Source organism: Pseudoroseicyclus sp. H15 (assembly GCF_054353345.1).
This window is the reverse complement of the sequence record NZ_JBTHJE010000002.1, coordinates 327,209-549,335: the sequence shown is the minus strand read 5'-3', so window position 1 is coordinate 549,335 and position 222,127 is coordinate 327,209. Positions and strand designations below refer to the sequence as shown.

Below are 222,127 nucleotides of genomic sequence, written 5' to 3'. Positions count from 1 at the left end.
AACGTCTTGCGCGCGCCCCTCTGCGGCGCGCGCCCAATAAAACAAGCAGGGCGAGCTTCACCTCGCCCTGCCATAGCTGCCCAAAGCCGCCGTCTCACAGCCCAGCGGCGGCATGGTCTCTTAACAATCATTTGTCATTGTGGACCCCAGCGCCCTGTTCTAGGCTTGAACAGAGCAGCCTAGGGCAGCAGTGAAGGGCCGAACCAGCCAGGGGATTCAACATGGCGAACGCAAGCGGCGGCGACAGTAAAAACACCCTCTATTGCAGCTTCTGCGGCAAGAGCCAGCACGAGGTCCGCAAGCTGATCGCCGGGCCGACGGTGTTCATCTGCGATGAATGCGTCGAGCTGTGTATGGACATCATTCGCGAGGAGCAGAAATCCTCGGGCCTGAAGAGCACCGATGGTGTGCCCAGCCCGCGCGACATCTGCGAAGTGCTCGACGATTACGTGATCGGCCAGATGCATGCCAAGCGCGTGCTCTCGGTCGCGGTGCACAACCACTACAAGCGGCTCAACCACGCCAGCAAATCGGCGGATATCGAGCTGGCGAAATCGAACATCCTGCTGATCGGCCCCACGGGCTGCGGCAAGACGCTGCTGGCCCAGACACTGGCGCGCATCCTCGATGTGCCCTTCACCATGGCCGACGCTACCACGCTGACGGAAGCGGGCTATGTGGGCGAGGATGTCGAGAACATCATCCTCAAGCTCCTGCAGGCCAGCGAGTACAACGTCGAGCGGGCGCAGCGCGGTATCGTCTACATCGACGAGGTCGACAAGATTACCCGCAAGTCCGACAACCCCTCCATCACCCGTGATGTGAGCGGCGAGGGCGTGCAGCAGGCCCTGCTGAAGATCATGGAAGGCACCGTCGCCTCCGTTCCGCCGCAGGGTGGGCGCAAGCATCCGCAGCAGGAGTTCCTGCAGGTCGACACGACGAACATCCTGTTCATCTGTGGCGGCGCCTTTGCGGGGCTCGACAAGATCATCTCGCAGCGCGGCAAGGGCAGCGCCATGGGCTTCGGTGCCGATGTGCGTGACCCCGAGGCGCGCGGCGTGGGCGAGGTGTTCAAAGAGCTTGAGCCAGAAGATCTGCTGAAGTTCGGCCTGATCCCCGAATTCGTCGGCCGTCTGCCGGTGATCGCGACGCTGGAAGACCTCGACGAGGCCGCTCTGGTGACCATCCTCACCCAGCCGAAGAATGCCCTGGTCAAGCAGTACCAGCGCCTGTTCGAGCTGGAGGATACTAAGCTCACCTTCACCGACGACGCGCTGTCGGCCATCGCCCGGCGCGCCATCGAGCGGAAGACCGGTGCGCGCGGCCTGCGCTCAATCATGGAAGATATCCTGCTGGATTCGATGTTCGAGCTGCCCAGCCTCAGCGACGTGAACGAAGTTGTCGTCAACGAAGAGTCGGTGGGCCCCGATGCCAAGCCGCTGATGATCTACGCCGACAGCAAGAAAGACTCGGCGAGTGTCGGCTGACGACCTGATGGACGGCCCCTCGGGGCTGTCCGAACCCATCCAGCGTATCCATAGCGGCGGCGCCTTCGAGGCGAAGATCGGCTATTGCCGCGCCGTGGTGGCTGCCGGTCTCGTGCATGTCAGCGGCACCACCGGCCCCGATGCCGATGGCAGCTTCCCCGATGACGTGGCCGCGCAATGCCGCAACGCCCTGGCCATCGTGGGCCGCGCGCTCGAAGAGGCGGGCAGCTCCTTCGCCAAGGCGGTGCGGGTCACCTACATCCTGCCCGATGCGAGCACCTTCGAGGCCTGCTGGCCGATCCTGGCGGAGACGTTCGGTGAGAATCCGCCGGCAGCCACGATGATCGAGGCGCGGCTGCTGACGCCGGCGATGAAGTTCGAGATCGAGCTGACCGCGCAGGCGTGACGAGCGGCGAAAGCGCGCCCTGCGCGCTGGACCTTCGCGCGCACATGCGGCATGACAGGCCCAACCAAGGCGCGAGGCGAACATGGGGCTCAAGACCTTTTTCATGAAGACGTTCACCTGGTGGAACGGCCAGACCTGGGGCACCCAGCTCTTCACGGCTCGCAAGGGCACGAAGGTTGGCGAAGATGCCGAGGGCAACGTCTATTACCGCAATGCCGACGATTCAAAGCGCTGGGTGATCTACAACGGCTATGCCGAGGCCACCCGAGTGGCCCCCGAATGGCACGGCTGGCTGCACCGGTCGTGGGATGAGACGCCAAGCGAGCGCCCGCTGATGCATCGCGAATGGGAAAAGCCGCACCTGCCCAACCTGACAGGCACGGCTGAGGCCTATGCGCCGCCCGGCTCGCTGCGCCGCGCGCCCGCTGAGCGCACCGATTACGAAAGCTGGAGCCCCGAGTAGGGCCATGCGCGAGTCGCCCGTAGAGGTGGCCACCGGCGCCCTGGTGCTGCTGGTCGCCGCAGGTTTCATCTGGTGGGGCGCGGGCCGCGTCTCTGACGGGGCGGGCAGTGATTACGCCGTCACCGCTTCGTTCCGCTCTGTCGAGGGCATCGCGCCCGGCACCGATGTGCGGATGGCCGGCGTTAAGATCGGCCGCGTTTCCGATCTCGAGCTCGACCCCGCCACCTTCCGTGCCGTGGCCGACCTGTCGCTCGACGGCGCAGTGCCGCTGCCCACCGATTCCACCGCCGTCATCGCGGCCGATGGCCTGCTCGGCGGTTCCTTCGTGGAGATCTTCCCCGGCGGCGATCTGGAGAACCTGGCCGACGGTGGCCAGATCACCGACACGCAGGGCGCCGTCAGCCTGCTGCAGCTGCTGATCACCTATATCGGCGGCGGAAGTTCGGAGACTCCATGAGCCTGCGTCTGCCTCTCGCTCTGTGCGCTGCTGCCGGACTGGCGCTCGCTTCCGCATCTGCCTCTGCCCAGCAGGTGGCCGAAGAGGCGCGCGGCGGGGTGGTACGCGTGCTCGACAAGATCACCGGCAGCGTGACGGATATCACCTTGATGGCCGGCGAGACGCAGGCCTTCGGGCACCTGTCGATCACGCTCGGCGAGTGCCGCTATCCCACGTCGAACCCCTCGGGCGATGCCTTCGCCTGGCTCGTAGTGCATTACCAGAATGCCGCCGAGCCAGTGTTTCGCGGCTGGATGATCGCCTCCGCCCCGGCCCTCAACCCGATGGATCACCCGCGCTACGACGTCTGGCCGCTGAGCTGCCTGACGGATGGCGCCGCGCCGCCGCCGGAAGAAGAACCGCTCAGCGAATAGCGCCTGTCAGAGGCCCCAGCGCTGGCGGTGGCATCCCCTCTGCCTTTCCGCGGAAATGCGCATTCACGCGCAGAGCGACGTCGAGCCGGCGACGGTAGACCATGCGCGGGATCTCGACCGCGCCGAGGCTGGCGAGGTGGGGCGTAAGGAACTGCGTGTCGAACAGCGAGAAACCGTCGCGACGCAGCCGCTCGGTCAGATGGGCGAGGGCGAGCTTCGAGGCATCCGTCACCCGGCTGAACATGCTCTCGCCGAACCACGCGCCGCCCAGCACCACGCCATAGGTGCCGCCCACCAGCCGGCCCTCCTGCCAGACTTCGACGGAATGGCAATGGCCCGCCTCGTGCAGGGCGCCGTAGGCCTGAGCGATCTCGGTATTGATCCAGGTGGAGGGCCGGTCGGCGCAGCCTGCGAGCACGCCCTCGAAGTCGCGATCCGACGTCACCTCATAGGCGCCGCGGCGGATGCGGCGCCCGAGCGAGCGCGAGACGTGGAAGCCGTTCAGCGGGATCACGCCGCGAAAGCGCGGGTCGACCCAGAAGATCTCCGGGTCGTCCTGGCCTTCCGACATCGGGAAGATGCCGGCCGCATAGGCGCCGAGCAGCCGTTCGGCACTCAGGCGGATTGGAGCGCCTCTGCCAGCCACTTCTCGAGCCAATGGATCGAATAATTGCCCGTCTGGATGTCTTCATTCTCCAGGAGGGCATGGAACAGCGGCACCGTGGTATCGACACCGTCAACGATCAGCTCACCCAGCGCCCGGCCCAGCCGCGCCAGCGCCTCGGGGCGGTCGCGGCCATGCACGATGAGCTTGGCGATGAGCGAATCGTAATAGGGCGGGATGCGGTAGCCGTCGTAGAGCGCGCTATCCATCCGCACGCCCAGCCCGCCGGGTGCGTGGTACTGCGTGATCTGGCCGGGGCAGGGCGAGAAGCTCGGCACCTTCTCAGCGTTGATGCGCACCTCGATGGCATGGCCGCGGATGGCCAGATCGTCCTGCGTGAAGCTCATCGCTTCGCCGGCAGCGACGCGGATCTGCTCGCGCACGAGGTCAACGCCGAAGATCGCCTCGGTCACCGGATGCTCGACCTGCAGGCGGGTGTTCATCTCGATGAAGTAGAACTCGTCGTTCTCGAAGAGAAACTCGATCGTGCCCGCGCCGGAATAGCCGATCTTCGCCACGGCATCGGCGCAGACCTTGCCGATGCGGGCGCGCTGCTCTTCGGTGATGGCGGGGCCGGGGGCCTCTTCCAGTACCTTCTGGTGGCGGCGCTGCAGCGAGCAGTCGCGCTCGCCAAGGTGCACGGCCTTGCCCTTGCCATCGCCGAAGACCTGAATCTCGATATGGCGCGGCGTGGTAAGGTACTTCTCGATATAGACTTCGTCGTTGCCGAAGGCGGCCTTCGCCTCTGACCGGGCGTTCTGGAAGGCCCGCTCGATCTCGCTGGCGTTATTGGCGACCTTCATGCCGCGTCCGCCGCCGCCGGCGGTGGCCTTGATGATGACCGGGTAGCCGATCTCGCCGGCGATGCGCGCGGCATCAACCGCTGTGGGCACGCCGCCATCAGAGCCGGGCACGCAGGGCACGCCGAGGGCCTTCATCGTGTCTTTCGCGGTGATCTTGTCGCCCATGATGCGGATATGCTCCGCCTTGGGGCCGATGAAGGTGAGGCCGTGATCCTCGACCGCCTGCACGAAGGCGGCGTTCTCGCTGAGGAAGCCGTAGCCGGGGTGGATCGCCTGCGCCCCCGTCACCTCGCAGGCCGACAGGATCGCCGGGAAAGAGAGGTAGCTGGCGGAAGAGGGCGGCGGGCCGATGCAGATGGCCTCGTCGGCCATGCGCACATGCATCGCGTCGGCATCGGCGGTGGAATGCACGGCGACGGAGCGGATGCCCATCTCGCGCGCCGCCCGCACCACACGCAGCGCGATCTCGCCGCGGTTGGCAATGAGGATCTTGTCGAACATGGGGTGAGCCTTATTCGATGATCATCAGGGGGGCGCCGTATTCGACGGGCGAGCCGTCTTCGACGAGGATACGCGTGACCTTGCCCGAGCGGGGGGCCGGGATGTTGTTCATCGTCTTCATGGCTTCGATGATGAGGACGGTGTCGCCCTCCTTCACCTGCGCGCCGACAGAGACGAAGGGCGCGGCGCCGGGCTCGCCCTGCATATAGGCCGTGCCGACCATCGGCGAGCTGACGACGCCGGGGTGGTTCGACACATCGTCCTCGGCGCTTTGCGCGGCGGCGCTGGGGCCCGGTTGAGCGGTTGTCATGGGCGCGGCAGCGGGGGCCGGCGGGGCGGCAGCTGCGGCCGGCGGCGGGGCAACCTGCATATGGCGAGAGACCCGGACGTTCAGGCTGTCATTCTCGCCATAGTCGCGCTTGACCTGCAGTTCGGTCAGGTCGTTGGCGCGCAGAAGCTCTGCCAGGGAGCGGATAAAATCCACATCACCTTCGTGCCGGTCATTGTCGCTCATAAATCCCTCGCGGCGTTGCTTACTGCCTGTTCCCCCGGTGGCGCCTGCCCCAGGGTTCGACTGGTGTATACGCCATCAGGATTAGGGTGGAAAGCAGGGCATTCCTGCCCTGGCGCGGCGGGAAGAGCGGCGGCGGAAGCTTGCTAGGCGTCGCCGCTTTCATCCTCTGGCGGCGGGGTGCTCTCGAAAGCGAGGTCCTCCTCTGGTGTGGCAGCCACCTCTCGGGCGCCGGCGCGGGCGGCAGCAGCCTCTTCCGAGGCATCGGCGCGTTCCTGGCGGGCGACGCTCAGGCGCGCTTCTGCGGCCTCTGCGCGGGCATCGGCCTTGTCGGCGCTGCGCTCGGCCTGCGCTTCGGCCTCTGCCTTGGCGGCGGCGGCGCGCTGACGGGCCTCGGCATCGGGCAGCATCGAGATGCCGAAGGGCTTGAGCACCCGCTCCGGCGCTTCGACCGGGCGGGCCGTCTCCAACCCTTCCAGGCGGGCACGGGCGACGGCGCCGGCCTCTGTCGTGGCGGGCACGGTGGTGGCAGCAGGCGGGGCGGCGACGATCGGCAGCGGCTGCGGGGCGCCTTTGGCGATGACGGCAGCATCGGCGGTGGGGCGCAGATCGGCGATCGGCTGGGGCGCCGATTGGCCACCCTGCGGCGGCACGCCCTGTAAAGCGGACAGGTCCATGGGGGCCTCCTTTCGCTGGAGTGTCCATGGAGAGAGCTTGGCGCCGCGAGCATGAACGAGCCGTTAAGGCGTGCGGCGATTCTGCCGCAATGGTTAACGACCCCTTAGGCGATTGAACCGGAGCTGCCCCTGCCTGCACCTTTGTCGAAAGGAGAGTGCAAGCCGATGGCGACGACGGATCAGGAACGGGCGCTGAGTGCCTATCTCGTGGCCGCCGCGCGCACGGGCGACAGGGCGGCGATGGACCGGCTGGTCCGGCTCTGGTCACCCCGCCTGATGGCACATGCCGCCCGGCTGCTGGGCGAGCGAGAAGAGGCGCGCGATGCCGTACAGGACGCCTGGGCCGAGATCCTGCGCGCCCTGCCGGCCCTGCGCGACGATGCGGCATTCCTGCCATTCGCGCTTCGCATCACGGGCCGGCGGGTTGGCCGAATCATCGCGGGTCGCCAACGCCGCCGGGCCGTGGCGTCAGAGGCGTCGGCCCAGGCGCTGGCGCTGCCGGCCATCGACAGCGGCGTTGCGGGCGAGGGCGCCAGCGATGCCGCCCGCGTGCGCCTGGCGCTGCAGGCGCTGCCGCCCGAGCACCGGGCGACGATGGCGCTGTTCTACCTGGAGGATCTGACCGTCGCGGATGTCGCGGCGGCGATGGATGTGCCGTTGGGCACGATCAAGACGCGGCTGATGCATGCGCGCGCCAAGATGCGCGTGCTGCTGGAGCCGCAGCAGAAGGAGCAAGACGATGTCGAAGATTGACGATCTGATCCGCGAGGCGCTGGAGGGCGAAGACCGTCAGCTCCTGCGCGAGACCGAAGAGGCGGGCTGGTTCACGCTCGCTTTCGGTCTGTTTCGCAGCCCGATCGGCTGGGTGACCTGGGTTCTGCTGGTGGTGCAAACCGTGATGTTCGTGGCCGGCGCGGTTTGCGCCTTCCGCTTCTTTCAGGCGGAGGACGGGCTGGCGGCGCTCAGATGGGGCCTGTCGGGCACGGTGCTGTGGCTGATGGCGCTGCAGCTGAAACTCTCGCTCATGCCGCAGATCCAGGCTGACCGGGTGATCCGCGAGCTGCGCAAGCTGGAGCTGCTGCTCGCCCGCAAGGAGTGAGGAGGGCCGCCGCTCAGCCCAGCCGCTTGAAGAAGAAATGCCGCGCGTGGCCCTCGAAATACTCCGGGATGCGCCCGGCCTCTTCATAGCCCTCGCGCTGGTAGAAGCCCGGCGCCTGGAAGGTGAAGGTATCGAGCCAGATGCCGGTCAGGCCGCGCGAGCGAGCCTCTTCCTCCATCGCGGCCATGAGCTTCTGCCCCACGCCCTTGCCGCGGCGGCCATCGGCCACGGCCAGTAGCTTCACGAACACCCAGGCCTTGCCGTAGCTGGCATTCAGCCCGCCGGCCCAATCCTCGCCATCCCAGGCCTCGAACACGACCTCTTCGCTGTCGAACGAGATGCCTTTGGCAGCGGCATGGCTGTCGAGCGCTTCGAGGATGCGCATCACGGGCGCAGCGGGGTCTGCGCCACCGGGAAGGGTGGTGCGGCGGATGTCGATCATGGGAGAGGCCTTGAACTTGGGCCGCCGCTACCGGCGAACCGGCAGCGGCGGGGAGGGCCGGCCGAGGAGGCGACCGGCGTCATGAGCCGAGGCGTTAGCCCCGGTTCATCCTGTTGTCGATCAGGTCGTCCACCACAGAGGGGTCGGCCAGTGTCGACGTGTCTCCCAAAGAGCCGTAATCGTTTTCGGCAATCTTGCGCAAGATGCGGCGCATGATCTTTCCCGAGCGTGTCTTGGGAAGCCCAGGTGCCCATTGCAGCAGATCGGGCTTGGCGATCGGCCCGATCTCGGTGCGCACCCAGGCCTCAAGCTCGCGGCGCAGCTCGTCCGACGGCTCGACATCGTTCATCAGGGTCACATAAGCATAGATGCCCTGTCCCTTGATTTCATGGGGATATCCAACCACGGCGGCCTCGGCGACCTTCTGGTGGGCCACAAGCGCGCTTTCCACCTCTGCCGTGCCCATGCGGTGGCCCGAGACGTTGATGACGTCATCGACGCGGCCGGTGATCCAATAGTAGCCATCCTCGTCGCGGCGGCAGCCGTCGCCCGAAAAATAATAGCCCTTGTACTGCTGGAAGTAGGTCGACTCGAAACGCTCGTGGTCGCCCCAGACGGTGCGCATCTGGCCGGGCCAGCTATCCTTGATGGCGAGCACGCCCTCGGCGGGGTTGCCCTCCACCACCTTGCCGCTCTCTGCCTCCAGCACCACGGGCTGCACGCCGAAAAAGGGCAGGGTGGCCGAGCCGGGCTTGGTGGGCGTGGCGCCGGGCAGGGGGGTGATCATGTGACCCCCGGTTTCCGTCTGCCACCAGGTGTCGACGATGGGCAGGTTCCCCTTGCCGACATGGGTGTTGTACCAGGCCCAGGCCTCTGGGTTGATGGGCTCGCCGACGGTGCCCAGCACTTTGAGCGAGGAGAGGTCGGAGCCTTCCACGAACTTCGGGCCCTGGCCCATCAGCGCGCGGATGGCGGTGGGGGCGGTGTAGAACTGGGTGACCTTGTGCTTCTCGATGATCTGCCAGAAGCGGCTGGCATCGGGGTAGGTGGGCACGCCCTCGAACATCAGCGTCGTCGCGCCGTTCGCGAGGGGGCCGTAGAGGATGTAGGTGTGCCCGGTGACCCAGCCGACATCGGCGCCGCACCAGAAGACGTCTCCGTCGTGGTAGTCGAAGGTGTATTGCTGCGTCATCGCGGCATAGACGAGGTAGCCGCCGGAGGAATGCACCACGCCCTTGGGTTTGCCGGTGGAGCCGGAGGTATAGAGGATGAACAGCGGGTCCTCCGCGTTCATCGGGCGGGCGGGGCAATCGGGGGCCACCGTCTCCATCATTGCTTTAACGTCGACATCGCGCCCGTCGATCCAGGTGGTCTGGTCGCCGGTGTGCTTGACGACGAGGCAGCGCACCTTGTCGGAGCAGTGCAGCAGGGCGGCGTCGGTGTTCGACTTCAGCGCCGTCTTCTTGCCGCCGCGGGGCGCCGTGTCGGCTGTGATCACGAGCTTGGCGCCGCAATCGTTGATCCGGTTGGCGAGCGCGTCCGGCGAGAAGCCCGCGAAGACGACGGAATGGATGGCGCCGATCCGCGCGCAGGCGAGCATGGCATAGGCCGCCTCGGGGATCATCGGCAGGTAGATGATCACCCGGTCGCCACGCATCACGCCCTGACTGAGCAGGACATTGGCGAAACGGCAGACTTTCTCGTGCAGCTCCCGGTAGGAGATGTGCTGCACCTCGCCGTCCGGCTCGTCGGGCTCGAAGATGATCGCGGTCTGGTCGGCCCGCGTCTCCAGATGGCGGTCGATGCAATTGGCGGCGACGTTGAGAACGCCGTCTTCGTACCATTTGATCGAGACATTGCCGAAGTCGAAGTTGGTGTTCTTCACCTTGGTGTAGGGCTCGATCCAGTCGAGCCGCTTGCCGTGCTCGCCCCAGAACGCCTCGGGGTCGTTCACCGAGGCCGCGTACATCTCGTCGTAGCGGGCCTTGTCGACATGCGCGCCGGCCGTCATCTCCGCCGAGGGGGCGAAGGTCCTGCCCGCCACCTTGTCACCGTCTGCCATGTTGTCCTCCCGTATCAGATGGCCAGATACTGGGCCCTCAGGCCCTCGTCATCCAGCACGTCCTGCGCCGATCCGTCGAACACCACCTGCCCGGTGTCAAGGATCACCGCGCGGTCGGCGAGCTTCAAGGCGGCGATGGCGTTCTGCTCGACGATGATCGTGGTAATGCCCTGATCGCGGATCAGCTCCAGCGTTTTCGCGATTTCCTGCACGATCACGGGGGCGAGGCCCTCGTAGGGTTCATCGAGGAGCAACACCTTGATATCGCGCGCCAAAGCCCGGGCGATGGCCAGCATCTGCTGCTCGCCGCCCGAGAGGGTGACACCCTCCTGGCTGCGGCGCTCGCCGAGGCGTGGGAAGAGTTCGTAAATGCGCTCCAGCGACCAGCCGATGGGCGGTGCGATCTGCGCGAGCTTGAGGTTCTCCTCCACCGTCAGGCCGGAAATGATGCGCCTGTCCTCCGGCACCAGCGCGATGCCCTTTTGCGCGGCCTGATGCGCCCGCATCTTGTGCAGGGGCTCGTGGTCGAGCCAGATCTCGCCGTGCTTCAGGCTCGGGTTGCCGAGCCGGGCGATGGTGCGCAGCGTCGACGTCTTGCCGGCGCCGTTGCGGCCGAGGAGGGCGAGGATCTCGCCCTCGTGGATGTCGAAGGACACCCCCTGCACGATGTAGCTCTCGCCGTAATAGGCCTGGATATCCCAGACGGAGAGGAACTTCGGCGCCGTCGCGGCCATGTTGCGGCTCTTGTCGAAGGGCTCGGGGCCCTTGAGATGCTCGACGTGGGTCATGTGTTGTTCCTCACACCTGTGCTTCGCCGAGATACGCTTCGCGCACCTTGGGATGGCCCTTGATGTTCTCGGGCGTGTCCTCGACCAGCGGCGTGCCCTGCGCGAGCACGGTGATGCGCTCGGCGAGGGAGAAGACGACGTGCATGTCGTGCTCGATGATCGCCATGGTGATCGGGCGCGTTTCCTTGATCTCTTTCAGCAGATCGATGGTGTTGTTGGTATCCGCCCGCGCCATGCCGGCCGTCGGCTCGTCGAGGAGGAGGAGCTTGGGCTGCTGGACGAGGCACATCGCCATCTCCAGCCGCCGCTTGTCCCCCCGGCTGAGCGAGCCGGCGTGGAGGTTGCGCTTGTCGGCCATGTTGACGTCCGCGAGGATCTGCTCCGCCTCCTCGTTGATCGTGCCCTCGTGGGCGACGCTCTCGAAGGCATGCATCCGGAAGGCGCCGTCGCGGCGGGCGAAGCAGGGGATCAGCACGTTCTCCAGCACCGAGAGGTCGGTGAAGATCTCCGGCGTCTGGAAGACGCGGGAGATGCCCATCTGGTTGATCTCATGGGGTTTCCTCCCCAGCACCGACTTGCCGTCGAACATGACGGAGCCGGTGTCGGGCCGCAGCTTGCCGACGAGCACGTTGAGCAGCGTCGACTTGCCCGCGCCGTTCGGCCCGATGATGGCGTGGACTGTACCCTCCTGCACGGAGAGGTTGACGTCCTGCAGCGCCTTGAGGCCGCCGAAGTTCTTGTTGACGCCTTTGACTTCGAGAATGCCCATGCCTCGCTCCTATTCCGCGGGTTCTTTGGCGGCGCTGCGGCCGGGCTCGTCCTGCCCGCGGCGGCGGCGGAGGGCGCGGCCGATGCGCTGGCCGCCCTCCACGAGACCACCGGGCAGGAAGATGACGACGAGCATGAACATCAGGCCCAGCGTCAGGTGCCAGCCTTCGCCGACGAACTTCGAGGCGACCCAGACGAGGCCCGTCTCCAGCCCGTCGGGCAGGGCGGCGAACCAGGAGTGCAGGACGTTCTCGTTGATCTTCGAGAAGATGTTCTCGCAATACTTGATGAAGCCCGCACCCAGCACCGGCCCGATCAGCGTGCCGGCACCGCCGAGGATGGTCATCAGCACCACCTCTCCGCTCGCCGTCCACTGCATCCGCTCGGCGCCGGCCAGCGGGTCCATCGCCGCCAGGAGGCCGCCGGCGAGCCCGGCATAGGCGCCGGAGATGATGAAGGCCGTCAGCGCATAGGGGCGCGAGTTGAGGCCGGTGTAGCTGAGCCGGTGGTTGTTGCTCTTCACCGCCCGCAGCATCAGCCCGAAGGGCGAGCGGAAGATGCGGATCGAGATGTAGAAGGAGATCAGCATCAGGATGGCGCAGAAGTAGTAGCCGACCGAGAAGTCGAAGGCCCAGGGCCCCAGCTCCAGCGTCTCCTTGGCGCGCATCTCCAGCCCGAAGAGGTGGGTGACGATCGGATCACCCTCGCTGCGCAGGTATTGCGGGTCTGAGGTGTAGACCTGCAGGCCCGTCTCGCCGTTGGTCAGCGGCGTCAGCACCGAATAGGCGAGGTTGTAGCTCATCTGCGCGAAGGCGAGCGTCAGGATCGAGAAGTAGATGCCTGAGCGCCTGAGCGAGATGAAGCCGATCAGCACCGAGAAGAGCGCGGCCACGACGATGGAGAGCAGCACCGCCGGGATGACATTGAAGCTCAGCAGCTTGAACATCCAGACGGCGGCGTAGCTGCCGGCGCCGAGGAAGGCGGCGTGCCCGAAGGAGAGGTAACCCGTCAGCCCGAACAGGATGTTGAAGCCGATGGCGAAGATCCCGAAGATCACGAACCGCTGCATCAGGTCGGGGTAGCCGGCGTTGAACTGCGCCATGGCGCTGTTCGCCGGGAAGGGGTTGAGGATGATCGGGGCCGCCATCGCCATGAAGGCGACGACGAGCAGGATGGTGGTATCGCGCTTGCCTATACCCAGCATGTCTTACTCCTCCATCACGCCGCGCCGGCCGAGCAGGCCCCGGGGCCTTGTCAGCAGGATGATGATGGCGACGAGGTAGATGATGATCTGGTCGATGCCCGGCAGGATCGCCTTGACCTCGTTCATCGAGGCGAAGCTCTGCACGATGCCGAGCAGGAACCCCGACAGCACCGCGCCGGGCAGGCTGCCCATGCCGCCGACGACGACCACGACGAAGGAGAGGACGAGGAAGTCCATCCCCATGTGATAATTGGGGGAGAGGATCGGCGTGTACATCACGCCCGCCAGCCCCGCGACGGCGGCGGCGATGCCGAACATCAGCGTGAAGCGCTTGTCGATGTCGATGCCGAGGAGGCCCACCGTCTCCCGGTCCGCCATGCCGGCGCGGACGACCATGCCGAAGGTGGTGAACTGCAGGAAGGCGAAGACCCCGCCGATGATGAGCAGCGAGAAGAGGAAATAGACGAACCGCCAGACAGGGTAGAAGATCACCCCCGGCCCGAAGCCGAGCCAGACGCCGAAATCGACCGACCCGCGCAGCGCATCGGGCGCCGGGGTGGGGATCGGGTTGGCGCCGTAGAACTGGCGGATCACCTCCTGCAGCACGATGGCGAGGCCGAAGGTCACGAGGATCTGGTCGGCATGGGGGCGCTTGTAGAAGTGCTGGATGAGCCCGCGCTCCATGATCCAGCCGATCAGCATCATCACCGGGATGGCGAGGAGGATGGCCAGCGGCACCGACCATGAGATCAGCGCCTGCCCGAGCTCCGGCCCCAGCCAGGTTTCGAGGTAGGGCACCTCGACCTGCAGCGGGTTGCCGAGGAAGTCGGTCCGGCTCTCGTCGATCTCGGTGTGGGAGAGCTGCATGAGGCGCTGCACCGTGACGGCGCAGAAGGCGCCGATCATGAAGAGCGCGCCATGCGCGAAGTTGACGACGCCGAGCGTGCCGAAGATCAGCGTCAGCCCCAGCGCGATCAGCGCATAGGCCGAGCCCTTGTCCAGCCCGTTCAGGATCTGAAGGATGATTGCGTCCATGTCCCCCGCCTCATATGGCGCGGCCGCCCTCTTGCCGGGGCAGCCAACCTGCGTTGCCGCGGGGACGGCGCGATGCCGCCCCCGCGTTCCGCGACATCACTCGCCCGGGTTGCACTCCCCGAGGTCGCCGCCGGCGAACATCGGGTGATCGGGCTCGTACATGACCTGCTCGACGGGGGTGACCTCGACGATCTCGAGGTTGTCGAACGGGGTCGTCGGGTTCTCGGCGCCCTTCATGACCAGCACGTCCTTGAAGCACTGGTGATCTTCGGCGCGGTAGAGCGTCGGCCCGTTGCCCATGCCGTCGAACTCGAAGCCTTCGAGGGCCTCGACCACGGCGCAGGGGTTGAACGAGCCGGCCCGGGTGACGGCATCGGCATAGAGCAGCGTCTGCACGTAGCAGGTGTGCGCCGAGCCGGACGGCGGGAAGCCGTACTTTTCGCCGAACGAGCGGGTGAAGGCGGCGGTGCCCTCATCGCCGAGCTGCCAGTTCCAGTTCATCGAGCCGTAGACGCCCTTGATCGCCTCGCCGGCACCGGCGGCCATCAGCTCGGAGTAGAGCGGCACGATGATCTCGAAGTTGTTGCCGTTGACCTGGCGATCCCGCAGGCCGAACTGCACGGCTTGCGTCAGCGAGTTCACCATGTCCCCGCCATAGTGGTTGAGGATCAGCACGTCGGCGCCGGAGTTCATCACCGGCGCGATGTAGGACGAGAAGTCCCCCGCGCCGACCGGGGTCAGCACCGTCTCGACCGTCTCCCAGCCGAGGGCCTCGGTGGCGGCGATCATCGATTCCTCCTGGGTCCAGCCCCAGGTGTAGTCGGCGGTCAGGTGATAGGCGCGGCGCTCATTGCCATAGGCCTGGCTCAGCACCGGGCCCAGCGCGGCACCGGACATGTAGCCGTTGAAGAAGTGGCGGAAGCCATTGCGCTTCTTGTCCTTGCCGGTCGTGTCATTGGAGTGGGTGAGACCCGCCATGAAGATCACGCCGGCCTCCTGGCAGAGGCCCTGCACGGCGATGGCGACGCCCGAGGAGGAGCCGCCGTTGATCATCACGGCTCCGTCCTTCTGGATCATCGACTGCGCGGTGGCGCGGGCGACGTCCGACTTGGTTTGCGTGTCGCCGGTGACGAACTCGACGCGCTTGCCGAGAATGCCGGTGCCGTCCAGCGCCTTGCTGGAGAAGGTGTTCAGCATGCCGCCGTCGCCTTCGCCGTTGAGGTGCTCGACAGCGAGTTGCTGAGCGCGCAGCTCGTCGAGGCCCTCTTCGGCATAGGCGCCGGTCTGCGGCACGTTGAAGCCGAGCGTGACGGTGGAGCCGGTGGGCTCATTGGTGAAGGCGGCCGCGGACGAGCCGGTGAAGATCGTCGGAAGCGCCAGTCCGCCAGCCGTCACGGCGGTCGATTTCATCACGCCGCGTCGCGTGAAGTTGCGTGTTGTCATGGGTGGTCTCTCCTCCCTTGGCATGAGCCATGTCCGCAGGGGCCTCCTCGCCCCCGCAGCAGCGGGCGCACTGTACTCAGTGCTGCGCACATACTGGCCGATGCCGAAAATTTCTCAACAAGGCCTCAGAAAGAATGACTTTTTTTGTGAAGACATGAACAAGCCTCGGAGTTAAGCTGTAAATAACTTTTCCCGCAGGCGCAGAAAGCCGCTGATAACACGTCAGGAATCCGGGTTGGCCAAACCGGCGCTTACAGGCTCACGCATCCGTCAGCGGCGGCTCGATCTGGGCCGCAGCCAGGCCGAGCTTGCCGCTGCAGCAGGCATCTCTGGCTCCTACCTCAACCTGATCGAACACAACCGCCGCAGAATCGGCGGCGCGCTGCTCAACACCCTCGCACGAGAGCTGGGCAGCGACCCGGCGCTGTTGGCCGAAGGGGCGGGTGGTGAGATGGTGGGCGCCCTGCGCGCCGCCGCCCGCGTACTGCCCGAGGCTGGGGCAGAGCAGGGGCGGGCGGAGGATCTGACGGGCCGCTTCCCCGGCTGGGCCAGGCTGATCGCCGCGCAGGCGAGCCGCATCACCGGGCTGGAGGAGCAGCTCGGCGCCCTGACCGACCGGCTGACGCATGACCCCGCGCTCGCTGCCTCGCTGCACGAGGTGATCAGCGCGGTCACCGCCATCCGCTCCACCGCGTCGATCCTCGCCTCGGGGGAGCCGCTCGACCCCGACTGGCAGGCGCGCTTCCATCGCAACGTCTATGAGGATGCGCAGCGGCTCGCGGCAGAAAGCCGGTCACTGGCAACCTATCTGGAGGGCCCTGGTGAGGCCGCCATCCGCACCCCGCTCGATGAGCTGGAGGCGGCACTGGAGGCGGTCGACCAGCATCTCGCCCCGCTGGAGCAGGGCGCGAGCGAGGAGGAGGCGGTAGAAGGTCTCTCCGGCCTCTCGCCGGCCTCCCACCCGCTGGCCCTGGCCTGGGCGCGGCGCTATCGGGCCGACGCCGAGCAATTGCCGCTGGAGCGCTTCGGGCCGCTGGCGCAGGAGCACGGGCACGACCCGGCGGCGCTGGCCGCCGCCACCGGTGCGCCGGCCGAGGTGGTGCTGCGCCGCCTCTCTAGCCTGCCGCCGGGGCAGGGGCACCCGGCCTTCGGCCTCGCCATCTGTGACGCAGCGGGGGCGCTCACCCGCCTGCGCCCGCTGCCGGGCTTCTCGCTGCCCCGCGCCGGCGGCTGCCCGCTGTGGCCGCTCTACCAGGCGCTCGGCCAGCCGGGCCGCCCGCTTGCTGCGCGGGTGGCGCTGCCGGGGGAGCGCAGTGGCGTCTTCGCCGCCTATGCCGCCGCCGGGGCCGAGCGGCCGGCGGGCTTCGGCACCCCGCCGGCCATCGCCTCCGTCATGCTGGTGCGCCCGGCCTCGGCGAGCGGGCCTGCGCCGGCACCGGTGGGCACGGCGTGCCGCATCTGCCCGCGGGAGGACTGCCCGGCGCGGCGCGAGCCTTCGATCATGCCGGCGGAGCGGTGAGCAGGCGACCTTTTCAAAGTAACCTCTCCATCCATCGGGCCCGCGCTGACCAAGCGCGGGCCGCGCCCGACCCGACCCACGGGCGGGCGCATGGAGATGTCGCCCGCAGCACGCCCGTCGTCCGATGCCTCGGGGATAAAGCGCTCAGCACTGGCGGTGTGTCCGCCCACCCACGGGTTGGGCGCGGCCCTTTCGCCAACTGCAAGGCATTCCCGACTGCGACACTTTGACTTGCACGTCAAAGCCCGCAATAGTCGCCACGCGCTGCCACGGAGGCGGCGGCGCGGGGGGAAAGTCTATGGCCAAGCGCGTCCTGCTCATCGAGGACGAGCCGAACATCATCGAGGCGATCAGTTTCATCCTGACCCGCGATGGCTGGACGGTGCATACCCATTCCGACGGGGAATCCGCCGCCGAGCGGGTGCGCGCCCATCTGCCTGACCTGCTCATCCTCGATGTCATGCTCCCCGGCCGCTCCGGCTTCGACATCCTGCGCGACCTGCGGGCCGACGAGGGCACCTCGGCGCTGCCCGTGATGATGCTCACTGCCCGCGGCCAGACGAAGGATCGCGAGCTGGCCATGCGCCTTGGCGCCACGCATTTCATGACCAAGCCCTTCTCGAATGCCGAGATCCTGGCCCATGTCCGCGAGCTTGCGGGGGGCTGAGCCATGGCCCGCCCGTCCGCCCCGGTCTTTCTGGCGCGCGAGACCTACCGGCGCCGGCGGTTGTCGGATGCCGCGCGGCTGCTGCCAGTGTTGGGCACGGTGCTGTTCTTCCTGCCGCTGCTCTGGCGCGATGACGAGGCCGGCACCGCCGCCGGGCTGATCTACATCTTCACCATCTGGGCGATCCTTATCGTGCTGGCCGGCGTCCTCTCGCGCCGCCTCAGCCGCGACGAGGAGAGCGAGGCTGCGGGGGACACCGGCTGATGCCGCCCTTCAACGCGCTCATCGCCGCCGCAATCGCCTATGTCGCCTTCCTCTTCATCGTCGCCTTCGCCGCCGAGCGCCGCGCCGACCGTGCCGGTGGCTCATGGCTGCGCTCGCCGCTGGTCTACACGCTATCTCTGTCGATCTATTGCACGGCATGGACGTTCTACGGCGCCGTCGGCTACGCCGCGCGCTCGGGGCTGGAATACCTGACGATCTACCTCGGCCCGACCATCGTGATGATCGGCTGGTGGCTGATCCTGCGCAAACTGGTGCGCGTCGGGCGCAGCCAGCGCATCACCTCGGTGGCCGACCTCATTTCGTCGCGCTTCGGCAAGTCGGCGCCTCTCGCCGTGCTGGTGACGCTGCTCGCCGTGGTGGGGGTCACGCCCTACATCGCGCTGCAATTGCAGAGCATCACGCTTTCCTTCGCCGTCTTTGCCGACAATGCCGGCGGCGAGGCGGTTGACCTGACCGGCATCGCCTTCTGGTCGGCCGCGGGCCTCGCGCTCTTCACCGTGCTCTTCGGCACCCGCAATCTCGATGCCAACGAGCGCCACCACGGCATCGTCATGGCCATCGCGGTGGAGGCCATCGTGAAGCTCGGCGCGCTGATGGCGCTGGGCATCTTCGTCGTATGGGGCATCGGCGGCGGGCTTGGCCCGATGCTGGAGACGATCGACGCCTCGCCGCTCGCCCATTGGCAGCAGGATCATGGCCGCTGGATCGGTCTCACCTTCCTCTCTGCTGCGGCCTTCCTGACATTGCCCCGCATGTTTCAGGTATTGGTGGTGGAGAATGCTGACGAGCGCCATCTGGCCACCGCCGCCTGGGCCTTCCCGGCCTATCTCGCCGCCATGTCACTCTTCACCGTGCCCATCGCGGTGACGGGCCTTGCCATGCTGCCTGCCGGGGCGAACCCCGATATGTTCGTGCTGACGGTGCCGCTGGCGCAGGAGCAATATCTGCTGGCGACGCTTTCCTTCCTTGGCGGCTTCTCCTCGGCCACCTCGATGGTCATCGTGGCCACCATTGCGCTCTCCACGATGGTCTCGAACCACATCGCCCTGCCGCTCTGGCTGCGATTTCGCCGGGGCGGGGCGAGCATGTCGGGCGATGTGCGGGCGCTGGTGCTGTCGGCGCGGCGGCTCTCCATCGCGGCGCTGCTGGCGCTGGGTTTCGTCTACTACCGCCTCTCCGGCGGGGGCGAGGCGCTGGCGGCCATCGGCCTGATCTCCTTCGCCGGGGTGGCGCAGGTGCTGCCCGTGATGATCGGCGGCCTGTTCTGGCGCGGCGCCACGCGCATTGGCGCCGGCGCGGGCCTGCTCGCCGGCTTCGCGCTTTGGCTCTGGACGCTGTTCTTGCCGGGCCTTGGAGAGGGGGCCGTCATCCCCATCTCCGTCATGCAGGAGGGGCCGCTCGGCATCGGCTGGCTTCGGCCGCAAGCGCTGTTCGGCATCGAGGGGATCGACCCGATCCTGCATTGCACGCTGTGGTCGATGCTCTTCAACACCGGCCTTTTTCTGCTGGTCTCGCTGCTGACCTTCCCCACGCCCGTCGAGCGGCTGCAGGGGGCGCAATTCGTCAACGTCTTCGAGCATGCGGCGGGCGCCACCACTTGGCGGCAGAGCGGCGCGCAGGCGGAAGACCTACTCATCATGGCGCAGCGCATCCTGGGCCCGGCAGAGGCGCAGGCGATCTTTCAGGGCGCGGCGGCGGCGCAGGGCAAGGCGGGTTATCTCCCGGACGTGACGCCGGAATTCATCCAAGGCATCGAGCGCGAGCTCTCGGGCTCGGTCGGGGCGGCTACCGCTCATGCGATGATGGGGCAGATGACGGAAGGCGTCTCCGTCTCGGTCGAGGATCTGATGGCCGTGGCCGACGAGGCCGCACAGATCATGGAATATTCCGCCCGGCTTGAGGCCAAGTCCGAAGAGCTGGAACGCACCGCCCGCGCCTTGCGCGATGCCAATGCCAAGCTCACCAGCCTTTCGGCCCAGAAGGATGCCTTCCTCGGCCAGATCAGCCATGAGTTACGCACGCCGATGACCTCGATCCGCTCGTTCTCGGAGATTCTGCGCGAAGGTGGCGTCGGGCCAGAGGTACAGAGCCGCTACGCCGCCATCATCTCGGAAGAGGCAATGCGGCTGACGCGCCTGCTCGACGATCTGCTCGACCTGTCGGTGCTTGAGAACGGGCAGGTCGTGCTCAACCTCTCCCGCGCGACGCTGCGCCAGACCATCGACCGGGCGATGGGCGCGGCGGGCCAGAGGGCCGACGGCCTGCGGGTGCTGCGCCGGCCGGGCGATGAGGAGATGCGGGTGACGACCGATCACGACCGGCTGGCGCAGGTGTTCATCAACCTTATCTCCAACGCCCGCAAGTATTGCGATGCCGCCCGGCCGGAGCTGCGAATCGAGACGCGCCGCGCCGGCGAGGCGCTGATCGTCGACTTTATCGACAACGGCTCGGGCATCGCGCCCGAGCATGCCCAGCTGATCTTCGAAAAGTTCTCGCGCCTCTCAGACCAGTCACGCGCGGGCGGCGCGGGCCTCGGCCTCGCTATTTGCCGTGAAATCATGGAGCGGCTCGGGGGGCAGATCGCCTATTTGCCGGGGCAGGGGGGCGCGGCCTTCCGGGTTACGCTGCCTGTCCGTGCCCAGGCAGTGGCCGCCTGACATCAACCTCGCCTTAAGCCGTGCTGTTTACCACCTGAGAGCGAGGGGCGGGTCGCCCCGCGAGGATCGCAGGCAGGATGTCGCAGACGGACGAGGTGCCATTGCTCCGCCGGCTTGTACAACGCCGGGCGGTACCGAAGGGGGAATTTCCCCCATCGGCCGCGCGCGTGCTGCGTTTGTCGATGGCGCGCGCGGCGGAAGCAGCGATGGACCTCAAGCTCGTGGTGCTCGGCGTTGGCGAAGAGCGGATGGAGCTTGAGCCGGCGTTGCAGGCGCTGGGCGAGGACTGGCTGCTCATCGGCCTTTGCGGTGCAGACGGGATGATCTGCGGGCTGGCGGGCCTCGATGGCGAGCTGCGGGCCGCCGTTGTCGAGTTGCAGACCACAGGCAATCTGCGCGCCAAGCCGGCCGATCCGCGGCCGATCACCAGCACCGACGCGGCGCTCGCCATGCCGCTCGTCGATGCGCTGATCGGCGACCTGGTGGATACGGCGGGCGGCACGCAGCTGGAAGGCTGGGCAGACGGCATGGGCTGCCTGCGCCGGCTCAGCGGTGCCGATGCCGCCCGGCTCGTTCTGCCCGAAGAGCTCTATCGCCTCGCCCGGCTGACGCTCGACCTTGGCGGTGAAGGGCGGCAGGGCGCGCTGTTCCTGATGCTGCCCGCCGATGGGCCGTCGCAGGCGGAGGACGGGCAGGCGGAGGACGGGTGGAACGCCACGTTGCGCAGCGCCGTCCTCTCTGCCCCCGCCACGCTCACCGCCGTGCTGCACCGCTTCGAGCTGCCCTATGCGGGGATTGAGGCGTTCGAGGTGGGGCAGGTGCTGCCACTGCCGGGCGTGACCGTGCGCTCCGTCCGGCTCGAATGTGCGAACGGCCAGGTGCAGGCGCATGGCCGCCTTGGCCAGGCTTCTGGCCTGCGCGCGGTGCGGATCGAGGAGCGGGCGGAGGAGGAGATGCAGGAAGTCCCGATCGGCGGCGCGGGCGGCGGCATGGGCGCGGCGCCCGCCGGCCTGTCGCTGGCTGGCGGCGGGATGCCCATGGCGGCGGGCGGTGGCATGGGTCTAGCCCTGGGCGATGCGCCGGAAGAGGAGCCATCCGGGGTGAGCATGCCGGGACTGGGCGGGTTTGGCGGGGCAGGGGATTCGCCAGCCGAGCCGGAGGCCGAGGAGCAAGACCAGACGGCGCTCGCCTTCACGCCGGCGCCTGGATTGCCGCCCCTTGGCGGCGGCTTTCCGGCAGCGCCTCTGAACCTTGCCGGCGGGGCGAATGAGACGTCAGACGAAGAGGAGGGCTAGGCTCAGCCGCCGAGCACCGGGCGCATGGGCGACAGATCGTAGCCTGCGCGGCTCGTGGCCTCGATGATGTCGTCGGCAGACATCCGGCCCGCCTGGCCGAGCGACCAGATCATCGAGCTGCGGGTGCCCGAGGCGCAATAGGCCAGCGACTTGCCCTCAGCACCCTCGATGAGCGCCGCCTGCTCGGCGGCCATATCGGCGTTGATCGTCTGCCGGGTGGCGGGCAGGTAATGAAAGCTCAGGCCCGCCGCTTCAGCCGCCGCGCGCATCGCCGCGCTTTGCAGCTCTGGCGGGTTTTCTTCGTCGGGGCGGTTGCAGATGACCCGGGTGACTCCCTCGGCTGCAAGCGTGTCCATGTCCTCCGGCATGATCTGCGGAGCGACGGCGTGGCTGTCTGTCAGGGGGCGCATGTCCATGGAGCGATGAAATAGCGCGCCGGCTGCCCGCCTGTCCAGCGACATTCGGGCGCAGCAGGGGCGATTGGCCGCCGACGCGGTACAGTCGCCTTGCCGCAGCGGATGCTTCCCACTACGACATTTGACATGTCGCCGCCTGCCGCCCAATCGCCGGCCATAGACCCAGAGGCCATGGCCCGTGCCGCCACCGAGGCGGCCGAGGTGATGAAGATGCTTGCCAACCCGGCGCGGCTGCTCCTCCTTTGCGAAATGGTGCAGGGTGAGCGCTCTGTCGGCGAGCTGGAGGCGGCACTGGGCGCCAGCCAATCCTATGTCTCAGGACAGCTGGCGCGGCTGCGGGCCGAGGGGCTGGTCGCCACCTCCCGCGACGGGCGCACCATTCGCTATCGTTTGAGCGATGCGCGTCTGCAGCCGATCCTGGCAGCGATCTACGACCAGTTCTGCCCGCCGGCCGAGTAGAGGGCTCAGGCCAGGATCACGCCCACGACCACCAGGCAGAGACCGAGGAACGACAGGAAGAAGGCGCCAAGGTTGATCGGCACCAGCGGCTTCAGCCGGGCGCGGAGAGCTTCGTCATCCAGCTTGGCCCGCCGCGCACCCAGCGCGCGCACGAGGCTGTAAAGGATGCCGGCGAGGCCGAGCACGGCCAGCGCGGCGCCGATCCAGACGAGTATGGCCATGGCTCACCTTTCCCTTGGCAGACGTGCCGCGCCTAGCCCAAGCCGGCCCCACCGCGCAAGCCCGCGCCCGGCGCCGGCCTGCCCCGACCGGCCCCTTGCGGCAATCCCGCCGCGCGGCTAGTCAGAGGCCCCGATCCGCGCCAAGGAGTTCGCGAGCCATGCAAGACGATGCCCCCGCCACCGCAGACGCCCCTGCCGCCTCGCCGGTCACCTCGTCGCAAGGCGGTGTCGCCGGCGCCGAGCTGCGCGCCTTCGTCGAGCGCTACGAACGGCTGGAATCCGAGAAGAAGGATATCGCCGACGGCCAGAAAGAGATCATGGCCGAGGCCAAGGGCCGCGGCTACGACACCAAGGTGCTCCGCAAGATCATCGCGCTGCGCAAGCGTGACAGCGACGACATCGCAGAGGAAGAGGCGGTGCTGGAGCTCTACAAGGCTGCGCTGGGGATGTGAGGCCGCGGGCCCTTTGGGGCCTGTGAAAGCAGGCTGATGGAGGAGGGGGGCTGTCTGCCCCCCGCTGCCGTTGGCAGCCCCCCCGAGGATATTGGGAAGTCGAAGGCTGGGGGGCGCGCCCGAAGGGAGGGGCGCGGCGAGAGAGCCTTAGGGCGCGAGCCACTCCACGCCGTCCATCTTGGCGATCGCCTCGCAATCGGCCTCGTAGGCTTCTGTCAGCTCGGCGACGAGGGCGGCGTCCATGCCCGGCAGATCGACCTCTTCGACGACCTCGTCCTCGACCGCGAACTTGTCGAGGAAGGCGGCGATCACGCGGCGGCGCTGGGCGGCGCCCTTGATGCCGCGCTGGGTGAGGTAGGTGGTCAGCCGCGCCATGCCTTCTGGCGAGATGATTGACTCGACCAAGTCGAATTCCCCGGCGAACTCCGCCTCTGGCAGGGCGGCCATGCGGCGCAGGATGTCACCCCAGATCAGCGGCGTATCCTCGTTGGCCCAGACGACGAGCTTCGCGCCGGGCAGGGCCTTATGCAGGCGGCCGACCAGATCGGACCAGCGCACCTGTCGCGGATCGGTGCCGCCCATGAAATCGAGGAAGGCCATGTTGCTGGTCTGCGCATAGACGTCTGGAATGAAGCTTGCTGGATTGCGCAGGGCCAGGAAGATCTCGATCTCGTCTTCCTCGAAGATCTGGCCGAGCGCGGTGGCGCGCGTGCCGGCCGCGGCATAGAGCGCGCCATCCTCGAACACCCTGTTCGGCGCGCAGAGGAAGGACGGGTTCGACAGGATCACCCGCTCGGTGATGCGCCCGTCGAGCACGGCATCGAGCAGCAGATCGCGCGTGCCCTCCTTGGCGCGCGACTCGCCCAGGCCTTCGAGCGTGTCGCGGAAGAGCTTGCGGTAGCGGCCCTGGCCCGGCACGGCGACATTGTGTTCGGCCAGCATCGAGGCATCGCGCAGAAGGCAGCGCAGAAGGCGCTCGTTGTCGGTGCAATGGGCGCCGATGTGAAAGACGATATGCATGGCGAACTCTACCCCGGAGAAACGTGATCGCGCCTGAGGCGCGGGGCCGGGCCGCGCGATCATAGGGGGCGCTTTCTTTACAGGCAAACCGGTTTCGGCTAGCGGCTGGGCCCATGTCGCACGCGTCTACCGCCGCCCCGCCACGCCGGCGATGGGATCTCTGGACACCGGGCGCGGCGCTGATCGCCGCCTTGGTGCTCGGCCCCGTCGTGTCGGTGCTCTGGCTCGCGGCGCATCCGGCCGAGAATATCTGGCCGCATCTGCTCTCGACCACGCTGCCGCGCTACATGGGCAACACGCTGGTGCTGCTGGCCGGCGTCGGCGCACTGACGGCGGCGGCGGGCACCGGCGCGGCCTGGCTGGTGACGCTCTACCGCTTTCCGGGGCGGCGCTGGCTGCAATGGGCGCTGCTGATGCCGCTGGCGGTGCCGGCTTATCTGGGCGCCTATGCGCTGGTGGATTTTCTGGAATATGCCGGGCCGGTACAGCGCGGCCTGCGGGCGGTCTTCGGCTGGGCGAGCCCGCAGGATTACTGGTTCCCGCAGGTGCGCACCCGGGGTGCGGCAATCCTGGTGCTGAGCGCGGCGCTTTACCCTTATGTCTACATCCTCGCCCGCGCCGCCTTTCGCGAGCAATCGGGCGCCGGCTACGAGGTCGCCCGCGCCCTCGGCGTGAAGGCCTGGGGGAGGTTCATCCGCGTCGGCCTGCCGCTGGCACGTCCGGCCATCGCCGCGGGGGTGGCCGTGGTGGGGATGGAAGTCGTCAACGATTTCGGCACCGTCGATTACTTCGCGGTGCAGACGCTGACCACGGGCATCTTCTCGGTCTGGCTGCAGGCTGGGAACCTCGGCGGCGCCGCGCAGATCGCCACCTTGGTGCTCGCGCTGATCGTGCTGCTGGTGACGCTGGAGAAGCTCAGCCGCGCCCGCGCCCGCAGCTTTGGCGCCGCGCGCGCCCTGCGCCCGGTCGAGCCCGAGCCGCTCACTGGCTGGCGCGGCTGGGGGGCGGGGGCACTGTGCTTGGTGCCGGTACTGGCCGGCTTCGTGCTACCGGTCGGCGTGTTGCTCTCGCACGCCCTGGGCTCGGCGCTCTGGCTATCACCGGGCCTGCTGGAGGCGCTCTGGCATTCGCTGGCGACGGGCGGGCTGGCGGCGGTGATCACCGTGACGGCGGGGCTGTTCATCGTCTACGCCGCGCGCCTGTCGGGCCGGCGGCTGCCGGTGCTGCTGCTGCCGGTGACAGCGATCGGCTATGCTGCGCCCGGCGCCGTGCTGGCGCTCGGCATCCTCTTCCCGCTCGCCGGGTTCGACAATTGGCTGGCCGACCGCTGGCTGGCCCTGACCGGGACAGACCCGGGCCTGCTCTTCACCGGCTCGGCGGCGGCGCTGGTTTTCGCCTATTGCGTGCGTTTCTTCGCCATCGCCCAAGGCGCCGCCGACGCTGCCCTCGGCCGGGTGCCCCCCTCGCTGCCCATGGCGGCCCGTTCGCTGGGGCGCAGCAAGGGCCAGGTGCTGCGGGCGGTGCACATGCCGCTGATCCGCGCCTCGATGGGCTCGGCGCTGCTGCTGGTCTTCGTCGATTGCGTCAAGGAGCTGCCGGCGACGCTGCTGCTGCGCCCGTTCTCCTACGATACGCTCGCGACCCGCGCCCACGCCAAGGCCAGCCTCGAAGACATCGCGGGCGCCGCGCCGCCGGGGCTGATCCTGACAGCGGTGGGGCTGGTGGCGGTGGCGCTGCTGGCGCGGGCCCAGCGGGCGTGAGAGCGCATCTCTCCGAAGGTCTTGCGCGATTTCGGCGACGCGGCTAGGGGAGGGCAGGCGCCCCTATAGCTCAGCTGGTAGAGCATCTGATTTGTAATCAGAGGGTCGGGAGTTCGAGTCTCTCTGGGGGCACCACATGCCGCGCCATCCCGCCGCACCTCACGGATCGACGTAGCGCTCGATCACCTCCCAGCCGCTCTCCGCCGTCAGCCGGCGCAGCAACGCAATGTCGAGCTGGCGCATATCACCGCTGTCTGCCGGCAAGGCGATGGTGACATATTGCGGGTCGAGCTCCGTTGTCCTTACGCGGAAGTCGAGGTGGCCGTTCTCGCGGATCGCATGCTTTAGCGGCGGGGCGGCGGCGGCGACCATGTCGAGGCTCTCGTCCTCCAGCGCGGCCAGGGCTGCGCCCAGGTCGCCAAACATGCGCAGCTCCACGTTCTCGTGGCGCAGGAAGGCCGCCGTGGTGCCGCCTTCGACTGTGCCTACGACCGCGCCGGCGAAGACCTCCGGCGCCTGGACCTGCTGGTTAAGCCCGGCGATGGCGACGACAGAGGCGGTGAGCGCGGCGCTGACGGCGAGGCCGACGAGCATCCACAGCATCGCGACGGCCCGGCCTGCCACGGTGCGGGGCGCCTTGTCCCCGTAGCCGATGGTCGTCAGCGTCACGCCCGCCCACCAGAAGCCGTCGCCGAGGCCGCGGAACGGGCTGCGGGCGAACTGGTCGCCGTTGCGCCCCCGCTCAAGCGCCCAGACCAAGGCGCCCACCACCAGCAGCAGGGCACCGAGGCCCAGCACCAGCCGGGCGAATTGCCATGAGGCGAAGCCCGTCAGCACCGCCAGCACATGGTTCTGCGCCGAGGAGGCGACGCCCATCGTGGCGGTGTAGAGCGGCTGGCTGAGATCGAACCGCTCCGCAGTCTCCGGCGTGGCATAGACGGGCAGGGCGAGGTCGACCTCGCCGGCCTCCAGCGCATCGAGGCTGTCGATGGCAACATAGCTGTAGGGCACGTTCAGGTCTTCGGCGGCGAAACGCCAAAGGTCGATGGCCAGGCCCGACCAGGCGCCATCCTCTGTCTGCATCGCGAAGGGCGGCTGTTCCAGAACGCCGACGCGCAGCCCCTCCTGCGCGCTGGCGGGGAAGGGCAGGGCGAGGAGCACCAGGAGGAGGGCGAGGGTTTTGCGGATCATCGCCTGCATAGTAGCCCTGCCGGCCGGGCCGTCCACTCGCTTCGCCCGGGGCCGCCTTGCCGGCCTCGCCGCGGGGCGGTATCAGGCCCGAACGACAGCAAAGGGGCCAGACCCATGCGCGCAGAGACGCGAGATCATATCGAGGCCATCGGCAGATCGCTGGAGCTCTACTCGCAGCGCATCGGCTGGGAGACGGCGAAGCACCGGCTGGAGGAGTTCAACGCCCGCGTCGAGGACCCCACTCTATGGGACGACCCGGCGGGCGCGCAAAAGCTCATGCGCGACCGGCAGATGCTCGTCGACCAGATCGGTGCCTATGAGGCGCTGAAGGGCGATCTCGACATGAACCGCGAGCTCATCGAGATGGGCGAGATGGAGGACGACGCAGATGTCGTCGCCGAGGCCGAAGCGGCCCTGGCGGTGCTGCGCGACAAGGCCGCCCAGAAAGAGCTGGAAGCGCTGCTCGACGGCGAGGCCGACGGCAACGACACCTTCCTCGAGATCAACGCCGGCGCCGGCGGCACCGAGGCCTGCGACTGGGCGCAAATGCTGCAGCGTATGTATGTCCGCTGGGCCGAGGCGCACGGCTACGAGGTGGAGATGCAATCGGAAGAGGCCGGCGCCGAAGCCGGCATCAAGTCCGTCGCCTACAAGATCTCCGGCAAGAACGCCTATGGCTGGCTAAAGTCGGAGTCGGGCGTGCACCGGCTGGTGCGCATCTCGCCCTTCGGCAAGGGCACGCGCGAGACCTCCTTCGCCTCCGTCTGGGTCTACCCGGTGGTCGACGAGAACATCGACATCGAGGTGAACCCCTCCGACATTCGGGTGGATACCTTCCGCTCCTCGGGCGCCGGCGGCCAGCACGTGAACACCACCGACTCGGCTGTGCGGATCACCCACATGCCGACGGGGATCGTCACGACCTCCTCGATGAAGTCGCAGCACCAGAACCGCGAGATCGCGATGAACGCCCTGAAGGCCCGGCTCTACCAGATGGAGCTCGACCGCCGCACGGCCGACATCAACGCCGCGCATGAGGCCAAGGGCTCCGCCGGCTGGGGCAACCAGATCCGCTCCTACGTGCTGCAGCCCTACCAGATGGTGAAAGACCTGCGGACCAACCACGAGACCTCCGATACCTCGGGCGTCCTAGACGGCGATCTCGACGGCTTCATGGCGGCGACGCTGGCCATGCAGCTGACCGGCAAGTCCCGCGCCGAGGCCGGCGCCGAGTAAACCGCCGCACTCCCGGGCGCCCCGCCCCCCATTCATCTGGCCAAAAATACCTCGGGGGGGCCGCAGGCGGGGGGCAGCGCCCCCCTCCACCCTCTCCAACTGCCTCCTCCGCCAGCACTCTTTCCACGCCGGCCCCTGAGCCGGCCGGTTTCCATTGCCTCACCACCCCGACCCGCCATGATGGGGGAGACGCTGTCGATGAGGCCCCCCATGCCCCCAGTTCCGGCCCTATGCCCATGCGCGATCTGACCCGCCGCTCTGCAAGCGAGCTGTCGACGCTGATGTCTCGCGGCGAAATCACCGCCGCCGAGATCATGGAGGCGCATCTCGCTGCGATCGCCGAGAAGAACGGCACGCTGAACGCGCTCGTCTCGCTCGCCGATCCCGATGCTCTGATGGAAGAGGCGCGCGCCGCCGACAGGGCAGAGCCGCGCGGGCCGCTGCACGGGCTGCCGCTGGCGGTGAAAGATCTTTCCAATGCGGCGGGCTTCCCCACCTCGCGCGGCTCCCCGATCTTCGCCGGCGAGATGGCGGATCATGACGATCTGCATGTCGCCCGGCTGCGAGACGCCGGCGCCATCGTCATCGGCAAGAGCAACGTGCCGGAATTCGGCCTCGGCTCGCACAGCAAGAACCCGGTCTTCGGCGTCACCCGCAACCCGTCCGACCCGGCGCTCTCTGCGGGCGGCTCTTCGGGCGGGGCGGCGGCGGCGCTGGCCAGCGGCATGACGGCGCTGGCCGATGGGTCGGACATGATGGGCAGCCTGCGCAACCCGGCCGGCTGGTGCGGCGTGTGGAGCCTGCGCCCCTCGGTGGGCCTGGTGCCCGACGAGCCCGAAGGGGACCTCTTCCTCCATCAGCTGTCCACCCTTGGCCCGATGGGGCGCAGCCCGGCGGATGTGGAGCTGATGCTTTCGGTCATGGCCGGGCCCGACAGACGCCAGCCGCACAACGCCGGCCTTTACCGGTCGCTGCCGTCCGAGGTGCCGGCGGGCGGGCGGATCGGCTGGCTTGGCGACTGGGGCGGCGCCTATCCGATGGAGGACGGCGTGCTGCGCGCCTGCGAATACATGCTGGCGCGGCTTTCGGATGCCGGGGCCACGGTCTCGCCGCTGGCCCCGCCGTTTCCGGCTGAGGTGCTGTGGCAGAGCTGGACGACGCTGCGCAGCTTCTCCGTGGCGGCGAGCCTCGGGGCTCTGCACGCCCAGGTGGCGACTCGCGACCAGCTCAAGCCCGAAGCGGTGTGGGAGATCGAGCGGGGGCTGGCGCTGTCTGCCATGGAGCTGCAGCGCGCCTCGCTGAAACGGTCGGATTGGTTTCGCAAGGCGGCGGATCTCTTTGGCAGCTATGACATGCTGGCGCTGCCGACGGCGCAGTGCTTCCCCTTCCCGGCGGAGTGGGACTGGCCGAAGGAGATCGGCGGGCAGACGATGGACACCTACCACCGCTGGATGGAAGTGGTCGTGCCGGCCTCGCTGATTGGACTGCCGGTGCTGACCCTGCCGATTCCTGGCCGTTGCATGGGCCTGCAACTCATCGGCCCGCGCGGCAGCGACGCGAGGCTGCTCGCCTTCGCGCGGCGGTGGGTGGACCGGTAGGGGGCGGTAGGCCCGGCCCACCAACTGCCACCAACGTCGCATGCCCGCCCGTGGGTTGGTGCTCCATCGGCACCGCTATGGTGCTTTGTGTCGGCCACGGCCCTCCCCGCGGAGGGCTCAGCGATGCCTTCACCAGAGTGCCAGCCCGCGGGGACGGGCCGGCGCTCGCGCGGCGGGCTGACGCCCTTGATTCCGTGCGGTGGAATGAGCGGCAAGGTCTGAGCATCGAAACCCCATCCCTCCAAAACAAAAGGCCCCGCCAAAGCGGGGCCCTCACATCTCCTGGCTCGAAAGCCGGTGTTTACTTCGCGGCTTGCGCGGGCTCGGCCTGCTCGGAGCTGTTCTCCGACTGGCGCGGCTTGGGCAGCGACTTCGCCGAGGCGCCGGAGAGCGGGTCTTCCTGGCGCTGCACGGAGCCTTCGAAATGGGCACCCGATTCGATGGCGATCGTCTTGTGAATGATGTCGCCCTCGACGCGGGCCGAGGAGGTCAGCCGAACTTTAAGGCCCCGCACGCGGCCCACGATCCGGCCGTTGATCACCACATCATCCGCAACCAGCTCGCCCTTCACCGTGGCGCCTTCGCCGATGGTGAGCAGATGGGCACGGATGTCGCCGGACACGTTGCCTTCGATGGTGATGTCGCCAGTGGTCTTGATGTTGCCTTCGATCACGAGATCGGCGGACAGCACGGAGGCTGGCGGCTTCTGCTTCGGGGTCACGGGTCGGGAATCTCCTGTCGGGGCGGGGGACGGCGCGCTCGACTGCTGCGGGGCATCGCCAGCCTTGGGCCCGGGTTCGTTGATTTTGCTCTTAGAAAACATCTTGGCCAGCTCTTATGTAGATCATTGGGTTGATCGGTTCACCGCCGACCCGGACCTCATAGTGCAGATGGGGGCCGGTCGAGCGTCCGGAATTCCCCATATCACCGATATGGTCGCCTTGCGAGACTCTTTGCCCCACTTGCACGTCAATGGCATTGAGGTGGCCGAAGCGCGTCTCGATGCCGAACTCATGCTGGATCTTGATGAGCCGCCCGTAGCCCGACGACCAGCCGGCATGGGTGACGACGCCATCTGCGGTGGCATAGACCGGCGTGCCGATCGGGCCTGCCATGTCGACGCCTTCGTGCATCCGCCCCCAACGCGCCCCGAAGGGCGAGGTGTATCGGAAGCTGTCGCGCACCGGCATCGAGAAGGGCGCCTTCTCGGCCGCGATGCGGTAGAGGTTGATGTTGTCCATCGCCGACAGGATGCCGTTGGCGCGCATCGTGTCCGGGTCCGGCGGGGCGCCGTTCATCGTGGAATAGGCCAGCGGCGTCAGCGGGCCGCCCATGCCGGAATAGCCGCGGCGGACCGCGCTGATCATGTCGTCGGGGTTCATGCCGGCGGCACGGAACATGTCGTCCAGCGGCTCGACGGAAACGAGCATCGCCTCTTCGAGCTGGCGGAAGATCTCGTCGTTGCGGTCTTCCATCAGCCGCAGTTCCAGCTCCAGCTCGGCGGCGTGGGAGAGGGCGAAATCGGCATCGGCGGCGATCACGTCGCGCTCTTCGGCGGTGCGGGCCAGCGCGTCGGAGAGGATTTCGACCGTGCCAGTCATCTCGTCGTCGGCAGAGGCGAGCACCACGGGCGAGCCGTCTTCACCGGTCATGCTGTCGATCGCGGCCTGGGCCTCGTCGCGCTCGTTCATCACGCGCAGCAGGGTGGCCTGCACGACATCGAGCCCCCGCTCGGCCTCGCGGCGGCGGTCTTCCAGGCTCAGGATGTCGCTCTGCATGTTCGAGATCTGCTCCAGCGCGGCGGCGAAGCGCTCCTGCGCGGCGACAGCCTCCTGGGCGCGGGTGTCACGCTCGGCAGAGATTTCGTTCAGGCGGTCTTCGTAGATGACGCGGTCACGCTGCGCCTGGGCGCGGAAATTGCCGGCGCCGATGGAATCCATCAGCAGGATCGCCGTCGCCACGATGGCCCAGCCGACCACAATCGTCGCCCCCGACCAGATGCCCAACTGCATACCGGGCCGCAGCCGGATGAAGCGAGTCTCGGTATCGGATTTGAGGAAAAGCCGCCGTTCCGGGAACCTGCGTTCCATGACGGCGTGTACGCCTTGTGCCAGTCGTGATTTCACGCTGCCCTATCCCCTGTCGTTACCCCTTGGGGTGCTGCCAAAAGGCAACATCCTCGGCCAAGGAGTTACCGAGCGTGCAGTTTTCGTGCAAGCCATGCGGCGAGGCTGCCTCGCGAGGCGGCGGAAATCGGCACTCATCGGCGAGAATCCGCTCATTCCACCGCAGGAAAGGGCCGTAAGCCTGTGCAGACTCGGGATATTCCGGCGGGCGGCCTAAAGCGCCTGGGCTGCGGCCAGCACGGCTTCGGGATGTCCGGCGACGCGAGAGACGGTCCAGGTCTCGGCGATGCGGCCGTCAGCGCCGATGAGGAAGGTCGAGCGGATGAGGCCCATGTAGGTCTTCCCGAAGGTCTTCTTCTCACCCCAGACACCGAAGGCCTGCGCGGCGGCGCCCTCGGGATCGGCCAGCAGGTTCAGACGTAGCCCGGCCTTCTCGATGAACCGGGTATGGCTGGCGGTGCTGTCGGTTGAGATCCCGTAGAGCGTGCAGCCCGCGGCGGCGAAGTCGTCGGCCAAGGCAGAGAAATCCTTGAGCTCGGTCGTGCAGGTTGGCGTGGCGTCGCGCGGATAGAAGATCAGCGCCGTGCGGGTGAGGCTGCCGAGGGCGACCGACGTGCCGTCGCTACACTCGAGCGTCAGATCGGGCAGGGTGGCACCGGGGGAGAGGGGGTCTGGCATGGCTCTTCCTCGCTTTGCTGCCGGAGACTCAGTGCTCTAGGCTGGGCGGGGCGGAGTCAACAGGCGGAGACATGGTGGAGGACGACGAGTCGCACCCGGGGCAGGAGGCGCCCTCTGGCGCCGGGGCAGATTCGGCAAGGACTCCGGTTTCCGCCAGGGACGGCGCCGGCGAGCGCTGGCCCGTCGATCCGCATCTCGGGCCGGTCTTCGTGTCTGTCCATTCGGCGGGGGAGACGGCGCCGGGGGCTGCAGCCGAGGCTGAGCCAGTGGAGCCGGAGGCGCCGCAAGAGGAGGCAGACAAGCCCGTGCCCGACCCGGCAGCGCCCCCGCCCGCTGAGCCCGCGCCCGCGAAGTCCCCGGCCCGAAGCCGACGGCTGATCCTCACTCGCGGCGCGCCGACTGCGATTGGGGCCCTGCTGCTGGCGCTGCTGCTCGCGCCACTGCTTCTGATCGGCAACGAGGTCTCGGCCCCCAGCTGGGTGTCGCGGCGGGTCGAGGCCGGGGCGGCGCAGGCGCTGGAGGGCGGCGATATCGCCTTCCGCCGCATGTCGCTGATCGTGGGCCGCGACCTGCACCCCCGCGTGCGGCTCACCGGGGCGCGCATCAGCGACGAGACGGGCCGCGAAGTGGCGCTGATCCCGCAGATCGACATGCAGTTCTCTCCGCGCGGCCTGCTCTTCGAGCGCGAGCTGCTGGTGCAGCAGGTCGTGCTGACGGGCGCCGAGCTCACCCTTCGCCGCGCCCGCGATGGCCAGCTTGCGCTTGCCTTCGGGGCGGGCGGCGATGCGGCGCCCGAGGGTGGCAGTGCTCTGGGTGAGGCGGAGGGGTTCGCCGGGCTGCTCGCCTCGTTCGATGGGCTATTCGACCGGCCGGCGCTGGCGGCGCTGGAAGGGGTGCGCGCCGAGGGGCTGGTGGTGAACTACCTCGACAGCCGGGCCGGCCGCTCCTGGGTGGTCGATGGCGGGCAGCTCGCGCTCGACCTCACCGGCGGGCAGACGCGGCTGACCGGCGATCTCGCCCTGCTCTCGGGCCGCGCCTACGTGACGACGCTGGCGCTGCAGTACCGCTCGCCGCGTGGCTCGCCCGAGGCCGAGATCGCGCTCGACCTGCGCGATGTCGCCGCCCGCGATATCGCAACGCAAAGCCCGGCGCTCTCCTGGCTCGGCCTGCTCGACGCGCCGCTCTCGGCCCGGCTGACGGGGTCTGTCACCCAAGGTGGCGGGCTCGGGCCGCTGGCGGCGGAGCTGAGCATCGGTGCCGGGCAGCTGCGGCCCGATCCGGCGGCGCCCGGCATCCCGTTCGAAAGCGCCAGTGCCGCGCTGAGCTTCGATGCCGGGGCGGGCGAGCTGCGGTTCACCGAGCTCTCCGCCAGCAGCGCCTGGGGCACGATCCATGCCGAGGGCGAAACCTGGCTGCAGGGAATGGAGGGCGGCCTGCCGGAGGCGCTGACCGGCCAGTTCCGCTTCGCCGACTCCACCCTCAACCCCGCCGGCCTGCTGCCCGAGGCACTGGCCGTCGATGAGGCGCATGCCACGCTTCGGGTAGGCCTGGCGCCCTTTCGTCTCGACCTCGCCGACGCCGGGCTGACACTTGCTGCCCCCCCAGGCAGCGACGCCGGGGTCGCACCGGTGCGGCTTGCGGCGAGTGGCAGCCTCGCCGTGGCGCCGGAGGGCTGGCGCGGCTCGGCGGAGCTGCGGCTGCCGCGGGTGGGCATCGGGCGCATCGTCGGGCTCTGGCCGGAGGGCGCGGCGGCGCGTCTGCGCGGCTGGATCGACGAGAATCTGCCGGAGGGCGAGCTGGTCGATGCGGTCGCGGGCCTCTCGCTGCGCCCCGGCGCGCCGCCGGCCTTCGCGGTGACCTCCGCTTTCGAGGGGGCCAGCATCCGGGCGCTCAAGACCTTCCCGCCCATCACCGGCGGGGCAGGGGTGCTGGGCTTCGACGGGCAGAGCTTGACCGTGTTGCTGGAGGAGGGCCAGGTCACGCCGCCGCAGGGCGGGCGGCTCGACATGGCGGGCACGAGCTTTGCGATACCCGATATCTCCGAGCGGCCACTGCCCGCCGAGGTGCGGCTTGCCGGGGCAGGGAGCATCACCGCCGGCCTGTCCCTGATGGATCAGCCGCCCTTCCAGTTCCTCACGAAGGCGAACCGCCCGGTGACGCTGGCCGACGGGCGGGCGCGGGTGAGCGGTGTGCTGCGCTTTCCCGTCATGCCGCGCCCGCCGCCGGGCTCGGTAACCTATCAGATCGAGGCCGCGCTCAGCGATGTCGCCAGCACCAATCTGGTGCCGGGCCGCGAGCTGCGGGCCTCTGCGCTCGACATGACGCTCGACAATGAGGCTCTGCGGATCTCTGGCCCGGCGCGGATCGGGGCAGCGCCGTTCACCTTCGCCTGGCGACTGCCGATCGTGCCGCGCGGCGCACCTCGGTCGACGGCCACGCTCGATGTGGATGTCGCTGTCACGCCGGCGGTGCTCGATACCTTCGGCGTTGCTCTGCCGCCCGGCAGCCTGGGCGGCGAGGGGCGGGCGCAGATGGCGATCGCCCTGCCGCCCGGCGGGCCGCCGAGCTTTCGACTGACCTCAAATCTGGCGGGCCTGCGCCTCGCCATCCCGCAGATCGGCTGGAGCGTCTCAGCCGGGGCCACTGGCGACCTCGCTGTCGAAGGGCAGCTCGGCGACGTGCCACAGGTGACTGCCCTCAGCCTCAGCGCTCCGGGGCTGGAGGCGCGCGGTTCTGTCTCGCTGAACGCTGCCGGCGGGCTGGAGCGGGCGCGATTCGACCGGCTGCGCGTGGGCAACTGGCTGGACGCGCCGGTGGATCTGATCGGCCGGGGCGCCGGCAATCTGCCTGGCGTCGAGGTGCGGGGTGGCCGGCTCGACCTTGGCCGCGCCGCTTTCGGCCAGGGCGGAGCGGATGTGCCGCTGCAGGTGGCGCTCGAAGAGCTGCAGGTGACCGACGAAATCGGCTTCAGCGGCTTTCGCGGCGAATTTGCCGCCGGGCTGCGGGGGGAGTTCACCGCCTTCATCAACGGCGGCCAGGCTGTGAGCGGTGCCACCGAGCCGACGGCGGAGGGACTGGCCGTGCGCGTGCTCTCAGACAATGCCGGCGCGGTGCTGCGTGACATGGGGCTGATCGAGACGGCACAGGGCGGTGCGCTCGACCTGGTGCTGCTGCCGACCGGGCAGGAGGGCGGTTATGATGGCACGGTCGCGATCACCGATCTGCGCGTGCGCGATGCGCCTGCCATCGCCGAGCTGCTCGATGCCATCTCGGTGGTGGGCGCCCTGCAGCAGCTCGACGGGCAGGGTATCGCCTTTACCAATGTCGATGTCTCTTTCGGGCTGGAGCCGGGGCTCTTGACCATCCGACAGGCGAGCGCCGTGGGGCCCGGCCTTGGCATATCGCTGGACGGCTATTACACGACCGGCTCCAAACTCATGGATTTCCAGGGCGTCGTGTCACCGATCTATTTCATCAACGGCATCGGCTCTTTGCTGACGCGGCCGGGCGAGGGGCTGATCGGCTTCAACTATACGCTCTCCGGCCCCGTGAGCGCGCCGCAGGTGGGGGTGAATCCGCTCTCTGCCCTGACGCCCGGGATGTTCCGCGAGATCTTCCGCCGCCCGGTGCCGGAGGCGGCGCAATGAGCGAGCCCATGAAACTCTCCGACTTCGATTTCGACCTTCCCGAAGAGCTGATCGCGACGCGCCCGGCGCGGCCGCGCTCGGCCGCCCGGCTGCTGCATGCCGAGGGCGGGCTCATGGTCGACCGGCAGGTGCATGACCTGCCCGCGATCCTGCGGCCGGGCGATCTGCTGGTGCTGAACGATACAAAGGTGATCCCCGCAAGGCTGACCGGCACCCGCACCCGCGGCGAGGCCGAGGCGAAGATCGAGGTGACGCTGGCCGCACCGAAGGGCGAGGGGCTCTGGCAGGCGCTGGTGAAGCCCCTGCGCAAATGGCGCGAGGGGGAAGAGGTGGTCTTCTCGCCCCGCCTGACGGCGGTTCTCGAGGGGCGCGAGGGTGACATGGCGGTGATCCGCCTGACGGCCACCGGCGATCTCGACGCCGCGCTCGCCGAGGCCGGCGCCATGCCGCTGCCGCCCTATATCGCCAGCAAGCGCCCGGCCGATGAGGCCGACAGGGAAGATTACCAGACCATCTGGGCCGCCCGCGCCGGCGCCGTCGCCGCGCCGACCGCCTCGCTTCATTTCGATGCGGGTGTCATGGCAGCGCTGGAGGCGCGGGGCGTTGAGCGTTGCCATGTGACGCTGCATGTCGGCGCCGGCACCTTTCTGCCCGTGAAGGTCGACGACGTCTCCGAGCACAAGATGCATGCCGAATGGGGCGAGGTGAGCGCCGAAGCCGCCGCTGCCATCGCGCGCGCCAAGGCCGAGGGGCGCCGGGTGATCCCCGTCGGCACCACGGCGCTGCGGCTGATCGAGGCGGCGGAGGGCCGCGAATGGGCCGGCGATACCGATATCTTCATCAAGCCGGGCTATGAGTTCCACGTGGCAGACGGGCTGATGACGAATTTCCACCTGCCGAAATCGACGTTGATGATGCTGGTCTCGGCCCTGATGGGCCGCGAGAGAATCATGGAGCTCTACGAGCATGCCATCGCCACCGGCTACCGCTTCTTCTCCTACGGGGATGCCTCGCTCCTGATCCCCGAGAGAGGCGGGCAGGCGGGCTGACAGGCGCCTTGGCGCCGGGGCAGCAGCCGGCAAGCCGGGCGGGCTTTACCCGGCCCGCGAGACCTGCCAGAGGCCGCGCCTGACTCCACTTTGCCCAAGGCCGACAAAACATGTCGCCGGCAGCCAATCTCGACCGCGCCGCCCGCGCGACACCCCGGGCAGAAAGGACCGCCGATGTTCACCGTGCTGCGCTCTTCCTGGCCGCTCTTCATCGGGCTGTTCATGATGATGATCGGCAACGGTCTGCAGGGCACGGTGCTGGGCCTTCGCGGCGCGCAGGAGGATTTCTCGACCTCCACGATGTCCTACGTCATGGCCGCCTATTTCGCCGGCTTCCTTTTCGCCAGCCGCATTGCGCCGCGGCTGATCCGCAACGTGGGCCACGTGCGGGTCTTCGCGGCGCTGGGCTCAACCATCTCGGCGGTGCTGATCCTCTATCCCACGCTGGTGGAGCCCTGGGCCTGGATGCTGGGGCGGATGCTGATCGGCTTCTGCTTCTGCGGGGTCTACATCACCTGCGAGAGCTGGCTGAACGACAGCGCAACGAATGAGACGCGCGGCAAGGCGCTGTCGCTCTACATGATCGTGCAGCTCGCCGGCATCGTGGTGGCGCAATACATCGTCGTGCTTGGCGACGTTTCGGGCTTCGTGCTGTTCATCATCCCTTCAATGCTGGTGTCGCTGGCCTTCGCCCCCATCCTGCTCTCTGTCGGCACCGTACCCGCCTTCAGCCAGGCCAAGCCGCTGCCGCTCGGCCGGCTGATCACCGCCTCGCCCTTGGCGGCGGTCGGAATGTTCCTGCTCGGAGGGGTCTTCGCCGCGCAATTCGGCATGGCGGCGGTCTACGGCGCACAGGCCGGCATGAGCGTGCCGCAGATCTCCACCATGATCTCGGCGATCTACATCGCGGCGCTGGTGCTGCAATATCCCATCGGCTGGGCATCTGACCGGATGGACCGGCGCAAGCTCATCATCGTGATCTCGGTGGCCGGTGGCGTCATCGGCCTTCTCGGCTTCATCGCGCCCGGCAGCTACCTGCTGGCCGTCATTGCCGCAGCAGCGATCGGCGGGGCGTCGAACCCGCTCTACGCGCTGCTCATCGCGTATGCCAACGACTACCTCGACCGCGATGACATGGCCGCCGCCTCGGGCGGGTTTCTCTTCGTCAACGGCGTGGGGGCGGTCTTCGGGCCGATCCTCGTCGGCTATGTGATGGAGGCCTTCGGCCCCTCGGGCTACTGGGTGTACATGTCGGTGCTGCTGCTGCTGCTGGGTGGCTACGGCCTGTGGCGGATGACGCAGCGCGCCCGCCCCGACGACATGGTCGCCGAGTCGGTGTCCTACGCGCCGGTGCTGGCCAACGGTACGGCGCTCGTCGCCGAGCTGGCGCAGGAGGTCTATATCGAGGCCGAGGAAGAGGCTCAGGCCGAGGCCGAAGCGGAGGAAGCCGATGCGCAGGGTGACGAAACCTTGGGCAACACGCGCAAAGAGCCCGCTTTTGATGACACAAGCGCAACAGGTGGCGATGGCCCGCCCCGCTGACTGGACGCATCGGGGGCAGCGTGCCACTTGTTTCCGCACAGTCAGTTAAACAAGCCTGCGAGGTGTATCGCGATGTCCGGCCCCGACGACGTTCTGTCCTTTTGGCTCGACGAAGTCTCTCCGAAGGATTGGTACGGCGGCGGCCCCGAGCTGGATGCCGAGATCACCACCCGCTTTCAGGGCCTCTGGAGCAATGTGATGGACGGGATCGGCAGCCTCTGGCTGACCTACCCGACCGGTTGCCTGGCCTATATCATCCTGACCGATCAGTTTCCGCGGAACATGTTCCGCGGCACGTCGCGGGCCTTCGCATCGGACAGGCTGGCGCGCGAGGCGGCGATTTCGGCCATCGGGCATGGCTATGACATGAAGATCGACCCGCCGGCGCGCGCCTTCTTCTACATGCCTCTGGAGCATTCCGAGAACCGCTTCGACCAGGATCGCGCCGTGCGCCTGTTCAAGGACCGGCTGCCCGAGAATACCGAATACCTGTTGCATGCCTGCGCCCACCGCGAGGTGATCCGCCGCTTCGGGCGCTTCCCCTTCCGCAACGAGGCGCTGGGCCGCGAGAGCACCCCCGAAGAGCTCGAATGGCTGTCGGAAGGCGGCTACATGGCCCAGGTGAAGGCGCTGCAGGCCGAAGAGACGCATTCGGCCGCCTGAGCGGGTTGATGGCGGGCGGGCGCCGGGCTTGCCTCCCGCCCACCCACCCCGGCGCGCCCGGCGCCCGGTGCTTTGCGGGACCGGCGGCTTGGGTGGTGAGTTAAGAGGGGGGCGCTGCCCCCCGCCTGCGGGCCCCCCCGGGATATTTTGAGAAAAGCGAGAGGGAAGGCGGGGCGCTCCCCGAGCCTTGCGCGCAGGCGAAGGCGGGCATGAGTGCCCCTTGCCTTTTCGCGGCCGGCGGGATCGTTTAACATCAAACGACTTTTCAAAGAGCCGGAGGAGAGCCGCATGGCCGCCAGCAAGTTCGACATGATCGTCATCGGCGCCGGCCCCGGCGGCTATGTCGCCGCCATTCGCGGCGCCCAGCTTGGGCTGAAGGTCGCCTGTATCGAACGCGAGAACCTGGGCGGCATCTGCCTGAACTGGGGCTGCATCCCCACCAAGGCGCTGCTGCGCTCGTCGGAAGTGTTCCACCTGATGGAGCGGGCCAAGGATTTCGGCCTCTCCGCCGGCGACATCGGCTACGATCTCGATGCCGTGGTGAAGCGCTCGCGCGGCGTCGCCAAACAGATGGAAGGCGGCGTGCGCGGCCTGCTGAAGAAGAACAAGGTCACCACCTTCATGGGCGAGGCCAAGCTCGCCGGCAAAGGCAAGGTGTCTGTCACCACCAAGGACGGCACCGAGGAGCTCGAAGCAAAGAACATCGTCGTCGCCACCGGCGCGCGCGCCCGCGAGCTGCCGGGGCTGGAGGCGGATGGTGATCTGGTGTGGACCTATCGCCACGCCCTGATGCCGCCGCGCATGCCCAAGAAGCTGCTCGTCATCGGCTCTGGCGCCATCGGCATCGAATTCGCCAGCTTCTACAACACGCTCGGCGCCGACACGACGGTGGTCGAGGTGATGGACCGGGTGCTGCCCGTCGAGGATGCCGACATCTCGGCCTTCGCCAAGAAGCAGTTCGTCAAGCAGGGCATGACGATCATGGAGAAGGCCGCCGTCAAGCAGCTCGACCGCGGCAAGGGAAAGGTCACCGCCCATATCGAGAGCGGCGGCAAGGTGGAGAAGATGGAATTCGACACCGTTATCTCCGCCGTCGGCATCGTCGGGAATACCGAGGGGCTCGGGCTGGAAGAGGCGGGCGTGACGGTCGACCGCACCCATGTGGTGGTCGATCAGTACTGCCGCACCGGCGTGGACGGCCTCTATGCCATTGGCGACATCGCCGGCGCGCCCTGGCTGGCGCACAAGGCCAGCCATGAGGGCGTGATGGTGGCCGAGCTGATCGCGGGGCAGAAAGTGCACCCGATCAAGCCGAACAGCGTGGCGGGCTGCACCTATTGCCAGCCGCAGGTCGCCTCTGTCGGGCTGACCGAGGCGAAGGCAAAGGAGGCGGGCTTCGAGGTGAAGGTCGGCAAATTCCCCTTCATTGGCAACGGCAAGGCCGTGGCGCTGGGCGAGCCGGAGGGGCTGGTGAAGACTGTGTTCGATGCCAAGACAGGCGAGCTGCTGGGTGCCCACATGGTCGGCGCCGAGGTGACCGAGCTGATCCAGGGCTATGTCATCGGCCGCACGCTGGAGACGACGGAAGCCGAGTTGATGGAGACGATCTTCCCGCATCCGACGCTCAGCGAGATGATGCACGAGAGCGTCCTGCACGCCTACGGCCGCGCCATCCACATCTGATTTTCGGAGTTCCGACACGCGAAGGGCGGCCCCGCGATGGGGCCGCCCTTTTTGCATCCGATCGGCTCAGGCGATCAATTGTCGGCGTACATCACGCCGTCGAGCGGGATCGGGTTGTCGTCGTTGTCGTAGAACGTGCCGTCGATCACGCCCAGCATGCTGCCACCCTGCTCGGTGAGCTTCGCGGCCAGGTCGGCATCGACCTCGTAGACGTCCACGCCCGATTCCAGCACGCCCACGACATCGGCATCGATGCCGGCGCCGTTGAGATTGCCGGCCACGTAGAGCTGGCCGTCGACGTTGAAATACTGCAGCGACGAGTTGCGGGCGCCGAGGTTGTTGAACGTGCCCGACACGGTGTCATTGCCGAAGTTCACGCCCAGATCGACATCGCCGAAGAGGGTGGAGTAGTCGACGCCGCTGTCGATGACCGAGGCGAAGCGGCCCTCGTAGGTCGCGGTGCCCGAGGCGGGCAGGTTGGTGGCGACGGTCTGAGCGTCGTTCCGCGCGTCGAAGGCGTTGAAGACGTTCGCAGTCTCATTGCCGTAGGTCGAGGCAGAGTTGGTGGGCACGTCGACATCGTAGACGGGGCCCGAGACGACGCCCGAGGAACAGGCGGCGGCAGCCAGCGGCAGGGCGAGGATGGCGTAACGGGAAGCAAGCATGGCGGATACCTTTGCTGATGAATTTTGTGGCAATAGGTGGGTCACGCCCCATGAGAGTCAAAATCAGCCGCCGGTTATCCAATAACGAATTGTTTCGGTTCGAAAAGTAGAGGGAAGCGGGAGCCTGGCGGCGGTGCTTGATGTGCGGGATATTGCCGGCGTGAGGCGGTGGGGGATGGACGCTAACCACAGGCCAGGCGCGCCGATCCTGCCTTGAGCGGAGCGCCGCCCATGAAAAACATCCAAAATGTTCTCTTAACGTTCCATTCGCGGTTGGAGACTCGGCACCGGCCCACTATCTGTAGCGCTTGAGTCCTGCGGGGGTGCGAGATGGCTGAGCTGAAGAATATCGAGGTGCGCGGCGCGCGCGAACACAACCTCAAGAACATCGATGTCGACATTCCCCGCGACCAGTTGGTTGTGGTGACGGGGCTGTCGGGCTCCGGCAAGTCGAGCCTCGCCTTCGACACGATCTATGCGGAGGGCCAGCGCCGCTATGTCGAGAGCCTCTCGGCCTATGCCCGGCAGTTCCTCGACATGATGGAAAAGCCGGATGTCGACCACATCTCCGGCCTCTCCCCCGCGATCTCCATCGAGCAGAAGACGACGAGCAAGAACCCCCGCTCGACCGTCGGCACGGTCACCGAGATCTACGACTACATGCGCCTGCTCTTCGCGCGCTGCGGCACGCCCTACAGCCCCGCCACCGGCCTGCCCATCGAGGCGCAGCAGGTGCAGGACATGGTCGACCGCGTCATGGGCATGGAGGAGGGCACCCGCGCCTACCTTCTCGCCCCCATCGTGCGCGATCGGAAGGGCGAGTACCGCAAAGAGATGCTGGAGCTGCGCAAGCAGGGCTTCCAGCGCGTGAAGGTCGACGGGCAGTTCCATGAGCTGGACGATCCGCCGACGCTCGACAAGAAGTTCCGCCATGACATCGACGTGGTGGTCGACCGCCTCGTCGTGCGCGAGGGGCTGGAGACGCGTCTGGCCGACAGCTTCCGCACCGCGCTCGACCTCGCCGACGGGATCGCCATTCTGGAGACCGCGCCCACCGCCGATGAGGGAGAGGCGCCGGAGCCGGAACGCTTCACCTTCTCCGAGAAATTCGCCTGCCCTGTCAGCGGCTTCACCATCCCCGAGATCGAGCCGCGGCTCTTCTCCTTCAACGCCCCCTTCGGCGCCTGCCCGGAATGCGACGGCCTCGGCGTGGAGCTGTTCTTCGACGAGCGCCTCGTGGTGCCCGACATCACGCTGAAGATCGCCGACGGCGCCATTGCGCCGTGGCGCAAGGGCAAGAGCCCCTACTTCCTGCAGACCATCGAGGCCATCTCGAAGCATTACGGGGTGAGCAAGAACGCCCGCTGGAAGGATCTGCCGGAGAATGTACAGCAGGTCTTCCTTCGCGGCTCCGGCGACGAGGAGATCCAGTTCCGCTATGACGAGGGCGGGCGGGTCTACCAGGTGAAGCGCGTCTTCGAGGGCGTCATCCCCAACATGGAGCGCCGCTATCGCGAGACCGACAGCTCCTGGGTGCGCGAGGAATTCGAGCAATATCAGAACAACCGCCCCTGCCATGCCTGCGGCGGCTACCGGCTGCGGCCCGAGGCGCTGGCGGTCAAGATCGCCGGGCTGCATGTGGGGCAGGTGGTTCAGTTCTCGATCCGCGAGGCGCATCAATGGGTGCAGGAGGTGCCCGAGAGCCTCAGCAAGCAGAAGAACGAGATCGCCCGCGCCATCCTGAAGGAGATCCGCGAGCGGCTGGGCTTCCTGAACAACGTCGGCCTGGATTACCTGACGCTCAGCCGCAACTCCGGCACCCTCTCGGGTGGTGAATCGCAGCGTATCCGGCTGGCGAGCCAGATCGGCTCGGGCCTGACGGGCGTGCTCTACGTGCTCGACGAGCCCTCGATCGGCCTGCACCAGCGCGACAACGGGCGACTCCTGGAGACGCTGAAGAACCTGCGAGACCAGGGCAACACCGTGATCGTGGTGGAGCATGACGAGGAAGCGATCCGCGAGGCGGATTACGTTTTCGACATCGGCCCGGGCGCCGGGGTGCATGGCGGCCACGTGGTCGCCCATGGCACGCCGGAGGAGATCACTGCCGATCCGAAGAGCCTGACGGGCGATTACCTCGCCGGGCGGCGCGAGATCGCGGTGCCTGCGGAGCGGCGCAAGGGCAATGGCAAGAAGATCCAGGTGGTCAAGGCGACCGGCAACAACCTGAAGGACGTGACCGTCGACTTCCCGCTGGGCAAGTTCGTCTGCGTGACGGGCGTGTCGGGCGGCGGCAAATCAACGCTGACCATCGAGACGCTGTTCAAGACCGCCTCCATGCGGCTCAACGGCGCCCGGCAGACGCCGGCGCCCTGCGAGACGATCAAGGGGTTGGAGCACCTCGACAAGGTCATCGACATCGACCAGCGCCCCATCGGCCGCACGCCGCGCTCGAACCCCGCCACCTACACGGGCGCCTTCACTCCCATCCGCGACTGGTTCGCTGGTCTGCCGGAGGCGAAGGCGCGCGGTTACAAGCCGGGTCGCTTTTCGTTCAACGTGAAGGGGGGCCGCTGTGAGGCCTGTCAGGGCGACGGTGTCATCAAGATCGAGATGCATTTCCTGCCCGATGTCTACGTCACCTGCGAGACCTGCAAGGGCGCGCGATACAATCGCGAGACTCTGGAAATTCAGTTCAAGGGCAAGAGCATAGCCGACGTTCTTGATATGACGGTTGAAGATGCGCAGGAGTTCTTCAAGGCGGTTCCGAGCATCCGCGAGAAGATGGATGCGCTCGTTCGCGTCGGCCTCGGCTACATCAAGGTCGGCCAGCAGGCGACGCAGCTTTCGGGCGGCGAGGCGCAGCGGGTGAAGCTCTCGAAAGAACTCAGCAAGCGCGCCACGGGCCGGACACTCTACATCCTCGACGAGCCGACGACGGGCCTGCATTTTGAAGATGTGCGCAAGCTGCTGGAGGTACTGCACGAGCTGGTGGAGCAGGGCAATTCCGTCATGGTGATCGAGCACAATCTCGATGTCATCAAGACAGCGGACTGGCTCATCGACATCGGCCCCGAGGGTGGCGACGGCGGCGGCACGCTGGTGGCGACCGGCACGCCGGAGGATGTGGCCGAGGTGGCAGAGAGCCACACCGGGCGCTTCCTCGGGCCGATGCTGAAGGCTCGGAAGGTGGCGGCAGAGTAGGGCGGCCGGAAAAAGACCTCACGAGGACTTGAAAGTTAAAGGCGTTAACATTTAGTGGGCGGTAACCGTAATTGGAGACCGCCCATGACCTCTCTCGCCAAAACCCACGTCGCCAGGCCCGCCCTCGTTGCCGGCATGCTCGCCACGGCCCTTGCAGCGCCTACGCTCGCTCTCGCAGAAACCCGCAGCTACGACGTTGCCGGGTTCACCCGCATCGACGTCTCCGACGGGCTGGATGCGGTGATCAGCGAGGGCGACTTCTCCGTCGAGGCCGAGGCGCGCCGCGGCGATCTCGACCGGCTGGTCGTGGAGGTGGAGGGCGATACCCTGAAGCTCGGGCGCGAAGCAAGGATGCCGCTGGGCCTGCTGCAGCTACTCCGGCAGGACGAGTTCTCTGTGACGGTCCATCTGCCCGAGATGAGCGGCATCCATGCCGGCGGCGGCGCCAACGTGCGAAGCAGCGCGCCAGCGGCAGACGGCGTGTTCACGGCCGGGGCCACCGGCGGCGCGAACTTGCGGATCACGGGGATCGAGGCCGATGAGGTCACCGCCGACAGCCTCTCTGGCGCGAACCTGCGGCTGGAGGTCGAGGCTAGGGAAGTGACGCTCAACGCCCAGTCGGGCGCCAACCTGCGCGCTTCCGGCAGCTGCGGCACGCTGAGCGCCTCGGGCCGCTCGGGCGCCTCGCTGATGGCCGATGACATGGCCTGCGAGATGGCGCTGCTCGACGCCTCCAGCGGCGCCAGCATGCGGGCCTCGGCCAGCCAGTCGGCCGAGGCGAATGCGTCCTCGGGCGCCTCGATTGCTGTCTATGGCGGCGGCGAGGTGGATGCGACCGAGACGAGCGGTGGTTCGGTGCGGTCTAGGTGATTTGTCGCAAATTGTAAAGTTATGGACCTCAGAGGGGCGCCAGACCCCTCTCCAGGTTCAAATCCTGCAAGCTACAGATCGGCCGAGAATTCCTCGACAAGGTGTGCCACGACCGCGCGCATCTGTCCGTCGCGATCCTTGCCCTCGGCCTTGGCTTCGTCGCGCACCGCGCGCTGCCGCTCTGTCCCCGTGCCGCCTGCGATGATGTTGCGGGCGGCATCCACCTCGGCCAGGCAACCGAGCGCCTCGGCATCTTCGGCGACGAGCCCGATCAGTTCGTCGAGCAGTTCGGGGAAGGGCAGCATCACGCCGCGGCCAAAATCGATGAGCTCGCCGCCGATGCCGAAGCGCTGAGCGCGCCAGCGGTTCTCGGCGATCAGGAAGTTGTCGTAGCGGCGCCACCGCTGGTTCTGCACCCTCAGCCGCCAGAGCATCCGCAGGATGCTCTGCGTAAGCGCAGCGATGGAGAGGGCGGCCTCGAGCCGGGGTGAGACATCGCAAATCCGCGATTCCAGCGTGGGGAAGCTGGCGGAGGGGCGCAGATCCCACCAGATTTTCGAGGCATCCTCGATGACGCCCAGATCGGTCAGCACCTTCACCGAACGCTCGTACTCGACCCAGGTGTCGATATGCGGCGGCAGGCCGGTGCGAGGCAGGTTGTCGAACACGCTCAGCCGGTAGCTCGCCAGCCCGGTATCCTCGCCCTTCCAGAAGGGGGAGGAGGTCGAGAGAGCCAGCAGGTGCGGCAGGAAGTAGGCCATCTGGCCCAGCAGATCGGCCCGCAGCGAATTGTCGTTCAGCCCGACATGCACATGCATCCCGCAGATCAGCGCCCGGCGTACGACGCCCGCGAGGTCGTTGTGGAGCTCACGGTAGCGGCTCTTGTCGGTCGGCTCCTGCATGCGCCAGTCGGAATAGGGGTGGCAGGAGGCGGCGATGGGCGCGAGGTTGTAGGCGGCGGCCTTGTCGCGCACCAGGCTGCGCAGGCGGCGCAGCTCTTCGCGCGCCTCGGGGATCGTCTCGCAGACGGAGGTGCCGATCTCGATCTGGCAACGCAGGAACTCGGGGCTGACCTGCCCCTCGCTGATCGCGTTGGCGCAATCGTCCATCAGGGCCTGAGGCGCGTCGGCGAGGTCGAGGCTGTCCTTGTCGACGAGGAGGTATTCTTCCTCGATGCCGATGGTGAAGTCCGGCTCGTTCATCCTGCCCCCCTATGTTCTCTTTTGAAGCTTTGCACCCGCCCGCCGTTGCCGCAAGGCGGGCGTCAGCTGGTGGCGCGCGTGCTGACAAGCTCTGTTATGGCGCGGCTCTGCTCATCGAGCATGACGATGCAGCCGTCGATGGCAGCGTAGGCCCGGCCGCCGGGGGCGGGGGAGAGGCCGGGGATGTCGCCCGCGATAAGCTTAGCGCGGCCCGGGGCGGTGTCTCCCACGCCGAAGCCGAGCCGCGCGGAGATATTGCCCTGCGAGAAGGTGCGGCTGAACCCGTCGCCGGCTAGGGTCGAGGCCACGCGGATGAGTTCGACGATCTGCAGGTTGCTCTCGTTGAGCACGATGATGGCGCCGCCGACGAGGCCATAGCCCTGACCGTCGGGCAGGGCGGGCAGCTCGTCTACGGCGCTGTCGTCGATCCACATGACCACTGGCTCGGGCACATTGTCGCCCCGGGCGAAGCCCACGGGGGGCGGTGCGGAGCCTCCCTCGGCCTGGGCCAGCACAACCTGGTCAGCGGGCTGGGGCGGAGGCCCGGGCGAGGTGGCGGCGAGAACGCCGGCGGCTGCAATTGCCGTAAAGAACACCATGTCGATTTTTCCTTACGCGCAGGGGATATAGCCAGAACGGCTCGGGGCGGCGGATGTTCCACTTCGCGGGCTAATCGCTGAGAACGTGATCGGATTGGTTGACCGGTCTTCGACGCTGTAAGCCCCTTCGCCGCTACTCCCCAAACCCGGTACGCGCCAAAGGCGCAGGGCGAGCGCCGGCCCGGTCCGCGTGCAACCGTCGCGAAGGGATACGTCTAGGGCAGGGCTACCGCTCGAACGGAATAGGGCGGGAGTTACCCCGCCCTATTCCTCGCAGTCGAGAATTGTAGATGGGGGGCGCCAGGTGCCCCTCAGTCCATCGGCTTGAAGTTGAACTCCCCGCCGTCCTTGATGCCGGACGGCCAGCGCGCCGTGACCGTCTTCGTCTTCGTGTAGAAGCGGAAGCTGTCCGGCCCGTGCTGGTTGAGATCGCCGAAGGAAGATTTCTTCCAGCCGCCGAAGGTGTGGTAGGCCAGCGGCACCGGGATGGGCACGTTGATGCCCACCATGCCGACGTTCACGCGGGCGGCGAAGTCCCGCGCGGCGTCGCCGTCGCGGGTGAAGATCGCGGTGCCGTTGCCGTATTCATGATCCATCGCCAGCTTCAGCGCCTCTTCGTAGGAGCCGGCGCGCACCGTCGTCAGCACCGGGCCGAAGATTTCCTTGCGGTAGATCTCCATGTCCGGCGTCACCCGGTCGAAGAGGTGGGGGCCGACGAAGAAGCCGTCCTCGTAGCCCTGCAGGGAGAAGCCCCGCCCGTCGACGACCAGCTCGGCGCCGGCCTCGACGCCGCCCTCGACCATTGCGAGGATGTTCTTCTTGGCGGCAGCGGTGACGACCGGGCCGTAATCGACCTCCGCGCCGCCGGTGTAGGGGCCGACCTTCAGGCGCTCGATCCGGGGGACGAGCTTCTCGATCAGCCGGTCCGCCGTCTCTTCGCCCACGGGCACGGCGACGGAGATGGCCATGCAGCGCTCGCCCGCCGCGCCGTAGCCGGCGCCGACGAGGGCGTCGGCGGCTTGGTCGAGGTCCGCGTCCGGCATGACGATCATGTGGTTCTTGGCGCCGCCGAAGCACTGCACGCGCTTCCCGGCTGCGCAGCCGCGCGAGTAGATGTACTGGGCGATGGGCGTCGAGCCGACGAAGCCGACCGAGGAGATGCCCTCGTGGTCGAGGATCGCGTCCACGGCCTCCTTGTCGCCGTTGACGACCTGCAGGATGCCCTTGGGCAGCCCGGCCTCTTCCATCAGGGCGGCGAGCATCAGCGGCACCGAGGGGTCACGCTCGGAGGGCTTGAGGATGAAGGCGTTGCCGCAGGCGATGGCGGGCGCGAACATCCACATCGGGATCATGGCGGGGAAGTTGAACGGCGTGATGCCGGCGCAGACGCCGAGCGGCTGGCGGAGGGAATACATGTCGATCCCCGGGCCGGCGCCATCGGTGAACTCGCCCTTCAGCAGATGCGGGGCGCCGATGCAGAACTCGACGACCTCGAGGCCGCGCTGCACGTCGCCGGCGGCGTCGGGCAGCGTCTTGCCATGCTCGCGGGAGAGCGCCTCGGCCAGCTTGTCCATGTCGCGGTTGAGGAGGCGCACGAATTCCATCATCACGCGCGCCCGGCGCTGCGGGTTCACGGCGGCCCAGGCGGGCTGCGCCTCGGCGGCGATGGTCACCGCTCGGTCCACCTCTTCGGCAGAGGCGAGGGGGGTGCGGGTTTGCACCTCGCCTGTGGCGGGGTTGTAGACATCGGCGAACCGGCCCGAGGTGCCGGCAACCCGGCTTCCGGCGAGGTAGTGCGTAAGATCCTGCATGACATGTCTCCCGAATGGCGCCCCACGGCGGTAGCGCGGCCAGCGCAGGCCGGCAAGAGGCGGGCCGCTGCAGCTTGACAGGTGAAGGGGCGGCAGCGACGCTTGACCCCACGTACAGCGTTGGGAGGAGAGACAATGCTCGTCAAACAGATCCTGAAGTCAAAAGCCTCGGCCGGTATCGTCAGCGTCGCGCCGGAAACGCCGGTGGGCGAGGTGGTGAAGATGCTTTCAGACAAGCGCATCGGCACCGTCGTCATCTCGGCCGACGGCAATTCGCCCGACGGCATCCTCTCGGAGCGCGACATCGTGCGCGAGCTCGGCAAGCGCGGCGCGGAGTGCCTGCAGGACGAGGCGCGCGCGATGATGACCGCCGGCCCCACCACCTGCACGCCCGAGGATAATGCCGATGCTGTGCTGCAGACGATGACCGATGGCCGCTTCCGCCACCTGCCGGTGATGGAGGGCGGCGCGATGGTGGGCCTGATCTCGATCGGTGACGTCGTGAAGGCGCGGCTGGCCGAGTTGGCGATGGAGAACAACGCCCTCGAAAGCATGATCATGGGCCACTAGGGCCGGACTCGCTTCGGGCCGTTCCTCGGCCCGGGGCTTGCCATTCGCCGCCACGCATGACTTTTTGCCATCCAATGACTTGAGGCCCAATCACTTAAGGGCAGGGGGGGGCGCCATGCGCATCGGTCTTTATCCCGGCACGTTCGACCCGCTGACGCTGGGCCATATCGATATCATCTCGCGCGCCTGCCGCATGGTCGACCGGCTGGTGATTGGCGTGGCCATCAATCAGGGCAAGGGGCCGCTCTTCTCGCTGGAAGAGCGCGTCTCGATGATCGAGGCCGAGATCGGCGAGATCGCGAAGGCCAGGGGCACCGAAATCGTCGTGCACCCGTTCGAGAACCTGCTGATCGATTGCGCCCGCGACGTGGGTGCCGGCATCATCATCCGCGGCCTGCGGGCCGTGGCGGATTTCGAATACGAGTTCCAGATGGTCGGCATGAACCGCGCGCTCGACAGCGAGGTCGAGACCGTCTTCCTCATGGCCGAGGCCCGTCATCAGGCCATCGCCAGCAAGCTGGTGAAAGAGATCGCCCGGCTCGGCGGCGAGGTGACGAAGTTCGTGCCACCCGCCGTCAACGAGCGGCTTAAGGCGAAGCTGGCGGGCAGCTAGCCCCGCCCAAACAAAAAGCCGCCCCGTGGGGCGGCTCATCATTGGTAGTAGGCAGTCGCGCTTAGCCGTAGACGGCTTGACGGGCGATCCGCTTGGCATCGCCGGGATAGAGATCGAGGTCCAGCGCGATATCGAGCGGCAGGGACCGGATTTCCGTGACGGTGCGGGAGTAGGCGGCCCGCTTCGCGAGAGCCGTGCGGAGTTTCGTGAACGTGGTCATGTGAAATCACTCCTTGTGCTTGGCCATTTCGTTCGAGACACAACTTAGCCATGCTGCACCGCAGAACCACTCCCAAAGTGTCCGTGGCGCCCTGCATCATATGCATGGCTTTCCGCCCAACAATATAACGGTTTTTTAACAGTCGCCGCAGAGCGGCGTGAGCGGTAACGGAAAGCTCTGCCCGGGGGCTCGCCTCAGAACGGCGCCAGCGCCCCGATCTCCACCAGGCCGTTCAGTACGGCGTCGACCGCCACCGCGGCCAGGATCATCCCCATGATGCGGCTGACGATGGAGGCCCCCGAATGCCCGATGACCCGCAGGATCGGGGTTGCCAGCAGCAGGAAGATCAGCGTCACCGCCAGGATCAGCAGCAGGATGGCCGAGGTCTGAATCTGGTGCTGCGCCGAGAAGCGATCATTGTCCGTCAGTATCACCACCGCCAGCATCGCGCCCGGCGAGGCGATAGAGGGGATGGCGATGGGGTGGATCGCCGTCTGCGTCATCCCCTCTTCGGCCAGCTCCCGCTCTGGCTTGGCCGGCCCGAAGATCATCGACAGCGCGAAGAGGAACAGCACCATCCCGCCTGCGATCTGGAAGCTCGGCAGCCCCAGCCCCAGCGCCTCCAGCACCAATTGCCCCAGCAGGATGAACGACAGCAGCACAACGGCCGAGACGAGCACAGCCCGCAGCGCCACCTTGCGCCGCGCCGCAGGAGTCATGCCGACGGTGACCGCCAGAAACACCGGCACGGTGCCGATGGGGTCGATCACCACCCAAAGCGTGATGAATTCCTGCAGGAACTGGTCGAGAGAGATCATGTCTATCCAATAGAAGGGGGCCGCTCTCCATATGAAAGCGGCCCCCGACAGGTCAAGGCAGAAGGGCGGGGCCGGCGGCCCGCCGCCGCCTCATCAGAGCAGTTTGCCCATTGCGACGGCAGTGTCGCTCATGCGGTTCGAGAAGCCCCATTCGTTGTCGTACCACGTGAGGATGCGGCAGAAGTTGCCGTCCATCACCTTGGTTTCGGGCATCGCGAAGGTCGAGCTGTGCGGATCGTGGTTGAAATCCATCGAGACGAGCTTGTCGTCGGTATAGCCGAGGATGTTCTTCAGCTCGCCATCGGCGGCAGCACGGATCGCGTCGTTGATCTCTTCCACGCTGGTGTCGCGGTCGGCCTCGAAGGTCAGGTCGACCACCGAGACGTTCGGCGTGGGGACGCGGATGGAGACACCATCGAGCTTGCCGTTGAGTTCGGGCAGCACCAGGCCCACGGCCTTGGCGGCGCCGGTGGAGGTGGGGATCTGGTTCATCGCCGCGGCGCGGGCGCGGTAGAGATCCTTGTGCATCGTGTCCAGCGTGGGCTGGTCGCCGGTGTAGGAGTGGATCGTGGTCATGAAGCCGCGCTTCAGCCCGATGGTCTTGTTGAGCACATAGGCCACGGGGGCGAGGCAGTTCGTGGTGCACGACGCGTTGGAGACGATGATGTCATCGGCGGTTAGCGTGTCGTGGTTGACGCCATAGACGATGGTCTTGTCGGCATTAGTGCCGGGGGCCGAGATGAGCACCCGCTTGGCGCCCGTCTTCAGATGGTCCTGGCACTTCTCCTTGCTGGTGAAGATGCCGGTGCATTCCATGATGATGTCGACATCGCCCCAGGGCAGATCGGCAGGGTTGCGGATCGCGGTGACCCGCATCGGGCCGCGGCCCACATCGATCGTGTCTTCGGTGGTCGTCACCTGATGGGGGAAGCGCCCGTGGACGCTGTCGTAGCGCAGAAGATGCGCATTGGTCTCGACCGGGCCGAGATCGTTGATGGCCACCACCTCGATATCAGTCCGGCCGGATTCGATAATGGCGCGCAGCACGTTGCGCCCGATCCGTCCGAACCCGTTGATTGCAACCTTCACAGCCATGTCGTTCCCTCCGGGTGCTGCGCCCCTCGGGCGCGGTTCGGCGCCAAGATTGCGATTTGGGCGGAAAGGTCAACCGCCGCAGGGGCGGGCGGGGACATGTTAGCGACGAAGGTCTCGCCCGTTAGCGCCAGAAGGCGAGGGCGTGGACGAGATCGACGAATTTGCGCAGCACGAACAGCGTCGCCCCCCAGCCTTGCCAGAGGTCGAGTGCGATGAGCAGGGCGATCAGCAGGGCGAGGGCAAGGGCGAGGCGCGTCGACATGCGCGCGACGCTACCCTCTGCCGCGCCGGGCGGGAAGCGCCCTCTGCCGCGGCGGAGCTGAAGACGCGGGGTTGCCGCGGCCCCGGGGGCCTCTAGATTGACCTCTCAGGCATAGGGGCAGGGCATGAGCGGATTACTGGCACTTCTGGACGACGTGGCGGGCATCGCCAAGGTGGCGGCGGCCTCTGTCGACGATGTGGCCGGCGCGGCCGCCAAGGCCGGCGCCAAGACGGCCGGCGTGCTGATCGACGATGCCGCCGTGACGCCGAAATACGTCACCGGCTTCAAGCCGCAGCGTGAGATCCCGATCATCTGGAAGATCACCAAGGGGAGCCTGCGCAACAAGCTGATCTTCCTGCTGCCCATCGCGCTGCTCCTCTCCAACTTCGCGCCCTGGGCGATCACGCCGCTGCTCATGCTCGGCGGCTCGTATCTATGCTTCGAAGGGGCCGAGAAGATCTTCCACGTCCTCTTCCCCCATGCCAGCCACAAGGTGGCCGAGGACATGGCGGTGAAGGACCCAAGCAAGCTCGAAGAGCGCAAGGTCGCCGGCGCCATCAAGACCGACTTCATCCTCTCCGCCGAGATCATGACCATCGCCCTCTCCGTCATCGAGGCTGACAGCTTCTGGCTGGAGGCGGCGACGCTCGCCGTGGTGGGCGTCGGCATCACCATCGCCGTCTACGGCACCGTGGCCCTCATCGTGAAGGCCGACGATCTCGGCCTCGAGATGGTCGATCACGGCCGCCTCGGCCTCACCCGCGCCATCGGCGCCGGCCTGGTGAAATGGATGCCGACCTTCCTCAAGGTGCTCTCCATCGTGGGGACGGCGGCGATGCTCTGGGTCGGCGGCAACATCATGCTGCACGGGATCGAGGTGCTGGGCTTCGCCGCGCCCTATGAATACATCCACCATCTTGCCGAACAAGCCGCCCACGCCGTGGGCCGCTGGGAGGGCTTCGTCGCCTGGGCCGTCACCGCCGCCTTCGACGGCGTGCTGGGCCTCGCCTGGGGCTTCATCCTCATCCCCGTCGCCACGCTGTTGGTCATGCCGCTCTTCGGCCTCTTCAGCGGCGGCGACAAGGCGGCGGAGCATTGAGCCACGGCCTCACCGGCCCCGCCCGCGACGGCGCGCTCCTCGCCGCCCGCCTGCTTCTGGCCGGCCTCTTCCTCGGCGGCGCCGTGCAGAAGATCACCGATCCCGCCGCCGCGCAGGAGCTTCTGGCCATGCGCGGCTGGCCCCTCTGGTTCATCTGGCCGGCCCTCGCCTACAACGCCGCCACGGGCCTCGCCCTGCTTGCGGGCGCCTGGATCACCCCCGTCGCCCTCAGCCTTGCGGCCTATTGCATCGTCACCAGCTATTTCCACTTCCTGCCAGACGACCCTTGGCAGATGACGATCTTCGTCAAGAACTGGGCCATCGCCGGCGGCTGCCTCGCCCTCGCCGCCGCCGGCCCCGGCAACTGGCGCGTCGGCGCATGAAAGAAGAGGGCCGCCCCATCGGGCCGCCCTCTTGCTCTCGCTTTTCTGCAAATATCCTCGGGGGCGTTTGAGGGGGCAGACAGCCCCCTCATCGCAAGCATCGCGTGCGCCACAGGCGCTCCGCCAAGTTACCCCAGCAGCGCCTTCACCTTGGCGACGGTGTGCTCCGCCGTGATGCCGAACTTCTCGAACAGCACCTCGGCGGGGGCGGAGGCGCCGAAGCTGTCCATCCCCACGAAGGCCGCCTTCTGCTCCCGGCCCCGCTCGCCGAGCAGCAGCCAGTCCCACGGCTGGCGGACGCCGGCCTCGATGGCCACGCGCACGGCGCCCGCGGGAAGCACGCGCTTGCGGTAGGCCTCGTCCTGCTGGCGGAAGAGCTCCATTGACGGCACGGAGACGACACGCGTGCCGATGCCCTCGGCCTCCAGCGCCTTCTTCGCCTCCATCGCCACCTCGACCTCGGAGCCCGACGCCATGAGGATCACGCGGCGCTTGTTATCCGCCTCGGCCAGCACATAGGCGCCCTGGGCGGTAAGGTTCTTGGTGGTATGCTTGGTGCGCACCGTCGGCAGGCCCTGGCGGGTCAGCGCGAGGATGCTCGGCACTTTGGTCTCGCTCAGCGCGATCTCCCAGGCTTCCGCCGTCTCCACCGTGTCGGCGGGCCGGAAGACGTTCAGCCCCGGCGTGGCGCGCACCATGGCGAGGTGCTCGACCGGCTGGTGCGTCGGGCCGTCTTCGCCGAGACCGATGGAATCATGCGTCATCACGTAGACGACCGGCACGCCCATCAGCGCCGAGAGGCGGATGGCGGGGCGGGCGTAATCGGTGAAGCAGAAGAACGTGCCGCCATAGGGCTTCACACCGCCGTGCGAGGCCATGCCATTCATCGCCGCGGCCATGCCATGCTCGCGGATGCCGTAGTGAATGTAGCGCCCCTTGCGGTTCTCAGCATCGAAGATGCCGAGATCGCCGGTCAAAGTGTTGTTCGAGCCGGTGAGGTCGGCCGAGCCGCCGATTGTCTCCTTCATCACCGGGTTCACCACCTCCAGCACCATCTCGGAGCTCTTGCGGGTGGCGACCTTCGGGGCCTCGTCGCTGATCTGCTTCTTCAGCGCCTTGATGCGGCCGGCCAGCGCCTTCGGGGCCTCGCGGGCGAAGGTGCGGTCGAACTCGGCGCGCTTGGCGTCGGAGAGGGCAGCGACCCGCTCGTTCCAGGCATCGTGCTCGGCGGCGCCGCGCGCGCCCATGGCTTCCCACTGCGCCTTGATGTCGGAGGGGATCTCGAAGGCCGGCGCGTCCCAGCCGTATTCCTTCTTCGTATTCGCCACGACATCCGGGTCGGTCAGCGCGCCGTGGCCCTTGGCGGTGTCCTGCGCGGAGGAGCCGAGGGCGATATGCGTCTCGCACTGGATCATCGAGGGGCGCGGGTCGCCCTTTGCGGCTTCGATGGCCTCGTCGATGGCGACCGGGTCATGCCCGTCGATCTTCTGCACATGCCAGCCGGAGGCGGCGAAGCGCTCGCACTGGTCGGTGCTGTCGGCCATCGAGGTCGGCCCGTCGATGGTGATCGAGTTGTGGTCGAAGAACACCGTGAGGTTGCTGAGCTTCTGGTGGCCGGCCAGCGCGATGGCTTCCTGGCTGACGCCCTCCATGAGGCAGCCGTCGCCGGCGAAGACCCAGGTGCGGTGATCCATGATCTTCTTGCCCCAGCGGGCGCGCAGGCTCTCTTCGGCGATGGCGAAGCCGACGGAGTTGGCGATGCCCTGGCCGAGGGGGCCGGTCGTCGTCTCGATGCCGGGGGAGTGGTTGTACTCGGGGTGGCCCGGCGTCGCGCTCTCCCACTGGCGGAAATCCTTGATCTCCTGCAGCGTCATGCTCTCGTAGCCGGTGAGGTAGAGCACCGAGTAGAGCAGCATAGAGCCATGGCCGTTCGACACGATGAAGCGGTCACGGTCGGGCCAGAGCGGGGCCTTGGGGTCGAACTTCAGATGCTTTTCGAACAGCACCGTGGCGATGTCGGCCATGCCCATCGGCATGCCGGAATGGCCGGAGTTCGCGGCGGCGACCGCGTCGAGGGTGAGCGTGCGGATCGCGGCGGCTTTCATCCAGTGCTCGGGATGCGCCTTGCGCAGGGAAGCAATGTCCATAATGGGTCCTTTCCAAAATCGCATAGGGCAACCGCCCGGACCGGGCGCAAATGTGCATATCAGCGGGGGGGGCGAGATCAAGCCCGCTTCAACCCCGCGGCTGAGGAGTAGGCGCTAAGCCCCTCGGCGGAAAGACGTAGGCAGGTTTGCCGCTCTTCGCCGGCTCGCATACGGTATGCATGCGCCCACGCGATTCGTCGCTGGCCTGCCCACCGGGGCGGCTGGCGCCGGCACCGGCGGCAGGGCCGGGGCGCGACAGAACGAATGCCGGTGTGGGCCGTGTGCATGCTGCCCCCGCCGGCCAAGAACCGAAAACGGGGCAAGGCAAGGCAGACCGATGGATGACCTTCACGAACTTGAAGCACGGATTTCGGAGGCGCTGAGGCGCATCCGCGCCGGCATGGGCGGGATGAGCCGCCCGGTGGAGGGGCAGGGGCCCGAGGATTTCGCGCGGCTCGAAGAGGCGCTCGACGAGGAGAAGCTGGTGAACGCCCAGCTCAACGAGCGGGTCCGCGCGCTGAAGACCAAGCTCGACGGGGCGACGGCCGCGCAGGAAGAGGAGGCCGCCCGCCATCGCGAGACGGTCGGCCGGCTCGATGGCGAGATGCAGGCGCTGCAGGAGGCGAATGCCGAGCTGCGGGATGCCTCTGCCCAGCTGCGCCGTTCGGCCGAGGAAGGCGTCAGCGACCCCGAGCTGATCAACCGCGCAATGCAGGCCGAGCTGGAGGCGATGAGCGCCGCCCGCGCCGCCGAGATCGCTGAGATCGATGCCATCCTGGCCGAATTCCGCCCCGTGCTCGGGCCTGAAATGGGAGAGGCAAGCTGATGCCGCATGTCGAGATTTCCATTGGCGGGCGCTCGTTCGAGGTGGCCTGTCAGGAGGGCGAAGAGCCCTATCTGCAATCCGCGGCGCTGATGCTGGATGCCGAGGCGAGCGAGCTCGCCGCCCAGATGGGCCGCATGACCGAGGCGCGTATGCTGCTGATGTCTGGCCTCATGCTCGCCGACAAGACGGCGGGGTTGGAGGACAGGGTGAAAGAGGCGGAAGACCGTGTCGCCGCCCTGACCGCGCAGCTCGAAGAGCTGAACAACCGCCCGCCGCCGGAGCCGGAGCGCGTGGAAGTGCCCGTTCTGCCCGAGGGCGTGACGGAAACCTTGGCAGAGCTCGCCGCCCGCGCCGAGGCGCTGGCCGACGAGGTTGAGGAGAAGACGGCATGAGAGCCTCCCCTGGACTGACCACCGGCCTTGCGGCGCTTGCGCTGCTGGCCGCCGCCCCGGCCGGGGCCGAGGTGATCACCGGGCGCTATATCTGCGAGCGCGGCGTCGAGATCCCGGTGACCTATGTCAACGGCGTAGAGCCCGCGGTCGTGGTGCTGATGGTCGAGGGCCGCATGATCACGCTGGAGCAGGAGATCAGCGGCTCCGGCGCGCGCTATGGCTGGCCGTCGGACGGCTCGCATTACGTCTGGTGGGACAAGGGCGGCCAGGCGATGCTCAACTGGTACGACGGCGAGGTCGGCGAGGAAGTCACGCTCTACGCCTTCTGCGAAAGCCAGTAGGGCAACGCTCGCCACCGGAATTCGCGCGAATTCCGTAACGAATTCCGCGCGGAATTCGTGGCAACTCGCGGCGGGGGGCGGCTCAGGCCCCCAGCCGCGTCAGCTCCAGCGACAGATCGATGAAGCGCTCCATGTCTTCGGCCCGCGCGATGGCGTGGCGCAGACGTACCCGCATCCCGTCGCGCCCGATGATCAGCACCGGGTGGCCGCGTTCGCCCTTCACCAGTGGCTCCCAGCCCATCAGGGCCCGGGCCAGTGGCTGGGTTTCAAAGCGGTGGCCGAGCGCAGTGGAAGCGAGGATGGTCACGCCGTCGGGCCCGTTCTGCAGGCGCAGGCCCTTGCCTTCGCTGGCCGAGCCGGGGCCGAGCAGCTTGGTGACGAGCCGCTCGCCCATCTCGCCATCGAGCGGGCCCTGCATCAGGCCGGTCAGGGCGGCCATCTCGGGGGAGAGCGGCGGGCCCATCGCCATCAGCCCGTCGCTCCAATGCGGATCGCGCGAGGAGAATTCCGTCGATTGCAGATCGCCGGCCGCGGCATCGCTGCCGCTGCGGCGCCGGCTTTCCACCACCCATTTGCCGCCGGTGCGGGCCTGCAGGCGGGTGATGGCCGGGCGGCCGAGCACTTCATGTGTGATGTTGAGCTGCCAGGAGCGGCGGGCCGCGAGTTCTTCGAATTCCTCGCGGCGGCGCGCTTCAACGCGCTTCAGGCTGCTCAGCGTGAACAGCCCGGCCGCCAGAAGGACGACCATGGTACCCATGAGGACCAGCGCTGTTGTCACAGCACGATCCCGGGCAACGCCGCCCCGGGGGGCGGCCGCAAAGAGTGTCGAACGAAGGACAATTTACATACCGGCAGCAAGCACATCCCGCTGCGAAAATAGCTGCAAGCCCGGCGGTGCCTAGCGAGGAGGTGCGGCAGGGCACCGAGGCCCTGCCGGACTGTTGCACTTTGGCACGAAAGCCGCCGTCCCGGGAAGGGCGGCGGCTTTGAAAGTTCGGTGGCCCTCTGGGGCGGGATCAGCTTGCGTTGGCTTCGCGGATCTTGTCGGCAGCGTCCTTGGAGAAGGTGATGCCCTTGCTCTCGAACAGCTGGTCGAGCTCGCCCGACAGCGTCATCTCGGTGATGATATCGCAGCCGCCGACGAACTCGCCCTTGACGTAGAGCTGCGGGATGGTCGGCCAGTCGGAGAATTCCTTGATCCCCTGGCGGACGCCCTCGTCCTCAAGCACGTTCACATCGGTATAGTCGACGCCCATGAAGTTGAGCACGCCGGCGACGCGGCTGGAAAAGCCGCATTGCGGCATGGCCTTGGTGCCCTTCATGTAGAGCACCACGTCACTGGCTTCGATGGTGGTCTTGATCTGGTCCTGAGCGGTCATATCCGTCTCTCCGGTTATCGGCCCTGCATGGGGGGCGTGTTCTGCTATCTCTGTCTCGTCGCCTGGGCGGCGCTCATTCCGGCGCCCGCGTCGTCAGCGCCAGGGCGTGGAGCTCGCCAGCCGAGCCGTCCATCCGGCCCTTGAGCGCGGCATAGACGGCGCGCTGCTGCTGCACGCGGTTCATGCCGCGAAAGCTCTCGTCGACCACCTGGGCCGCGAAGTGAGAGCCATCGTCGCCCTCGACGGTGATCTGGGCCTGCGGGAAGCTCTCGCGGAGCAGGGTTTCGATCTCATGGGCGGTGATGGCCATCGGCAGCTCCTTGCATTCGAGGCTGAATCTAGGCTCCGTAACCGGGAGTCGCAAGGCGGGGGCCGGAGGGCGAAGCATGAACGAGGCGTCAGGCGGGGCAGGGCTGAGGGCGGTAGAGCCGGGGGAGGAGGTCTTTCGCACCGAGCGCATGATCTTCCGCGCCTTCGTGCCGGAGGATCTGGATGCGCTGGCGGCGCTCTATGCCGATGAGGACGTGCGCCGGTATTTTCCGGACTTCACGCGGACGCGGGAGCAGACCGAACGCGAGATGGCGTGGGCCATTGGCGGCGGCAAAGCGGAGCATCCGGGCTACACGCTCTGGGCTGCGGTTCTGCGGGAAACGGGCGAGATGACCGGTCGGGGCGGTATCCTGCCGCTGGAGCTGGAGGGCGTCTTCGAGCCGGAGTTGGCCTGGCTGCTGGGCAAGCCGCATTGGGGGCAGGGGCTGGGCCGCGAGATGGCGGCGGGGCTGCGCGACTATGGGCAGGCTGCGGGGCATGAGCGGCTGGTGGCGCTCGTCGATCTGCCCAATCTCGCGTCGGCGGCCACGGCGCGTAGCATCGGCATGACGCTGGAGCGCGAGGTCGACGTGGAGGGCCCGTGCTACCTCTTCGTGACCTCGCCGAGGAGCCGCTGACGCGGCTTGTGGCGGGCGCGGTAGAGGATCTTTGCCCAGGCGTTGAAGGCAGGCGTGCGCCAGCCCGCGTCGATGTCGATCTCTTCGTCGAGCCGGCTGCCGGTGCCCACGGCCACCACGCGGGCGCGGTGGCACCAGTGGCGCACGCCCATGCCGACCTCGGCTGACAGGAAGGTCATCGCCGCCGGGTCCGCCTCCAGCACCTCCATGCGGTAGGGCTGCGGCGGCAATCGCCCGAAGAGGCGCACGTCGGTCTCGATGATGTCGCCCTCCCCCAGATGGCCCTCATGCGGCACGCCGTCGAACGTCACCAGCGGGCGGCAGACCTCGTGGAGCGCGGCCCAGGAGGTGCAGACCTCCCACAGCGCGGCGGGCGAGGCCGCGTAGCTGTGAGAGAGGCGGATCACGCGACCGCGGCGGCGAAGGCGCTGCGGTAGAGCCCGAAGAGCTCCGCCGCCGGGGCGCTGTCGCCGCCGAGGCTGACGGTCTCGCCACCGAAGCGCCCGACCTCTACCAGCGGCAGGCCCGCCGCGCTGGCCGCCTGCAACAGGGCCTTCGCGGCCTCGGGCGCGGCGGCAAGCAGGTAGCGGCCCTGATCCTCGCCGAAGAGGGCGCCGGTGCCGCTGAGATCCACCGTCACGCCAAGGCCGGCGGCTTCGGCCAGCTCGAAGGCGGCCAGCGCAAGGCCGCCGTCCGACAGGTCGGTGGCGGCGCGGATCTGGGCGCGGTTCGCCAGCACGTACTCGCCATGGCTGCGCTCGGCGGCAAGGTCCACCTCGGGCGCCTCGCCCTCTTCGCGGCCGAACATCTCCCACAGGAGCGCCGACTGGCCGAGATGGCCGGGCGTGCCGCCGAGGAGCAGCGCCACGTCGCCAGCCTCGGGCCGCGTGCCGATCCGGTCGGCCTCGCGCGCGATCAGCCCCACGGCGCCGATGGTGGGCGTGGGCAGGATGCCGGTGCCGTCGGTCTCGTTGTAGAGCGAGACATTGCCCGAGACGATTGGCATATCCAGCGCCTCGCAGGCGGCACCGATACCGCGCAGGCAGCCGACGAGCTGGCCCATGATCGTGGGCTTCTCGGGGTTGCCGAAGTTGAGGTTATCCGTCGTCGCCAGCGGCGTGGCCCCGGTGCAGACGAGATTGCGATAGGCCTCGGCCACCGCCTGCGCGCCGCCCCGGTCGGGGTTGGCCTTGCAGTAGCGGGGCGTCACGTCGCTGGTGAAGGCGATGGCCTTGCCCGTGCCATGCACCCGCACGATCCCGGCGCCAAGGCCGGGGCGGCGTGCCGTGTCGCCCATCACCTGCGTGTCGTATTGCTCATAGACCCATTGCTTGGCCGCATGGTTGGGCGAGCCGATGAGGGCGCGCAGGCCCTCCAGCGGCGCCACCTCCGGCACGTCGCCCAGCGGGGCGGCGGCGGGGCTCTCTTCCCACGGGCGGTCGTATTCCGGCGCCGAGGAGGCGAGGCGCGAGAGCGGCAGGTCGGCCATGACCTGCTCGCCATGCAGGATCAGGAAGCGGTCTTCGGCGATGGTTTCGCCGACGATGGCGAAGTCGAGATCCCATTTGTCGAAGACGGCGCGGGCCTCGGCCTCTTTCTCGGGGCGTAGCACCATGAGCATCCGCTCCTGGCTCTCCGACAGCATCATCTCGTAGGCGCTCATGTTCGCCTCGCGCTGCGGCACGTCATCGAGCTGCAGCTGGATGCCGAGGCCCCCCTTGTCGCCCATCTCGACGGCCGAGCAGGTCAGACCGGCGGCTCCCATGTCTTGAATGGAGATGACGGCGCCGGTGGCCATCAGCTCAAGACAGGCCTCCATCAGCCGCTTCTCGGTGAAGGGGTCGCCGACCTGCACGGTGGGGCGCTTTTCCTCGATTGTCTCGTCGAACTCCGCCGACGCCATCGTGGCGCCGCCCACGCCGTCACGCCCCGTCTTGGCGCCGAGATAGACGACCGGCATGCCCACGCCCGAGGCCGCCGAGTAGAAGATCGCATCGGCATCGGCGAGGCCGGCGGCGAAGGCGTTGACGAGGCAATTGCCGTTGTAGCTGGGGTGAAAGCGCACCTCGCCCCCCACGGTCGGCACGCCGAAGCAATTGCCGTAGCCGCCCACGCCGGCGACGACGCCCGAGACGATGCGCTTGGTCTTGGGGTGATCGGGCATGCCGAAGCTGAGCGCGTTCATCGCGGCGATCGGCCGGGCGCCCATGGTGAAGACATCGCGCAGGATGCCGCCCACGCCCGTCGCGGCGCCCTGATAGGGCTCGATATAGCTGGGGTGGTTGTGGCTTTCCATCTTGAAGACGAGCGCCTGCCCGTCGCCGATATCCACCACGCCGGCATTCTCGCCGGGGCCGCAGATCACCTGGGGCCCGGTGGTGGGCAGGGTGCGCAGCCATTTCTTCGAGCTCTTGTACGAGCAATGCTCGTTCCACATCGCCGAGAAGATGCCGAATTCGGTGAAGGTCGGCTCGCGGTTCAGGATTTGCAGGATGCGCGCGTATTCATCGGGGCTCAGCCCGTGGGCGGCGATCAGCTCTTCGGTGATGGCAGGCTCTTGCATCTGGCGTCTCCCCTTGGCGCGCGGCCTCTCTAGCCGAGCCGCGCGAGAGGGGAAAGTGGGGCAAGAGGTGCCGGCAGGGTCAGGCGTTGCGCGCCGTGTAGAGGATGATGCGCGCCGGGATGCGCAGGCCCTCTGCCGTCTCGTATTGCGCCAGCGCCTCGGCCAGTGCGTCGCAGAGCGCGTCGATATCGGCATCGCTGCCGCCTTTGTCGCGCACCTGGCGGGGGATGGGGCCAATGGAGCGGGCGAGGCGGGCGGCCTCGTCGGCGCTCGGCTGATGCAGAAGGATGTCGCGCGGCGTGGCGGTGGCATCCCTGAAGCCTGCCTCGGCGAACAGGCCGAGCGTGCGGGCGGTGTCCTTCAGCGCCATGGGGCCGGGGGCATGCGGGGGCGGAGAGGCCGGAGGGGTGCCGAACCTCGCCGCCGCGAGCTCGCCGGGCAGGGAGAACCACGGGTTGTGCTCTACGCCGGCCCAGCAGGCAAAGGCGATCCTCCCCTGCGGAGCAAGGCGGGCGCGGATGTTGGCGAAGGCCTCGGCGGGCTCGTCGAAGAACATCACCCCGAAACGCGAGATGGCGAGGTCGAAGCCGCTCTCGCCGTTCCAGACCTGCGCGTCGCCAATTTCGACTTCTGCCTGCGGCAGACCGGCCAGCCGGGCGCGGGCGAGGGCTGCGAGCGGGTGAGAGATGTCGAGGCCGAGGGCGCGCCCCTCCGGCCCGACAGCGCGGGCGACGCGCGCGGTCGTCTCGCCGGCGCCGCAGCCGATGTCGAGCGCGCGTTCGCCGGGCGCGGGGGAGGCGGCGGCGAGAACGGCGTCGGCGGCCTCGACATGCATCGCATCGAGGCTGGTCTGATGGGTCGCCCAGTTCCGGCCGGGGGCATCGTTCCAGAAGGCGCGCTGGTCTTCGTTCATACCGGTCATGGCGGGCTCTCCTTTGGCTGAGCGCAGCCTAACAGGTTGGCGCAGAGTGAGAAATCACTTCGCCGCTTGTGCGTGACAAGAAAGCGCCGCTCCGTTGGATGGGGCGGCGCTCACGTTGGAAGGTGTGGGGAGTGGTGGCTCGGGACGCCGAGCCGCCCGAGAGGGCAACCCGGCAGTCTTCAGGTCAGCCGCCGATCTGGCTGACGAAGGCGTCGTAGGTCATGGGGAGCATGACGGGTTCGCCGCTGGCAACGCGCGGGCTGACCCAGAGCAGCACCGCCGGAGCCGACAGCCCAAGCGAGTCGTTGACATCGATCGTCAGGCCAACGTTCGAGCCTTCGCCGGCTTGCACTGTCGAAACCATGCCGAGCATGTAGGAATCGCTGGAATAGACTTCCGTGCCAACCAGCGCGTCGAGGTTCAGCGTGCCGGCGCCCATGGCGCCAGCCTGGGCCGCATTGGCAGAAGAGCCTTCAGAGCCGGAGCCATCAGAGCCGGAGCCCGCGGTCCCATCGCTGCCACCGGCACCGCCAGAGCCGCTGCCACCAGCGCCACCGGAGCTGCCGCTCGAGCCGTCGGCGCCGCTGCCGCCGTTGCTGCCGCTCGAGCCATCGGAGCCGCTACCGCCGCTGCTGCCGCCCGTCGAGCCGCCGTTGGACCCGCCGCCGCTGGAGCCGCCGCTGGAGCCTCCGTTAGAGCCACCGTTCGAGCCGCCGTTCGAGCCGCCACCACTGGAGCCGCCATTCGAGCCGCCGCCGGAGCTGCCGCCACCGGAGTCACCGCCGACATCCACATCGGCATCGGCGCCGCTGTCGCCGCCGACATTCACGTCTGCATCCACGCCGTCGCCGCCGCCGACATCCACGTCGGCATCGACACCGCCGCCACCGGAATCACCGCCGGAGTCGCCGCCCGACCCGCCGCCGACATTCGCGTCGACTTCGGCGCCATTGCCGCCGCCGACTTCGACATCGGCATCCACCGGGTCTTCGTCTTCGTTGATATTGACGCTCACGCCGTCGCCGCCGCCGACATCCGCATCGACATTCTGGCCAAGGACATCTGCATCGGCCTCAATGCCGTCGCCGCCCCCGATATTAACCTGGGCAACCGCAGACAGAGGAAACAGGGAAACAGCACAAACGAGGGAGGTAGTCAGCTTCAGCGTACGCATATATCGCTCCATCAATTTCGACAAAGGTCTCAAGCAATTGCAGTGAATTGCGGACCGTGTGGCGGAAGGAACGGGCTGACTTGAGGAATGTTTCGGGGATCGATTCAATTGGAATTAATTAATCAATTCCGGATTCACCAAATAAGCCGATCGCTCAGGCGCCAATTTCAATAAATTTCCCGTGATTCCAGCGTGTTAGGCCCCTCGCCGCGCAATCGCGGCGCCCACCCGCGCAGGCATAAAAAAACGCCGGGCACGAGGCCCGGCGAAGTCCAACAGGGAGGTTGAGGTGGGGATGCGCAGAGCGGATCGCCCGCCTCAAACCCAGAGATAGGAGCCGCTTTCAGGCCGGGCAAGACCTTTTCGCACCTGCAGCAACATTGCCGTCATGCACGTGTTGCAAAGCTGCACAATCTTGTGGCGAGTACGCCGGGCAGACGTTCAGCTCAATCCGGCGGTCTCGTCCTTGCCCTGGGCGCCTTCGAGAGACTCCCGCATGCGGCGACGGTGGGCGATGACCTCGTCCTGCACGAAATCGCGGAAGGCCGAGATGCGCTTCGATTGGCGCAGCTCTTCGGGATAGGCAAGGAATACAGGCACTTCGGCGGATTCGATATCCGGCAGCACGCGCACCAGATGAGGGAAATCCTCAACCACGTAATCGGGCAGAACGCCGATGCCGAGGTCGTTGAGCACTGCCTGCAGCGCGCCGAAATAGTTGTTTACGGTCAGCAGCGACGGCATCTCGTGCGACATCAGCTGCTGCACCAGCAGCTTGCCGGCAGAGACCTGCGGGCTCGACGGCGAGAGCGAGATCAGCCGGTGCGAGGCGATATCCTCCATCCGTTCGGGCATGCCGCGCTCTTCGAGATATTCGCGCGAGGCGTACATGCGCATGCGGATACTCATCAGCTTCTTGCGGATGAGATCTGCTTGGCTGGGCTCCTTCATGCGGATGGCCACGTCGGCCTCGCGCATGGGCAGATCGAGCACCCGCTCTTCGAGCATCAGGTCGATCTTCATTTCGGGGTATTTCTTGTAGAGCTGGGTCAGGCGCGGGGCGAGCCAGAGCGTGCCGAAGCCCGTGGTCGTCGTCACCCTTAGCTGGCCGAACACCTCTTCCTCGCTATCGCGAATGCGCGCCTCGGCCGTCTCCAGCCGCTTGTTCATGGCGCGCGTCGCCTCGAACAGCAGTTCGCCCTGCTCGGTGAGGATCAGCCCCCGGGCGTGGCGGTGGAACAGGGTGGTGTTGAGCGAATCCTCAAGCGCGCGGATCTGGCGCGACACGGCAGATTGGCTGAGGTGCAGCGAGTCGCCAGCATGCGTCAGCGAGCCGGCATCGGCCACCGCGTGAAAGATCCGCAATTTGTCCCAGTCCATCATGGGGCAGGGGTCCTCGCTCTAGGAATGGAGCCTTCTACGCGGGATAATTCGAATCAGGCAAGTCCGCCGAGTGCACACAGTCGCGTCAGGTGCCCATGGGTCACGAGACGTTGCACACAAACCGCTTATAACAGCTTTCCATTCACGCTTCGGCGCGTATATCGGCAGCGAAAAACCGCCGTTGCGGCGGGGCGGAGGGCGCCGATGCCGGCCAAGCAGATCGCGCGTGACATCACCTATGCCAGCTCGGCGCAAACGCGCGGCGGCCGGGCCGTGATCCGCGTGATGGAGAATGCGACCGGCCGGCTCAAGCTCATCCGCAAGGTGCGCGGCTATGCCGAGGAGATCGAGCGCGGCGACGACTTCTGGCAGATCATCCCGGCGCGCTACGGGCTGCAGCTTGAGGTTGTCTCGGGCGCTCTGGAGAATATCCCCGCGACGGGGCCGCTCGTTGTCGTCTCCAACCATCCCTACGGCATTCTCGACGGGCTGATGATGGGCCATATCCTGTCGTCGCGCCGGGGCGGGGAGTTCAAGGTTCTGGCGCATCGCATCTTCCAGAAGTCACCCGATCTTGAGCGGGTGATCCTGCCCATTTCCTTCGACGATACGAAGGCGGCGGCGCGGGCCAATCTGGAAACTCGGGCTGCGGCGCTGAGCTGGCTTTCCGAAGGCGGAGCCATCGGTATCTTTCCGGGAGGGACCGTTTCCACAGGGGCAGGGCCCTTCAAGCCGCCGCTCGATCCGCAATGGCGGAAATTCACCGCTAAAATGATCGCTAAATCTGAAGCAAATGTGGTGCCGATCTTTTTCGATGGCCACAATTCGCGCCTATTCAATATCGCCAGCCACATTCACACCACATTGCGAATGGGAATGCTCATCCGCGAATTCCACGCGCGGCTGAATGCGCCGGTTCGCGTCGCCATCGGCGCGCCGATCCCGCGGGAAGAGCTGGCGGCGCTGCGCGGCGACAGCAAGGCGATGATGGCGTTCCTGCGCAAATCGACCTATGACCTAGCGCCAAACGCGGTCGATGCCTCGGGATACGGCCGCGAGTTCGAAGAGAAGTACAGGCCGAGGAAAGAGGCGAAGAGGAAGCGGGCAGATGGCAGTGGGGATCTTTGACAGCGGCCTCGGCGGGCTGACGGTGCTGGGCGCGATCACGCGCCGCCTGCCGGACCTGCCGGTTGTCTACTACGGCGACAACGCCCATGCCCCTTACGGCGTGCGCGATGCCAATGACATCTACGAGCTGACGACGGCGGGCGTGCAGCGCCTGTTCGACGAGGGCTGCGACCTCGTCATTCTCGCCTGCAACACCGCCTCCGCCGCCGCGCTCCGCCGCATGCAGGAGAGCTGGGTGCCCGAGGGCAAGCGCGTGCTCGGCGTCTTCGTGCCGCTGATCGAGGCGCTGACAGAGCGGCAATGGGGCGACAATTCCCCGCCGCGCGAAGTGGCCGTGAAGCATGTGGCGCTCTTCGCCACGCCCGCCACCGTTCGCTCCCGTGCTTTCCAGCGCGAGCTGGCCTTCCGCGCCATCGGCGTGGATGTGGAAGCGCAGGCCTGCGGCGGCGTGGTGGATGCCATCGAAGAAGGCGACATGATCCTCGCCGAGGCGCTGGTGCGCAGCCATGTCGAAGCGCTGCTGCGCAAGATGCCCGAGCCGGATGCTGCCGTGCTGGGCTGCACGCATTACCCGCTGGTGGAGGAGATCTTCGCCGATGCGCTGGGGCCCAAGGTGCAGGTCTATTCCCAGCCCGCCCTCGTGGCGGAATCGCTGGCCGATTACCTCGGTCGCCGGCCCGAGATGGCAGGCGGCGGCGGCGAGAGCCTGTTCCTGACGACCGGCAAGCCCGAGCGCGTGTCGAACCAGGCGACGCAATTCCTGCGACGAAAGATCGAGTTCACGCAGGCCTGAGGCCGGTTGCCCGGGCCCTCTCTCGATCTTATCTGACGTTCCTGAAGGAGCACCACATGCCCCATTCTGTCGCGATCCTTGGCGCATCCGGTTACACCGGAGCCGAGCTTGTGCGCCTCATCGCCACCCATCCCGACCTGAAGATCACCGCGCTGACGGCCGACCGGAAGGCCGGCCAGCCCATGGGCGCCGTCTTCCCGCATCTGCGCCATCTCGATCTGCCCATGCTCACCACGGTGGACGAGGTGGATTTCGGCGCCGTCGATCTGGTCTTCTGCGCCCTGCCGCACGGGCTTTCCCAGGCCATCGTGAAAACGCTGCCCGAGAGCGTGAAGGTCGTCGACCTTGGCGCCGACTTCCGGCTGCGCGACCCGGCCGATTACGAATTCTGGTACAAGCGCCCGCATGACGCGCCGGAGCTGCAGCCCTCTGCCGTCTACGGGCTGACGGAATTCTACCGCGATGAGATCGCCGGCGCCCGGCTGGTGGCCGGCACCGGCTGTAATGCGGCGACCGTGCAATTCGCCCTGCGCCCGCTGATCTCCGCCGGGGTGATCGGGCTGGACGACATCGTCTGTGACCTGAAGAACGGCATCACCGGGGCTGGGCGCTCGCTGAAGGAGAACATGCTGTTCGCCGAGCGCTCGACCAACGTGACCAGCTATTCGTTTGGCGGCACGCACCGGCATCTCGGCGAGTTCGATCAGGAATTCACCAAACTTGCGGGTCGCGAGGTGAAGATCCGCTTCACCCCCAGCCTCGTGCCGGTGAACCGGGGCATCCTCGCGACGGCCTACGTTTCAGGGGAGGCCGGGGCGATCCACGAGACCTTCGCCAAAGCCTATGCCGATGAGCCCTTCATCGAACTTCTGCCGCTCGGCGAAATGCCGCAGATGGCCGATGTGACCGCCTCGAACTTCTGCCATATCGGCGTCGCGGCAGACCGGGTGTCGGGCTACGCGATGGTGACGGCGACGCTCGACAACCTGTGCAAGGGCTCCTCGGGCCAGGCCCTGCAGAACGCCAACCTGATGCTGGGCCTGCCCGAGACGGCGGGCCTCATGCTGGCGCCGGTGTTCCCGTGAGGAGGGTGAGATGAGCGGCTTCAAGAGCCTCAAGAAGCGGCGGCGCATCCAGATCATCGCCGTGACCTTCGTGGCCCTCGCCGGCGCCACGGCGCTGGCCGGCTATGCCATGCGCGACGGCATCAACTACTTCCGCTCGCCGGCCCAGCTGGTTGAGGCGCCGCCCTCGCCGGACGAGGTGTTCCGCATCGGCGGGCTGGTCGAGGATGGCAGCCTGCGGCGCGGTGAAGGCACGATGACGGATTTTGTCATCACCGACGGCGTGGTCAGCATTCCGGCCCGCTACGAGGGCGTGCTGCCCGATCTCTTCGCCGAGGGCGAGGGTGTCGTGGCGCAGGGGCGATACGTGAATGGCACCTTCGAAGCCATTGAAGTGCTTGCCAAACATGACGAAAACTACATGCCCCGCGAGGTGATCGACAGCCTCAAGGAGCAGGGCGTCTACGTCTCACCCGAGAGCTAGGCGGAGACTGGGGCGCGGTGCCGCAGCGCCGCGTTAACCCTGCTGGCCCAGCCTTGGCCCCGCAACCAGTGGGGGCCCGCATGCAGAGCGTCAGAGCACTTGCCGAAGAGATTGTCGCCCGGGAGGGCGGCTTCGTGAACGATCCCGACGATCCCGGCGGGGCGACGAAATACGGCGTCACCCTCGGCACGATGCAGCGGCTCGGGCTGGACCTCACCGGCGACGGAAGAGTCAGCGAGGCCGATGTGCGCCGCCTGACCCGTGCGCAGGCGACCGACATCTTCATCGAGCACTACTTCCAGCGCCCCCGCATCGCCGAGCTGCCCGAAGCGGTACAGCCCTCTGTCTTCGACATGTACGTGAATGCGGGCGCCAACGCGGTGCGTATCCTGCAGCGCCTGATCCGCGACATGCGCATCGACTGCGCGGTCGACGGCGTGATCGGCCCGCAGACCATCGCTGCGGCCCGCGGGGCGGACGAGGCGGCGCCGCATCACTTCGCCGATGCCTACGCGATTGCCCGCCGCAACTACTACTACGCTCTGGCCGACAGTCGCCCGGCGAGCCGCAAATATGCGCGGCGGCGCGATGGCGGGAAGGGCGGCTGGATCACCCGGGCGGAGGCGTTCCTGTCTCCGCGCTTTCACCTCAGTGACGCGGAGCACCGCGCGAGGGTGGCGGCATGGGCGTGATCGGCAACCTCGTGGCGCCACTGGTGGGCGCCGGGCCCAATGTGATCCGCGAGACGGCGGAGGTGTTCCGTGTGAACGCGGAGAACGCCGATGCACGGGCGGCGGCGGGGCGGACCGCGGCGCTGGAGCAATTCGCGGCGGAGTTCGCGGTGGAGCGGCGGGGCGTCTTCGACCGGGCGGTCGACGGGCTGAACCGCCTGCCGCGCCCGCTGCTGGCCTTCGGCACCATCGGGATGCTCGTCTCGGCCATGGCCGCGCCGGAATGGTTCGCCGCCCGGATGGGCGGGCTGGCGGCGGTGCCGGAGCCTCTTTGGTGGCTGATGGGGGCGATCGTGAGCTTCTACTTCGGCGCGCGCTACCAGACGACGGCGCAGAGCTTTCAGCGCGCAGTCGTGGGGAGCCTGGCGGCGAGCGGGGCGGCGAGTGTGGCTGCACCGGGCCCGGTGTCGCCGGGCGTGGCGGAGCGTGGGGAGCCTGTGGAAACGGCGCAGAACGCAGCGCTGGAAGAGTGGCGGCAGCAGTACGGTGCGGTCGCGTCGCAGCTATCCGGTGCGCCGTAGCCGCTGTTTCCCTCGCGCGGAATCGAGGCCGTCAGGCCGCCGCGCGACCGCCGGCCCGGCCCCGCGGGCCGGCGCTCTGCTGAATTAAGTGCACAGCGCGCCGCAGGGAGGCGTGTGGCTGGCATAAAGTGCAGTAGCGGCGCCGTTGGGGCGCCACCCCACGAGCCGGCGTGCGAGGACGGCGCCTGTTGCGGACAGGGCGTAGTCGGGCCGAAGGCGCCGCACCTCCCACCCAACCCCTCCACATCGTGATCCCGCCCGCCAATCCGCCGCACCGCCGGCCATTGGCGCATCGCCCGCCGCGGCCTATAACCGCCCCATGACAGCCGAGCTCGGACATTTCGCCCTCATCCTCGCCCTCATCGTGGCGGCCCTGCAAACCGTCATCCCCTTCGTGGGCTGGGCGAAGCGATGGGAGGGGTGGATGGCGTTCGCCGGCCCTGCGGCGCTGGCGCAATTCCTCGTCACGGGGCTCGCCTTCGCGGCGCTCGTGCATGCCTTCCTGACCTCGGATTTCTCGCTCGCCATCGTCGCCGAGAACTCCCATTCCGCCAAACCGCTGCTCTACAAGTTCGCCGGCACCTGGGGCAACCACGAGGGCTCGATGCTGCTCTGGCTGCTCATCCTCGCCCTCTTCGGCGCCGCCGCCGCGGCCTTTGGCGGCAACCTGCCGCTGCGCCTGAAGGCGCTGGTGCTCTCGGTGCAGGGCTCGATCGGGCTCGCCTTCGCGGCCTTCCTGCTCTTCACCTCGAACCCCTTCGCGCGGCTCGCCAACCCGCCTTTCGACGGCGGCGACCTCAACCCGCTGCTGCAAGACCCGGGCCTCGCCTTCCATCCGCCGTTTCTCTACCTCGGCTATGTCGGCCTCTCGATGGCCTTCTCCTTCGCCATCGCCGCCCTGATCGAGGGTAAGGTCGACGCTGCCTGGGCCCGCTGGGTGCGGCCGTGGACGCTGGCGGCCTGGATCTTCCTGACCATCGGCATCGCGCTCGGCTCCTGGTGGGCCTATTACGAGCTCGGCTGGGGCGGCTTCTGGTTCTGGGACCCTGTCGAGAACGCCTCTTTCATGCCGTGGCTCATCGCCGGGGCGCTGCTGCACTCGGCCATCGTGGCGGAGAAGCGCGAGGCGCTGAAGAGCTGGACGATCCTGCTCGCCATCCTCGCCTTCGGCTTCTCGCTTCTTGGCACCTTCATCGTGCGCTCGGGCGTCATCACCTCTGTCCACGCCTTCGCCTCCGACCCGACGCGGGGCGTGGCGATCCTCGTGCTGCTGGCGCTCTTCGTGGGCGGCGGCCTCACGCTCTATGCCGTGCGCGCCAGCGCCATGCAGGCCAAGGGCGTCTTCGGCCTCGTCAGCCGCGAGAGCGCGCTGGTCGTGAACAATGTTCTGCTCGCCGTCTCGGCCTTCATCGTCTTCCTTGGCACGCTCTGGCCCCTCTTCGCCGAGATGGTGCTGGGCCGGGTCCTCTCCGTTGGGGCGCCGTTCTTCAACGCCGCCTTCGTGCCGCTCTTCCTTCTGCTCGCGCTCGTCCTGCCCATCGGCTCCGTCCTGGCCTGGAAGCGCGGCAACATCGCCCGCGCCGGGCGCGACATGGCACCGGCGCTCATCCTCGCCGTCGCCCTAGGGGCGCTCGTCTATGCCATCGGCACCGGCCGCTCGGCCCTGGGTGCGCTCTCTGCCGCCATCGGCGCCTTCGTGCTCTTCGGTGCCTGCATCGACCTTTGGCTTCGCGCCGGGCGCAAGTTCGATCGCCTGCGCCGTCTGCCGCGCGCCGATTGGGGGCGCGGTGTGGCGCATGGCGGCCTTGGCGTCACCATCCTCGGCATCGCGCTCCTCTCCGCCGGCACGCTGGAAGATATCCGCGTGATGCAGATCGGCGAGACCATGGAGATCGGCGCCTATGAGGTGACGCTCGCCAGTGTCGAGGAAACCCGCGGCCCCAACTACTTCACCACCATGGCGGATATGGAGGTGCGGCGCGGTGACCGGCTGGTCACCCATCTGCACCCCGAGAAGCGCTTCTATCCCGTCGCCGGCATGCCGACGACGGAGGCGGGCATCGACAACGGTCTCTTCCGCGATGTCTACCTCGTCCTCGGCGACCCGCAGACAGGCGGCGGCTATGCCGTGCGCGCCTATGTCAAACCCTTCGCGGGGTGGATCTGGGCTGGTGCCGCGCTGATGGCGCTCGGCGGGCTGCTCTCGCTCACCGACCGCCGCCTGCGCGTGGCCGCCGGTGCGCGCAGGCAGCGCCCGGCCGCCGGAGTGCCGGCGGAATGAAGCGGCTGCTGCTGGCGCTCATGCTGCTGCTGCCGCTGCCCGCGGCGGCGGTGCAGCCCGACGAGATCCTCGACGATCCCGTGCTTGAGGCGCGGGCGCGCGACATCTCCGCCGGGCTGCGCTGCCCGGTCTGCCGCAACGAGAGCATCGACGAGAGCAACGCCGACATCGCCCGCACGCTGCGTCTGATCGTGCGAGAGCGGCTGGTGGCGGGCGACAGCGACGAGGAGGTCGTGCGCTTCATCACCGACCGCTTCGGTGAATACGTTCTGCTTCGGCCGGACAATTCGGGCGCCAATCTGGTGCTCTGGCTCGGCGGCCCGCTGATGCTGCTGGCCGCCGGGGGCATCGGCTTCGTCACCATCCGCCGCCGCGCCGGGGCGCCCGAGGCGGAGGCGCTGAGCGAGAGCGAAGAGGCCCGGCTCGCCGAACTCATGCGCGAGTGACGCAATGTCCCGCTTCCCTGAACGGGCCGGGGCGGCGAGGCTGAGCGCATGGATTATCAAACGATAAAGGTCACCGAAGAGGCCGGCGTGCGCGTGATCACGCTGGCCCGGCCCGAGGTGATGAACGCGCTTTCCGCCCCCATGCGGGCCGAGCTGCGCGAGGCGCTGGCGCCCGGCGAGGCGCGGGTGATCGTGCTGACGGGTGAGGGCCGGGCCTTCTGCTCCGGCCAGGATCTGGGCGACGGGCAGGGGCTTGGCCCGACGGAGGTGGAGCGCATCCTCGCTGAGGAATACGTGCCGCTGTTGATGGCTATCGTGGAGGCGCCGGTGCCGGTGATCGCCGCGGTGAACGGCCCGGCGGTCGGCGCAGGCGCCAATCTGGCGCTAGCCTGTGACGTGGTCATCGCCGCAGAGAGTGCGGTCTTCGCGCAGAGCTTCACCCGGATCGGGCTGATCCCCGATGCCGGCGGCACCTGGATCCTGCCGCGGCTGGTGGGGCAGGCGCAGGCCATGGGTCAGATGCTCTTCGGCGAGCCAGTCAGTGCGCCAGAGGCGGCGCGGATGGGCATGATCTTCGAGGCGGTGGAGGATGCAGCCTTCGCCGCCCACTGGCAGGCCCGCGCCGCCCGCCTCGCTGGCGGCCCGCCAGTCGCTCTCGCGCGGGTAAAGCAGGCCCTGCGCGCCAGCGCCGAGCAGGGGCTGGTCGAGCAGCTGGCGCTGGAGGCGCGGTTGCAGGCGGAATGTGCGGGGACGGAGGATTTCGCTGAGGGCGTAGCGGCGTTTCTGGAGAAGCGCGCGCCGCGGTTCATGGGGCGGTAGAACGGCGCGGGGATTTGGGCTGCGGTCCGCCTTGCCGAGCTGTGGGATGACGCTCTGACTGCAGCACTACAGCGCTTTATGCCTGCCACACCCCTCCCAGCGGCTGGCCAGGCATAGGCTTTACCTGAGCGCCAGCCCGCCCGGACGGGCCGGCGCTCGCGCGGCGGGCTGAAGGCCTTTATCCCGGACAGGGGAAAGAGCTGCGAACGATCGTCATTGGCAGGCGGGCAAGTGACCAAGCCATTGTCCCGCCTCAGACCTCCCCAGCCAAACCGAACAACGCTTCCACATCCAGATGCTCCTCGATATGGGCCGCCAGCGCATCGAGCGCCGCCTCCACCCCATCATCGAACCCCGGCAGCGACGGCGCCCCAAGGCGCGCCAGATATGCCGCGCGGAAGGCGTCCGACGTGAAGATCCCGTGCAGGTAGCTGCCCCGCACCCGCCCGTCGGGGCTGGCGGCGCCCTCCGCCGCGCCTTCCACGCGCAACCAGGGGCGGGCGGCATCCGGCCCTTCCGTCGCGCCGATATGGATCTCGTAGCCCTCCAGCGCCGCGCCGCTCTCCACGTCTTCACCCGTCACGCGGGTCAGCCGCTTCTCGGGGCGCATCACCGTGGCAACGTCGAGCAGCCCCAGACCCTCCACGCTCCCCGGCGGGCCCTCGATGCCCTCAGGGTCGGCGATGGTGCGCCCGAGCATCTGATAGCCACCGCAGAGCCCCAGCACATGGCCGCCGCGCCGCACATGCGCGGCGAGGTCGATATCCCAGCCCTCGGCGCGGAAGGTGGCGAGGTCGCTCAGCGTGCTCTTGCTCCCGGGGATCAGCACCAGCGCCGCATCGCCGGGCAGCGGCTCTCCGGGCGAGACCAGCGTGAGCTCGACACCCGGCTCGGCCGCGAGCGGATCGAGATCGTCGAAATTCGCGATGCGCGGCAGGCGGGGCACGGCGACCTTCAGGGCGCCGCCGCGGGCGAGCGGGCGGGCGAGATCGATCACGTCCTCCGCCGGCAGCTTCGCCGCGGCGCCGAAGTGCGGGAGGATGCCCAGAGGCAGCCAACCGGTGCGCTCGGCGATGATCTTCATCCCTTCATCGAAAAGCTGAGGATCGCCACGGAACTTGTTGATCGCAAAGCCTTTGATGAGCGCGCGGTCCTCCTCCGGCAGCACCGCGTGCGTCCCCACGAGCTGCGCGATCACCCCGCCGCGCTCGATATCTCCGACCAGCACTACGGGCACACCGGCGGCCTCGGCGAAGCCCATATTGGCGATGTCGCCGGCGCGCAGGTTCACCTCTGCCGGGCTGCCCGCGCCCTCTACAATGACGAGGTCTCGCCCCTCACCGAGCTCCCGGAAGGCGGCCAGCACCTCTGGCAGCAGCTCGCCCTTCATCTTGCCGTAGTCGCGGGCCTTCAGCGTGGCGCGCCGCTGGCCGCGCACGACGACCTGCGCGCCGGTGTCCGTCTCGGGCTTCAGCAGCACGGGATTCATCGCCGTCAGCGGCTCAAGCCCCGCGGCGCGGGCCTGCAGGGCCTGGGCGCGGCCGATCTCGCCGCCATCGGCGGTGACGGCGGCGTTGTTGCTCATGTTCTGCGGCTTGAACGGCGCGACGTTCAGGCCCCGCGCCCTCGCCACGCGGCAGAGCCCCGCCACGAGGAGCGACTTGCCGACATTCGAACCGGCCCCTTGGATCATGATCGCGCGTGTCATCGCATGAGCTTTAGGGATGGCACGCGCGCGGGGGAAGGGGCCCCAGCGACCAAGCGCCGTCAGGCAACAGAAAAGACCTGCCGTGGCAGCACGGCAGGTCTTTTCTGATCATCCCGTTCGATCACCCCGCTGAGGCGGGAGGATCCTCTCAGGCGGCGCGCATCGCTTCCTGCTCTGCGGCCTGGCGACGCTCGCTCTCCTCGCGGGAGAGGGCGACAGAGGTGCGAACCCCCTTGCCGACGAATTCCATCAGCCCGTTGACCACGCGCTCGTTGGGGTCGATCCCGGCGCAGGTCAGCACTTCGCGGCCGTCGCGAGAGCGCGCCCAGCGGGCAATCTGCTCGGGCCCGTTGCCGTATTTTTTGTCATCGGCGATGGCATCGTCCAGCGCCGCAAGCACAACGGCAGCAAAAAGCTTGCGCGCGCGATTGCCTTGCTCGTTGTTGTAGGCGGTGCCGTCCACGAAATCTCTCATCTTCCGTCCTTTGGTCTTTTTGCTCTTGCTGTCGGCGTGCCGGCGAATATGCGCATACAACAGCGATTCGGGGTCCCCGAATTAGGAATGCCAGTCATGCGCGCTGTGCATGGCTGGGGCGCGCGCTCTGCTGTATTTGCGAGGGTTGCGCCGGGCCCAACGCGACATATAGGGTCGGCCCAGCTTTCGACAAGGTTTGGGCGATTGAGAGCCGCACTTCTGCAAGCGGCCTGTAAGTAGTTGGTCTTTGAGGGAAGAGTGGCGCGGCATGTCTGAACAATCGGTAAAGAAGGGTGATCTTTCCGGGCGGGATGTGGCTTTTTCGTGATGAGCGGTGCTCCTGATGCCGCGCAGCGCGCGCTTTTGATCTCTGCAATGCGCCAGGCGGCCCGGGCGGAGATCCTGCCGCGCTTCCGCGCCCTTGGCGAAGGCGATGTCTCCACCAAACACGGCCCGAGTGATCTGGTCACCCTCGCCGATACCGGCGCCGAGGCGATGATTGCCGAGCTTGTCACTGCCGCCTGGCCCGAGGCGCGGGTGATCGGCGAAGAGGGCGTGGCCGCCGACAAGACGCTTCGGGCCGAGATGGGTGGCGACGGGCCGGTGGTGATCGTCGATCCCGTCGATGGCACCTGGAACTTCGCCAAGGGGCTGGCGCTCTTCGGTGTGATCATCGCAGTCGCGCGGGCAGGGCGGCCTGTCTACGGGCTGCTCTACGACCCGCTGCTCGACGACTGGATCGAAGCCACCGAAGGCGGGCCGGCGGAGTTCGTCTCTGCCGAGCGGCGGCACCGGCTGGCGACCTCGAAGGAAGACCGCAAGGCCCGCATGACGGGCTACGTGCCGATGGGGCTCTACCCCAAGCCTTTGCGCGGGCGCATCGCGCAGGAGCATGCCACGTTCAACCGGGTGCAGACCTTGCGCTGCTCGGCGCATGAATACCGGATGCTGGCGCAGGGGCATGTCGATTTCGTGCTCTCGGGCCCCGTGCCGCATCCGTGGGACCATGCCGCCGGCGTGCTGGCGGCTGAGCGGGCCGGGGGCGTGGCCCGCTTTCTCGACGGTGGAGAGTATGACATCGGCCGCCGCAAAGGCGTGCTGCTCGCGGCCGGCTCGCAGGCCGCATGGGAGACGGTGGCGGAGCGGTTCGACTTCCTCGTCTGACGCCCGGAGCTTCCGGCGCCTCTAGCCGGCCTCTTCCCCGTCCTGCAGCCCCGCGATGGCGCGGTGGATCCAACCGACAAACTGATCGCGCTCCTCAGCGCTCATTTTCCCCAGCGCCAGCGCGTTGACCTCGCGGGCGGCGGCCTCGGCGGGCTCGCGGAGGGCGCGGGCGCGGTCGGTCAGGTGGATGCGCTTCGCGCGGGCGTCGCTCTCGTGGGCGCGGCGCTCGATGAGGCCGTCACGCTCCATGCGCGAGAGGGTGTTGGCCATGGTGGCCTGCTCGACATCGAGCTGCTCGACCAGCTCGCGCTGGGTCAGACCGTCCTTTTCCCACAGCTCCAGCAGGCTCATGAACTGCGCCGGCGCGAGGCCGAGCGGCCGGATGCGCTCATGCAGGCGCTGCGCGAAGAGTCGCGCCATGTGGTTCGCGAGGTAACCGGCGGAGCGGGTGCGGTCGAAGGAGCTGGGAGGCGTGGTCATGCGTGGCAGGTACACTTGCATAGCACGCAATGCAATGCTACCTGCGTTTGTATAGCAAGCTATGCAAAGGATTACGCCATGCCACGCTCACGTCTCGTCACGCTTCACGCGGTCTCCTCCTCGATCGCGCTTCTGACCATCCTCAGCTTCTGGCTTTCGACGACCATTGCCGAGCTATTCCTCGGCCATGACGGGATGGTCTCGGTCCGCACCGCCATCCTCTTCGCGCTGCCCGTTCTGGTCATCGCGCTGGCGGGGGCAGGGGCCAGCGGCTTCAAACTCGCCGGCCGCTCCCGGGCGCCGGAGGTCGAGGCGAAGCGGACGCGGATGAAGTTCGCGGCCGGGATCGGGCTGCTGGTGCTCGTGCCCTCGGCGATCTTCCTCGGCTGGAAGGCGAATGCCGGGAGCTTTGACGCCACCTTCACCACGGTCCAGCTGGTCGAGCTGGTGGCCGGGGCGACGAACATCGTCCTCCTCGGGCTCAACATGCGCACGGGCCTGCGGATGCGCGGACGGCGGCTGGAGAGGACCGCGCGGAGGGCCGCGGCATGAGGGCGCTGTTTGCCTACCTCGCGGTCCTCGGCTCGGCGGCCTTCGTCGGCACGATGATTTGCATCGGCCTCGCCTTCGGCGGCTACTGGACGAGCCTGTCGCCGGAGGCCTTCCTCACCTGGTTCGCGGCGAACAACGGCTTCATCTCGCGGACCATCCCCGTGGTGGCCGGCCCCGCCCTGATCGGGCTCGTCGGCTCCCTCTGGATCGCGCGGTGGGACAGACAGTCCCGCTGGGCGTGGATCACCGCGCTGGTGGCGATGGTCGGGCTCGGGGTGGTCACGGGGGTGCACCACCTGCCGGCCAATGCCGCCTTCGCCTCCGGCGCGGTGTTGCCGGAGGAGGTGCCGGCGGCGCTGAGGACGTGGCTGCAGCTGCACGTGCTGCGCATCGTGCTGGGGCTCATTGCCAGCGGTTTCGCGTTGCACGCCACGATCCGCGGAGCAGGGAGGTCTGCGGGGTAGCCAACCAGAAGCTGGCGTTCGCCCAATCAGGGCGTCCGCCCGCCCCGCGGGCCTAGTCGACCCGACGCACCACCGCCTCGCCGGCGCGCATCTCGCCGGCAGCCCGGTCGAAGCGCAGATAGGCGATGGCCTCGTTGCCGGCGCGGCTGTGCAGCACGCCGGCCGGCTTACCCTCGGCGGTGATCTCGTCGCCGGGGGCAGCGTCGCCCTCCACCGTGACGCGGGCCAGGCCTTTGCGCAGCTCGGTCTTGTGCTTCATCCGCGCCGTCACCTCCTGGCCGACATAGCAGCCCTTGCGGAAGTCGACGCCGTTCAGCCGCTCGAACCCGGTCTCCAGAATGAAGGTGTCGCCCGTCAGCTCGACGCCGCTTTCGGGCACCAGATTGGCCACGCGCAGCGCCTCCCAGTCCGTACCGTCATCGCCGGCCTTCTCGCCATAGAGCCGCCAGCCGAGCGCCGGGTGGCGCGGGTCGGGCAGGGCGCCTTCGGGCGCCTCGCCGGTGCTGCGATAGACCTGCAGCGGGCTCTCGGCGATGCTCACCTTGGAACGCAGGCGGTACATCGACAGGCGCTGGAACAGCGTGCCTGCCAGCTCGGCATCCACGTCGATCAAGATCTCGTCGCCATGGGCCACGAGGAAGAAATCGGCGATCAGCTTGCCCTGTGGGGTGAGCAGCGCCGTGTAGAGGATGCCGGCGTCGCCAAGCTTGCGCACATCATTGGTCACCAGGCCCTGCAGGAAATCCTGCCGGTCTTCGCCGGTGAGGCTGAGGATCTGTCTCATGATCGGCCTTCCGAGAACTGCATGGCATAGAGGTCGGCATAGAGGCCGCCGCGTTCAAGGAGGGCCTCGTGCGTGCCTTCGTCCACCACCCGGCCCTGATCGAGCACGACGATCTTGTCGGCGCCCCGCACAGTAGACAGGCGATGCGCGATCACAAGCGTGGTGCGGCCCTCCGACAGCCGCTCCAGCGCCGCCTGCACGATGGCCTCGGTGCCGGTGTCGAGCGCGCTGGTGGCCTCGTCGAGCAGCAGCACCGGTGCGTCGCGCAGAAGCGCCCGGGCGATGGCGATGCGCTGGCGCTGCCCGCCCGAGAGGGCCGAGCCGCGGGGGCCGGCGACCGTGTCCAGGCCCTCGGCGAGGCGGGGGAGGAAATCGGCGACATGAGCCGCCTCCAGCACGCGGGTCATCTCCTCCTCCGCCACGTCGCGGCCGAGGGCGATGTTCTCGCGGATGGTCTCGTCGAAGAGCAGGGCCTCCTGCGTGACCACGGCGAAGTGTCGGCGGAGGTCGGCGAGGGGCAGGGCGGCGACATCGGTGCCGCCGAGCGCGACCTGGCCCGCCTGCGGCTCGGCGAGGCGGGTGAGCACGTTGAAGACGGTGCTCTTGCCCGCGCCAGAGGCGCCGACGAGCGCGGTGGTCTTGCCGGCCTCTGCAGTGAAGCTCAGCCCGGCCAGCGCCGGCATGTCGCCGTAAGCGAGGTGCACGTCATCGAAATGGATCTGCGGCGCCTCGCCCAGCTCGCCGCGCGGCGCGGCGGCGGTGCCTGCCGGAGCGTCGGCGATGTCGGGCGTTGTCTCGAAGAGCCCGCGCACCCGGTCGATCGAGGCGCCGGCGGCCTGCCAGAGGCCGGAGAGGCTGCCGAGCCGGCGCAGCGGCTCGAAGGCCAGCGAGATGGCGGCGAAGAAGGCCATGAACTCGCCGACGCTGCGCTCGCCGGAGATGATCTGCCGCCCCGCGAACCACAGCACCAGGAAAAAACCGACGCCGCTCATCACGTCGATCAGGCCAGGGATCGCTGCCTGGCCGCCGGCGGCCCGCAGCGCCGAGGTGACCCGCTCGCGGCTGGCGCGGGCGAAGCGCTCGATCTGGTAGCCCTCCAGCCCGCCGAGCTTCACCTGCGCGATACCGTGCAGCACCTCGTCGAGCCTTGTCGACATCCGCCCCGCCGCCTCGCGCGATTCCCGCACCCGGCGGCGCACGTAGGATTGCGCGAAGAAGGCGGGGAGTACGAGAAGGGGGGTGCCGGCGAGGGCGATGACCGTCCAGCGCCAGTCCACCGTCAGTGCCACGCCGAAGAGCACCAGCACGGCGATCACATCGCGCCCCAGCCCGGTGGCGAGCTGCTGAACGGAGGTGCCGAGCTGGCCTATGTCGCCCTGCACGCGCTCGATCAGATTGCCGGGCGGATGGGCGTGGTGGAAGGTGAGGTCGAGCATCATCAGATGCGCGAACAGGCTCTCGCGCAGCTCGGCCATCACCCGTTCCGAGACGGCGGTCATGGCAAGGCGCTGCACCATCGTCGCCGCGGCGCGCAGCAGGAACACGGCGAAGACGCCGCCCGCCACCAGCCCCAGCGCGCTGGCATTGCCGCCGACGAGCACCTGGTCGAACATCGGCTGGATGAGCTTGGCCAGCGCGCCGAGGGCCGCCCCCTCCAGCGCCATGGCCACGAGCGCGACCGCCGCCATCTTCCAGTGCCGGTGCAGGCTCATCCGCCAGAGCCAGCGCCCGCCAGCCTCTTCGCGCCCCTCGGGGCGGGGCGTTCCCGGCTCGCTGGCGGCCGGCCCGCTCACTTGTAGGCCAGCTCGCCGCGCTCGAAGGCGGCCTGTATCGCCTCGGGATCGTAGCGGGTGGCGAACCACTCCTCGGCCCCCATCTCGTCGGCATCCTTGGCGTAGAGGTCGAGGATGCAATCGAGCACCGCGGTCGGGCCGCGGCGGATATGCCAGTGATCCCATGTCAGCTGCGCCTGCGCCTCCGCCACCGGGCGGCCGAGATGCAGCAGGTAGAGCGCCGAGGAAAAGCCGGCGCGGTCGGCCCCGCTCTTGCAATGCATGAGGAAGGGCTTCTCGATCTTCCGGAAAATCTGGAAGGTGCGCAGCACCGCCTCCACCGGCGGCGCGCGGCGGGCCTGCATCGGCGTCGTCCAGAGCGTCAGCCCCAGCTCGGCGCAGGCGGCGGCCTCGATGCGGAAGGCCGGGCTCGGCGGCGCGCCGCGCAGGCACAGGACCGAGCGGATGCCCGCCGCCTTGTACTCCGCCAGCCGCGCTACCGTGGGGTGGTTCGAGCGGTAGGCGCCTGGGGCGAATTCCTTGAAGTTGCGCCAGTGCTTCCGCAGGATCGCATGGTCGACCATGGCGTAGTGCCAGCGCTCGGCGAAGTTGGGCGCGAAGGGCTGGGGCACATGCGGCACCAGCGGCGCCACGTCTGCTGCGCCGGCCTCAGGGTTGGCCGTAGGCTCTGCCGTTTTATCCATCGCCCGGGGCGTAGCCGCACTTGCCGGGCAGGGCAAGCGGCGGCGGCGCGGCGGCCCGCCCGGCGAGCGGCACATCGCCCCGGTCGGGCGGCGCCGATTGACCCTTCCCCGGGGCCGGTCTACCCCGTTCCGGCCTCAGCCAGACCGGACCTCGCTCATGCTTGCCAACGGACGCACCTATCTCGCCATTCCCGGCCCCTCCGTCATGCCGGACAGGGTGCTGCGCGCCATGCATATGGCCGCGCCCAACATCTACGAAGGTGAGCTGCACAAGATGGTGGCGGGGCTGAAGCCCGATCTGGCCCGCATCGCAGGCACGCGCCACAAGGTCGCCATCTATGCCGCCAATGGCCATGGGGCCTGGGAGGCCGCGCTCGCCAATGTCGTGGCACCCGGCGAGAAGGTGCTGGTGCTGGCCACCGGCCGCTTCGGCATCGGCTGGGGCGAGCAGGCGGCCCGGCTGGGCGCCGTGGTGGAGCATTTGCACTTCCCCTGGGGCCAGCCGGCCGATGCGGACCAGCTGGAGGCGCATCTGCGTTCGAATGGCCCCTACAAGGCGGTGCTCGTCTGCCAGGTGGATACGGCGACCAGTGTGAAGACCGAGATCGCCCCCCTGCGCGCAGCCATCGACGCGGCAGGCTCCGAGGCGCTGCTGATGGTCGATTGCATGGCCTCGCTCGGCTGCGACCGGTTCGAGATGGATGGCTGGGGCGCCGATGTGGTGACGGCCGGCTGCCAGAAGGGGCTGATGACGCCGCCGGGCCTGGGCTTCGTCTTCTTCGGGCCGCGCGCCGAGGCGGTGCAGCGCGGCGACGCGGCCAGCCAGTACTGGGACTGGCGCTATCGCGGCACGCCCGAGGTGTTCTTCCAGAACTTTGGCGGCACGGCCCCCACGCACCACCTCTACGGCCTGCGCGCCGCGCTCGACATGATCCTCGAAGAGGGGCTCGAGCAGGTCTGGCGCCGCCACGAGGCGCTGAGCCAGGCCGTTTGGGCGGCGCTCGAAGCCTGGGACATCGGTGGCGACCTGCGGCCCACGGTGCCGGAGCGGCGTCACCGGGCGGCCTGCGTCACCACGGTCGAGGCGGGCGGCGAGAATGGCCAGGCGCTGCGCCGCTTCGTAGAGGAGAAGACGGGCGTGACGCTGGGCATCGGTCTTGGCGCCGACAACCCGGCCGGCTTCTTCCGCATCGGCCATATGGGGCACGTGAATGCCCATATGGTGCTGGGTGTGCTCGGCTGCATTGGCGCCGGGCTGAAGGCGCTGGATATCCCGCATGGCGATGGCGGGCTGGATGCGGCGATGGAGGTGGTGGCGAGGGCCTGAGGGGATCGGAATGGCAGGCTGAAGGCCGCCCCGTAGGGTGGGTTTTTAACCCACCATGCGCGGCTGGCTCCGATTTCCTCGCCCATGCCGCCGCGCGGTGTGGTGGGTTGAAAACCCACCCTTCGGGGCCCCGGTCACTTGCCTGCCACGTGCTCCCGCGCCGCCGCCAGAGCCTCGGGCAATGTCTGCGCCAGCAGGTCCAGCTCCTCCGGCCGGCCGGCGGAGATGCGGATGCAGCGGTTCTGCGGGGCGGCGAAGGGCATGCGGATGAAGATGCCGCGCGCCGCCAGCTCGGCGACCACCGCCTTGGCGAGCTCGCCGTCACCGCCGCAATCGACCGTGACGAAATTGGTGGCGGAGGGCAGGGCAGACAGACCGTTCTGTTCGGCTATCGTCGCGATGCGGTCCCGCGCTGCCGCAACCTCGCCGCGCACCTGGGTCAGCCAGAGCTCGTCTTGCAGCGCAGCCAGCGCCCCGGCCTGGCTGGCGCGCGACAGACCGAAGTGGTCGCGCACCTTGTCGAAAGCGGCGATCATCGCCGCCGGCCCCATCGCATAACCCACCCGCGCCCCGGCCATCCCGTGCGCCTTGGAGAAGGTGCGGAAGCGCAGCACGCGCGGGTCGTCGACGGAGACCTCGGCGGCGGTGCCGTCAGGGGCGAATTCCACATAGGCCTCGTCGAGGATCAGCAGGGCGCCCTCGGGCACCTGCTCGACCATTTCAGCAATCCGCGCGCCGGAGTGCCAGCTGCCCATCGGGTTGTCGGGGTTCGAGATGTAGATGAGCTTGGCGCCCGCCTCCCGCGCCCGGGCGATGAGTGCATCGGGGTCTTCATGGTCGTCCTTGAACGGCACCTTCTCGGCCCGTCCGCCGAAACCTGCGACGTGGTAGTCGAAGGTCGGGTAGGAGCCGATGGACGACACGGCGATCTCGCCGGGCGCCAGGAACAGGCGCACCGTCGAGCCGAGGAGGCCGTCGATGCCGGCGCCGATGACGATGTTCTCCGGCCCGATGCCGTGATGGGCGGCCAGGGCGTTGCGCAGATCGTGGCTGGCGCTATCGCCGTATTTCCAGATCTCTCGCGCCGCCGCCTCCATCGCCGCGATGGCCTTGGGCGAGGGGCCGAAGACGCTCTCGTTCGCGCCGAGGCGGGCACGGAAGGGCGCGCCGCGCTGCCGCTCCAGCGCCTCCGGGCCAGTGAAGGGCACCGTGGCGGGCAGGGCGGCGGCGAGCGGGGCGAGGCGCGGATCGTCGGGCATGGGGGCGAGATAAGCGGCTGGGGCAGGCGGGGGCAATGGGATTGGGCTGGGGCCGGCGAGCGCGGCTTTCGTAAAGGACAGAGGTTTGAACCCGGCAGCCCAGGTTCCGGGTGCCAACGGTTCTGCGACGGGCGAGCGTCTGCCCGTGGGGTGGCGCTGCTCAATTCCCGCTATTGCGCTTTATGCCCGCCACACCCCTCCCCGCGGCGAGCTCAGCGGCGCCTTCACCAGAGCGCCAGCCCGCCGGGACGGGGAGGCGCTCGCCCGGCGCCTTCGGCTTGACTCCGTGCGAGGGAGGAGCGGAGATGTAGTGCTGGGAATTCAGCGCCCCCTGAGCCGGCTTCGCAGCCATCTCCGACCGCCCAAATCCATGCCATCCCCGGCAACCTCCCGCCCAGCGAATCGCAAAGGGCTGGCCAGAGCGAATCATCGGCGCTAGAGTCATCTCTAGAGACCCGGCAAACGGGCCACCCGGCGACGGGAAGATGTACGAGGCAGCGGTGCATCCATGACAGAGATGGTCTACGGAGCGGCCCCCGTTCGGGCCGGCGATCCCGTTCTCCCCCGGTGGTGGCGAACGATCGACAAACTATCCATGGCAGCGATTCTGGGCCTCTTCGGCCTCGGCATGCTGCTCGGCCTCGCGGCCTCTCCGCCGCTGGCGGAGCGCAACGGGCTCGACCCGTTCTATTACGTCACCCGGCAGGCGATGTTCGGCGGGATGGCGATGTGCGTGATGTTCGTCGTCTCGATGATGTCGCCGCTGATGATCCGCCGTCTCGCGGTGCTGGCCTTCGCCGCCGCCTTCGTGGCGCTGGCGCTGTTGCCGTTCTTCGGCACCGATTTCGGCAAGGGGGCGACGCGCTGGTACTCGCTGGGCTTCGCCTCGTTTCAGCCGTCGGAATTCCTCAAGCCCGTCTTCGTCGTCCTCTGCGCCTGGCTGATGGCCGCGGGGCAAGAGATCGGCGGCCCGCCGGGCCGGCTGTGGAGCTTCATGGTGGCCGTGGCCGTCGCTGGCCTGCTGGTCGCGCAGCCCGATTTCGGACAGGCCTGTCTGGTGCTGTTCTCCTGGGGCGTCATGTACTTCGTCTCCGGCGCCTCGATGGTGCTGATCTTCTCGATCTTCGGCCTCGTCGTCGGCTCGGGCATCATCGCCTATAATTCGTCGGAGCACTTTGCCCGGCGCATCGACGGCTTCCTGGCCGCCGAGGTCGACCCGACCACCCAGATCGGCTATGCCACCAACGCCATCCGCGAGGGCGGCTTCTTCGGTGTCGGCGTCGGCGAGGGCCAGGTGAAGTGGTCGCTGCCCGATGCCCATACCGACTTCATCATCGCCGTGGCGGCGGAGGAATACGGGCTGGTGCTCGTCCTCGCCATCATCGCGCTGTTCCTCTTCATCACGCTGCGCTCGCTCTTCCGGCTGACGAAGGAGCGCGACCCCTTCATCCGCCTCGCCGGCACGGGCCTCGCCTGCGCCTTCGGTGTGCAGGCGATGATCAACATGGGCGTGGCCGTGCGCCTGCTGCCCGCCAAGGGGATGACGCTGCCCTTCGTGTCGAACGGCGGCTCATCCGTCCTCGCGGCCGGCCTCGCGGTTGGGATGCTGCTGGCCTTCACCCGCTCGCGGCCGCAGGGCGGCATGGCGGAGATCTTCCTCGGGCGCGGGCGCTAAGCCATGCCTGCGCCGCTTCTCGTCATCGCCGCCGGGGGCACCGGCGGCCACATGTTCCCCGCTCAGGCGCTGGCCGAAGAGATGCTGAGCCGCGGCTGGCGGGTTCGCCTGAGCACCGACGCGCGAGGCGCGCGCTATGCAGGCGGCTTCCCCGAGGCGGTCGAGCGGCAGGTGGCGGGCAGTGCCACCTTCGCGCGTGGTGGGGTGGCGGCCAAGCTGGCAGTGCCGTTTCGCATCGCGGGCGGGGTGGCGAGCACCATCGCCGCGATGCGCCGCGACCGGCCCGCGCTGGTGGCGGGCTTCGGCGGCTATCCGGCCATCCCGGCGATGATCGCTGCGGTGGCGCTGGGCTTGCCCCGGGTGATCCATGAGCAGAACGGTGTGCTGGGCCGGGTGAACCAGGTCTTCGCCAAGCGCGTGCCGCTGATCGCCTGCGGCACCTGGCCGACGGAGCTTCCGGCAGGCGTGGAAGGCGAGCACATAGGCAACCCGGTGCGTAGCGCCATCCGTGACAAGGCGGGTGCACCCTACACGCCTCCCGGCCCGGGCGCGCCGGCCCGCGTGCTCATCCTCGGCGGCAGCCAAGGCGCGCGCATTCTCTCCGATGTCGTCCCTGCCGCGCTGGCTGCGCTGCCCGAAGAGCTGCGCGGGCGGCTCGAGGTCTCGCACCAGGCGCGGCCCGAGGATATCGATCGGGTCAAGCAGGCCTATGCGGCCGCCCATATCCGCGCCACCGTCACCGATTTCTTCGACGACGTGCCGGAGCGGATGAGCGCGGCGCAGCTCGTGATCGCCCGCTCGGGCGCCTCCACCGTCGCCGACCTCACCGTGATCGGCCGGCCCGCCATTCTGGTGCCGCTGGCCAGCGCCATCCGCGACGAGCAGACGGCCAATGCCCGCGGCATGGTCGAGGCGGGCGCCGCCGAGCTGATGGCCGAGCCCGACTTCACACCCGCCGCTCTGGCCGCCCGCGCCGAGGCGCTGCTGGCCCAGCCTGAGCCCGCCGCCAGCATGGCCGCCAGCGCCGCCGCGCTCGGCCGGCCCGACGCCGCGTCGAGGCTCGCCGATCTTGTGGAACGCCTCTCGCGAGGCCAAGGAAGGACCGAACAATGATGGACGGAACACTCATGGCCGCTGCCACCAAACTGCCGCTCGACATCGGGCCGATCCACTTCGTCGGCATCGGCGGCATCGGCATGTCGGGCATCGCCGAAGTTCTTTTGAACCTCGGCTACCGCGTGCAGGGCTCGGATGCGAAGTCGAGCAAGATCACCGAACGGCTGGAGAGCCTCGGCGCCCAGATCCACATCGGTCAGGCCGACGAGAACCTCGACGGCGCGGAGGTCGTGGTGATCTCCTCCGCCATCAAGCCCGGCAACCCCGAGCTCGACGGCGCCCGCCGCCGCGGCCTGCCCATCGTGCGCCGCGCCGAGATGCTGGCCGAGCTGATGCGGATGAAATCGAACGTCGCCGTCGCCGGCACCCACGGCAAGACGACGACGACCACGCTGGTGGCCACGCTGCTCGATGCCGGCGGGATCGACCCGACCGTGGTGAACGGCGGCATCATCCATGCCTATGGCTCCAACGCCCGGATGGGGCAGGGCGAGTGGATGGTGGTGGAGGCCGACGAGAGCGACGGCACGTTCAACCGCCTGCCGGCGACCATCGCCATCGTCACCAATATCGACCCCGAGCATATGGAGCATTGGGGGAGCATCGAGAACCTGCGGCAGGGCTTCTACGATTTCGTCTCGAACATCCCGTTCTATGGCGTCGCTGTCCTGTGCACCGATCACCCCGAGGTGCAGGCGCTGGTCGGCCGCGTGACCGACCGCAAGGTGCTGACCTTCGGCTTCAACTCCCAGGCCGACGTGCGCGCGGTGAACCTGACCTATAAGGCGGGCGCGGCGCAGTTCGATATCGCGCTGCAAAGCGAAGGAGAGGTGATCGAGGGCTGCACGCTGCCGATGCCGGGAGACCACAACGTCTCGAACGCGCTCGCCGCCGTCGCCGTCGCCCGCCACCTCGGCATGAGCAAGGACGAGATCCGTTCGGCGCTCGCCGGCTTCGGCGGGGTCAACCGGCGCTTCACCAAGGTGGGTGAGGTCAACGGCGTCACGGTGATCGACGATTACGGCCACCACCCGGTGGAGATCGCCGCCGTGCTGAAGGCGGCGCGGCAAGCGAGCGAGGGCCGGGTGATTGCCGTGCATCAGCCGCACCGGTACTCGCGGCTCGCGACGCTGTTCGAGGATTTCTGCACCTGCTTTAACGAGGCCGACGTCGTGGGCATCGCGGAGGTCTATGCGGCCGGCGAGACCCCCATAGAGGGCGCCGACCGCGACGCGCTGGTCGCCGGGCTCATCCGCCACGGCCACCGCCACGCCCGCGCCGTCACCTCCGAGGACGATCTGGAGCGGTTGGTGCGCGAGCAGGCGCGGGAGGGCGACATCGTCGTCTGCCTCGGTGCCGGTACGATCAGCACCTGGGCCAACAACCTGCCCGAGCGACTGGCGAAGTAGCGTCTGACAACCGGCCTCTTCGCGCCACATTGCTGCCGATTCCGGCCCCTAGCCGGACGGCAAGCAAGGGAGGCCCGAATGAGCGCATCACTGGTGGCGGGGATGGTCTGGGTTCTGGCAGGGAGCCTGACAGCTATGCTGCCGATGCGCCACCAGATCGCACCCGGCCTGGCCCTTCTGGCAACGGCGCCGCTTGTGATCGTCTGGATCGGCTGGCAGAACGGCTGGGTCTGGCTGGCCCTGGGCCTTGCTGCCTTCACCTCGATGATGCGCCACCCGATCCGCCATCTGCTGGGCCGTATGCGCGGGCAACCGCCCGACATCCCGGCGGAGCTGCGCCGGTGAGCGGTGCGATGAACTGGCCGGTTCTGGCCGCCTGTCTGTGGCTGGTGGTGGCGAATGTCATCGGCATGCTCCCCTCGAAGGACCATCACTGGAGCCACGCCCGCTGGCTGATTGCAGCGCTGGTGCCCCTGGCGGCCTGGGTGTTCTGGACGCAGCCCTGGTGGCTGGGCCTGGCCCTGCTGGCGGCGGCGGCGAGCACCTTGCGCTGGCCGGTCTATTTCGGCTGGCGTTGGCTGCGGCGGCGGCTGGGGCCAAAGGCTTCGGGCAGCCGCTGAGCGCGGCGCCGATTTCCATATGGAAATCGGAGGCGGAAACCATATGGTTTCCGCTCCCCGGCTATGCGGCGAGACGATTTCCGCGCGGAAATCGTACCGGAAATCGCTCGATTTCCGTGCGCCCGGCCGCCACGGGCCCACTCTACCCGAGGCCTGCCGCTTGCCGACGCGCCGGCGCTCGCCTACCACCGCCTCATGACAGCACTCCCCACGCCCCGCGGCACCCTCACCCCCGACCGCCCGCTCGACGGGCTCACCTGGCTGCGGGTCGGCGGCCCGGCGGAGTGGTTCTTCCAGCCGGCGGACGAGGATGACCTCGCCGCCTTCTTGGCCGAGCTGCCTGCAGACGTGCCGGTCTTCCCTATGGGCGTCGGCTCGAACCTGATCGTGCGTGACGGCGGCATCCGCGGCGTCGTGATCCGCCTCGGGCGCGGCTTCAACGGCATCGAGGTCGACGGCGACCGGGTTGTCGCCGGCGCCGCAGCGCTCGACGCGCATGTCGCCCGCCGCGCGGCGGAGCAGGGCAGGGACCTCACCTTCCTGCGCACCATTCCCGGCAGCATCGGCGGGGCGGTGCGGATGAATGCGGGCTGCTATGGCACCTATGTGGCCGACCACCTGGAGAACATCCGCGTTGTCCTGCGGGGCGGCACCATCGAAGAGCGGCCCGCCGCCGACCTCCACCTCGCCTACCGATCATCTCAGCTTCCCGAGGGCGCCGTCGTCCTCTCCGCCACCTTCCGCGCGCCGGAGGGCGAGCCCGCCGAGCTGGCCGCGCGGATGGAGGAGCAGCTCGCGAAACGCGACGCGACCCAGCCCACAAAGGACCGCACCGCGGGCTCAACCTTCCGCAACCCGGCGGGCTTTTCCTCGACCGGGCGGGCGGACGACAGCCATGAGCTGAAGGCCTGGAAGCTGATCGAGGATGCGGGCATGCGCGGTGCCACCAAGGGCGGGGCAATCATGAACCCCAAGCATGCCAATTTCCTAACCAATGCCGGCGGCGCCACCGCGCAAGACCTTGAGTCATTGGGCGAAGATGTCCGAAAGAGGGTTTACGCAACATCCGGCATGACGCTAGAATGGGAAATCATGCGGGTCGGCGAACCGGCACTCTCAGACGAAGCTGAACGCCGCTCGGGTGACGAGCAATAACCCACCGGAAAACCGGGGGAAAAACGAAACGGGCGTGGCAGCGCCCGATATAACGCAGGGCCGAACAATGGCCCGCTTTTGAGGCGGTGTAATGTTGAGCGGGGCTCCCCAAAAGGTTGCCGTGTTGATGGGCGGATTCTCTGCCGAGCGAGAGGTTTCTCTCTCCTCGGGGGCGGAATGCCTGCAGGCCCTGCTTGAGGCAGGGTTCGACGCGTACGCCATCGACGCCGGCCCCGACCTGGCAGTCAAACTCGCCGCCGACCGGCCCGATGTTGCCTTCAATGCCCTGCACGGCCGCTGGGGCGAGGATGGCTGCGTGCAGGGTATCCTCGAGTGGTTGAATATCCCTTACACCCATTCCGGCGTGCTGGCCTCTGCCCTCGCCATGGACAAGCAGCGCACCAAAGAGGCCTATCGCGCCGCCGGGCTGCCCTTTGCCGAAAGCCGCATCGTGCCGCGCGGCGAGGCTGAGGCCGCCCATGTGCTGCCGCCGCCTTACGTGGTGAAGCCCTATAACGAGGGCTCCTCCGTCGGCGTCTATATCGTGCGCGAAAGTGCCAACGGGCCGCCGCAGCTCGCCCGCGAGATGCCCGAAGACGTGATGGTCGAGACCTATGTGCCGGGCCGCGAGCTGACCGCCTCCGTCCTGCTCGGCCGGCCGCTCGGCGTGACGGATATCGTCACCGACGGCTGGTACGACTACCACGCCAAATACGCCGACGGCGGCTCGCGCCATGTCTGCCCCGCAGACCTGCCCGATGAGATCACCGCCGCCTGCCTCGACTACGCCCTGCGCGCCAATACGGCGCTCGGCTGCCGGGGCCTCAGCCGCACCGACTTCCGCTGGGATGAAGAGAAGGGCCTCGCCGGCCTGATCCTGCTGGAGACGAATACGCAGCCGGGGATGACGCCCACCTCGCTGGCGCCCGAACAGGCCGCCGCCGAGGGGATCACCTTCCCCGAACTCTGCCGGATGCTTGTGGAGGATGCCTCATGTTCGCGATGAAAGCCGCCCGCCGGCACGATCCGGCGCCCTCCCGCCTAGGCTACCGCTTCCACCGGCTCTGGCTGACACCGCTGTTCCGCATCTTCCTGCGCATCATTCTGCCCGTCTTCGCCCTGTTCCTGATCTCGGCCGCCTATGTGGCAGATGACGAGAACTGGGCCGCCATCGAGGCGCGCTGGACCTCGATCGTGCAATCCGTGCAGGAGCGCCCGGAATTCATGGTGACGGGCGTCGAGATCAGCGGCGCCGACATCGCCCTCGCCGCCGCCATCAACGGCCTGTTGCCCTTCGACTTTCCCGTGACCTCCTTCGCCGTGGATCTGCCCGGCCTGAAGGAAGAAATCACCGCGCTGACCGCCGTGAAGGATGCCACCCTGCGCATCAGCTCCGGCGGCAACCTGCAGGTCGAGGTCACGCAGCGCCGGCCCGTGGCGATCTGGCGGCATGTCGACGGGCTGCGCCTTGTCGATGCCGACGGTGTGCTCACCGGCATGATCCAGAACCGCTCCGACCGGGCCGACCTGCCGCTGATCGCCGGCGATGGCGCCCGCGAGGCGACGACCGAGGCGATGCAGCTTTTCGCCGCCGCCGAGCCGGTGATGCCGCGCCTGCGCGGGCTGGTTCGCATGGGCGAGCGCCGCTGGGATGTGGTGCTCGACCGCGGCCAGCGCATCCTTTTGCCCGAAGAGGGCGCCGTCGCGGCGCTCGAACGGGTGCTGGCGCTGCACGAGGCGCAGAGAATGCTCGATCTCGACATCACGATCGTCGACATGCGCTCGGCCAACCGGCCGACTATCCGCCTGTCGACCTTCGCCGAAGAGCATCTGCGCACCGTGGCGGAGCGGCAGCGATGATCACGCCGGGCCTTGAGGAAGGCAATGCGGTGACTACTGGTGGGACAGGGGCAAGACAGGGCCGGCGTGTGGGGACGCGCCGAATGGAGATCTCAAGATGAAAGACCTCTACCAGCGCCAGCGCCGCATGCGGGCGCTTCGCAAGGCGGCGATGCAGCGCCGCGTGATCGCAGTTCTCGATGTGGGCACCTCCAAGATTGCCTGCCTCATCCTGCGGTTCGACGGGCCGGAACGCTTCACCGGTGCCGATGGCGTCGGCAGCATGGCGGGGCAGAGCGCCTTTCGCGTTATCGGTGCCGCCACCACGCGGGCGCGCGGCATGCGCCACGGCGAGGTGGTGAACATGGGCGAGGCGGAGCGGGCGATCCGCACCGCGATCCAGAGCGCGCAGAAGATGGCCGAGACGCGGGTCGATCACGCCATCGTCTGCTTCTCGGGCGCCCGCCCGCGCTCCTACGGCCTTGAAGGCGGGGTAGAGCTGCATGGCCAGCATGTCAGCGACATGGATATCGGCCGGGTGCTGGCCGCTTGCGATGAGCCCGATTACGGTGAGGGCCGCGAGGTGCTGCACGCCCAGCCGGTGAATTTCTCCATCGACCATCGCACCGGCCTGGCCGATCCGCGCGGGCAGGCGGGCAGCCGGCTTTCCACCGATCTGCATGTGCTGACGGTCGAGGGGCAGGCCATCGACGGGCTGCTCACCTGCATCGAGCGCTGCGATCTGGAGCTGGCGGGCCTCGCCTCCGCCTCCTACGTCTCGGCCGTCTCGTCACTGGTGGAGGACGAGCAGGAGCTCGGCGCCGCCTGCATCGACATGGGCGGCGGCTCGACCGGCATCTCGATCTTCTACCGGGGCCACATGATCGGCGCCGATGCGGTGCGGATGGGCGGCGACCATGTGACCGGCGATATCTCGATGGGCCTGCAGGTGCCGATGGCTTTGGCCGAGCGCATCAAGACGAAGCACGGCGGCACGACGGCCACTGGCATGGACGACCGCGAGATGATCGAGATCGGCGGCGATACCGGCGATTGGGATCATGACCGCCGCCAGGTGAGCCGGGCCGAGCTGATCGGCATCATGCGACCGCGTATCGAGGAGATCCTCGAAGAGGTGCGAGCCCGGCTCGATGCCGCAGGCTTCGATTACATGCCGAGCCAGCAGATCGTGCTGACGGGTGGCGGCAGCCAGATCCCGGGGTTGGAAGGGCTGGCTTCCCGCATCCTCGGCCAGCAGGTGCGCCTCGGGCGGCCGCTCCGCGTCGCCGGCCTGCCGCAGGCCACGACGGGGCCGGCCTTCTCCTCCGCCGTGGGGCTCGCGCTCTTCGCCGCGCATCCGCAGGACGAATGGTGGGATTTCGACGTGCCGGCGGAAAGCACACCCTCGCGCTCGCTCCGCCGTGCGGTGAAGTGGTTCAAGGATAATTGGTAGGGCCGCGGGCCAGAACCGGGGTGACGGCCCCGCGGGCCTCTGGTAAAAGAAGGATGAAGGTCGCCCCTCAAGCGCGGCCCAAAGGCAGACAGAGCAGTCGCCAGATCATGAGACCGAACGACTCACCTCCGCAGCCGGGACGCTGCGGTGCCGGGGATCGTCTGTTCTACATGTCGTGGCGGGCTGCGACGAAGCGGCTAGGGGTCGTCAAATCGGCATCATATCGCCGGTTGGGCCCGAAACCACAGCATATTTCGTGGCATTTCTGCGGTTTTGGCGTGACGGAGCGAATCTGGACCGCTAGGATTGGCCCAGACAGGCAGGGCGCCCGGGGGACGGGCCGGACGGACAACAAGCAGGACAGGCAGGACCGACATGACACTCAATCTCTCCATGCCCGGGCAGGACGACCTGAAGCCGCGCATCACGGTCTTCGGCGTGGGCGGTGCGGGCGGTAACGCCGTCAACAACATGATCGACAAGCAGCTCGACGGCGTCGAGTTCGTCGTGGCCAACACCGACGCGCAGGCGCTTCAGCAAAGCCACGCCACCGCGAAGATCCAGATGGGCATCAAGGTGACCGAGGGCCTCGGCGCCGGCGCCCGGCCCTCCGTGGGCGCCTCCGCCGCCGAGGAAAGCATCGAGCAGATCCTCGATCACCTCGCCGGCGCGCACATGTGCTTCATCACCGCCGGCATGGGCGGCGGCACCGGCACCGGCGCCGCGCCGATCATCGCGCAGGCCGCCCGCGAGCTGGGCGTGCTGACCGTTGGCGTCGTGACCAAGCCCTTCCAGTTCGAAGGCTCCAAGCGGATGCGTCAGGCCGAAGAAGGCGTCGAGAGCCTTCAGAAGGTCGTCGACACGCTGATCATCATTCCGAACCAGAACCTCTTTCGCATCGCGACCGAGAAGACCACGTTCACCGAGGCCTTCTCGATGGCGGATGACGTGCTCTACCAGGGCGTAAAGGGCGTGACCGACCTGATGGTTCGCCCCGGCCTGATCAACCTCGACTTCGCCGACGTCCGCGCCGTGATGGACGAGATGGGCAAGGCCATGATGGGCACCGGCGAGGCCGATGGCGAAGATCGCGCCATCATCGCCGCCGAGAACGCCATCGCCAACCCGCTGCTCGACGAGATCAGCCTCGAAGGCGCCAAGGGCGTGCTCATCAACATCACCGGAGGCCACGACCTCACGCTGTTCGAGCTCGACGAGGCGGCCAACAAGATCCGCGAGAAGGTCGACCCCGACGCGAACATCATCGTCGGCTCGACGCTCGACCCGTCGATGGAAGGCGCGATCCGCGTCTCCGTCGTCGCCACGGGCATCGACGCTGCCGTCCGGCAGGAAGAAATGCCGGTGCCGCGCCGCAAGATGAGCCAGCCGCTTTCGCAGCCGGCCCCGGCCGAGCCCGCCCGCGTGGAAGCCCCGGCACCGCAGCCTGTCGCTGCCGAGAAATCGCCGGCGGCCGCCGCCGCCGCCCGCCGCATGACGCAGCGCCCGGCCGAGCCGGCGCCCGCGCCGCAGCAGGAGGAAATGGCGCACTACCAGGAGCCGGAGCCCGGCCTCTTCGACAGCGCCTTCGATGACGACGACTACGAGGATCAGCCGCAGGATCAGATGGACGACGACGCGCTGCCGCCGCCGGCCTATCGCCCGCGCTCGGAAGCTCCGGTCACCAAGCCGGCCGACAGCTTCGTCGCACCCTCGCGCCCGCCGGCCGGCACGCCCACGCCCGAGGCGGTTGCCCGCCTGCGCGCCCTGACGGCGCACCGCTCCGGCAATGCGCCGGCCCGCGCTACGGCTCCGGCCCAGCAGCCGGCTGCGCAGGACGGTGGCTCGGCCGAGCAGGCCGCGCCGCGCCGCTCTGGCATCGGTGGTCTTCTCGGCCGCATGACCGGCCAGCCGGAAGGAGCTGCCCAGGCCGCCGCCCAGCCGCAGGCCCCGCGCCAGCAGACGGCGCAGCGCCAGCAGCCGCGCGTCACCTCCTGGGAAGAGGAAGAGACCGATCCCGATCAGGAGCGTATCGAGATCCCGGCCTTCCTGCGCCGCCAGGCGAATTGATCCGCGGGGCCTCGCGCCCCGCATCGCAGACAAACGGCCCCCGGAGAAATCCGGGGGCCGTTTCACGTTCGCGGCATGAGGGGCGGGGCAGGGGGGCGGATTGTGACAGCCTGCGCAGCTCTCGGCGGAGCGCCGCGCGCGAATTTCTGCAGCGCAGCAAGGGGTTCAGGGCGGCAGGGCCGGTGTAGGCCCTTGATGCCGGCCACCCCTGTTACACCCTGTTGCAAAAGGTGAGTTGAGGAAGCCTTCACCCTTCCTTAACTAACCTCTGCCGCACCGAGGCCAATCTGGCCCACCCTATGCTACGAGGCTTGCGTGACCGTGCAGACGACGCTGACACAGGAAATCCGGCTCTCCGGCACGGGATTGCATTCCGGCCGCCCGGCACGGATCTGCCTGAAACCCGCGCCTGCGGGCAGCGGCATCGTCTTCATCCGTCGCGATCTCGCCGGGCCCGATGCGCGCCTGCCGGCCCGCTGGGACATGGTCACCGCCTCGCCGCTGAACTCGCAGCTGCAGAACGAGGCGGGTGTTACGCTTTCCACCGTCGAGCACTTGATGGCCGCCTGCGCGGGCACGGGCCTGACGAATGCCGAGATCGAGATCGACGGGCCGGAAGTGCCGATCTTCGACGGCTCCTCTGCCCCCTTCGCGCGCGCCATCCTGTCGGCCGGCCTGTCGCGGCAGGACGCGCCCCTGACGGCCATCGAGATCCTTCGCCCGATCGAGGCGCGGCAGGGCCAGGCCTCTGCCCGGCTCGACCCCGGCGCGGGGCTCGTTGTCTCCTTCGCCATCGACTTCCCTGACCGCGCCATCGGGCGGCAGGTTAAGACGCTCGACATGGCCAACGGCGCGTTCCTGCGCGAGCTTTGCGATGCCCGCACCTTCTGCCGCAAGGCGGATGTCGATGCGATGCGCGCCGCGGGCAAGGCCCTTGGCGGCACGCTCTTCAACGCCGTGGTGGTGGAGGATGAGAAGGTCCTCTCCCCCGGTGGCATGCGCCATGCCGACGAGCCGGTGCGCCACAAGATGCTGGATGCGCTCGGCGACCTCGCCCTTGCCGGCGCACCGATCCTCGGCCGCTATACCGGCGTGCGCGCCGGCCATGCGATGACCAACCAGCTCCTGCGCGCCCTCTTCGACGAGCCGACGGCCTGGCGCCGGGTTGAGGTGACCGAGGCCATCGCGCGGCGCCTGCCGGGCTGGCATCTGGCCCCCTCCGATCTCGCCCGCGTGGCCTGACGCAGGGCGACCGTTAACCACAAGACAGACCGGTTCAGCGTGACGCGGCCCTGCCCACGCAAAAGGCATTTTGCCCCTTCGCCAATCGTGTTAGACCCTTCGCGCCGGGGCCTGCCCCGGACAAGACAAAGACCCTGGGGGGCGACAAGGTGAGGCAGACGAGCTGGTCCTGGATGCGGTGCACGGCCCTGGTGGCGGCGCTGACTGCGTTGTCCGCGTGCAACTCATTGAACGACCGTCCGCCGCTGGAAGATTACACTCCGCAGGAGATCTACCAGCGCGGCGAAGTTGAGCTGCAGGACGGAAAGCCCGACGACGCGGCCTATTTCTTCGGCGAGATCGAGCGGCTCTATCCCTATTCGGAATGGGCAAAGCGCGGGCTGATCATGCAGGCCATGGCCTATCACCGCGATGGCGATTACCCCAACGCCCGCTCTTCGGCGCAGCGCTATCTCGATTTCTACCCGGCCGACAGCGATGCCGCCTATGCGCAATACCTGCTGGCGCTCAGCTACTACGACCAGATCGATGAGATCGGCCGCGACCAGGGGCTGACCTTCCAGGCGCTGCAGGCGCTCCGCGCCGTCATCGAGCTTTATCCCGATAGCGAATACGCGCGCTCAGCGATCCTGAAGTTCGATCTCGCCTTCGACCATCTCGCCGGAAAGGAGATGGAGATCGGCCGCTATTACCTGCGCCGCGATCATTACTCCGCCGCGATCAACCGCTTCCGCGTCGTTGTCGAGGATTTCCAGACGACGAGCCACACGCCCGAGGCGCTGCACCGGCTGGTCGAGGCCTATCTGGCGCTCGGCCTGACCGAAGAGGCGCAGACGGCGGGGGCGATCCTTGGCTATAACTACCAGTCGACCGAATGGTATCAGAGCAGCTACGCGCTGCTGACCGGGCAGGGGCTGGAGATGCGGGCTTCGGGCGACAGCTGGCTGGCGCAGGTCTACCGGCAGATGGTTCTTGGCGAGTGGCTCTGAGGGCGCGTTGCCCCTTTCCTGAGAGCGGCCCATGCTGAGACAGCTCGACATCACCGACATGCTGCTGATCCGCCGGGCAGACCTATCGTTCGGCCCCGGCCTCAACGTGCTGACGGGTGAGACGGGCGCCGGCAAATCCATCCTGCTCGACTCGCTGGGCTTCGCCCTTGGCTGGCGCGGCCGGGCCGAGCTGGTGCGCCAGGGCGCCGAGCGGGGCGAGGTCGTTGCCATCTTCGAGCTGGGCCACGGCCACCCGGCCCGCGCCGTGCTGGAAGAGGCGGGCATCGAGGTGGAGGATGAGCTGATCCTGCGCCGGGTCAACACGCCCTCCGGCCGCAAGAGCGCCTGGGTGAACGACCGACCGGCCAGCGGCGAGCTGCTGCGCCGCCTCTCCGAGCTTCTGGTCGAGCTGCACGGGCAGGGGGACGACCGGGCGCTGCTCGATCCCAAGTCGCATCTCGGCCTGCTCGATGCCTTCGCCGATGCCGAAGAGCCGCTGGTCGCCGTCCGCATGGCCTGGTCGGGCCTGCGCGCCGCGCGCAAGGCGCTGGCCGAGGCAGAGGCGCGGGCCGAAGCGCTGCGCGAGGAGGAGGAGTACCTTCGCCACGCTGCCGCCGAGATCGAGGCGCTCAGCCCCCAGCCCGGCGAGGAGGACGAGCTCGATCAGGCCCGCCGCCGCATGCAGGCCGGCGCCCGTATCCGCGACGACATCGCCCATGCCCATGCCGCCATTGCCGGCGAGGCGGCGGAAGGGCTGGCGATGGATGCGATCCGCTGGCTGGAAGGCGCCGCCGACTCCGCCGAGGGCAGCCTCGATGCGCCGCTGGAGGCCCTCTCCCGCGCCGTCGATGCGCTCGGCGAGGCAGAGCAAGGCATCGCCGCGGCGCTCGACAGCCTCAACCTCGATGCCGGCGATCTGGAGAAGGTGGAGGAGCGGCTCTTCGCCCTACGCGCGCTGGCCCGGAAGCATTCGGTGCTGGCCGACGACCTGCCCGCCCTCGGTGCTGATCTCTCAGCCAAGCTTGAGGCGCTCGACGCCTCCGCTGGCGATATCGATGCGCTCCTCCAGCGCGTCGCCGAAGCGGAGGAGGGCCATGCCTCCGCCGCAGCTCAGCTCTCCGGCATCCGCCAGGCCGCCGCCACTCAGCTTGAGGCGGCGATGGCCGAAGAGCTGCCGCCCCTGAAGCTCGACCGCGCACGCTTCACGGTGGAGATCTCCGCCGCCGAGCCCGGCCCGAGCGGGGTGGACGAGGTGCGCTTCGCCGCCGCCACCAACCCCGGCGCCCCCTCCGGCCCGCTGGAGAAGGTGGCCTCGGGTGGAGAGCTCTCGCGGTTCCTGCTGGCGCTGAAGGTCTGTCTGCATGCCGGTGCCGAGGGGCAGATCCTGATTTTCGACGAGATCGACCGCGGCGTCGGTGGCGCCACGGCGGATGCCATCGGGCGCCGCCTCTCGCGCCTCGCTGCCGCGGGCCAGGTGCTGGTGGTGACGCATTCCCCGCAGGTCGCGGCGAAGGGCACGCACCATTTCCGCGTGACGAAGGAAGACGCCGATGGCGGCACGTCCACCCTCAGCCAGGTGGCGCCGCTGAGCGCCAGCGAGCGGGTGGACGAGCTGGCACGGATGCTATCCGGCGCGGATGTGACGGCAGAGGCGCGGGCAGCGGCAGAGGCATTGTTGGGCGCAGCGTCGGCCTGAACGGCCCTCATTCAGCCAGAATAAAGGCGGACCGGAATACTCCAGTCCGCCTTCGTCGTACTGAAAGAGGGCCACTCACAAACCCTATCCGAAACTAAATTGTCGATTACCGCTGCGAACGTTTCTCGACAGACTCGCTAATGAGAAGTTCTTAGACCGCTTGGTAAAATTCTACATACCCCAGATGGGGTAGTTTCGTAATCTTTTTGCGCTGCAGCGTAGGTTGTCAGGACAGGTAGCGCAGGATCAGCGGCAGCACGTCGCGCCACTTCAGGAAGAACAGCAGCTGCCCCGCATCGGGGAACACCTGAGTCTCGATCCACGGATAGTCGAGGCGGTTCTCTTCCACCGTCTGCTTCGGCACCTGCGGGTCTTGCAGGCCGGCGAGCACATGCACCGGCACCCGGCCTTCGGTGAAGGTGACATCGGCGCGCCAGTCGTTGCGAACCTTCATCAAGAGCTCGTTGGTGAAGGCCTCGTTTGCCATGTGGGTCTTCGACAGCGCCACGTCAGAGCCGGTGACGAGAGCCTCGAACACCTCCGGCACTTCGAAGGTCGCCATGTCGGCGGCGGAGTTCTGGTACACGCTCTCCAGAAACGCCCGCTTGCCGGCCTTGCGGGCCAGCGCGAAGCCGGCCTGCACCATGAAGGGCAGCAGATGCGGCGTGTAGCGCGCGCCGGCCAGAACGAAGCGGTGCCACTTGCCCATCCGCTCCAGCTGCTCGGGGCCGGTGAGGGGCAGCATGGGGGCGCAGCCGATGATGGCGCTGATCCGCTCCGGTGCGAGGCGATGGATGCGAAAAGCGATGGGCGCGTCATCGCCCATCATCACGATTGGCAGGGGCCCGACACCCAGATGCGCCAGAAGCGCGATGTGATCCTCGGCGAGCCGGGTGGCCAGCTCGGCCGTCTTCGCGGGCAGCGGGTCTGATGCGCCATAGCCGGCGCGGATGGGCACGATGATGCGGATGCCGGCCCGGGCGGCGGCAACCTCGGCGCTCGCTGGCCAGCGGGTGAGGCCGTAGTCGAGCGGCAGGTACAGGCAGGGCCGGCCCTTGGGGTCGCCGAGGATGAGGTATTCCATGCGCCGCCCGTCGGGCAGCGTCATCTGGTGGATGGGCCGCGGTGGCAGCCCGCTGGCGTTCGCGCCGACACCGAATTGCGCGGGCTCGCCCTCGGCGGGGCCGGAGAAGCGCGAGAGCTCGAGCATCGACAGCGTCAGACGCACCAGTTCAATCTGGCTAGACGTCTCGGTCTTCGCCATCACCGATTTGAGCTGGGCGCGCACAGTCTCGACAGAGCGGCCGCGCGCCTCGGCGATATCGGCCAGCGCGGTGCCCTCTGACAGGGCGCGCATCACCTCGGTCTCTGCCACGGTCAGCGAGAAGGTGCTGCGCAGGAGCTCGGCAAAGGCGGGGGGCCATGCCATCTCGGAGGTCACGACCAGCAGCTCGGGCGCGCCGGTATCGCTCTCGTAGCGGCGGTAGGAGATCAGCACTGCCTTGCCAGTGCGCGAGCCGTGCAGGCGCAGGATCTGCGGCGCGCCGGAATTGCCCTGCAAAAGCTGCCTGGCCCGCGCCACCAGCGGCTCTTTCTCGATGACCAGCGTCTCAAGATGTTCCAGCCGGGCGCCGGCCGCCATGCCGATGCTGGCGGTGGCGGCGCGATTGGCGGCGGTGACGGTAAGCGAGGAATCCACCACGAAGGCGGCGTTATGCGTGATGGTCGACAGCACCGCCTCGGCGCTGTTCTGCTCCGCCTCGATCATGCGGCTCAGCGTCTGCTCGGCGCGCGAGACATGCGGGGAGACGCGTGACAGCTGTGCGCCTTCGCCCTCTTGCATCTGGCGGCGGGCGACCAGGCTTTGCCAGCGGTCGAGCAGGGCCTCGTATCGACGCGGGTCTATCGCGACCTCGTAGACACCGTTGATCACGGCATCTTCGAGGTGGCTCTCGTCGTTCTCGGCCCCGTCGCTCACACTGGCTCCAGCTTGCGGTCGGGGAGGAACATCTTGCCGGGGTTGAACAGCCCCTGCGGATCGAAGGCCTGCTTGAGGGCCTGCATCGCGGCAAGCGCCGGCCCCTGCTGCCGGGCGAAGAGCGCCACCTTGCCCAGGCCGATGCCATGCTCGCCGGTGATCGTGCCGCCCATCGCCAGAGCCCGCTCGCCCATCCGGGTTGCGAGGCGCTTGGCCGCCGTCAGCTCGGCGTCAGAGCCGTCGACCAGCTGGATGGCGTGGAAATTGCCATCGCCCACATGGCCGAGGATGGGGCCGGAGAGGGGGCTGACGGCGATATCCTCCTGCGTGGCGGCAATGGCCTCGGCCAGCCGCGAGACGGGCACGCATATATCGGTGACGATGGCGGTGGCGCCGGGCCGGCTTTGCAGGATCGACCAATAGGCCCGGTGCCGCATGCGCCAGAGCGCGCGGCGATCTTCTTCGCGGGGCGACCAGCGAAAGCCCTCAGAGCCATGCTCGGCAGCGATCGCACCGAAAAGTTCCGCCTCCTCGGCGACACCGGTCTCGGAGCCGTGGAATTCAACAAGCAGATGCGGCTGCAGCGCGAAATCGGCGCCATCGGCCGTGTTCACGGCGGCGGCGACATCGGCGTCCATCAGCTCCATCCGGGCGAGGCGCAGGCCGGCCTGCACCGTCTCGGTCACCGCGGCCACGGCGGCATCGACACTGGGGAAGGCGCAAACGGCGGTGCCCGTTGCCTCTGGCCGGCCATGCAGGCGCAGCGTCAGCTCGGTGATCAGCCCGAGAGTACCCTCTGCGCCGAGGAACAACGCCGTCAGGTCGTAGCCCGCTGCGCTCTTGCGGGCGCGCCCTCCGGTGCGGATCACCTCGCCCGAGGGCAGTACCACCTCCAGCCCCAGCACGTTGTCGCGCATGCTGCCATAGCGCAAAGTCGTCGTGCCGCTGGCGCGGGTCGAGGCCATGCCGCCGAGCGAGGCATTGGCGCCGGGATCGACGGCGAAGAACAGCCCCGTCGCCCGCAGCGCCTCATCCAGCGCCTCGCGGGTCAGGCCGGGCTGCACGCGCACGTCCATGTCGGCAGCGTTCACCTCCACCACCCCGGCCATGTGCCCCATGTCGATGGAGAGCCCGCCTTCGACCGCGAGCGTCTGCCCCTCCAGCGATGTACCGGCGCCATAAGGGATCACCGGCACATGGTGGCGGGCGCAGAGGCGAACGATCCAGGCGACCTCTTCGGTGTTCTCGGGCCAGACGACGGCGTCTGGCGGGGCGGGGGAGAACCAGGTCTCCGACTGGCCATGCGCGGCGCGGTCTGCGTCGCCCCGGCTGAACCGCGGGCCAAAACGCTCCGCCAGTTCGAGAAAGGCGCTTTCAAAATTCATGGGTATCTTTTCTTGTACTCAGAGGGTCTTACGGCAGAGTCGGACTTGCGCAAAGCTGACTCTGTAGAATCCCCTCTTTTCCACCGCAGACACAGCGGTCTTGCTGCCGCGGCAGGCATCTTGCCCAGAGCCCTGCAATTGCGCAGGAAGGGGCATGGACGCGGGCAAGGGTGGCAGAACGATCTGGCTGCGGGCACAGGCCCGGCGCAGCGCACTGCGCCTGCGGCTCTGGGGGCTGGCGCTGGCGATCGGGCTGGCCGCCTCTGTCGCCACGCTGCTGTTCCGTCTTGGGATCTCTTGGTTTCAGGCGCTGATCTACGGTACCGATGATGTCGCCCATATCCAGAGCTTCGCCGCGGGCCTCGACTGGTACTGGCTGCTCGTCATCCCCATCTGCGGCGGCCTCGCCGTGGGCCTGCTGCTGGACCGGCTGACAGAGGATGGCCGGGTACGTGGCGTGGCCGACGTGATCGAGGCAGCGGCCCTGCGCGACGGTCGGGTGCAGCAGCGGCGCGGGCTGGTTTCGGCATTGGCCTCGCTTATCACCCTGTCCACCGGCGGCTCGACGGGGCGAGAGGGGCCGGTGGTGCACCTCGCGGCCGTCTTTGCCTCCTACGTAAACTCGTGGACGAAGGCGGATGGCATCGAGGGGCGCGCCCTGCTGGGCTGTGCCGTGGCCGCCGCCGTCTCCGCCAGTTTCAACGCGCCCATCGCCGGGGCGCTCTTCGCGATGGAGGTGGTGCTGCGCCATTTCGCGGTGCAGGCCTTCGCGCCCATCGTCATCGCCTCGGTCGCGGGCACGGTGGCGGGGCGGCTGGTGTTCGGGGATATCACGGAGTTCCAGCTGCCGTTCCAGAACGCTCTGGAGTTCTACGCCGAGCTCCCCGCCTTCCTGGTGCTCGGCATCGTGGCCGGCTTCGTCGCCGTGGCGCAGATGCGCGCCGTCGTCTGGGCCGACACGCTGGCGGGGCGGCTGCGTGAACGGGTGCGTCTGCCCGGCTGGGTCTGGCCGATGCTGGCGGGGGCGATCCTCGGCGCCATCGCCATCCCGTTCCCGCATATCATCGGCGTCGGCTACGAGACGACGAGCCGGGCGCTGACGGGGGAGCTGCTCTGGCGGCAGGCAGTGATCTTTGCCGTGGTGAAGGTCGTCGCCGTCTCCGTCACCATGGCGGGGCGCATGGGCGGCGGCATCTTCTCGCCCTCGCTGATGGTGGGTGCGCTGACGGGGCTGGCTTTCGGTATCGTGGCGACGGCTCTGGCGCCCACGCTTTCCGGCGGCACCAGCCTCTACGCGCTCGCCGGCATGGGGGCCGTCGCGGCTGCGGTGCTGGGCGCGCCGATCTCGACTATCCTCATCGTCTTTGAGCTGACGGGCGACTGGCAGGCGGCGCTGGCGGTGATGGTTTCGGTCTCACTCTCCTCCGCCGTGGCCTCGTCGCTGGTAGACAGGTCGTTCTTCCTCACCCAGCTCGAGCAGCGGGGTGTGCATCTGGCGCCGGGGCCGCAGGCCTGGCTGCTGGGCACCTTCCGGGTGGAGAGCGTGATGCGCGCCCAGGGCCATCCGCGCGGGGCCGACGAGGCGGCGATGCGTGAGCTGATCAACGGCGGCACCTTCATCCGCGAGGGGCAGACGCTGGAAGCCGCGATGCCAATGTTCGAGACAACGGGGGCCAACGTGCTGCCGGTCGTCTACTTCGCCGGCGGCGATGCGGCGCCCGAGCTGCGCGGGGCGCTGTTCCATGTCGATGCGCTGCGCGCCCTGAACCGGGCCCTGTCGCGACGCAGCGCCGAGGCCCATTCCTGAGCTGACGGAGCTTTGTCTTGCCGGGGCGGCGGGGCCGGGCGAAGCTCACCCCATGCGCCGCCTCGCCCTTTCCTTTCTGCTCGCCGCATCGCCGGCCTTCGCCGACGACAGCCCGGCAGAGCCGCTTCGCGCGCTGCTGGCCGAGCTGCCCACGGTGGAGGGGCCAGCGGTGATCTCCTACACGGCGCCGGGCCTCGTGGCAGACCTGTCGGATGCGCCGGGCCCGGTGGCCGCCACCGAGGCGCTGCGTCAGACGTGGGACTGGCCGGGGATGCCGGATGCGGAAGCGGTGATCGCCGGGCTGCTGCCCGCCATGGGCCTGCGTCCACCCGATCTGCGCGAGCTGCTGGTCGTTACCGGCGCCGGGATGGACTGGCGGCTGCTGCGCGTGCGCGGCATCCAGTCACAACGCATCGGGACAGCGCTGGAGGCTCGCGGCTACATCCTGGCGCCCGGTTTCGGCGCAGAGCTCTGGGCCTTGGGTGCAGAGGGCGGCGTGGAGGAGCCTGTGCCGGGCGACCCGCTGGGCGGGGCAGAGGGCACACCCAGCCGCATCGCCATCACCGAAGACCTCGTGCGCCGCGCGCCGAGCTGGCCGCAGATCATCGCGCTGATCGAGCCGGAGGGCGCCTCGCTCGCGGAGATGCCGGAACTGCAGCGCCTGCTCGCCGGGCTGGACGAGGCGGAGGGCGCGGTCCTCGCCCGCGCGCTCATCCGCTCGGACGGGCCGGGTGGCGAGGCGCTGCTGCTGGCTGAACTGGCGGGTCAGGGCGGCGGTCTGCTTGTCTGGCTTAGCGCCCCTGATGAGATCGGGGCGCGCCTCCGCCGTGAGGCAAAGGCGCTGCCGGGCGCCTTCAGTCTCACCTCAGCCCCAGACAGAACGGTCAGTCTGCGCAGCGCCGAACCGATCCCGCTGGACTGGCTGGATAGCCTCGCACCGCTGCCGGCGGAGGGGGTGGATCGCTAGACCTGCTCCACCGCCACCTTGCTGGGGTAGAACGCCAGGTAGCCGGCGATCTCTTCCATGCCGGCCTTCGGCTGCTCGTAGCTCCAGCAGGCATCGGCGATGGTGCCCGACTGTTCGGAGATGTTGAAGTAGCGCGCCTCGCCCTTGTAGGGGCAGGTCGAGGTCGTCTCCGACGGCTCAAGGAAGGCCATCGCGATATCGGCGCGCGGGAAGTAGATGACCGGCGGGTAATCACCCTCGGTCAGCTCAAGCGCGTTGTCGCTTTCGCCAATGACGGCGCCGCCGGCGCGAACCACCCAGCTGCCGCCCGCAGGCCGTATCTTGATATGATCTGCCATCTCGATGTCCTTCTGGATGCCGCGGGCTCATGACATGGGCATGACGGCGGTGAAATCAAAGGGGGCCCCGTAGGCTAATGCTCAAGGCTTAAAGCGGTGCGCAGGCCGCCTGCAGCCAATCGAGCGCCGCGCCCTCGACCCGCGGGCCGATCTTTTCCAGCGTATCGCGGTGGTAGGCGTCGATCCAAGCCCGCTCTTCGGCATTGAGCATCTCGATGACGATCAGCCGCCGGTCGAAGGGCACATAGGTGAGCGTCTCGAAATCGTATTGCGCACGGTTCGGGTCAGAGGTCGGCAGCGCCTCGGCCTCCTGCACCACGATGAGGTTCTCGATACGGATGCCATAGGCGCCCTCGCGGTAATGCCCCGGCTCGTTGGAGAGGATCATGCCCGGCTCGAGCGGAATGTCCGACAGCCGCGAGATGCGCTGCGGCCCCTCGTGAACCGACAGATACGCGCCCACGCCGTGGCCCGTGCCATGGTCGTAATCCATCCCCGCCACCCAAAGCGGGAAGCGCGCCAGCGCATCGAGATGCGCGCCCGCCACGCCGCGCGGGAAGCGGGCGCGCGAGATCGAGACCATGCCGCTCAGCACGCGGGTATAGGCTGCGGCGGCGCCTTCAGGCGGCTCGCCCACGGTGATGGTGCGTGTGATGTCGGTGGTGCCGTCGCGATACTGCCCGCCGGAATCCACCAGCAGCAGTTCGCCGGGGCTGACAGACCGGTCTGTCTTCTCGTTGACCCGGTAATGGACGATGGCGCCATGCTCGCCGGCGCCGCAGATGGTCTCGAAGGAGATATCTTCCAGGGCATTGGTGGCGCGGCGAAAATTCTCCAGCTCGGTGACCACGGCAGTCTCGGTCAGCCCGCCTTTCGGGGCCTCGGCATCGAGCCAGGCGAGAAAGCGCACCATGGCAGCGCCGTCGCGCAGATGCGCCTCGCGCATGCCGCCGATCTCGATCGGGTTCTTGATGGCCTTGGGCAGCAGGCAGGGATCGGGCCCCTCGACCATGCGGTCGCCAAGCGCCTCGGCCAGCCGCTGCGGCGCCGAGGCCGGGTCGAGCCGGACAGGCCCGTCGAGGTCGGTGAGCGCGGCGATAAGGCTGTCGGCGGGCAGGATGGCGACGTCGCCGCCCAGCCCCTCGGCCACGTCATCGGCCTTGCCGGGCAAACAGAACAGCTCCACCCGGCCCGTGTCGTGCAGGATGGCGAAGGCATGCGGCACCGGGTTCCGCTCGATATCGCGGCCGCGGATGTTGAGAAGCCAGGCGATGCTGTCGGGCAGGGTGAGCAGGGCGGCGCGCTGGCCGTTCTCGCGCAGCTCCTTCGCGATGCGGTCGCGCTTGTCGGTGGCGCTTTCGCCGGCGAATTCCTCGGGCTGCACCACGAAGGGGGCCGAGGGCGGAGCGGGGCGATCCTCCCAGATTTGATCGACGAGATTGTCGGTCGGCACCAGCTTAAGCCCGTGCTTCTCCAGCTTCTCCCGCAGTTTGGCGATCTCGCCGGCGGTGTGCAGCCAGGGGTCGAACGCCACCGTCGCGCCCTCGGGCGCATGTTCGGGCAGCCAGTCGGCCAGCTGCACGTCGGGCCAGTTCACCGGCGTGAAGACAGGGTCGACCTCGCTGCGCACCTGCACGCGGTAGCGGCCATCGACGAAGATGGCGGCGGTCTCGGCCAGCACCACGGCAAAGCCGGCAGAGCCGTTGAAGCCGGTCAGCCAGGCCAGGCGCGCATCGCTCGGGGCGACGTATTCGCCCTGATGCGCATCGGCGCGCGGCACGAGAAAGGCATCCACCCCGGCTCGGGCCATCGCCTCGCGCAGCGCCGCCAGCCGCGGCGGCCCCTGCTCGGGATTGCTCGTCACCTCGAATGTCTGGAACATGGCTGGTCTCCTATTGCGGGCCCTACATGGCAGGCAGCGCGGCGGAGTGCCAGTGCCCCCCGGGGGAGGGCCGGTCAGGCGACCATCATCTCCTTCGTCGCCGTCAGGCTGACATCGGGATAGTCGCGCTCAACGCGGTCGATGTCCCATTGCAGGCGGGTGAGATAGACGAGGTCGCCGTCGTTGTCCCGCGCCATGTGCTGCTTGTTGGCCTCGGCGAAGGCCTCGACCTTGGCACGGGGGCCCGCAACCCAGCGGGCCGAGATGAACTGGGAATTCTCGAAGCGGACGGGGAGGCCGTATTCCTCTTCAATGCGGCGACCCAGAACTTCGAATTGCAGCTGCCCGACGACGCCGACGATAAAGCCCGAGCCGATCTGCGGCTTGAAGACCTTCGCCGCGCCTTCTTCCGCGAACTGCATCAGCGCCTTCTCGAGGTGCTTGGCCTTCATCGGGTCGCCGGCGCGCACGTTCTGCAGCAGCTCCGGCGCGAAGCTGGGGATGCCGGTGACGCGCAGCGCCTCGCCCTCGGTCAGCGTGTCGCCGATGCGCAGCTGGCCGTGGTTGGGGATGCCGATGATGTCGCCGGCCCAGGCCTCTTCGGCCAGCTCGCGGTCGGCGGCGAGGAAGAGCACGGGGTTGGAGACGGCCATCGGCTTCTTGGAGCGCACGTGAAGCAGCTTCATCCCGCGCTCGAAATGGCCGGAGGCGAGGCGGACGAAGGCGACGCGGTCGCGGTGCTTGGGATCCATGTTCGCCTGCACCTTGAAGACGAAGCCGGCGACCTTGCTCTCTTCCGGCGAAATCTGGCGGGGCGTGGCGGGGGTCGGCTGCGGCTCCGGCCCGTAGTTGCCGATGCCGTCCATCAGCTCCTTCACCCCGAAGGAGTTGATGGCGCTGCCGAACCAGATCGGCGTCATCGTGCCCTGCAGGACGGCCGTCATGTCGAGCTTGGGCAGCAGCTCGCGCGCCATCTCGACCTCCTCGCGCAGCTTCTCCAGCAGATGCGCGGGGACGTGCTTCTCGATCTCCGGATCATCCAGCCCGTTGATCTCGATGGAGGCGGCGCGGCGGTTGCGGTCTGCCCTGTCCATCAGCTCCAGCCGGTCGCGGAGCAGGTCGTAGCAGCCGATGAAATCGCGGCCGACGCCGATGGGCCAGCTCGCCGGGGTCACGTCGATGGCGAGGTTCTCCTGGATCTCGTCGACGATCTCGAAGGTGTCGCGGCTCTCGCGGTCCATCTTGTTGCAGAAGGTCAGGATCGGCAGGTCTCGCAGGCGGCAGACCTCGAAGAGCTTGCGGGTCTGGCTTTCCACCCCCTTGGCCCCGTCGATGACCATCACCGCGGCGTCCACCGCGGTCAGCGTGCGATAGGTATCCTCCGAGAAGTCGGAGTGGCCGGGCGTGTCGACGAGGTTGAAGCGGAAGTCGCGCCCGCCGCTGACATAGTCGAACGACATGGCCGAGGCGGAGACGGAGATGCCGCGCTCCTTCTCCATGCTCATGAAGTCAGAGCGCGTGCGCCGCGCCTCGCCCTTGGCGCGCACCTGGCCCGCCATCTGAATGGCACCGCCGAAAAGCAGGAACTTCTCGGTCAGCGTCGTCTTGCCGGCGTCGGGATGCGAGATGATCGCAAAGGTCCGGCGGCGGGCGATCTGGGGGGGCAGGTCGGGGCGGTTGGTCTGGCTCATGCGCAGCACATAAAAGGGCCGGGCGCGGGGCGCAATCTCGCCCGAGCGGAGCCGGTGATCGTGATGCGCGCGACACGGTCTACGGGGATGAATCTGGGCGGCGAAATATCTGGTGTGGCAGGCCCTGCCGGCCGCTATTGGCGCGCGATGCGGCAGGTGTCCGCTTCAATGGAGTACGATAATGATTCGCCCGGGTTTCCTTGCCCTTCTGGCTCTTTCACTTGGCGCGTGCAGCAGTGGCAGCACTCCCGCCGAGGCGCCTGCGCCGACGCCCGATCAGGCCTTCGATGCGGCCGTTCTTAGCGCCGCCGACATGAATGCGGCCCTGCCGTTGCCGACCACCTTCCCCAACCTGCCGGCCAGTGGCTCCGCCGTCTTCGAGGGCCCGGCGCTGGTCACGTTGACGGATGGCAACCGCGAGCCGGCCTTCGCCGGTTCGGCCGAGCTCCGCGCCGATTTCGGCCAGGGCACGCTGAGCGGCGTGATGACCGACTTCCTTTACGCCGCGCAGACGGACGAGACCGGCGCGGCCGGCCCCGTCCGCTCCGCCGCGGGCAACCTCACCATCAGTCCCGGCGCCATCGTGCCGTTTAGCCAGGGGCAGGGCGAGGCGCGCGGCCTGCGCACCGAGAACCTCGTGACCGGGGTGCTGGTCGCGGATGGCCAGAACTATCGCTTCGGGCAGAACGTCGAAGGCGTGCTCTACGGCAACCCGGACCCGCGAGCCGTCGTCATGGCCGGCGATGGCACGGTCGGCATCGGTACGCGCGACGTGCCCGCCTCGATCCTGATCGTGGCGGACTGAAGGGGCGGCCGTCTTGGCCGCCGGCAAGCAAAGGCGACTGCGGCTCAAGGGCCGCGGTCGGGCGCCCGCATGGCGTGCGGGCGTTGAAGAGAGCGAGCCCATCGGACATCATAAAATCAGAGAGGCCGCCGCCCGGTGAGTCTCCGGACGTCGCCCCACACGAGCAGAAGGCCGAATGGCCGTGGAGAGCCGAACATGAATTTGAAACAAAGCATTTGCGCGCTGGCATTGACGGGGGCCCTGGCGGCCTGCAGCTCCGGCTCGGATTCCGATGACGGGGGGGCGAGCTACAGCTCTTACGAGGTGCGCGGCACCGAGCTGGTCGACACCTGGGAAGACACCCCCGCCGTCGCCCCCGAGGATCTGCCCTATGCCGGCGGCGCCAGCTATGAGGGTGTGCTTTACGGCGACATCACCCGCAACGGCAGCCCGGTGGCGACCATGGCCGGCGGGCTCAATCTCGATGTCGATTTCACCTCCAACATCCACGCGGTCACCGGCACGGTCACCAACGTGGTCGACAGCGGCGATCTGGGGCTGGCGGGCGATCTCGATATCTCCGGAAGCTTCATCGCCCGCAATGCCGACAGAGGCGAGAACGAGAGCTTCGGCGCCACGATCACCGGCGATCTGACCAGCACCAAGCTGGGCGATGTCTCGGTGGCCGGCACGCTGGGCGGCGACTTTCACGGCAACAACCTCGGTGCCGTCATGGGCGATACCGAGGCGACACTCTCGCATGCCTCGGGCTTCTATGAGCTCGATGGCGGCTTCGTGGCAGAGAAGACCGACTGACGCCGGCTAGGCAGGAGGGCAGGGATGAGCGACCGAGTATGGGCCAGGCCGGCGGGCGCGCTCGCCGCCGCCCTGGCCTTAGGGGCCTGCAGCGGGCAGGTGGGCATCGCCACGCAATATGGCGATGACCTGGCCGAGGCCACCGCGCTGATCGACCGGGTGGAGGAGGCAGCGCCCACGGCGCCCTCCGCCATGCCCACCTCGGGCCAGGCCACCTATACCGGCTGGACAGGCATCGGCATCGAGACCGCCCCGCAGGAAACCTACCTGCTCGGCGAGACCGAGCTGACGGCCGATTTCGCCGCCGGCAGCCTCGCGGGCCGGGCCGGCAACTTCCTCGGCCGCGACGCGGAGAACCGCTTCGACACCTACGATGGCGAGATCCTGTTCACCGGCGGCACCATCACCGGCAATCTCGGCGCGGTGGATGCGGATGGCACGCTCACCGGCAACGGCAGCACCATCACCGTCGATGCCGAGATGGACGGCTTCTTCCAGGGCAACCCGCTCTTCGGCATCTACCTTGCCTCCGGCGTCGATTTCACCGGGCCACTGGTGGTCACCGTCGATGGCATCGAGATCGCCGGCGAGATGCGCACCGGGGTGAGCGAGTAGCTCAGCCCCCCGCGGCGCGGCGCAGCAGCTCGACCGCGTCGGGGCTGGAAAGCAGGTTTTCGGCCACGTCGTAGCGCAGGTGGCGCCGGTCGGCATGCGCCTCGTTGGCCTGCATCAGCTCTTCCTGCAGCTCGTCGGGCAGGGCGGCGCGGGTGCGCGGGTCGACCAGCAGGCTCTCGGCGGCGATGCCCTCGGCGAAGATGATCTGATGGCGCTCGAAGAGCAGCTGGAAATACTCCACGAAGCCACCCTCGACCCGCACCACGCTGTCGCCGTTCACCAGATGGCGCGCCTTCACCAGCAGCTCGTGCCGCCCGGCGCCGATATTGTCATGCCGCTGCCAGACGAAGACGCGGTTGTCTGGCGCCAGCACCATGTCGTTCTCGTTGCTGAGCGCGCCCTTGCGAATGAGCACCGGCGCGAAATCGCCCTGCGCCCTGAGCGTGCGCTGGCCCACCCAGATCAGCGGCCGCGCGCCGCTGTCGCGTGTGAGCAGGCGGTCACCGGGCTTCAGCTCTTCGATGGGGCGTTGCTCGCCGGAGGCCATGGTCATGCGGGTGCCGCGGGCGAAGGCGACGCAGGCGACCTCGGCAAAGCGGCGCGTGGCGGCGTGCCGGTCGATGCCGACGAGGCGATATTCCACCTCCGCTACCAGCGGAGCGAGGGGGAGCAGGTAGATCCCCTCCGCCGCGCCGTCATCGACCTCCACCAGGATCAGCGCCTCCAGCGTCTCACCGCCAGAGCCCATGAGCGTGAGGCAGCTGTCGAGATGCACGTCGCGCCCTGGTTGCCCCATGGCGCTGCCGGGCAGGATGCGAAAGGCGGCCTCGCCCCGCTCCAGCGCCAGATCGGCGCGCGTGGCGCCGCGGGCCAGGCGGTAGCTGTCGTCGATCAGCAACTCGTCAGCAAAGCTCACCGGCTCGCCCTCGGCAACGCCGTGGCTGACGGTGAAATCTTCGGCGCGATAGACGGGAAGCTGTTCCTGCATCGGATCCTCCTTGGCCGTTCTAGGAACGCGGCGGCGGGGGGTCAACTTGCCGGGCGCGGCAGGGCATGCGACGAAGATCCCAGCATTGCCAGGGAGACGCAGCATGGATCTTGGGATCAAGGGCAAACGGGCGCTGGTCTGCGCCTCGTCGAAGGGCCTCGGGCGCGGCTGCGCCGAGGCGCTGGCCGCCGCCGGGGTGGATCTCGTGATGAACGCCCGTGGCGCCGAGGCGCTGGAGGCGGCAGCGGCAGCGATCCGCGAGACCTATGGCGTGACCGTGGTGACAGTCGCCGCCGATGTCTCCACCGAAGAGGGCCGGGCCGCGCTGCTGGAGGCGGCGGGCGATGTGGACATCCTCGTCAATAATGCCGGCGGCCCGCCCCCGGGCTCGTGGGAGGATTGGGGGCGCGAGGACTTCCTCGCCGCGCTCGATGCCAACATGCTGGCGCCCATCGCTTTGATGCGGGCGCTGTTGCCGCAGATGATGGAGAAGGGCTGGGGCCGGGTCGTCAACATCACCTCGCAATCGGTAAAGGCCCCGATCGCGGCGCTCGGGCTTTCGAACTCCGCCCGCGCCGGTCTGACCGGTTTCGTCGCCGGCACCTCGCGGCAGGTGGCGCCGAAGGGCGTGACGATCAACAACATGTTGCCCGGCATCCATGCGACCGACCGGGCGGTGAGCCTGGATACCGGCGTCAGCAAGGCGCAGGGCATCAGCCTGGAAGAGGCGCGCGAGCAGCGTGAGGCGACGATTCCCGCACGGCGCTACGGCACGCCCGAAGAGTTCGGCGCCATGTGCGCGTTCCTCTGCTCGCAGCATGCGGGCTTCATTGTCGGCCAGAACATCCTGCTTGATGGCGGGGCGATCAACGCCACGCTGTAAGTTTGCTTTACCGGTGGGCGGCGGCCAAGCCGGGTGCGCGACCCAGGGCGCTGCCGGGCTGAACTTGCCGGGCGAAGGCGGCGCTGCTATCGGGGCGGAGCCTGACAAAAAGAGTGTGCCTTGCAGACGCCCCGCCTCGAAATCCGCCATCTGACGCGTAGCTTCGGCGGCCGGCGGGTGGTGGACGATGTGTCGCTCTCGATCCTGCCGGGCCAGGTGACCTGCCTGCTCGGCCCCTCCGGCTGCGGCAAGTCCACCACCTTGCGCCTGATCGCCGGGGTCGACCGGCAGGATGCCGGCGAGATCCTCGCCGACGGCGTGGTCATGGCCGGCCCTGGCCAGATGGTGCCGCCCGAGGGGCGGGGCATTGGTCTCATGTTTCAGGATTTCGCGCTCTTCCCGCATCTGACCATCGCCGGCAACGTCGCCTTCGGCCTCTCCGGCCAGCCGCGCGCCGCCGCCGCCGCGCGGGTCAGCGAATTGCTGGAGCGTGTCGGCATGGCCGGTCGCGAAGGCAGCTACCCGCATGAGCTGTCGGGCGGCGAGCAGCAGCGCGTGGCCCTGGCCCGCGCCCTGGCGCCGCGCCCGCGCATCATGCTGATGGACGAGCCCTTCTCCGGCCTCGACAACCGCCTGCGCGACGGCATCCGCGACGAAACGCTGGAGCTGCTGAAGGCCGAGAACACTGCCGTGCTGCTGGTGACGCATGAGCCCGAAGAGGCCATGCGCATGGCCGACGAGATCGCGCTGATGCGGGCGGGCCGGATCGTGCAGGCGGGCTCGCCCTACAATATCTACAATTCTCCGGCCGACCGTGAGGCGGCGGGCTTCTTCTCCGACATAAACGTCATCCGCGGCCGCGTGCAGGGGGCGCTCACACAGACGGCCTTCGGGCAATTCCTCGCCCCCGGCATCCCCGACGGGCGCGAGGTGGATATCGTCATCCGCCCGCATCACCTGAAGATCGACTTCGACCGCGCCGGCCGCGGCCCCAACCCCACTCCGGGCGAAGGCACCCCGGCGCGCGGCATTGTCGAGCGCGCGCGCTACCTCGGCAGCGAGAGCCTGGTGGAGTTCCGCATGGAGTTCGACGGATCGCTCCTGCGCGCCGCCATCCCCTCGGTCTTCCTGCCGAAGCCCGGCACGCCGCTCTGGCTGATGATCCGCCGCGACCGTTGCTTCGTCTTCCCGGTCAATTGAGCGCCTGTGGCGCATTCCTTTAGTTGCGTTGGGGGCTGTCTGCCCCCAAAACCCCCGAGGATTTTTCAGGAGCAAAGACAGGAAAGGCGGTGCGCCATCTTGCGCTCGCTTTTCTTGAAATATCCCGGGGGTGAATTCGCCAAAGGCGAAGAGGGGGCTGGCCCCCTCTAGCTCAGCGTCACACCCTTGCGCCCGGCCAGATCGGTGAAGAACTGCCAGGCGACCCGCCCAGAGCGGGCGCCGCGCGTGGCCTGCCACTCGACAGCCTCGGCGCGCAGCTCGTCTTCGCCGATATCGACACCATAGGCGGCGCAATAGCCGGTGATGATAGCGAGGAACGTTTCCTGATCGGTCGGGTGGAAGCCGAGCCAGAGGCCGAAGCGGTCTGAGAGCGAGACCTTCTCCTCCACCGCCTCGGCGGGGTTGATGGCCGTCGAGCGCTCGTTCTCGATCATGTCGCGCGGCATCAGGTGGCGGCGGTTAGAGGTGGCGTAGAGGACCACGTTCTCTGGCCTGCCCTCGATGCCGCCGTCGAGCACGGCTTTCAGAGATTTGTAATGCGCATCGTCCTGGCTGAAGGAGAGATCGTCGCAGAACAGGATGAAGCGCTCGGGCGCGCGGCGCAGATGGGTGAGCAGGCGGCCGATGCTGGGCAGATCCTCGCGCTGGATCTCGACCAGCTTCAGGCGGGGGAACTCGGCCTCCAGCGCGCCATGCACCGCCTTGACGAGGCTCGACTTGCCCATGCCGCGGGCACCCCAGAGCAGGGCGTTGTTGGCGGGCAGGCCATTGGCGAACTGGCGGGTGTTGGCCAGCAGCGTGTCGCGCGCCCGGTCGATGCCCTGCAGCAGCTCCAGAGGGATGCGGTTGATCTCTTTCACCGGCAGCAGCGCTTCAGGCGTGGCGCGCCAGACGAAGCCGGCGGCAGCGGTGAAGATCGGGTCGGCCGCGGGGGGCGGGGCGAGGCGCTCCAGCGCCTCGGCGATCCGCGTCAGGGGCTCGTCGCTCACGCTTTGCCGTCCTCGCCTTCGGCTTCGTCGTCTTCGGTCGGGTCGTCGAACAGGCTCTCGCCGTCGCCGATCACGCCTTCGGCGCGGGCCTCTTCGTCTTTCTTCTTCTCGACACGGGCGACGAGGAAGATGGAGATCTCGTAGAGGCCGTAGACGACGGTGAATAGGATGATCTGCGTCACCACATCGGGCGGGGTCACCAACGCGGCGACCAGCAGGATGCCGACGACGGCATATTTGCGCGTGCTGCGCAGCCCGCGGGAGGAGGCGAGGCCGGCCTTGCCCATCAGCGTCAGCAGCACCGGCAGCTGGAAGCAGAGGCCGAATGCCACGATCATCTTCAGCGTGATGTCGAGGCTCTCGTTGACCTTGCCCTGGAAGACGATGTCGATGCCGCTGTCACGCACCGTCTCCACCCCGCCGCTGACATAGGCGGCGATGACGGACGGTACGTCGGCGAAGCCGAGGAAGAAGTTCATCGCCAGCGGCACGACCACATATTGCGCGAAGGCGGCGCCCAGCAGGAACAGCGCGGGCGAGGCGATGAGGAACGGCAGAAAGGCGTTCTTCTCACTGCGATAAAGGCCCGGCGCGACGAAGCGCCAGAGCTGGTAGGCGATCACCGGGAAGCCCAGGGCCAGGCCGCCGACCATGGAGATGCGCACCAGCGTGAAGAAATACTCCTGCGGTGCGGTGTATTGCATGATGGGGTTCTCGTTGCCGAGCTGCCGCATCGTGTGCTCGATCGGCACGAGCAGAAAATCGAGAACCGCCCCCGCGAAGCTGAAGACAACGACCATGCCCACCGCGAAGGCGAGCACGGAATAGATCAGCCGGGTGCGCAGCTCGGCGAGATGCTCGATGAGCGGGGCAGAGCTGTCTTCGATGTCGTCGGCCTGGCTCAAGATGTGCTCCCCGCCTCATGCGGCGTCTCGTCAGGGCCCTCTTCGGGCTCGGGTTCGGCTTTGGCGGGCGGGTTGCCCGCGGTCTGCGCGTATTTCTCGGCGGCGGTGCCGCGGGTATCGGCCACGGGTTTACGGCCGGCCGGGCGGCGGGCCGGCTTGGCGGCTGGCTTGGCCGGGGTCTCGGTTTCCGAAGCCTCGTCTGCCTTGGCGGCGGGCTTGGCGGCCCTGGGCTTGCGGGGCGTCTTCGGCTTGGCGGGCGTCTCGGCGCTGTCCTTGGCGGAGGCCGCCTTGGTGGTGGCCTTCTTCGCCGCCGGCTTTTTGGCAGGCGCCTTCTTGGCTGCGGGCTTCTTTGCAGCCGCCTTTTTCGGGGTGGCCTTCTTGGGCACTTCCGCGTCTTCGGGCTCGACTGGGCGGGCAGGGGCGTCGGCCTCGGGCACGCTGCCCTTGGGGGCGTCGGCTTCTAGCATCGGCTTGGGCGTGTCATCCGGCTCGGGCTCGTCCGCCAGTTCGGCGGCGTCGAGCTCGGCCTGGGCCTCACGCGCCTTGCGCTCTTCGGCCTTCTTGGCTGCTGTCTCGCGGATCTTCTCGGCCTGGGCCTTGCGGTCGGCGCTGAGTTTGGCCGTTTCGCTGCCGGGCTTGAAGGTGCTGCTGATCTTCTTGGAGGTGAACTGCACCGGGCGAGAGGCGGCCTCGATGGTTTTCGAGATGTCCTTCATGCCCGACTCGTCGGCGGCCGCTTCCATCGCGCGCGTAAAGTCGCGCGCCATGGCCCGGGCCTTGCCGGTGACCTGGCCGAGCGTGCGGAACATGCCGGGAAGATCCTTGGGGCCGACGACGATCAGCGCGACCACGCCGATCACCATGAGCTCGGACCAGCCGATATCGAACATAGCGTATCCTGCCGAAGCTGCAGGGGGCGAAGCGCCCCCCCGATTGGGCCCGGTGGCCGGGCCCGGCGGGCCCTCAGGCCTCTTTCTTCTCGCCGTCCGGCGTCACGTCGCGCGCGTCGTCGGATGTGGCCGCATCAAGCTCGGCCTTGCTGTCGTCGACACCGCGCTTGAAGGCGGTGATGCCCTTGCCGACCTCGCCCATGAGCGAGGAAATCTTGCCGCGGCCGAAAAGCACCAGCACCACGACGGCGATGAGCAGAAGGCCCGGAAGGCCGATATTGTTGAGCATGTCGCGTCTCCCTGATCCGGCCGCCACGTCGGCGGCGCGCCGCTCTGTCGAGCCTTGTGTCTATGAGGTGCTTCGCGGTGGTGGAAGGGGGCAGAGGGGCATCGGGGCTGGCCTCTGTCGCTTTTTCTGTCAAAATCCTGTCAGGTGACAGGATAATGGCAGGAGGCGGCACCATGGCACGGCAAGATCGGTTGTTTGCGCTCATGCAGGTGCTGCGCGACGGGCGCGTGCACCGAGCGGAGGATCTGGCCGGGCGGCTGGGGGTGAGCCTGCGCACGATCTACCGCGACATGGATGTGCTGATCGATTCCGGTGTGCCGATCGAGGGGGCGCGCGGGCTGGGCTACCGCGCGACCGACGATATCTCGCTGCCGCCGATGAACCTGACGCTGACCGAGCTGGAGGCGCTGCACCTCGGCCTCGGCGCCGTGGGGGCGGGAGCGGATGCCGAGTTGGCGGCGGCGGCGCGGAGCCTGTCGGCCAAGATCGATTCGCTCTTGCCGGAGGACAGGCAGACGGCGCCGGCGGGCTTCGGCTTCGCCCTCTATCCCTTTGCCGATGCGGGGCGCGCCCATGCCTGGCTGCCGCAGATCCGCGCGGCGCTGCGAGCGCGCCAGAAGCTGCGGCTGGATTGGGAGGGCGAGCAGGGCGAGACGCGGGGCGTGATCCGACCGCTCAAGCTAGACTATTGGGGCAGGGTCTGGGTGCTGACTGGCTGGGCGGAGGAGGCGGGGGCCTTCGTGCAGATCCGCGCGGACCGCATTCTCGATCTCCGCCTGATGCCGCAGCTCTTTGTCGATGAAGAGGGGAAGCGGCTGAGCGATTTCGCCGGGGCGTAGGCGCGGGCGCTTCCGTTGGGATGACCCGCCCCGGAGGGGGCGGGCCGGCTTTCGTCAGTAAGAGGCGAAGGCCGCGGAGAAATCTTCGAAGCGCTGATCGACCTGGCCGTAGACCGTGGAGGGGGTGCCCATGAGGTAGCTCAGGCGCAGGCCGATGCCGTCTTCCGTCCAGCCATCCATGTCGTCGTAGTGCGTGTAGACACCCTCGAGCGAGAGCCCGTTCACCACCTCGTAGTTCACGCCGGCGGAGTAGATCACGTCGTCGAAATCGTCGGCGAGCGCGCCGACACCGGCAAAGACGCCGAACTTGCCGAAGTCGTAGCCGGCCCGCAGCCCGAGGCTCTGGTTGAGGAACTCGTCGTCCACGAGTTCGGTGGTGTAATAGAGGTCTGCCGAGAGGGCGTCGCGCTGGTAGCCGACGAGGATGTCGAAGCTGGTGACGGGCGGCAGGGATTTGTCCTCTTCAAAGACATGGCCGATCCGAAAGTCGGAGCGGATGCCGCTCGGCAGGTCCATCGTCCCGTAGAGATTGGCGAAGACACTGTCGTCTGCGCCGTCTTCAAGCGACTGGGCCAGCGCCAGAGCTGCGCCGAAATCCCCGGCCATATACTGGCCGTAGACGCCCGCGGCGTAGGCGCTGTCGGAGACATCGAAGTCGGGGTAGGAGATGAAGGCGTTCTCGATGAAGGCGCCGGCAAGGATCGACGGTGTGATCCGGTAGGCGGCGAGGGCGCGGGCGACGCCGCCCATGGAATCCTCATCGCCGATGGCATCCACGTCGAAGCCGAGCAGGACGTTGCCGAAACTCGTCTCAAGCGCGCCGTCGAGCGCGCGGTAGGTATAGTCACCGTAGTCGCTGTCGAACTGGGCCAGGCCGAAGTCGAGCGAGACATAGCTGTCGCCGAGCGACATCTGCGCCTGCGCGGCAGCGGGGGCGGCGACGAGCGCAGCGGCAACGAGCTTGGGGAAGTGACGCATTTAAAGACCTCTTTAGATTTGCCGACTCTTTGAGGCGATAAGCGCCCAAAGAAAACGCGGCGCAATGGAGGTTGCGCCGCGCCGATCAGTGCGATTTTTTTGCCGTTGCCAGACAGTTACACCTCAGGCGTATCGCCCTCAGACGCATCCGGAACCTCGGGCTCTTCGCTCTCGGCGATCCAGGCGACGCTGGCCACCTCCTCGCCCTTGCCGGTGTTGAACACCTTCACGCCGCCGGCGGAGCGGGAGCGGAAGGAGATGCCTTCCACCGGCACGCGGATCGACTGGCCGGCGGAGGTGACCAGCATGATCTGGTCGCCCATCTCCACCGGGAAGGTGGAGACGATGGGCCCGCCGCGCATCGCCTTGTCCATCGCCATCACGCCCTGGCCGCCACGCCCGCGCACTGGGTAGTCGTGGCTGGAGGAGAGCTTGCCGGAGCCGCCACGGGTGATCGTGAGGATCAGGTGCTCGGCGGCCGACATCTCGGCATAGCGCTCGGGGGAGATGGCGCCGGCGGGGGCGTCGTCCTCGTCGCTCTCCGGCTCCTCCGTGACGCCGGCCACGGCACGGCGCATCTTGAGGTAGGCGGCCCGCTCCTGCGGATCGGCCTCGAAGTGGCGGATGATCGACATGGAGACGACGCGGTCGCCGTTGTGCAGGCGGATGCCGCGCACCCCGGTGGAGGAGCGGCCGGCGAAGACACGCACCTCGGTCACCTGGAAGCGGATGGCACGGCCGGAGTCCGTCACCAGCATCACGTCGTCCTCGGGCGAGCAGATGCGCGCCCCGATGAGGGAGACGGAGCCGTCGTCGGGAAGCTTCATCGCGATCTTGCCGTTGCGCATGACGTTGGTGAAGTCGGAGAGGCGGTTGCGCCGCACGTCGCCCGCGGAGGTCGCGAAGACGATGTTGAGCGCGTCCCATTCCTCCTCCGGCCGGTCCACGGGCATGATCGCCGCGATGGAGACGCCGGTGGGGATGGGCAGGATGTTGACCACCGCCTTGCCGCGCGAGGTGCGCGCACCGGCGGGCAGGCGCCAGCACTTCAGCTTGTAGACCATGCCGTCGGTCGTGAAGAACAGGAGCTGATCGTGCGTGTTGGCGACGAAGAGCGAGGTCACTACGTCCTCTTCCTTCAGCCCGCCGCCGCTCAGGCCCTTGCCGCCGCGCCGCTGCGCGCGGAAGTCGGCCAGCGGGGTGCGCTTGATGTAGCCGCCCTGCGTGACGGTGACGACCATGTCTTCCTGCTCGATGAGGTCTTCATCATCGAGGTCGCCCGCCCAATCGGTGATCTCGGTGCGGCGGGGCACGGCGAAGAGATCTTTGACCTCTTCCAGCTCGGCGCGGATGATGCCGATGATGCGATTGCGCGAGCGCAGGATATCGAGGCAGTCCTTGATCTTGGCCGCCAGCTCTTCCAGCTCGTCCGTCACCTCTTTCACGCCGATCTGCGTGAGGCGCTGCAGGCGCAGCTCAAGGATGGCGCGGGCCTGCGCCTCGGAGAGGTTGTAGGTGCCGTCCTCGTTCATCGTATGCGTCGGGTCGTCGATCAGGCGGATGTAATCGGCGATCTCGGCGGCCGGCCAGCGGCGGGTCATCAGCGCCTCGCGCGCCTCGGCCGCATCGGCCGACCGGCGGATCGTGGCGACGACCTCGTCTACATTGGTGACGGCCACGGCGAGGCCGCAGAGGATATGCGCGCGCTCGCGGGCCTTGCGCAGCTCGAAGGCGGTGCGGCGAGCGACGACATCTTCGCGGAAGTCGAGGAAATGGGTGAGGAAGGCGCGCAGCGTGAGCGTTTCGGGCTTGCCGCCGTTCAGCGCCAGCATGTTGCAGCCGAAGGACGTCTGCATCGGCGTGAAGCGGAAGAGGTTGTTGAGCACGACCTCGGCGGTCGCATCACGCTTCAGCTCAACGACGACGCGCACGCCTTCGCGGTCGCTCTCGTCCTGCACATGGGCGATGCCCTCGATGCGCTTGTCGCGGGCCGCCTCGGCGATGCGGTCGATCATCGCCGCCTTGTTCACCTGGTAGGGAATTTCCTTGATGACGATCGCGTAGCGGTCGCGGCGGATCTCCTCCACCTCTGTCCGGGCGCGGATCACGACCGAGCCACGGCCTTCCAGATAGGCCTTGCGCGCGCCAGAGCGCCCGAGGATCAGACCGCCGGTCGGGAAGTCGGGGCCGGGCACGTAGTCGATCAGCTCGTCGGAGGTGAGATCGGGGTTATCCAGCAGCGCGAGGCAGGCATCGATCACCTCACCAAGGTTATGCGGCGGGATGTTCGTGGCCATGCCGACGGCGATGCCGCCCGCGCCATTGACCAGCATGTTGGGAAAGCGCGCCGGCAGAACCGTGGGCTCGCGGTCCTTGCCGTCGTAATTGTCCTGAAAGTCGACCGTGTCCTTCTCGATATCGGCGAGCAGGTAGGTGGCCGGCTTGTCCATCCGCACTTCGGTGTAGCGCATGGCGGCGGGCTTATCGCCGTCCATCGAGCCGAAGTTGCCCTGACCGTCGAGCAGGGGCAGCGACATCGAGAAATCCTGCGCCATCCGGGCGAGGGCGTCGTAGATCGCGCCGTCGCCATGCGGGTGGTAGCGGCCCATCGTGTCGCCGACGGGGCGGGCGGACTTGCGGTAGGACTTGTCGGGCGTGTTGCCCGTCTCGTGCATCGAGAACAGGATGCGCCGGTGCACCGGCTTCAAGCCGTCGCGCAGGTCGGGGATGGCCCGGGAGACGATCACGCTCATCGCGTAATCGAGATACGACGTCTTCAGCTCCTGGCTGATCGAGATGGTCGGCCCGTCATAGCTGCTGCGCGGCTTGCCGCTTTCGTCATCATCTTCCGGGGGGAGGTCGGGCGTATCGCTCACGGTTCGGCCTGCTTGTCACTGCGCCATATCTTGTTGGCGCGAGTTATATCACCCGCGATCCCTAGGTTACAATGCCGGCCCGGCCAGCGGTTTGGCAGCCGCCTTATGGGTCTGACAACACCCTGTTTTTGTTGACTTTAAATGCACTTCTCGGGAGCATTTTCTGACAGGCAAGCCGAGCGGAGCAAACACATGGCAGAATCGCCCCTGTCCGACACTGAGTTGATGCTGAAGGGTTACGGGTTGACCACCGCCGAGCTCTTCTACCGGATGCCGGATTATCGCAACGTTCTCAACAGCTTCATCTGGCAGGATTACGATCTTGCGCCCGACCACCCCCGGCTCTTCAAGCTTATCGAGCGCTGGCAGGATGAGATTGAGGGCCCGCTGCATTCAGTGCGGTTCACGCATCGCAAGCAGGTGGCCCCCGGCCAGTGGCGCAATATCGTGGGCGAATTCACCTATCACTAGGCGGCAGCCTCAGACCTTCCGGCGCGCTGCCATCACCCAGATGACCATCAGGATCAGCGAGAAGATCGTGTTCCAGCTCGCCATCGACAGGCCGGCGAAGGCCCAGGAGACCTGGTCGCAGAGCACGATGCCGGGGCCGTCCATCGACAGAAGATCGGAGCCGCCGAGATCGGAAAGCGAGGTGCCGGTCGAGGTGCAGGAGGTCGGCCCTTCCCACCAGCCGCGCTCGACGCCCGTGTGGAAGAAGCCGATGCCCGCCGTCGTCAGCGCCGCCAGCGCGCCGATCCACGGCCAGACGCGGGTGGGGATGATGAGCATCAGCACGCCCATGGCGATGGCCACGGCATGCGGCCAGCGCTGCCAGAGGCACATCTTGCAGGGCAGGTAGCCCAGCGTCTGGAACAGATAGGCCCCGGCCAGCAGCAGAAGAGAGCCTGTGGCGGCGACGAGGGAGAGCTGGATGCGAGTCATAGATATTTCACCAGATAGAAGCCGCCCACGAGGAGCACGCAGAATACCACGAAGACGAGCGCCAGACGCTTCTCGATGAAGTCGCGGATCGGCTCGCCAAAGCGCCAGAGCAGCGCCGCCACGATGAAGAACCGCAGTGCGCGCGCCACGATGGCGGAAAGAATGAAGATCGGCACCGACAGCGCGGTCGCGCCCGAGGCAATGGTGATCACCTTGAAGGGGAAGGGCGTGACCCCCGCGATCAGCACCGCCCAGGCGCCCCATTCGTTGTAGCGCAGGGCGAATTCCTCGAAGGCGGCGTCCTTGCCGTACATCTCAAGGATCGGCCGGCCGACCTGCTCGAACAGGCCCCAGCCGATGTAATAGCCCAGCAAGGCGCCCACCACCGAGGCGACCGTCGCGATCATCGCATAGGCGAAGGCGCGGCCCGGGCGGGCGATGATCATGGGGATCAGCAGAACGTCGGGCGGGATGGGGAAGAAGGAGCTTTCGGCGAAGGCCACCGCGGCGAGTGCCCAGGTGGCATGACGATGCGCCGCAAGCGACAGAGTCCAATCGTAAATCCGCCGGATCACCGCACTGTCCCCAAAACCCCGTGGGCCCCCTTAGGGCATGGCCGGGAACGATGGTCAATGATCCGGCGTTCACGACGGGCAGACAACTGGTGATCACGTCCGCGTGCGCGCCATTATCGGGAGACAGCACGATGAAGTGGCAGGGCAGGCGGCAAAGCAGGCATGTGGAAGACCGGCGCGGGCGCGGCGGCGGCACTGCGATGCGCGTGGGCGGCGCAGGCGGTTTGGGCCTTCTGGCCATCGTCGTGATCGGCTGGTTCTTCGGCATCGACCTGACGCCGCTGCTACAGGGCGGCGGCGGGGGCTACACCACCGACACCAGCTACCAGGGCGACCCGCAGCTCAGCCAGGCCGACGAGCAGGCGGGCGAATTCGCCGCCGTGACGCTGGCAGACACCGAGGAGGTCTGGGCCGGCATCTTCCAGAGCGAGCTGGGCGAGACCTATCAGCCCGCCACCATGGTGCTCTTCTCCGGCGCCACGCAATCGGCCTGCGGCGGGGCGAGCGCCGCGACCGGGCCGTTCTATTGCCCGGTCGACGAGAAGATCTTTCTCGACACCGACTTCTTCGTCACCCTCAACCGGCAGCTCGGCGCCGGCGGCGATTTCGCCGCGGCCTATGTGATCGCCCATGAGGTCGCTCACCACGTGCAGGACGAGCTCGGTATCCTCAGCGAGGCCAACGCCCTGCAGAACCGCGTCAGCCAGGCCGATGCCAATGCCATCTCGGTGCGCATCGAGCTGCAGGCCGACTGCTATTCCGGCATCTGGGCACGTGCGGCGGAAAGCCAGCTCGGCACGCTTGAGCCGGGCGACGTGGCCGAGGCGATGAACGCCGCCGCCCGCATCGGCGACGACACGCTCCAGCGACAGCAGGGCGGCCGGGTGCGGCCCGAGACCTTCACCCACGGCACCTCCGAGCAGCGGCAGCGCTGGTTCGAGACGGGCTATCAGACCGGCGATCTGGTTGCCTGCGACACGTTCGGCACCGACAGCCTTTGATCCGCAGCCAATTGACGAAGGCGCCGCCGCCCGGCTAGGTGGCGGCGCATCTTTTTGCGCCCCGGCCGGTGTGGCGGAATGGTAGACGCAGCGGATTCAAAATCCGCCGATGGCAACATCATGTCGGTTCGAGTCCGACCACCGGTACCAGCCTCTCTTTGCACTTCGAGACACGCTTTTTCCCGCCGCGGCGGCGGGGCCAAGGCACGGCCCGAGCCGCACTCTCGATTCGTCCGGTGTTCCGGGCATCGGCACCAATGGCGCCGCAGAGCGCCGATTGGTTCAGCAGCTGAGACGGCGCGACTCGAAACATTCAGGCCGGTTCTTCTCTCCGCCGCTCGCGCGACCCGCTCCCGCCTCGGCAACAATCGCGACTTCAAATACAGCTTCTGATTGAGTGGGCTCGGCTCGCGGCCAACAAAACCTCACCGATTAGCGCGCTTTTGGAAACAATGGCCTAGAGCCCGCTCCGCAGAAAACGCTGGAAACCAAGCCGCCGAGCGGAAGCGCACGCATTTGCGACGATGTTGATGACAATTTTCGCTTTGTTCGCGAAAAATTCGTGGGTATCCAGAGGTTGGCCCGTCGATCAGGGCACCCGGCTTGGGGGAGCCGGTCCAGCGTTCGGCTGGAGAAACATGGGTCTGCGCTGAGCACAAGCTCCAGGCGGAACAAGCATATCACGTCGCCCAATCCGGGCGTCGGCGCGGTCGCGGTGAGCGACGGCTACAGAACTTTTGTGCGCGGCAGGTGCCGCAGCCGGTGCGTCCGGCAAGAATTTGGAGTGGACACATGGCTGGCACCGTTGAGGGCACCAACAACGACGACAAGATCGACGACACCTACACCGATGCGAACGGCAAAACGCCGGGCGACGGTGCCGATACGATCTTCGGCGGCGCAGGGTTCGACGATATCCAAAGCTACGGCGGCAACGACGTCATCTATGGCGGCGACCAGCTTGACCACATCTTTGCCGGCGATGGCGACGACACGATCTACGCGGGCACCGATGGCGACCTCGTCTTCGGCGGCGCCGGCGACGATTACCTCGACGGCGGCGTCGGCAACGACACGCTGAAGGGCGATGCGGGCCAGGACACCATCCTCGGCGGCGAGGGCGACGATTACATCGGCGGCGGTGACGATGCCGACCTCATCGTGGCCTCGACCGGAATGGATTACGTCGATGGCGGCGCTGGTGGCGACGACAACGACACGCTCGATCTGACCGGCATCGGCAATTACCGGATCGAGAACCTGACGCCGGATTCCAACGGCAACGGCTACAACGGCACGGTCGTGCTGCTCGACGCCAACGGAAACCCGACGGGTGACAAGACCGACTTCGTCGAGATCGAGAACATCATCGAGCCGACCGACCCGACCGATCCCAACCCGCCCGGCGGCCCCGACGGCACCGTGGAAGGCTCGGGCGGCGATGACGTGATCGACACCGGCTACACCGGCGATCCCAATGGCGACATGGTCGATGGCGACGATGCGCTGATCCCCGGCCACGCGCCGAATGACGACCTGATCTACGGCCGCGGCGGCAATGACACCATCATGGCCGGCGAAGGCAGCGACACGGTCTATGGCGGCCAGGGCAACGATGTCATCTACGGCGATGACAACGACCTGCCGAAGTTCGACAACCCCTATCCGCCGCTGTCGCAAGACCCCGATCCGCTCGACGCCATGGACACGCTTTACGGCGGGGCCGGTGACGACACGATCTACGGCGGTGACGATGCCGACAGCCTCTATGGCGGCGACGGCAACGACTACATCGATGGCGGCATCGACAACGATTACATCCAGGGCGACAAAGGCGACGATACGATCATCGGCGGCGAAGGCTCTGACACGATCATCGGCGGCGCCGGCGACGACACGATCTACGGTGGCCTCGGCCCGCAATTCCCCGATGGGCTGAACATCCGCGACGATGAGGGCGACCTCGTCACCGACAACGGCAAGGATGTCATCTACGCCTCGGCCGGCAACGACACCGTCTACGGCCTCGACGACGACGATACGATCTACGGCCAGGACGGCAACGACTACCTCGACGGCGGCATCGACGATGACGTCATCTACGGTGGCCGGGGCAACGACACGATCATCGGCGGCCAGGGCAATGACATGCTCTACGGCAACAACGACCGTGACCTGTTCATCGGTGGCAATGGCGGCGACCATGTCGACGGCGGGGCCGGCGGCGACGATTACGACACGCTGGATCTGACCGGCACCGATGTGAAATCGATCGTCTACACCTCCGACGACCGTGAAGACGGCATCGTCACCTTCGGCGACGACACCACGATGACCTTCGAGGAAATCGAGAACGTCATCCCCTGCTTCACCCCCGGCACGGCCATCGCCACGCCGCGCGGCGAAGTGCCGGTGGAGAGCCTGCGCGAGGGTGACCGCATCATCACCCGCGACAATGGCATTCAGGAGATCCGCTGGGTCGGCCGCAAGGATATCGGTGGCAACGAGTTCGTCGGCCTGCCGCATCTGCGCCCCGTGCTCATCAAGGCCGGCGCCCTCGGTAACGGTCTGCCCGAGCGCGACATGATGGTCTCGCCGAACCACCGCCTGCTGGTCTCGTCCGAGCGCACGCAGCTCTACTTCGAAGAAAGCGAAGTGCTGGCGGCGGCCAAGCATCTGGTGGGCATGCCGGGGATCGTGAATGTTGAGGTCGCCTCGACGGCCTACATCCACTTCATGTTCGACCGTCACCAGGTGGTGCTGTCGAACGGCGCCTGGACGGAGAGCTTCCAGCCCGGCGACTACACGCTGAAAGGTATTGGCGACGACCAGCGCGACGAGATCTTCACGCTCTTCCCCGAGCTGAAGAACCGCGAAGGCCTGGCCGATTACCAGGCGGCCCGCAAATCGCTGAAGCAGCACGAGGCGCAGCTGCTGGTGCGCTGACCCGATACCCTAGAGGTGTAACGAGTGCAGGCGGCGAGGGTGACCTCGCCGCCTTTTTCGTGGGCCGTCTCATGGTGTGGCCCGCTGCCCGGGCGAGCCTCCCGCCCGCCCACCCCGGCGCGCCCGGGCAGCTGGGAGCTGTGGCGGGCGCGGTGCGGGTGGAGAGCGGGGAGGGGGGGCCAGCCCCCCGTCGCCTTTGGCGACTCCCCCCGGGATTTTTTGGAGCAAAGACGGGGGAAGAGGGGTTAGTGGGCCAGCATGTCGGCGAGGATGTCTTCGGGGCTGTCGTCTGCCGGGAAATAGGTGGGCCAGTTCGTGAGCTCGGAGAGGACGGCGGCGCGGTCATCGCCCCAGTAGAGGTGGTAATGGCCGGCATCCGTGGGAGCGATGTTGTGGTCGCTGAACTGGATGAAGGCCGGCGCCCCGGCATCGCCCGCCGTCTTTTCGAAGCTGAAGCGCACGCCGCGATTGCCGGCCTCGTAGGTCAGGATCTCGTAGCCGTCATCTTCATAGGTGCCGGAGATGGAGGTCTCGCCGGTGAAGAAGGTGACCGTGGACCCCTCAATGAGGATGCGGCCCACGTCGGTGGCATAGCCGGTTTCGTAATAGGCGGTGTATTCCTCGGCGGTCATTTCGCCGGCCTCGGCCTTCTGCGCCATCACCGGGGCGAGCGTGCCGTCGAGCAGCAGCGGGTAGACCGACTGCCAGTCGCCCTCCCAGTCGGACAGCGCGCGGGGCGCGACCTGCGCATCTTCGAAATAGCCGCGGGAGATGTCCTCGTCGGCATGGCTGTGCGCGTGAGAATGGTCCGTCTGGGCGAAGGCGGGAGCGGCGAGGCAGAGGAGGGCGGCAGAGAAGAGGGGTTTGAATGTCATCGAGGTCTCCGATTCGATATGTTATAACATAACGAAGCCGGGGTAGATGGCGGGGCCCCCGGTGGCAAGGGTGCCGTGGGGGAGGCCGGTCAGCGGGCGCGGAAGGCGGCCCAGTCCTCTGGTGTGTCGAGATCGAGCCGGGCGCGGTCGTCGCCGAGGGGGATGAGCAGCGTCTGGGCATGCAGGGGGCGCACGAGGCTCTCGCCGCCTTCGTCGCCCTTCAGCTGCGCGAAGCCGGGGCGGAGCGAGCCGTCAAAGAGGATGGGGTGGCCGGGGCGCAGGTCTGCCGTGGCGCCGCGCCAGATGAGGTGATCGGGGGCGGAATCGGCGGCGGCGAAGACGGCCTCGACCTCGGGTGCGCCGATCAGGGGCAGATCGGAGAGGAGCACCATGAAGCGGTGGCAATCGGGCAGGGCGGCGACGCTGGCGCGCAGGGTGCCGCCCATGCCCTCGGCGCTATCGGGGAAGGCGAGGAGGGTGACGGGCAGGTCGGCAAGGAGCGCGGCACGGGGGTGATCCAGCGCCGGGAGGGCGACGAAGACGCGGGATGAGACGGCAGAGGCGGCGCGGGCGAGGCGCGTGAGGAGGGGAGTGCCCTCCACCGCCTCCGCCAGCTTGTCGCGCCCGCCCATGCGGGAGGAGAGGCCGGCGGCGAGGAGGAGGATAGGATCGCCCCTCATGCGCGCATGCGCTCCGGGCCTTCGGCCCACTGGTCTTCGGCGACCTGGCGGGCGCGGCGCATCTCGCCGAGGATCTCGATCTCCACCTCCAGCCCCGGGCCCCAGCTCTCGCGCGGGATCAGCCCGTAGGCGAGGGACTTGCCCTGCCAGTGCGAGTAGCCGCCGGAGGTGCAGAAGCCTTTGACCTCGCCGTCGATCCAGATGGGCTCGTAGGCGGTGACATCGGCATCGCCCGCGTCGACCTCGAAATGGGCGAGGCGGCGGGGCGGGGGCGCGGTGCGCTCCGCTTCCACCGCGTCGCGGCCGATGAAGTCGCCATTCTTGGACCACTGGATGAAGCGGTCGATGCCGGTCTCCGCGGGCGTGTAGTCCGGCGAAAACTCCCGCATCCAGCTGCCGAAGAAGCGGTCCAGCCGGAGGGACATCATGGCGCGCATCCCGAAGGGGGTGATCCCGAGGGGGACGCCGGCGCGCATGAGCGTGTGGAAGAGGGTCCGCTGGTCCATCGGGTCGCAGTAGATCTCGTAGCCGAGATCGCCGGTGTAGCTGAGGCGCTGGACGAGGCAGGCCACCTGGCCGACGACCATGGGGCGGACGTCCATGAACTTGAGGTCCACCGGCTCACGGGTGCAGGCGGCGAGCACGTCGCGCGCCTTCGGGCCGGCGAGCTGGAAGCCGTTGCGGCGGTCGGAGATGTTCTCGATCTCCACCCCCGGCGCCTTGTGGCGGAGGAACCAGCGCAGGTGGATGTTCTGCGCGCCGTAGGAGGCGGTGAGCTGGAACTCCTCTTCCGAGAGGCAGGAGATGGTGAAGTCGCCGATGATCCGGCCCGATTCCGCCAGCATCGGGGTGAGCGACACGCGCCCCGGCTTCGGGACGCGGCCGGCCATGATGTGGTCGAGCCAGTCGCGGGCCTTGGGGCCGGTGACACGGAACTTGCCGAAGTTCTGCACCTCGTTGATGCCGACACCCTCGCGCACTGCGCGGACCTCGCGGCCGGTGGCCTCGAAGGCGTTGGTGCGGCGGAAGCTGGGGGTCTCGTAGCGGGGCTCGTCGCCCTTGGCGAAGTAGTTGACCACCTCCAGCCCGTATTGCTGGCCCCAGACGGCGCCCATGCCATCGAAGATGTCGTACATCGGCGTGGTGCGGTGGGGCCGGGCGGCGGGTTTCTCCTCGTTGGGGTAGGCGACCGAGAAGCGGGTCTGGTAGTTCTCGATGACCTTCGGGACGGTGTAGCCCGGCGTGATCCACGGGCCGAAGCGGGCGACGTCGAGGCCCGTCACGTCGCGCTCGGGCTCGCCCTCGATCATCCATTGCGCGAGGGTCAGGCCGACGCCGCCGCCCTGGGAGAAGCCGGCCATGACGCCGCAGGCACTCCAGTAGCCGGGGACGCCGGGGACGGGGCCGACGAGCGGGTTGCCGTCGGGGGCGAAGGTGAAGGGGCCGTGGATGATCGATTTCACGCCGGCCCGCTCCAGCACCGGGAAGCGGCGGTAGGCGAAGGCGACGCTATCCTCGATCTTGTCGATATTGTCGGGCAGCAGCTCGTGGCCGAAACCCCAGGGCGTGCCATCGACGCTCCACGGCTCGCAGGGCTTTTCGTAGAAGCCGATGCAGAGGCCGCGGCCCTCCTGCCGCAGGTAGCTCTCGCCGCCTGGGTCCATCACGTGGGGGAACTCGGCGCCGCGCTCGTATATCTCGGGGATGTCGTCCGTCACGAGGTACTGGTGCGCCATCGGCAGCAGCGGGGCGTAGAGGCCGGCCATCGCCGCCACTTCCCGCGCCCAGAGGCCGCCGGCATTGACGATATGCTCGGCGTGGATCGTGCCCTGCTCCGTCACCACGTCCCAGGTGCCGTCGGCGCGCGGGTTCAGCTCGAGCACCCGGTTGTGGAGGACGATCTCCGCCCCGCCCATGCGGGCCGCCTTGGCATAGGCGTGGGTGGTGCCAGAGGGGTCGAGGTGGCCGTCGAGCGGGTCGTAGAGGGCGCCGATGATGCCGTCGGTGTTGACCAGGCCGCCGGTCATCTCGCGGACCTCCTCGGGGCCGAGGATGTTCGTCTCCAGCCCCATGTAGCGGTGCTTGGCGCGCTCGGCCTTCAGCATGTCGAAGCGGTCGCGATTGTCGGCCAGCGTGATGCCGCCCACGTGGTGGAGCCCGCAGGACATGCCGGTGATCTCTTCCAGCTCGCGGTAGAGGCGGATGGTGTAGCCCTGCAGCGCCGCCATGTTGGTGTCGCCGTTCAGGGTATGAAACCCGCCCGCCGCGTGCCAGGTGGAGCCGGAGGTCAGCTCCGAGCGCTCGATCAGCATCACGTCGGACCAGCCGAGCTTGGTGAGGTGGTAGAGAACCGAGGCGCCGACGACGCCCCCTCCGATCACGGCAACGCGGGTGCTTGTCTTCATCTCTCGGCCTCCTGATGATGGCGCCGGCGGGCACCCTCGCAGGTTACCCTAGGCACCGTCCCGGCGGGCCGAAAGACAAGCGGCGACATGAATTGTCGCAAACAAGCGGAGAGCGGCGATGGCATCCCTGATCGGCATATCGGAAAGCCTCGCCCGCAAGGTGCTGGCGCTCTGGCGCACGCTGTGGATCCGCGTGGTGCTGATGGGGCTGCTTGCGCTCGCCTCGATCGGGGTCACTCAGATCATCGGGCCGCTGCTGCCCGACGAGTGGATGACCTATGTCACCGGCACGGCGACCGACCGGCTGCTCGACATCATCGCGAACGCGATGCTCGCGGTCACGACATTCTCGCTGACGGTGATGGTGAGCGTCTACGCCTTCTCCGCCCAGCAATGGACGCCGCGTGTCCACCGCCTGATCATCCAGGACCCGACGACGCAAAACACGCTCGCCACCTTCATCGGCGCCTATGTCTATGCGCTCGTTGCCATCATCCTGCGCGAGGTGAGGGTCTTCCCCGACGATGCGGCGCTGGTGCTCTTCGTGCTGACCGTGGCGGTGCTGGTGCTCATCGTCTTCGCGCTGATCCGTTGGACATTGCACCTGCAGGGCTTCGGCAGCCTCGACACCACCGCCCGGCAGGTCGAGGAGATCACGCGCCGCGAGCTGCGCAACCGCACCGAGCAGCCCTGCCTCGGCGGCACGCCCCTGTTCAGCCGCGGCGACATTCCCAAAGAGGCGCGCCCGCTGAAGGCGCGCAAGGCCGGCTATGTGAAGCAGATCTATCAGGACAAGCTGCACGAGCTGGCCGAGGAGCACGACTTGCAGATATGGATCTCGCAGCCGCCGGGGCATTTCGTGCATCTCGAAGAGGCGATGTTCTACGTCAGCGGCGCGATGGATGAGGAGCTGGAGGAACAGCTGCGCAATCACGTCGTCACCAGCGACACGCGCGGCTACATGCAAGACCCGCGGCTGGGGCTCATCGTGATGAGCGAGATCGGCAGCAAGGCGCTGTCACCAGGCATCAACGACCCGGGCACGGCAATCGACGCGATGACCCGCATCGCGCGGCTCCTTGGCGAATACCAGAGCGAGCTGGGAGAGCACGAACCGGAATACCCGCGCCTGCATGTGCTGCCGCTTCAGCCCGAGGACGTGCTGGAAGACGGCTTCGGCGCGATGGCACGCGACGGGGCGGCGCGGCTCGACGTTCAGCAGCGGCTGCAGGACATTCTGGCGGGACTCATGTCTCATCCCGACAAGGAGCTGTCGCGGGCCGCCAGGGCGATGGCCGTGCGTGAATTTCGCCGTGCCATGCAGACGCTCGACTTCGCGCCCGACCGCGAGCAGCTCACCCGCTCTGCGCATCCCGATGTGGTGGCGGATGCGAGGGCCGAGATGGAGGGGGAGCGGGGCTGAGCCCGCCCCCTCAACTCCCGGCGCTTCAGGGGATGACGCGGGTGTACTTGGTGCCCTCGATCGTGGCGCCCACACGCAGGCCGGCCTGAGCGAAGACGACGGCGATCACCGGCGACAGCGAGGTCAGCACATCGGCGCGCAGCATCTCGCCTCGGTCGTTGAGCGCGTATTCGATATCGCCGCCGGCCGACCAGCCATTGCCCTGCCGGAAGTTCATCAGCGCATCCTGCGTCATGAAGAACAGGACATGCGAATACTGCTGGGCGCCGATCTGCAGCCCGGCCGAGGCAGCGGTGGCGAGGTAGTAATCCACCGTCGCGCCGCCCACGCGCAGGGCGCCGCGCCCGTAAGAGCCGCCCAGCCCCAGGCCCGCCTCGGTGATCAGCGGCATCACCAGCATACCCGCGGCCTGCTGCGACAGCTGCACCGTGCCGGGATAGGTGGCGTACATGTATTGAAGGGTCGATTCCGCCCGCGCCTCGATCTGGCTCGGGCCCATCGATCCGATACCATTGCCGCAGGCTGCGAGGGCCATCGCCGCGCCGCCGCCCGCAAGTAGATTGCGCCGTGTGGTGGTGATCATCTGCTCTGCTCCGCCTCGTGCTTCGGCCTTGTATCTGGCCGATTGCGGCGCAGCATAGCTTGGCCGGGCGCGCTTGTCATTCACCCCGATCCGCCCGCGGCTCCGCCTGTGGCGGGTCGGTCGTGATGATGGCATCGGCATCCACGGCCTGCGGCGGGCCCGTGCGCAGCGCCGGGCGGCGCGAGCGGAGGGCGGTGGAGAGGCCCGCGACCAGCACCAGCGCGATGCCTGCGCTTGTCACGCCATCGGGCACATGGCCGAAGACGAGCCAGCCGAGGAAGGTGGCGAAGACGATATGCAGGTAGTTCACCGGCGCCAGCAGGGGGGCGGGGGCGAAGCGGTAGGCCAGCGTCAGCAGGAAATGGCCGAGCGCCCCGAAGCCGCCGAGGGCGAGGATGAAGAGGCTGTCGCGCAGGGGCGGGGTCTGGTCTGGCAGCGTCCAGGGCAGGGTGGCACTGAAGACGACGGCGCCGACGAGGGCGGTTTGCAGCACCAGTGCCTGCGTCGTCTCTGTCCGGGCGAGCAGGCGCGAGAGCAGGTGGTAGATCGTGGTCGACAGCGCCACGCCCAGCGCGAAGACCACACCCACCGGGTCGAGCCCGCCGCCTGGGCGCACAATCAAGAGCGTGCCGCAGAAGGCGACAGCGGCGGCCAGCCAGCCGGCGAGGCCCACCCGCTCGCCCAGCACCGGCACGGCGAGCAGCAGCACGGCGAGCGGGGCGAGGTAGCTGATTGCCGCCGTCTCGCCCACGGGCATGGTGCGCACGGCATGCGTCATGCAGAACGAGGCGCCGACAAGGCTGAGCGCCCGCAGCATCACCAGCCATTTGCGCTGGATGGCGAAGGCCGCGAGCCCGTAGCGGGGCAGCATGATCGCCGCCATGATCGCGAGGTTCACCAGATAGCGCACCGACATGAGGAAGCCGGCGTCGTAGCTGGTGGAGAGGGTCTTGGTCGTCGTGTCGAACAGCGCGAAGTTGAAGACGGCGCAGGCAACGAGCAGAACGCCGATGCCGGGGCGGCTGTCGGACGGGCGCTCAGCCATTCAACAGGCGCGCCGCCGCCGGGGCAAAGTACGTTAGCACCCCGTCACAGCCGGCCCGCTTGAAGGCCAGAAGGCTCTCCATCATCACCCGGTCGCCAGCGAGCCAGCCGTTCTGGATGGCGGCCTGCAGCATCGCGTACTCGCCCGACACCTGGTAGGCGAAGGTCGGCACGCCGAACTCGTTCTTCACCGCGCGGGCGATGTCGAGATAGGGCATCCCGGGTTTCACCATCACCATGTCGGCCCCCTCCGAGAGGTCGCGGGCGACAAGCCGCAGCGCCTCGTCGGCATTGGCCGGGTCCATCTGGTAGGTCTTCTTGTCGCCCTTCAGGGCCGCGCTGGCGCCCACCGCGTCGCGGAATGGCCCGTAGAAGGCACTCGCGTATTTGGCGGCATAAGAGAGGATCGTAACATGCTGGTATCCCTCGGATTCCAGCGCCGTCCGGATCGCGCCGATCCGCCCGTCCATCATGTCGGACGGGCCCAAGATATCCGCCCCGGCCTCGGCCTGGGCCAGCGCCATCTTCACCAGCGCCTCGACCGTCTCGTCATTGACGATCTCGCCATCGCGGACCAGCCCGTCATGGCCGTTGGCATTGTAGGGGTCGAGCGCGATGTCGGTCATGATCGCGATGTCGGGCACCTTGTCCTTGATCTCGCGGATGGCGCGGTTGGTCAGGTTGTCCCTGTCCCAGGCCATGGCACAATCGTCGGTGCGCGCCTCCATCGAGGTGTAGGGGAACAGGCACATGGCCGGGATGCCCAGATCCCAGGCCTCCTGCGCTGCCGCTGCGATGCGGTCGACCGACAGGCGGGCGACGCCGGGCATCGAGGCCACCGGTGTTTCCATGCCTTCGCCTTCGGTCAGGAAGACCGGCCAGATGAAATCGGCCGGCGTCAGCACGTTCTGCGAGACCATGGCGCGCAGGGCCGGGGTGCGGCGCAGGCGGCGGGACCGGGCGGCGGGGAAGGGGGGCGGCGTGAACATGGGCAGCATCCGGCTTGGGCGAAAACTCTGCCTTCGCGGTCGCACGGAACGCCCGCCACCTCAAGCCTCGCCAATCGCCGCACCAAGCCTTAGGTTGCGCAAAAATTCGCAGGCGGCGTGTTGTGTCCTTTACCGATCTTCTGTTGCAAACCATCGATTTTCGCTCGTTTTCCAGTCTTTGGTACTGGATCGTGCTGGCGGTCGTCTGGTCGTCGGCCAGCCATTTCGTCATGGGCGTGCCGTGGGATCTGGTGATGCGGGCCCGCCGCCAGGGCGGCCAGGCCGAGATAGACATGATGGACATGGTGCGCGTGCAAGCGAACCGGATGCTGCAGGTCAGCCGCGCCTCTAGCCAGTGGCTGCTGGGCTCGGTCTTCTTCTTTCACAGCGCGCTGCTGGTGCTGAGCTTTTGGTACAACGTCGAACTGGCGCAGGCGATCGAGCTGATCGCCCTGCCGATGACGCTGGTGGGCTATCTCGGCCTTTCCACCGCCGCGGCGCTGGAGGCAGAGGGCGACCCCTCGGTCGAGACCGTGCACTGGCGGCTGCGCCGGCACCGGTTTCGGGTTCAACTGATCGGCATGGTCAGCCTGGTGGTCACCGCCATGTTCGGCATGTACAAGACGCTCGCCGTGGGCCCCTTCTTCTGATCGGGCCTCTTTTCCTGATTCAGCGAAAGCCGCCCGATGGCCGACCATATCACCGTTTCCGGCGCCCCGGAGGGGTTTGACGCCCGCCTCATTCTCAAGGAGATCGAGGAGAAGGGCGCCCCCGTCCTGCACGTCGCCCGCGACGACAAGCGCATGGCTGCGATGGCCGCGGCGCTGAGCTTCTTCGACCCGTCGCTGCCGGTGCTCACCTTCCCGGCCTGGGATTGCCTGCCCTACGACCGCGTCTCGCCCAACCCCGAGATATCCGCCGCGCGCATGGCCACGCTGGCGGCACTGGTGCACGACATGCCGCAGCGCTTCGTGCTGCTGACCACGCTGAACGCTGCCACCCAGCGCGTACCGGCGCGCGAGCTGGTGCGGGGCTCGGCCTTCATCGCCGAGGTCGGCCGGCGGATCGACGAGAAGGCGCTGCGCCACTTCCTCGCCCGCATGGGCTTCACCCAGGCGCCCACGGTGACGGAGCCGGGCGATTGCGCCTTCCGGGGCGGCATCATCGACATCTATCCCCCGGGTGAGACGGGGCCGGTGCGGCTGGATCTCTTCGGCGACGTGCTGGAAGGCGCGCGCCGCTTCGACGCCGCCACCCAGCGCACCATCGAGAAGCTGGAGAGGGTCGAGCTGGCACCGGTGAGTGAGGTCATCCTCGACGAGCCCTCCATCACCCGCTTCCGCCAGAACTACCGGGCCGAATTCGGCGCGGCGGGCCTGGACGATCCTCTCTACGAAGCGGTCAGCGCGGGGCGCAAGCAGCAGGGCATGGAGCATTGGCTCGGCTTCTTCCACGAAACGCTGGAGACATTGTTCGACTACATGCCCGGCGGCACGGTCACGCTGGATGAGCAGCTGACCCCCGCGCGCGAGGCGCGCTGGGAGAGCGTGGAAGACCAGTACCAGACCCGCCGCCAGGCAATGGGCGGGCGCAGCAAGATCGACTCGCCCTACAAGCCGGCCCCTCCCCAGCTGCTCTATCTCGACGAGGCCGCCTGGGATGCCGCGCTGAAAGAGCGTCGCAGCCTCAGTTTCGTCGCCCTGCGCCGCCCGCCGGGGCCGGGGGTGATCGACGCCGGCGCCAAGCCCGGCCGCGAGTTCTCGCCCGAGCGGAAACTGGAGAATGTGAACCTCTTCGCGGCGCTGGCGCAGCACATCAAGGCTAGGCAGGCCGAGGGTCCGGTCATCGTCGCCTCCTATTCCGAAGGCGCACGCGAGCGGCTGTCGGGGCTGATCGCCGACGAGGGCATGAGCGGCGCCAAGCCCATCGGCCATTTCGGCGAGGTGAAGGGGCCGGGCCTGTACCTGGCCGTCTGGTCGCTGGAGAGTGGCTTCGAGGCGCCGGGGCTGACGGTGATTGCCGAGCAGGATGTGCTCGGCGAGCGGCTGATCCGCCAGGGCCGCCGCAAGCGCCGGGCCGAGAACTTCCTGACCGAGGCGCAGAGCCTGTCGCCGGGCGATCTCGTCGTCCACGTCGATCACGGCGTCGGGCGCTTCCTGGGGCTGGAGGTGATCCGTGCCGCGGGGGCCGATCACGAGTGTATCGCGCTGGAATATGCCGAGAACACCAAGCTCTATCTGCCGGTCGAGAATATCGAGCTGCTCAGCCGCTTCGGCCATGAGCAGGGGATGCTCGACAAGCTCGGCGGCGGCGCCTGGCAGGCCAAGAAGGCCCGCCTCAAAGAGCGCATCCGCGAGATGGCCAACCGGCTCATCCGCATCGCTGCCGAGCGGGCCCTGCGCAAGGGCGAGATCCTCGAGCCGCCCGAGGGCATGTGGAACGCCTTCCTCGCGCGTTTCCCCTATGAGGAGACGGAAGACCAGTTGCAGGCCATCGAAGACGTGCTGGAAGACCTCGGTTCCGGCCAGCCGATGGACAGGCTGATCTGCGGCGATGTCGGCTTCGGCAAGACCGAGGTCGCCGTGCGCGCCGCCTTTGTCGCCGCCATGTCGGGCGTGCAGGTGGCGGTCATTGCGCCGACCACGCTGCTGGCCCGCCAGCACTACCGCACCTTCGCCGAGCGCTTCCGCGGCTTCCCGATCAACGTCGCCCCCCTGTCGCGCTTCGTCTCGGCCAATGACGCGACCCGCACCCGCGAGGGGCTGGCGAACGGCAATGTCGATATCGTCGTCGGGACCCATGCGGTGCTGGCCAAGGGGGTGAAGTTCAAGAACCTCGGCCTGCTGATCATCGACGAGGAGCAGCGCTTCGGCGTGCAGCACAAGGAGCGGCTGAAGCAGCTGCGCTCCGACGTGCACGTGCTCACCCTCTCCGCCACGCCGATCCCGCGGACGCTGCAGATGTCCCTCTCCGGCGTGCGGGACCTCTCCATCATCGGCACGCCGCCGGTCGACCGCCTTGCGATCCGCACCTACGTGTCCGAGTTCGACACGGTGACGATCCGCGAGGCGCTCCTGCGCGAGCATTACCGGGGCGGGCAGAGCTTCCTCGTCGTGCCCCGCATCACCGACCTGCCGGAGATGGAGGATTGGCTGAAGCGCGAGGTGCCGGAGGTGACCTTCGTCGCCGCCCATGGCCAGCTGGCGGCGGGCGAGTTGGATGACCGGATGAACGCCTTCTACGACGGCAAGTTCGACGTGCTGCTGGCGACGACGATCGTCGAATCCGGCCTCGATATCCCGACGGCCAACACCATGATTGTGCACCGGGCCGATATGTTCGGCCTCAGCCAGCTCTACCAGATCCGCGGCCGCGTGGGCCGCTCGAAGACGCGCGCCTATGCCTACCTCACGACGACGCCGCGCATGAAGCTCACGCCGCTGGCCGAGAAGCGCCTGCGTGTGCTGGGCAGCATCGACAGCCTCGGCGCCGGCTTCGCGCTGGCGAGCCAGGACCTCGACATTCGCGGCGCCGGCAACCTGCTTGGCGAAGAGCAATCCGGCCAGATCCGTGAGGTCGGCTACGAGCTCTACCAGCAGATGCTCGAGGAGGAGATCGCCCGCATCCGCTCTGGCGAGAGTGACGGCCTGCCGGAGGACAGCGGCCAATGGGCGCCGCAGCTCAATCTCGGCGTGCCGGTCCTGATCCCCGAAGATTACGTGCCCGATCTCGACGTGCGCCTTGGCCTCTACCGCCGCCTCAGCGGGCTGGAGCGCCGGGTCGAGCTGGAAGGCTTCGCCGCCGAGCTGATCGACCGCTTCGGGCCGCTGCCGAAAGAGGTGAACACGCTGCTCACGGTCGTGCGCATCAAAGCGATGTGCAAACGCGCCGGCATCGGCAAGCTCGATGCGGGGCCGAAGGGGGCCACGATCCGCTTCCACAACGACAAGTTCGCCTCGCCGGGCGGTCTGGTGGAGTTCATCGAAGAGCAGCGCGGGCTGGCCAAGGTGACCGACAACAAGATCGTCGTGAAGCGCGACTGGAAGAAGGACAGCGACAAGATCAAGGGCGCCTTCGCCATCGCCCGCGATCTCGCCGCCAAGCTGAAGGAAGCGGCCGACGCGTAGGGTGCGTGCTTGCACGCACCATCGCACCCCGGCGTAGCGTAGGGTGCGCCCGAGCCCGGCCAGCGCATTGACTTCCCGGCCCCGCGCTGGCCACCTCCCCGCCAAGCAAAAGGGGAGCGGCAGATGACATTCGACGACACATGGGTTCGCGCCCAGTTTCCGGCCTTCTCCGAGCCGTCGCTGCAGGGCTGGGCCTTCTTCGAGAATGCCGGCGGCTCCTACACCTGCCGCCAGGTCATCGACCGGCTGAGCCGCTTCTACCTTCAGCGCAAGGTGCAGCCCTATGCGCCTTACCCCGCCTCAGAGGCCGGCGGGGCAGAGATGGACGAGGCGCGCGCCCGGCTGGCCGAGATGCTGGGCGTGGCGAGCCATGAGCTCTCCTTCGGCCCCTCCACCAGTCAGAACACCTATGTGCTGGCCGAGGCGGTGCGCGGCTGGCTGCAGCCGGGCGAGGCCATCGTCGTCTCGCAGCAGGATCACGAGGCCAATGCCGGCGTCTGGCGCCGGCTGGAGAAAGCGGGCCTTGAGGTTCGCGAATGGAAGATCGACCCTGAGACCGGCTCGCTGCCGCTGGACGATCTGCCCGAGCTGCTGGAGGGCGTCCGGCTGCTCTGCTTTCCGCATTGCTCGAACGTCGTGGGCGAGATCAACGATGTCGCGGCGATCTGCGCCATGGCCCGCGAGGCGGGGGCGCGCACAGTGGTCGACGGCGTCTCCTACGCGCCGCACGGGCTGCCGGATGTCGGCGCGCTGGGGGCGGACGTCTATCTGTTCTCGGCCTACAAGACCTACGGTCCGCATCAGGGGCTGATGGTGATCCGCGAGGGCTTCGGGGGCGAGCTGCCGGGGCAGGGGCATTCCTTCAACAACGACGTGCTCTACAAGAAATTCACGCCCGCCGGGCCCGACCATGCCCAGGTCGCCGCCTGTGCCGGCATGGCCGATTACATGGAAGATTTCGCCGCCCATCATGGGCAGGCGGCCAAGGGCGCCGCAGCCGCGCGGGCGGCTCACAAGGCGATGCGGGCACGCGAGACGGCGCTGCTTCCCCCGCTGCTCGACTACCTGTCCGCCCGCAACGATGTGCGGCTGCTTGGGCCTCGTAAGGCCGACGGGCGGGCGCCGACAGTGGCCGTCGCGCTGAACGAGCCGGCCGAGCCGGTGGCGCGGCGGCTGGCGGAGCACAAGGTGATGGCGGGGGGCGGCGACTTCTATGCCGTGCGGCCGCTCACCGTGCTGGGCGTCTCGCCCGAGACGGGCGTTCTGCGCGTGTCGTTTACCCATTACACCAGCGCCGCCGAGATCGAGCAACTCATCACCGGGCTCGACGCGGTGCTTTAGGCACCGCCCCGGCGCGGCAAAATATCGCGTCAATTCAAGGCATGACGTGACTTTCCCGCATGTGGCCGCGGCGCCCAAATGCTTGCCCCGCCCTCCCAATCGGGGCAAGCTTGCCGCGTTGCCTGCCGCGCGAGGGTTAACCCGCGCCGCCGGCAGACCCGTTTTTTGACATCAGCCAGCCCGGACAGCAGGCCAGATGAGGACACCGAAATGTTGACGAGTACTGATGGCCAGGCGGGGCTGCCCCGTTACTTCGCCCCGGCCTTCGAGAAGATGAAGGCCCTCAAATGCGGCCGCTGCGAGATCACCCTGCCGGATGGCCGCGTCTTCCTGCTGGAAGGGCCAGAGCCGGGGCGCCACGCGGTGCTGCACATCCACAACGATGACCTCTTCGCCCGGCTGATCCGCGAGGGCGACCTCGGCTTTTGCGAAGCCTATATGGACGGCTGGTGGTCGACGCCAGATCTGCAGAACTTCATGGATTTCTTCCACGAGGCCGGCGACGACATCTTCGACGGTTTCCCCTCGCGCTCGCTGCCGGCGCTCTATGAGCGCATCCGCTTCTGGCTGAACTCCAACACCAAGCGGCAGGCGAAGAAGAACATCGAGGCGCATTACGACCTCGGCAACGAGTTCTACCGTCTGTGGCTTGACGATACGATGACCTATTCCTCGGCCCTGTTCGAGGATGGCACCCAAAGCCTGGAATCGGCGCAGACGGCCAAATATGCCTCGATGGTCGACCAGATGGGCGTGAAGCCCGGCGACCATGTGCTGGAGATCGGCTGCGGCTGGGGCGGCTTCGCAGAATACGCCGCCAAGGAGCGGGGGCTCAGGGTCACGGGACTGACCATCTCTCCCTCGCAGCTGGACTTCGCGCAGAAGCGCATCGAGAAGGCCGGGCTCTCCGACCTGGTCGAGCTGAAGCTGCAGGATTACCGCGACGAGGCGGGGCGCTACGACGGCATCGCCTCGATCGAGATGTTCGAGGCGGTAGGCGAGCGCTACTGGCCGGCCTATTGGAGCACGGTACGCGAGCGGCTGAAGCCCGGCGCGCAGGGCACCTTCCAGATCATCACCATTCAGGACAGGCGGTGGGATGTGTACCGCCGCTCTGTCGATTTCATCCAGAAATACATCTTCCCTGGCGGCATGCTGCCCAGCCCCGGCGTGCTGCGGCACGAGATCGACAAGGCGGGGCTGAATGTCAGTGGCGCCATCACCTTCGGCCAGAGCTACAGCCAGACCCTGCGCATCTGGTACGACAGCTTCACGTCGCGCTGGGACGAGATTGCAACGCTCGGCTTCGATGACCGCTTCAAGCGTCTTTGGAGCTTCTATCTCACCGCCTGCGCCGCCACATTCCGATCCGGAAACTGCGATGTCACGCAGATGACGGTGCGCCGCCCGGCCTGATCGCCGGCGCGGCCAAGCGGGCGAGGCGGGGCGAGGTTATGCCAACGGCGGCGAAGATGGTCTCGGCCCTGCTGTTTGCCGGCCTGGCGCTGATCGTCGCCAGTTCGGTGGCTTCGCTCTATCCCGACGGCGTCATCGGGCCGCGGTTCATCTATCTGAACGCCGGCATTGCGCTCGTGGTGGGATGGCTCGTGCTGGGCCAGCGGGCAGGGCACGGCTATGTCACCGCGCTGGGCGTGGGGCTGACGACGGCGGCGGCGGTGTTTCTGTGGGCGCTGTTTCTGTTCTCGTTCGCCCAGATGATCGACCGGTCTTTCGACAAGGTCTACGACGGCCCCGTCGAGGCGCTGGTCGATGTCTTCCGTTTCATGTGGGAGAATGCCCAGATCGTGGCGGTGCAGGAGGTTGTCCTGACGCTGGCCATCGGCGGCGTGCTCATCGGCGCGGTGGTGGAATTCGTCTCTCACAGGGCAAGGTGACCTGAACCTTCATGACTGATCTGTTTCTCTACGGCACGCTGCGCGATGCCGCTCTCTTTGCCGCTGTCGCCGGGGAAGGGCCGGGCGAGCCCATGCCCGCCCGCCTGCCAGGCTGGGCCACCGACCGGGCCGAGGGAGTTGACCTGCCGGTGCTGCTGCAGCGCGAGGGGGCGACGGTCGAAGGCCTTCTGGTGCGCGGCCTGTCGGGCGAGCAGCGCAGCCGGCTCGACGATTACGAGCTGCCCTGGGGCTACCGCTTAGGGCAGGTCGAGGTTCAGGCGGCGGGCGAGCGGGTGACCGCCGATGTCTACCTGCCGCCCGCCGATCACCTCAGCGCCGGCACCCCGTGGAGCCTGGAGACCTGGCAGCAGGAAGACGGGCCACGCATGCGCGAGGCGGCAACGGAGATCGACCTGCACGAGCCGCGCCTCCCGCCGGAAGAGCTGGCCCGCCAGTTCCGCATGATGGAGGTGCGTGCCGACGCCCGCCTGCGCGCCCGGGCGCATCCCGGGCCCGCGACGCAGCGCCATGCCGCGGAGCCCGGCGACTTTGAGGTCAAACGCGCCGCGCCGCTCCATGGCGGCTTCTTCAAGCTCTCTGGCCTGACGCTCGCCCATCGCCGCTTCAACGGCGGCTGGGAGCGCGATGTCAGCCGCGAGGTCTTTACCGGCGTCGATGCCGCCCTCGTGCTGCCGTGGGACCCTGAGCGCCGCCTCGTGCTGATGGTCGAGCAATTCCGCGCCGGCCCGGCGCTGCGGGGCGACCCTCACCCCTGGGTGCTCGAGCCGGTGGCCGGCATCATCGACCCCGGTGAGACGCCCGAGCAGGCTGCCCGGCGCGAGGCCGAGGAGGAGGGGGGCGTCACGCTCACTTCACTGCGGCATCTCTTCTCGTTCTATCCCTCGCCCGGCACCAACACCGATTTCTTCCATTGCTTCGCCGGCGAGACCCGGCTGGAGAAAGAAGACACCTGGTATGGCGGTCTGGAGGAAGAGGGGGAAGATATCCGCGTTCACGTGATGTCTCTGGAACGCGCGCTCGGCCTTGTGGCCAGCGGCGAGATAAACATCGGCACGCTGATCACCATGCTCTATGCCCTGGAGCGGGCGGCGGCTTGAACCCCGTCTCCCCGGCGCCTAGACATTTGGGCGTTCAACAAGGGCTAAAATCATGACCATCCACGCCGACCTCGCCCATTCCATCGGCAACACGCCGTTGATCCGCCTGCGCGCCGCTTCCGAAGCGACGGGCTGCGATATCTATGGCAAGGCGGAGTTCATGAACCCCGGCCAGTCCGTGAAGGACCGTGCCGCCCTCTACATCATTCAGGATGCCGTGCGCCGCGGCGAGCTGCGCCCCGGCGGCACCATCGTGGAAGGCACGGCCGGCAATACCGGCATCGGGCTCGCGCTCGTCGGCGCCTCGATGGGCTTCAAGACCGTCATCGTCATCCCCGAGACGCAGAGCCAGGAAAAGAAGGACATGATCCGCCTGGCCGGCGCGCAGCTCGTGCAGGTGCCGGCGGTGCCCTACAAGAACCCCAACAACTACGTCCGCTACTCCGAGCGGCTGGCCGCCGAGCTCGCCAAGAGCGAGCCCAACGGTGCCATCTGGGCCAACCAGTTCGACAATACCGCCAACCGCGATGCGCATGAGCAGGGCACAGGCCCCGAGATCTGGGCGCAGACCGACGGCAAGGTCGATGGCTTCGTGGCCTCTGTCGGCACCGGCGGCACGCTGGCGGGCACTGGCATGGCGCTGCAGCCGAAGGGCGTGAAGGTAGCTCTCGCCGATCCCGGCGGCTCGGCGATCTACTCGATTTACACCGAGGGCGAGGCCAAGGCCGAGGGCAGCTCGATCACCGAAGGCATCGGGCAGGGGCGGATCACCGCCAATCTCGAAGGCTTCCGGCCGGATTTCGCCTACAAGATCTCCGACGAAGAGGCGCTGCCGGTCGTCTTCGATCTGCTGCAGCACGAGGGGCTGTGCGTGGGCGGCTCGGCCGGCGTCAATATCGCCGGCGCCATGCATCTGGCCCGCGAGATGGGGCCGGGGCACACTATCGTGACGGTGCTGTGCGACTACGGCACGCGCTACCAGTCGAAGCTGTTCAACCCCGATTTTCTCCGCTCCAAGAACCTGCCGCTGCCCGGCTGGCTCGAACGGGGGCCGGAATCCATCCCGGGCGTCTTCGAGGACGTGTGAGAGCCGACCGTCAGGGCTTGGCTGGCCGGGCAGGCGCCGTGATGCGCCTGCTGGCCGCGCTTTGGCTGGCGCTGCTCTTCGGCGCCACGGCGCTGCCGGCGCAGGATCTCGGCGGCCTCATTCCCGGCGGGTCTGAACCGGCGGCGGAAGAGCCTGCAGAGGAAGCGCCCTCCGCCCCCGATGTCGGCGCCAACGCCCAGGATGCGCGCGCCGGCCCGCCGCTGATCGACGAACGGCTGAACGAAGACCAGCTCGCCGAATGGGATCTCGTCGCCGAGCGCGCCGCCGACCTGTCGGAGGCGGGCGCCGCCAGTGACTTCGCCCTCCGCACCCTGCGCAGCGAAATCTCCGGCTGGCGCGACGCCTTCCTCGCCGAGCAGACCCTCAACGCCGGCCGCCTTGCCACCATCGACGCGCAGATCGCCGCCTTGGGCGCGCCTGACGCCGATGTCACCGACGAGGTCGCCGCGCTTCGCGACAACCTGCTGGCCGAGCGGCGCCGTCTGGTGGCGCCGCGCCTGCTGGCCGCCGAACGGCTCGCCGAGGCCAACGGCCTGATCGCCGAGATCGACGCGCTCTCCGGTGCCCGCCAGGCCGAGCAGCTCTTCGCCCGCAACCCCACGCCGCTGAACCCAGCCCTCTGGCCCGAGGCCGGCGCCGCGCTGGGGCAGGGCGCCACAGCCATCGTTGCCGAGCTGACGTCCCGCCTGCGCAGCCCGGCCCGTTGGTCTGCGCTTGCCGGAGAGGCCGGCGGGCTGCTCATGGCCCTGGCCGTGGCGCTCCTCTTCCTGCTGCCCGCCAAGCGCTGGCTCGACCTGATGGCGCCGCACCGCAAGGAATGGTCGCGCGTCCGGCTGATGCGGGCGCTGCTGGCCTTTGCCGAGCTTGTCCTGCCGATCCTGGGGCTGCTGCTCGTCTCGGCGGTGATGGAGCAGAGCAATTTCTTCGGCCCAAGGTCGGAAGCCCTGATCGCGCGCATCCCGCTGGCCGGCATCTGCATCATCGCCGCCAACTGGCTGGCGGAGGAAATCTTCCGCCACGGCCCCGCGACAGGCGCGGGCATGGCGGAGCCCAAGCGCCTGCAGGCGGCCCGCCTGTCGAGCCTGCTCGGCTGGGTGCTGGCGCTCAACGTCATCATCACCGGCATCCTGCCCGCAGTTGAAACCGAAGGCGCGGTGCAGGCGGTGCTGCGCTATCCCGTCGACTTGATGCTGGCCTTCGTGTTGTTCCGCCTTGGCCAGACGATGGCTGCCCAGCCGGATGAGGACGACACCACCAATGTCAGCGCCTACCGGCAGGGCCTGATGCGCTTTCTTGGACAGGCCGCGATGATCGGCGCCGTCGTGGGCGGGCTCTTGTCGACCGGGGGCTACAGCAATGCCGCCGACGCGGTGCTGACGCCCGCTGTCTTGACCCTCGGCCTGATCGCCATCGTCGTGCTGCTACAGCGGCTGACAGCGGATCTCTATGCCGCGCTCATCTCGCACCGGCCCGAGGATTCCGAAGAGACGGGGCCGCTGCTGCCGGTGCTGATCGCGCTACTCCTCGCTGTTGTGGCGGTGCCGGTGCTGGCCCTGATCTGGGGCGCGCGGGTGGATGATCTGCACGACCTCTGGGTGCGCTTCCGCGAGGGCTACACCTTGGGCGAATCCCGCATCTCGCCCACCGACTTCCTGATCTTCCTGCTGCTCTTCGCCATCGGCTACGCGCTGACGCGGCTGTTCCAATCCACCCTGCGGGCCGCCGTGCTGCCGCGCACGCGGCTGGATGTGGGCGCGCGAAACGCCATTATCTCCGGCGTCGGCTATATCGGCATCTTCCTCGCCGCCGTGGTGGCCATCGTGGCCGTGGGGGTAGACCTCTCCTCGCTCGCCATCGTCGCCGGGGCGCTCACCGTGGGTGTCGGCTTCGGCCTGCAGACCATTGTATCGAACTTCGTCTCGGGCATCATTCTGCTGATCGAGCGCCCGATCTCGGAAGGCGACTGGATCGAGGCGGGCGACCAGATGGGCATCGTCAAGGCGATCTCTGTCCGCTCGACCCGCATCGAAACCTTCGACCGGCGCGATGTCATCATCCCCAACTCGGACCTGGTGGCAGGGCAGGTGACGAACTGGACGCGCGGCAACGCCGTGGGCCGGCTGATCGTGCATGTCGGCGTGGCCTATGGCACCGATACGGCCAAGGTCGACCGCATCCTGCGCGAGATCGCCGAAGAGCAGCCGCAGGTCATCCTCGTGCCGCCGCCGCAGATCCTGTTCATGGGCTTCGGCGCCTCGTCGCTCGATTTCGAGGTGCGGGTGATCCTGCGCGAGATCGGCACGATCCTCGAGGTGCAGAACAACCTCCACCACGCCATTAACGCCCGTTTCGCCGAAGAAGGCATCGAGATCCCCTTCGCGCAGCACGACCTTTGGCTGCGCAACCCCGAGACGCTGCCACGGGCCGAGCGGGTGCCCGGGACCCCGGGGGAGGGAGAGCAGGTGTGACATTCCCCCTGTTGGCCCCCGCCAGCCGCGCGGCTATGATCCATCCCATGTCTCTTCGTTTCCTGATCGGCGCCACGATGGCGCTCTTCCTGCCCGCCGCAGCCCTGGCCGCCACCTTCGAGCGTTGCGCGAAGACCGAAATCGCGGTGGCGGAGGAGGCTTTCGCCGGTGCGGGCGCCATCGTTCTGGCCGCCGCAGCTTCGGTGCGCGACAGCGACCAGTTCACCCGCTGGTTCGGCTATTACAGCGTTAGCCGGGGCGAGACGGTGCGCCGCAACCTCAAGGCCATCAACCGCGCGCTGATCAGCGACAACATGGTCGGCATCTGCCCCAGCCTCGGCGAGGATGGCTGCCTGCGCGACACCTATGCCAACGTCTTCCCCGACGAGCCCTACGTCATCAACCTCTGCCCGGCCTTCTTCGACCAGCCGAACATGACCGATCACCGTCCCGGCGACCCCGAGCTCGATAACGGCACGCGCGAGGGCACGATCATTCACGAGATGAGCCATTTCCGCGTCGTCGCCGATACCGAGGACCTCTGCTACTCGCGCATCCATTGCTCTGGCATGGCCCGGCGCGACCCGGCCGGCGCGATCCGCAATGCCGACAGCTACCAGTATTTCGCCGAAGACGTGACCTTCTTCCCAGCGCCCTTGCCCGAAGAGCTGCTTGGCGGGCAGCAGATGCCCAGCCCGATCGACCGCACGCTGCCGATGAGGGCCGAGCGCACGCCTGGCTGCCTGACCTGCCGCGATACCGGGCAATAGCGACGCCGTGAGCTCACACATCCTTCTTATCCGCCACGGGCAGGCGCAGACCGGCGCGCAGGACGAGGCGAGCTACGACAGCCTATCGGAGCAGGGCCAGCGCCAGGCGCGCTGGCTGGGCACGTACCTGGCCGAGACGGGCGAGGGCGGCGGCCGGCTCATCTCCGGCCAGCTCCACCGCCAGCGCCAGACGGCGGCGCTGATCGGGGCAGAGCTGGGCGCGGAGGCCGCCGTCGACCCACGGCTCGACGAGCTCGATTACTTCGGCCTCACCGCCGATGCCCATTCTCGCCACGCCCTGCCATTCCCCACCGACCGCGCCAGCTTTCTCACCCACATGCCGCAGGTGATGGAGGCCTGGTCCGAAGGCCGCATCGGCACCCCGCGAGAAAGCTTCGCTGACTTCGAGGCGCGCATCACCGCGGCGCTCGACGCGGCAGCGGGCCGCGAGCAGAGCATGCTCGTCACCTCCGGCGGGGTGATTGCCATGGCGCTGAAGGTCGCAATGGGGCTGGGCGTGCATGCCTTCGCTCATCTGGCGCTACAGATCGAGAACAGCTCGATGCACCGCCTCGTCGCCGGCGACGGTCCGCTGCGGCTGGATATGTTCAACGCCCTGCCGCATTTGGCCGGCCCCGAGCGGCGGCCCCTTCGCAGCTACACTTGAGGCCCGTTCCGCCCTTGCAATCCCTTCGCGGTTTTGCCAATTAGCCCGGGCTGGACAGTTGGCCGAGTGGTCGAAGGCGCACGCCTGGAAAGTGTGTAGGCGGGAGACCGTCTCGAGGGTTCGAATCCCTCACTGTCCGCCACCCCTTCCCTAAGTATCTGTATTTTATGTGAAAACTGTTCAGTTTCCACATTTGTCAGGAATGGTTTCCAATGTTCTTCTTTTGTTTTGCCGCTGCTATCCTGTGGTAAAGGTGTGACCATTAAGAGCTCTCCTCACCGAGAGCGATGTCGACCCTATATTATAAGCCGGGGCTTCGTAGTGTGAGGTTTGGAGGCGTTCAGCGATGCGTGGAAGCAACGAGCTGGTTTTCGAGCTAAAAGGCGTGAAGCCGGATCAAGTCCCAATGGCTCGAATGGCTCAGTATATGGCCGAATTCTCGTCGCTGCTTGGCAAGCAAAGCGGCCCTCTGTTCTCAGGCGTGAGAGAGGGCTCCACTTGTATAGCGGCCAGCTTAACCCAGGATGGAGGTCTGTCTGCAGGCCGTCGTCGGGTATTCGATGCTAGTCGCGGGGAAGGGCCGCGCGACGCAGTGAGCGCTTTCGAGAAGCTCACGCAGATGGCTGCGGAAGATCGGCATCCTGCTAGGGTTATTGAACGGTCCGGGACCGTAGTTCATTTCCCAAAGAGTGCTTCTAAGGTCAAGCGAATCTCCGTTACAGAGTTCGGTTCGATTACAGGCCGGATCGCAGGAATTGTAGATGACAAGGATGGCGGCGCCAGAGTGCGTATTCGTCCTATGAACGATGGCGCGTTGATTTATGGTTCTGTTAGCGGTCAACTAATAAACACGCTCGGTGCATACTACCGAAAATATGTCCGCATGTCTGGGATCGGGGAGTGGGTTAAAGATGAAGGGGGGGCATGGTCCTGCACTGGAATTGCAGTTAGCGAAATAAGTGTGGTCGACAACATAAGTGTTCTTGAAGCGATTTCGAGGGTGCGCGAGCTAAATCTGATTTGGACTGACGATCCTTTCGAGGAGCTTGATGGGGGCATTTCTCGGGCGTGATCACGGTAATCGACAACAGTATTCTGACCCTGCTCTTAAACCCGATGGCGAAGGCGCGTCCGAATCCTGAAACGGGTGAGCCCGCCGAGCACATCCAAGATCGCTTGAGTGGCCTTCTAGATAGCATGTCAAAAAGGTCGGAGCAGCTCATAGTCCCTGCTCCAGCGCTTGCGGAATCAATGTGCAATGTCAACAACCCAACTTCACTTATTGAAACGCTTCGTGCGAGTGCGTGTATTGTGGTGGCCCCCTTTGACACGAAGGCTTCGGTCGAGTTTTCGGATCTTATCCGATCTAGTCGCGGCGCAATTCGAGAGATCAAAAGCGAGACGGCAGCCAGTTGGCAGTTTGTCAAAATGGATCTTCAGATCGTGGCGATAGGTAAAGCTAGCGGAGCGTCCAAGATTCTTACAGATGATGATCGACAAGGGCGGTTCGCTAAACTAGCAGGGATTGAGGCAGTGCATTCTTGGGAGATACCTCTTCAAGATAAATACCTGCACGGAGATCTCTTCGATCCGCTGCGATGATCTATCCGTTTGATTTTACCGGGGGCTGGTCCTGTTCTTTCCCTATGACCGCGCGTCGTCGGTCTGCGCCGCGGGTGTAGCGCTCCGCCTCCCTGAGGCTCATATGGCCTGTCCAGGCCATGATCTGGGTTGCCGTCGCTCCGCCCTCGGCAAGCTCGATCGAGCGCGTCTTGCGAAGGCCATGGGCGGTCTTGCTGATGCCGGCTTCCTTCGCAGCAGCGCGGACATCGCCTCCAATTGCCTTGTGAGACCGGCGGGTGCCCTGCTTCGTAGGTAGGAAGGTCATGTGCCCGCTCAGGGGCGCGATGGCCGCCAACATAAGCTGGCGATCTCCTGCCAGGTGAAGGGCGTAGCGGGGCAGGGGGCATGTCCAAGGCACGTGCGCATCGCCCCCTGTCTTTACCTGCCGAAACGACAGCACGCCCGATCGGTCAACCATGCCGGGGCCGATCATGACCGCGTCGCTGATCCGGGCGCCTGTCCAGTGCAGCACTTCGAAGATTGCCCGACTTGTCGACCCGATAGGCCATCGCGCGCGGAAGAGCGCGACGTCGTCTCTCGACCATGGGACGTGGCCATCGCTCGGCGCGCTCTTCGGCATTGCCACGTCCAGGGCCTCGTTCCTGGCGAGAAGACCGACACCGGGATCTGCAGCCCACGAGCACATGAACCGCCATGCGCGCAGACGGTGGCCCGGCACATTTGCGTCGGCGACGTCGCGCGCGATGTGGCGGGAGCGAAGCCCGCGCGCAGGAAGCGCGCCGTGCTCGCGGCGCACCTCATCCAGGTGGCGGCGCATCATCTCTTTTGTCGCTGGCCGAAATGATCGGTAGCGATCAGATGATAGGGCTGCCCTTACCAAAGCGGCGATAGAGCCCGCGGCAACTGCGGGCGGCTCCGGTGATCTGGATTTCGCTTCGGCGTAGGCCCGCAGGAAGACTGGGTCATCCATCGGTAGGTCAGGCAGTCGAATGAGCGGCTGGCCACGGCGCTGGAAGTAGAGGTAGGTCTTGCCTTTCTTGCGGACGGTCTTGATGCCCGTGAGGCTCACGATGCCATTCCGAATTTGTGATCCCATGCGCTTTCCTCGCTCTCGGGCGAGGTTATGGGCACTCCGGTCGGCCCGACAAGTATTCTCACGCTCCCGTCACGCTCGACCACCACCGCGCCAACCTCCAAGCCAGCTGCCTTCGTTGCCTCGATAGCGCGTCGGATCGCGGCCGGGGTGGGGCGCGCAGCGGGCATCAGTCTTCGGCCTCCTCATTCGCGACCCGCAGCAGCACGTCGGCGTGGCACGGCTCGTCGAGCGGGCACCAGCAGCACAGTTCCTTCCCGCGCAGCTCAGCCCGCACCGCCTTCCTCAGCTCGGCCTGCTCGGGCCGTGCAAGGTATTCTTCGAAGAGACGTACGGCATAGGCCCGGTCGATATTCTTCGTGGAGACAGCATAGGGGTTCCCCCACCGGCTGGGGCGAGCGACGACAATGGCGCCCTCGGGCTTGCGCCAGCCTTTTCGGCGGGAGAGCTGAATGCGCTCAGTCATGGTCGCGCTCCCGAAGCTCCGAGGCCGGATCGCGCTCCGCGCTCCCGCCGATCAGCAGGATGAGGTAGAGCGTGCCGGCGATTGCCCCGAAGGCCGCTGCGGCACAATGCGTGACCGCCAAGAGGATCGGGGGGCCGATGCCGTCGGTGCCGGCTTGGGCCATGCCGGTCATCGCGATGAGGCATCCGAAGGCGAGTACGATGGCGAAGGGGCGGCTCATGCTGCGACCTCCTTTTTCAGCACCCGCGCCGCGCGGCGGCGGGTGTCGAAGTCGTCGCTGATGGCCAAGGCGAGCGTAGCCCAGCGGCAGAGAATGTTGGGCGGGAGACGAACAACGGGTGTGCTGGCCAGCCAGCGCAGCTGAGCCTTGCGGACGGTGAGATCGCTCGCGGGTGCATCGTAGCCGCCTAGGACGGTGCGAGCCTCGCAGCGCCAGAGATCCGCGGCCTGCATCGGCGTCGGTGCGGTCGCCATCACGCCATGCAGGCGAAACTGTGCCATGGCATGAATCTTGCCGTTCTCGAAGTCGGCTCGGGGAAAGGCGCCGCCTTGCTCGAGGATCTCGGTTGCGAGACGCTCCGGCATGTCCTTCATAGGCATCTGGTCGAGCTCATCGCTAAGCCGGGTGAGGGTGTCGAAGATAGCGTTCATCGTCTGAGCTCCTACGAAAGAGAGAGAGCGCGGCTGTCAGGGCGCGCCTCGTCAGAGGCGCCGTCGGCTACTGGCGTGATGCGCGCCGCGCACTTCATCCAGTCGGCCACGGCCGACGGTTCGTCGGCCTCCGCTATCGGGGCAGCACGACGCACAATCGGCAGAACATGTATAACCTGAACCTGCTGTCCTACTTCGCCGTCACCCGAAACCATGCGTTCCAGGTCTACGGCTACCACATCAAGGGCCGCGAGATCTGGGAGGGCCGCGTGGACGTCGTCAACGTCCAGGGCGGCAACTGCTACCGTCTTCCCTACAGCGGCCAGACCGGAGCCTTCACCCGCGGACGGACGGTGACCGACGGCACCGCCACCGCCTACATCGTCCACTTCGAGACGGGCCCCGCCAACACCGGCACGCTCTACCTCGCGAACGTCTCGGGCACCTTCACACATGGGGCGCCGCTCTCCGACGGGGCATCGGGTGCCGCCGTGGCGAATATTCCGGCCGGCATTCTCGGCGAGGAGCAGGCGGTCTTCGATTTCTCAAACTACTTCGGCGGGCCGGACACCGCCGACAGTGGCAGCAACAACATCGTCTTCTCGCTCGACACCGAGATCGAGGGCTCGATCTTCGAGTGCCTCTACTTCGGTCCTGGCAGCGGACCCAACTACTTCGCCGGCAAGATCCACGGGCGGCTCGCGGGCGGCAGTCTCGTGCCCTATCCCTATCCGGCTGTGCGCATCGATGGCGGCACGGGTAACCGGATCATGCACCGAACCCAGATTTACTGGCCGGCGAACATTGCCTCCGTCCGCATTGAGAACACCGGTTATGTCCCGAGCAACAACGTTCTCGAAGGGGCCTCCCTCTCGGGCGGCGTCGACATCATCGGCGACTGCCAGCGCAACAGCGTCCTCGACTGCCGCGGCTCGCCGCAGGAAGGTGTGCGACCGGGCTTCGTGCATATCACCAACGGCTCCGGGAACCGGGTGCGGGGCAGCATCCTGCTGACGAACGTGCCCGAGGTCAGCGACGAGGCCCGCCTCTTCGCCCGGCTCGCCGTTGACAGGATCGAGCACGCCCTGAGGCTAGGCCAGGTTCCCCCGAGCGGCTTCCCGGCGACCTCTGTTCCGCTTTCTGCATATCGGTCAGGCGCTTCTACCCTCCTTCATCTTCAGGCCGGGGTATTCGGTGCCGGCCTCACAATGCAGGATATATCAACGACCGGTGTTGCGCGGTTCATGGTGAAGGGAGACGATTTCGTTCACCAGTTCAACGGCTCCGACCTCCTGACCCTCGAAAGCTACGGTCGCATGTCGCTCAACGCCCCGGGGCAGGGGATGAGGCTGCGCGCCCCGGGCGGAGGCTACCATACGCTGACCGTCAGCGACGCGGGCAAGCTGCTGATCAACGGTACCGTCGTCGGGACGCAGAGCTGACAAGCTTGCTGCGAGAGGCGAGCGACCGGCCTTTGGCTCAAGAGCCTCTCACCCTCATCCATAAGGAGCCGCTCATGGCCAGCGAGCCCACGATCCTGCAGTCGCTCGCGCAGCTGTGGGAGCGCGCCCCGGACAACCTGGTGGCGCTCATCATCTCCGGCGCCGGCGGCGCCTATGTGCGGGCCGTCTTCGCGCCACAGGCAGAGTGGCGGCGGCGATTGGTCGAGGGCTCGGCTGGCGCGGTCTCCGCCATCTTCCTTGGCGGCGTCCTCGGCCATGTCATCGACGTGATGAGCGGCGCTGGCGTCTACGCCTACCTCGCCGGCGGGTTCCTGATGGGCGAGGGCGGCATCGCCGCGGTGCGCGCGGTGCGGTCCCGCTTCTTGCCGAAGCAGGAGGCCGACGATGCCTGAGCTGATCCTCACCCTGCACAACCTCACCTCGATCTCGGCCGTGCTGCTCTGCTGGTGGGTGGCCCACCAGTTCGCCCAGGCGACCCCGCCCGGGCGCTTCATCGCCGCCATGTTCGGAATGCTGGGCCTGTCGATCCTCATCACCATGTTCGCCCGCAATCTCGAACCGCTGACGCCCGAGGTGCTCATCATCGGCTCCAAGGCGGCGCTGACGCTCTGCCTCCTCGGTGTCGCCATCCGGAACCACCTCGCGGGCAAGGATGCGGCCGAACTGCCGCCGCCCAACGACAGCCCGAGCTGGCGACATGCGGCCCTGAATGCCGAGACGCGCGCAGAGGCCCTGGCGCGGGCCGTGATCAACGGCAACGCCGCGCGGGCCAAAGCCTTCGCCAAGTCCATCCTGCGCGGCCACCGCCGCTAAGACCTCCGCCCATCGCCATCCTCATGCCCCGCCTCGGCGGGGTTTCCCGCATTGGAGAGAGACTGTGCCGAAACATATCGACGCCCCCGCCATCGCCGACCTCTTCGGCCTAGCCGTCAACGATAATCTCCGCTCTACGGCGCTCGGGCTGGAGAAGGGCGGGGTGGCCGCCGGTCTCGATCGCCCGCACCGGTTGGTGCAGTTCCTCGCCCAGCTCGCGCACGAGAGCGCCCGCTGGCGCTATGATCGCGAGGTCTGGGGGCCGACCTCCGCGCAGAAGCGCTACGAGACCCGCACGGATCTCGGCAACACGGCGGCGGTCGATGGTGACGGCTTCCTCTACCTTGGCCGGACGGGCATGCAGATCACGGGCCGAACCAACTACGCGCGCTTCACTGCCTGGGTACACGAGGTGCATGGCGCCGATGTCGACTTCGTCGCGCAGCCGGACCTGGTGAACACTGATCCCTGGGAAGGTCTTGGCCCGATCTGGTTCTGGGATGTGGGGTCCGGCGAGAGTCTCAATCGCTTCGCCGATGCCGGCAACACCGAGATGGTCTCGCGCCGCATCAACGGTGGCACCAACGGCCTCGCCGATCGCCTCGATCTCTACGTGCAGGCGGGGCTCGCCTTCCTCGGCCACGGCAGCGTGCCGGCGTTTCAGGGGGCCACTGGCATCAAAGTCGATGGAGTTCCTGGGCCGCAGACCCGCGGGGCGCTGCATGAGGAGCTGTTCGCCCAGCCGTCAATCGCGTTTGGTAAGGCCCCGACTGCGGTTCTGGATCAAAACTATGAGCATGTCCGTAAGGCGCTCGTCGACATCCGGACGCGGGCCGACGAGGCGCTGGCCGTATAAACGCGGCCTTTTCGCGATCACCTACATGAACATTCCCACCGAGATCACAAAAATGGTGGCAAAGCTGATCACCCAGATCTGAGGCAATTGCCAGGACGGCTTGTCTTCACTGCAATAGCCGCAGGATCGTCCGGCGAGTCTCATTCGATGGCCGCACTCGCGGCATTTGAACAGCCTGAAAGACAATATTCATTCTCCCAATAGGAATTTTGTCCCCGCCCATGGCGAAGTGACTAATCGCTAGGCAAAAAATCTACGGGATAAGAAAACTGGCAGTGCTGCCGGGTTGCGAAAATATTCAATTAGCCATTCGAAGCAATGGCTAGGAAGAATTTTAATCACCTTTCTGTGTGGGCTTTGGGAATTGTCAGAGATTCCAAGAACTTTCTATTTCAGAACATCGCCGACCGAACCGCACCCTCCCAACTTTCGGTGCGCGTTCCCTGTCGAAGCAGGCCGCATAGGTCTCCTCCGATCCCACCCACATTCTCGCCGGGCAGACCGTGGATCTGCTCGACCTCAACTTCTGAAAGGAACACGGCCATGAACTACCTTCTCGACATCCTCGGCTCGGACGAGGCGAAGTCCGCGCTCGTAACGCTCTTCGTGATGGTGCTGACTGCTGTGACGGCATGGGTTGGTCGGCAGCTCTCGCGCTGGTTCTCGGCAGGGGAACTCGCCGCGGCTCGTAAGATCCTAGCGGATGCGATGCCTCGGGCGCTCGCCTATGCCAACGAGGCGAAAGGGGGAGAGAGCTCGGTGATCATCTACCTGAAGGGCACGATCCCCGAAGCGTTGGCGAAGCTGCAGGTGAGCGATGAAGCGCTCTATGCTCGCGTGCAGGCGGAGAGGGCGGCACGGCTGCCGGCGCCCTGACGGGCTGGCGCGTTCCGGCAATCGCGACATGCAAAGTGCCCGTGCATCGTTGGAGGCGCGGGCCCTTTGTCGTTCTGGGCGGCGGGCGGACCGGGGTTAGATGGACTCGGGGAGATACAGCCGTCAGCTTGCCGTAAACTGGTCACGAAGACGCCTCTACCCTCGCGAGCAAAGGTATATTAGCCTCCACTCAGCCGAGGGCCATGACACGGGTTAGTTCTTTGAGGAAGCAATCGGAACGAGAACGCCGACATAATATAAGAAAGGCAATAAAAGGGAATCAACCAAGGCGGTCGCGACTAATTGAAACGAGGTTTGTAGGCACTAGAACTTCTCGCATTGTTGAAATGTGGGATGGTAATTCCGTAGAGAATGTCCTGTGTCTATATCCTCCAAGTCACCCCCCTCGAATCCTGTCCTTTGAAGACAACCTAGATGGAACTCTACAGTTCCTAGTATATTTGCGAAAGACAGTCTCTGGAAAGCGCCCCACAAGAAAAATTTCGCGTACTTGGGTTACGAGGAAGCCTGGCCGGATGCCGACGATAAGGAGGTATACCGATTTCTCGGAAATAGAGGTTCTGTCCACTGCGCCTGCGGTCGTAATGGCGGCAGTATACGCGCGAGGAATGGAGGCGGTAGGAGAGGTTCCGCCAGCCGTCAATATTCCAAACTGGAGTGTCGCATCTTTTAAGACGCTATTCGAAATCGGGTTCTTTGAAATTGTCGGGCATGGCCCCGCGGAGCGAGTGCAAGAAGTCTATCGAAAGAAAGACGCGCCTTCGTATAAGGTGTCAAAAATACTGTCAGCTCAGAATGCCGACGGCTTAGAGGAAGCTTCGGCCGTTGTTGCAGAATTGCTAGAGTTTCTGTCCTTTGACGAAGAGGGAGCAGAGGACTTACTCACAGAGATTAACACGGCGGTGGGTGAAGCAATGATCAACGTTGCGAAACACGCATACCCTGAATGGTACACAGATGGGCGGGCAGAGGTTTGCTTAAAGCAATGGTGGATGAGCGCGCGGGCCGATAAGGAAAATAACACACTTACAATAGTAATATATGATCAAGGCGCGACGATACCAGGAACGCTACCTCGTCGGGACTGGTATAAGGAAGCGGTAACCGCAGTCATGAAAAGTCTTGTCGGAGAATTTGATTATGAATCTGCGCCTCGGATGGTCGATCATGAGTATATTAATTATTCAATGAAGCGAGGGAAGACGCAGACCGGCGCCAGCGAGCGTGGCTTAGGTCTCCCACAGATGCAGGAGCTGATCGATCTTTGCGAGGATGGCACCCTATCGATTATTAGTCGGAAAGGACTATATAAGTATGGCAAGGACGTCGGTGCCTTCAAGCGGCCTCTATCGCTCGACCTCGAAGGGACGTTAATCGAATGGGAGATCACCTTGCCTAGGACGCGACGACATGGGGACTGATATTGTGATCAATTTGGCCGAGTTCTCAAGGTACCCAACCGGTCGCGACGAGGTGGACGCGAAGTACAATGGGAAGAAATTCAGGGTAGAAGTACTCGCACCAGCAATCATATCTGCCCTTGAGCGGGGTGTTAAGGTTAGAGTCTCGCTGCGAGGCGTCATGAGTTTTGGTTCTTCGTTTCTTGAGGAGGCATTTGGTGGGTTGGTGAGGGACCGCGTTGCTACGAAAGAGCAGCTTCAGACCATTCTAATTATTGATCCAGGGTCTGCTCGCTTCGAGCGACGTGGCAAAGCAATCTGGAAACATATAATAAATGCATGAAAGCATGACTGCGGAGTTGCATGTCTATCTGAGTGGATTGTCTGCGGTTCTCTTCGGCGCAGTCCTTGCAGGGGTTTATACCTCTTACCTTAACCATTTGTCGGAAACAAATAGTGTTATTCGGGACTACATTTCTGAGCTTGAGCGGATCGAAAGGCTTGTTGAAGAATATTGGTTAGGAGCAACCTACGCCCATTCCGAGGAGCAACATAGAGACGTCGGACACATATTGCTGGCGGCGGTGGAGGCGACTGGGTTGTATGCTGAAACAACTGTCCAAATCCTCGGGGACTTATACCTGGAATTTGAAGGCTTGGATTTGGAGCTCTATATGTCCGCTACGGGAGGAGAATTTCAAACTACGGAATATAAGGCTTCTCCTGACCGTTATGCTGAATGCGTAAATATCATCGTTCGAATGAAGGCCATACTGCGTAAGAAGCGTACAAAAATGTTTTGGGCGAGGTAGCCCCCCCCTATTTTCAATCACCAAGGTAGGCTTGCTCCGGCGACTAACCATTCAGTTGGTTACAGACATGTGGGGACTCTCGGCAAACCGGCCGGTGGTGGATTGCTCTGTCTCCGGTTAGCTGGACTGAATCGCCGGAAACATCGCTGCGAATTGTGCGGCGTGCTCTTCGGACATGCTGAGGGGGAACGACACGAGCCCGGTTCTCACCTCATCCGGGTTGGCCGGATCGTCTGAGAGGCGGCGTGCGTCTTCCGCTGCCGTGAGATCGCGTTCAGATGGGCAAGAGGGCCAGTGAGTTGTGCGGGCATGCTCTTCTCCTTCGGGTTTTCACGGCTGAGCGCTGTCGGCTTGAAACCGGGGTTTCTCGATTTAAGCTATGCTGCTGCTCCGAACATCCGCCTCGACCCCCTTTTTTCAAAATGGTGCGTCGACGTATCTCGCACGAGCAGAAACTAGCCTATTGCGATCAGCCCTAGGCGAAATTTAGCCGGGCTGACTAAGCCGCAGCACGGTCGATTAAGGCGCCAATCAAGATAGATAAAATCACTCCTCATCGTCCTCGTCGGGATAGTAGAGGTCTTTAAAGCGAATTGGTCGAAGCAATCCATAAACAGATGGATAATCCGGTGCGTATCTAGCTTTCAAAGGCCGAATCATCGTCAGGACTGCCAGCGATATCTCAGCGCCGTCCTCTTTAAGAAATTGCGCTCCTGCTTCTACCACCGGGCGGTCAACCCAGTGGTGTCTGGAAACATAGACCCACTTGTCGATGCTGGTCACACAAAATGCGCTATCCGGAAATACCAGCCTCGGAGGAAAATCAACAACGACCAGATCGTATCGGCTAGAGGTTAGATCTATAATCTTGTTAATCGACAGGAGGTTATTGATGCGTGAACCGTTAGTCGCCTCGTAATCGTCCGTAACAACGTCGACTGAAACATCTTTGCAGTTGCAGCGATTGATACGCCAAGGTTCAGGTAGAGCAACATCACCCTCTGAAACCTTGAGCTTTTCGATTACGTTTGAGTAGGGTGACGATCTTGCGCGTAAATCGGCATCCAATATGGCCGCCGTATATCCAAGTCTGGCTGCCGCGACGGCAAGCCCGAGTGCTGTGGTAGTCTTGCCTTCCGATTGAACGCCAGAGGCAACCCCAAACACTCCAAGCTTTCCGGGCGTCAGATCGGATCTTCCACCTAACAGGGCAACGAGATGGTTAGTTGCGTTTCTAATCTCGGAGGATGAGGAACGACCACATTGAACTTCGAGTCTCTTTGTTAAACTATATCTCTTGTCGAACACGTCTCCTCGGGCAACCTTCGCCCCAGTCATGTCAGCCAGCATCTGCGGATTTTGCTCCGCTCCATCGTCAAGATCAGCGGCGGAGATGAAAAGCCCTGTAATTGCCCAAATCTCAATTGACAGCACAACAAGCCAGCTCTTTAAAGATATGAAATCTATTAGATCTCTTACATAATCAGATCCAAATTCAATGCACATATAATATATGAATAGGGAAGTCGCTTGAGTAAAGGCAAGAACAGCCAAACCGATGAACTTGAACTCTCGCACAAGACCGAAGGCGGCGCTGAGATATACGTCTGATTGATCAATAGCCTTCAAGGATTGAAGCTCCTAGTTTGTATCTACAAAGCAGAGAGTATTAGCGCTAGTACGCCGAGCAAGATAGATCCAGAAAAACCAATAATAAACTCGGACGCAAAGCCTTCTCTTGGTACCTTTACTTCGTACGACCTCAGAAACAACGATATTATCAGGGCAAGAACCGCGATTTTGAGAGGAAGGTCGGCAACATATACAATCGCATAAAGCAATTCCAGAGCCTGCGGGACGGGGTAGCCATCATCTATAGGGTTGCTGAATACCATGAGCGTGACTGACACTATTATGAGAGACCGTTTCGTCGCACGGTAGCTTGCAACATCTACAAGGCTCAGAACCAATTTTCACTCTCCTTGGTGTTAGGTTTATCTGCTAGGTGAGAACAATTAGTCGATGGGAAGTTGATAGATGTGAACCAGCCTTCGAGTCAGAAATGTCAGTTGGTTGCACCTAAGTTACATTAGGACTTCGTCTTGGCTGGGGCGGTTACATCGATCGGTTGGCAGGCTGTGCGTTGTAAGGTCTTTTGACCCTCTCGGACCAGCAGGGTTGGCGTTCGCGGCTAACTCCTCCTTAGCCATCACGCGGCTCTCATCGGCGGCGGGGGGCGGCCTTCCGCCGAAGCTGACGTCTGTTGCGTCAGCACCAGCATAATGGGGCGCCCGCCGATGAACGTGAAGCCGACAGTGGTGCGCCTGACGCAAGAGGCGCTCGACCGCATTGAGCGTGTTGCGAGGCCAAACCAGCGCGCAGCGTTCATTCGTGAGGCGATCGACAATGAGCTCGATCGGTGCGAGGCTCGGTCCGAGAACCCGGTCCAGAATGGCGGCGACGACGATGGCGAGCGGTAATAAATGGCAGTCCAAATCTGAAAACCTGCCGGTCAGGAAGATCGGATATGCCCGCGTCTCCACTTCCGACTAGAACCCGGACGTGCAGATGGCGGCGCTGAAGGCCTACGGGGTGCCCGAGGAGCTGATCTTCGTCGACCGCGCCAGCGGAAGCACGCTTGAGCGCCCCATGTTCGTCCGCGTGCTGAAGTATGCGCAGCACCCCGGCACCGAGCTTGTCGTCTGGAATCTCGACTGTCTTGCCCGCACGCTCGAGGGCATCCTCTGGGTGCTCAATTTCTTCGAGCGGCGCGGCGTCAAGTTGTTCAGCCTGACAGAGCGCGTCGATCTGACGACGCCCATGGGCAAGGCAATGCTGCAGATCATGGGCGTGGTCGCTGAGCCGGAGCGCAACCTCATCATCGAGAGAACGAATGTCGGCCTCGCCCGGGCGCGAGAGCGCGGTGAGAAGGGCGGCAGGCCGATCGCGATGACGCCGGGCCGCGTAGAGGTAGCCGACCAGCTCCTGCGCGACGGTGAACTGGGGCCGGAGGTCCGGGCGGCGGTCAAGGCGCTGCCGGGCCCTCCGGTGAGCCGCGCTGCCTACTACGCCTGGCAGAAGAAATGGAAAGCCGGTGAGGTTGGCGACGTGGGCACCGGCGAGAGCTTCAGGACTGTATCGGTCGCATACCAAAGCTTCGGGAGCGGTCGAAGTAGCAGAGCGCAGCGATGGGTGGCTGAATGACGGTTAACCTGCCGGCCGTAGCCGTCGAGCGCGTGAGGGAGTCGGGGTGCGATCAGCCTCGGAAGGCAGGCCCTCCCGCCATCCTTCCCTACGAGTCCAGATAGGAGGGGCGGACTTTGAAGCAATTATCGTTGGCGATAGCCGCCGCTCTCACGCCGAGCCTGATTTACTCTCAAGGCTCAACGAAGGACTTGGAAAGGTTAGTAGAGGCTGTCGAAGCAAACCCGCATACCGAAGGCGGCTACTGGCTTGAGACGTTGAATTCGTTCGATGATTGGGAGAAAGTGGCACTTGTTTTTGGGTACGCCGACCCGGGTGATTTGATGGCCTGCATTACGCTGAGGATCGCCGCCTCGGCGGACGCCCCAGGACGCCTCTTTCGGTGCAACCCTGTTCGATATGCCTTGCGGTGATGTCGAAGCCGGAGTTTAGCGCAGGCGCCGACTGAACTGAACTCACAAGGTCAAGTCCTAAAGAGGAGAGAAGAAATCTATGAGATGGTTGATTGTTCTCGCAGCTACCGTGGGCCTACCAGCTGCGGCGCAGCAGATAGGTGAAGTCGAGGCCGGAGGAGAGGTTCTGGAATGGGATCTAATGGTTTGCACCGATCGCGAGGGCGGTCACGATTTTCAACTGTTTGGACTTACTGATGAAGGCTGGCAGCTCTATTCCATACGAGGCGATGTGGTCGACGTTCGAAAGGATGGGCATGACTGGTCGGTCTCATCGGATAGCCGTATCATGGTCGGAAGCGAGACCAGTCTATACATCCATCAACGGGGCGAGGTCTCTCAAGCTGATTGCAGCTGGGAAAACCGAGCACTAGGAATGTTGTTTTCAGTAGTTGAGGATACGATGTCTGCTGGTGGACGCATAGTCCCTATGAGACAGGATCCGGCAATTCTTCTGGCCCAACTTAGAGCAGCTCTACTCGCCCTCGATGAAAGCGAGGCTAGAGCAGCTGCGATGAGTGCGGAAATAGAATTTCTTCAAGAAGAGCTTGACGGAGAGCGACGTCGTTAGTCGCGCTTTCTCGGCGCTAGCCCGGCTACGGTTGCCAGTCGCGCCATCTGCTCATCCGCGCCGGTCGCCCGCGCTCTTCCCATGTCGATCCCACACGCTGGGCGCCGACGGGAACTCGGTGATCTGGGGCTCGGTGATCTGGGGCCAATTCGTTCCGCACTTCGCGCACTTCGCTCGCCGGCCGAAGGCGTAGTGGCCGATCCCCTTTGGCAAATCCTCGGGCTGTAGCTCAACCTCGTGGCGGCAGTGCTTCTGCCAGCATCGCACCAGAATGTGGGTGCAGCCGGAAGCGAAGAGGGGAGGGTCAGCGGTTGGGCTTTTGAACATCGCAGGGCACCAAGGCTGTGTCAGTTTTGTGCCGTACCTTCTCGCATGTTCCTGCCGCGTTCTGCCAGGACTTGCAAGGGTATCCCCCAGCACACTCTCTCTAAATGACTGATCTGTATGGAGAAAACTGGTGCTGTGAAAGAGGATTGAACTCTCGACCTCTCCCTTACCAAGGGACAATCTTATAAATGCGCCGACCATGGCGGGTGCACCCAACACGGTCAGCAGTCCGGCGTCTTCAGCAGCTTCGGGCTGCTTGGTAACGATCAATCGCTTGCATCTTTCCTCTCTCGATCACGATCTGCGCCTCACGGTCCCCGCCGCCCATGCTCGAGAGTGGCAAGCCGATAAGCAGCACCCCGATCGTATCACCAGTATCCGCAGACCGCTGGGCTGCACTCAGGTTCTCCAACTGTTGCGAAGCTTGGATCTCTGCTTGGGCAAGCTGTTGGCACGAGGAGTTGGCATATGCTTCCATGCCCACCTCGACAGCAGCGATAGACGCGGGCTGCTTAGCGCAACCGGCGACGAGAGCGGCTGCCGCGACCGCAATAAAAAGTTTCTATGATTCTCTCCCGGTCACTTGAATGTGATACCTCAACTCGACTGGAGATCGAGGGAACCCTTAACTTTGGACAGGTGCGCTAGAGCTGTGGGCTAAATGCCGAGGGTGCGATGCGGCTTCCCGAGCAGGTTTCCACATGTTCCACTAAGTCCTTGATGGGAAACGAGGCGGGTGTCGGTCGGTTTCCATCTTAAACCATTGAAAAGAACAGCCTCTCGCCCTTCCTCACTGTCCGCCACCCCTTTCTTAAGTGCGCGTTTAACTGCGAGAATTTCGTGGTTCCCGCATATACTAGGAACGGTTTCGGATGTTCCGTTGCGCTATGACGGCGCGCCGGCGGGCGGCGCTGCGGGTGTAGCGGCCCACTAGTATTTGATGCGCCGCGGCCCCTCCCGCTACGCGGACGCCAAGCCTCGACCGGTGTTTTGGAAGAGCCTGAAGACGGATTCGAACTCCGTCGCAATGCATAGGTCCGAGCGGGTCTGGGCGGGGTATCTTGAGGCATGGGAGGCAGCTGATGTGTGTTAGCCGTGGGATTTAGTGTCTTCGGCCTGGGCTTGAGGGTATCGCGCGCGCCGATGCGTTCTTTCGCGAAGGTTGCGGGGAGCGCCCCGGATCTCGGGGAAACTCCATAATAGCGGCGATCGCCGCCGAATTCTCGCGGTCGGACGCGGAAACGCGTGGCTGGCGAGAAAAGAGATGTGGATTTTGATTGGTGCCGCATTTCCGCGGTGACTTCAGACGATGCTCGCTTGGCGGAGAATAGTATCATTGCGAAGCAGGGAGACCCGCTCTCCAGCCAACGGCGAACGCTGTGCGGTTCAGGTGGCGAGCCCCTCAGCCGATACGCTCCCCCGAGGCGGCGTCGAAAAGGTGCAGGTGCCGCGGGTCCAGTGCCAGGTGGATGCTCTCGCCCGGGCGGCTCGTCACGCGGTCGCGAAAGAGCGCCGTGACCGGCTGGCTGGCGAGATCCAGCGTCACCTGCGTTTCCGAGCCTGTCGGTTCGACGGTCACGACGGTTGCAGCTACGCCGTCCGCGGCCATGCGGAGCCCCTCGGGCCGGATTCCGAGCACCACGTCGCCCACGGCTGGCCGCGCAAGTCCGTCCGGCAGGGCGAGACGGGTGCCGTCCTGCGCCGTGAAGGCGCCGGTCTCCAGCCGTCCGGGCAGCAGGTTCATCGACGGGGAGCCGATGAAGCCGGCGACGAAGAGGTTGGCGGGCCGGTCGTAGAGATCGAGCGGCGTGCCGACCTGTTCGATCCTGCCGTCGCGCATGACGACGATGCGGTCGGCCATCGTCATCGCCTCGATCTGGTCGTGGGTGACGTAGACCGTGGTGGTGCCGAGCCGCTGGTGATTCATCTTGATTTCAGAGCGCATCTGCACCCGAAGCTTGGCGTCGAGGTTCGAGAGCGGCTCGTCGAAGAGATAGACCTGCGGGTTACGCACGATGGCCCGGCCCATGGCGACGCGCTGGCGCTGCCCGCCCGAGAGCTGGCGGGGGTAGCGCTCTAGATAATCCTGCAGCCCCAGCATCGCCGCCGCGGCCTTGACGCGCTCGCGGCGCTGCGCGGGTTTCACGCCGGCGAGCTTGAGCGAGAAGGACATGTTCTCCTCCACCGTCATGTGCGGGTAGAGCGCGTAGTTCTGGAAGACCATCGCGATGTCGCGGTCCTTCGGGGCAAGCCCGTTGACCGTGCGGCCGGCGATGGAGATCACGCCCGAGGCTATGCTCTCCAGCCCGGCGATCATGCGCAGGAGGGTTGATTTCCCGCAGCCTGACGGCCCGACGAGGATGACGAATTCACCGTCCTCGATGTCGAGCGAGACGCCGTGCAGCACCTCCAGAGCGCCGTAAGTCTTGCGCGCCTCGCGAATGGTCATCGCGCCCATGTCGTCTCCTCCTCTGTGCCGGCCCTTGCCGGAATATGCCCGCCCCAGCCGGCGGCGCGCGTGGCGCGGCCGATGCCGGGGTTGAACGAATTTGTGGGGTCGAGCCCGCGGAAATGCGCCAGAACCTCGGGCGGCGCCGCATAGGCATGGCCGTGGTTGTGCTCGGCGGGGTAGCGGGCGCCGCGCTGATCGAGGAGCGCGAGCATCTTCGCCTTCACCGCCCCGGGGTCAGCCCCGCGGCGGATGAAATATTCCTGATGGAAGACGTGGCAGAGGAAGTGGCCGCAATATTGCCGCGCTTCGATATCGGCCTCGATCTCGGGCGGCAGGGTCTCGAACCAGTCTTCCGCATCCCGCGGCAGCGCGATGTCGAGGGCGACGATGTCCTCGACCGTGTCGCGGTGAAGCGCCCTGTAGCGCACGACGGCGCCGCCGACGGTGAAGCGCAGCAGGAACGCATCCTCCCCCTCGCTCGGCGTGCATTCGAAGGCGTCACCGCTGGCGGAAGGGAAGGCGCGGGAGAGCCGGGCGCGGGCCTCTGCTACGCCGGCGCCGGGCACCTTGAGGAACAGTAGGTGGTCGAAGCGCGACCGCCAGTCGCGCAGCCGGGGTGGGAGGTGCGAGGGCAGGGGCCTCGTGGCCGCGTGGAGCAGCCGGTCACTGAGGGCAGAGCCGAGGCCGAGCCGTTCCGTCCAGCCGTCCACCCGGCTCTTGATCGCGAAGGCGCGCGGCACGTTGCGGGTCCCGGCGGCGCGGATGAAGCGAAAGAGGTCGCGGCCGTGGCGCTCGGCGAGGTCGAAGGCGGTGGCGTGCAGGTATTCGGCGGCAATGGGCAGGTGATCGAACTGCTCCAGCACGTCCCGCCGCAGCCGGGCCAGCTCGCCGGGGTCGTTCGTGCCAATGCAGAAGGTCGCGGCGCCCTCGTCGGCAGGGAAGGTATCGAGCCGCACCGCGAAGACGGCGAGATGCCCCGCCGAGCCGGCGCTCTCGAAGAGCCGCCGCGGGTCGCCGTTGAACCGGGCCGGGCTGGTCGCGGCGGTGTCGCGCACATGGGCGGCATAGTCCCGGTCGGAGGCGGCGCGGTTGCCCCCTTCGCGGACCTCGGCCTCGCCCCAGTCCCCCCGGTCGAGCCGGCCGAGTATCGTCTCTGGCGCCTCGCCCAGATCGAGCCCGAGGTGGTTCACAAGCCGCAACGCGCCGGTCTCGTCGATGCGGGCGAAGAGCGAGAGTTCGGTATAGGCCGGGCCGCGCTGCACGAGAGCGCCGCCGGAATTGTTGCACACGCCGCCCGTTGCCGTGGCGCCGATACAGGAAGCGCCGATCACCGAATGGGGCTCGCGGCCCAGCGGAGCGAGCCGCCGTTCCAGCGCCTCCAGCGTCGCGCCGGGCTGGCAGATGACCTGCGCGCCGCCGCGAATGAGGTCGGTCCGGTTGAGCCGGAGGGTGCTGATGATCACCACGGGCCGGTCATAACCTGCGCCATCGGGCGTCGAGCCGCCGGTGAGGCCGGTATTCGCGGCCTGGTATATCACGATGAGCCGCGCGCGGGCGCAGATTTCGAGCAGCCGCCAATGCTCCACCAGCGTACCGGGGCGCAGGACGGCGAGCACCGGGCCGTCGCCCTGCCGGTAGCCTCGCCGGTAACGGCGGGTGGCGCGGGGGGCCGTCAGCACGTGGCGACGCCCGGCGATGCGGCGAAAGTCGCGGAGGACCTCCTCCACCAGCTCGGGCGCCGCGCGGGTCATTCCGCCGCCTGCGCGCGCCGCTTCGAGGGTGCGAAGTCGTTGAACGCCTCGTGCCCCTTGCGGAGGGAGCCGTCCGCTTCGATGAAATGCAGGCATTCCGGCAGGCCGACGGGCCCGTATTCGTCGCGGTGCAGGTCGGAGATCAGGCTGTGGTGCAGCGCATGAACCGTGAAGCCCACGCCCCGCTTTGCCAGCTCGCCGAGGGTGAAATTCATCACCTCGACATGCTTGGCATCGTCGCGCGCGCCCCAGACGGTTTCCGACGCGATGAGCCCCTTGCCGACGCTGTCTGCGAAGGCGACCGTGTCTTCCACGAGCTTGATGAAGCCCTCCTTCTTCGTCACCTGCATTTGCGCGGCGACACCGTTCCAGACGTAGTAGGGGTGGAAGGAGAGGATATCGACGAGCGGCTCCGTCGCCTTCACCGCCGAGAGGCCGGGGTAGTTGCCGATGGTGATGGGCTGGCTTGCGCCGAGCATCCGCACCTTGCCCGCCAGCCATTCCAGCCACTTCAGCTCTGCCGCGCGGAGGGGGCTCGCTTCATCATCGACATACTCGCCCATCAGGGGCTCGTTACAGAGATCCCAGCAATAGATCCGGTCGTCGTCCTTGTGCGCGCCGATCACGGCGTCGAGGAAGCCGGCATGGACCTCTTCCACGATGGTCAGCTTGCGGCCCGTGGGATCGGGGGAGGAGAACAGGTCGTCGGAGTGGTTCCACGCCGTCGCCCAGGGGATCAGGTGTTCCAGCCCGACGCCGCCGAAATCGCAGACCGGGTCGCGCCAGCGGTTGAAGAGCACGGGCATGACCTTGATGCCGTGGCTGGCGAAGATGCCGAGGCCGGCGTCGAGGTTGGCCATGAAGCGCTCGGGGTTCCTCTGGTAGCTCTCGTTGGAGAGCCACCACCGCCCGACGTTCCACTCGGGGAAGTAGCGCTTGCCCCGCGCGATCTCCACGGCCATCAGCCCGTGGTCGTGGTGGTTCCACACCTCCAGCCCGCTGGATCCCCAGGACCCGTCGTAGTTGAAGCCGAAGACCTCACTGGTTTCCATCATCTCACTCCCTCTTCCTCCATGGCGGCGTCGGCGGTCGTCGCCGTCTCCCCGCGATCCTCATCCCGATCCTCGCCCCCGGGGACGATCACCAGCTTGCCCGTGCCCGGCGCATTGGCGAGGAGGGCCGCGTAGGCCTCCCGCGCCTCGGCGAGCGGGTAGCGCCCGGTGATCAGCGCAGCGGGCCTGACCCGCCCGCGCCCCAGAAGCTGCAGCATCTGCGACCAGACACCGGGGCTGCCGAGCGAGCCGGTCAGCGACTGGTCGCTGACGACCATGCGGTCGACATCCACCGGGTGACTGGAGCAGCCCGTCAGGCTGACGGCGACCAGCCGGCCGTTGCTGGCCAGCCGCCCGAGCGCGGCGCGCAGGCCGTTGGCGTTGCCGCTGGCCTCGATCACCACGTCGAACTGCTCGGCCACCTGCGCCGGCCGAGCCCCGATGCCGGTGGCGCGGGCCATGCGGGCCTCGTCCGGCTCCATCACCGCGACCTCGCAGGCGTAGAGATCCATGGCGATGGCGGCGGCGAGCCAGCCGATGGTGCCGGCGCCGACGACGAGCACCCGGTCGCCCTTGCTCCACCCGGCGCGGAGGACGGCGCGCAGGGCGACGGCGGCGGGCTCGGCAAAGACGGCGTCGTCATCGGCGATCTCCGCCGGCACCTTGTAGGCGCTGGTGGCGGGAAAGCGGACGAGGCCGGCCAGCGCGCCCTCCTGCTTCATGATGCCGGTCTCGGCGCGGTTGTCGCACTGGTGGTAATCGCCGGCATCGCAGCGCAGGCAATGCCCGCAGCCGATGCTGCACTCCCCCACCACCCGGTCGCCGGGGGCGAAGCCGCGGGCTTCCTCCCCCACGGCGACGACGCGGGCGACCCATTCGTGGCCGGGCGTCATCGGCAGGCTGGCGCGCCCGTCGCGCAGGTAGATGTGGCTGCAATCGGCCAGCTCCGCATCCGTCCGGCAAAGGCCGATGGCCAGCGGGGCGAGCAGCAGGTCGCCCGGGCCGGGCAGGGGGGGCGGCGCCGGCAGGACATCGATCCGTCCGGGCGCCGAGATCACGACGTGTCTCACGTATCTGTCTCCGTCACTTGTCCGGTCACTGGCTCGACAGCGAGCCGCCGATGCCGCCGACGCTGAAGTAGCGGTTGAGCAGGGCGAACAGGATGACCGGGGGCATCATGGTGATGACGGAGACCGCCATGACGGCGCCCCAGTCGGTGGATGTCTGCTGGAAGAAGGATTGCAGGCCGATGGGCAGCGTGAAGCTGTCGTCGGACTTCAGGAAGACGATGGCGACGAGGTAGTCGTTCCAGCTGAGGAGGAAGGTGAAGATCGCCGTCGACAGCACCCCGGGCAGCGAGTTGCGCAGCACGATCCGCACGAAGCCGCCGAAGACGGAGCAGCCGTCGATCCAGGCCGCCTCCTCCAGTGCCGCGGGGATGGAGTCGAAGTACGCCGCCATCATCCATGTTGCGACGGAGAGAGAGCCGGCCACGTAGATGATGACCAGCGCCCCGAGGTGATCGGCCAGCCCGAGCCGCGCAAAGAGGATGAAGAGCGGGATGACGGCGGTGATGATCGGCAGCGATTGGACGATGAAGAGCAGCAGCGAGTAGCCCTCGATCACCTTGTGCCGCCCGCGGCTGATCACGTAGCCCGCCGGCGCCGAGACGATGATCGCCGCGACGACGGTGAAGAGCGACACCATGAGCGAGTTGCCCAGCCAGTCGAGCACCAGCGACGTCTCGAAGACATGCCTGAAGTTCTGCAGGCTGATCAGCGCCGGCTCCCCGCCCGGGCGCGGGCGCAGCGACAGCATGATGGTGGCGCCGATCGGCAGCAGCGCGATGGCCGTGAAGACGAAGACACCGGTGGTGCGCAGCGCCTTCGCGCGGTTGAAACTCGGTCCTGCGGCGGTCATGCTGTCGCTCCCGATTTGCGGATCTGGCGGAAGAGCACCATCGACACGACGACCATCGCGGCCGTCATTATCAGCGCCACGGCGACGCCGGGGCCCGTCTGGAAGTTCTGGAACACCAGCCGGTAGGCCAGCACGATCAGCGAGGTCGTCGCATCGATCGGGCCGCCGGCGGTGAGCAGGTAGATGGTGGGGAAGTCGTTGATGCAGAAGATCGTCATCAGGATCCAGCTGATGTAGGTCGTCCGCCGCGTCAGCGGCAGCGTGATGTAGAACAGCTGCTGGCGCGCGCTGGCCCCGTCGAGCGAGGAGGCCTCGTAGACGCTCCGGTCGATGGCCGAGAGCGCGGCGCTCATCATCAGCATCATGAAGGGAAAGCTGCACCAGATCTTGAAGACGCAGACGGTCACCGCCGCCAGCACCGGATCGGCGAGGAAGAGCGGCGTGCCGAAGCCGAGGAAGCGCGCCAGCGCCGGCATCGGCGAGTCGGGCGTCGCCACCAGCCAGTTCCACGCCATGGACGACACCACGATGGGCACGACCCAGGGCAGCAGCAGCAGCACCTTGAAGATGCCGCCGAAGTGGATGCGCGCCTGCAGCGCCAGCGCCAGCGCCATGCCGATCAGCCAGCTCCCGGCGACGCCGGAGATGGTGAAGATCGCGGTGAAGCGCACCGCGTGCCAGAAGTCGGGGCTCTGGAGGACCTTGGCGAAGTTCGCCAGCCCGACGAACTCCCCTGCGGTGATGAGGGTACCGTTGCGCACCGATTGCAGCGCCGCGTAGGCGACGGGGTAGGCGTTCAGCAGCGCCAGCAGAAGCACCGACGGCGCGATGAGCACCAGGAACAGGCGCCCGCGGCTGGCACTCCAGTCGGAGCGGGGGCGGCTGGCGCCCCCGCTCCGACCTTGTGCCGCGCGGACCACGTCAAGCGGGTCTGTGCGGTCCGACATCGGCTCTGGCCCCTCTGGCTTACATCAGGTCTTCGAGGTCGGCCTGCAGGCGCTCCAGCGCCGCGCGGGCCTCGGTGCGGCCCTGCAGCATGGTCTGCGTGAAGCGCGTCACCGCCTGGCCGGCGTCGATGGAGGCCAGCGCCGGGAAGGAGGCCTGCGCCCGCGCCGCCATCGGCTTGCAGATGGGCTGCCACTCCTCGATGACCTTCACCGCCTGCGTGCGCGACTGGAAGACATCCGTCTCAGCCACCGAGCGCAGCGCCGGAAGTGTCGGCGCGTTGCCGATGGTCCACGCGTGCTCGAGGTTGTTGACGTACCAGAAGAGGAACTCCTCGGTCGCCTCCACGGAGGGGTTGTTGGCGTACATCATGATGTTGTTGACGTAGTAGGCCGAGCCGTAATCGCCGTGCGGGCCGGCCGGCGGGCTCATCACCTGCAGGTCGCCGTCCGTCTCTCCCAGCACCTCGTCGAGCCCCGGCGTGTGGTAGCCGAGCGCGCATTTGCCGGTGCGCCACATCTGGTCGAGGTTGTCGGTGGAGTAGCTGATGGAGGCGGGGTCGATCATCCCGTCCACCGCCATCTCGCGGACGAACTCCATCGCCTCGATGTTGCGGTCGAAGAGGGCGTCGGGCTCGGCGCTCTCGTTGAAGAGGCCGCCGCCGTTGTTGATCATCAGCGCCATCATCGAGTGGTAGCCGAAGTTGTTGTTCGGCCCGGCGCCGGTGCCGAAGGCGTAGACGTCGATCTCCTTCAGGGCCCGGCCCACCTCGAGCCACTCCGCCCAGGTCGTCGGCGCCTCGACGCCGGCCTTGTCGAGCAGCGACTGGCGGATCCAGATCGGCCGCACGTCGAGGTTCCACGGGATGCCCACGATTCCCTCGGGGGTCGTCAGCGCCTCGATGGTGCCGGGCAGGAAGTCATCGATCTTGCCGCTCTCGCGCAGCATGGCGATGATGTTGTCCGCATAGAGGACCTGCCCCTGCTCGGCGAACTGGAAGGCCTGGAAGGCGCCACCGGTCGAGGCCGCGGGCCCCGTGTTCGAGGCCAGCGCCGAGGCGAAGACCTGCTGGAAGTTCGCCCACTGGATCACCTGGTACTCGGCGCCGAGGCTGCCGGAATAGCCCTCGACGAGGCCCTTCATGGCGTTGTTGTAGGTCGTGCCGCCCCAGGGCATGTCCCAGAACTTGATGGTCTGGTCTTGCGCAAGGGCGGGGGCGCCGATCAGGGCGCCGGCGGCCGTGGCCCCTGCGCCTTTCAGAAATCCGCGGCGTGTCGAAACGAGTGTCATGGTCGCTATCTCCTCCAATCGCACGCTCTGCGGGCGCCGGCCGGGCAGACGTCTCCGGTCGCCGCGGCGATATTCGCCGGGCGCCATCGCCGCGTCTGTCACGGGATGCCTTGGTCGTGCTCCTCTGGTCCATCCCCTTGCCCGGCCGCCTCAGCGCGGCCAGAACCTCCTCCGGGTCCGGTGAGCTTGAAAAGTATATAGTGATTCACTTTTCGTCAAGCCGGGAATGTGCTTGTCTGTGCGGGAGGCGGACGGGCATTGCCAGGCAGGCCCGACTGACGCGAGAGAACGGCACAAGGAGCAGCTGGTGACGAACGCGGAGAAGAAGACACGCGGGCCCTACAAGGCAGGGCTCAAGCGGCGCGAGGCGATCCTGCGCGAGGCGGTCGAGGTCTTCGGCAGCAAGGGCTACAGCGCCGGCTCCCTGCAGGAGATTGCGCAGAGGGCGGGCATCACCACTGCGGGCATCATGCGCCATTTCGACAACAAGGCCGAGCTTCTGGTCGAGGTGCTGCGCTTCTGGGACGATGCCCAGATCGCCGACGAGAAGCGCTACGAGGGCCTCGCCTATTTCCGTAGCCTGCGCAGCGTGACAGAAAGCAACATCGAGAACCGTGGATTCATCGACCTTTTCCTGACGCTTTCCATCGAGGCCGGCCAGCCGGGCCACCCTGCGCATCCCTTCATCGTGGAGCGCACGGGCCGCACGATGGAGGTCTTCACCCGCCACCTGCGCCACGCCATCGCCGCCGGCGACATCCCCCCGATGGACGAAGAGGTCATCGACTACGAGGCCCATCTCCTGATCGCCGTGCTCGACGGCTTCGCGATCCAGTGGATGATCGACGACCGGCTCGACCTTCTGGCCATGATCGGCGGCTATGTCGACGCCGTCATCGCGAAATGGCAGGCCGGTGGCGGTTACCGGGCCTCACCAGACACGCCCTGACTGGGGGCCCTGGCTTTCCCGGCTGTGACGCCGGGGTGGCGGGGCAGGGGGCCGGCGCGGTCAGCCTTCGACGGTGTTGCGCTGGGGGCGGAGATAAGCGACGAAGCGGTCGCCCACGCCTTGGCGGTGCAAAGCCTCTGGCGAGACGGTGCGGGGTCGGCGGCGATGCGGCGGGGCAGGTCATCCGCGAGAATACCGGCCCTGCCGATGGCCACGCAATCCGCCCCTTCAGCCAGCACCCATCGCGCCCTCTCGGCAACCATGATCCCGCCGGCCACGCCGAGCGCGGCGCCGTGGTAATCGAGCCCGGTGAAGAGCGCCATCAGTGTCCGGCCCTTGTGAGCGGGCTCGTCGGGCTCCTTGGTTATGTCCTAGAGCGAGAGGTCGAGATAATCCATCGCGCGGCCTGCGAATAGTTCGGCGGCGAGCCCCCCATTTCGGAGAGGACGGGGCCCAAGCGCTCCGAAGACAGCCGCACGCCGATCTGGAAGTTGGGCTCGCAGGCGGCGCGGAGGCGGTGGAGGAGCTCAAGGAGCAGGTGAGCTGGGAGACGATGCCCTTGCCGCCGACAGGGCCCTACTCGGACAGGATCGCGACGGCCTCCCAGGGGGCGAGCTCGATCCGCCCCGCGAGCTCATCGCGCGGCTCAACGTTGTGCACGAGGCAGGTGCCCCGGCAGGCGAGACCCTCGGGGATGTCGTAACTCACCGGCTCGGAGGAGACATTCGCGACGACGGACAGGCGCTGCCCGTCGAACGCCCGGCCATAGGCGAAGATGGCCTCGTCCTCCACGGAGAAGGGCCGGAAGTCCCCCCGCGTGAGGATCGGCAGCGTTTTGCGCAGGTGCACGAGATGCCGGTAGAAGGCGATGAGCCCATCGGGGTCCGACCTGTCCGCCTCGACGTTGATCTCTGTATGGTTCGGGTTGACCTCGATCCACGGGGTGCCGGAGGTGAAGCCGGCGTTCTCCCCGGCCGACCATTGCATCGGCGTCCGCGCGTTGTCGCGGCCGTTCGCGTTGGCGCCGGAGATGAACTCCTCGAGGCTGTGCCCCTGCGCCATGACCGCCTCGTGATGGCCGAAGAGCTCGACATCGCGGAACTGCTCCAGCCGCTCGAACCGGCTGTTCGTCATGCCGATCTCCTCGCCCTGGTAGACGAAGGGCGTGCCCTTCATGAAATGCAGGACGGTCGCGAGGAGCTTGGCCGACCGCACGCGGAATTCGCCGTCATCGCCGTATTTCGACACCTGCCGCGGCAGGTCGTGGTTCGTCAGGAAGAGCGAGTTCCAGCCGTCGTCGGCGAGGGCGATCTGCCAGTCGAAGAAGGCCTTCTTGAAGGTCGGCAGGTCGAAGGGCAGCGGCTTCCACTTGCCGAAGGTCTCGTGCCAGCCGGCCTTCACATGCTCGAACTGGAAGACCATGGAGAGCTCGCCCCGATCCTCTCCGCAGTAGAGGATGCCTGTCTGCGGCGTCACGCTCCACGATTCGCCGACGGTGACGACATCGCGCCCCGCCAGCGTCTCGCGATGCATCTCCTGCAGGTAGGCGTGCAGGTTCGGGCCCTCGGCCATGATCCCGGCGTCGACATCCTTGCCGATCAGGTCGATCACATCCATGCGGAAGCCGCCGATGCCGCGATCGAACCACCAGTTCATCATGGCGTAGATCTCGGCCCTGAGCGCCGGGTTCTCCCAGTTGAGATCGGGCTGCGCGCTGGCGAACTGGTGCAGGTAATACTTCCCGAGCGAGGGCACGTAGGTCCATGCCGGGCCGCCAAAATTGGAGAGCATGTCGTCGGGCGGTGCGGACGTTTCGCCGCGCGGCTCGCGCCAGACGAAGTAATCGTGCTCCGGCGCCTCGGGCGAGGCGAGGGCCGCCTTGAACCAGGGGTGCTCGGACGAGCAATGGTTGACGACGAGATCCATGACGATCTCGATCCCGCGCGCCTTCGCCTCCGCGATCAGCCGGTCCATGTCGTCCAGCGTGCCGAAGGCGGGGGCGATGTCCCGGTAGTCGGAGATGTCGTAGCCGTTGTCGATCATCGGCGAGGCGTAGACCGGCGAGAGCCAGATGAAGCCGATGCCGAGATCGGCGAGGTGATCGAGCTTGGAGATGATGCCGGGGATATCCCCGATCCCGTCGCCGTCACTGTCGCAGAAGCTGCGCGGATAGATCTGGTATCCGGTGGCGGTCTTCCACCAGGGCAAGGGGTCCATCTGCGCCTCCATGGTCTCGAACGATGTCTTCCGGGCCCGGCTCTTCGCGTGACCTCCGCCCAGACGTAGTCTGTTTGGCGGGTTGGCCAGAGCGGCCGGCCGGCAGAGGCGCCTGGCGGGGCGCCTCCACCGGCCGGGAGCTAGACGCTCACTCGGCGGCGTTGACGCGGCGCGGCACGAGGGACTGAACGACAGCCGGCATGTCGATATAGCCCACGGTCTCGCCGCCCTGTTCGACGCGGAAGGCGCGGTCCAAGTTGCCCTCGGCCAGCGCGATGACGCTCTCGAGGTTGTCGCCCGGGGCGACGCTCCCGTCGACCGGAGCCTGCGGCGGCTGATCCGTCATCACCGAGCGCACGCGCAGCACGCGCGCGCGGTTGATGTCGGCGACGAAGTCTTCGATGTACGGGTCCGCGGGCTTGAGCAGGATATCCTGCGGCTGGCCCTGCTGCACGACGGCGCCGTCCTTCAGGATCACGAGGTGATCGGCGAGCTTCAGCGCTTCATCGAGATCGTGCGTGATGAAGATGATCGTCTTCTGCAACTCGCCCTGCAGCTCCAGCAGCAGGTTCTGCATGTCCGTGCGGATCAGCGGGTCGAGCGCGGAGAAGGCCTCGTCCATCAGCATGATGTCCGAGTTCGACGCGAGCGCCCGCGCGATGCCGACCCGCTGCTGCATCCCGCCCGAAAGCTGGTGGGGATACTGGTCGCCCTGACCCTGCAGCCCGACGCGGTCGAGCCACTTGTTGGCCTCGCCCTCGTAGTCGCGGCGTGACTTGCCGCGGGTCGCCAGCGCCATGCCGGCATTCTCCAGCACCGTCCGGTGCGGCAGGAGGGCGAAGTTCTGGAACACCATCGACATGGACTCGCGGCGCAGCGTGCGCAGCTTGCCCTCGTTCCACGCGAGGATGTCGTCGCCGTTGACGATCACCTCGCCCGCCGTGGGTTCGATCAGCCGGTTGAGGTGGCGGATCAGCGTCGACTTGCCCGAGCCGGAGAGGCCCATGATGACGGTGATCTCGCCCTCCTTCATGTCGACGTTGATGTCCTGCAGGCCGAGCACGTGGCTCGTCTGGTCCAGCAGGTCCGCCTTGTTCATCCCCTCGCGGACCTTGGCGAGGGCCGCTTGCGGGTCCTTGCCGAAGATCTTGTAGAGATGCCGGATGGAGACTTTCACGTTCTTCTCGGTCATGTCCGTCTCCTCAGCGGCTGGTCTGGCTGGCATCGATGCGCGCCAGCGAGGCCTTGGTGACACGGTCGAGCGCGATGGCCAGCACCACGATGCCAAGACCGGCGATCAGGCCGACACCGAGCTCGAGGTTGCGGATGCCGCGCAGCACCAAGATGCCGAGGCCGGGGGCCGAGACCATCGAGGCGATGACCACCATGGCGAGGCTCATCATGATCGTCTGGTTCACGCCGGCCATGATGTTGGGCAGCGCCAGCGGGATCTGCACGCCGAAGAGCTTCTGGCTCTTGGTCATGCCGAAGGCGTCGGCCGCTTCGATCACGTCGGGGTCGACAAGGCGGATGCCGAGGTTGGTCAGCCGCACCACCGGCACGATGGCGTAGAGGATCACGGCGATGCCATAGAGCTTGGGCTCGGTCACCGAGAACAGGAAGATCAGCGGGATCAGGTAGACGAAGGGCGGCAGCGTCTGCAGCATGTCGAGCACGGGGGTCAGCACGCCCTGCAACCGGTCGCTGCGCGACATGGCGATGCCGATGGGCACCCCGATCAACACGCATATGAAGGCGCAGACGAAGATGATCGCGAGGGTCTGCATCGCGACGTCGTAGTGATCGACGAAGGCAAGCCCCGCCAGCACCAGAGCCACGAACCCCACGACCTTCCACGACCGCGCCACCAACCAGGTGATCAGCATCAGGATCGGCACCATCGCCCACCAGGGCGTTTCGGTCATGATCCAGAGCATGTTCTCAAGCGCCCAGCTCAGCGGCTGGGTCAGCGGGTCGACGACCACGCGCAGCGCATCGCGGATGCCGAGAAAGCCGGTTTCCAGCCCCAGCGTCAGATCGCGCGACTGCGGAATGGCCGAGCAGGCCTCGTGCAGTGCGTCGAGAGAGGGGAAGGGGAAATCACGCCACGAGGTGGCCGCATCGTTGCCGCTCGTCGCGGCCAGCAGGTCGGCCATCGACATCGGTCCGCCCGCCTCGTCCGAGCCGCACCAGTCCCGCAGGCCCAAGGTGTCGAACAGACCATCGTAGGTTGCCATAAGCACACCGGGCCCGCCGGGGGCCCGTCCTTTTTGTAAAACATCAAAACGGGGCCGGTTGCCCGGCCCCGTTGAACCTCTCCGCCCTCAAAGGGCAGAGCCGTTGATTACTGCACGAGCGCCGAGAGCTTCTCGCGCGCCTCGTCGTTGACCCACGTGGTCCAGGTGTCGGACGCGGTCGACAGGAAGTAGACGGCGACTTCCTCGTTCGAGGCGTTGTTCTCGTCCTTCCAGGCCAGCAGGCTGGACATCTGGTCGGTCGCGAAGGTCATGTTCGTGAAGAACTCGGTGACCTCGGGGTTCTCTTCGGTGAACGCCGTGGTGACGGAGGTCAGGATCGGCGCGGCCGGGAAATCCGAAACCTGCGGGTCGGGGGTATCCGGGTTCTGCAGCGGGGCGAAGGCCGCCTCGTCATAGCCGCCGAGATCCACCTGGGTCATGTCGTACTTGCCGAGCGGAACGGTCGGGCCCCAGTAGTAGCCGAACCAGGGCTCACCATCGGTGACGGCGGCGCCCATCGAGGTCGCCAGCGTCTCGCCGGAGCCGTGGTTGAAGACTTCGATGCCGTTGCCTTCGAGGTCCAGCGCGCGGGCCAGGTTATCGGAGACGACGCGGCAGCCCCAGCCGTCGGGGCAGTTGTTGAAGCGGCTGCCGACCAGCTCGGGGTTCTCGAGGATGCCCTCGATGGTCGTCAGCTCGGGGTGTTCTTCGGCGAGCGAGGTGGGGATCCACCAGCCTTCAACGCCGCCCGGCTCGAGCACGGAGGTCAGGCGCTGGATGGTGCCGCCTTCTTCGAGCTTGAGGTAGGCTTCACCGCCCGAGTTGAGCCACAGGTTGGTGACAACGTCCGGCTCGCCGTTCTCGGCGACCGAGGTGATCGCGGGGATCGTGTCGGACTGCACCAGCGTGACATCACAGCCATAGCCCTGCTCGAGCAGGAACTGGGCGATGTTGGTGGTCACTTCGGCCGCGGCCCAGCCCATCTGGGCGATGGACACTTCGCCGCACTGGCCAGCCTCGTCCTGCGCCTGCGCCTGGGTGGCGAGCGGGAGGGCGAGGGTGGCGGCGAGCGCCGTGGATGTGAGCTTCATCATGGACATGAAGGTCTCCTTTGGTCATTTCATCGAAATGCGAAAGCGAGAACGCACGACACGGGGGCGAGCATGTCGGTGACATGCAACGCATTCATGTAGCGTCCCTTTTTCGGCATCTGCGGGGTGGGTAACAGGCTTCGCCCGAAATCACAAACAGGTGGAGACCCGGGCCCCCGGACCGCTGCGTTGGCGGGCCGCAAGGGCCCTTCCGGGCTCGCGCCCTCACTCGGCCCGACCGCCGACCATCACGTCGAGGGCCAGCTCGGCCGCACCGCGGGTGAGGCGGATGTAGTGGTCCTCGCAGGCCGCGAAGCGGATCTGGGAGGAGAGGGCGGGCGGCATGCGCAGGGCGAGGGTCTCGCGGATGCCGGTGATCACGTGGTCCCCCAGCCGGGCGATCCGGCCGCCGACGGCGATGACGTCGGGCGCGAGGCCGGTGACCACGCCGGTCATCGCCTCGCCGAGGTTCCGCCCCGCTTCGCGCAGAGCCACGATGGCCTGCGTGTCGCCCTCCTGCACGAGCCGCTCCATCTGCTCGACGCTGCTGACGGGGCGCTCGGGCCGGGCGAACTGGCGCATGAGCGCGGGGTTGGCGGCGATGCCGGCGACGCAGCCGCGGTTGCCGCAGATGCAGGGCGTCTCGCCGGCGGCGGCGACGGGGATATGCCCGATCTCGCCGGCCCAGCCCGCGAGGCCGCGATGCAGCCCGCCGGGCAGCGCCAGCCCGGCGCCGATCCCCGTCTGCACGAGGATGAAGAGGAGGGTGGTCTCGGACGAGAACTCCTTGCGCATGCCGAGCGCCATGAGGTTGGCGTCGTTCTCGATCACCACGTCCATGCCGAAGTGGGCGCCGAGGTCCGCCGGCAGCACGCCGACGCGCGACCACGGCACGGTGCGTGTCATGCCCGAGACGGGGCCGGGCACCGCGATCACGATGGTGCGGACGAGGTCGCGGGGCACGCCGGAGGCCTCCGTCATCCGGCCGAGCATGGCGTCGAGCTCCGCCACCGTCTGCTCGGCGGTGAGATCCCCGGGCATCCGCCGCTCCTCCGAGATGGCGATGCGGCCGTCGAGCGTGCAGAGCGCGCAGCCGATGCCGTCGGCGTCGAAGCGGGCGACGAGCACCAGCGCCGCCCGGGGGTTGACCCGGTAGACCGCCGTGGGGCGGCCCCGCTCGCCCTGCGCTTCGGGCGCCTCGTGGACCCAGCCCTCGTCGATCAGCCGGGCGAGCTTGGCGGCGACGGTATTGCGCGACCAGCCGGTCAGCTCGGCCAGCTCACCGCGGCTGCGCGGGCCGTGGCGGAGGCCCTGCACGAGCAGCGCCTCGTCGCGCCCCGAGAGCGCGTGAACGCGCCTGCCCGAAGTCTCTGCCATGCAAACCGCCCTTTTTGTCAAAACTGACTTAACCAAGTTCAAGATTGACGCACCACTGTCAAGCGCCGCTATGCTGATCCTTGCCGGGTGGAGGACTCGGCGGGACGATGAGGAGGCATGTCCATGACGAAACACCCCACCCGTATTCTGTCCGCCGGCATCCTGCTGGCCGCGCTCGGCACGTCTGCCGCCGCGCAGGACGAGACCGCCGCCTTCGATGCCGCCGTCGCCGAGGCGCAGCGCATCGCCGAGGGGCAGGAGCTGACGGGCTATATCGAGTTCATCGGCCAGAACAGCGGCGCCGAGGGCGAGACGCTGCAGCAGGTCTACGCGGCGTTCACCGAGGGCACCGGCATCGAGGTGCGCTACACCGGCACGCCGGATTCGCCCGCCATCATCCAGTCGCGCATGCAGGCCGGCAACCCGCCCGACGTCGCCGACATGCAGCTCGGCATCGCCCGCGACTACGCGGCCGACGGCGCCCTGCAGGACATCGGCGCCGCCTTCGGCGACACGATGGCCGAGAACTTCGGGCAGGCCCTGCTGGACACGGCGACCTTCGACGGCACGCTCGTGGGCGTGTTCCAGGGGCTCAACCCCTTCATGGTCTGGTACAACCCGCAGGCCTACGAGGGCCCCGAGGCGCCGACCGACTGGCAGGCCCTCGTCGACTACACCAATTCCGAGGCCGAGGCCGGCAACACCGCGTGGTGCGCGGCGCAGGGCGCGGGCCCGTCGAGCGGCTTTCCCGGCGCGCAGATGGTCGACAACCTCTTCCTCAAGAAGTGGGGCCCCGAGCTCTACCAGCAGTGGGGCACAGGCGAGCTGTCCTGGACGAGCGACGAGGTCCGCTGGGCCTTCGAGGAATTCCTGAACGTGATCGCCGCGCAGGGCCATGTGCAGGGCGGCCCGATCGGCGCGCTCTCCACCTCCATCGCCACCGGCTATAACGGCCTCGTGGCCGATCCGGCGGGATGCGATCTGGTGATGTGGGGCGCGTGGACGCCCGGCCTGCTCGGCGACGCGGCCGTGCCCGGCGAGAACATCGACTTCTTCCGCGTACCGGCGAGCGACGAGGCCTATTACGACGCCGAGCTCTTCCAGTCGGCCCTCGCGGTGGCCTTCAACGACCGGCCCGAGACAATGGCCTTCCTTGAATACATGGCATCGACCCCGGCGCAGACCTATCTCGCCTCGCTCAACCGCTGGCCGGTCGCCAACCAGAACGTCCCGGCGGAGACCTACCCGAGCGACCTTCTGCAGCGGATCGCAGAGCAGTTCCTCGCCGAGGGCGTGACCAGCTTCGCCGCCGGGCCGAACCTTCTGGCCGATGCCGAGACGAGCGCCGCCTACTACAAGGGTATCGTGAGCGTCCTGCAATCGCCGGACAACCTGACCCAGGTTCTCGAGACCATCGAGGCGACGACGGCCGAGTAAGGCCGTCCGCATGCCAGACCCGGGGGGCCATCAGTGACCGATACCCTGACTTTCGTTCCGCTGATGATCGTGCTTGGCGCGATCGGGCTGCCGGCGGCCGTCTTCGCGGCCCTCGGCGCGGGCGAGCGCGCCCTGTCCCTTTTCCCTGGGGGGACAGGGCGTCGCGCCCGGCCCTGGGTCTGGCTCTTTTTGCCGCTGCTCCTGGTGATCCTCATCCTGATCTACCCGGTGATCGTGACGATCTTCACCTCGTTCAAGGACGCGCGCGCCGAGGCCTGGGTCGGTGGGCAGAACTACGCCTGGGCCTTCTCGGGGCAGATGCTCGACATCGTCGGCAACAACATCCTGTGGCTGGTCGCCTTCCCGCTGATCACGCTGGTGCTGGCGCTGGCCAGCGCCACTCTCTTCGACAAGGTGCGCTACGAGCCGCTCGCGATGACCATCGTCATCCTGCCGACGGCGATCTCCTTCACCGCGGGCTCGGTGATCTGGACGCAGATGTATAGCTTCCAGCCCTCCGGCTCCCCCCAGATCGGCACGCTCAACGCCATCCGCGCGCTCTTCGGGGCCGATCCGCTGCCCTGGCTCATCCAGCCGGTGGTCAACAACTTCGCGCTGATCTTCGTGGCCGTCTGGCTGCAGCTCGGCATCGCGACGCTGATCCTGTCGTCGGCCATCAAGAACGTCGGCAGCGAGATGCTCGAGGCGGCGCGGCTCGATGGCGCGGGGGAGTGGCGGATCTTCCGCTCGATGATCCTGCCCAACATCCTGCCCTCGGTGCTGGTGGTGCTGACGACGATGATCATCGCCGCGCTGAAGGTCTTCGACATCGTCTACGTGATGACCAACGGCAATTTCGGGACCGACGTGATCGCCAACCGGCTCTATTACGAGCTCTTCGCGGCCAACAATCTCGGCCATGCCAGCGCCATCGCGGTGATCCTGCTCTTCACGGCCCTGCCCGTCGCGCTCATCAACATCTTCCAGTTCCGCTCGGAGGCCCGCTCGTGACCGGTGCAACCGATCCCGCCATCACTCCCCGCACGCTCGCGCCCCGCGCCCGCAAGGGCCGCCGGATGCGCCTGCCCGGCGCGCTGGTGCATGTCGTCGTGATCCTCTTCATCGTCGGGTGGTTCGTGCCGATCCTGGCGCTGTTCGTCTCCTCGATCCGCACGCAGGCGGACACGGCGAGCTCCGGCTGGTGGATGGCGCTGGTGCGCCCCGATCTGAGCTTGCAGAACTACGCCCTCGCGTTCGACCAGATGAACATCGCCGGCAGCCTCGGCACCTCGCTGGCCATCGCCATCCCGACCACGGTGCTCACGGTGCTGCTCTCGGTCATCGGCGCCTACGCCCTGGTGCGGATGCACTTCGCCGGGCGGACGGCCCTGTCGCTGCTGCTCGTCGCCCTTCTGGTGACGCCGCCGCAGATCACGCTGGTGCCGCTCCTGCGCCTCTACAACCAGGTCGGCCTGTCGGGAAGCATCCCCGGCATCTGGCTCTACCAGGTCGGCTTCACGCTGCCCTTCGGGGTGTTCCTCTTGCGCGGCTTCATCGCCTCGATCCCGCGGGATCTCTACGAGAGCGCCAATCTCGACGGCGCCTCCGAGCTGCGGACCTTCTGGTCGATCGTGCTGCCGCTGTCGCGCCCCATCATGGCCTCGCTCGGCATCATGGCCTTCCTCTGGTCGTGGAACGACCTGCTCATTCCGCTGCTGTTCCTCGGCGGCTCGGGGGTCGCTCCGCCGATTACCGTCAACCTCGCCGGCCTCGTTGCGCAGACGACGCAAGGCCAGGGCCCGCTCATGGCCGCGACCTTCCTGTCGGTGATCGTGCCGCTCGTGCTGATCGTCTCGCTGCAGCGCTACTTCGTGCGCGGCATCCTCGGCGGCGCGGTGAAGGGGTGAGCGGCATGGGCCAGACCACAACAGTCGAAGGAGAGCTCTCGTGACGGGCGTGTCCATCCGCAAGGCAGAGAAGAGCTACGGCGACGTCGCCGTGATCCATGGCGTCTCGGTGGAGATCGAGGAGGGCGAGTTCGTCGTGCTCGTCGGCCCCTCGGGCTGCGGCAAGTCGACCCTCCTGCGCATGATCGCCGGGCTGGAGGAGATCACCGGCGGCGAGATCGCCATCGGCGAGCGCGTGGTCAACGATGTCGAGGCGAAGCACCGCGACATCGCCATGGTTTTCCAGAGCTACGCGCTCTACCCGCACATGACGGTGCGCGACAACATGGCCTTCTCGCTGAAGCTGAAGGGGATGGACAGGGCCGAGCGCGAGACGCGCATCAACCGCGCCGCCGTCATCCTCGGGCTGGAGCCGCTGCTCGGCCGCTATCCCCGCCAGCTCTCCGGCGGGCAGCGCCAGCGCGTCGCCATGGGCCGCGCCATCGTGCGCGACCCGCAGGTCTTTCTCTTCGACGAGCCGCTCTCGAACCTCGATGCCAAGCTGCGGGTGGAGATGCGCAGCGAGATCAAGCAGCTCCAGCACCGGCTGAAGACGACGACCATCTACGTCACCCACGACCAGGTCGAGGCGATGACGATGGCCGACAAGATCGTCGTCATGCGCGCCGGCCGGGTCGAGCAATGCGACACGCCGCTGGGGCTTTATGACAACCCGGCCAATACCTTCGTCGCCGCCTTCATCGGCTCGCCCTCGATGAACTTCGTCGAAGGGCGGGTGGAGGGCGATGCCGTCGTCACCGAAGACGGCATCCGCCTGCCGCTGCCGCCCGGGCGCGGCGCCGCCCTTGCCGGCCAGGGCGTCACCTACGGCTTCCGCCCCGAGCATATGGAGCTGGCGCCCGAGGGCGGCATCCCCTGCGAGATCGAGCTGATCGAGCCCACCGGCTCGGAGACGATGGTCTCGCTGCGCATGGGGCAGGCGGCGGTGGCCGGCGTGTTCCGCGAGCGTATCGCCGGCCCCGAGGGCAGCACGCTCGGCATCCGCCCCGATGCCGCCCGCATCCATCTCTTCGATCCCCGGACGGGCCAGCGGCTCGCCTGAGCCCGCCCGCCCCTTTCCCCAGAAGGTGACTCCCATGATCCCGAACAACGACCTGTCGTTCCAGATGTTCTCCTCCCGCGAGGCGGAGACGATGGAGGAGCAGCTCTCGCTCCTTGCCGAGCTTGGCTATACCGACATCCAGCCCTTCTTCTTCGGCCCGCCGGAGAGCATGGACGCGGTGCGCGAGGATGCCGCCGCGATGAAGCGCCACGGGCTGACGGCCAAGAGCGGGCATTTCACCTTCGACATCTTCGAGACCGAGCCCGATCTGGTGGCGGAGATCGCCAGGACCTACGGCATGTGGCTGGTGGTGCTGCCCTATATCGACCCCGAGGATCGCCCGAGTGACGCCGAGGGCTGGAAGGCCATCGGCGCCAAGCTGGCCCGCTTCACCGAGGAGATGAAAGCCCGCGGCCTGACCTTCGCCTACCACAACCACGAGTTCGAGATGGTGCCGCTGGCGAACGGCTCCTACCCGATCGACCACCTCCTCGGCGAGAGCGTGCCCTTCGAGCCCGATCTCGCCTGGATGGTCGTCGGCGGCGCGGACCCTCTCGTCTGGCTCAAGAAGTATTCCGGCCGCATCCCCGCCGTTCACGTCAAGGACAAGGCCGCGGAGGGCGAGAACGAAGACCAGATGGGCTTCGCCGATCTCGGCCACGGCGTGCTCGATTGGCAGGCGCTCTGGGATGCCTCGGTCGAGGCGGGCGCCGAGCTGATGGTGGTGGAGCATGACATGCCGGGCGACTGGCGCCGCTTCGCCCGCCGCAGCATCGAGAGCCTGCGCCGCATCGGCGGCGCCGCCTGACCTTCCCCAGACGGACTGACAAGACATGCACGACCCCGCCTTCGATGCCATCGTCATCGGCTCCGGCCCCTCGGGCTCCTTCGCGGCGAAGGAGCTGACGGAGCAGGGGCTGAGCGTGCTGATGCTGGAGGCGGGCCCCAAGGTCGGCCCGGAGCATTTCGACCCGGCCCGCAAGCCCGCCAAACCCGCCGCGATCAACGTGATCGAGCGGGCAATGGCGACGCTGAAGGGCCAGGGCGCGCAGGCGCGCGCGCCCTTCTACCGCGGCATGTTCCGCCAGTTCTACGTCAGCGACCGCGACCATCCCTACACCACGCCCAAGGACGCGCCCTACATCTGGATCCGCGGGCGTCAGGCGGGCGGGCGCTCCCACACCTTCGGGCGCGTGCTCATGCGCTGGTCGGATGACGATTTCCGCGCCCACAGCCTGACGGGCGCGGGGGTGGACTGGCCGATCAGCTATGACGACCTCGCGCCCTATTACGACGAGGTCGAGAGCTTTCTCGGCCTCTACGGCAATGCCGACGGCGTGGAATCCCTGCCGGACCCGGTGGCGAAGCACCCGGCCCATCTCTCCCCGGCGGAGGAGGCCTTCAAGGCCAACCTCGAACGCCGCTTTCCCGCCCGCCACGCCGTCGCCTGGCGGGCCGTGGCGCCGACGGCCGACCGCATCTTCCCGCCCCTGCGCGCCGCGCTGGAGACGGGGCTCCTCACCATCCGCTACGACAGCATCGCCGCCCGCATCCTCACGGAGGGCGGCCGGGCCACCGGCGTCGAGGTGATCGACCGCGAGAGCCGGGCGCGCGAGACGCTCCGGGCGGACCAGATCCTCTGCGCCGCCTCACCGATCGAGACGATCCGGCTGCTGTTCAACTCCGCGGACCAGGAGCATCCGGACGGCCTCGGCAATTCCTCCGGCCTGCTCGGGCGCTACTTCATGGACCAGCTGCCCATGCTCGGCCTCGGCGCCTTTCCCGAGGTGCCGGGCTGGGCCGAGGTGGCGGGCTTTCCCGAAGACCCGTTCTACGACCCCTCGGGCGGCGTCTTCATCCCCCGCTTCGACCGGGCCTCGCCCGAGCGGGGCGAGTTCTCCTTCCAGGGCGCCATCGGCCGCAGCCCGGTGCCGGAGGGCGACCCGTCGGCGCTGCTGTTCTTCGGTTTCGGCCAGATGCAGCCCCATGCCGACAACCGCGTGATGCTCGACCCCCGCAAGCGCGACCGCTGGGGCCTGCCCGCGCCGCATATCATCTGCAAGATCCGCGGGGCCGACCACGCGCTGCTGGCGGAGCAGGAGGAGGCCTTCCTCTCAACCATCAACGGCGCCGGCGGCGTCGTGGAATTCCTCGGCTCGCCGCATGGTATTCGCGAGTGGGGGCGGGGCGCCTATCCGGGCGAAAGCCGCCTGATGCGCTTCCTCTTCAAGCGCTTCTTCCACCGCGTGATGGTCATGGGCGCCGGCATCCACGAATGCGGCGGCGCCCGCATGGGCAGCGACCCAGGCGCCAGCGTGACGGATGATCACGGGCGGCTGTGGGATGTGCAGGGCGTGACCCTCGTCGACGCCAGCACCTTCGCCGGCAGCGGCGTCTCGGGCACAACGCTCACGATCATGGCCCAGGCCGTCCGCTCCGCCCGCGCCATCGCGCGCAGCTCCAACCGGCGGCAAGCGGCGGGGTGACGGGCGGCTTAGGCGCGAGGACCTTCGTCTCGACGATCAGCCGATCCAGCCGAGCACGCGGCCAGGCCTCTTTTATCGCTGTCCTATGCCTTCAAGCTCAACGGTTCGACCACACTGATCGGCCGGCAGGCGGATGCGGGGGCTTTCGGCCAGATAATCCGCGACCAGTTCGACGAGTTTCGGATGGGGCGAAGACGGCGCCGCTCGTCTCGACGACGACGACCCTCCACCCGCTCACGCGACCAGCCGAGGCCGTCCAATCGGTTGCCGGTGCCAGCCAGTCACCCGGTAAAGGTCGCCGAGCCAGTGGCCGCCCGTCATTCCCGGATGACGGTCATCGCTTTTTTATCCCGGCGACCTGCTCCTGAATGATCGCCGCCCACTGAGCTCCTCCGTCAGGGCGTCGAGCAAGGCCTCGTGCTGGTCTGCGAGGCTCCGGCGCAGCTCCGCGATCTCCGCCCGATCCCGCTGGGCCCGGCTGAGCTACTTCATCAGATAGTGGAGCCGGAGCACCATCCCCTCCCCACCCCCACAGGAACGCTTTACGCGCGCGGAACGTTGTCTAACGGACAGGGGACATGACGCATGACACAGAACAGCGGGCCGCCGAGCGGGTATGTGCAGCCGGGGTTGCTGATCGGGCTGGGGTATGTGGCCATTCTGGGCTGCGCGCTCTTCGCTATCTCTATCGTCATCGCCGATTTCGTTGTGCCGGATCATGACTGGATCGCCGATACGATCAGCGATCTCGGCGCCGGGCGGTATGAGTTCATCGTAGATATCGGCATCTATGCCTTCTCGGCCTCGCTGATCTCTGTCGCGCTGATGGCAGCGCATCTGCATCTGGGTGGGTGGCGCTGGAGCTTTGGGGTCGTCAGCTTTGCGGTGCTGGGGCTGATCGTCTTCCTCGTCGGCGCGCGCAATGAATATGGCGACAGCGACAACGAAGGCGTCGTGATCCATATCTACCTCGTCTACGCCATCGGCGTGCTGATGGCGCTGACGCCCGCGGCGCTGGCCAACGGCGCCCGGCGGGCGGAGGGGGATTTCCCGAGCGTGCTGGTCGCCATCTCGGTGCTGTGGACGGTCTCGGCGCCGATCTTCTTCGTGATGCCCGACAGCATCGACGGGATCTACGAGCGCTATCTCGGCCTCATCGCCTTCGCCGCCGTTATCACCATGGCAATTCTGTTCATCAGGCAGGGTCGGCGGCTGCTCTGAGAGCTAGTTGACCGCCTCGCCCGCCGCGTTGAACAGCTTCGGGGCGCCGGGCTCGAAGGCGAGCGAGACGGCCTCGTCCATCTTCACGGGGCTGCGGCCATCGAGCACGGCAGTGAGGCGCGCGCCAGAGGGCAGGGTGCCGGCGATGACTGTCTCGTGGCCGAGGCGTTCCACCAGGTCGATCTTCGCCTTGAGCGGGCCGTCCTCGGCGCGGCGGATGTCATGCGGGCGCAGGCCCAGCGTGACCTCCTCGCCTGCCGTCAGCCCGGCGCCGGGGGCGGGCAGGGTGACGGCGGGCAGGTCGGCGCCGGTGAGCGTGACCTCGTTGCCGTTCACCGCACTCACCTCGGCGGGCACCAGGTTCATCTTCGGGGCGCCGATGAAGCCGGCGACGAAGAGGTTGGCGGGGTTGTCATAAAGCTCCATCGGTGCGCCGACCTGCTGCACCTCGCCATCCTTCAGCACCACGATCTTGTCGGCCAGCGTCATCGCCTCGACCTGGTCGTGGGTGACGTAGATCATCGTGGCGCCAAGCTGCTGGTGCAGGCCGGCGAGCTCGGCGCGCATGTCCATGCGGAGCGCGGCGTCGAGGTTCGACAGCGGCTCGTCGAAGAGGAACACCTCGGGGTCGCGCACGATGGCGCGGCCGATGGCGACGCGCTGGCGCTGGCCACCGGACAGCTGGGCGGGCTTGCGGTCGAGGAGGTGCTCCATCTGCAGGATGCGGGCGGCGTCGCCCACGGCCTTGCGGCGCGCGTCCTTCGGCACCTTGGCGAGGCGCAGGCCAAAGCCCACGTTCTCGGCGACCGTCATGTGCGGGTAGAGCGCGTAGCTCTGGAACACCATGGCGACGCCGCGGTCGCGGGCCTCGACATCGTTCACGACCTTGCCGCCGATCTCGATATCGCCGCCGGTGATATCCTCCAGCCCCGCGATCAGGCGCAGGAGAGTGGACTTGCCGCAGCCCGAGGGGCCGACGAATACGACGAATTCGCCATGCTCGATATCGAGATCGACACCCTTGATGACCTCGGCATTGCCATAGGCCTTGCGCACGCCGCGCAGTTTCAATTCTGCCATAGTCTTTATCCTTTGACCGCGCCCTGCAGGAGGGCGGCGACGAACTGGCGCTGGAAGATCAGGAAGAGGATCACCGTCGGCGCCAGGATGATGAGGGAGCCCGCGCAGAGCAGCGGGATGTCGGTGCCCCACTGGCCCTGGAAGGCGCCGAGCGCCCCGGCCATGGTGCGGCGGTTCGGCTCCTGCACGAGCACGACGGGCAGCAGGAACTGGTTCCATGTCCACAGGAACAGCAGGATGCCGAGGGACATGATCGCGGGCCGGGCCAGCGGCACCTGCACCATCCAGAATTCCTGCCAGCGGCGCGCGCCGTCGAGCTGCGAGGCCTCGGAGAGGTCGTTCGGGATCGACATGAAATGCGCCCGCATCCAGAAGACCGAGAAGGGCATGTAGAGGCCGATCAGCGGCAGGATGATGGCGCCGCGGGTGTTGAGGAGGCCGATCTCGCGGATCTCGAAGTAGAGCGGCGTGATCACCGCCTCGAAGGGCAGGGTCAGGCCGATGACGAAGACGAGGTAGAACCATGCCGAGCGCGGCGTCGTCAGCTTGGCGAGGCCGAAGCCGGCCATGGTGGCGAACAGCACCGCCGCCGGCACGGTGCCGAGCACGATGAGGATGGAGGAGAGCAAGAGCTCGTCCATGTTCGCGACCTGCCACGCCTTGGCGAAGTTGCCCCATTGCGGGTCCGCCGGCCATTCAAGGCCCGAGGGGTAGGTGCCCGAGGGCGCGAGGGCCGCCGAGAGCATCGACAGGAACGGCAGCAGCGTCACCACCATCAGAAGGATGATGAGGCCCTTGGCGAAGAGCGGGCTGGTCCGGATGCGGGGGAAAGTCATGACTTGCGCTCCCTCAGGGCCCACTGGATCGGCATCACGCAGGCGAGGACGAGGATCATCAGCACGATGGCCAGCGCCGAGGCCAGCCCGACCTGCCGGTGGGCGAAGGCGAGGCGGTAGATCTCCAGGCCCGGCACGGTCGTCTCGATGCCCGGGCCCCCGGCGGTGGCGACATAGACGATGTCGAAGGACGACAGCGCCTGGATGATGGTGACGGTCACGCAGATGCCGATCTCGTTCTTGAGGCCGGGCAGGGTGACGAAGCGGAACTCGTGCCGGGGCCGCGCGCCATCGAGCTTGGCCGCCTCGTAGAGCGAGCCGTCGATGCGGGCGATGCCGGTGACGAGCAGCATGGTGCAAAGGCCCAGGAGGACCCAGGCGCCGATGATGCCGACGGCGGGCAGGGCATAGGTGAAGTCGCCGAGCCAGCCGCGTGTCCAGCTCTCCAGCCCGATGGCGGAGAGGAACTGGTTCACCACGCCGTTGCGGTCATACATCCAGCTCCACGCGATGCCGGCGGCAACGAGGGGGATGACCTGCGGCAGGAACAGGATGGTGCGCGTCGCGGTGCCGAAACGCCCGGCCATCTGGCTGCGGATCGCCGAGGCGACGGCAAGGCCGAGGACGACGGGCGGAATGGTGAACCACGCCGCGAGCTGGAAGGCGTTGCCGATGATCTGCAGCAGATCATCGTCGGTCAGCACCTCGATGTAATTCTTGAGGCCATAGAAGGTGGCGCCCGAGATCGGCCCGATCCCGTCCCAGCGGAGCAGGGAGTAATAGACCGACATGCCGAGCGGCACGATCACGAAGGCGGCGTAGATGAGGAAGGCGGGCGCGATGAACATCACCGCGTCGCGCCGTCGTTTCTTGTCCCGCCGCGTGGCGGGGGGACGGGGGGCCGTTGCGCTTGCCGGAGCCTTGAGGGCTCCGGCGGTGGCGTTGTCTAGGTGAGTCATCTGACCTCCCGTCAGGCTCGAACCGCTTAGCGGGAGAGCTGGTCTTCGTACTCTTCCTGCACCTCTTCGAGGAGGCCTTCAGGGTCCTGCACGCCGCCGACCATCTTCTGCAGTTCCGGCGTCCAGCCGGCGGCGAAGATGGCGCCCGTCGCGTTGGCGATAAAGTCCATCGCGCCGTTGTCGGCACCGATGACCTGGCCGGCCGCGAGGGTCTGGCTGATCAGCGAGCCCTCTTCCTGCGGCGGGATCTCCATGTCGGCGGGGCCGCCGGGGTTGGAGCCGCCGACGGCGACGTTGATCTCGCGGGCGGTCTCGTTGGTGGCCACCCAGTCGAGGAAGAACGCGGCGCAGTCCGGGTTCTCGGCATTGGCACCGATGCCGAAGGTCAGCGGCGAGGACATGGTGGCGTGACGGCCGCTGTCAGGGTTCGGCGGCATCAGGAAGAAGCCGACGCTGTCGCCCATGGCGTTCTGCAGGTTGGCCGATTCCCAGTCGCCGTTGAACATGAAGAGGCCCTCACCACCGGTGAAACGGCTCATCATGGTGAAGTAATCCACCGCGTTGGCGTCTTCGGGGAAGTAGCCCGCTTCGATCCAGCCGTTGAGGTGCTGGGCGGCTTCGAGGTTCTCGGGCGTGTCGATCGTGGCGCCTTCCTGCTGGAAGATCCACGCGTTGATCGGCTCGGGGTCGCCATAGACACCCATCAGGTTCTGCAGCGGGAAGGCCAGACCGGCGGTGTCCTTGTTCCACTGGATGATCGGCAGGATGCCGGCCTCTTCGGCGGCGGCCAGCGCGTCATCGAGCTCGGCGAGGGTCGTCGGCGTCTCGGTCATCCCGATCTGCTCGGCGAGGTCCTTGTTATAGAAGATGCCGGTCGTCGAGTAGTTCAGGCCCATTGCGTAGAGCGAGCCGACGCCGCGGGGGCGGCCCGACTCGTCGATGCGCAGCTGGACGAGGTTGCCTTCGGGGAAGCTGTCCCAGCCGAAATCCTCGTAATAGCCGTCGAGGTTCATCAGAAGGCCGTTGGTCACGAGATCGGAGATCGACGGCAGGCGGACGAGGTCCGGCGCGTTCTCCTGGGAGAGCAGGCGCGGCGTGTTCTCCATCAGGTTGGCGAACTGGTCCTCGCGGATGTCGAAGGTGACATTCGGGAACTGGTTGGTGAATTCGGTCGCCAGCTCGGTGGGCAGCGGGAAGCCCGTCTCGAAATAGGCGTTGAGCGTGACCGGGTCGCTGCCGCATTCCTGCGCGGCGGCGGCCGTGGCCAGCACCGAGGTGCCGAGCGCGAAGCCGGCAATGAGTTTGGTGGTCGTCATGTCGTTTCCTCCACTGTGGTCCGGCAGATGCCGGGGCTCGCGGGCGCGCGCGTCTAGAGCGCGTCCCGCAATTCTTCGATGATCCGGGTGGCGCGGTCGTCGCCCGCGCCCTCCATCCAGTTGGTGACGAAGGCAAAGCCGATGCCGGCCTCGCTGTCGGCGAAGGCGCATTGCCCGCCGGCGCCGTCATGGCCGAAGCTGGCGGGGCCGAGGTAGCGGCGCGCCTCGCTGTCGAGCTGCACGCCCATGCCCCAGGCCGCGAAGGGGCCGGGCCCCTCGAAGACATGCGGGCCTTCGCTTTGCGTCTGCGTGGCGAGGGCCAGCGTCTCGTCGGTGAGCAGGCGGGTGCCGCCGGTGTCGCGCACCGTGGCCGACCAGATGCGCGCCAGCCCGTCGGCGGTGGCGATGGCGCCGGCGCCGGGGATGACGGCCCGCTGAAGGAGAGGGTCGTTCCAGCCGCCGTCCTCGGTGACGAGATCGGCGGGCAGGGCGGCGCCGAAGGTCATGGCGCGGTAGGGCCAGTAGGGGGCCTCCGGGCTGTCCTTCTTCGCCTCCTCGACCCAGGTCTCGGTGAGGCCGGGGTGGACGCGGACATGCGCGACGCGCGGCGCCTCCGCCTCCGGCAGGCCGAACCAGACATCGGCGCCGACGGGCGCGGCGATGCGGTCGGCGAAGGCCTCCGCCGGCGGCTGGCCCGAGGCGCGGCGGGCGATCTCGCCCGTCAGCCAGCCGTGGGTCAGCGCGTGGTAGGCGTGGCCGGTCCCCGGCTCCCACAGCGGCTCCTGCGCGGCGAGGCGGGCGGCCATGCCGTCGAAATCGGCGATCTCTTCGGGCGAGGTCAGCCAGTCGCGCACGGCGGAGAGGCCGGCGCGGTGCGAGATAGCCTCGGCGACACTGGTCTCGCCCTTGCCCTCGGCGGCGAAGTCCGGCCAGAGGCTGGCGACCTTTGCGGCGTAGTCGAGCCGGCCCTCCTGCACGAGCTGGGCCAGCAGGACGGACATCATGCCCTTGGAGCAGGAGAAGACCGGCGTCGCGGTCTGCGCCGTCCATGGCGCACCGCTGCGGGCATCGGCGACACCGCCGTGGAGAGAGATCACCGGCGCGCCATCGCGGTAGATGACGAGGCTGGCGCCCATCTCGGGGCGGCCCTCGAAGGCGTCGTGGAAGGCCGAGGCCACGGTGTTGAAGCCGGGGGCGACCTGCCCGTCGATGGTCAGCGCGTCGGCCTTCATGCCGCAGTCTCCAGTGTCAGGCGGGGCAGGGCTCCGCTGGTATTTACCGTCAGGGGTTTCGGATCGGCGATGCCGCCGTGGAACTCGGCGCCGCCCCGGTTGTCGAAGCCCATGAGCTGGGCCTTGCCGGCGCGGTCGATGACGACGCGGCCGGCGTAGAGGTCCTGATCGATGATCAGGCTCGCCTCGGCGACCGGCCAGCTGCCATCGCGCTCCGCCACGGCCCAGATGCCGCCGGTCTCTCCGGTGCGGGCGCCGCCGAGCTTGGCGGTGTCGCAGGAGAAGACGAGGAAGCGGTGGCCCTCGACCTCGACGATCTGGAAGACCTCCAGATGCCCGAAGCCGGCGCCGGGGGCGCTGAGGGGCGGCTGCACCTCCCAGCTGTGCAGGTCCTCGGAGGTCGCCAGCGCGATCACGCCGCGGTCGTCATCCGGGCCGTCGTTGGCGCGCCCGGTGATGAGCATCTTCCACGGGCCGAAGCCGTCGCGGTAGACCCACGGGTCGCGCCAGGCCTCCTCCGGCCAGGAGGAGCTCCCCAGCGTCTCGTACCAGCGCGGATCGGCGGTGCAGACGGGGCCGGGCCGCTTGACCCATGCGTGCAGGTCTTCGGAGACGGCGTGACCGATGGTCTCGACATTCTCGCTGTCGGTCGGGTCATCGGCATTCGTGAAGCGGGTGCCGGTGTAGAACAGGTGCCAGAGCCCGTCATCGCCGCGGATGACGCTGCCCGTCCAGGTGCAGGTGGCGTCGAATTCTTCCGGCGCGCCGGCGTCGAAGATACGGTCGTGGTCCTGCCAGTTCGTCAGGTCGGTGGAGGTGGCGTGGCCGATGCGGGCATTACGGTGGCGCAGATCGGGGTGGCCGACGCTGCGGGGCGCGTGAAGGTAGAACATGTGGAAGAGATCGCCGTCGTCGGCGAACCACATATCCCACACCCAATGGTCTGCCTTTTGAAAGCCCATGCTGGCGTCACTCCTCCCGAGCGGTCTTGTTAAAACGATTTACCTATTTGGCATCGTAACTCAATCCCCTTAGTAAAACGATTGAACAGGGGGAGGGGATCATGGCCCGCGGCAGAACGACAATGGCCGACGTGGCGAAGCGGGCGGGGGTCTCTTCCGCCACCGTTTCGATGATCCTATCTGGCCGTCCTGACACACGTTTTTCGCAAGAGACGCATCGCCGCGTCCACGAGGCGGCGGCGGAGCTGAGCTACCGGCCGAACGTCGCGGCAAGGGCGCTGCGCACCGACCGCACCCATGCCATCGCCTTCATCTCTGACCATGTCGCCACCACCCGTTTCGCCAACGGATTGATTCGCGGCGCGCTGAAAGCCTCGGCCCGCGAGGGGCAGACTCTGATGGTGATGGAGACGGGCGGCGCGCCGGGGCAGGAGGCGCGGGCCATCGATGCCGCGCTCGACCGGCAGGTCGATGGGATCATCATCGCCTCGATGCGGGCCCGCGAGATCACCCTGCCCAAGGCGCCGCCGGGCATCCCGATGATCGTGCTCAACGGCTCCTCCACCCAATGCCCCAACTTCGTGCTGCCCGATGAAGAGGGCGGCGGGCGCGATGCGGTGCGGCTGCTGGCCGAGGCCGGTGTGGGCGAGCGCATCGCGCTAATCGGCCATAACGAAGAGGAGGAGCGCGAGCTTTTCCGTTCCGGCGCCATCCAGCGGCGTCTGGCGGGTATTCAGGGCGAGATGGCGGCGCAGGGGCTGACCTTCGCACATGAGCTGTCGATCTGGGAATGGGAGCCGTCGAAGGGCTTTGCGGCGGTTTCCGAGCTGCTCGCCTCTGGCGCGCGGCCGACGGCGCTGCTTTGCCTGAACGACCGGCTGGCCTTTGGCGCCTATCAGGCCTGTGCCGAGGCGGGGGTGCGCATCCCGCAGGATCTGTCGATCGTCTCGTTCGATAATGATGAGCTGGCCGCCTACCTGCGCCCGGGCCTTACCACCATCGCCCTGCCGCATGACAAGATGGGCGAGGTGGCTGTGGAGCGCATCCTCTCGTCCACCACGGGGGCCGAGCTGGTGCCGATGCCGAAGGTTGTGCGCGGCTCGATCCGCGGCCAGAGCTGAGGGCCCCCGCCGAAGCGGGGGCGCCCCGAGCTTAGTTGCGAGCGGCGGCGATGGCCTCGCGGGTTTCCTCGGTCGAGAGCTGGTTGTTCAGCTCGACGAAGACCTGAAGCGCGCCGCGCTGATCGCCGCTGTTGAGCATCGCATAGCCGCGCAGCAGAAGAAGGTCGCGGCGCAGGCTGCCCTCGACACGTTCCAGCTCGTCGAAATAGCGGATCGCCTCGCGGAATTCGCCTTGCTCGAAGGCGCGCACACCGCGCTGATCGAGGATGATCGTCTCGATGGTGCGGCGCTGCTCGTAGGTGAAATCGGTGCGGGCAGCGACGGCAGAGGCCGAATCCGTCATCTCCAGCTCCAGCAGCGAAAGCGACATGCCGTAGAGCGCATCGCGCTGCACGGTGCCGCCGAGCCGGCCGTTTGCGGCGGCGGTGAACAGCGCCAGCGCTTCGAGCGGGCGGTCGAGATTGTAGACGCACCAGGCGCGCTCATAGGCGACTTCCAGCGAGCGCGGCTGAGTCGAGGCAAAAGCACATTGCGTATAGTTCTCCGCCAGCGCAGCGGCGCGCACGGCGTTCACCCGGCCATCGCCGTCGGGCGGCAGGCTGGTGTAAGCGTTGGCGGTCGGCGGCGCGGTGACGACAACCGGCGCGGCAGAAACGGGGGCGGCAGCGCGGGGCGCCGGGGCAGGGGCAGGGGCGGCGGCCGGCTGGCGGGCCGGGGCGGCGGGCGCGGCGGCCCGTGCGGGTGCCTCTTCCTCCGGTTCGTCTGCCACCTCGGCAACCTCATCCGGCGCATCATCGTTGCCGATGCCGCGGCCAGAGAGCAGGCGCGTTTCCAGCGCGTCGAGCGTGCCGGCCATCGAGGGCATGCGGTTGCGGGCGGTCGAGATCAGCCCGCGGATCTGGGCTACGCTGGCGACGGCGTCGGCTTTCTCGATGGTCGAGATGATCTCGGACGAGCCGCTGCACGATTGCACGACCTGCTCGTAGGCGGCGAAGGCGGCGCCTTCGTTGCCAGAGCGGGCCTGCAGATCGGCGAGGCGCCAGGCGTTGTTGATGCGGTTGCAGCGCAGCAGCTGCGGGTTGTCGATGGCGAGTTCCAGCGCCGTCGTCAGGTTGCCGCCACTCACCGCCTGATCGAAGGAATCCTGCGCCTCGGCGATGGAGAGCAGTGACAGCATGTCGGCCGGCGGTGTCCAGTTCGGGAAGGCGGCTTGCGTCGAATCGATCAGCCGCCGCGCGCCGCCAAGATCGCCAGAGGCGATGCGGGCGTAGATCTGGTCGATCTCCGTCGAGGGGCCGGTGACGAGGAGCTGCGACAGGTCGTCGGGCGGTGTCCAATCGGGGAAGTCGAGCTGCAGGCGTCGGATCTCGGCACTGATCGCGGCCGTCTCATCCTGCTCGACGTAATAGCGCAGGGCCCGCAGATCGTCGGCGCCGGGCTGGGCGCCTTGCGAGGCCTCCTGCGCGGCGAGGGGCGGGGCGGAAACAACAGCCGGGCCCAGCACCAGCAGGGCGAGGGCAAGGCTGGGGATCAGATTGGAACGCATGACGGTTTGGCCTCGATCTGCGCGAGCAATGCGAAAAAATGCAACGTCGCCGGGAAGTACGGCTGTTCTACCGTAAACCGCGGGATAGCTGCACCCCTCGTGTTTGTTGCCGCGCAGGAAACGAGGCCACTGAGTGCCGCATAACCTGCATCGGGGCTCGTCTCTAGAACATTGTAAGTTGTGCGATCCATCACAGTGGGTGTCGCCACTGTTGCTGACTGAGCACGCTCAAGCGCCTCGGCCTGCCGGATGACGGCGGAATGGCCGCCAAGCCCCGACCAGACAAGGAAGAGCGGCACGCGCAGCGCATCGTAACCGTTGCGGTCGGCCAGCTCGGGATCGGGGAAAAAGCCGTCGGGGCCCAGCGTGATCCAGTCGGGCATCAGGCCGGTGCGGGCAAGCTCGTCCATCAGCCGGGCACCATCGCGGGCGGCGGCGGCGAAGGCCGAGATGCCGGTGGCCTCGGCAATCTCCTCCATAGCTTTCGGCATGTAATAGGAGAGGTTCAGCACGGTGCCCGAGTCGCGCGAGAAGCCGGCGGCGGCGGGCACGAAGAGGATGCCGCGCCCCTCGCCGACCGGCACCATGCAGGTGGCGGCGAGGTCGCGGGCGATGGCGGCGGCGCGCTCGCGAAGCTGCGGGCGGTCGAAGCTGTCTGCACCGCGGATTAGACCCCAGGCGTAGAAGAGGTCACCGTCGCTGGCATTGTTGAGATCGGGCACATGGCCCGGCACATCCGGCAGCCAGCGCCAGGCGAGCAGCCGATCATCGCGCACCGCGAGGTTGTTCATCGTCCAGCCGTCGATCAGGTCGAAGGCCTCGCGGTCTTCCATCGTGGCCGCGAGGAAAAGGCCGTAGCCTTGGCTTTCAGAATGGCTGGCGCCCTGCTGAAGCGCGTCAACGACGCGGCCGTCCTCGGCAAGATAGGCTGATTTCCATAGCTCCCAGGATTCTGCGAGCAATTGAGGGGCGCCAGCGTCCTGCGCGAAGGCCATGGACGGGAGTGCCGCGACGGCGGCGATCGTTCCGAGTGCTTGTCTGCGATTCATCGCTTTTTCGTTCCGCGCGTTCTGATGATGTAGGAGAGCGCCAGGAGAACCGAAATTATCAGCAACCCGGCGATGATGGCCGCAAACAGGGCGGGAGACCAAGAGGCGTAATTGCCTGCAACAGCACGGAAATTCGCGAGCGTCAGCGGTTCTTGAAGGCGCGGCGGCTCGCTGGCGGGGTGCCAGCTTTGCCATTCGCCGGCCGAGGTGAGCACGGCGGCGGCGCCCTTGGGGCCGAAGGGGTCGAACCTTGCATCCGAGAGCGCGGTGGCGATGTCGGCGGGGTCGACACCGGGGGCGATGACCAGCTGCGCCGAGAGCGGATTGTTCGGATCGTTGAGGAAGATGAAGGCCTGGCCCTCGCGGCCGGCAAGCCATTCCTCAAGCGCCGGGTCACCGGGCATGGCGTAGTCGAGTACCTGCGTCGCCACGGCGCCCACGCGGTCTTTCACCAGATCGACGGTGTTGCTCGGCGCGGCGGCGGGGGCCGCGGTGCCGACGGGGGCCAGCAGGTTTTCGATGGCCGTGCGCGAGACGCCGGTGATCGCAAGGGCCGGGCGCTCCATCTCGGCCAGGCCGCTGACGATAAGCTGCGCGCCTTCGGCCTCGGGCAGGGGCTGGAACGTCTCGCGCAGGGCGCTGACGGTGCGGCCCGTCAGGCTGCGCGGGTCGGTGCCGGCGGCGGTGACGATGCCGGCGGGTGTCAGCTCGCGCAGGGCGGCGTTGATGGTGAGGTACGTCATCGCCGGCGAGGGCGGCACGACGATGCTGGTCGTGCCCTCGATCTCGACGAACGGGCCGGGGATGCGCACGCAGGGCAGATCCGGCGGATCGCCAGGGATGATGGCCTCGAATGTCAGCGCATTGGGGCCGGCGGTGAGGATGCGGGCGGGCAGGCCGACATCCAGCGTCGGCAGGTCGCTGCCGCCCTGGCCGAAGAGCGGCAGCATGCGCACCGTGGTGTCATTGACCTTCACCATCAGCAGCGAGCCTTCCGGAAGGCCATCGATGTAATGGTAGTCTAGGTTGATCTGCGATTTCTGCGAGGCGCTGAGCAGCCAGTCTTCGGGGAGGTTGAAGACCACGTCTTGCCGGGCATAGCGGCTTTCGATGACGATGTTGTCGACGCCGATCGAAGACAGCTCCAGCGGCTGCGAGGGCGACAGCGCCGGCAGATCGCTGGCGGGCGCGGGGGCGGGCAGCCATACATCCAGCATCTCGGGCGTGGGATTGCCGCCGATGATGAGCACCAGCGCGCCATCGCCGCCGCGGCGCAGCTCGGCAAAGGCCTCGGGGCTCTCGACATAGCCGATGCGGGCGATTTCTGCGGTCTCGGCCGCCGGCTCATAGGGCGAGCGGGTGGAGATGATGGCGGAGGCGCCGGGGATCAGCCCGCGAAGGCGCTGGCCGAGGCGGGCCATCAGCTCTGGCGGCACCGCGACGCTGCTTTCGATGGCAACGCCGTCGCCGGCCATGACCTGGGCGGCCATGGCCTGCTGAAAGCCTTCAACACCCTCGGGCAGGCCGGAGCGGGGCATAGACAGACCGCTCTGTCCAAGGTCGACCTCTGTCCAGACCTGAAAACTCGCCTCGGGCCCGCAGAAGATGCGGTGCGTATGCATGGCGCGAAGTTCGATGACGTTCTCGCCCGCGACGAGGTTGGTGGCCGGGAAGGTATGCGTCTCGAAACCGTCGAACGCCGTCGGCTCGAAGCTCTCGACCTCTTCGCCGTTGAGATAGATCGTCAGAAGCGACTGCTCGGGCAGCAGGTTGACGCTGGAGCGCAGCGAGAGCTGCATCTCGGTCACGGCGCCCGGGTTGTCGACTTCGGCGTACAGACGCAGCCCACCGTTCTCGCCCGAGATCCGCGGTATGCGAGTGAAGGGGCGGGTGACGAAGGGCAGCAAAACGGAGTTGTCTGCGGTCGCCTGACCCTCCTGCGGGCCGGCGCGGCTATAGGCCGGCAGGCTGGCCGCTTCGTTGCCGGCACTGGCAGAGCCGATGGCGGTGACGGCGGCGGTGGCCTCGTTCGGGTTGGCAGCTGTGCCGCGCGGTGTGTCATCTTCGCTCGCGGGGGCGCTGTCGCTCTGGCCAGATCGCTCGCCAACGCCCTGCATGGCGTCGAGCATCGGGGTGAGGTCGATGACACCTTCCTCACCGCCGATGTCCTGCGCGCCGGCGCCACCGGCTGCAAGCAGCGCGGTGGCGAGGCAGGTGCTGTAGAGCAATCGGAGCATCAAGCTGCCTCGTTCATGGAGGTGACCTCGGCCCGGGCCAGCATGCGTTCGCGCTCTTCGATATCGACGCCGAAGGCGAGCAGGTGGGCGGGGGCCCGTGCCTCGCTGGTGGCGGGCGCATCGCGGCGGCGGGCCGGCTCACGAAGGAAGGCGCCGATCAGCTTGGGGAAGCCGTTGAAGAAGAGCGAGAAGGCATAGCCGAGGCCCGCGATCAGGCCGATGCCGCCCTGCGAGCTGATGCGGGTGTTCCGCCAGTTCTCGCTGTCACCGAAGACGAGGTAGGCCACGGCCTCTTGCACCTTGGCGGGCTGATCGGAGTTGATCACCGTGCCGAACGAGGTGCCTTCCGGGCCGCTGCGGGCGGACATGACGGTCAGTTCGATGTCGCGCTCCAGATGCGGCGCCTCTTCGTAGCGCGGGCGGCAGATGAGGACATCGCCCTGCATCTTCTTGATCTGCTTGGCGCATTCCTCGTTTACCGCGTCGATCAGCTGAACGCGCATGCCGGAGGTCGAGGCATCGAGGATGCGGGCGTCAACCTTGGTTTCCGGCCGGCCGGCGAGCCAGACTTCGGCGGGCGCGTCCATGTCGACCCGGGGGGCGGCGCGGCGCTGCTTGCGCTCGGCAACGGCACGCCAGGCGATGGAGACGAGGATAAAGTTGAAGGTGGCCCAGCCGCCGACGACTGACAGAACGCTCCGGTCACCCGGGAAGGCCGCCCAGCGGATGCCGAGGGCGATCACACCGGCGAGCATCAGCATCCACAGGATGGTCAGCGGCCAGTGAGCGGGCGAGATGAAGTCGTTGTCGAGCGTTTCGTCCTTGGCGGTCACGTTGAACTTGGCGCCGCGCGGCTTGATGATCGTCTTGACGACGGCCTTGGCGAGATAGGGCGTCTGCGCGATCTCGTAGATTTCCGAGATCAGCGGCCAGCGGAACCGGGCGTACACGGCGTTCTGCACCATGTAGTTCACCGCGATGTAGCCGAGCATGTAGGCCATGGCTTCCTGGAAGGTGGCGACGAGGATCTCGGCACCGAAGAAGAGGTAGGCCAGCGGCGCGCAGAGGAAGATCATGCGGATCAGCGGAAAGAGCCAGACCGACATCGAGTTCAGGTAGCACAGGCGCTGCGCCAGGGTCAGGCCGCGGCGGAAGAGGGGGTTCTTGAGCAGAAGGATCTGCATCATGCCCGTCGCCCACCGGCCGCGCTGCTGGATGAAGGACGAGAAGGTCTCGGGCTGCAGGCCGGCGATCATGGCGCGGTTGAGGAACATCGAGCGCCAGCCGGAGGCGTGAATGTCGAGCGCGGTTTCGGCATCTTCGGTGATGGTCTCACCCGAGAAGCCGCCCACGCTGTCGAGCGCCACGCGGCGCAGAACGGCAGCAGAGCCGCAGAAGAACGCACCGTCCCAACGGTCGAGACCACGGTGGATGAACGAGTAGAACATCTCGTTCTCCGGCGGGCACTTCTCGGAGAGCTGAAGGTTCCGCTGGATCGGGTCCTTGTTGATGAAGAAGTGCGGGGTCTGCACGAGGAACAGCTTGGGGTCGTCGACGAAGTAGCCGACGGTGCGCGCCAGAAAGTCACGGGTCGGCACGTGGTCGGCGTCGAACACCACCACGAGGTCGCCGTCGAGCTTTTCGAGGGCGGCAGACATGTTCCCGGCCTTGGCGTGCTCGTTCTTGGCGCGGGTCGAGTACATCACGCCCAGCTCGGCGCAGAGCGCCTTCAGATCGGCGCGGCGGGCGCGGGAGGCCTGCGCCAGCTTCTTGTCGCTGGAGTTGCAGCGCTGATCGGTGCCGCCGTCATCGCAGAGCACGACCGTCAGCTTTTCGGCCGGGTAGACCATGTTCTTGGCGGCGGCGAGCGTAATGCGCAGCATCTCGGTCGGCTCGTTGTACGAGGGCACGAGCACGTTGACGGTGGGCAGCCGCTCCGGCGCCACGGTCGGCGGGAAGGGGCGGCGCGTCGGGTCGGAGATGATGAAGGTGCTCAGGAAGAACACCGCCACCGAATAGGCCTCGGCCAGCAGCAGCAGGGTGGCGATGATGAACGAGAGGGTGAAGCCCGGATCGGGCATCGTCTCGAACACACGCCACAGCGCGTAGCGCATCACCATGACGCTGGCCGTGGCCATCAGGAAGAAGCGCGCCACCAGCAGCCGCGCGAAGGGCTTGATGAGCGCCACCATGACGACGGCAACGATAGAGAGGAAGGCTTGCCCGCCTGCCGAGGTCGGCACGCTCACGATAACCGCGAACGGAACCAGCAGCAGAACCCACAGCCACAGATCGAGGCTGAAGCCTCGGCCCCGCTCTTTGGCGGGAAGGGTAGCGGCGGATGTTTGACGGGCGGCCATAATGTTACTCGCTCATGGGCGGCGCCGCGAGGGGGGACAGCATGCGGTTGCCACCTTGGGCCGGGCTGATCCCGGCGACGGCGGCAGTTCCGATCTGCTCATCGGTGATCGGGCGGAGTGCCTGATCGACCGAACCTCTGACGCAGTTGCGAAGAAGCAATTCGAGCGTCGACGTGCCCCGCGGCAGAAGCCGGGAGGCGTTGTCGATGCGGCGGAAGGCGAGGACACAATTGACCTCACCCATCGGCTCCTCGGTCAGGTAAAAATACTGGCCGAGGCTATCGTTGCGGGAACGCAGGTTGTCATCTGACACCCGCGTGAAGGGGTAGGGGACTTCACCCACACGTGACATGAAATCGGCCAGGCGCAGATTACCGGCGGGGTAGCCCTCCGGCACCCGGGCGCGCAGCCATAGGTAGTTGTCGCCCTGCAGAACGGTGTCGTTCACAAGGCCGATCTTCTGCTCGCGCTCGATGCCGAGCGTCCGGTCGATGACGATGCTCATGCCGGCGGGCGTGACCCAGGCGGTATCGAGCGGGGTGTGCTGGAACTGAACGGTCTTCTCGGCGACCGGCAGGCTCAGACGGGTGACGGGGATGGCGGCGGCACAGGCCGCCAGCGCTACGAACAGCCCCAGAACCGGCCAGCGGCGGGCACGGGAGGGATTGTTCACGGTTTCAGCACGGGCGGCGATGGGTGTCGCCGGGGAAGTCCGGGCCGTCTCCTGCTCATGATCGCGGTGGTTCATCCCGCTGGTCCTCGTCTGAGTGTTGATGTGAAACTCGTTGCCCGATTGGGCGCAAAGCGGTGCATGACTTAGGCATTTTAGAGGCATTTGAAGTTTATGAGACCTTGCGTTTGCGTCGGCAGCGGCCGGCGGCGGGGCCGGTTCGGCCAGTGAATCAGGGCGTTGCGGCGATTGAGGCGGGGCGCCGGGCGCGGCGCATGCCCGGTGCTCACTGTCTCCGCTGTCGAGACAATAGAGGCTTCTGGCTTTAGAAAGGGCGTCAGCATTGAGGTTAAGGCGGCTCGGCGAAACAGGGCCCTATCGGCGCGCCACAACAGGGCCGTTGCACGAGGCGAAAGCGGAAGGGTCACACAACCCGGTTTCAGGCCAGAGCCTGAAAAAACTGGCTCTCTGATCATGAGATCACGCCGCCGTTAACCTGTTCAACTCGCCAGGCCCGACGTGGGCGCCCCGGCCGGGGCCGGGATTGACGATCACCTCTGTCACCGAGCCTAGTGTGGCCGCTTGCTGCCCCTCAACCCGGCAAGGGGCCAGCGAGGGGCGCGACCTTATCAATAACGCTCGGCTTCTTTCGTAAATTCGATGACAAATGGCCCGAACTGTCCAGATTTGTCGCCACTTCTGCAACGCAACTGGTGCCGTTGCGCATCGCCTTTAGTGGCGCAGCAGGGCCAGGCGCACGGCATTGGGCAGCTCGTGCAGCCGCACCGGCTTGCGCAGCACCAGCCCGGGCACCGGGCGCATGCCCGTCGCCGGGGTTTCGGCAAAGCCGGTGAGGTAGAGCACGGGCAGGCGCGGGCGCAGGCGCACCGCCTCATGCGCCAGGGCGTAGCCGTTCAGCCCGTACGGCAGCGAGATATCGGTCATCAGAACATCGATGTCGGTATTTCGCTGCAGCATGGCCAGGGCGGCCGGCCCATTCTCGGCCCGCAGCACGCGGGCGCCGAGGAAGATCAGCGACTCGGCCAGCATATCGCGGAAGTCGGGATCGTCCTCGACCAGCAGCACGCAGATCCCGAGCAGATCGTCGGTTTCGCCCTCGTCCTCCAGCTCATCGGGCGCCACCAGGGCGCGCGGGGCCGTCAGCACCGCCTCGACCCCCTCGCCGAACCGGGAGTGGATATTGAACTGGCCGCCGACCTTGTGCGCGAAATTGTCGATCATCGCGAGGCCGAGCCCGGTGCCCCCCATCTCGCGCCGCGTTGTGAAGAACGGATCTTTCGCCATCGCCTGCACGCGCGGCTCCATGCCCGGCCCGTCATCGGTGACAGTCAGGCGGATCGTCTCGTCTTCGGAGCCGATGGTGATGGCGATGCGGCCGGTGGCCTGGCCGCTTTCGACAATGGCGTTGCGGGCGTTGATGATGAGGTTGAGCAGCATCGTCTCGAAATCGGAGGCCGCGCAGCTCATCGGGCAGGGGCCGGAGGCCACCTCGCATTCCAGCGCGATGTGCGAGGGCAGCGACTGGCGGGCGAGGGTGCAGACATCCTCGACCAGCCCGGCGACATCCACCGTGCGATCACCGCCCAGATTGTCGCGGGCGAGCGAGAGGAGCCGGTCGGTGAATTCGGTGCCGCGCCCGCAGGCCCGACGGATGGCGGTGAGCTGGCGGTCGCGCCCCTCCATCGAGCGCTGCATGAGGCCGGTATCGGCGGCGAGCTGGATGATACCGAGGATGTTCGACATCTCATGCGCGACACCGCCGGAAAGCGCGCCCACGGCATTGCGCCCCTCGGCCCGGAAGAGCCCCTCGCGGATGGCCCAGCCGGCGGTCTCGTCGTCGATGGCGAGGATGGTGAGGCGCTCACGCTCACTGATGCGGCGCGTCACGCTCAGCCGCAGGGCGCGCTCGTTGCCGTCGTCATCCATGTAGCCGGCGTAGACTTCATCTTCCCCTGCCTCGAGCAGGCGTTGAATGGGGTGCGCCCGGCCTTCCAGCAGCTCGCGGTTCTCCAGCGAATGAAAATGCACCGCGTCCAGCCAGGCGCGGGGCGAGGCGGAGCGGCTGGTCAGCTCTTCGGCCTTGCGGTTGAGCGCCAGCTCCTCCTCGGCATCCGAGAAAATGAAGACGGCGTTGCTCAGGCTGTCGAGCGTGTGCCGCAGCCGCAGCTCCTGCCGTTGCACGGCTGTCGCCGCCATGCCTTCAGTGCGGGCACCGTAGAGCACAAGCAACCCTGCGAGGGCGGCGAGAGCGACAGACAGGGCGGCAAGGCGGGTGTTGGCATTGATGATGCCCTGATCGGTAAAGCAAAGCGCGAGGTAACAGGCGACGAGGGGCGTGAACACGGCCAGGGGCAGCCAGCGCCGGGCCAGCTTCCCGCCCCGGCCGGATGACAGAACGAATTGCGCCCAGGTGGGCTGCGGGCTGGCGAGCAGCTGCGCGAAGGCCAGAAGCAGAAGGCAGAGCGCAGTATGTGTCGCAAGGCCCTGAAATAGCACCACCTCCTGCAGGGCATCGGCATCGAAGAGATACCCGTCGAGCGCGATCAGATTGAGGATGGCGCCGGCGGTCGCGACGATGGCTGGCAGGCGGCGATCCTCAGCCATGCGGAGGCCGCTGAGCAGCTGGCTGAGGGCGATGATTACGATACCGACCGCAGTGGCGAGAGACATCCGGTCAATCGTTGGGTCGGCCATCCACTCGCCCCAATAAACGACAGCCAGATCCCCCAAGCCGATGGCCCCGGCCGCCCCCGCCAGGCCGCGCGCCGCATAGCGGGCGAGGGAATGCTGAAGGAGCTGCAGGATCTGCGCGGAAGCCAGAAGTGCCAGCGCCATGGCGGTCAGCGGTACCATGGAGGGAAGGTTCGGGCTGAGGCGGACGAGGCTGTCGAGGTCCGCCAGCCAGCCAATCGCGACGGCCAGGGCCACAGCCATCACGGCCCAGGCGCAGAACGCAGCCAGACGCGCCAGGTCAACCGCGTAGGGCGCAGAAGCGGCGCCCTGCCTGGCACTGGCGGTCATATCGGGTCTTGGGGCGGCAGGTTCGGCACGGGGCCTCCTTAGGGTTCCGCCTGGGTCAGCGAGCGGACGACGTCGTCAAGTTCATGCAATCTGACCGTTTTTTGCAATTTGGCCTGAGCCTGCCGCAATCCTCGGCGAAAGACGGGCGAGTTAATCAATTCCGTCTGTCCGGTTATGATGACAACCGGAATTTCGGCATCGTACTGGCGAATATCATGCAATATCGAGATTGCACCCCCGCCCGTCATCAACACATCGAGAAAGATGATGTCGTAGTCATTAACCTTTAGCGCGGGCAGCACTTGATTGCCCGAGGTCAGGGCAGTGGCCTCGTGGCCCACGGCGCGCATTCCGTCGCAGAATACGTCGAGATAATCGACGTCGTCATCGGCGATCAGAATCTTCGCCACTCATTCACCTCAATATTGCCTGCTCCCCAGTATGTGGTAGGAGTTACCGCTACGGCAAGGTGTTTACCGAGTGACTGGGATGGCAGCGAACGACACTCCCCCTGGGGCGAAAACGCGGCCCATTCCGCTTGTGGCAATCGGGGCATCGGCCGGCGGCCTGGAACCGCTTGAAGATTTCTTTGACAACGCACCAGAAGATGCTGGCTGGGCCTTTATCGTCGTTCAGCATTTATCGCCCGATTACAAATCGATGATGGACGAATTGCTCGGCCGCCGCTCGCGCCTGCGCATTCGCCATATCGACAGCGGCGTGCCGCTGGAGCCCGACACGATCTACCTCAACCGTCCGAACCAGATGGTCGAGCTGGAGGGCGAGATCTTTGCCACGCGCGAATATGCCTCGGCCGATTCCCTGCCGCGCCTGCCGATCGACGCGATGTTCCAGTCGCTTTGCCAGCGAGAGCCGGCCTGCACGGTGGCCGTCGTCCTCTCCGGCTCTGGCGCCGACGGGGCGCGCGGGGCGCAGGCGCTGCACAGGGCAGGGGCCGCGGTGATCGTGCAGCGCCCGTCAGAGGCGGCCTTCCCCTCGATGCCGCGCGCGGCGCTCACCACCGACGCGGTCGACCGGGTGCTGGAGGCGGAGGCGATGCCCGCCGCCATTCACGAGATCTTCCGCAACGGGCGCGGCAAGAGCGATGTGGTCAAGGCGCGGGGCGATGCGACGCAGAGCATTCTGGCCACGCTGGAGGAGTACTTCCACCTCGATTTCTCGCTCTACAAGGCCGAGAATGTGCAGCGCCGCGTCGAGCGGCGCCGCCATCTGCGCGGCATCGGCTCGATCGAGGAATATTGCGATCTGCTCACCAGCAACCCCGCTGCGCGTGACGAACTCTATGCCGACCTGCTGATCGGTGTGACGCGCTTCTACCGCGACACCGATGCCATCGCCGCCGCCCGCACCGAGGCCTTCGAGCGGCTTGCCCGCAGCGAGGATGAGAGCCTGCCGCTGCGCATCTGGGTGCCGGGCTGCGCCAGCGGAGAAGAGGCCTATACCCTGGCTATCGAGCTGACCGAGGCGCTGGAGGCGGCGGGCGTGCAGCGCAAGTTCCGCATCATCGCGACCGATGTGCACCGCCGATCCATCGATACCGCATCGGCCGGCCTTTATTCCGACGAGGCGCTGGAGCAGGTGCCGCCACAACTGCGCGACAAGTACTTCATGCGACATCGCGGCAAGAACCTTGTCGACCCGGCACTGCGGCAGAAGATCATCTTCTCGGTGCACGATGTGCTCAGCGATCCGCCGTTCATGCATCTCGACATGATATCCTGCCGCAACCTGCTGATTTACCTCAATGATGAGGCGCAGGCCCGGGTGATCTCGCTGTTTGTTTTCGCGCTGCGCAAGGATGGCTTCCTGCTGCTCGGCCCGTCGGAGAGCCTGGGCGATCACAGCGCCGAGTTCACCGTGGTGAACAACCGCTGGCGCCTGTTTCGTAAAGCCTCGAAAACGCGGCTGGTGGACCGGTCTGTCTTGTCGAACAAGGTGGGCATGAAGCCCCGCCCGCCGGCCTGGGCGCCCGCCGCCGTGCCGGCAGAGCTGCGCAGCGCCCCCGCCGCCGACCCGCCCGATCTGCGCGACCGCGAGGCGCTAATCCGCAGCTACGACGCGCTGCTGAAGCGCTATGCGCCCTCGTCGATCCTGATCTCTGCCGAAGGGGCCGTGCTGGGCTGGTTCGGCTCGGCCGCGATGCTCGTCGATACGATGAACAACCTCGCGGATTGGACGGTGGAAGACATCGTTCACCCCGATCTGCACTTCACCATCAACGTCGGCATGGAAAAGCTGCGCCAGGGCCAGCTCGAACGCTACCAGCGCAACATCAATGTCGATATCGGCGGGCGCGGCCCCAAGCCGGTGCATGTGGTTGTCGAGCCGCTCGACCAAAGCTCGAAGAACCGGCTGATGCTGGTGAGTGTGGCCTTCGGCGACAGCGCCGAGGATGAAGCTTCCGAGCTTGGCGAGGACGACGCCGCTGCCGCCAAAGAGGCGAACAGGCAAGACGTCAACCTGCTCACCCGCCGCATTCAGGAGCTCGAGCGCGACCTGCGGCTGACGGAAGAGACCCTGCAGCATGTGACAGAGCGACTCGAAGCGTTCGGCGAGGAGCTTCAGGCCAGCAACGAGGAATTGCAGGCGAGCAACGAAGAGCTGCAGGCCAGCAATGAAGAGCTGCAAAGCTCAAACGAAGAGCTGCACGCGGTGAACGAAGAGCTCGTGGCCGTCAGCACCGAGCATGAGCGCAAGATCGAGCTGCTTTCCGATCTAGACCGCAGCACCGAAACGCTGCTGCGCATCCTCGGGGTGGGCGTGATCTTTCTCGACAACCAGTGCCGCATCAAGCGCTTCAGCGAGCTGATCGGCGAGCAGTTCCTGCTGGAAGCCCATGATGTCGACCGCACCCTTTCGGTGGTGGAACCACGGTTCGATTCCGTCAACCTGACCGACATGCTGATCGAGGTGTTGAACACCGGCGAGTCGCAATGCGCCAGGGCGACGTACCAGGGCAAGACAGTCGAGATCGAAGCCCACGCGACCGACATGGATGACCCGCACCGTGCTCCGGGGGCGGTGCTGGTGTTCAAATCGCTGACGCCCGGCTAGGGCGGCTCAGCCTGCCGCGGGGCCGTCGCCGCGCTGAAGGGCCGAGCGGTAGTAATCGACGAGCAGACCCATCATCTCCAGCGCCATCAGCCGGCCCTCGATCACCAGCGAGCGGCTGCTTTCATTCGAGACCTCGATCTTCGGCGTATCAAGCGCGGCCAGATGCAGAGCGACGATGTCGCGCGGGCCGGCGCCGCAATCGCCGATGGCCTTTACCAGCAGTTCCATCTTAGCCTGCGGTTTGGGGCGCTTTTCATGCTGGCGCAGGTAGTAATCCCGCAAGAGGCGGCGGTAGGCGATGACCTGATCCTCAAACTCCTGCGGCCGCCGCTCTTTCAGCGGTGCATCGCTGCCGGCGGGCCGGCCGGCAGCGGCGGGTGGCGCGTCGGCGGTGAGGGCCTGATAATGCGCCACCGTCTGCCGCAGCACGCGCAGCTCGGTCTCGCGGTGGCGGGTGACGGCATAGCCGATGGCGCGCTGTAGGTTGCGGGTGCGCAGCTCGCTCTTGCCCAGGTAATCCTGCGCGCCGGCGTTGATGCATTCCAGCGCCAGCTCGTCATCCTCCATGCCGGTGAGCACGATGATGGGGGCATTGTCGGTGACATTGCGCAAACGCTCGACGCTTTCGACGCCCACGGCATCGGGCAGGCGCAGATCGAGCAGGATCGCATCGGGCGACAGATTGCCCAGCATGTCGATGGCGCCGCGCATCGTGGCGGCGTGGTGCACGAGGTAGTCCTCTCGGTCGGCGGCGGAGAGAAACTCACGAATGAGTTCCGCGTCGCCCTCGTTGTCTTCGATCAGAAGGATCACCCGAATCGGGCGCACCTGCGACATGTCAGTACCGTTCGCTGCCATTGGGCGGCAGTTTCACCACGGTAAACCAGAACGATTCAAGCGTCTGCACGACCTTTTGAAACGAGACCAGGTCGATGGGCTTGGTCACATAGCAATTGGCGCCAAGCGCGTAGGATTCCGCAATATCGCGTTCGGCCGACGACGAGGTGAGAACGACGACGGGAATGGGCTTGAGCGCCGTATCCGTTTTGATTGCGGCCAGAATGTCCTTGCCGTTCACCCGCGGCACATTGAGATCGAGCAGGATCATATCTGGCGGAGAGGTGCCGGCGTATTCATCTTCGCCCCGCAAGTATTTGAGCGCGCTCACCCCATCGCTCACGACATCGAGGTCGAGATGCAGCCGGTCGCTGAGCAGAATCTCGCGGGCCAGCTCGGCATCGGCGGGATTATCCTCGATCATGAGAACGCGGATTGGGTCGACTTTCATGAGGCGAGCTCCGATTCAGGGGCGGCGGCGGGCAGGATGAAATGGAAGGTGGCGCCTGCGCCCGGCGTGCTTTCGGCCCAGATGCGCCCGCCATATTGCTCGACGATGCGCTTGCAGATCGCCAGCCCCAGGCCCGTGCCGGAATAATCGCCGCGGCCGTGAAGGCGCTGGAACATCTCGAAAATCTGCTCGGCCTCGCTGCTGTCGAAGCCGATGCCGTTGTCGGCGATGGTAAAGTGCCAGCCCTGGGCCACCTCTTCGGCCGTGATCTCGATACGCAGCGGGCCGCTTTCATGAAACTTCAGCGCATTGCTGATCAGGTTCTGGAACAGCCGGCCAAGATTGCCGGGGTTGGCGGTGACAACCGGCAGCTCGCCCACGGTGATCTCGGCGCCTGTCTCGCGGATCGTTGGGGCCAGCTCGGCCATCACACGGCGCAGGGCCGCAGAGGCATCGGTGGGCACGGGCGGCTCTTTGCGGCTGCCGACGCGCGAGTAGACGAGCAGGTCGTTGATCTGCTGCTGCATCCGCCGCGCCCCCTCGACCGCGAAGCCGATGTATCGCTGAGCGCGCTCATCCAGCTGGCCCTCGTAGCGCTGCGCCAGAAGCTCGGTGAAGCTCGCCACCATGCGCAGCGGCTCCTGCAGGTCGTGGCTGGCGACATAGGCGAATTGCTCGAGATCGGCGTTCGAGCGTTTCAGCTCGCGCTCGCGGGCCTTCAGCGCATCCATAGCCGCCTTGCGGTCGGAGATGTCGATGGAGGAGATGAGCAGGCGCGGGCCATCGGGCGTGTCGACGGGGGTGAGCGCGATCTCGACGGGGAAGGTGCTTCCGTCGGCGCGCAGGCCCAGCATGTCGCGGCCCTCGCCGCCGTGGGGAAGGCTAGGTTGAGCGGCCTCATCGCCGCTCTCCGGCTGGCTGCCCAGCCCGGGCAGGAGCATCTCGACCCGGCGGCCGATGAGCGCGTCGGGTGCATAACCGAACTGGCGCTCGACCTGCCGGTTCACCACATCGATCACGCCACGCTCGTCGATCAGCACCTTCCCGATAGGTGAGGCCTCGACGAGGATGCGCAAGGTCTCCTGCGCGGCCCGCATCGCGCCGATGTCGCGGGCGATGGCCGAGACGCCGGTGACCTCGCCGCCCGCCGCGCGAACGGGCGAATAGGTTAGCGAAAGGGCAATCGGGGCGGCGGTGTCGAAGCGGCGCCAGTCCTCCTGCTGCAGGCTGAGCCGCTCGCCGGCGAGGGCGCGGCCGATGGTTTCTGCCAGGCGAGGGCGGTTTGGCGCGGCGACCAGCGTCTCGATGGGCTGGCCGATCATCTGCTGGGCGGAGGCACCGAACATCTGCTCGGCGGCGCGGTTCCAGCGGGTGATGCGGCCCTCGGGCGTGCAGGTGAAGATGGCGTCGTTCGCGCCCTCAATCACCTCTTCATACCATTGGCCGCGCTCGATGTGATCGGCGAAGGCCCGGGCGAGGGCGCCCACCTCGCCGGCAGCGGTGACGGGCAGATCGGCGGGCTGGCCGCGGGCGGCATTCTGCACGGCATGGGTGATCTGGTCGATGGGGCGCGAGAGCGAGCGGGCGATCAGCATGGCGAGTAGCGCGGCGAGCACCGCCACGAGGCCACCGCCGATCAGCGCACTGCGCCCGATGCTGAAACTGCCGAGCAGCCGGGCCACGGGCGTGGCGCGGATGACGGTGACCCGCGGCCCGCCTGCCAGCGCTACCGTGGCCCAGCCGGCGCCGATACGTGTGCCATCGGCAAAGGTGCTGCGCGCGGTGCCCGAGAGGTGGCCCTGAACGGCTTCGGCCAGGGCCGGCTCGGCATCTGCAAGGCGGTAAGGCGCACCGAACTCGAAGCGGTATTCGCGCGTGGGATCGGGGTGGAGCAGGAAGTCGCCGGTATTGTTCACCAGATAGGTGTAGGGCGGCCCGCCACGCGAGCGCAGCGCATCCAGCCTGTCGCGCATGTCGAGGTTGAGGATGATGAAGCCGACATCGGCCCCCGCCGGCGCCCGCAGCGGCGCGGCGATGCGCAGCACCGGGTGCAGCGGCACCTCCACCTCGCCAAGCTCGCGGTTGAGATCGAGGCGAGAGACGTAGACGGTGCCGGCCGGCAGATCCATCGTCGCCGCCACATAGTCGCGATTGCTCTTGTCCTGCAGGGCCTCGGGGCCGGCGCGGCGGGGCGGCTCGCCGGCCGAGGCACGGTCGACGCGCACAAGCTCCTGCCCCGAGGCGCTGATCAGCCGGAGCTGCAGGATAGCGGGGCTTGCGGCGAGCTCGGCCATGAAGAGCCGGGCGAGCTCGTCATACCAATCCTCTGTCGTCAGGCCGCGCTGCGGGTCGGTGCCGCCATTGGCTTGGGTGCGCGCGATGCCGGCGGCGATTCCGGAGTTTGCGATGGCCTGCACATCCTGGCGGGCGCTGTCGGCGTAGATCTTCAGCGAGTCGGCGAGCTGGGCGGAATTGGTGCCGAAGAAGGCAAGCGCCTGGGGCACGATGGCGGCACGAGCGGAATAGTAGACGAGCAGGCCGACGGAGAGTGCCGTCAACAGAACCAGGCCGACCATGGGCGCCATCAGGCGCGTAGACATCCGCATGCGCGCTAAGCCACTAGGAAACAGAAACTCGGTCTTGATAAATAATCATACGAAAGCGCTAACAATCGCGCAACCGCGACGCGGGGTTGCCGGCCGGCCCGTGTCAACGGATCACCGGCATCTCGACGATGCGCCAGTAGCTGTCGAGCGTGTCGACCAGAGCCAGAAAATCCGCGCCGGCCCGTTGCTTGGTGATGTAGCCGGCGACGTGGTTCTGCATGGCGATGCAGAGGTCGCGGTCATCGCGTGAGGTGGTCATCATGAAGATGGTATGGCCGTGCAGGCGCGCGTCTGCCCGGACGGCGGAGACGAATTCATGGCCGTTCATCCGCGGCATGTTGATGTCGACCAGCAGCAGAAAGGGCTGATCGGGCAGGGTATCTATCCGCTCGCGCAGCATGGTCAGCGCCTCTAACCCATCGCGGGCGCGGACAATGGGGTTGGCGATGCGGCTGCGGTCAAAGGCGCGGCGCACGGCCTTGGCATCGCCATCGTCATCTTCGACGAGCAGCAGGTTGAGGGGGCGCGACGGGGCTCCCTTCGGCTCAAGCGCCGTCATGCTCATGCGGCTTTCTCCGTACTTTGCAACGATGTGCGGTTCGGTAGCGTGACGCGGAACAGGCTGCCGCGCCCCGGCTCGGATGTGAGGCGGATCTCGCCGCCGGCGACCTCGACATGCTTGCGCACGATGGCAAGGCCGATGCCGCTGCCTTCGACGGCGTCGCGGGGGCGAAGGGTCTGGAAAATGGCGAAGACCTTCTCGTGGAATTCTGGCGGAATGCCCGGACCGTCATCCTCGACAGTGAAGACCAGCTGGTCGCCTTCGTCGCGCCCGTCGATCTGCACGCGGCCGGGCGGGCCATCGTGGTGTTTGATGGCGTTGGAGACGAGGTTGAGCAGGATTGTATGCACCGGCAAGCGCGGCAGGGTGAGTGCCGCGAATTGAGCCGTCGCCGTCACCTCGATGCCGGGGCGCTGCGGGGCGAGGGCGAGGATGTCGTCGAACAGCTGCCGGCCCGAGACGGGCTCTGCCGGCGCATCGATGCGGCCGATGCGCGAGTGTTCGAGCAGATCGTCGAGCAGCCGCTCCATCCGGGCGACACGGCCGCGCAGCATCTCCATGCTCTCGCGGGTATCGTCGGTCAGGTGAGGCTCAAGGTCTTCCGCCAGCCAGCGGGAGGCATTGTCGATCACTCGCAGCGGCGCCTTCAGATCGTGCGATGCGATATAGGCGAAGCTGTCTAGCTCGTCGTTCGAGCGCTCGAGATCGGCCTTGGCGCGCTGCAGTTCGCTCACCAGCCGGGCCTGCGCCGCCTCGGCGGCCTTGCGCAACGAGATGTCACGCATCAGCCAGATGAAGGTGCGCCGGTCGGCGACGCGGGTTTCGCTGACCGAGACGTCGAGCTGCAGAACCTCCCCAGAGCTGTGCCGCCCGATCCTCTCACCCGCCACCGGCAGCGGCGCACCGGGGCCTGCCTGGGGCAGCATGTCCGTCAGGGAGGCGCCGGTCAGCTCTGCCGGCGTGCAGCCAAAAAGGGCGCAAAAGGCCGGGTTGGCCGCCTGGATGGTGCCGGTGGCATCGGCGATGACGATGCCATCCGCTGCCGCCTCCAGCACAGCCTGGGCCCGGGCGGTGCGCTCGATCAGGTCATTGGTGAGGCGGTCGAACGCCGCTGCGAGATCGCCGATTTCATCGCCATGGGTGTAGCTGGGGGCGATAGGTTTGCCGAAGTCGCGGGGCGCCGTGATGACCTGCGTCAACCGTCGCAGCGGCGCGGTGAGGGCGAAGCCGGCGACGAGGCTGCCGCCGAGCGAGGCGCACAGCAACAGGGCGGCGAGCGCCAGCCCGCGCTGCAGCCCCTCGCGCGCTGGGGCGAGCAGCAGCGACATGGGCGCGATGGCGGTCACGGCAATTGAGGCACCGCCGGGCTGGATGGGCCGGGTGAGGCGGTACGCAGCCTTGCCATCCGCCAGCGAAAACCCGTCTGACACGACCGCACTGCCGGTTGCATCAGCCACGGGCACGGGTAGGTCGACCTCGAGCGTATGACCGGGGGTGACGGCGTCCTGGGCGGCCGAGATGAGGGATTCGTAGAGGCCGTTGATGACGATGGCGCCGAAGATCTGCCCCTCGGCATTGGCCACGGGATAGATGGCACGGATCATTGCAACCTCGCCTGGCGCGATTCGGCCGTTCTCGCGATTGAGCGAAACCTCGGTGAAGAAGGGGGTCAGGCTTTGCCGCTCGGCGAGCTCGCGCATATAGGGCTCTTCGGCCTTTTGCTGCAGCTCATCCGGGCTGCGGGCGATGATACCCAATGGATCTGGCGCCCTGTCGACGCGCACCAGCTCGCGCCCGGCATCGGCGAGGCCGATATAGCGGATCTGCGCGTAATCGGGGCGCTGCCGCAGCAGAGCGATAAAGATCGTCTGCAGCCGGCCCCGCCAGATAGCGATTGAGGAGCCGTCGAGCGGGTCGAGGCCGGCAGCATCGGCTGCGGCGCGGCGAATACCGTCAACCGGCGGCGTGCCGGCGAGCACGGCTGCATCCTGGATCATGGTGGTGAGCGGCCCTTCCAGCCGGTCGGCGAGGATGGTCGCCTCCGTCTCCAGCGTCTGCAGGGCTGCCTGTTCGGCGAAGGAGGCCGCATTGCGATAGGTGGCGAGGGCGACGGGGATGGCGGAGAACAGGCTGGCCATGGCGACGAGCAGGGCGAACTTCGCGCGCAGCGAGCGCAGCTTCGGCCTTCGGCGCAACAATCTGGTGGCGACGGGACGCGGATGTTCTGGACGCTGCGCCATACGATCCTCTCGCTCCCCCGCCATCAATCATAACCAGTCGAGTTTTATGCGGCGTTACTTCTGCCCGCCTGTTCTGCGGCCTCGCGCGGAGCAGGCGGCAGTGTGAACGAGAAGGTGGCCCCGGCGCCCGGCACCGAGCGGCACCAAATGCGCCCGCCGATCCGCTCAACGATCTTGCGGCAGGTGGCGAGGCCGATGCCGGAACCGGGGATCTCTTCCTGGCCATGCAGGCGGGTGAAGGAGTCGAAGATCCGTTCAGCATCCTCCTCGGCAATGCCAATGCCTTCGTCGCTGACGGAAATGACGGGCCAGCCCTGCTCGGGCACCTCTGCCGAGACGGTGATGCGCGGCGGGCGGGGGCCGGAATATTTAAGGGCGTTGCCGACAAGGTTCTGGAACAGCTGGATATATTGCGTCTCGTCGCCCATCGCGGTCGGCAGCGGCTCTGCGGTGATGCGGGCGCCCGCCTCGCCTATGTCCAGCGTGAGATTGGCGAGCGCGCCGCTCAGCGCCTCGCCGAGCGGCACGGGCGCTTCTTTCACCGGGGTATCGACAGCGACATGCAGGGCAAGTGTGTCGATCAGCGCGACCATTCGGTCGCAGAGGCTGGCCATGCGGCTGGCATCTTCGACGAGGCTGTCGGTGGCGCCGGCGGCGAGATCCTCCTGCATTGCGCGGGCGAGATAGGCGCTCAGCCGGGCAGGGGCTTTCAGGTCGTGAGCGAGGGCGTGGGCGAAGGTCTCAAGCTCTTTCTTCTTCGCGGCGAGGCGCCGGCGCATGGCGGCAAGGTCGAGCGCCCGCTCCACCACGCGGCGCAGGGTGCGCGGGGTGATCTCGCGTTTCGGCAGGTAATCGACGGCGCCCTGTTTGATCGCCTCTGCCGCGATACGCTCGTCGCCGAGGCCGGTCATGATGATGACCGGGGTGTCGGGCCAACGCTTGGCCATGTCCTGCATCACGGTCAGACCGTCACATCCGGGCAGGAAGAAATCGACGAAGGCCAGCGCGATGTCGGGCCCGACATTGGCGCGGGCATCTGCAATGCCGGTCGCCTCGATCACCTCATCCGCGACATCAGACTGCGCCAGAGCCCGGCGTACCAGCTTGCGGTCGGCAGCGTCGTCATCGAGGATCAGCAGGCGCATTCTCTCGGTTCTCCTGGGCAGCTGCACTCCGGCCTAGGGGGCCATGGTTAACCCTCGGTTGCCATCGCGGGCTAATTCAGCAGGCCGACCGGGCCCTCCGCCTCGCCCGACTGCGCCTTCACGAAGGCTTCGAGCGTGGCGGAGAGGCTGGCAAGCTCTTGCAGGGCACGCTCCTGTGCGATGCCCTGGCGGGCCGGGCCGTGCAGCTCTTCGATGAGCTGCCGCATGAGCCGGCTGGCTGGCTTCAGCTGGGCGAGGCCGCTCTGGCTGACAGGGCGGGGCGGCGGCGACAGGGCCTTGCCCGTCAGCGCCTCGGCAATCGCCTCACCGAGGCTGCGCGCGGTGAGGCTGTGCTTGTCGAGGCAATTGTACGAGCCTTCCTTCATCGCGGCGACGGCGATCTCTGCCGGGCAGTCGCCAGCAATGACGATAGGCCGCGCGGCCGCTTGCAGCGGGTGGTGGCGCAGGCTGCGCAGCGCATCCAGCCCGGTGCCTTCGGGCAGGGAATAGTCGAGCAGCGCGATGTCGATGCATTCGTCGTCGAGCGCCGCCTCGAATTCCGCCAGCGAGGCCGCGAACTCCGTCTCGACCACGTTGGTGGCATGGACGAGCAGGCGGGCGATGCGCATTCGGTCGACCTCGCTGTCATCCAGCACCAGCACACGCAGGTGGCGCGGTGCTGCCGGCGCTGTCGCAACAAGGCGCAGGGGCGGGGAAGGTTCTGGCAAGTCGATGATCTTGAGCGTCTCCATCATGTCATCCCTTTCATGACGAGGTAATCTGGCAGCGCCGGCTCATGCCGGCAGGGGCACAAGGCTGAGGTATCGTTCGATCAGCTCCATCGCGGCGCGAAACTCCTGCGGCGAGGCGCCCTTTCTGAGGTAGCCGGCGACATTGCGCTCGTAGGCGGCGGCGACGTCGCGGGGCGAGTCGGAGCTGGAAAGCATGAAGACCACGATGGGCTTGAGCGCTTCATCGCGGCGCAGCACGTCGAGCAGCTCCAGCCCGCTCATCCGCGGCATCGAAATGTCGAGCAGCAGCAGCACGGGCCCGCGGAGCGCGGCCTTGCCGCCGGTGCCACGCAGGTGGTCGAGCGCCTCGGCGGCGCTGGCGGCGGCCACGATGGGGTTTGGCAGGCCGATGCGCGAAATGGCCCGTTCGATGGCCATGATGCAGACGGTGTCGTCATCGACGATGAGAATGGTGGCAAGGCCCATGACCCCTCCGGCACTGGGGCAGGCACGGCGCACACCGGCTGCCCGAACTGTTCTGTGCCGCTAGGATTCCATGGGGCCGTTAGCCGAGTGTGAACACTTGGGCGCGAGAATGTGGCGGAATTTAGCAAGTGCGCGAGGAGCCAACGATGTCTGTGCGGGAAGAGGTTAGCGCCGCGAAGGCGCCTGCAATCATTAGCGAAAAACCGGTTGCCCTCCGGCCACCGCCGCGGCGCGACTCGCCCGTCCGGCGCCGGGTGGAGCCACCGCTGGAGGATGACCTTGCCGCAATCGTCTATCGACTCAGCCACGATCTGCGCGCCCCGGCCCGCGCGCTCCATGATTTGCCCGGCTGGGTGGAGGAGGACCTCTCCGCCGCCGGCATCGCGCTGCCCGG

General features: G+C 67.2%; 206 protein-coding genes and 3 tRNA genes (1 of these 209 only partly in view). 107 read left to right on the top strand and 102 right to left on the bottom strand.

The features are described from left to right. Nucleotides 1-221: 221 nt before the first annotated feature. The 5 genes from clpX (at nt 222) to ACXN5S_RS06510 (ending at nt 3,226) form a co-directional block, all read left to right on the top strand. On the top strand, nt 222-1,487 hold the full coding sequence (gene clpX, locus ACXN5S_RS06530) for an ATP-dependent Clp protease ATP-binding subunit ClpX (protein WP_458604594.1): 1,266 nt from the start codon (nt 222-224) through the stop codon (nt 1,485-1,487). A 7-nt stretch (nt 1,488-1,494) separates the two neighbouring features. Next, entirely contained in the window at nt 1,495-1,893 is a 399-nt protein-coding gene (locus ACXN5S_RS06525) for a RidA family protein (protein WP_458604793.1), read from the top strand. An 82-nt stretch (nt 1,894-1,975) separates the two neighbouring features. After that, nucleotides 1,976-2,356: an NADH:ubiquinone oxidoreductase subunit NDUFA12 gene (locus ACXN5S_RS06520; protein ID WP_458604593.1), complete on the top strand. Its 381-nt coding sequence runs from the start codon at nt 1,976-1,978 to the stop codon at nt 2,354-2,356. Nucleotides 2,357-2,360: 4 nt separating this feature from the next. Then, nucleotides 2,361-2,813: an outer membrane lipid asymmetry maintenance protein MlaD gene (gene mlaD, locus ACXN5S_RS06515; protein WP_458604592.1), complete on the top strand. Its 453-nt coding sequence runs from the start codon at nt 2,361-2,363 to the stop codon at nt 2,811-2,813. After that, nucleotides 2,810-3,226 (top strand): DUF2155 domain-containing protein, encoded by a 417-nt coding sequence (locus ACXN5S_RS06510; RefSeq protein WP_458604591.1) that lies wholly within the window; start codon nt 2,810-2,812, stop codon nt 3,224-3,226. The genes mlaD and ACXN5S_RS06510 overlap by 4 nt, the downstream gene beginning before the upstream one ends. On the opposite strand, the gene aat is transcribed toward ACXN5S_RS06510, so the two are convergent. The 4 genes from aat to ACXN5S_RS06490 all read right to left on the bottom strand — a co-directional run bounded on the left by aat (nt 3,216) and on the right by ACXN5S_RS06490 (nt 6,382). Further along, complete coding sequence (gene aat, locus ACXN5S_RS06505) at nt 3,216-3,797, bottom strand: leucyl/phenylalanyl-tRNA--protein transferase (RefSeq protein ID WP_458604792.1); 582 nt, start codon at nt 3,795-3,797, stop codon at nt 3,216-3,218. The two genes, ACXN5S_RS06510 and aat, sit on opposite strands and share 11 nt — an antisense overlap. A gap of 44 nt (nt 3,798-3,841) precedes the next feature. Beyond that, entirely contained in the window at nt 3,842-5,194 is a 1,353-nt protein-coding gene (gene accC, locus ACXN5S_RS06500) for an acetyl-CoA carboxylase biotin carboxylase subunit (RefSeq protein WP_458604590.1), read from the bottom strand. A gap of 10 nt (nt 5,195-5,204) precedes the next feature. Further along, nucleotides 5,205-5,708: an acetyl-CoA carboxylase biotin carboxyl carrier protein gene (gene accB / locus ACXN5S_RS06495; protein WP_458604589.1), complete on the bottom strand. Its 504-nt coding sequence runs from the start codon at nt 5,706-5,708 to the stop codon at nt 5,205-5,207. Nucleotides 5,709-5,851: 143 nt separating this feature from the next. Continuing rightward, nucleotides 5,852-6,382, bottom strand: a complete 531-nt coding sequence (locus tag ACXN5S_RS06490; RefSeq protein ID WP_458604588.1) for a hypothetical protein — start codon at nt 6,380-6,382, stop codon at nt 5,852-5,854. Between the two features lie 165 nt (nt 6,383-6,547). Between ACXN5S_RS06490 and ACXN5S_RS06485 the strand changes: the two genes are divergently transcribed. Together ACXN5S_RS06485 and ACXN5S_RS06480 are read left to right on the top strand one after the other, a co-directional pair. After that, nucleotides 6,548-7,135 carry an RNA polymerase sigma factor gene (locus tag ACXN5S_RS06485; RefSeq protein ID WP_458604587.1) on the top strand — a complete coding sequence of 196 codons (588 nt, stop codon included), beginning with the start codon at nt 6,548-6,550 and terminating at the stop codon, nt 7,133-7,135. Continuing rightward, a complete protein-coding gene (locus tag ACXN5S_RS06480; protein ID WP_458604586.1) occupies nt 7,122-7,481 on the top strand; it encodes a DUF6768 family protein in 360 nt (119 codons plus the stop codon). The genes ACXN5S_RS06485 and ACXN5S_RS06480 overlap by 14 nt, the downstream gene beginning before the upstream one ends. A 13-nt stretch (nt 7,482-7,494) precedes the next feature. Here the strand turns inward: ACXN5S_RS06480 and ACXN5S_RS06475 are convergent, their stop codons facing one another. The 7 genes from ACXN5S_RS06475 to ACXN5S_RS06445 form a co-directional block, all read right to left on the bottom strand. Further along, on the bottom strand, nt 7,495-7,923 hold the full coding sequence (locus ACXN5S_RS06475; RefSeq protein ID WP_458604585.1) for a GNAT family N-acetyltransferase: 429 nt from the start codon (nt 7,921-7,923) through the stop codon (nt 7,495-7,497). 94 nt (nt 7,924-8,017) lie between these two features. Continuing rightward, nucleotides 8,018-9,985 carry an acetate--CoA ligase gene (acs, locus tag ACXN5S_RS06470; RefSeq protein ID WP_458604584.1) on the bottom strand — a complete coding sequence of 656 codons (1,968 nt, stop codon included), beginning with the start codon at nt 9,983-9,985 and terminating at the stop codon, nt 8,018-8,020. 14 nt (nt 9,986-9,999) lie between these two features. After that, nucleotides 10,000-10,773: an ABC transporter ATP-binding protein gene (locus ACXN5S_RS06465; RefSeq protein ID WP_458604583.1), complete on the bottom strand. Its 774-nt coding sequence runs from the start codon at nt 10,771-10,773 to the stop codon at nt 10,000-10,002. A 10-nt stretch (nt 10,774-10,783) separates the two neighbouring features. Beyond that, nucleotides 10,784-11,542, bottom strand: coding sequence for an ABC transporter ATP-binding protein (locus tag ACXN5S_RS06460; protein WP_163891938.1), 759 nt, complete (start codon nt 11,540-11,542; stop codon nt 10,784-10,786). Nucleotides 11,543-11,551: 9 nt separating this feature from the next. Further along, entirely contained in the window at nt 11,552-12,745 is a 1,194-nt protein-coding gene (locus tag ACXN5S_RS06455) for a branched-chain amino acid ABC transporter permease (protein ID WP_458604582.1), read from the bottom strand. A 3-nt stretch (nt 12,746-12,748) separates the two neighbouring features. Beyond that, nucleotides 12,749-13,780: a branched-chain amino acid ABC transporter permease gene (locus tag ACXN5S_RS06450; RefSeq protein WP_458604581.1), complete on the bottom strand. Its 1,032-nt coding sequence runs from the start codon at nt 13,778-13,780 to the stop codon at nt 12,749-12,751. 96 nt (nt 13,781-13,876) lie between these two features. Further along, nucleotides 13,877-15,223, bottom strand: a complete 1,347-nt coding sequence (locus tag ACXN5S_RS06445; RefSeq protein WP_458604580.1) for a substrate-binding protein — start codon at nt 15,221-15,223, stop codon at nt 13,877-13,879. Nucleotides 15,224-15,458: 235 nt separating this feature from the next. Between ACXN5S_RS06445 and ACXN5S_RS06440 the strand changes: the two genes are divergently transcribed. The 5 genes from ACXN5S_RS06440 (at nt 15,459) to ACXN5S_RS06420 (ending at nt 21,646) form a co-directional block, all read left to right on the top strand. Next, nucleotides 15,459-16,742, top strand: a complete 1,284-nt coding sequence (locus ACXN5S_RS06440; RefSeq protein WP_458604579.1) for a short-chain fatty acyl-CoA regulator family protein — start codon at nt 15,459-15,461, stop codon at nt 16,740-16,742. A 298-nt stretch (nt 16,743-17,040) separates the two neighbouring features. Then, nucleotides 17,041-17,409 (top strand): response regulator transcription factor, encoded by a 369-nt coding sequence (locus ACXN5S_RS06435; protein WP_458604578.1) that lies wholly within the window; start codon nt 17,041-17,043, stop codon nt 17,407-17,409. A 3-nt stretch (nt 17,410-17,412) separates the two neighbouring features. Next, nucleotides 17,413-17,673 carry a hypothetical protein gene (locus tag ACXN5S_RS06430; RefSeq protein ID WP_458604577.1) on the top strand — a complete coding sequence of 87 codons (261 nt, stop codon included), beginning with the start codon at nt 17,413-17,415 and terminating at the stop codon, nt 17,671-17,673. Next, complete coding sequence (locus tag ACXN5S_RS06425) at nt 17,673-20,351, top strand: ATP-binding protein (RefSeq protein ID WP_458604576.1); 2,679 nt, start codon at nt 17,673-17,675, stop codon at nt 20,349-20,351. The genes ACXN5S_RS06430 and ACXN5S_RS06425 overlap by 1 nt, the downstream gene beginning before the upstream one ends. A gap of 182 nt (nt 20,352-20,533) precedes the next feature. After that, entirely contained in the window at nt 20,534-21,646 is a 1,113-nt protein-coding gene (locus ACXN5S_RS06420; RefSeq protein ID WP_458604575.1) for a FliM/FliN family flagellar motor switch protein, read from the top strand. Nucleotides 21,647-21,648: 2 nt separating this feature from the next. On the opposite strand, the gene ACXN5S_RS06415 is transcribed toward ACXN5S_RS06420, so the two are convergent. Continuing rightward, nucleotides 21,649-22,062, bottom strand: coding sequence for a protein tyrosine phosphatase family protein (locus ACXN5S_RS06415; protein WP_458604574.1), 414 nt, complete (start codon nt 22,060-22,062; stop codon nt 21,649-21,651). Nucleotides 22,063-22,188: 126 nt separating this feature from the next. On the opposite strand from ACXN5S_RS06415, the gene ACXN5S_RS06410 reads away from it, so the two are divergent. Continuing rightward, on the top strand, nt 22,189-22,521 hold the full coding sequence (locus ACXN5S_RS06410) for an ArsR/SmtB family transcription factor (RefSeq protein WP_458604573.1): 333 nt from the start codon (nt 22,189-22,191) through the stop codon (nt 22,519-22,521). Between the two features lie 5 nt (nt 22,522-22,526). On the opposite strand, the gene ACXN5S_RS06405 is transcribed toward ACXN5S_RS06410, so the two are convergent. Continuing rightward, nucleotides 22,527-22,742 carry a hypothetical protein gene (locus tag ACXN5S_RS06405; protein WP_458604572.1) on the bottom strand — a complete coding sequence of 72 codons (216 nt, stop codon included), beginning with the start codon at nt 22,740-22,742 and terminating at the stop codon, nt 22,527-22,529. 158 nt (nt 22,743-22,900) lie between these two features. On the opposite strand from ACXN5S_RS06405, the gene ACXN5S_RS06400 reads away from it, so the two are divergent. Continuing rightward, entirely contained in the window at nt 22,901-23,194 is a 294-nt protein-coding gene (locus tag ACXN5S_RS06400) for a DUF2312 domain-containing protein (RefSeq protein ID WP_458604571.1), read from the top strand. 147 nt (nt 23,195-23,341) lie between these two features. Here ACXN5S_RS06400 and ACXN5S_RS06395 read toward each other — a convergent pair whose 3' ends face one another. After that, nucleotides 23,342-24,214 carry a hypothetical protein gene (locus ACXN5S_RS06395; protein WP_458604570.1) on the bottom strand — a complete coding sequence of 291 codons (873 nt, stop codon included), beginning with the start codon at nt 24,212-24,214 and terminating at the stop codon, nt 23,342-23,344. 113 nt (nt 24,215-24,327) lie between these two features. Here ACXN5S_RS06395 and ACXN5S_RS06390 point away from each other — a divergent pair, with 113 nt between their 5' ends. Together ACXN5S_RS06390 and ACXN5S_RS06385 are read left to right on the top strand one after the other, a co-directional pair. Then, the gene (locus ACXN5S_RS06390; protein ID WP_458604569.1) at nt 24,328-25,974 is read left to right on the top strand and encodes an ABC transporter permease; all 1,647 of its coding nucleotides are present in this window, start codon (nt 24,328-24,330) and stop codon (nt 25,972-25,974) included. Between the two features lie 59 nt (nt 25,975-26,033). Next, nucleotides 26,034-26,109: transfer RNA gene (locus tag ACXN5S_RS06385), tRNA-Thr, on the top strand. 24 nt (nt 26,110-26,133) lie between these two features. Here the strand turns inward: ACXN5S_RS06385 and ACXN5S_RS06380 are convergent. Further along, nucleotides 26,134-27,165: an ion channel gene (locus ACXN5S_RS06380; protein ID WP_458604568.1), complete on the bottom strand. Its 1,032-nt coding sequence runs from the start codon at nt 27,163-27,165 to the stop codon at nt 26,134-26,136. Between the two features lie 114 nt (nt 27,166-27,279). On the opposite strand from ACXN5S_RS06380, the gene prfB reads away from it, so the two are divergent. Together prfB and ACXN5S_RS06370 are read left to right on the top strand one after the other, a co-directional pair. After that, nucleotides 27,280-28,401, top strand: coding sequence for a peptide chain release factor 2 (prfB, locus tag ACXN5S_RS06375; protein ID WP_458604567.1), 1,122 nt, complete (start codon nt 27,280-27,282; stop codon nt 28,399-28,401). Between the two features lie 236 nt (nt 28,402-28,637). Next, a complete protein-coding gene (locus tag ACXN5S_RS06370; RefSeq protein WP_458604566.1) occupies nt 28,638-29,999 on the top strand; it encodes an amidase in 1,362 nt (453 codons plus the stop codon). A gap of 301 nt (nt 30,000-30,300) precedes the next feature. On the opposite strand, the gene ACXN5S_RS06365 is transcribed toward ACXN5S_RS06370, so the two are convergent. The 3 genes from ACXN5S_RS06365 to ACXN5S_RS06355 form a co-directional block, all read right to left on the bottom strand. Then, complete coding sequence (locus tag ACXN5S_RS06365) at nt 30,301-30,822, bottom strand: bactofilin family protein (RefSeq protein WP_458604565.1); 522 nt, start codon at nt 30,820-30,822, stop codon at nt 30,301-30,303. Continuing rightward, nucleotides 30,812-32,125 (bottom strand): DUF5930 domain-containing protein, encoded by a 1,314-nt coding sequence (locus ACXN5S_RS06360; protein WP_458604564.1) that lies wholly within the window; start codon nt 32,123-32,125, stop codon nt 30,812-30,814. The genes ACXN5S_RS06365 and ACXN5S_RS06360 overlap by 11 nt, the downstream gene beginning before the upstream one ends. Before the next feature lie 213 nt (nt 32,126-32,338). Further along, nucleotides 32,339-32,803 carry a peroxiredoxin gene (locus ACXN5S_RS06355; RefSeq protein ID WP_458604563.1) on the bottom strand — a complete coding sequence of 155 codons (465 nt, stop codon included), beginning with the start codon at nt 32,801-32,803 and terminating at the stop codon, nt 32,339-32,341. Between the two features lie 71 nt (nt 32,804-32,874). Between ACXN5S_RS06355 and ACXN5S_RS06350 the strand changes: the two genes are divergently transcribed. From ACXN5S_RS06350 to lpdA, 5 genes are all read left to right on the top strand, one after another. Further along, nucleotides 32,875-36,450: a DUF3971 domain-containing protein gene (locus tag ACXN5S_RS06350; protein WP_458604562.1), complete on the top strand. Its 3,576-nt coding sequence runs from the start codon at nt 32,875-32,877 to the stop codon at nt 36,448-36,450. An 8-nt stretch (nt 36,451-36,458) separates the two neighbouring features. Further along, complete coding sequence (gene queA / locus ACXN5S_RS06345; RefSeq protein ID WP_458604561.1) at nt 36,459-37,499, top strand: tRNA preQ1(34) S-adenosylmethionine ribosyltransferase-isomerase QueA; 1,041 nt, start codon at nt 36,459-36,461, stop codon at nt 37,497-37,499. Nucleotides 37,500-37,673: 174 nt separating this feature from the next. After that, complete coding sequence (locus ACXN5S_RS06340; RefSeq protein WP_458604560.1) at nt 37,674-39,041, top strand: MFS transporter; 1,368 nt, start codon at nt 37,674-37,676, stop codon at nt 39,039-39,041. A 72-nt stretch (nt 39,042-39,113) separates the two neighbouring features. Next, nucleotides 39,114-39,704 carry a DUF924 family protein gene (locus ACXN5S_RS06335; protein ID WP_458604559.1) on the top strand — a complete coding sequence of 197 codons (591 nt, stop codon included), beginning with the start codon at nt 39,114-39,116 and terminating at the stop codon, nt 39,702-39,704. 288 nt (nt 39,705-39,992) lie between these two features. Then, a complete protein-coding gene (lpdA, locus tag ACXN5S_RS06330; RefSeq protein ID WP_458604558.1) occupies nt 39,993-41,387 on the top strand; it encodes a dihydrolipoyl dehydrogenase in 1,395 nt (464 codons plus the stop codon). A 74-nt stretch (nt 41,388-41,461) separates the two neighbouring features. Here the strand turns inward: lpdA and ACXN5S_RS06325 are convergent, their stop codons facing one another. Beyond that, the gene (locus ACXN5S_RS06325; protein WP_458604557.1) at nt 41,462-42,052 is read right to left on the bottom strand and encodes a hypothetical protein; all 591 of its coding nucleotides are present in this window, start codon (nt 42,050-42,052) and stop codon (nt 41,462-41,464) included. Between the two features lie 330 nt (nt 42,053-42,382). Between ACXN5S_RS06325 and uvrA the strand changes: the two genes are divergently transcribed. Continuing rightward, nucleotides 42,383-45,256, top strand: coding sequence for an excinuclease ABC subunit UvrA (gene uvrA, locus ACXN5S_RS06320; protein WP_458604556.1), 2,874 nt, complete (start codon nt 42,383-42,385; stop codon nt 45,254-45,256). Nucleotides 45,257-45,340: 84 nt separating this feature from the next. Further along, complete coding sequence (locus ACXN5S_RS06315; RefSeq protein ID WP_458604555.1) at nt 45,341-46,126, top strand: GIN domain-containing protein; 786 nt, start codon at nt 45,341-45,343, stop codon at nt 46,124-46,126. Between the two features lie 71 nt (nt 46,127-46,197). On the opposite strand, the gene ACXN5S_RS06310 is transcribed toward ACXN5S_RS06315, so the two are convergent. The 3 genes from ACXN5S_RS06310 to ACXN5S_RS06300 all read right to left on the bottom strand — a co-directional run bounded on the left by ACXN5S_RS06310 (nt 46,198) and on the right by ACXN5S_RS06300 (nt 49,738). Then, nucleotides 46,198-47,328, bottom strand: a complete 1,131-nt coding sequence (locus tag ACXN5S_RS06310; RefSeq protein ID WP_458604554.1) for a carboxylate-amine ligase — start codon at nt 47,326-47,328, stop codon at nt 46,198-46,200. Between the two features lie 62 nt (nt 47,329-47,390). Continuing rightward, nucleotides 47,391-47,927, bottom strand: a complete 537-nt coding sequence (locus ACXN5S_RS06305; protein ID WP_458604553.1) for a hypothetical protein — start codon at nt 47,925-47,927, stop codon at nt 47,391-47,393. Nucleotides 47,928-48,238: 311 nt separating this feature from the next. Continuing rightward, nucleotides 48,239-49,738, bottom strand: a complete 1,500-nt coding sequence (locus ACXN5S_RS06300) for a CoA-acylating methylmalonate-semialdehyde dehydrogenase (RefSeq protein WP_458604552.1) — start codon at nt 49,736-49,738, stop codon at nt 48,239-48,241. Between the two features lie 135 nt (nt 49,739-49,873). Here ACXN5S_RS06300 and ACXN5S_RS06295 point away from each other — a divergent pair, with 135 nt between their 5' ends. Next, nucleotides 49,874-50,308 (top strand): CBS domain-containing protein, encoded by a 435-nt coding sequence (locus ACXN5S_RS06295; protein WP_458604551.1) that lies wholly within the window; start codon nt 49,874-49,876, stop codon nt 50,306-50,308. Between the two features lie 115 nt (nt 50,309-50,423). Then, complete coding sequence (gene coaD / locus ACXN5S_RS06290; protein ID WP_458604550.1) at nt 50,424-50,921, top strand: pantetheine-phosphate adenylyltransferase; 498 nt, start codon at nt 50,424-50,426, stop codon at nt 50,919-50,921. A 61-nt stretch (nt 50,922-50,982) separates the two neighbouring features. Here coaD and ACXN5S_RS06285 read toward each other — a convergent pair whose 3' ends face one another. From ACXN5S_RS06285 to ACXN5S_RS06270, 4 genes are all read right to left on the bottom strand, one after another. After that, nucleotides 50,983-51,141, bottom strand: a complete 159-nt coding sequence (locus tag ACXN5S_RS06285) for a hypothetical protein (RefSeq protein WP_458604549.1) — start codon at nt 51,139-51,141, stop codon at nt 50,983-50,985. A 194-nt stretch (nt 51,142-51,335) separates the two neighbouring features. Next, nucleotides 51,336-51,959 carry a MarC family protein gene (locus ACXN5S_RS06280; protein ID WP_458604548.1) on the bottom strand — a complete coding sequence of 208 codons (624 nt, stop codon included), beginning with the start codon at nt 51,957-51,959 and terminating at the stop codon, nt 51,336-51,338. Nucleotides 51,960-52,052: 93 nt separating this feature from the next. Beyond that, on the bottom strand, nt 52,053-53,054 hold the full coding sequence (gene gap / locus ACXN5S_RS06275; RefSeq protein ID WP_458604547.1) for a type I glyceraldehyde-3-phosphate dehydrogenase: 1,002 nt from the start codon (nt 53,052-53,054) through the stop codon (nt 52,053-52,055). 121 nt (nt 53,055-53,175) lie between these two features. Beyond that, complete coding sequence (locus tag ACXN5S_RS06270) at nt 53,176-53,316, bottom strand: hypothetical protein (RefSeq protein ID WP_458604546.1); 141 nt, start codon at nt 53,314-53,316, stop codon at nt 53,176-53,178. Nucleotides 53,317-53,440: 124 nt separating this feature from the next. On the opposite strand from ACXN5S_RS06270, the gene ACXN5S_RS06265 reads away from it, so the two are divergent. Beyond that, nucleotides 53,441-54,415 carry a DUF808 domain-containing protein gene (locus ACXN5S_RS06265; RefSeq protein WP_458604545.1) on the top strand — a complete coding sequence of 325 codons (975 nt, stop codon included), beginning with the start codon at nt 53,441-53,443 and terminating at the stop codon, nt 54,413-54,415. Next, nucleotides 54,412-54,798, top strand: coding sequence for a DoxX family membrane protein (locus tag ACXN5S_RS06260; RefSeq protein WP_458604544.1), 387 nt, complete (start codon nt 54,412-54,414; stop codon nt 54,796-54,798). Before ACXN5S_RS06265 ends, ACXN5S_RS06260 begins: the two co-directional genes overlap by 4 nt. Nucleotides 54,799-54,926: 128 nt before the next feature. Here the strand turns inward: ACXN5S_RS06260 and tkt are convergent, their stop codons facing one another. Further along, on the bottom strand, nt 54,927-56,945 hold the full coding sequence (gene tkt / locus ACXN5S_RS06255) for a transketolase (RefSeq protein WP_458604543.1): 2,019 nt from the start codon (nt 56,943-56,945) through the stop codon (nt 54,927-54,929). Nucleotides 56,946-57,282: 337 nt separating this feature from the next. On the opposite strand from tkt, the gene ACXN5S_RS06250 reads away from it, so the two are divergent. From ACXN5S_RS06250 to ACXN5S_RS06240, 3 genes are read left to right on the top strand one after another with little or no spacing between them, the layout of a single operon-like run. Continuing rightward, nucleotides 57,283-57,771: a hypothetical protein gene (locus ACXN5S_RS06250; protein WP_458604542.1), complete on the top strand. Its 489-nt coding sequence runs from the start codon at nt 57,283-57,285 to the stop codon at nt 57,769-57,771. After that, nucleotides 57,771-58,163 carry a cell division protein ZapA gene (locus ACXN5S_RS06245; protein WP_458604541.1) on the top strand — a complete coding sequence of 131 codons (393 nt, stop codon included), beginning with the start codon at nt 57,771-57,773 and terminating at the stop codon, nt 58,161-58,163. The genes ACXN5S_RS06250 and ACXN5S_RS06245 overlap by 1 nt, the downstream gene beginning before the upstream one ends. After that, complete coding sequence (locus tag ACXN5S_RS06240) at nt 58,160-58,504, top strand: MliC family protein (protein ID WP_458604540.1); 345 nt, start codon at nt 58,160-58,162, stop codon at nt 58,502-58,504. The genes ACXN5S_RS06245 and ACXN5S_RS06240 overlap by 4 nt, the downstream gene beginning before the upstream one ends. A gap of 82 nt (nt 58,505-58,586) precedes the next feature. Here the strand turns inward: ACXN5S_RS06240 and ACXN5S_RS06235 are convergent, their stop codons facing one another. The 3 genes from ACXN5S_RS06235 to ACXN5S_RS06225 all read right to left on the bottom strand — a co-directional run bounded on the left by ACXN5S_RS06235 (nt 58,587) and on the right by ACXN5S_RS06225 (nt 60,193). Next, the gene (locus ACXN5S_RS06235) at nt 58,587-59,282 is read right to left on the bottom strand and encodes a hypothetical protein (protein ID WP_458604539.1); all 696 of its coding nucleotides are present in this window, start codon (nt 59,280-59,282) and stop codon (nt 58,587-58,589) included. A 238-nt stretch (nt 59,283-59,520) separates the two neighbouring features. Continuing rightward, complete coding sequence (gene grxD, locus ACXN5S_RS06230) at nt 59,521-59,883, bottom strand: Grx4 family monothiol glutaredoxin (RefSeq protein ID WP_458604538.1); 363 nt, start codon at nt 59,881-59,883, stop codon at nt 59,521-59,523. Between the two features lie 73 nt (nt 59,884-59,956). Then, nucleotides 59,957-60,193, bottom strand: a complete 237-nt coding sequence (locus ACXN5S_RS06225; protein ID WP_458604537.1) for a BolA/IbaG family iron-sulfur metabolism protein — start codon at nt 60,191-60,193, stop codon at nt 59,957-59,959. Nucleotides 60,194-60,269: 76 nt separating this feature from the next. On the opposite strand from ACXN5S_RS06225, the gene ACXN5S_RS06220 reads away from it, so the two are divergent. Next, a complete protein-coding gene (locus tag ACXN5S_RS06220) occupies nt 60,270-60,830 on the top strand; it encodes a GNAT family N-acetyltransferase (RefSeq protein WP_458604536.1) in 561 nt (186 codons plus the stop codon). Here the strand turns inward: ACXN5S_RS06220 and ACXN5S_RS06215 are convergent. The 5 genes from ACXN5S_RS06215 to ACXN5S_RS06195 form a co-directional block, all read right to left on the bottom strand. Continuing rightward, nucleotides 60,797-61,237 carry an SRPBCC family protein gene (locus ACXN5S_RS06215; protein WP_458604535.1) on the bottom strand — a complete coding sequence of 147 codons (441 nt, stop codon included), beginning with the start codon at nt 61,235-61,237 and terminating at the stop codon, nt 60,797-60,799. The genes ACXN5S_RS06220 and ACXN5S_RS06215 overlap by 34 nt on opposite strands. Continuing rightward, nucleotides 61,234-63,393: a phosphoribosylformylglycinamidine synthase subunit PurL gene (purL, locus tag ACXN5S_RS06210; protein ID WP_458604534.1), complete on the bottom strand. Its 2,160-nt coding sequence runs from the start codon at nt 63,391-63,393 to the stop codon at nt 61,234-61,236. Before purL ends, ACXN5S_RS06215 begins: the two co-directional genes overlap by 4 nt. Before the next feature lie 79 nt (nt 63,394-63,472). Then, the gene (locus ACXN5S_RS06205) at nt 63,473-64,315 is read right to left on the bottom strand and encodes a methyltransferase domain-containing protein (RefSeq protein ID WP_458604533.1); all 843 of its coding nucleotides are present in this window, start codon (nt 64,313-64,315) and stop codon (nt 63,473-63,475) included. A 184-nt stretch (nt 64,316-64,499) separates the two neighbouring features. After that, nucleotides 64,500-65,489 (bottom strand): hypothetical protein, encoded by a 990-nt coding sequence (locus tag ACXN5S_RS06200; protein ID WP_458604532.1) that lies wholly within the window; start codon nt 65,487-65,489, stop codon nt 64,500-64,502. 441 nt (nt 65,490-65,930) lie between these two features. After that, nucleotides 65,931-66,869 (bottom strand): LysR family transcriptional regulator, encoded by a 939-nt coding sequence (locus ACXN5S_RS06195; RefSeq protein WP_458604791.1) that lies wholly within the window; start codon nt 66,867-66,869, stop codon nt 65,931-65,933. Between the two features lie 207 nt (nt 66,870-67,076). On the opposite strand from ACXN5S_RS06195, the gene ACXN5S_RS06190 reads away from it, so the two are divergent. The 9 genes from ACXN5S_RS06190 (at nt 67,077) to ACXN5S_RS06150 (ending at nt 75,139) form a co-directional block, all read left to right on the top strand. Beyond that, a complete protein-coding gene (locus tag ACXN5S_RS06190) occupies nt 67,077-68,000 on the top strand; it encodes a lysophospholipid acyltransferase family protein (RefSeq protein WP_458604531.1) in 924 nt (307 codons plus the stop codon). Continuing rightward, on the top strand, nt 67,981-68,793 hold the full coding sequence (locus ACXN5S_RS06185) for a glutamate racemase (protein WP_458604530.1): 813 nt from the start codon (nt 67,981-67,983) through the stop codon (nt 68,791-68,793). The genes ACXN5S_RS06190 and ACXN5S_RS06185 overlap by 20 nt, the downstream gene beginning before the upstream one ends. 56 nt (nt 68,794-68,849) lie before the next feature. Further along, complete coding sequence (gene argC / locus ACXN5S_RS06180; protein ID WP_458604529.1) at nt 68,850-69,878, top strand: N-acetyl-gamma-glutamyl-phosphate reductase; 1,029 nt, start codon at nt 68,850-68,852, stop codon at nt 69,876-69,878. 10 nt (nt 69,879-69,888) lie between these two features. Next, complete coding sequence (gene ccmE, locus ACXN5S_RS06175) at nt 69,889-70,341, top strand: cytochrome c maturation protein CcmE (RefSeq protein WP_458604528.1); 453 nt, start codon at nt 69,889-69,891, stop codon at nt 70,339-70,341. 80 nt (nt 70,342-70,421) lie between these two features. After that, nucleotides 70,422-71,033: a holin-associated N-acetylmuramidase gene (locus ACXN5S_RS06170; RefSeq protein WP_458604527.1), complete on the top strand. Its 612-nt coding sequence runs from the start codon at nt 70,422-70,424 to the stop codon at nt 71,031-71,033. Further along, complete coding sequence (locus ACXN5S_RS06165; RefSeq protein WP_458604526.1) at nt 71,024-71,593, top strand: holin family protein; 570 nt, start codon at nt 71,024-71,026, stop codon at nt 71,591-71,593. The genes ACXN5S_RS06170 and ACXN5S_RS06165 overlap by 10 nt, the downstream gene beginning before the upstream one ends. Before the next feature lie 319 nt (nt 71,594-71,912). Beyond that, nucleotides 71,913-73,874, top strand: coding sequence for a heme lyase CcmF/NrfE family subunit (locus tag ACXN5S_RS06160; RefSeq protein ID WP_458604525.1), 1,962 nt, complete (start codon nt 71,913-71,915; stop codon nt 73,872-73,874). Then, entirely contained in the window at nt 73,871-74,320 is a 450-nt protein-coding gene (locus ACXN5S_RS06155) for a cytochrome c-type biogenesis protein (protein ID WP_458604524.1), read from the top strand. The genes ACXN5S_RS06160 and ACXN5S_RS06155 overlap by 4 nt, the downstream gene beginning before the upstream one ends. Nucleotides 74,321-74,368: 48 nt before the next feature. Further along, nucleotides 74,369-75,139 (top strand): enoyl-CoA hydratase-related protein, encoded by a 771-nt coding sequence (locus tag ACXN5S_RS06150; protein ID WP_458604523.1) that lies wholly within the window; start codon nt 74,369-74,371, stop codon nt 75,137-75,139. A gap of 253 nt (nt 75,140-75,392) precedes the next feature. Here the strand turns inward: ACXN5S_RS06150 and ACXN5S_RS06145 are convergent, their stop codons facing one another. Further along, nucleotides 75,393-76,847, bottom strand: coding sequence for a cobyric acid synthase (locus ACXN5S_RS06145; protein WP_458604522.1), 1,455 nt, complete (start codon nt 76,845-76,847; stop codon nt 75,393-75,395). A 148-nt stretch (nt 76,848-76,995) separates the two neighbouring features. Then, complete coding sequence (locus ACXN5S_RS06140) at nt 76,996-77,322, bottom strand: DUF6280 family protein (RefSeq protein WP_458604521.1); 327 nt, start codon at nt 77,320-77,322, stop codon at nt 76,996-76,998. A gap of 375 nt (nt 77,323-77,697) precedes the next feature. Between ACXN5S_RS06140 and ACXN5S_RS06135 the strand changes: the two genes are divergently transcribed. Further along, nucleotides 77,698-78,486: an inositol monophosphatase family protein gene (locus ACXN5S_RS06135; RefSeq protein ID WP_458604520.1), complete on the top strand. Its 789-nt coding sequence runs from the start codon at nt 77,698-77,700 to the stop codon at nt 78,484-78,486. Between the two features lie 21 nt (nt 78,487-78,507). On the opposite strand, the gene ACXN5S_RS06130 is transcribed toward ACXN5S_RS06135, so the two are convergent. After that, on the bottom strand, nt 78,508-78,966 hold the full coding sequence (locus ACXN5S_RS06130; protein WP_458604519.1) for a MarR family winged helix-turn-helix transcriptional regulator: 459 nt from the start codon (nt 78,964-78,966) through the stop codon (nt 78,508-78,510). A 78-nt stretch (nt 78,967-79,044) separates the two neighbouring features. Here ACXN5S_RS06130 and ACXN5S_RS06125 point away from each other — a divergent pair, with 78 nt between their 5' ends. Beyond that, complete coding sequence (locus ACXN5S_RS06125; protein ID WP_458604518.1) at nt 79,045-79,518, top strand: hypothetical protein; 474 nt, start codon at nt 79,045-79,047, stop codon at nt 79,516-79,518. Continuing rightward, on the top strand, nt 79,515-79,982 hold the full coding sequence (locus tag ACXN5S_RS06120; RefSeq protein ID WP_458604517.1) for a DUF1772 domain-containing protein: 468 nt from the start codon (nt 79,515-79,517) through the stop codon (nt 79,980-79,982). Before ACXN5S_RS06125 ends, ACXN5S_RS06120 begins: the two co-directional genes overlap by 4 nt. A gap of 52 nt (nt 79,983-80,034) precedes the next feature. Here ACXN5S_RS06120 and ygfZ read toward each other — a convergent pair whose 3' ends face one another. Genes ygfZ through ACXN5S_RS06105 form a run of 3 tightly spaced genes read right to left on the bottom strand, consistent with a single transcriptional unit; the run spans nt 80,035 to nt 83,242 of the window. Further along, entirely contained in the window at nt 80,035-80,766 is a 732-nt protein-coding gene (gene ygfZ, locus ACXN5S_RS06115; RefSeq protein WP_458604516.1) for a CAF17-like 4Fe-4S cluster assembly/insertion protein YgfZ, read from the bottom strand. Then, nucleotides 80,763-82,559 carry an ABC transporter ATP-binding protein gene (locus ACXN5S_RS06110; RefSeq protein ID WP_458604515.1) on the bottom strand — a complete coding sequence of 599 codons (1,797 nt, stop codon included), beginning with the start codon at nt 82,557-82,559 and terminating at the stop codon, nt 80,763-80,765. The genes ygfZ and ACXN5S_RS06110 overlap by 4 nt, the downstream gene beginning before the upstream one ends. Continuing rightward, a complete protein-coding gene (locus ACXN5S_RS06105; protein WP_458604514.1) occupies nt 82,556-83,242 on the bottom strand; it encodes a phosphatase domain-containing protein in 687 nt (228 codons plus the stop codon). Before ACXN5S_RS06105 ends, ACXN5S_RS06110 begins: the two co-directional genes overlap by 4 nt. A 157-nt stretch (nt 83,243-83,399) precedes the next feature. Between ACXN5S_RS06105 and ACXN5S_RS06100 the strand changes: the two genes are divergently transcribed. Further along, nucleotides 83,400-84,569 carry a pyridoxal-phosphate-dependent aminotransferase family protein gene (locus tag ACXN5S_RS06100; RefSeq protein WP_458604513.1) on the top strand — a complete coding sequence of 390 codons (1,170 nt, stop codon included), beginning with the start codon at nt 83,400-83,402 and terminating at the stop codon, nt 84,567-84,569. 134 nt (nt 84,570-84,703) lie between these two features. Here ACXN5S_RS06100 and ACXN5S_RS06095 read toward each other — a convergent pair whose 3' ends face one another. Next, nucleotides 84,704-85,828 carry a pyridoxal phosphate-dependent aminotransferase gene (locus tag ACXN5S_RS06095; RefSeq protein WP_458604512.1) on the bottom strand — a complete coding sequence of 375 codons (1,125 nt, stop codon included), beginning with the start codon at nt 85,826-85,828 and terminating at the stop codon, nt 84,704-84,706. 508 nt (nt 85,829-86,336) lie between these two features. Between ACXN5S_RS06095 and ACXN5S_RS06090 the strand changes: the two genes are divergently transcribed. The 13 genes from ACXN5S_RS06090 to recN all read left to right on the top strand — a co-directional run bounded on the left by ACXN5S_RS06090 (nt 86,337) and on the right by recN (nt 101,089). After that, a complete protein-coding gene (locus tag ACXN5S_RS06090; RefSeq protein ID WP_458604511.1) occupies nt 86,337-87,503 on the top strand; it encodes a peptidoglycan glycosyltransferase FtsW in 1,167 nt (388 codons plus the stop codon). A 3-nt stretch (nt 87,504-87,506) separates the two neighbouring features. After that, a complete protein-coding gene (locus ACXN5S_RS06085; protein WP_458604510.1) occupies nt 87,507-88,616 on the top strand; it encodes a UDP-N-acetylglucosamine--N-acetylmuramyl-(pentapeptide) pyrophosphoryl-undecaprenol N-acetylglucosamine transferase in 1,110 nt (369 codons plus the stop codon). Beyond that, nucleotides 88,616-90,028 (top strand): UDP-N-acetylmuramate--L-alanine ligase, encoded by a 1,413-nt coding sequence (murC, locus tag ACXN5S_RS06080; RefSeq protein WP_458604790.1) that lies wholly within the window; start codon nt 88,616-88,618, stop codon nt 90,026-90,028. Before ACXN5S_RS06085 ends, murC begins: the two co-directional genes overlap by 1 nt. Nucleotides 90,029-90,106: 78 nt before the next feature. Continuing rightward, nucleotides 90,107-90,373 (top strand): DUF2484 family protein, encoded by a 267-nt coding sequence (locus tag ACXN5S_RS06075; RefSeq protein WP_458604509.1) that lies wholly within the window; start codon nt 90,107-90,109, stop codon nt 90,371-90,373. Further along, nucleotides 90,370-90,648, top strand: coding sequence for a DUF2484 family protein (locus tag ACXN5S_RS06070; protein ID WP_458604508.1), 279 nt, complete (start codon nt 90,370-90,372; stop codon nt 90,646-90,648). The genes ACXN5S_RS06075 and ACXN5S_RS06070 overlap by 4 nt, the downstream gene beginning before the upstream one ends. 195 nt (nt 90,649-90,843) lie before the next feature. Continuing rightward, the gene (gene murB, locus ACXN5S_RS06065) at nt 90,844-91,803 is read left to right on the top strand and encodes a UDP-N-acetylmuramate dehydrogenase (RefSeq protein WP_458604507.1); all 960 of its coding nucleotides are present in this window, start codon (nt 90,844-90,846) and stop codon (nt 91,801-91,803) included. A 127-nt stretch (nt 91,804-91,930) separates the two neighbouring features. After that, nucleotides 91,931-92,809 carry a D-alanine--D-alanine ligase gene (locus tag ACXN5S_RS06060; protein WP_458604506.1) on the top strand — a complete coding sequence of 293 codons (879 nt, stop codon included), beginning with the start codon at nt 91,931-91,933 and terminating at the stop codon, nt 92,807-92,809. Then, the gene (locus tag ACXN5S_RS06055) at nt 92,797-93,663 is read left to right on the top strand and encodes a cell division protein FtsQ/DivIB (protein ID WP_458604505.1); all 867 of its coding nucleotides are present in this window, start codon (nt 92,797-92,799) and stop codon (nt 93,661-93,663) included. Before ACXN5S_RS06060 ends, ACXN5S_RS06055 begins: the two co-directional genes overlap by 13 nt. A 97-nt stretch (nt 93,664-93,760) precedes the next feature. After that, the gene (gene ftsA, locus ACXN5S_RS06050) at nt 93,761-95,095 is read left to right on the top strand and encodes a cell division protein FtsA (RefSeq protein ID WP_458604504.1); all 1,335 of its coding nucleotides are present in this window, start codon (nt 93,761-93,763) and stop codon (nt 95,093-95,095) included. A 375-nt stretch (nt 95,096-95,470) separates the two neighbouring features. Continuing rightward, on the top strand, nt 95,471-97,162 hold the full coding sequence (gene ftsZ, locus ACXN5S_RS06045) for a cell division protein FtsZ (protein WP_458604503.1): 1,692 nt from the start codon (nt 95,471-95,473) through the stop codon (nt 97,160-97,162). Nucleotides 97,163-97,483: 321 nt separating this feature from the next. Further along, nucleotides 97,484-98,404: a UDP-3-O-acyl-N-acetylglucosamine deacetylase gene (lpxC, locus tag ACXN5S_RS06040; protein WP_458604789.1), complete on the top strand. Its 921-nt coding sequence runs from the start codon at nt 97,484-97,486 to the stop codon at nt 98,402-98,404. Between the two features lie 173 nt (nt 98,405-98,577). Then, the gene (locus tag ACXN5S_RS06035) at nt 98,578-99,393 is read left to right on the top strand and encodes an outer membrane protein assembly factor BamD (protein WP_458604788.1); all 816 of its coding nucleotides are present in this window, start codon (nt 98,578-98,580) and stop codon (nt 99,391-99,393) included. A gap of 31 nt (nt 99,394-99,424) precedes the next feature. After that, nucleotides 99,425-101,089, top strand: coding sequence for a DNA repair protein RecN (gene recN / locus ACXN5S_RS06030; RefSeq protein WP_458604502.1), 1,665 nt, complete (start codon nt 99,425-99,427; stop codon nt 101,087-101,089). Between the two features lie 226 nt (nt 101,090-101,315). Here recN and ACXN5S_RS06025 read toward each other — a convergent pair whose 3' ends face one another. Together ACXN5S_RS06025 and ACXN5S_RS06020 are read right to left on the bottom strand one after the other, a co-directional pair. After that, nucleotides 101,316-103,067, bottom strand: a complete 1,752-nt coding sequence (locus ACXN5S_RS06025; RefSeq protein ID WP_458604501.1) for a LuxR C-terminal-related transcriptional regulator — start codon at nt 103,065-103,067, stop codon at nt 101,316-101,318. Then, nucleotides 103,064-104,452: an FAD-binding oxidoreductase gene (locus ACXN5S_RS06020; protein WP_458604500.1), complete on the bottom strand. Its 1,389-nt coding sequence runs from the start codon at nt 104,450-104,452 to the stop codon at nt 103,064-103,066. Before ACXN5S_RS06020 ends, ACXN5S_RS06025 begins: the two co-directional genes overlap by 4 nt. Nucleotides 104,453-104,606: 154 nt before the next feature. On the opposite strand from ACXN5S_RS06020, the gene ACXN5S_RS06015 reads away from it, so the two are divergent. Beyond that, a complete protein-coding gene (locus tag ACXN5S_RS06015; RefSeq protein ID WP_458604499.1) occupies nt 104,607-106,259 on the top strand; it encodes a chloride channel protein in 1,653 nt (550 codons plus the stop codon). A gap of 52 nt (nt 106,260-106,311) precedes the next feature. Further along, nucleotides 106,312-107,226, top strand: a complete 915-nt coding sequence (locus ACXN5S_RS06010) for a hypothetical protein (protein ID WP_458604498.1) — start codon at nt 106,312-106,314, stop codon at nt 107,224-107,226. Here ACXN5S_RS06010 and ACXN5S_RS06005 read toward each other — a convergent pair. The 3 genes from ACXN5S_RS06005 to ACXN5S_RS05995 form a co-directional block, all read right to left on the bottom strand. Then, the gene (locus tag ACXN5S_RS06005; protein WP_458604497.1) at nt 107,223-107,564 is read right to left on the bottom strand and encodes a DUF427 domain-containing protein; all 342 of its coding nucleotides are present in this window, start codon (nt 107,562-107,564) and stop codon (nt 107,223-107,225) included. The two genes, ACXN5S_RS06010 and ACXN5S_RS06005, sit on opposite strands and share 4 nt — an antisense overlap. Before the next feature lie 88 nt (nt 107,565-107,652). Next, complete coding sequence (locus ACXN5S_RS06000) at nt 107,653-109,446, bottom strand: aminopeptidase P family protein (RefSeq protein ID WP_458604496.1); 1,794 nt, start codon at nt 109,444-109,446, stop codon at nt 107,653-107,655. 74 nt (nt 109,447-109,520) lie between these two features. After that, nucleotides 109,521-111,137 (bottom strand): peptide chain release factor 3, encoded by a 1,617-nt coding sequence (locus ACXN5S_RS05995; RefSeq protein WP_458604495.1) that lies wholly within the window; start codon nt 111,135-111,137, stop codon nt 109,521-109,523. Nucleotides 111,138-111,318: 181 nt separating this feature from the next. Here ACXN5S_RS05995 and ACXN5S_RS05990 point away from each other — a divergent pair, with 181 nt between their 5' ends. From ACXN5S_RS05990 to ACXN5S_RS05980, 3 genes are all read left to right on the top strand, one after another. Further along, nucleotides 111,319-111,942 carry a hypothetical protein gene (locus tag ACXN5S_RS05990; protein WP_458604494.1) on the top strand — a complete coding sequence of 208 codons (624 nt, stop codon included), beginning with the start codon at nt 111,319-111,321 and terminating at the stop codon, nt 111,940-111,942. Nucleotides 111,943-112,137: 195 nt separating this feature from the next. Next, complete coding sequence (locus tag ACXN5S_RS05985) at nt 112,138-112,737, top strand: hypothetical protein (RefSeq protein ID WP_458604493.1); 600 nt, start codon at nt 112,138-112,140, stop codon at nt 112,735-112,737. Nucleotides 112,738-112,761: 24 nt separating this feature from the next. Continuing rightward, nucleotides 112,762-113,352 (top strand): HupA family protein, encoded by a 591-nt coding sequence (locus ACXN5S_RS05980; protein ID WP_458604492.1) that lies wholly within the window; start codon nt 112,762-112,764, stop codon nt 113,350-113,352. 1 nt (nt 113,353) lies between these two features. On the opposite strand, the gene ACXN5S_RS05975 is transcribed toward ACXN5S_RS05980, so the two are convergent. Then, entirely contained in the window at nt 113,354-114,340 is a 987-nt protein-coding gene (locus ACXN5S_RS05975; protein WP_458604491.1) for a Hint domain-containing protein, read from the bottom strand. A gap of 103 nt (nt 114,341-114,443) precedes the next feature. Here ACXN5S_RS05975 and ACXN5S_RS05970 point away from each other — a divergent pair, with 103 nt between their 5' ends. Together ACXN5S_RS05970 and ACXN5S_RS05965 are read left to right on the top strand one after the other, a co-directional pair. Further along, nucleotides 114,444-115,223, top strand: a complete 780-nt coding sequence (locus ACXN5S_RS05970) for an SDR family oxidoreductase (protein WP_458604490.1) — start codon at nt 114,444-114,446, stop codon at nt 115,221-115,223. A gap of 120 nt (nt 115,224-115,343) precedes the next feature. Then, complete coding sequence (locus ACXN5S_RS05965) at nt 115,344-116,423, top strand: ABC transporter ATP-binding protein (RefSeq protein ID WP_458604489.1); 1,080 nt, start codon at nt 115,344-115,346, stop codon at nt 116,421-116,423. Between the two features lie 167 nt (nt 116,424-116,590). Here the strand turns inward: ACXN5S_RS05965 and ACXN5S_RS05960 are convergent, their stop codons facing one another. The 4 genes from ACXN5S_RS05960 to ACXN5S_RS05945 all read right to left on the bottom strand — a co-directional run bounded on the left by ACXN5S_RS05960 (nt 116,591) and on the right by ACXN5S_RS05945 (nt 119,517). Continuing rightward, entirely contained in the window at nt 116,591-117,433 is an 843-nt protein-coding gene (locus tag ACXN5S_RS05960) for an ATP-binding protein (RefSeq protein WP_458604488.1), read from the bottom strand. Continuing rightward, entirely contained in the window at nt 117,430-118,338 is a 909-nt protein-coding gene (gene tatC, locus ACXN5S_RS05955; protein WP_458604487.1) for a twin-arginine translocase subunit TatC, read from the bottom strand. The genes ACXN5S_RS05960 and tatC overlap by 4 nt, the downstream gene beginning before the upstream one ends. After that, nucleotides 118,335-119,228 (bottom strand): Sec-independent protein translocase protein TatB, encoded by an 894-nt coding sequence (tatB, locus tag ACXN5S_RS05950; protein ID WP_458604486.1) that lies wholly within the window; start codon nt 119,226-119,228, stop codon nt 118,335-118,337. Before tatB ends, tatC begins: the two co-directional genes overlap by 4 nt. A 73-nt stretch (nt 119,229-119,301) precedes the next feature. Next, nucleotides 119,302-119,517, bottom strand: coding sequence for a twin-arginine translocase TatA/TatE family subunit (locus ACXN5S_RS05945; protein ID WP_458604485.1), 216 nt, complete (start codon nt 119,515-119,517; stop codon nt 119,302-119,304). 173 nt (nt 119,518-119,690) lie between these two features. Between ACXN5S_RS05945 and ACXN5S_RS05940 the strand changes: the two genes are divergently transcribed. Beyond that, the gene (locus ACXN5S_RS05940; RefSeq protein WP_458604484.1) at nt 119,691-120,356 is read left to right on the top strand and encodes a helix-turn-helix transcriptional regulator; all 666 of its coding nucleotides are present in this window, start codon (nt 119,691-119,693) and stop codon (nt 120,354-120,356) included. A gap of 54 nt (nt 120,357-120,410) precedes the next feature. Here ACXN5S_RS05940 and ACXN5S_RS05935 read toward each other — a convergent pair whose 3' ends face one another. Together ACXN5S_RS05935 and gyrA are read right to left on the bottom strand one after the other, a co-directional pair. After that, nucleotides 120,411-121,334 carry a hypothetical protein gene (locus ACXN5S_RS05935; protein WP_458604483.1) on the bottom strand — a complete coding sequence of 308 codons (924 nt, stop codon included), beginning with the start codon at nt 121,332-121,334 and terminating at the stop codon, nt 120,411-120,413. A gap of 116 nt (nt 121,335-121,450) precedes the next feature. Further along, nucleotides 121,451-124,210 carry a DNA gyrase subunit A gene (gene gyrA / locus ACXN5S_RS05930; RefSeq protein ID WP_458604482.1) on the bottom strand — a complete coding sequence of 920 codons (2,760 nt, stop codon included), beginning with the start codon at nt 124,208-124,210 and terminating at the stop codon, nt 121,451-121,453. 192 nt (nt 124,211-124,402) lie between these two features. Here gyrA and ACXN5S_RS05925 point away from each other — a divergent pair, with 192 nt between their 5' ends. Next, on the top strand, nt 124,403-124,681 hold the full coding sequence (locus ACXN5S_RS05925) for an usg protein (protein ID WP_458604481.1): 279 nt from the start codon (nt 124,403-124,405) through the stop codon (nt 124,679-124,681). 9 nt (nt 124,682-124,690) lie between these two features. Here ACXN5S_RS05925 and ACXN5S_RS05920 read toward each other — a convergent pair whose 3' ends face one another. Beyond that, nucleotides 124,691-125,152, bottom strand: a complete 462-nt coding sequence (locus tag ACXN5S_RS05920) for a disulfide bond formation protein B (protein WP_458604480.1) — start codon at nt 125,150-125,152, stop codon at nt 124,691-124,693. Beyond that, nucleotides 125,149-125,727: a YqaA family protein gene (locus tag ACXN5S_RS05915; protein ID WP_458604479.1), complete on the bottom strand. Its 579-nt coding sequence runs from the start codon at nt 125,725-125,727 to the stop codon at nt 125,149-125,151. The genes ACXN5S_RS05920 and ACXN5S_RS05915 overlap by 4 nt, the downstream gene beginning before the upstream one ends. 131 nt (nt 125,728-125,858) lie before the next feature. On the opposite strand from ACXN5S_RS05915, the gene ypfJ reads away from it, so the two are divergent. The 3 genes from ypfJ (at nt 125,859) to ACXN5S_RS05900 (ending at nt 129,674) form a co-directional block, all read left to right on the top strand. Beyond that, on the top strand, nt 125,859-126,728 hold the full coding sequence (gene ypfJ / locus ACXN5S_RS05910; RefSeq protein WP_458604478.1) for a KPN_02809 family neutral zinc metallopeptidase: 870 nt from the start codon (nt 125,859-125,861) through the stop codon (nt 126,726-126,728). A gap of 64 nt (nt 126,729-126,792) precedes the next feature. Continuing rightward, nucleotides 126,793-126,878 (top strand) — tRNA-Leu (locus ACXN5S_RS05905). Between the two features lie 642 nt (nt 126,879-127,520). Then, a complete protein-coding gene (locus ACXN5S_RS05900) occupies nt 127,521-129,674 on the top strand; it encodes a Hint domain-containing protein (RefSeq protein ID WP_458604477.1) in 2,154 nt (717 codons plus the stop codon). Nucleotides 129,675-129,919: 245 nt separating this feature from the next. Here ACXN5S_RS05900 and ACXN5S_RS05895 read toward each other — a convergent pair whose 3' ends face one another. The 3 genes from ACXN5S_RS05895 to ACXN5S_RS05885 form a co-directional block, all read right to left on the bottom strand. After that, on the bottom strand, nt 129,920-130,549 hold the full coding sequence (locus ACXN5S_RS05895; protein WP_458604476.1) for a ZinT family metal-binding protein: 630 nt from the start codon (nt 130,547-130,549) through the stop codon (nt 129,920-129,922). An 89-nt stretch (nt 130,550-130,638) separates the two neighbouring features. Continuing rightward, complete coding sequence (locus ACXN5S_RS05890) at nt 130,639-131,229, bottom strand: nucleotidyltransferase family protein (protein ID WP_458604475.1); 591 nt, start codon at nt 131,227-131,229, stop codon at nt 130,639-130,641. Continuing rightward, nucleotides 131,226-133,634, bottom strand: coding sequence for a GcvT family protein (locus ACXN5S_RS05885; RefSeq protein ID WP_458604474.1), 2,409 nt, complete (start codon nt 133,632-133,634; stop codon nt 131,226-131,228). Before ACXN5S_RS05885 ends, ACXN5S_RS05890 begins: the two co-directional genes overlap by 4 nt. A gap of 118 nt (nt 133,635-133,752) precedes the next feature. On the opposite strand from ACXN5S_RS05885, the gene ACXN5S_RS05880 reads away from it, so the two are divergent. Beyond that, nucleotides 133,753-135,057 (top strand): DUF2254 domain-containing protein, encoded by a 1,305-nt coding sequence (locus tag ACXN5S_RS05880; RefSeq protein WP_458604473.1) that lies wholly within the window; start codon nt 133,753-133,755, stop codon nt 135,055-135,057. Between the two features lie 25 nt (nt 135,058-135,082). Here ACXN5S_RS05880 and ACXN5S_RS05875 read toward each other — a convergent pair whose 3' ends face one another. The 3 genes from ACXN5S_RS05875 to hemB form a co-directional block, all read right to left on the bottom strand. Further along, nucleotides 135,083-135,640: a lipid-binding SYLF domain-containing protein gene (locus ACXN5S_RS05875; protein WP_458604472.1), complete on the bottom strand. Its 558-nt coding sequence runs from the start codon at nt 135,638-135,640 to the stop codon at nt 135,083-135,085. Between the two features lie 76 nt (nt 135,641-135,716). Continuing rightward, nucleotides 135,717-136,685: a DMT family transporter gene (locus ACXN5S_RS05870; protein ID WP_458604471.1), complete on the bottom strand. Its 969-nt coding sequence runs from the start codon at nt 136,683-136,685 to the stop codon at nt 135,717-135,719. Then, a complete protein-coding gene (hemB, locus tag ACXN5S_RS05865; protein ID WP_458604470.1) occupies nt 136,678-137,673 on the bottom strand; it encodes a porphobilinogen synthase in 996 nt (331 codons plus the stop codon). Before hemB ends, ACXN5S_RS05870 begins: the two co-directional genes overlap by 8 nt. 122 nt (nt 137,674-137,795) lie before the next feature. Here hemB and ACXN5S_RS05860 point away from each other — a divergent pair, with 122 nt between their 5' ends. The 13 genes from ACXN5S_RS05860 to ACXN5S_RS05800 all read left to right on the top strand — a co-directional run bounded on the left by ACXN5S_RS05860 (nt 137,796) and on the right by ACXN5S_RS05800 (nt 152,769). Next, complete coding sequence (locus tag ACXN5S_RS05860) at nt 137,796-138,323, top strand: component of SufBCD complex (protein ID WP_458604469.1); 528 nt, start codon at nt 137,796-137,798, stop codon at nt 138,321-138,323. Between the two features lie 36 nt (nt 138,324-138,359). Beyond that, nucleotides 138,360-141,800 (top strand): transcription-repair coupling factor, encoded by a 3,441-nt coding sequence (mfd, locus tag ACXN5S_RS05855; RefSeq protein WP_458604468.1) that lies wholly within the window; start codon nt 138,360-138,362, stop codon nt 141,798-141,800. A gap of 123 nt (nt 141,801-141,923) precedes the next feature. Beyond that, nucleotides 141,924-143,141: an aminotransferase class V-fold PLP-dependent enzyme gene (locus ACXN5S_RS05850; protein ID WP_458604467.1), complete on the top strand. Its 1,218-nt coding sequence runs from the start codon at nt 141,924-141,926 to the stop codon at nt 143,139-143,141. A 210-nt stretch (nt 143,142-143,351) separates the two neighbouring features. Next, nucleotides 143,352-144,557, top strand: a complete 1,206-nt coding sequence (locus ACXN5S_RS05845) for a class I SAM-dependent methyltransferase (RefSeq protein WP_458604466.1) — start codon at nt 143,352-143,354, stop codon at nt 144,555-144,557. A 38-nt stretch (nt 144,558-144,595) separates the two neighbouring features. Next, nucleotides 144,596-145,036 carry a TrgA family protein gene (locus tag ACXN5S_RS05840; RefSeq protein ID WP_458604465.1) on the top strand — a complete coding sequence of 147 codons (441 nt, stop codon included), beginning with the start codon at nt 144,596-144,598 and terminating at the stop codon, nt 145,034-145,036. Between the two features lie 11 nt (nt 145,037-145,047). Then, nucleotides 145,048-146,154, top strand: coding sequence for an NUDIX domain-containing protein (locus tag ACXN5S_RS05835; protein ID WP_458604464.1), 1,107 nt, complete (start codon nt 145,048-145,050; stop codon nt 146,152-146,154). Between the two features lie 52 nt (nt 146,155-146,206). Further along, nucleotides 146,207-147,241, top strand: a complete 1,035-nt coding sequence (locus ACXN5S_RS05830) for a cysteine synthase A (RefSeq protein ID WP_458604463.1) — start codon at nt 146,207-146,209, stop codon at nt 147,239-147,241. Between the two features lie 41 nt (nt 147,242-147,282). Then, entirely contained in the window at nt 147,283-149,730 is a 2,448-nt protein-coding gene (locus ACXN5S_RS05825; protein ID WP_458604462.1) for a DUF3772 domain-containing protein, read from the top strand. 47 nt (nt 149,731-149,777) lie between these two features. Continuing rightward, nucleotides 149,778-150,500, top strand: coding sequence for a M35 family metallo-endopeptidase (locus ACXN5S_RS05820; RefSeq protein WP_458604461.1), 723 nt, complete (start codon nt 149,778-149,780; stop codon nt 150,498-150,500). Between the two features lie 7 nt (nt 150,501-150,507). Further along, entirely contained in the window at nt 150,508-151,167 is a 660-nt protein-coding gene (locus tag ACXN5S_RS05815) for a histidine phosphatase family protein (RefSeq protein WP_458604460.1), read from the top strand. 52 nt (nt 151,168-151,219) lie between these two features. Then, a tRNA-Ser gene (locus ACXN5S_RS05810) sits at nt 151,220-151,309 on the top strand. Between the two features lie 204 nt (nt 151,310-151,513). Then, nucleotides 151,514-152,239, top strand: coding sequence for a hypothetical protein (locus tag ACXN5S_RS05805; RefSeq protein WP_458604459.1), 726 nt, complete (start codon nt 151,514-151,516; stop codon nt 152,237-152,239). Next, entirely contained in the window at nt 152,236-152,769 is a 534-nt protein-coding gene (locus tag ACXN5S_RS05800) for a hypothetical protein (protein WP_458604458.1), read from the top strand. Before ACXN5S_RS05805 ends, ACXN5S_RS05800 begins: the two co-directional genes overlap by 4 nt. 1 nt (nt 152,770) lies before the next feature. Here ACXN5S_RS05800 and ACXN5S_RS05795 read toward each other — a convergent pair whose 3' ends face one another. The 4 genes from ACXN5S_RS05795 to ACXN5S_RS05780 form a co-directional block, all read right to left on the bottom strand. After that, the gene (locus ACXN5S_RS05795; RefSeq protein ID WP_458604457.1) at nt 152,771-153,847 is read right to left on the bottom strand and encodes a tyrosine-type recombinase/integrase; all 1,077 of its coding nucleotides are present in this window, start codon (nt 153,845-153,847) and stop codon (nt 152,771-152,773) included. A 166-nt stretch (nt 153,848-154,013) separates the two neighbouring features. Beyond that, entirely contained in the window at nt 154,014-154,310 is a 297-nt protein-coding gene (locus ACXN5S_RS05790) for a DUF4326 domain-containing protein (RefSeq protein WP_458604456.1), read from the bottom strand. Then, complete coding sequence (locus ACXN5S_RS05785) at nt 154,303-154,530, bottom strand: hypothetical protein (protein ID WP_458604455.1); 228 nt, start codon at nt 154,528-154,530, stop codon at nt 154,303-154,305. The genes ACXN5S_RS05790 and ACXN5S_RS05785 overlap by 8 nt, the downstream gene beginning before the upstream one ends. Next, nucleotides 154,527-154,961: a hypothetical protein gene (locus tag ACXN5S_RS05780; RefSeq protein ID WP_458604454.1), complete on the bottom strand. Its 435-nt coding sequence runs from the start codon at nt 154,959-154,961 to the stop codon at nt 154,527-154,529. The genes ACXN5S_RS05785 and ACXN5S_RS05780 overlap by 4 nt, the downstream gene beginning before the upstream one ends. A gap of 167 nt (nt 154,962-155,128) precedes the next feature. Between ACXN5S_RS05780 and ACXN5S_RS05775 the strand changes: the two genes are divergently transcribed. The 8 genes from ACXN5S_RS05775 (at nt 155,129) to ACXN5S_RS05740 (ending at nt 161,202) form a co-directional block, all read left to right on the top strand. Continuing rightward, nucleotides 155,129-156,403 carry a hypothetical protein gene (locus ACXN5S_RS05775; RefSeq protein WP_458604453.1) on the top strand — a complete coding sequence of 425 codons (1,275 nt, stop codon included), beginning with the start codon at nt 155,129-155,131 and terminating at the stop codon, nt 156,401-156,403. Between the two features lie 74 nt (nt 156,404-156,477). Continuing rightward, nucleotides 156,478-156,816 carry a hypothetical protein gene (locus tag ACXN5S_RS05770; protein ID WP_458604452.1) on the top strand — a complete coding sequence of 113 codons (339 nt, stop codon included), beginning with the start codon at nt 156,478-156,480 and terminating at the stop codon, nt 156,814-156,816. Beyond that, nucleotides 156,809-157,237 (top strand): hypothetical protein, encoded by a 429-nt coding sequence (locus tag ACXN5S_RS05765; protein ID WP_458604451.1) that lies wholly within the window; start codon nt 156,809-156,811, stop codon nt 157,235-157,237. The genes ACXN5S_RS05770 and ACXN5S_RS05765 overlap by 8 nt, the downstream gene beginning before the upstream one ends. 64 nt (nt 157,238-157,301) lie before the next feature. Next, nucleotides 157,302-158,093: a glycoside hydrolase family 19 protein gene (locus ACXN5S_RS05760; protein WP_458604450.1), complete on the top strand. Its 792-nt coding sequence runs from the start codon at nt 157,302-157,304 to the stop codon at nt 158,091-158,093. Nucleotides 158,094-158,636: 543 nt separating this feature from the next. Then, on the top strand, nt 158,637-158,969 hold the full coding sequence (locus ACXN5S_RS05755) for a hypothetical protein (protein ID WP_458604449.1): 333 nt from the start codon (nt 158,637-158,639) through the stop codon (nt 158,967-158,969). 536 nt (nt 158,970-159,505) lie between these two features. Next, nucleotides 159,506-160,411 (top strand): ATP-binding protein, encoded by a 906-nt coding sequence (locus ACXN5S_RS05750; protein WP_458604448.1) that lies wholly within the window; start codon nt 159,506-159,508, stop codon nt 160,409-160,411. Further along, nucleotides 160,401-160,733, top strand: a complete 333-nt coding sequence (locus tag ACXN5S_RS05745; protein WP_458604447.1) for an STAS-like domain-containing protein — start codon at nt 160,401-160,403, stop codon at nt 160,731-160,733. Before ACXN5S_RS05750 ends, ACXN5S_RS05745 begins: the two co-directional genes overlap by 11 nt. A gap of 4 nt (nt 160,734-160,737) precedes the next feature. Next, complete coding sequence (locus tag ACXN5S_RS05740) at nt 160,738-161,202, top strand: hypothetical protein (RefSeq protein ID WP_458604446.1); 465 nt, start codon at nt 160,738-160,740, stop codon at nt 161,200-161,202. Nucleotides 161,203-161,748: 546 nt separating this feature from the next. Here the strand turns inward: ACXN5S_RS05740 and ACXN5S_RS05735 are convergent. Continuing rightward, complete coding sequence (locus tag ACXN5S_RS05735) at nt 161,749-162,831, bottom strand: tyrosine-protein kinase family protein (protein ID WP_458604445.1); 1,083 nt, start codon at nt 162,829-162,831, stop codon at nt 161,749-161,751. Between the two features lie 668 nt (nt 162,832-163,499). On the opposite strand from ACXN5S_RS05735, the gene ACXN5S_RS05730 reads away from it, so the two are divergent. The 3 genes from ACXN5S_RS05730 (at nt 163,500) to ACXN5S_RS05720 (ending at nt 165,429) form a co-directional block, all read left to right on the top strand. Beyond that, a complete protein-coding gene (locus ACXN5S_RS05730; RefSeq protein WP_458604444.1) occupies nt 163,500-163,682 on the top strand; it encodes a hypothetical protein in 183 nt (60 codons plus the stop codon). Nucleotides 163,683-163,770: 88 nt separating this feature from the next. After that, a complete protein-coding gene (locus tag ACXN5S_RS05725; RefSeq protein WP_458604443.1) occupies nt 163,771-164,406 on the top strand; it encodes a recombinase family protein in 636 nt (211 codons plus the stop codon). Between the two features lie 492 nt (nt 164,407-164,898). After that, nucleotides 164,899-165,429: a hypothetical protein gene (locus ACXN5S_RS05720; RefSeq protein WP_458604442.1), complete on the top strand. Its 531-nt coding sequence runs from the start codon at nt 164,899-164,901 to the stop codon at nt 165,427-165,429. A gap of 565 nt (nt 165,430-165,994) precedes the next feature. On the opposite strand, the gene ACXN5S_RS05715 is transcribed toward ACXN5S_RS05720, so the two are convergent. The 8 genes from ACXN5S_RS05715 to ACXN5S_RS05680 all read right to left on the bottom strand — a co-directional run bounded on the left by ACXN5S_RS05715 (nt 165,995) and on the right by ACXN5S_RS05680 (nt 175,166). Further along, nucleotides 165,995-166,234: a hypothetical protein gene (locus ACXN5S_RS05715; RefSeq protein WP_458604441.1), complete on the bottom strand. Its 240-nt coding sequence runs from the start codon at nt 166,232-166,234 to the stop codon at nt 165,995-165,997. Nucleotides 166,235-167,158: 924 nt separating this feature from the next. After that, on the bottom strand, nt 167,159-168,214 hold the full coding sequence (locus ACXN5S_RS05710; protein ID WP_458604440.1) for an ABC transporter ATP-binding protein: 1,056 nt from the start codon (nt 168,212-168,214) through the stop codon (nt 167,159-167,161). Beyond that, nucleotides 168,202-169,959: a D-lactate dehydrogenase gene (gene dld, locus ACXN5S_RS05705; protein ID WP_458604439.1), complete on the bottom strand. Its 1,758-nt coding sequence runs from the start codon at nt 169,957-169,959 to the stop codon at nt 168,202-168,204. The genes ACXN5S_RS05710 and dld overlap by 13 nt, the downstream gene beginning before the upstream one ends. Next, nucleotides 169,956-171,011, bottom strand: a complete 1,056-nt coding sequence (locus tag ACXN5S_RS05700; RefSeq protein ID WP_458604438.1) for a glycoside hydrolase 5 family protein — start codon at nt 171,009-171,011, stop codon at nt 169,956-169,958. The genes dld and ACXN5S_RS05700 overlap by 4 nt, the downstream gene beginning before the upstream one ends. After that, entirely contained in the window at nt 171,011-172,081 is a 1,071-nt protein-coding gene (locus ACXN5S_RS05695; protein WP_458604437.1) for a zinc-dependent alcohol dehydrogenase, read from the bottom strand. The genes ACXN5S_RS05700 and ACXN5S_RS05695 overlap by 1 nt, the downstream gene beginning before the upstream one ends. A gap of 25 nt (nt 172,082-172,106) precedes the next feature. After that, nucleotides 172,107-172,931 (bottom strand): carbohydrate ABC transporter permease, encoded by an 825-nt coding sequence (locus ACXN5S_RS05690; protein WP_458604436.1) that lies wholly within the window; start codon nt 172,929-172,931, stop codon nt 172,107-172,109. After that, nucleotides 172,928-173,878 carry a carbohydrate ABC transporter permease gene (locus ACXN5S_RS05685; RefSeq protein ID WP_458604435.1) on the bottom strand — a complete coding sequence of 317 codons (951 nt, stop codon included), beginning with the start codon at nt 173,876-173,878 and terminating at the stop codon, nt 172,928-172,930. Before ACXN5S_RS05685 ends, ACXN5S_RS05690 begins: the two co-directional genes overlap by 4 nt. A 19-nt stretch (nt 173,879-173,897) precedes the next feature. Beyond that, nucleotides 173,898-175,166 carry an ABC transporter substrate-binding protein gene (locus ACXN5S_RS05680; protein ID WP_458604434.1) on the bottom strand — a complete coding sequence of 423 codons (1,269 nt, stop codon included), beginning with the start codon at nt 175,164-175,166 and terminating at the stop codon, nt 173,898-173,900. 307 nt (nt 175,167-175,473) lie between these two features. On the opposite strand from ACXN5S_RS05680, the gene ACXN5S_RS05675 reads away from it, so the two are divergent. After that, on the top strand, nt 175,474-176,115 hold the full coding sequence (locus ACXN5S_RS05675) for a TetR/AcrR family transcriptional regulator (protein ID WP_458604433.1): 642 nt from the start codon (nt 175,474-175,476) through the stop codon (nt 176,113-176,115). On the opposite strand, the gene ACXN5S_RS05670 is transcribed toward ACXN5S_RS05675, so the two are convergent. From ACXN5S_RS05670 to ACXN5S_RS05645, 6 genes are all read right to left on the bottom strand, one after another. Beyond that, a complete protein-coding gene (locus tag ACXN5S_RS05670) occupies nt 176,088-176,438 on the bottom strand; it encodes a hypothetical protein (RefSeq protein WP_458604432.1) in 351 nt (116 codons plus the stop codon). The two genes, ACXN5S_RS05675 and ACXN5S_RS05670, sit on opposite strands and share 28 nt — an antisense overlap. Before the next feature lie 253 nt (nt 176,439-176,691). After that, nucleotides 176,692-178,332, bottom strand: a complete 1,641-nt coding sequence (locus ACXN5S_RS05665; protein ID WP_458604431.1) for an alpha-glucosidase — start codon at nt 178,330-178,332, stop codon at nt 176,692-176,694. A 148-nt stretch (nt 178,333-178,480) separates the two neighbouring features. Next, nucleotides 178,481-179,524, bottom strand: a complete 1,044-nt coding sequence (locus ACXN5S_RS05660) for a quaternary amine ABC transporter ATP-binding protein (protein WP_458604430.1) — start codon at nt 179,522-179,524, stop codon at nt 178,481-178,483. 10 nt (nt 179,525-179,534) lie between these two features. Then, on the bottom strand, nt 179,535-180,569 hold the full coding sequence (locus ACXN5S_RS05655) for an ABC transporter permease (protein WP_458604429.1): 1,035 nt from the start codon (nt 180,567-180,569) through the stop codon (nt 179,535-179,537). Between the two features lie 107 nt (nt 180,570-180,676). Beyond that, on the bottom strand, nt 180,677-181,669 hold the full coding sequence (locus ACXN5S_RS05650; RefSeq protein ID WP_458604428.1) for an ABC transporter substrate-binding protein: 993 nt from the start codon (nt 181,667-181,669) through the stop codon (nt 180,677-180,679). Between the two features lie 216 nt (nt 181,670-181,885). Next, nucleotides 181,886-183,037 carry an ROK family transcriptional regulator gene (locus ACXN5S_RS05645; protein WP_458604427.1) on the bottom strand — a complete coding sequence of 384 codons (1,152 nt, stop codon included), beginning with the start codon at nt 183,035-183,037 and terminating at the stop codon, nt 181,886-181,888. A gap of 123 nt (nt 183,038-183,160) precedes the next feature. Between ACXN5S_RS05645 and ACXN5S_RS05640 the strand changes: the two genes are divergently transcribed. The 7 genes from ACXN5S_RS05640 to ACXN5S_RS05610 all read left to right on the top strand — a co-directional run bounded on the left by ACXN5S_RS05640 (nt 183,161) and on the right by ACXN5S_RS05610 (nt 191,190). After that, nucleotides 183,161-184,474: an ABC transporter substrate-binding protein gene (locus tag ACXN5S_RS05640; protein ID WP_458604426.1), complete on the top strand. Its 1,314-nt coding sequence runs from the start codon at nt 183,161-183,163 to the stop codon at nt 184,472-184,474. A gap of 33 nt (nt 184,475-184,507) precedes the next feature. Continuing rightward, nucleotides 184,508-185,485: a carbohydrate ABC transporter permease gene (locus tag ACXN5S_RS05635; RefSeq protein ID WP_458604425.1), complete on the top strand. Its 978-nt coding sequence runs from the start codon at nt 184,508-184,510 to the stop codon at nt 185,483-185,485. Beyond that, nucleotides 185,482-186,381: a carbohydrate ABC transporter permease gene (locus ACXN5S_RS05630; protein WP_458604424.1), complete on the top strand. Its 900-nt coding sequence runs from the start codon at nt 185,482-185,484 to the stop codon at nt 186,379-186,381. Before ACXN5S_RS05635 ends, ACXN5S_RS05630 begins: the two co-directional genes overlap by 4 nt. 40 nt (nt 186,382-186,421) lie before the next feature. Beyond that, nucleotides 186,422-187,483, top strand: coding sequence for an ABC transporter ATP-binding protein (locus tag ACXN5S_RS05625; protein WP_458604423.1), 1,062 nt, complete (start codon nt 186,422-186,424; stop codon nt 187,481-187,483). A 34-nt stretch (nt 187,484-187,517) separates the two neighbouring features. Continuing rightward, nucleotides 187,518-188,291 carry a sugar phosphate isomerase/epimerase family protein gene (locus tag ACXN5S_RS05620; protein ID WP_458604422.1) on the top strand — a complete coding sequence of 258 codons (774 nt, stop codon included), beginning with the start codon at nt 187,518-187,520 and terminating at the stop codon, nt 188,289-188,291. A 25-nt stretch (nt 188,292-188,316) separates the two neighbouring features. Continuing rightward, nucleotides 188,317-189,969, top strand: coding sequence for a GMC oxidoreductase (locus tag ACXN5S_RS05615; RefSeq protein WP_458604421.1), 1,653 nt, complete (start codon nt 188,317-188,319; stop codon nt 189,967-189,969). Between the two features lie 585 nt (nt 189,970-190,554). Further along, nucleotides 190,555-191,190 (top strand): DUF998 domain-containing protein, encoded by a 636-nt coding sequence (locus ACXN5S_RS05610; RefSeq protein ID WP_458604420.1) that lies wholly within the window; start codon nt 190,555-190,557, stop codon nt 191,188-191,190. Nucleotides 191,191-191,193: 3 nt separating this feature from the next. On the opposite strand, the gene ACXN5S_RS05605 is transcribed toward ACXN5S_RS05610, so the two are convergent. The 6 genes from ACXN5S_RS05605 to ACXN5S_RS05580 form a co-directional block, all read right to left on the bottom strand. Next, nucleotides 191,194-192,270, bottom strand: coding sequence for an ABC transporter ATP-binding protein (locus ACXN5S_RS05605; RefSeq protein ID WP_458604419.1), 1,077 nt, complete (start codon nt 192,268-192,270; stop codon nt 191,194-191,196). Nucleotides 192,271-192,275: 5 nt separating this feature from the next. After that, a complete protein-coding gene (locus tag ACXN5S_RS05600) occupies nt 192,276-193,106 on the bottom strand; it encodes a carbohydrate ABC transporter permease (RefSeq protein ID WP_458604418.1) in 831 nt (276 codons plus the stop codon). Continuing rightward, entirely contained in the window at nt 193,103-193,954 is an 852-nt protein-coding gene (locus ACXN5S_RS05595; RefSeq protein ID WP_458604417.1) for a carbohydrate ABC transporter permease, read from the bottom strand. Before ACXN5S_RS05595 ends, ACXN5S_RS05600 begins: the two co-directional genes overlap by 4 nt. Before the next feature lie 137 nt (nt 193,955-194,091). Beyond that, entirely contained in the window at nt 194,092-195,381 is a 1,290-nt protein-coding gene (locus ACXN5S_RS05590; protein ID WP_458604416.1) for an ABC transporter substrate-binding protein, read from the bottom strand. A 53-nt stretch (nt 195,382-195,434) separates the two neighbouring features. Next, nucleotides 195,435-196,613 carry a serine hydrolase domain-containing protein gene (locus tag ACXN5S_RS05585; protein WP_458604415.1) on the bottom strand — a complete coding sequence of 393 codons (1,179 nt, stop codon included), beginning with the start codon at nt 196,611-196,613 and terminating at the stop codon, nt 195,435-195,437. Beyond that, nucleotides 196,610-197,575 carry a levansucrase gene (locus ACXN5S_RS05580; RefSeq protein ID WP_458604414.1) on the bottom strand — a complete coding sequence of 322 codons (966 nt, stop codon included), beginning with the start codon at nt 197,573-197,575 and terminating at the stop codon, nt 196,610-196,612. The genes ACXN5S_RS05585 and ACXN5S_RS05580 overlap by 4 nt, the downstream gene beginning before the upstream one ends. A 101-nt stretch (nt 197,576-197,676) precedes the next feature. Here ACXN5S_RS05580 and ACXN5S_RS05575 point away from each other — a divergent pair, with 101 nt between their 5' ends. Continuing rightward, on the top strand, nt 197,677-198,696 hold the full coding sequence (locus ACXN5S_RS05575; protein WP_458604413.1) for a LacI family DNA-binding transcriptional regulator: 1,020 nt from the start codon (nt 197,677-197,679) through the stop codon (nt 198,694-198,696). Nucleotides 198,697-198,727: 31 nt separating this feature from the next. Here ACXN5S_RS05575 and ACXN5S_RS05570 read toward each other — a convergent pair whose 3' ends face one another. From ACXN5S_RS05570 to ACXN5S_RS05540, 7 genes are all read right to left on the bottom strand, one after another. Continuing rightward, entirely contained in the window at nt 198,728-200,242 is a 1,515-nt protein-coding gene (locus ACXN5S_RS05570; protein ID WP_458604412.1) for a hypothetical protein, read from the bottom strand. Next, nucleotides 200,227-201,237, bottom strand: coding sequence for a glycosyl hydrolase family 8 (locus ACXN5S_RS05565; protein ID WP_458604787.1), 1,011 nt, complete (start codon nt 201,235-201,237; stop codon nt 200,227-200,229). Before ACXN5S_RS05565 ends, ACXN5S_RS05570 begins: the two co-directional genes overlap by 16 nt. Before the next feature lie 50 nt (nt 201,238-201,287). Further along, nucleotides 201,288-203,528, bottom strand: a complete 2,241-nt coding sequence (locus ACXN5S_RS05560; protein ID WP_458604411.1) for a cellulose biosynthesis cyclic di-GMP-binding regulatory protein BcsB — start codon at nt 203,526-203,528, stop codon at nt 201,288-201,290. After that, complete coding sequence (gene bcsA / locus ACXN5S_RS05555) at nt 203,528-205,888, bottom strand: UDP-forming cellulose synthase catalytic subunit (RefSeq protein ID WP_458604410.1); 2,361 nt, start codon at nt 205,886-205,888, stop codon at nt 203,528-203,530. Before bcsA ends, ACXN5S_RS05560 begins: the two co-directional genes overlap by 1 nt. Before the next feature lie 4 nt (nt 205,889-205,892). Beyond that, complete coding sequence (locus ACXN5S_RS05550; RefSeq protein ID WP_458604409.1) at nt 205,893-206,636, bottom strand: hypothetical protein; 744 nt, start codon at nt 206,634-206,636, stop codon at nt 205,893-205,895. A 654-nt stretch (nt 206,637-207,290) separates the two neighbouring features. Beyond that, nucleotides 207,291-209,600, bottom strand: a complete 2,310-nt coding sequence (locus ACXN5S_RS05545; protein WP_458604408.1) for an ATP-binding protein — start codon at nt 209,598-209,600, stop codon at nt 207,291-207,293. 38 nt (nt 209,601-209,638) lie between these two features. Further along, nucleotides 209,639-210,010, bottom strand: coding sequence for a response regulator (locus ACXN5S_RS05540; RefSeq protein ID WP_458604407.1), 372 nt, complete (start codon nt 210,008-210,010; stop codon nt 209,639-209,641). Between the two features lie 79 nt (nt 210,011-210,089). Between ACXN5S_RS05540 and ACXN5S_RS05535 the strand changes: the two genes are divergently transcribed. Further along, entirely contained in the window at nt 210,090-212,675 is a 2,586-nt protein-coding gene (locus ACXN5S_RS05535) for a chemotaxis protein CheB (protein ID WP_458604786.1), read from the top strand. A 6-nt stretch (nt 212,676-212,681) separates the two neighbouring features. Here the strand turns inward: ACXN5S_RS05535 and ACXN5S_RS05530 are convergent, their stop codons facing one another. The 8 genes from ACXN5S_RS05530 to ACXN5S_RS05495 all read right to left on the bottom strand — a co-directional run bounded on the left by ACXN5S_RS05530 (nt 212,682) and on the right by ACXN5S_RS05495 (nt 221,733). Continuing rightward, on the bottom strand, nt 212,682-213,533 hold the full coding sequence (locus ACXN5S_RS05530; RefSeq protein WP_458604406.1) for a response regulator: 852 nt from the start codon (nt 213,531-213,533) through the stop codon (nt 212,682-212,684). Then, entirely contained in the window at nt 213,514-213,963 is a 450-nt protein-coding gene (locus tag ACXN5S_RS05525; protein WP_458604405.1) for a response regulator, read from the bottom strand. Before ACXN5S_RS05525 ends, ACXN5S_RS05530 begins: the two co-directional genes overlap by 20 nt. Next, on the bottom strand, nt 213,960-216,569 hold the full coding sequence (locus ACXN5S_RS05520; protein WP_458604404.1) for a PAS domain S-box protein: 2,610 nt from the start codon (nt 216,567-216,569) through the stop codon (nt 213,960-213,962). Before ACXN5S_RS05520 ends, ACXN5S_RS05525 begins: the two co-directional genes overlap by 4 nt. A 103-nt stretch (nt 216,570-216,672) precedes the next feature. Beyond that, nucleotides 216,673-217,134 carry a response regulator gene (locus tag ACXN5S_RS05515; RefSeq protein ID WP_458604403.1) on the bottom strand — a complete coding sequence of 154 codons (462 nt, stop codon included), beginning with the start codon at nt 217,132-217,134 and terminating at the stop codon, nt 216,673-216,675. Further along, nucleotides 217,131-219,371, bottom strand: coding sequence for an ATP-binding protein (locus tag ACXN5S_RS05510; protein WP_458604402.1), 2,241 nt, complete (start codon nt 219,369-219,371; stop codon nt 217,131-217,133). Before ACXN5S_RS05510 ends, ACXN5S_RS05515 begins: the two co-directional genes overlap by 4 nt. Nucleotides 219,372-219,415: 44 nt before the next feature. Further along, complete coding sequence (locus ACXN5S_RS05505) at nt 219,416-220,516, bottom strand: sensor histidine kinase (RefSeq protein ID WP_458604401.1); 1,101 nt, start codon at nt 220,514-220,516, stop codon at nt 219,416-219,418. Nucleotides 220,517-220,587: 71 nt separating this feature from the next. Then, the gene (locus tag ACXN5S_RS05500) at nt 220,588-221,271 is read right to left on the bottom strand and encodes a response regulator (RefSeq protein WP_458604400.1); all 684 of its coding nucleotides are present in this window, start codon (nt 221,269-221,271) and stop codon (nt 220,588-220,590) included. A gap of 39 nt (nt 221,272-221,310) precedes the next feature. Further along, a complete protein-coding gene (locus ACXN5S_RS05495; protein ID WP_458604399.1) occupies nt 221,311-221,733 on the bottom strand; it encodes a response regulator in 423 nt (140 codons plus the stop codon). Between the two features lie 254 nt (nt 221,734-221,987). Here ACXN5S_RS05495 and ACXN5S_RS05490 point away from each other — a divergent pair, with 254 nt between their 5' ends. Next, nucleotides 221,988-222,127, top strand: partial view of a sensor histidine kinase gene (locus tag ACXN5S_RS05490; RefSeq protein WP_458604398.1) — the beginning only. The gene runs 568 nt beyond the window's last position; 140 of the gene's 708 nt are visible here — the first part of the coding sequence; its start codon is at nt 221,988-221,990; its stop codon lies off the right edge, out of view.

Excerpts from the sequence above, each read along its gene's own strand:
- clpX (WP_458604594.1), top strand. The coding sequence starts at position 222 with ATGGCGAACGCAAGCGGCGGCGACAGTAAAAACACCCTCTATTGCAGC.
- ACXN5S_RS06525 (WP_458604793.1), top strand. The coding sequence starts at position 1,495 with ATGGACGGCCCCTCGGGGCTGTCCGAACCCATCCAGCGTATCCATAGC.
- ACXN5S_RS06520 (WP_458604593.1), top strand. The coding sequence starts at position 1,976 with ATGGGGCTCAAGACCTTTTTCATGAAGACGTTCACCTGGTGGAACGGC.
- mlaD (WP_458604592.1), top strand. The coding sequence starts at position 2,361 with ATGCGCGAGTCGCCCGTAGAGGTGGCCACCGGCGCCCTGGTGCTGCTG.
- ACXN5S_RS06510 (WP_458604591.1), top strand. The coding sequence starts at position 2,810 with ATGAGCCTGCGTCTGCCTCTCGCTCTGTGCGCTGCTGCCGGACTGGCG.
- aat (WP_458604792.1), bottom strand. The coding sequence starts at position 3,797 with ATGTCGGAAGGCCAGGACGACCCGGAGATCTTCTGGGTCGACCCGCGC.
- accC (WP_458604590.1), bottom strand. The coding sequence starts at position 5,194 with ATGTTCGACAAGATCCTCATTGCCAACCGCGGCGAGATCGCGCTGCGT.
- accB (WP_458604589.1), bottom strand. The coding sequence starts at position 5,708 with ATGAGCGACAATGACCGGCACGAAGGTGATGTGGATTTTATCCGCTCC.
- ACXN5S_RS06490 (WP_458604588.1), bottom strand. The coding sequence starts at position 6,382 with ATGGACCTGTCCGCTTTACAGGGCGTGCCGCCGCAGGGTGGCCAATCG.
- ACXN5S_RS06485 (WP_458604587.1), top strand. The coding sequence starts at position 6,548 with ATGGCGACGACGGATCAGGAACGGGCGCTGAGTGCCTATCTCGTGGCC.
- ACXN5S_RS06480 (WP_458604586.1), top strand. The coding sequence starts at position 7,122 with ATGTCGAAGATTGACGATCTGATCCGCGAGGCGCTGGAGGGCGAAGAC.
- ACXN5S_RS06475 (WP_458604585.1), bottom strand. The coding sequence starts at position 7,923 with ATGATCGACATCCGCCGCACCACCCTTCCCGGTGGCGCAGACCCCGCT.
- acs (WP_458604584.1), bottom strand. The coding sequence starts at position 9,985 with ATGGCAGACGGTGACAAGGTGGCGGGCAGGACCTTCGCCCCCTCGGCG.
- ACXN5S_RS06465 (WP_458604583.1), bottom strand. The coding sequence starts at position 10,773 with ATGACCCACGTCGAGCATCTCAAGGGCCCCGAGCCCTTCGACAAGAGC.
- ACXN5S_RS06460 (WP_163891938.1), bottom strand. The coding sequence starts at position 11,542 with ATGGGCATTCTCGAAGTCAAAGGCGTCAACAAGAACTTCGGCGGCCTC.
- ACXN5S_RS06455 (WP_458604582.1), bottom strand. The coding sequence starts at position 12,745 with ATGCTGGGTATAGGCAAGCGCGATACCACCATCCTGCTCGTCGTCGCC.
- ACXN5S_RS06450 (WP_458604581.1), bottom strand. The coding sequence starts at position 13,780 with ATGGACGCAATCATCCTTCAGATCCTGAACGGGCTGGACAAGGGCTCG.
- ACXN5S_RS06445 (WP_458604580.1), bottom strand. The coding sequence starts at position 15,223 with ATGACAACACGCAACTTCACGCGACGCGGCGTGATGAAATCGACCGCC.
- ACXN5S_RS06435 (WP_458604578.1), top strand. The coding sequence starts at position 17,041 with ATGGCCAAGCGCGTCCTGCTCATCGAGGACGAGCCGAACATCATCGAG.
- ACXN5S_RS06430 (WP_458604577.1), top strand. The coding sequence starts at position 17,413 with ATGGCCCGCCCGTCCGCCCCGGTCTTTCTGGCGCGCGAGACCTACCGG.
- ACXN5S_RS06425 (WP_458604576.1), top strand. The coding sequence starts at position 17,673 with ATGCCGCCCTTCAACGCGCTCATCGCCGCCGCAATCGCCTATGTCGCC.
- ACXN5S_RS06420 (WP_458604575.1), top strand. The coding sequence starts at position 20,534 with ATGGCGCGCGCGGCGGAAGCAGCGATGGACCTCAAGCTCGTGGTGCTC.
- ACXN5S_RS06415 (WP_458604574.1), bottom strand. The coding sequence starts at position 22,062 with ATGGACATGCGCCCCCTGACAGACAGCCACGCCGTCGCTCCGCAGATC.
- ACXN5S_RS06410 (WP_458604573.1), top strand. The coding sequence starts at position 22,189 with ATGTCGCCGCCTGCCGCCCAATCGCCGGCCATAGACCCAGAGGCCATG.
- ACXN5S_RS06405 (WP_458604572.1), bottom strand. The coding sequence starts at position 22,742 with ATGGCCATACTCGTCTGGATCGGCGCCGCGCTGGCCGTGCTCGGCCTC.
- ACXN5S_RS06400 (WP_458604571.1), top strand. The coding sequence starts at position 22,901 with ATGCAAGACGATGCCCCCGCCACCGCAGACGCCCCTGCCGCCTCGCCG.
- ACXN5S_RS06395 (WP_458604570.1), bottom strand. The coding sequence starts at position 24,214 with ATGCATATCGTCTTTCACATCGGCGCCCATTGCACCGACAACGAGCGC.
- ACXN5S_RS06390 (WP_458604569.1), top strand. The coding sequence starts at position 24,328 with ATGTCGCACGCGTCTACCGCCGCCCCGCCACGCCGGCGATGGGATCTC.
- ACXN5S_RS06380 (WP_458604568.1), bottom strand. The coding sequence starts at position 27,165 with ATGATCCGCAAAACCCTCGCCCTCCTCCTGGTGCTCCTCGCCCTGCCC.
- prfB (WP_458604567.1), top strand. The coding sequence starts at position 27,280 with ATGCGCGCAGAGACGCGAGATCATATCGAGGCCATCGGCAGATCGCTG.
- ACXN5S_RS06370 (WP_458604566.1), top strand. The coding sequence starts at position 28,638 with ATGCGCGATCTGACCCGCCGCTCTGCAAGCGAGCTGTCGACGCTGATG.
- ACXN5S_RS06365 (WP_458604565.1), bottom strand. The coding sequence starts at position 30,822 with ATGTTTTCTAAGAGCAAAATCAACGAACCCGGGCCCAAGGCTGGCGAT.
- ACXN5S_RS06355 (WP_458604563.1), bottom strand. The coding sequence starts at position 32,803 with ATGCCAGACCCCCTCTCCCCCGGTGCCACCCTGCCCGATCTGACGCTC.
- ACXN5S_RS06350 (WP_458604562.1), top strand. The coding sequence starts at position 32,875 with ATGGTGGAGGACGACGAGTCGCACCCGGGGCAGGAGGCGCCCTCTGGC.
- queA (WP_458604561.1), top strand. The coding sequence starts at position 36,459 with ATGAAACTCTCCGACTTCGATTTCGACCTTCCCGAAGAGCTGATCGCG.
- ACXN5S_RS06340 (WP_458604560.1), top strand. The coding sequence starts at position 37,674 with ATGTTCACCGTGCTGCGCTCTTCCTGGCCGCTCTTCATCGGGCTGTTC.
- ACXN5S_RS06335 (WP_458604559.1), top strand. The coding sequence starts at position 39,114 with ATGTCCGGCCCCGACGACGTTCTGTCCTTTTGGCTCGACGAAGTCTCT.
- lpdA (WP_458604558.1), top strand. The coding sequence starts at position 39,993 with ATGGCCGCCAGCAAGTTCGACATGATCGTCATCGGCGCCGGCCCCGGC.
- ACXN5S_RS06325 (WP_458604557.1), bottom strand. The coding sequence starts at position 42,052 with ATGCTTGCTTCCCGTTACGCCATCCTCGCCCTGCCGCTGGCTGCCGCC.
- uvrA (WP_458604556.1), top strand. The coding sequence starts at position 42,383 with ATGGCTGAGCTGAAGAATATCGAGGTGCGCGGCGCGCGCGAACACAAC.
- ACXN5S_RS06315 (WP_458604555.1), top strand. The coding sequence starts at position 45,341 with ATGACCTCTCTCGCCAAAACCCACGTCGCCAGGCCCGCCCTCGTTGCC.
- ACXN5S_RS06310 (WP_458604554.1), bottom strand. The coding sequence starts at position 47,328 with ATGAACGAGCCGGACTTCACCATCGGCATCGAGGAAGAATACCTCCTC.
- ACXN5S_RS06305 (WP_458604553.1), bottom strand. The coding sequence starts at position 47,927 with ATGGTGTTCTTTACGGCAATTGCAGCCGCCGGCGTTCTCGCCGCCACC.
- ACXN5S_RS06300 (WP_458604552.1), bottom strand. The coding sequence starts at position 49,738 with ATGCAGGATCTTACGCACTACCTCGCCGGAAGCCGGGTTGCCGGCACC.
- ACXN5S_RS06295 (WP_458604551.1), top strand. The coding sequence starts at position 49,874 with ATGCTCGTCAAACAGATCCTGAAGTCAAAAGCCTCGGCCGGTATCGTC.
- coaD (WP_458604550.1), top strand. The coding sequence starts at position 50,424 with ATGCGCATCGGTCTTTATCCCGGCACGTTCGACCCGCTGACGCTGGGC.
- ACXN5S_RS06285 (WP_458604549.1), bottom strand. The coding sequence starts at position 51,141 with ATGACCACGTTCACGAAACTCCGCACGGCTCTCGCGAAGCGGGCCGCC.
- ACXN5S_RS06280 (WP_458604548.1), bottom strand. The coding sequence starts at position 51,959 with ATGATCTCTCTCGACCAGTTCCTGCAGGAATTCATCACGCTTTGGGTG.
- gap (WP_458604547.1), bottom strand. The coding sequence starts at position 53,054 with ATGGCTGTGAAGGTTGCAATCAACGGGTTCGGACGGATCGGGCGCAAC.
- ACXN5S_RS06270 (WP_458604546.1), bottom strand. The coding sequence starts at position 53,316 with ATGTCGACGCGCCTCGCCCTTGCCCTCGCCCTGCTGATCGCCCTGCTC.
- ACXN5S_RS06265 (WP_458604545.1), top strand. The coding sequence starts at position 53,441 with ATGAGCGGATTACTGGCACTTCTGGACGACGTGGCGGGCATCGCCAAG.
- tkt (WP_458604543.1), bottom strand. The coding sequence starts at position 56,945 with ATGGACATTGCTTCCCTGCGCAAGGCGCATCCCGAGCACTGGATGAAA.
- ACXN5S_RS06250 (WP_458604542.1), top strand. The coding sequence starts at position 57,283 with ATGGATGACCTTCACGAACTTGAAGCACGGATTTCGGAGGCGCTGAGG.
- ACXN5S_RS06245 (WP_458604541.1), top strand. The coding sequence starts at position 57,771 with ATGCCGCATGTCGAGATTTCCATTGGCGGGCGCTCGTTCGAGGTGGCC.
- ACXN5S_RS06240 (WP_458604540.1), top strand. The coding sequence starts at position 58,160 with ATGAGAGCCTCCCCTGGACTGACCACCGGCCTTGCGGCGCTTGCGCTG.
- grxD (WP_458604538.1), bottom strand. The coding sequence starts at position 59,883 with ATGACCGCTCAGGACCAGATCAAGACCACCATCGAAGCCAGTGACGTG.
- ACXN5S_RS06225 (WP_458604537.1), bottom strand. The coding sequence starts at position 60,193 with ATGGCCATCACCGCCCATGAGATCGAAACCCTGCTCCGCGAGAGCTTC.
- ACXN5S_RS06220 (WP_458604536.1), top strand. The coding sequence starts at position 60,270 with ATGAACGAGGCGTCAGGCGGGGCAGGGCTGAGGGCGGTAGAGCCGGGG.
- purL (WP_458604534.1), bottom strand. The coding sequence starts at position 63,393 with ATGCAAGAGCCTGCCATCACCGAAGAGCTGATCGCCGCCCACGGGCTG.
- ACXN5S_RS06205 (WP_458604533.1), bottom strand. The coding sequence starts at position 64,315 with ATGACCGGTATGAACGAAGACCAGCGCGCCTTCTGGAACGATGCCCCC.
- ACXN5S_RS06200 (WP_458604532.1), bottom strand. The coding sequence starts at position 65,489 with ATGCGTACGCTGAAGCTGACTACCTCCCTCGTTTGTGCTGTTTCCCTG.
- ACXN5S_RS06195 (WP_458604791.1), bottom strand. The coding sequence starts at position 66,869 with ATGGACTGGGACAAATTGCGGATCTTTCACGCGGTGGCCGATGCCGGC.
- ACXN5S_RS06190 (WP_458604531.1), top strand. The coding sequence starts at position 67,077 with ATGCCGGCCAAGCAGATCGCGCGTGACATCACCTATGCCAGCTCGGCG.
- ACXN5S_RS06185 (WP_458604530.1), top strand. The coding sequence starts at position 67,981 with ATGGCAGTGGGGATCTTTGACAGCGGCCTCGGCGGGCTGACGGTGCTG.
- argC (WP_458604529.1), top strand. The coding sequence starts at position 68,850 with ATGCCCCATTCTGTCGCGATCCTTGGCGCATCCGGTTACACCGGAGCC.
- ccmE (WP_458604528.1), top strand. The coding sequence starts at position 69,889 with ATGAGCGGCTTCAAGAGCCTCAAGAAGCGGCGGCGCATCCAGATCATC.
- ACXN5S_RS06170 (WP_458604527.1), top strand. The coding sequence starts at position 70,422 with ATGCAGAGCGTCAGAGCACTTGCCGAAGAGATTGTCGCCCGGGAGGGC.
- ACXN5S_RS06165 (WP_458604526.1), top strand. The coding sequence starts at position 71,024 with ATGGGCGTGATCGGCAACCTCGTGGCGCCACTGGTGGGCGCCGGGCCC.
- ACXN5S_RS06160 (WP_458604525.1), top strand. The coding sequence starts at position 71,913 with ATGACAGCCGAGCTCGGACATTTCGCCCTCATCCTCGCCCTCATCGTG.
- ACXN5S_RS06155 (WP_458604524.1), top strand. The coding sequence starts at position 73,871 with ATGAAGCGGCTGCTGCTGGCGCTCATGCTGCTGCTGCCGCTGCCCGCG.
- ACXN5S_RS06150 (WP_458604523.1), top strand. The coding sequence starts at position 74,369 with ATGGATTATCAAACGATAAAGGTCACCGAAGAGGCCGGCGTGCGCGTG.
- ACXN5S_RS06145 (WP_458604522.1), bottom strand. The coding sequence starts at position 76,847 with ATGACACGCGCGATCATGATCCAAGGGGCCGGTTCGAATGTCGGCAAG.
- ACXN5S_RS06140 (WP_458604521.1), bottom strand. The coding sequence starts at position 77,322 with ATGAGAGATTTCGTGGACGGCACCGCCTACAACAACGAGCAAGGCAAT.
- ACXN5S_RS06135 (WP_458604520.1), top strand. The coding sequence starts at position 77,698 with ATGCGCCAGGCGGCCCGGGCGGAGATCCTGCCGCGCTTCCGCGCCCTT.
- ACXN5S_RS06130 (WP_458604519.1), bottom strand. The coding sequence starts at position 78,966 with ATGACCACGCCTCCCAGCTCCTTCGACCGCACCCGCTCCGCCGGTTAC.
- ACXN5S_RS06125 (WP_458604518.1), top strand. The coding sequence starts at position 79,045 with ATGCCACGCTCACGTCTCGTCACGCTTCACGCGGTCTCCTCCTCGATC.
- ACXN5S_RS06120 (WP_458604517.1), top strand. The coding sequence starts at position 79,515 with ATGAGGGCGCTGTTTGCCTACCTCGCGGTCCTCGGCTCGGCGGCCTTC.
- ygfZ (WP_458604516.1), bottom strand. The coding sequence starts at position 80,766 with ATGAGACAGATCCTCAGCCTCACCGGCGAAGACCGGCAGGATTTCCTG.
- ACXN5S_RS06105 (WP_458604514.1), bottom strand. The coding sequence starts at position 83,242 with ATGGATAAAACGGCAGAGCCTACGGCCAACCCTGAGGCCGGCGCAGCA.
- ACXN5S_RS06100 (WP_458604513.1), top strand. The coding sequence starts at position 83,400 with ATGCTTGCCAACGGACGCACCTATCTCGCCATTCCCGGCCCCTCCGTC.
- ACXN5S_RS06095 (WP_458604512.1), bottom strand. The coding sequence starts at position 85,828 with ATGCCCGACGATCCGCGCCTCGCCCCGCTCGCCGCCGCCCTGCCCGCC.
- ACXN5S_RS06090 (WP_458604511.1), top strand. The coding sequence starts at position 86,337 with ATGACAGAGATGGTCTACGGAGCGGCCCCCGTTCGGGCCGGCGATCCC.
- ACXN5S_RS06085 (WP_458604510.1), top strand. The coding sequence starts at position 87,507 with ATGCCTGCGCCGCTTCTCGTCATCGCCGCCGGGGGCACCGGCGGCCAC.
- murC (WP_458604790.1), top strand. The coding sequence starts at position 88,616 with ATGGACGGAACACTCATGGCCGCTGCCACCAAACTGCCGCTCGACATC.
- ACXN5S_RS06075 (WP_458604509.1), top strand. The coding sequence starts at position 90,107 with ATGAGCGCATCACTGGTGGCGGGGATGGTCTGGGTTCTGGCAGGGAGC.
- murB (WP_458604507.1), top strand. The coding sequence starts at position 90,844 with ATGACAGCACTCCCCACGCCCCGCGGCACCCTCACCCCCGACCGCCCG.
- ACXN5S_RS06060 (WP_458604506.1), top strand. The coding sequence starts at position 91,931 with ATGGGCGGATTCTCTGCCGAGCGAGAGGTTTCTCTCTCCTCGGGGGCG.
- ACXN5S_RS06055 (WP_458604505.1), top strand. The coding sequence starts at position 92,797 with ATGTTCGCGATGAAAGCCGCCCGCCGGCACGATCCGGCGCCCTCCCGC.
- ftsA (WP_458604504.1), top strand. The coding sequence starts at position 93,761 with ATGAAAGACCTCTACCAGCGCCAGCGCCGCATGCGGGCGCTTCGCAAG.
- ftsZ (WP_458604503.1), top strand. The coding sequence starts at position 95,471 with ATGACACTCAATCTCTCCATGCCCGGGCAGGACGACCTGAAGCCGCGC.
- ACXN5S_RS06035 (WP_458604788.1), top strand. The coding sequence starts at position 98,578 with ATGCGGTGCACGGCCCTGGTGGCGGCGCTGACTGCGTTGTCCGCGTGC.
- recN (WP_458604502.1), top strand. The coding sequence starts at position 99,425 with ATGCTGAGACAGCTCGACATCACCGACATGCTGCTGATCCGCCGGGCA.
- ACXN5S_RS06020 (WP_458604500.1), bottom strand. The coding sequence starts at position 104,452 with ATGAATTTTGAAAGCGCCTTTCTCGAACTGGCGGAGCGTTTTGGCCCG.
- ACXN5S_RS06015 (WP_458604499.1), top strand. The coding sequence starts at position 104,607 with ATGGACGCGGGCAAGGGTGGCAGAACGATCTGGCTGCGGGCACAGGCC.
- ACXN5S_RS06010 (WP_458604498.1), top strand. The coding sequence starts at position 106,312 with ATGCGCCGCCTCGCCCTTTCCTTTCTGCTCGCCGCATCGCCGGCCTTC.
- ACXN5S_RS06005 (WP_458604497.1), bottom strand. The coding sequence starts at position 107,564 with ATGGCAGATCATATCAAGATACGGCCTGCGGGCGGCAGCTGGGTGGTT.
- ACXN5S_RS06000 (WP_458604496.1), bottom strand. The coding sequence starts at position 109,446 with ATGTTCCAGACATTCGAGGTGACGAGCAATCCCGAGCAGGGGCCGCCG.
- ACXN5S_RS05995 (WP_458604495.1), bottom strand. The coding sequence starts at position 111,137 with ATGAGCCAGACCAACCGCCCCGACCTGCCCCCCCAGATCGCCCGCCGC.
- ACXN5S_RS05990 (WP_458604494.1), top strand. The coding sequence starts at position 111,319 with ATGATTCGCCCGGGTTTCCTTGCCCTTCTGGCTCTTTCACTTGGCGCG.
- ACXN5S_RS05985 (WP_458604493.1), top strand. The coding sequence starts at position 112,138 with ATGAATTTGAAACAAAGCATTTGCGCGCTGGCATTGACGGGGGCCCTG.
- ACXN5S_RS05980 (WP_458604492.1), top strand. The coding sequence starts at position 112,762 with ATGAGCGACCGAGTATGGGCCAGGCCGGCGGGCGCGCTCGCCGCCGCC.
- ACXN5S_RS05975 (WP_458604491.1), bottom strand. The coding sequence starts at position 114,340 with ATGCAGGAACAGCTTCCCGTCTATCGCGCCGAAGATTTCACCGTCAGC.
- ACXN5S_RS05970 (WP_458604490.1), top strand. The coding sequence starts at position 114,444 with ATGGATCTTGGGATCAAGGGCAAACGGGCGCTGGTCTGCGCCTCGTCG.
- tatB (WP_458604486.1), bottom strand. The coding sequence starts at position 119,228 with ATGTTCGATATCGGCTGGTCCGAGCTCATGGTGATCGGCGTGGTCGCG.
- ACXN5S_RS05945 (WP_458604485.1), bottom strand. The coding sequence starts at position 119,517 with ATGCTCAACAATATCGGCCTTCCGGGCCTTCTGCTCATCGCCGTCGTG.
- ACXN5S_RS05940 (WP_458604484.1), top strand. The coding sequence starts at position 119,691 with ATGGCACGGCAAGATCGGTTGTTTGCGCTCATGCAGGTGCTGCGCGAC.
- ACXN5S_RS05935 (WP_458604483.1), bottom strand. The coding sequence starts at position 121,334 with ATGCGTCACTTCCCCAAGCTCGTTGCCGCTGCGCTCGTCGCCGCCCCC.
- ACXN5S_RS05925 (WP_458604481.1), top strand. The coding sequence starts at position 124,403 with ATGGCAGAATCGCCCCTGTCCGACACTGAGTTGATGCTGAAGGGTTAC.
- ACXN5S_RS05920 (WP_458604480.1), bottom strand. The coding sequence starts at position 125,152 with ATGACTCGCATCCAGCTCTCCCTCGTCGCCGCCACAGGCTCTCTTCTG.
- ypfJ (WP_458604478.1), top strand. The coding sequence starts at position 125,859 with ATGAAGTGGCAGGGCAGGCGGCAAAGCAGGCATGTGGAAGACCGGCGC.
- ACXN5S_RS05900 (WP_458604477.1), top strand. The coding sequence starts at position 127,521 with ATGGCTGGCACCGTTGAGGGCACCAACAACGACGACAAGATCGACGAC.
- ACXN5S_RS05895 (WP_458604476.1), bottom strand. The coding sequence starts at position 130,549 with ATGACATTCAAACCCCTCTTCTCTGCCGCCCTCCTCTGCCTCGCCGCT.
- ACXN5S_RS05890 (WP_458604475.1), bottom strand. The coding sequence starts at position 131,229 with ATGAGGGGCGATCCTATCCTCCTCCTCGCCGCCGGCCTCTCCTCCCGC.
- ACXN5S_RS05885 (WP_458604474.1), bottom strand. The coding sequence starts at position 133,634 with ATGAAGACAAGCACCCGCGTTGCCGTGATCGGAGGGGGCGTCGTCGGC.
- ACXN5S_RS05880 (WP_458604473.1), top strand. The coding sequence starts at position 133,753 with ATGGCATCCCTGATCGGCATATCGGAAAGCCTCGCCCGCAAGGTGCTG.
- ACXN5S_RS05875 (WP_458604472.1), bottom strand. The coding sequence starts at position 135,640 with ATGATCACCACCACACGGCGCAATCTACTTGCGGGCGGCGGCGCGGCG.
- ACXN5S_RS05870 (WP_458604471.1), bottom strand. The coding sequence starts at position 136,685 with ATGGCTGAGCGCCCGTCCGACAGCCGCCCCGGCATCGGCGTTCTGCTC.
- hemB (WP_458604470.1), bottom strand. The coding sequence starts at position 137,673 with ATGTTCACGCCGCCCCCCTTCCCCGCCGCCCGGTCCCGCCGCCTGCGC.
- mfd (WP_458604468.1), top strand. The coding sequence starts at position 138,360 with ATGGCCGACCATATCACCGTTTCCGGCGCCCCGGAGGGGTTTGACGCC.
- ACXN5S_RS05850 (WP_458604467.1), top strand. The coding sequence starts at position 141,924 with ATGACATTCGACGACACATGGGTTCGCGCCCAGTTTCCGGCCTTCTCC.
- ACXN5S_RS05845 (WP_458604466.1), top strand. The coding sequence starts at position 143,352 with ATGTTGACGAGTACTGATGGCCAGGCGGGGCTGCCCCGTTACTTCGCC.
- ACXN5S_RS05840 (WP_458604465.1), top strand. The coding sequence starts at position 144,596 with ATGCCAACGGCGGCGAAGATGGTCTCGGCCCTGCTGTTTGCCGGCCTG.
- ACXN5S_RS05835 (WP_458604464.1), top strand. The coding sequence starts at position 145,048 with ATGACTGATCTGTTTCTCTACGGCACGCTGCGCGATGCCGCTCTCTTT.
- ACXN5S_RS05830 (WP_458604463.1), top strand. The coding sequence starts at position 146,207 with ATGACCATCCACGCCGACCTCGCCCATTCCATCGGCAACACGCCGTTG.
- ACXN5S_RS05825 (WP_458604462.1), top strand. The coding sequence starts at position 147,283 with ATGCGCCTGCTGGCCGCGCTTTGGCTGGCGCTGCTCTTCGGCGCCACG.
- ACXN5S_RS05820 (WP_458604461.1), top strand. The coding sequence starts at position 149,778 with ATGTCTCTTCGTTTCCTGATCGGCGCCACGATGGCGCTCTTCCTGCCC.
- ACXN5S_RS05805 (WP_458604459.1), top strand. The coding sequence starts at position 151,514 with ATGCGTGGAAGCAACGAGCTGGTTTTCGAGCTAAAAGGCGTGAAGCCG.
- ACXN5S_RS05795 (WP_458604457.1), bottom strand. The coding sequence starts at position 153,847 with ATGGGATCACAAATTCGGAATGGCATCGTGAGCCTCACGGGCATCAAG.
- ACXN5S_RS05790 (WP_458604456.1), bottom strand. The coding sequence starts at position 154,310 with ATGACTGAGCGCATTCAGCTCTCCCGCCGAAAAGGCTGGCGCAAGCCC.
- ACXN5S_RS05785 (WP_458604455.1), bottom strand. The coding sequence starts at position 154,530 with ATGAGCCGCCCCTTCGCCATCGTACTCGCCTTCGGATGCCTCATCGCG.
- ACXN5S_RS05780 (WP_458604454.1), bottom strand. The coding sequence starts at position 154,961 with ATGAACGCTATCTTCGACACCCTCACCCGGCTTAGCGATGAGCTCGAC.
- ACXN5S_RS05775 (WP_458604453.1), top strand. The coding sequence starts at position 155,129 with ATGTATAACCTGAACCTGCTGTCCTACTTCGCCGTCACCCGAAACCAT.
- ACXN5S_RS05770 (WP_458604452.1), top strand. The coding sequence starts at position 156,478 with ATGGCCAGCGAGCCCACGATCCTGCAGTCGCTCGCGCAGCTGTGGGAG.
- ACXN5S_RS05765 (WP_458604451.1), top strand. The coding sequence starts at position 156,809 with ATGCCTGAGCTGATCCTCACCCTGCACAACCTCACCTCGATCTCGGCC.
- ACXN5S_RS05755 (WP_458604449.1), top strand. The coding sequence starts at position 158,637 with ATGAACTACCTTCTCGACATCCTCGGCTCGGACGAGGCGAAGTCCGCG.
- ACXN5S_RS05750 (WP_458604448.1), top strand. The coding sequence starts at position 159,506 with ATGCCGACGATAAGGAGGTATACCGATTTCTCGGAAATAGAGGTTCTG.
- ACXN5S_RS05745 (WP_458604447.1), top strand. The coding sequence starts at position 160,401 with ATGGGGACTGATATTGTGATCAATTTGGCCGAGTTCTCAAGGTACCCA.
- ACXN5S_RS05740 (WP_458604446.1), top strand. The coding sequence starts at position 160,738 with ATGACTGCGGAGTTGCATGTCTATCTGAGTGGATTGTCTGCGGTTCTC.
- ACXN5S_RS05730 (WP_458604444.1), top strand. The coding sequence starts at position 163,500 with ATGAACGTGAAGCCGACAGTGGTGCGCCTGACGCAAGAGGCGCTCGAC.
- ACXN5S_RS05725 (WP_458604443.1), top strand. The coding sequence starts at position 163,771 with ATGGCGGCGCTGAAGGCCTACGGGGTGCCCGAGGAGCTGATCTTCGTC.
- ACXN5S_RS05720 (WP_458604442.1), top strand. The coding sequence starts at position 164,899 with ATGAGATGGTTGATTGTTCTCGCAGCTACCGTGGGCCTACCAGCTGCG.
- ACXN5S_RS05715 (WP_458604441.1), bottom strand. The coding sequence starts at position 166,234 with ATGGAAGCATATGCCAACTCCTCGTGCCAACAGCTTGCCCAAGCAGAG.
- ACXN5S_RS05710 (WP_458604440.1), bottom strand. The coding sequence starts at position 168,214 with ATGGGCGCGATGACCATTCGCGAGGCGCGCAAGACTTACGGCGCTCTG.
- dld (WP_458604439.1), bottom strand. The coding sequence starts at position 169,959 with ATGACCCGCGCGGCGCCCGAGCTGGTGGAGGAGGTCCTCCGCGACTTT.
- ACXN5S_RS05700 (WP_458604438.1), bottom strand. The coding sequence starts at position 171,011 with ATGGAAACCAGTGAGGTCTTCGGCTTCAACTACGACGGGTCCTGGGGA.
- ACXN5S_RS05690 (WP_458604436.1), bottom strand. The coding sequence starts at position 172,931 with ATGACCGCCGCAGGACCGAGTTTCAACCGCGCGAAGGCGCTGCGCACC.
- ACXN5S_RS05685 (WP_458604435.1), bottom strand. The coding sequence starts at position 173,878 with ATGTCGGACCGCACAGACCCGCTTGACGTGGTCCGCGCGGCACAAGGT.
- ACXN5S_RS05680 (WP_458604434.1), bottom strand. The coding sequence starts at position 175,166 with ATGACACTCGTTTCGACACGCCGCGGATTTCTGAAAGGCGCAGGGGCC.
- ACXN5S_RS05670 (WP_458604432.1), bottom strand. The coding sequence starts at position 176,438 with ATGGCGCTCTTCACCGGGCTCGATTACCACGGCGCCGCGCTCGGCGTG.
- ACXN5S_RS05665 (WP_458604431.1), bottom strand. The coding sequence starts at position 178,332 with ATGGACCCCTTGCCCTGGTGGAAGACCGCCACCGGATACCAGATCTAT.
- ACXN5S_RS05660 (WP_458604430.1), bottom strand. The coding sequence starts at position 179,524 with ATGACCGAGAAGAACGTGAAAGTCTCCATCCGGCATCTCTACAAGATC.
- ACXN5S_RS05655 (WP_458604429.1), bottom strand. The coding sequence starts at position 180,569 with ATGGCAACCTACGATGGTCTGTTCGACACCTTGGGCCTGCGGGACTGG.
- ACXN5S_RS05650 (WP_458604428.1), bottom strand. The coding sequence starts at position 181,669 with ATGTCCATGATGAAGCTCACATCCACGGCGCTCGCCGCCACCCTCGCC.
- ACXN5S_RS05645 (WP_458604427.1), bottom strand. The coding sequence starts at position 183,037 with ATGGCAGAGACTTCGGGCAGGCGCGTTCACGCGCTCTCGGGGCGCGAC.
- ACXN5S_RS05640 (WP_458604426.1), top strand. The coding sequence starts at position 183,161 with ATGACGAAACACCCCACCCGTATTCTGTCCGCCGGCATCCTGCTGGCC.
- ACXN5S_RS05620 (WP_458604422.1), top strand. The coding sequence starts at position 187,518 with ATGATCCCGAACAACGACCTGTCGTTCCAGATGTTCTCCTCCCGCGAG.
- ACXN5S_RS05615 (WP_458604421.1), top strand. The coding sequence starts at position 188,317 with ATGCACGACCCCGCCTTCGATGCCATCGTCATCGGCTCCGGCCCCTCG.
- ACXN5S_RS05610 (WP_458604420.1), top strand. The coding sequence starts at position 190,555 with ATGACACAGAACAGCGGGCCGCCGAGCGGGTATGTGCAGCCGGGGTTG.
- ACXN5S_RS05605 (WP_458604419.1), bottom strand. The coding sequence starts at position 192,270 with ATGGCAGAATTGAAACTGCGCGGCGTGCGCAAGGCCTATGGCAATGCC.
- ACXN5S_RS05600 (WP_458604418.1), bottom strand. The coding sequence starts at position 193,106 with ATGACTTTCCCCCGCATCCGGACCAGCCCGCTCTTCGCCAAGGGCCTC.
- ACXN5S_RS05595 (WP_458604417.1), bottom strand. The coding sequence starts at position 193,954 with ATGTTCATCGCGCCCGCCTTCCTCATCTACGCCGCCTTCGTGATCGTG.
- ACXN5S_RS05590 (WP_458604416.1), bottom strand. The coding sequence starts at position 195,381 with ATGACGACCACCAAACTCATTGCCGGCTTCGCGCTCGGCACCTCGGTG.
- ACXN5S_RS05585 (WP_458604415.1), bottom strand. The coding sequence starts at position 196,613 with ATGAAGGCCGACGCGCTGACCATCGACGGGCAGGTCGCCCCCGGCTTC.
- ACXN5S_RS05580 (WP_458604414.1), bottom strand. The coding sequence starts at position 197,575 with ATGGGCTTTCAAAAGGCAGACCATTGGGTGTGGGATATGTGGTTCGCC.
- ACXN5S_RS05575 (WP_458604413.1), top strand. The coding sequence starts at position 197,677 with ATGGCCCGCGGCAGAACGACAATGGCCGACGTGGCGAAGCGGGCGGGG.
- ACXN5S_RS05570 (WP_458604412.1), bottom strand. The coding sequence starts at position 200,242 with ATGCGTTCCAATCTGATCCCCAGCCTTGCCCTCGCCCTGCTGGTGCTG.
- ACXN5S_RS05565 (WP_458604787.1), bottom strand. The coding sequence starts at position 201,237 with ATGGCCTTCGCGCAGGACGCTGGCGCCCCTCAATTGCTCGCAGAATCC.
- ACXN5S_RS05560 (WP_458604411.1), bottom strand. The coding sequence starts at position 203,528 with ATGCTCCGATTGCTCTACAGCACCTGCCTCGCCACCGCGCTGCTTGCA.
- bcsA (WP_458604410.1), bottom strand. The coding sequence starts at position 205,888 with ATGGCCGCCCGTCAAACATCCGCCGCTACCCTTCCCGCCAAAGAGCGG.
- ACXN5S_RS05550 (WP_458604409.1), bottom strand. The coding sequence starts at position 206,636 with ATGAACCACCGCGATCATGAGCAGGAGACGGCCCGGACTTCCCCGGCG.
- ACXN5S_RS05545 (WP_458604408.1), bottom strand. The coding sequence starts at position 209,600 with ATGACCGCCAGTGCCAGGCAGGGCGCCGCTTCTGCGCCCTACGCGGTT.
- ACXN5S_RS05535 (WP_458604786.1), top strand. The coding sequence starts at position 210,090 with ATGGCAGCGAACGACACTCCCCCTGGGGCGAAAACGCGGCCCATTCCG.
- ACXN5S_RS05530 (WP_458604406.1), bottom strand. The coding sequence starts at position 213,533 with ATGGCAGCGAACGGTACTGACATGTCGCAGGTGCGCCCGATTCGGGTG.
- ACXN5S_RS05525 (WP_458604405.1), bottom strand. The coding sequence starts at position 213,963 with ATGAAAGTCGACCCAATCCGCGTTCTCATGATCGAGGATAATCCCGCC.
- ACXN5S_RS05520 (WP_458604404.1), bottom strand. The coding sequence starts at position 216,569 with ATGCGGATGTCTACGCGCCTGATGGCGCCCATGGTCGGCCTGGTTCTG.
- ACXN5S_RS05515 (WP_458604403.1), bottom strand. The coding sequence starts at position 217,134 with ATGAGCATGACGGCGCTTGAGCCGAAGGGAGCCCCGTCGCGCCCCCTC.
- ACXN5S_RS05510 (WP_458604402.1), bottom strand. The coding sequence starts at position 219,371 with ATGGCGCAGCGTCCAGAACATCCGCGTCCCGTCGCCACCAGATTGTTG.
- ACXN5S_RS05505 (WP_458604401.1), bottom strand. The coding sequence starts at position 220,516 with ATGCGCCTGCTGATCCTCGATGACGACGCTGCCGACCGCAAGCTGGTA.
- ACXN5S_RS05500 (WP_458604400.1), bottom strand. The coding sequence starts at position 221,271 with ATGATGGAGACGCTCAAGATCATCGACTTGCCAGAACCTTCCCCGCCC.
- ACXN5S_RS05495 (WP_458604399.1), bottom strand. The coding sequence starts at position 221,733 with ATGGGCCTTGCCACCATTCTCATCGTCGATGACGACACCGTCTGCATC.